The sequence below is a fragment of the Luteolibacter flavescens genome (genome assembly GCF_025950085.1).
Taxonomy (GTDB): Bacteria; Verrucomicrobiota; Verrucomicrobiia; order Verrucomicrobiales; family Akkermansiaceae; genus Haloferula; species Haloferula flavescens.
On record NZ_JAPDDS010000001.1, the window covers coordinates 57,672 to 288,357 of the forward strand.

193 protein-coding genes and 2 tRNA genes (2 of these 195 only partly in view) are annotated in these 230,686 nt (G+C 63.3%); 80 read left to right on the plus strand and 115 right to left on the minus strand.

The window, feature by feature from the left end:
- Positions 1-554, plus strand: partial view of a glycoside hydrolase family 57 protein gene (locus tag OKA04_RS00230; RefSeq protein WP_264499097.1) — the 3' end only. The gene continues 664 nt to the left of window position 1, outside the view; 554 of the gene's 1,218 nt are visible here — the last part of the coding sequence; its start codon lies off the left edge, out of view; the stop codon is at positions 552-554.
- A gap of 596 nt (positions 555-1,150) precedes the next feature.
- On the opposite strand, the gene OKA04_RS00235 is transcribed toward OKA04_RS00230, so the two are convergent.
- Together OKA04_RS00235 and OKA04_RS00240 are read right to left on the minus strand one after the other, a co-directional pair.
- Positions 1,151-1,309, minus strand: a complete 159-nt coding sequence (locus OKA04_RS00235; protein ID WP_264499098.1) for a hypothetical protein — start codon at positions 1,307-1,309, stop codon at positions 1,151-1,153.
- A gap of 640 nt (positions 1,310-1,949) precedes the next feature.
- Positions 1,950-2,642, minus strand: coding sequence for a Fe2+-dependent dioxygenase (locus tag OKA04_RS00240; RefSeq protein ID WP_264499099.1), 693 nt, complete (start codon positions 2,640-2,642; stop codon positions 1,950-1,952).
- A gap of 203 nt (positions 2,643-2,845) precedes the next feature.
- On the opposite strand from OKA04_RS00240, the gene OKA04_RS00245 reads away from it, so the two are divergent.
- From OKA04_RS00245 to OKA04_RS00275, 7 genes are all read left to right on the plus strand, one after another.
- Positions 2,846-5,116: a TonB-dependent receptor gene (locus tag OKA04_RS00245; protein WP_264499100.1), complete on the plus strand. Its 2,271-nt coding sequence runs from the start codon at positions 2,846-2,848 to the stop codon at positions 5,114-5,116.
- Between the two features lie 87 nt (positions 5,117-5,203).
- Positions 5,204-5,872 carry a PepSY-associated TM helix domain-containing protein gene (locus tag OKA04_RS00250; protein ID WP_264499101.1) on the plus strand — a complete coding sequence of 223 codons (669 nt, stop codon included), beginning with the start codon at positions 5,204-5,206 and terminating at the stop codon, positions 5,870-5,872.
- Positions 5,873-5,882: 10 nt separating this feature from the next.
- On the plus strand, positions 5,883-6,401 hold the full coding sequence (locus OKA04_RS00255; RefSeq protein ID WP_264499102.1) for a DUF2271 domain-containing protein: 519 nt from the start codon (positions 5,883-5,885) through the stop codon (positions 6,399-6,401).
- Positions 6,402-6,427: 26 nt separating this feature from the next.
- On the plus strand, positions 6,428-7,300 hold the full coding sequence (locus tag OKA04_RS00260; protein ID WP_264499103.1) for a DUF4198 domain-containing protein: 873 nt from the start codon (positions 6,428-6,430) through the stop codon (positions 7,298-7,300).
- A 17-nt stretch (positions 7,301-7,317) separates the two neighbouring features.
- Entirely contained in the window at positions 7,318-8,322 is a 1,005-nt protein-coding gene (locus tag OKA04_RS00265) for an FAD:protein FMN transferase (RefSeq protein ID WP_264499104.1), read from the plus strand.
- A gap of 671 nt (positions 8,323-8,993) precedes the next feature.
- Positions 8,994-12,422, plus strand: coding sequence for a response regulator (locus OKA04_RS00270; protein WP_264499105.1), 3,429 nt, complete (start codon positions 8,994-8,996; stop codon positions 12,420-12,422).
- A gap of 19 nt (positions 12,423-12,441) precedes the next feature.
- The gene (locus OKA04_RS00275) at positions 12,442-12,957 is read left to right on the plus strand and encodes a cupin domain-containing protein (protein ID WP_264499106.1); all 516 of its coding nucleotides are present in this window, start codon (positions 12,442-12,444) and stop codon (positions 12,955-12,957) included.
- Between the two features lie 45 nt (positions 12,958-13,002).
- Here the strand turns inward: OKA04_RS00275 and OKA04_RS00280 are convergent, their stop codons facing one another.
- From OKA04_RS00280 to OKA04_RS00290, 3 genes are all read right to left on the minus strand, one after another.
- The gene (locus OKA04_RS00280) at positions 13,003-15,525 is read right to left on the minus strand and encodes a beta-L-arabinofuranosidase domain-containing protein (RefSeq protein WP_264499107.1); all 2,523 of its coding nucleotides are present in this window, start codon (positions 15,523-15,525) and stop codon (positions 13,003-13,005) included.
- Positions 15,526-15,548: 23 nt separating this feature from the next.
- On the minus strand, positions 15,549-17,906 hold the full coding sequence (locus OKA04_RS00285) for a LamG-like jellyroll fold domain-containing protein (RefSeq protein WP_264499108.1): 2,358 nt from the start codon (positions 17,904-17,906) through the stop codon (positions 15,549-15,551).
- 124 nt (positions 17,907-18,030) lie between these two features.
- Positions 18,031-18,870, minus strand: a complete 840-nt coding sequence (locus OKA04_RS00290; RefSeq protein WP_264499109.1) for an AraC family transcriptional regulator — start codon at positions 18,868-18,870, stop codon at positions 18,031-18,033.
- A gap of 210 nt (positions 18,871-19,080) precedes the next feature.
- Here OKA04_RS00290 and OKA04_RS00295 point away from each other — a divergent pair, with 210 nt between their 5' ends.
- Positions 19,081-24,135 (plus strand): glycosyl hydrolase, encoded by a 5,055-nt coding sequence (locus OKA04_RS00295; protein ID WP_264499110.1) that lies wholly within the window; start codon positions 19,081-19,083, stop codon positions 24,133-24,135.
- Between the two features lie 39 nt (positions 24,136-24,174).
- Here the strand turns inward: OKA04_RS00295 and OKA04_RS00300 are convergent, their stop codons facing one another.
- Together OKA04_RS00300 and OKA04_RS00305 are read right to left on the minus strand one after the other, a co-directional pair.
- Entirely contained in the window at positions 24,175-25,626 is a 1,452-nt protein-coding gene (locus OKA04_RS00300) for a DUF1501 domain-containing protein (protein WP_264499111.1), read from the minus strand.
- Positions 25,627-25,641: 15 nt separating this feature from the next.
- Positions 25,642-28,902, minus strand: coding sequence for a DUF1553 domain-containing protein (locus OKA04_RS00305; protein WP_264499112.1), 3,261 nt, complete (start codon positions 28,900-28,902; stop codon positions 25,642-25,644).
- Between the two features lie 92 nt (positions 28,903-28,994).
- On the opposite strand from OKA04_RS00305, the gene OKA04_RS00310 reads away from it, so the two are divergent.
- On the plus strand, positions 28,995-29,609 hold the full coding sequence (locus tag OKA04_RS00310) for a hypothetical protein (RefSeq protein WP_264499113.1): 615 nt from the start codon (positions 28,995-28,997) through the stop codon (positions 29,607-29,609).
- A 795-nt stretch (positions 29,610-30,404) separates the two neighbouring features.
- Here the strand turns inward: OKA04_RS00310 and OKA04_RS00315 are convergent.
- The 6 genes from OKA04_RS00315 to OKA04_RS00340 form a co-directional block, all read right to left on the minus strand.
- On the minus strand, positions 30,405-30,971 hold the full coding sequence (locus OKA04_RS00315) for a PqiC family protein (protein ID WP_264499114.1): 567 nt from the start codon (positions 30,969-30,971) through the stop codon (positions 30,405-30,407).
- A gap of 37 nt (positions 30,972-31,008) precedes the next feature.
- A complete protein-coding gene (locus OKA04_RS00320) occupies positions 31,009-32,658 on the minus strand; it encodes a PqiB family protein (RefSeq protein WP_264499115.1) in 1,650 nt (549 codons plus the stop codon).
- Entirely contained in the window at positions 32,655-33,281 is a 627-nt protein-coding gene (locus OKA04_RS00325; protein WP_264499116.1) for a paraquat-inducible protein A, read from the minus strand. Before OKA04_RS00325 ends, OKA04_RS00320 begins: the two co-directional genes overlap by 4 nt.
- Positions 33,281-33,940, minus strand: coding sequence for a paraquat-inducible protein A (locus OKA04_RS00330; RefSeq protein WP_264499117.1), 660 nt, complete (start codon positions 33,938-33,940; stop codon positions 33,281-33,283). The genes OKA04_RS00325 and OKA04_RS00330 overlap by 1 nt, the downstream gene beginning before the upstream one ends.
- A gap of 100 nt (positions 33,941-34,040) precedes the next feature.
- The gene (locus OKA04_RS00335) at positions 34,041-34,853 is read right to left on the minus strand and encodes a hypothetical protein (protein WP_264499118.1); all 813 of its coding nucleotides are present in this window, start codon (positions 34,851-34,853) and stop codon (positions 34,041-34,043) included.
- Between the two features lie 56 nt (positions 34,854-34,909).
- Positions 34,910-36,301, minus strand: coding sequence for an alkaline phosphatase (locus tag OKA04_RS00340; RefSeq protein WP_264499119.1), 1,392 nt, complete (start codon positions 36,299-36,301; stop codon positions 34,910-34,912).
- Positions 36,302-36,454: 153 nt separating this feature from the next.
- On the opposite strand from OKA04_RS00340, the gene OKA04_RS00345 reads away from it, so the two are divergent.
- From OKA04_RS00345 to OKA04_RS00365, 5 genes are all read left to right on the plus strand, one after another.
- Positions 36,455-36,853: a DUF3147 family protein gene (locus OKA04_RS00345; RefSeq protein ID WP_264499120.1), complete on the plus strand. Its 399-nt coding sequence runs from the start codon at positions 36,455-36,457 to the stop codon at positions 36,851-36,853.
- A 170-nt stretch (positions 36,854-37,023) separates the two neighbouring features.
- The gene (locus OKA04_RS00350) at positions 37,024-37,233 is read left to right on the plus strand and encodes a DNA-directed RNA polymerase subunit omega (protein ID WP_264499121.1); all 210 of its coding nucleotides are present in this window, start codon (positions 37,024-37,026) and stop codon (positions 37,231-37,233) included.
- 44 nt (positions 37,234-37,277) lie between these two features.
- A complete protein-coding gene (gene smpB / locus OKA04_RS00355; RefSeq protein ID WP_264499122.1) occupies positions 37,278-37,736 on the plus strand; it encodes an SsrA-binding protein SmpB in 459 nt (152 codons plus the stop codon).
- A 383-nt stretch (positions 37,737-38,119) separates the two neighbouring features.
- On the plus strand, positions 38,120-38,515 hold the full coding sequence (locus OKA04_RS00360; RefSeq protein ID WP_264499123.1) for a hypothetical protein: 396 nt from the start codon (positions 38,120-38,122) through the stop codon (positions 38,513-38,515).
- Positions 38,512-39,384, plus strand: coding sequence for a sterol desaturase family protein (locus OKA04_RS00365; protein WP_264499124.1), 873 nt, complete (start codon positions 38,512-38,514; stop codon positions 39,382-39,384). The genes OKA04_RS00360 and OKA04_RS00365 overlap by 4 nt, the downstream gene beginning before the upstream one ends.
- On the opposite strand, the gene OKA04_RS00370 is transcribed toward OKA04_RS00365, so the two are convergent.
- The 5 genes from OKA04_RS00370 to nuoD form a co-directional block, all read right to left on the minus strand.
- Positions 39,308-40,393, minus strand: a complete 1,086-nt coding sequence (locus OKA04_RS00370) for a DUF418 domain-containing protein (protein ID WP_264499125.1) — start codon at positions 40,391-40,393, stop codon at positions 39,308-39,310. The genes OKA04_RS00365 and OKA04_RS00370 overlap by 77 nt on opposite strands.
- A 167-nt stretch (positions 40,394-40,560) precedes the next feature.
- Positions 40,561-41,967: an NADH-quinone oxidoreductase subunit NuoF gene (gene nuoF / locus OKA04_RS00375; RefSeq protein ID WP_264499126.1), complete on the minus strand. Its 1,407-nt coding sequence runs from the start codon at positions 41,965-41,967 to the stop codon at positions 40,561-40,563.
- A 30-nt stretch (positions 41,968-41,997) separates the two neighbouring features.
- A complete protein-coding gene (locus tag OKA04_RS00380; RefSeq protein ID WP_264499127.1) occupies positions 41,998-42,585 on the minus strand; it encodes an NADH-quinone oxidoreductase subunit NuoE family protein in 588 nt (195 codons plus the stop codon).
- A gap of 30 nt (positions 42,586-42,615) precedes the next feature.
- Positions 42,616-43,326, minus strand: a complete 711-nt coding sequence (locus tag OKA04_RS00385) for a thioredoxin-like domain-containing protein (protein ID WP_264499128.1) — start codon at positions 43,324-43,326, stop codon at positions 42,616-42,618.
- A gap of 17 nt (positions 43,327-43,343) precedes the next feature.
- Positions 43,344-44,591 (minus strand): NADH dehydrogenase (quinone) subunit D, encoded by a 1,248-nt coding sequence (nuoD, locus tag OKA04_RS00390; protein WP_264499129.1) that lies wholly within the window; start codon positions 44,589-44,591, stop codon positions 43,344-43,346.
- Between the two features lie 145 nt (positions 44,592-44,736).
- Between nuoD and OKA04_RS00395 the strand changes: the two genes are divergently transcribed.
- From OKA04_RS00395 to OKA04_RS00405, 3 genes are read left to right on the plus strand one after another with little or no spacing between them, the layout of a single operon-like run.
- Positions 44,737-45,618, plus strand: coding sequence for a sugar phosphate isomerase/epimerase family protein (locus OKA04_RS00395; protein ID WP_264499130.1), 882 nt, complete (start codon positions 44,737-44,739; stop codon positions 45,616-45,618).
- Between the two features lie 13 nt (positions 45,619-45,631).
- Positions 45,632-46,510 carry an alpha/beta hydrolase gene (locus OKA04_RS00400; RefSeq protein WP_264499131.1) on the plus strand — a complete coding sequence of 293 codons (879 nt, stop codon included), beginning with the start codon at positions 45,632-45,634 and terminating at the stop codon, positions 46,508-46,510.
- Between the two features lie 60 nt (positions 46,511-46,570).
- Complete coding sequence (locus OKA04_RS00405) at positions 46,571-47,056, plus strand: Lrp/AsnC family transcriptional regulator (RefSeq protein WP_264499132.1); 486 nt, start codon at positions 46,571-46,573, stop codon at positions 47,054-47,056.
- A 144-nt stretch (positions 47,057-47,200) separates the two neighbouring features.
- Here OKA04_RS00405 and OKA04_RS00410 read toward each other — a convergent pair whose 3' ends face one another.
- The 3 genes from OKA04_RS00410 to OKA04_RS00420 form a co-directional block, all read right to left on the minus strand.
- Positions 47,201-48,169, minus strand: a complete 969-nt coding sequence (locus OKA04_RS00410; protein WP_264499133.1) for a LysM peptidoglycan-binding domain-containing protein — start codon at positions 48,167-48,169, stop codon at positions 47,201-47,203.
- A gap of 98 nt (positions 48,170-48,267) precedes the next feature.
- A complete protein-coding gene (locus OKA04_RS00415) occupies positions 48,268-49,467 on the minus strand; it encodes an efflux RND transporter periplasmic adaptor subunit (protein ID WP_264499134.1) in 1,200 nt (399 codons plus the stop codon).
- A gap of 84 nt (positions 49,468-49,551) precedes the next feature.
- Entirely contained in the window at positions 49,552-50,922 is a 1,371-nt protein-coding gene (locus tag OKA04_RS00420; RefSeq protein ID WP_264499135.1) for an efflux transporter outer membrane subunit, read from the minus strand.
- A 92-nt stretch (positions 50,923-51,014) separates the two neighbouring features.
- Between OKA04_RS00420 and OKA04_RS00425 the strand changes: the two genes are divergently transcribed.
- Genes OKA04_RS00425 through OKA04_RS00435 form a run of 3 tightly spaced genes read left to right on the plus strand, consistent with a single transcriptional unit; the run spans position 51,015 to position 54,497 of the window.
- Entirely contained in the window at positions 51,015-51,842 is an 828-nt protein-coding gene (locus OKA04_RS00425; RefSeq protein ID WP_264499136.1) for an ATP-dependent zinc protease family protein, read from the plus strand.
- A gap of 18 nt (positions 51,843-51,860) precedes the next feature.
- Entirely contained in the window at positions 51,861-53,411 is a 1,551-nt protein-coding gene (locus tag OKA04_RS00430) for a UUP1 family membrane protein (RefSeq protein ID WP_264499137.1), read from the plus strand.
- 15 nt (positions 53,412-53,426) lie between these two features.
- A complete protein-coding gene (locus OKA04_RS00435; protein ID WP_264499138.1) occupies positions 53,427-54,497 on the plus strand; it encodes an alpha-L-glutamate ligase-like protein in 1,071 nt (356 codons plus the stop codon).
- A 28-nt stretch (positions 54,498-54,525) separates the two neighbouring features.
- Here OKA04_RS00435 and OKA04_RS00440 read toward each other — a convergent pair whose 3' ends face one another.
- Entirely contained in the window at positions 54,526-54,795 is a 270-nt protein-coding gene (locus tag OKA04_RS00440) for a hypothetical protein (protein WP_264499139.1), read from the minus strand.
- 54 nt (positions 54,796-54,849) lie between these two features.
- Here OKA04_RS00440 and OKA04_RS00445 point away from each other — a divergent pair, with 54 nt between their 5' ends.
- Entirely contained in the window at positions 54,850-55,455 is a 606-nt protein-coding gene (locus OKA04_RS00445) for a class I SAM-dependent methyltransferase (protein WP_264499140.1), read from the plus strand.
- 68 nt (positions 55,456-55,523) lie between these two features.
- Here the strand turns inward: OKA04_RS00445 and OKA04_RS00450 are convergent, their stop codons facing one another.
- The 9 genes from OKA04_RS00450 to OKA04_RS00490 all read right to left on the minus strand — a co-directional run bounded on the left by OKA04_RS00450 (position 55,524) and on the right by OKA04_RS00490 (position 64,734).
- Positions 55,524-56,387 carry an alpha-1,2-fucosyltransferase gene (locus OKA04_RS00450; RefSeq protein WP_264499141.1) on the minus strand — a complete coding sequence of 288 codons (864 nt, stop codon included), beginning with the start codon at positions 56,385-56,387 and terminating at the stop codon, positions 55,524-55,526.
- A complete protein-coding gene (locus tag OKA04_RS00455) occupies positions 56,384-57,592 on the minus strand; it encodes a hypothetical protein (RefSeq protein ID WP_264499142.1) in 1,209 nt (402 codons plus the stop codon). The genes OKA04_RS00450 and OKA04_RS00455 overlap by 4 nt, the downstream gene beginning before the upstream one ends.
- A 4-nt stretch (positions 57,593-57,596) precedes the next feature.
- The gene (locus tag OKA04_RS00460; RefSeq protein ID WP_264499143.1) at positions 57,597-59,156 is read right to left on the minus strand and encodes an MBOAT family O-acyltransferase; all 1,560 of its coding nucleotides are present in this window, start codon (positions 59,154-59,156) and stop codon (positions 57,597-57,599) included.
- Positions 59,157-59,177: 21 nt separating this feature from the next.
- Positions 59,178-60,035: a hypothetical protein gene (locus OKA04_RS00465; RefSeq protein WP_264499144.1), complete on the minus strand. Its 858-nt coding sequence runs from the start codon at positions 60,033-60,035 to the stop codon at positions 59,178-59,180.
- Positions 60,032-60,973, minus strand: coding sequence for an FkbM family methyltransferase (locus OKA04_RS00470; RefSeq protein WP_264499145.1), 942 nt, complete (start codon positions 60,971-60,973; stop codon positions 60,032-60,034). The genes OKA04_RS00465 and OKA04_RS00470 overlap by 4 nt, the downstream gene beginning before the upstream one ends.
- A gap of 216 nt (positions 60,974-61,189) precedes the next feature.
- Positions 61,190-62,311 carry a redox-regulated ATPase YchF gene (ychF, locus tag OKA04_RS00475; RefSeq protein ID WP_264499146.1) on the minus strand — a complete coding sequence of 374 codons (1,122 nt, stop codon included), beginning with the start codon at positions 62,309-62,311 and terminating at the stop codon, positions 61,190-61,192.
- A 113-nt stretch (positions 62,312-62,424) separates the two neighbouring features.
- On the minus strand, positions 62,425-62,766 hold the full coding sequence (locus OKA04_RS00480; protein WP_264499147.1) for a hypothetical protein: 342 nt from the start codon (positions 62,764-62,766) through the stop codon (positions 62,425-62,427).
- A 173-nt stretch (positions 62,767-62,939) separates the two neighbouring features.
- On the minus strand, positions 62,940-63,782 hold the full coding sequence (locus tag OKA04_RS00485) for a phosphodiester glycosidase family protein (RefSeq protein WP_264499148.1): 843 nt from the start codon (positions 63,780-63,782) through the stop codon (positions 62,940-62,942).
- Between the two features lie 31 nt (positions 63,783-63,813).
- Positions 63,814-64,734 carry an ArsR/SmtB family transcription factor gene (locus tag OKA04_RS00490; protein ID WP_264499149.1) on the minus strand — a complete coding sequence of 307 codons (921 nt, stop codon included), beginning with the start codon at positions 64,732-64,734 and terminating at the stop codon, positions 63,814-63,816.
- A gap of 56 nt (positions 64,735-64,790) precedes the next feature.
- Here OKA04_RS00490 and metK point away from each other — a divergent pair, with 56 nt between their 5' ends.
- From metK to OKA04_RS00510, 4 genes are all read left to right on the plus strand, one after another.
- Complete coding sequence (gene metK / locus OKA04_RS00495; RefSeq protein WP_264499150.1) at positions 64,791-65,960, plus strand: methionine adenosyltransferase; 1,170 nt, start codon at positions 64,791-64,793, stop codon at positions 65,958-65,960.
- A gap of 57 nt (positions 65,961-66,017) precedes the next feature.
- Complete coding sequence (locus OKA04_RS00500; protein WP_264499151.1) at positions 66,018-66,404, plus strand: four helix bundle protein; 387 nt, start codon at positions 66,018-66,020, stop codon at positions 66,402-66,404.
- Between the two features lie 76 nt (positions 66,405-66,480).
- Entirely contained in the window at positions 66,481-67,899 is a 1,419-nt protein-coding gene (gene ahcY / locus OKA04_RS00505; protein WP_264499152.1) for an adenosylhomocysteinase, read from the plus strand.
- Between the two features lie 198 nt (positions 67,900-68,097).
- Positions 68,098-68,565 carry a thioredoxin domain-containing protein gene (locus OKA04_RS00510; protein WP_264499153.1) on the plus strand — a complete coding sequence of 156 codons (468 nt, stop codon included), beginning with the start codon at positions 68,098-68,100 and terminating at the stop codon, positions 68,563-68,565.
- A 73-nt stretch (positions 68,566-68,638) separates the two neighbouring features.
- On the opposite strand, the gene OKA04_RS00515 is transcribed toward OKA04_RS00510, so the two are convergent.
- On the minus strand, positions 68,639-70,303 hold the full coding sequence (locus tag OKA04_RS00515; RefSeq protein WP_264499154.1) for a WD40 repeat domain-containing protein: 1,665 nt from the start codon (positions 70,301-70,303) through the stop codon (positions 68,639-68,641).
- Positions 70,304-70,436: 133 nt separating this feature from the next.
- Positions 70,437-72,050 (minus strand): serine/threonine protein kinase, encoded by a 1,614-nt coding sequence (locus OKA04_RS00520; protein ID WP_264499155.1) that lies wholly within the window; start codon positions 72,048-72,050, stop codon positions 70,437-70,439.
- A gap of 145 nt (positions 72,051-72,195) precedes the next feature.
- Between OKA04_RS00520 and OKA04_RS00525 the strand changes: the two genes are divergently transcribed.
- Positions 72,196-72,942 (plus strand): RNA polymerase sigma factor, encoded by a 747-nt coding sequence (locus tag OKA04_RS00525; RefSeq protein ID WP_264499156.1) that lies wholly within the window; start codon positions 72,196-72,198, stop codon positions 72,940-72,942.
- Between the two features lie 98 nt (positions 72,943-73,040).
- Here OKA04_RS00525 and OKA04_RS00530 read toward each other — a convergent pair whose 3' ends face one another.
- The gene (locus OKA04_RS00530) at positions 73,041-73,817 is read right to left on the minus strand and encodes a hypothetical protein (RefSeq protein WP_264499157.1); all 777 of its coding nucleotides are present in this window, start codon (positions 73,815-73,817) and stop codon (positions 73,041-73,043) included.
- 384 nt (positions 73,818-74,201) lie between these two features.
- Here OKA04_RS00530 and OKA04_RS00535 point away from each other — a divergent pair, with 384 nt between their 5' ends.
- Positions 74,202-74,546: a hypothetical protein gene (locus OKA04_RS00535; protein WP_264499158.1), complete on the plus strand. Its 345-nt coding sequence runs from the start codon at positions 74,202-74,204 to the stop codon at positions 74,544-74,546.
- 79 nt (positions 74,547-74,625) lie between these two features.
- Here OKA04_RS00535 and OKA04_RS00540 read toward each other — a convergent pair whose 3' ends face one another.
- The 3 genes from OKA04_RS00540 to OKA04_RS00550 all read right to left on the minus strand — a co-directional run bounded on the left by OKA04_RS00540 (position 74,626) and on the right by OKA04_RS00550 (position 79,155).
- Complete coding sequence (locus OKA04_RS00540) at positions 74,626-76,878, minus strand: TonB-dependent receptor family protein (protein WP_264499159.1); 2,253 nt, start codon at positions 76,876-76,878, stop codon at positions 74,626-74,628.
- Positions 76,879-77,032: 154 nt separating this feature from the next.
- Positions 77,033-78,481: a sensor histidine kinase gene (locus tag OKA04_RS00545; RefSeq protein WP_264499160.1), complete on the minus strand. Its 1,449-nt coding sequence runs from the start codon at positions 78,479-78,481 to the stop codon at positions 77,033-77,035.
- Complete coding sequence (locus OKA04_RS00550) at positions 78,478-79,155, minus strand: response regulator transcription factor (RefSeq protein WP_264499161.1); 678 nt, start codon at positions 79,153-79,155, stop codon at positions 78,478-78,480. Before OKA04_RS00550 ends, OKA04_RS00545 begins: the two co-directional genes overlap by 4 nt.
- A gap of 212 nt (positions 79,156-79,367) precedes the next feature.
- On the opposite strand from OKA04_RS00550, the gene OKA04_RS00555 reads away from it, so the two are divergent.
- Positions 79,368-80,951, plus strand: coding sequence for a bifunctional GNAT family N-acetyltransferase/carbon-nitrogen hydrolase family protein (locus OKA04_RS00555; RefSeq protein ID WP_264499162.1), 1,584 nt, complete (start codon positions 79,368-79,370; stop codon positions 80,949-80,951).
- A 19-nt stretch (positions 80,952-80,970) separates the two neighbouring features.
- Here the strand turns inward: OKA04_RS00555 and OKA04_RS00560 are convergent, their stop codons facing one another.
- The 6 genes from OKA04_RS00560 to OKA04_RS00585 all read right to left on the minus strand — a co-directional run bounded on the left by OKA04_RS00560 (position 80,971) and on the right by OKA04_RS00585 (position 86,469).
- Positions 80,971-81,897, minus strand: a complete 927-nt coding sequence (locus OKA04_RS00560; RefSeq protein ID WP_264499163.1) for a hypothetical protein — start codon at positions 81,895-81,897, stop codon at positions 80,971-80,973.
- A gap of 103 nt (positions 81,898-82,000) precedes the next feature.
- Positions 82,001-82,735 (minus strand): tRNA pseudouridine(55) synthase TruB, encoded by a 735-nt coding sequence (truB, locus tag OKA04_RS00565; RefSeq protein ID WP_264499164.1) that lies wholly within the window; start codon positions 82,733-82,735, stop codon positions 82,001-82,003.
- Between the two features lie 11 nt (positions 82,736-82,746).
- Positions 82,747-83,718 (minus strand): DHH family phosphoesterase, encoded by a 972-nt coding sequence (locus OKA04_RS00570; protein WP_264499165.1) that lies wholly within the window; start codon positions 83,716-83,718, stop codon positions 82,747-82,749.
- 67 nt (positions 83,719-83,785) lie between these two features.
- Complete coding sequence (locus OKA04_RS00575) at positions 83,786-84,556, minus strand: NIPSNAP family protein (protein WP_264499166.1); 771 nt, start codon at positions 84,554-84,556, stop codon at positions 83,786-83,788.
- Between the two features lie 77 nt (positions 84,557-84,633).
- Positions 84,634-84,858 (minus strand): hypothetical protein, encoded by a 225-nt coding sequence (locus OKA04_RS00580; protein WP_035602756.1) that lies wholly within the window; start codon positions 84,856-84,858, stop codon positions 84,634-84,636.
- A gap of 189 nt (positions 84,859-85,047) precedes the next feature.
- Entirely contained in the window at positions 85,048-86,469 is a 1,422-nt protein-coding gene (locus OKA04_RS00585; RefSeq protein ID WP_264499167.1) for a PLP-dependent transferase, read from the minus strand.
- A gap of 174 nt (positions 86,470-86,643) precedes the next feature.
- On the opposite strand from OKA04_RS00585, the gene OKA04_RS00590 reads away from it, so the two are divergent.
- From OKA04_RS00590 to OKA04_RS00600, 3 genes are all read left to right on the plus strand, one after another.
- Complete coding sequence (locus tag OKA04_RS00590) at positions 86,644-88,209, plus strand: S8 family peptidase (protein WP_264499168.1); 1,566 nt, start codon at positions 86,644-86,646, stop codon at positions 88,207-88,209.
- A 238-nt stretch (positions 88,210-88,447) separates the two neighbouring features.
- A complete protein-coding gene (locus tag OKA04_RS00595) occupies positions 88,448-88,978 on the plus strand; it encodes a hypothetical protein (protein WP_264499169.1) in 531 nt (176 codons plus the stop codon).
- A gap of 99 nt (positions 88,979-89,077) precedes the next feature.
- Entirely contained in the window at positions 89,078-90,883 is a 1,806-nt protein-coding gene (locus OKA04_RS00600; protein ID WP_264499170.1) for an NPCBM/NEW2 domain-containing protein, read from the plus strand.
- A gap of 19 nt (positions 90,884-90,902) precedes the next feature.
- Here OKA04_RS00600 and OKA04_RS00605 read toward each other — a convergent pair whose 3' ends face one another.
- Both OKA04_RS00605 and OKA04_RS00610 read right to left on the minus strand, forming a co-directional pair.
- Positions 90,903-91,388 (minus strand): hypothetical protein, encoded by a 486-nt coding sequence (locus OKA04_RS00605; RefSeq protein ID WP_264499171.1) that lies wholly within the window; start codon positions 91,386-91,388, stop codon positions 90,903-90,905.
- A 107-nt stretch (positions 91,389-91,495) separates the two neighbouring features.
- A complete protein-coding gene (locus tag OKA04_RS00610; RefSeq protein ID WP_264499172.1) occupies positions 91,496-92,551 on the minus strand; it encodes an Mrp/NBP35 family ATP-binding protein in 1,056 nt (351 codons plus the stop codon).
- Between the two features lie 137 nt (positions 92,552-92,688).
- Here OKA04_RS00610 and OKA04_RS00615 point away from each other — a divergent pair, with 137 nt between their 5' ends.
- The 7 genes from OKA04_RS00615 (at position 92,689) to OKA04_RS00645 (ending at position 98,818) form a co-directional block, all read left to right on the plus strand.
- The gene (locus tag OKA04_RS00615) at positions 92,689-93,360 is read left to right on the plus strand and encodes an ABC transporter ATP-binding protein (RefSeq protein ID WP_264499173.1); all 672 of its coding nucleotides are present in this window, start codon (positions 92,689-92,691) and stop codon (positions 93,358-93,360) included.
- Positions 93,361-93,483: 123 nt separating this feature from the next.
- Positions 93,484-94,410 (plus strand): heme o synthase, encoded by a 927-nt coding sequence (cyoE, locus tag OKA04_RS00620; RefSeq protein WP_264499174.1) that lies wholly within the window; start codon positions 93,484-93,486, stop codon positions 94,408-94,410.
- An 18-nt stretch (positions 94,411-94,428) separates the two neighbouring features.
- Positions 94,429-95,211 carry an SCO family protein gene (locus tag OKA04_RS00625; RefSeq protein ID WP_264499175.1) on the plus strand — a complete coding sequence of 261 codons (783 nt, stop codon included), beginning with the start codon at positions 94,429-94,431 and terminating at the stop codon, positions 95,209-95,211.
- On the plus strand, positions 95,208-95,966 hold the full coding sequence (locus tag OKA04_RS00630) for an SCO family protein (RefSeq protein ID WP_264499176.1): 759 nt from the start codon (positions 95,208-95,210) through the stop codon (positions 95,964-95,966). The genes OKA04_RS00625 and OKA04_RS00630 overlap by 4 nt, the downstream gene beginning before the upstream one ends.
- Positions 95,959-96,570: a DUF420 domain-containing protein gene (locus OKA04_RS00635; RefSeq protein WP_264499177.1), complete on the plus strand. Its 612-nt coding sequence runs from the start codon at positions 95,959-95,961 to the stop codon at positions 96,568-96,570. Before OKA04_RS00630 ends, OKA04_RS00635 begins: the two co-directional genes overlap by 8 nt.
- Before the next feature lie 24 nt (positions 96,571-96,594).
- Positions 96,595-97,875: a histidinol dehydrogenase gene (gene hisD / locus OKA04_RS00640; protein ID WP_264499178.1), complete on the plus strand. Its 1,281-nt coding sequence runs from the start codon at positions 96,595-96,597 to the stop codon at positions 97,873-97,875.
- A gap of 157 nt (positions 97,876-98,032) precedes the next feature.
- Positions 98,033-98,818 carry a glycine-rich domain-containing protein gene (locus OKA04_RS00645; RefSeq protein ID WP_264499179.1) on the plus strand — a complete coding sequence of 262 codons (786 nt, stop codon included), beginning with the start codon at positions 98,033-98,035 and terminating at the stop codon, positions 98,816-98,818.
- Positions 98,819-98,832: 14 nt separating this feature from the next.
- On the opposite strand, the gene OKA04_RS00650 is transcribed toward OKA04_RS00645, so the two are convergent.
- The gene (locus OKA04_RS00650) at positions 98,833-99,864 is read right to left on the minus strand and encodes an alpha/beta hydrolase (RefSeq protein WP_264499180.1); all 1,032 of its coding nucleotides are present in this window, start codon (positions 99,862-99,864) and stop codon (positions 98,833-98,835) included.
- A gap of 107 nt (positions 99,865-99,971) precedes the next feature.
- On the opposite strand from OKA04_RS00650, the gene OKA04_RS00655 reads away from it, so the two are divergent.
- Positions 99,972-100,394, plus strand: a complete 423-nt coding sequence (locus tag OKA04_RS00655; protein WP_264499181.1) for a YlbF/YmcA family competence regulator — start codon at positions 99,972-99,974, stop codon at positions 100,392-100,394.
- Positions 100,395-100,474: 80 nt separating this feature from the next.
- On the opposite strand, the gene OKA04_RS00660 is transcribed toward OKA04_RS00655, so the two are convergent.
- The 9 genes from OKA04_RS00660 to OKA04_RS00700 all read right to left on the minus strand — a co-directional run bounded on the left by OKA04_RS00660 (position 100,475) and on the right by OKA04_RS00700 (position 109,279).
- Positions 100,475-101,131, minus strand: a complete 657-nt coding sequence (locus OKA04_RS00660) for a DedA family protein (protein ID WP_264499182.1) — start codon at positions 101,129-101,131, stop codon at positions 100,475-100,477.
- A 5-nt stretch (positions 101,132-101,136) separates the two neighbouring features.
- Positions 101,137-102,138 (minus strand): NAD(P)H-dependent glycerol-3-phosphate dehydrogenase, encoded by a 1,002-nt coding sequence (locus OKA04_RS00665; RefSeq protein WP_264499183.1) that lies wholly within the window; start codon positions 102,136-102,138, stop codon positions 101,137-101,139.
- Positions 102,131-102,841: a glycerol-3-phosphate 1-O-acyltransferase PlsY gene (gene plsY, locus OKA04_RS00670; RefSeq protein ID WP_264499184.1), complete on the minus strand. Its 711-nt coding sequence runs from the start codon at positions 102,839-102,841 to the stop codon at positions 102,131-102,133. Before plsY ends, OKA04_RS00665 begins: the two co-directional genes overlap by 8 nt.
- 227 nt (positions 102,842-103,068) lie before the next feature.
- Positions 103,069-103,458 carry a type II toxin-antitoxin system VapC family toxin gene (locus OKA04_RS00675; protein WP_264499185.1) on the minus strand — a complete coding sequence of 130 codons (390 nt, stop codon included), beginning with the start codon at positions 103,456-103,458 and terminating at the stop codon, positions 103,069-103,071.
- Positions 103,459-103,461: 3 nt separating this feature from the next.
- Positions 103,462-103,755, minus strand: coding sequence for a type II toxin-antitoxin system Phd/YefM family antitoxin (locus OKA04_RS00680; protein WP_264499186.1), 294 nt, complete (start codon positions 103,753-103,755; stop codon positions 103,462-103,464).
- Positions 103,756-103,814: 59 nt separating this feature from the next.
- On the minus strand, positions 103,815-104,687 hold the full coding sequence (locus tag OKA04_RS00685; protein WP_264499187.1) for a transglutaminase family protein: 873 nt from the start codon (positions 104,685-104,687) through the stop codon (positions 103,815-103,817).
- Between the two features lie 81 nt (positions 104,688-104,768).
- On the minus strand, positions 104,769-107,303 hold the full coding sequence (locus OKA04_RS00690) for a circularly permuted type 2 ATP-grasp protein (protein ID WP_264499188.1): 2,535 nt from the start codon (positions 107,301-107,303) through the stop codon (positions 104,769-104,771).
- Between the two features lie 73 nt (positions 107,304-107,376).
- Positions 107,377-108,246 (minus strand): tRNA (adenosine(37)-N6)-dimethylallyltransferase MiaA, encoded by an 870-nt coding sequence (gene miaA / locus OKA04_RS00695; protein ID WP_264499189.1) that lies wholly within the window; start codon positions 108,244-108,246, stop codon positions 107,377-107,379.
- 133 nt (positions 108,247-108,379) lie between these two features.
- On the minus strand, positions 108,380-109,279 hold the full coding sequence (locus OKA04_RS00700) for an RNA recognition motif domain-containing protein (protein WP_264499190.1): 900 nt from the start codon (positions 109,277-109,279) through the stop codon (positions 108,380-108,382).
- 419 nt (positions 109,280-109,698) lie between these two features.
- Here OKA04_RS00700 and OKA04_RS00705 point away from each other — a divergent pair, with 419 nt between their 5' ends.
- From OKA04_RS00705 to OKA04_RS00715, 3 genes are all read left to right on the plus strand, one after another.
- A complete protein-coding gene (locus OKA04_RS00705; RefSeq protein ID WP_264499191.1) occupies positions 109,699-110,652 on the plus strand; it encodes a D-alanyl-D-alanine carboxypeptidase family protein in 954 nt (317 codons plus the stop codon).
- Between the two features lie 56 nt (positions 110,653-110,708).
- Positions 110,709-111,782 (plus strand): 6-phosphofructokinase, encoded by a 1,074-nt coding sequence (locus OKA04_RS00710; protein ID WP_264499192.1) that lies wholly within the window; start codon positions 110,709-110,711, stop codon positions 111,780-111,782.
- Positions 111,783-111,858: 76 nt separating this feature from the next.
- Positions 111,859-112,272, plus strand: a complete 414-nt coding sequence (locus OKA04_RS00715; RefSeq protein ID WP_264499193.1) for a hypothetical protein — start codon at positions 111,859-111,861, stop codon at positions 112,270-112,272.
- Position 112,273: 1 nt separating this feature from the next.
- On the opposite strand, the gene xseA is transcribed toward OKA04_RS00715, so the two are convergent.
- The 6 genes from xseA to OKA04_RS00745 all read right to left on the minus strand — a co-directional run bounded on the left by xseA (position 112,274) and on the right by OKA04_RS00745 (position 118,663).
- On the minus strand, positions 112,274-113,641 hold the full coding sequence (gene xseA, locus OKA04_RS00720) for an exodeoxyribonuclease VII large subunit (RefSeq protein ID WP_264499194.1): 1,368 nt from the start codon (positions 113,639-113,641) through the stop codon (positions 112,274-112,276).
- Between the two features lie 9 nt (positions 113,642-113,650).
- The gene (locus OKA04_RS00725; protein WP_264499195.1) at positions 113,651-114,046 is read right to left on the minus strand and encodes a DUF2721 domain-containing protein; all 396 of its coding nucleotides are present in this window, start codon (positions 114,044-114,046) and stop codon (positions 113,651-113,653) included.
- 109 nt (positions 114,047-114,155) lie between these two features.
- On the minus strand, positions 114,156-114,746 hold the full coding sequence (locus OKA04_RS00730; protein ID WP_264499196.1) for an outer membrane protein: 591 nt from the start codon (positions 114,744-114,746) through the stop codon (positions 114,156-114,158).
- A 347-nt stretch (positions 114,747-115,093) separates the two neighbouring features.
- A complete protein-coding gene (locus OKA04_RS00735) occupies positions 115,094-115,543 on the minus strand; it encodes a hypothetical protein (protein WP_264499197.1) in 450 nt (149 codons plus the stop codon).
- A gap of 97 nt (positions 115,544-115,640) precedes the next feature.
- On the minus strand, positions 115,641-117,881 hold the full coding sequence (locus OKA04_RS00740; protein WP_264499198.1) for a hybrid sensor histidine kinase/response regulator: 2,241 nt from the start codon (positions 117,879-117,881) through the stop codon (positions 115,641-115,643).
- Positions 117,878-118,663 (minus strand): CheR family methyltransferase, encoded by a 786-nt coding sequence (locus tag OKA04_RS00745; protein WP_264499199.1) that lies wholly within the window; start codon positions 118,661-118,663, stop codon positions 117,878-117,880. Before OKA04_RS00745 ends, OKA04_RS00740 begins: the two co-directional genes overlap by 4 nt.
- Before the next feature lie 502 nt (positions 118,664-119,165).
- Between OKA04_RS00745 and OKA04_RS00750 the strand changes: the two genes are divergently transcribed.
- A complete protein-coding gene (locus OKA04_RS00750) occupies positions 119,166-120,533 on the plus strand; it encodes a glycosyltransferase family 4 protein (protein ID WP_264499200.1) in 1,368 nt (455 codons plus the stop codon).
- 203 nt (positions 120,534-120,736) lie between these two features.
- On the opposite strand, the gene OKA04_RS00755 is transcribed toward OKA04_RS00750, so the two are convergent.
- Both OKA04_RS00755 and OKA04_RS00760 read right to left on the minus strand, forming a co-directional pair.
- On the minus strand, positions 120,737-121,960 hold the full coding sequence (locus OKA04_RS00755; protein ID WP_264499201.1) for a 4-hydroxy-3-methylbut-2-enyl diphosphate reductase: 1,224 nt from the start codon (positions 121,958-121,960) through the stop codon (positions 120,737-120,739).
- A gap of 132 nt (positions 121,961-122,092) precedes the next feature.
- Complete coding sequence (locus OKA04_RS00760; protein ID WP_264499202.1) at positions 122,093-122,815, minus strand: YwaF family protein; 723 nt, start codon at positions 122,813-122,815, stop codon at positions 122,093-122,095.
- A gap of 117 nt (positions 122,816-122,932) precedes the next feature.
- Between OKA04_RS00760 and OKA04_RS00765 the strand changes: the two genes are divergently transcribed.
- From OKA04_RS00765 to OKA04_RS00775, 3 genes are all read left to right on the plus strand, one after another.
- On the plus strand, positions 122,933-123,793 hold the full coding sequence (locus OKA04_RS00765) for a sugar phosphate isomerase/epimerase family protein (protein ID WP_264499203.1): 861 nt from the start codon (positions 122,933-122,935) through the stop codon (positions 123,791-123,793).
- Between the two features lie 80 nt (positions 123,794-123,873).
- Positions 123,874-124,287, plus strand: a complete 414-nt coding sequence (locus OKA04_RS00770; protein WP_264499204.1) for a DUF4870 domain-containing protein — start codon at positions 123,874-123,876, stop codon at positions 124,285-124,287.
- Positions 124,284-124,778: a P-loop nucleotide/nucleoside kinase family protein gene (locus OKA04_RS00775; RefSeq protein ID WP_264499205.1), complete on the plus strand. Its 495-nt coding sequence runs from the start codon at positions 124,284-124,286 to the stop codon at positions 124,776-124,778. The genes OKA04_RS00770 and OKA04_RS00775 overlap by 4 nt, the downstream gene beginning before the upstream one ends.
- A gap of 11 nt (positions 124,779-124,789) precedes the next feature.
- Here the strand turns inward: OKA04_RS00775 and OKA04_RS00780 are convergent, their stop codons facing one another.
- From OKA04_RS00780 to OKA04_RS00795, 4 genes are read right to left on the minus strand one after another with little or no spacing between them, the layout of a single operon-like run.
- On the minus strand, positions 124,790-125,536 hold the full coding sequence (locus tag OKA04_RS00780; protein ID WP_264499206.1) for a YqjF family protein: 747 nt from the start codon (positions 125,534-125,536) through the stop codon (positions 124,790-124,792).
- A 9-nt stretch (positions 125,537-125,545) separates the two neighbouring features.
- Entirely contained in the window at positions 125,546-126,424 is an 879-nt protein-coding gene (locus OKA04_RS00785; RefSeq protein WP_264499207.1) for a sugar phosphate isomerase/epimerase family protein, read from the minus strand.
- 3 nt (positions 126,425-126,427) lie between these two features.
- Positions 126,428-126,997, minus strand: coding sequence for a Uma2 family endonuclease (locus OKA04_RS00790; protein ID WP_264499208.1), 570 nt, complete (start codon positions 126,995-126,997; stop codon positions 126,428-126,430).
- Between the two features lie 43 nt (positions 126,998-127,040).
- A complete protein-coding gene (locus OKA04_RS00795) occupies positions 127,041-128,084 on the minus strand; it encodes a Gfo/Idh/MocA family protein (protein WP_264499209.1) in 1,044 nt (347 codons plus the stop codon).
- Between the two features lie 192 nt (positions 128,085-128,276).
- Between OKA04_RS00795 and OKA04_RS00800 the strand changes: the two genes are divergently transcribed.
- Positions 128,277-129,737 carry an MFS transporter gene (locus OKA04_RS00800; RefSeq protein WP_264499210.1) on the plus strand — a complete coding sequence of 487 codons (1,461 nt, stop codon included), beginning with the start codon at positions 128,277-128,279 and terminating at the stop codon, positions 129,735-129,737.
- Between the two features lie 196 nt (positions 129,738-129,933).
- Here the strand turns inward: OKA04_RS00800 and dnaB are convergent, their stop codons facing one another.
- The 7 genes from dnaB to OKA04_RS00835 form a co-directional block, all read right to left on the minus strand.
- On the minus strand, positions 129,934-131,385 hold the full coding sequence (gene dnaB, locus OKA04_RS00805) for a replicative DNA helicase (protein ID WP_264499211.1): 1,452 nt from the start codon (positions 131,383-131,385) through the stop codon (positions 129,934-129,936).
- 609 nt (positions 131,386-131,994) lie between these two features.
- A complete protein-coding gene (locus OKA04_RS00810; protein ID WP_264499212.1) occupies positions 131,995-134,598 on the minus strand; it encodes a c-type cytochrome domain-containing protein in 2,604 nt (867 codons plus the stop codon).
- 130 nt (positions 134,599-134,728) lie between these two features.
- On the minus strand, positions 134,729-134,875 hold the full coding sequence (locus tag OKA04_RS00815) for a hypothetical protein (protein ID WP_264499213.1): 147 nt from the start codon (positions 134,873-134,875) through the stop codon (positions 134,729-134,731).
- Positions 134,876-135,105: 230 nt separating this feature from the next.
- Positions 135,106-137,904: a PSD1 and planctomycete cytochrome C domain-containing protein gene (locus OKA04_RS00820; RefSeq protein ID WP_264499214.1), complete on the minus strand. Its 2,799-nt coding sequence runs from the start codon at positions 137,902-137,904 to the stop codon at positions 135,106-135,108.
- A gap of 80 nt (positions 137,905-137,984) precedes the next feature.
- Complete coding sequence (locus tag OKA04_RS00825) at positions 137,985-138,965, minus strand: ThuA domain-containing protein (protein ID WP_264499215.1); 981 nt, start codon at positions 138,963-138,965, stop codon at positions 137,985-137,987.
- A 124-nt stretch (positions 138,966-139,089) separates the two neighbouring features.
- Complete coding sequence (locus OKA04_RS00830; RefSeq protein ID WP_264499216.1) at positions 139,090-140,007, minus strand: endonuclease/exonuclease/phosphatase family protein; 918 nt, start codon at positions 140,005-140,007, stop codon at positions 139,090-139,092.
- A 122-nt stretch (positions 140,008-140,129) separates the two neighbouring features.
- Complete coding sequence (locus OKA04_RS00835) at positions 140,130-141,329, minus strand: L,D-transpeptidase (RefSeq protein ID WP_264499217.1); 1,200 nt, start codon at positions 141,327-141,329, stop codon at positions 140,130-140,132.
- A gap of 161 nt (positions 141,330-141,490) precedes the next feature.
- Between OKA04_RS00835 and OKA04_RS00840 the strand changes: the two genes are divergently transcribed.
- Both OKA04_RS00840 and OKA04_RS00845 read left to right on the plus strand, forming a co-directional pair.
- Positions 141,491-141,561, plus strand: a tRNA-Gln gene (locus OKA04_RS00840).
- 247 nt (positions 141,562-141,808) lie between these two features.
- Positions 141,809-141,879: transfer RNA gene (locus tag OKA04_RS00845), tRNA-Gln, on the plus strand.
- Positions 141,880-142,023: 144 nt separating this feature from the next.
- Here OKA04_RS00845 and OKA04_RS00850 read toward each other — a convergent pair.
- Positions 142,024-143,304: a putative sensor domain DACNV-containing protein gene (locus OKA04_RS00850; RefSeq protein ID WP_264499218.1), complete on the minus strand. Its 1,281-nt coding sequence runs from the start codon at positions 143,302-143,304 to the stop codon at positions 142,024-142,026.
- Between the two features lie 81 nt (positions 143,305-143,385).
- On the opposite strand from OKA04_RS00850, the gene OKA04_RS00855 reads away from it, so the two are divergent.
- Positions 143,386-144,348, plus strand: coding sequence for a glycosyl hydrolase family 18 protein (locus OKA04_RS00855; protein ID WP_264499219.1), 963 nt, complete (start codon positions 143,386-143,388; stop codon positions 144,346-144,348).
- A 73-nt stretch (positions 144,349-144,421) separates the two neighbouring features.
- Here OKA04_RS00855 and OKA04_RS00860 read toward each other — a convergent pair whose 3' ends face one another.
- The 4 genes from OKA04_RS00860 to OKA04_RS00875 form a co-directional block, all read right to left on the minus strand.
- On the minus strand, positions 144,422-145,705 hold the full coding sequence (locus OKA04_RS00860; RefSeq protein ID WP_264499220.1) for a ClpP family protease: 1,284 nt from the start codon (positions 145,703-145,705) through the stop codon (positions 144,422-144,424).
- Between the two features lie 116 nt (positions 145,706-145,821).
- Entirely contained in the window at positions 145,822-146,691 is an 870-nt protein-coding gene (locus OKA04_RS00865; protein ID WP_264499221.1) for a hypothetical protein, read from the minus strand.
- A gap of 87 nt (positions 146,692-146,778) precedes the next feature.
- Complete coding sequence (locus OKA04_RS00870) at positions 146,779-148,233, minus strand: inorganic phosphate transporter (protein WP_264499222.1); 1,455 nt, start codon at positions 148,231-148,233, stop codon at positions 146,779-146,781.
- A gap of 10 nt (positions 148,234-148,243) precedes the next feature.
- Complete coding sequence (locus tag OKA04_RS00875; protein WP_264499223.1) at positions 148,244-148,870, minus strand: DUF47 domain-containing protein; 627 nt, start codon at positions 148,868-148,870, stop codon at positions 148,244-148,246.
- A 196-nt stretch (positions 148,871-149,066) separates the two neighbouring features.
- Between OKA04_RS00875 and pstB the strand changes: the two genes are divergently transcribed.
- Together pstB and phoU are read left to right on the plus strand one after the other, a co-directional pair.
- Complete coding sequence (gene pstB / locus OKA04_RS00880; RefSeq protein ID WP_264499224.1) at positions 149,067-149,855, plus strand: phosphate ABC transporter ATP-binding protein PstB; 789 nt, start codon at positions 149,067-149,069, stop codon at positions 149,853-149,855.
- Positions 149,856-149,866: 11 nt separating this feature from the next.
- Positions 149,867-150,574, plus strand: coding sequence for a phosphate signaling complex protein PhoU (gene phoU, locus OKA04_RS00885; protein ID WP_264499225.1), 708 nt, complete (start codon positions 149,867-149,869; stop codon positions 150,572-150,574).
- Between the two features lie 68 nt (positions 150,575-150,642).
- Here phoU and OKA04_RS00890 read toward each other — a convergent pair whose 3' ends face one another.
- The 5 genes from OKA04_RS00890 to OKA04_RS00910 form a co-directional block, all read right to left on the minus strand.
- Positions 150,643-152,232 (minus strand): family 43 glycosylhydrolase, encoded by a 1,590-nt coding sequence (locus OKA04_RS00890; protein ID WP_264499226.1) that lies wholly within the window; start codon positions 152,230-152,232, stop codon positions 150,643-150,645.
- Positions 152,233-152,789: 557 nt separating this feature from the next.
- A complete protein-coding gene (locus OKA04_RS00895) occupies positions 152,790-153,056 on the minus strand; it encodes a hypothetical protein (protein WP_264499227.1) in 267 nt (88 codons plus the stop codon).
- Between the two features lie 37 nt (positions 153,057-153,093).
- On the minus strand, positions 153,094-153,753 hold the full coding sequence (locus OKA04_RS00900; RefSeq protein ID WP_264499228.1) for a PEP-CTERM sorting domain-containing protein: 660 nt from the start codon (positions 153,751-153,753) through the stop codon (positions 153,094-153,096).
- Positions 153,750-156,896 carry an Ig-like domain-containing protein gene (locus tag OKA04_RS00905; RefSeq protein WP_264499229.1) on the minus strand — a complete coding sequence of 1,049 codons (3,147 nt, stop codon included), beginning with the start codon at positions 156,894-156,896 and terminating at the stop codon, positions 153,750-153,752. The genes OKA04_RS00900 and OKA04_RS00905 overlap by 4 nt, the downstream gene beginning before the upstream one ends.
- 277 nt (positions 156,897-157,173) lie before the next feature.
- On the minus strand, positions 157,174-158,106 hold the full coding sequence (locus tag OKA04_RS00910; RefSeq protein WP_264499230.1) for an RluA family pseudouridine synthase: 933 nt from the start codon (positions 158,104-158,106) through the stop codon (positions 157,174-157,176).
- A 101-nt stretch (positions 158,107-158,207) separates the two neighbouring features.
- Here OKA04_RS00910 and OKA04_RS00915 point away from each other — a divergent pair, with 101 nt between their 5' ends.
- The 3 genes from OKA04_RS00915 (at position 158,208) to OKA04_RS00925 (ending at position 162,904) form a co-directional block, all read left to right on the plus strand.
- Positions 158,208-160,574 carry a serine/threonine-protein kinase gene (locus OKA04_RS00915; RefSeq protein ID WP_264499231.1) on the plus strand — a complete coding sequence of 789 codons (2,367 nt, stop codon included), beginning with the start codon at positions 158,208-158,210 and terminating at the stop codon, positions 160,572-160,574.
- Between the two features lie 98 nt (positions 160,575-160,672).
- Positions 160,673-162,523, plus strand: a complete 1,851-nt coding sequence (locus OKA04_RS00920) for a DNA topoisomerase IV subunit B (RefSeq protein ID WP_264499232.1) — start codon at positions 160,673-160,675, stop codon at positions 162,521-162,523.
- Between the two features lie 51 nt (positions 162,524-162,574).
- Positions 162,575-162,904, plus strand: coding sequence for a hypothetical protein (locus OKA04_RS00925; protein ID WP_264499233.1), 330 nt, complete (start codon positions 162,575-162,577; stop codon positions 162,902-162,904).
- Positions 162,905-162,916: 12 nt separating this feature from the next.
- Here OKA04_RS00925 and OKA04_RS00930 read toward each other — a convergent pair whose 3' ends face one another.
- Positions 162,917-164,116 carry a helix-turn-helix transcriptional regulator gene (locus OKA04_RS00930; protein ID WP_264499234.1) on the minus strand — a complete coding sequence of 400 codons (1,200 nt, stop codon included), beginning with the start codon at positions 164,114-164,116 and terminating at the stop codon, positions 162,917-162,919.
- Positions 164,117-164,396: 280 nt separating this feature from the next.
- Between OKA04_RS00930 and OKA04_RS00935 the strand changes: the two genes are divergently transcribed.
- On the plus strand, positions 164,397-165,416 hold the full coding sequence (locus tag OKA04_RS00935) for an L-type lectin family protein (RefSeq protein ID WP_264499235.1): 1,020 nt from the start codon (positions 164,397-164,399) through the stop codon (positions 165,414-165,416).
- Between the two features lie 83 nt (positions 165,417-165,499).
- Here the strand turns inward: OKA04_RS00935 and OKA04_RS00940 are convergent, their stop codons facing one another.
- The 3 genes from OKA04_RS00940 to OKA04_RS00950 all read right to left on the minus strand — a co-directional run bounded on the left by OKA04_RS00940 (position 165,500) and on the right by OKA04_RS00950 (position 170,833).
- On the minus strand, positions 165,500-166,804 hold the full coding sequence (locus tag OKA04_RS00940) for a hypothetical protein (RefSeq protein ID WP_264499236.1): 1,305 nt from the start codon (positions 166,802-166,804) through the stop codon (positions 165,500-165,502).
- A gap of 97 nt (positions 166,805-166,901) precedes the next feature.
- Positions 166,902-169,667 carry a methionine synthase gene (gene metH, locus OKA04_RS00945; protein WP_264499237.1) on the minus strand — a complete coding sequence of 922 codons (2,766 nt, stop codon included), beginning with the start codon at positions 169,665-169,667 and terminating at the stop codon, positions 166,902-166,904.
- 68 nt (positions 169,668-169,735) lie between these two features.
- Positions 169,736-170,833, minus strand: a complete 1,098-nt coding sequence (locus OKA04_RS00950; protein ID WP_264499238.1) for a homocysteine S-methyltransferase family protein — start codon at positions 170,831-170,833, stop codon at positions 169,736-169,738.
- A 250-nt stretch (positions 170,834-171,083) separates the two neighbouring features.
- Here OKA04_RS00950 and OKA04_RS00955 point away from each other — a divergent pair, with 250 nt between their 5' ends.
- Positions 171,084-172,811 carry an RNA polymerase sigma factor gene (locus OKA04_RS00955; protein WP_264499239.1) on the plus strand — a complete coding sequence of 576 codons (1,728 nt, stop codon included), beginning with the start codon at positions 171,084-171,086 and terminating at the stop codon, positions 172,809-172,811.
- 292 nt (positions 172,812-173,103) lie between these two features.
- Positions 173,104-173,961, plus strand: a complete 858-nt coding sequence (locus OKA04_RS00960; RefSeq protein ID WP_264499240.1) for a hypothetical protein — start codon at positions 173,104-173,106, stop codon at positions 173,959-173,961.
- 53 nt (positions 173,962-174,014) lie between these two features.
- Here OKA04_RS00960 and OKA04_RS00965 read toward each other — a convergent pair whose 3' ends face one another.
- Both OKA04_RS00965 and OKA04_RS00970 read right to left on the minus strand, forming a co-directional pair.
- On the minus strand, positions 174,015-175,496 hold the full coding sequence (locus tag OKA04_RS00965; RefSeq protein ID WP_264499241.1) for a PQQ-dependent sugar dehydrogenase family protein: 1,482 nt from the start codon (positions 175,494-175,496) through the stop codon (positions 174,015-174,017).
- Positions 175,497-175,507: 11 nt separating this feature from the next.
- A complete protein-coding gene (locus OKA04_RS00970) occupies positions 175,508-176,551 on the minus strand; it encodes a c-type cytochrome (protein WP_264499242.1) in 1,044 nt (347 codons plus the stop codon).
- Between the two features lie 135 nt (positions 176,552-176,686).
- Between OKA04_RS00970 and OKA04_RS00975 the strand changes: the two genes are divergently transcribed.
- The 7 genes from OKA04_RS00975 (at position 176,687) to OKA04_RS01005 (ending at position 184,357) form a co-directional block, all read left to right on the plus strand.
- Positions 176,687-178,021 carry a DUF2868 domain-containing protein gene (locus OKA04_RS00975; RefSeq protein WP_264499243.1) on the plus strand — a complete coding sequence of 445 codons (1,335 nt, stop codon included), beginning with the start codon at positions 176,687-176,689 and terminating at the stop codon, positions 178,019-178,021.
- The gene (locus OKA04_RS00980; protein WP_264499244.1) at positions 178,006-179,469 is read left to right on the plus strand and encodes a GTPase/DUF3482 domain-containing protein; all 1,464 of its coding nucleotides are present in this window, start codon (positions 178,006-178,008) and stop codon (positions 179,467-179,469) included. Before OKA04_RS00975 ends, OKA04_RS00980 begins: the two co-directional genes overlap by 16 nt.
- A gap of 94 nt (positions 179,470-179,563) precedes the next feature.
- A complete protein-coding gene (locus tag OKA04_RS00985) occupies positions 179,564-180,439 on the plus strand; it encodes a phosphodiester glycosidase family protein (protein ID WP_264499245.1) in 876 nt (291 codons plus the stop codon).
- Positions 180,440-180,513: 74 nt separating this feature from the next.
- A complete protein-coding gene (locus OKA04_RS00990) occupies positions 180,514-181,464 on the plus strand; it encodes a glycerophosphodiester phosphodiesterase family protein (RefSeq protein ID WP_264499246.1) in 951 nt (316 codons plus the stop codon).
- A 144-nt stretch (positions 181,465-181,608) separates the two neighbouring features.
- A complete protein-coding gene (locus OKA04_RS00995; RefSeq protein ID WP_264499247.1) occupies positions 181,609-182,466 on the plus strand; it encodes a rhomboid family intramembrane serine protease in 858 nt (285 codons plus the stop codon).
- Positions 182,463-183,278, plus strand: coding sequence for a nucleoside triphosphate pyrophosphohydrolase (gene mazG / locus OKA04_RS01000; protein ID WP_264499248.1), 816 nt, complete (start codon positions 182,463-182,465; stop codon positions 183,276-183,278). Before OKA04_RS00995 ends, mazG begins: the two co-directional genes overlap by 4 nt.
- A gap of 35 nt (positions 183,279-183,313) precedes the next feature.
- Positions 183,314-184,357, plus strand: a complete 1,044-nt coding sequence (locus OKA04_RS01005) for a right-handed parallel beta-helix repeat-containing protein (RefSeq protein ID WP_264499249.1) — start codon at positions 183,314-183,316, stop codon at positions 184,355-184,357.
- A gap of 76 nt (positions 184,358-184,433) precedes the next feature.
- Here OKA04_RS01005 and OKA04_RS01010 read toward each other — a convergent pair whose 3' ends face one another.
- The 9 genes from OKA04_RS01010 to OKA04_RS01050 all read right to left on the minus strand — a co-directional run bounded on the left by OKA04_RS01010 (position 184,434) and on the right by OKA04_RS01050 (position 195,304).
- Positions 184,434-184,970 carry a peptidylprolyl isomerase gene (locus tag OKA04_RS01010; RefSeq protein ID WP_343226865.1) on the minus strand — a complete coding sequence of 179 codons (537 nt, stop codon included), beginning with the start codon at positions 184,968-184,970 and terminating at the stop codon, positions 184,434-184,436.
- Positions 184,971-185,135: 165 nt separating this feature from the next.
- Positions 185,136-187,541 (minus strand): hypothetical protein, encoded by a 2,406-nt coding sequence (locus tag OKA04_RS01015; RefSeq protein ID WP_264499251.1) that lies wholly within the window; start codon positions 187,539-187,541, stop codon positions 185,136-185,138.
- A gap of 17 nt (positions 187,542-187,558) precedes the next feature.
- The gene (locus tag OKA04_RS01020) at positions 187,559-189,625 is read right to left on the minus strand and encodes a VWA domain-containing protein (RefSeq protein ID WP_264499252.1); all 2,067 of its coding nucleotides are present in this window, start codon (positions 189,623-189,625) and stop codon (positions 187,559-187,561) included.
- The gene (locus OKA04_RS01025; RefSeq protein WP_264499253.1) at positions 189,622-190,623 is read right to left on the minus strand and encodes a VWA domain-containing protein; all 1,002 of its coding nucleotides are present in this window, start codon (positions 190,621-190,623) and stop codon (positions 189,622-189,624) included. The genes OKA04_RS01020 and OKA04_RS01025 overlap by 4 nt, the downstream gene beginning before the upstream one ends.
- Positions 190,620-191,132: a hypothetical protein gene (locus OKA04_RS01030; RefSeq protein ID WP_264499254.1), complete on the minus strand. Its 513-nt coding sequence runs from the start codon at positions 191,130-191,132 to the stop codon at positions 190,620-190,622. The genes OKA04_RS01025 and OKA04_RS01030 overlap by 4 nt, the downstream gene beginning before the upstream one ends.
- A 9-nt stretch (positions 191,133-191,141) precedes the next feature.
- On the minus strand, positions 191,142-192,035 hold the full coding sequence (locus OKA04_RS01035) for a DUF58 domain-containing protein (RefSeq protein ID WP_264499255.1): 894 nt from the start codon (positions 192,033-192,035) through the stop codon (positions 191,142-191,144).
- Between the two features lie 133 nt (positions 192,036-192,168).
- On the minus strand, positions 192,169-193,152 hold the full coding sequence (locus tag OKA04_RS01040) for an AAA family ATPase (RefSeq protein WP_264499256.1): 984 nt from the start codon (positions 193,150-193,152) through the stop codon (positions 192,169-192,171).
- A 375-nt stretch (positions 193,153-193,527) separates the two neighbouring features.
- On the minus strand, positions 193,528-194,034 hold the full coding sequence (locus OKA04_RS01045; RefSeq protein ID WP_264499257.1) for a DUF5069 domain-containing protein: 507 nt from the start codon (positions 194,032-194,034) through the stop codon (positions 193,528-193,530).
- Positions 194,035-194,110: 76 nt separating this feature from the next.
- The gene (locus OKA04_RS01050) at positions 194,111-195,304 is read right to left on the minus strand and encodes a KamA family radical SAM protein (protein WP_264499258.1); all 1,194 of its coding nucleotides are present in this window, start codon (positions 195,302-195,304) and stop codon (positions 194,111-194,113) included.
- 287 nt (positions 195,305-195,591) lie between these two features.
- On the opposite strand from OKA04_RS01050, the gene OKA04_RS01055 reads away from it, so the two are divergent.
- From OKA04_RS01055 to OKA04_RS01075, 5 genes are all read left to right on the plus strand, one after another.
- Entirely contained in the window at positions 195,592-197,364 is a 1,773-nt protein-coding gene (locus tag OKA04_RS01055) for a diflavin oxidoreductase (protein ID WP_264499259.1), read from the plus strand.
- Positions 197,365-197,407: 43 nt separating this feature from the next.
- On the plus strand, positions 197,408-199,129 hold the full coding sequence (locus OKA04_RS01060; RefSeq protein WP_264499260.1) for an NADPH-dependent assimilatory sulfite reductase hemoprotein subunit: 1,722 nt from the start codon (positions 197,408-197,410) through the stop codon (positions 199,127-199,129).
- Positions 199,130-199,256: 127 nt separating this feature from the next.
- Positions 199,257-199,991 (plus strand): phosphoadenylyl-sulfate reductase, encoded by a 735-nt coding sequence (locus OKA04_RS01065; protein ID WP_264499261.1) that lies wholly within the window; start codon positions 199,257-199,259, stop codon positions 199,989-199,991.
- Positions 199,992-200,211: 220 nt separating this feature from the next.
- Positions 200,212-201,189, plus strand: a complete 978-nt coding sequence (gene cysK / locus OKA04_RS01070; RefSeq protein WP_264499262.1) for a cysteine synthase A — start codon at positions 200,212-200,214, stop codon at positions 201,187-201,189.
- A 127-nt stretch (positions 201,190-201,316) separates the two neighbouring features.
- A complete protein-coding gene (locus OKA04_RS01075; RefSeq protein ID WP_264499263.1) occupies positions 201,317-202,396 on the plus strand; it encodes a peroxiredoxin family protein in 1,080 nt (359 codons plus the stop codon).
- A gap of 15 nt (positions 202,397-202,411) precedes the next feature.
- Here OKA04_RS01075 and OKA04_RS01080 read toward each other — a convergent pair whose 3' ends face one another.
- The 14 genes from OKA04_RS01080 to OKA04_RS01145 form a co-directional block, all read right to left on the minus strand.
- On the minus strand, positions 202,412-203,449 hold the full coding sequence (locus tag OKA04_RS01080; protein ID WP_264499264.1) for a glycosyltransferase family protein: 1,038 nt from the start codon (positions 203,447-203,449) through the stop codon (positions 202,412-202,414).
- A gap of 82 nt (positions 203,450-203,531) precedes the next feature.
- A complete protein-coding gene (locus OKA04_RS01085) occupies positions 203,532-204,314 on the minus strand; it encodes a hypothetical protein (protein WP_264499265.1) in 783 nt (260 codons plus the stop codon).
- A gap of 18 nt (positions 204,315-204,332) precedes the next feature.
- The gene (gene aroC, locus OKA04_RS01090) at positions 204,333-205,436 is read right to left on the minus strand and encodes a chorismate synthase (RefSeq protein ID WP_264499266.1); all 1,104 of its coding nucleotides are present in this window, start codon (positions 205,434-205,436) and stop codon (positions 204,333-204,335) included.
- A gap of 43 nt (positions 205,437-205,479) precedes the next feature.
- The gene (locus tag OKA04_RS01095; protein WP_264499267.1) at positions 205,480-206,721 is read right to left on the minus strand and encodes a glycosyltransferase; all 1,242 of its coding nucleotides are present in this window, start codon (positions 206,719-206,721) and stop codon (positions 205,480-205,482) included.
- A gap of 55 nt (positions 206,722-206,776) precedes the next feature.
- Positions 206,777-209,485: a VWA domain-containing protein gene (locus OKA04_RS01100; RefSeq protein ID WP_264499268.1), complete on the minus strand. Its 2,709-nt coding sequence runs from the start codon at positions 209,483-209,485 to the stop codon at positions 206,777-206,779.
- A 40-nt stretch (positions 209,486-209,525) separates the two neighbouring features.
- Positions 209,526-209,894, minus strand: coding sequence for a hypothetical protein (locus OKA04_RS01105; protein ID WP_264499269.1), 369 nt, complete (start codon positions 209,892-209,894; stop codon positions 209,526-209,528).
- Positions 209,891-210,277, minus strand: coding sequence for a hypothetical protein (locus OKA04_RS01110; RefSeq protein ID WP_264499270.1), 387 nt, complete (start codon positions 210,275-210,277; stop codon positions 209,891-209,893). Before OKA04_RS01110 ends, OKA04_RS01105 begins: the two co-directional genes overlap by 4 nt.
- A 5-nt stretch (positions 210,278-210,282) precedes the next feature.
- Positions 210,283-212,106 carry a DUF7407 domain-containing protein gene (locus tag OKA04_RS01115; protein WP_264499271.1) on the minus strand — a complete coding sequence of 608 codons (1,824 nt, stop codon included), beginning with the start codon at positions 212,104-212,106 and terminating at the stop codon, positions 210,283-210,285.
- A 30-nt stretch (positions 212,107-212,136) separates the two neighbouring features.
- Positions 212,137-213,018: a DUF58 domain-containing protein gene (locus tag OKA04_RS01120; protein ID WP_264499272.1), complete on the minus strand. Its 882-nt coding sequence runs from the start codon at positions 213,016-213,018 to the stop codon at positions 212,137-212,139.
- Positions 213,015-214,550, minus strand: a complete 1,536-nt coding sequence (locus tag OKA04_RS01125) for an ABC transporter permease (protein WP_264499273.1) — start codon at positions 214,548-214,550, stop codon at positions 213,015-213,017. The genes OKA04_RS01120 and OKA04_RS01125 overlap by 4 nt, the downstream gene beginning before the upstream one ends.
- Positions 214,550-215,575 (minus strand): ABC transporter ATP-binding protein, encoded by a 1,026-nt coding sequence (locus tag OKA04_RS01130; protein WP_264499274.1) that lies wholly within the window; start codon positions 215,573-215,575, stop codon positions 214,550-214,552. The genes OKA04_RS01125 and OKA04_RS01130 overlap by 1 nt, the downstream gene beginning before the upstream one ends.
- Before the next feature lie 34 nt (positions 215,576-215,609).
- The gene (locus tag OKA04_RS01135; protein ID WP_264499275.1) at positions 215,610-217,418 is read right to left on the minus strand and encodes a hypothetical protein; all 1,809 of its coding nucleotides are present in this window, start codon (positions 217,416-217,418) and stop codon (positions 215,610-215,612) included.
- Between the two features lie 77 nt (positions 217,419-217,495).
- A complete protein-coding gene (locus OKA04_RS01140; protein WP_264499276.1) occupies positions 217,496-218,503 on the minus strand; it encodes an AAA family ATPase in 1,008 nt (335 codons plus the stop codon).
- 211 nt (positions 218,504-218,714) lie between these two features.
- Positions 218,715-220,277 carry an NAD(P)/FAD-dependent oxidoreductase gene (locus OKA04_RS01145; RefSeq protein ID WP_264499277.1) on the minus strand — a complete coding sequence of 521 codons (1,563 nt, stop codon included), beginning with the start codon at positions 220,275-220,277 and terminating at the stop codon, positions 218,715-218,717.
- A 724-nt stretch (positions 220,278-221,001) separates the two neighbouring features.
- Here OKA04_RS01145 and OKA04_RS01150 point away from each other — a divergent pair.
- The 6 genes from OKA04_RS01150 (at position 221,002) to OKA04_RS01175 (ending at position 226,055) form a co-directional block, all read left to right on the plus strand.
- On the plus strand, positions 221,002-221,592 hold the full coding sequence (locus OKA04_RS01150) for an HNH endonuclease (RefSeq protein ID WP_264499278.1): 591 nt from the start codon (positions 221,002-221,004) through the stop codon (positions 221,590-221,592).
- A gap of 296 nt (positions 221,593-221,888) precedes the next feature.
- A complete protein-coding gene (locus OKA04_RS01155; RefSeq protein WP_264499279.1) occupies positions 221,889-222,644 on the plus strand; it encodes a slipin family protein in 756 nt (251 codons plus the stop codon).
- Positions 222,645-222,843: 199 nt separating this feature from the next.
- Positions 222,844-223,401: a GNAT family N-acetyltransferase gene (locus OKA04_RS01160; RefSeq protein WP_264499280.1), complete on the plus strand. Its 558-nt coding sequence runs from the start codon at positions 222,844-222,846 to the stop codon at positions 223,399-223,401.
- A gap of 19 nt (positions 223,402-223,420) precedes the next feature.
- Positions 223,421-223,972, plus strand: a complete 552-nt coding sequence (locus OKA04_RS01165) for a GNAT family N-acetyltransferase (RefSeq protein ID WP_264499281.1) — start codon at positions 223,421-223,423, stop codon at positions 223,970-223,972.
- Positions 223,969-224,529 carry a GNAT family N-acetyltransferase gene (locus tag OKA04_RS01170; protein WP_264499282.1) on the plus strand — a complete coding sequence of 187 codons (561 nt, stop codon included), beginning with the start codon at positions 223,969-223,971 and terminating at the stop codon, positions 224,527-224,529. Before OKA04_RS01165 ends, OKA04_RS01170 begins: the two co-directional genes overlap by 4 nt.
- Positions 224,526-226,055 carry an RtcB family protein gene (locus tag OKA04_RS01175; RefSeq protein WP_264499283.1) on the plus strand — a complete coding sequence of 510 codons (1,530 nt, stop codon included), beginning with the start codon at positions 224,526-224,528 and terminating at the stop codon, positions 226,053-226,055. Before OKA04_RS01170 ends, OKA04_RS01175 begins: the two co-directional genes overlap by 4 nt.
- A 144-nt stretch (positions 226,056-226,199) precedes the next feature.
- Here the strand turns inward: OKA04_RS01175 and OKA04_RS01180 are convergent, their stop codons facing one another.
- Positions 226,200-226,793: a riboflavin synthase gene (locus OKA04_RS01180; RefSeq protein ID WP_264499284.1), complete on the minus strand. Its 594-nt coding sequence runs from the start codon at positions 226,791-226,793 to the stop codon at positions 226,200-226,202.
- An 8-nt stretch (positions 226,794-226,801) separates the two neighbouring features.
- Positions 226,802-228,379: a putative Na+/H+ antiporter gene (locus tag OKA04_RS01185; protein ID WP_264499285.1), complete on the minus strand. Its 1,578-nt coding sequence runs from the start codon at positions 228,377-228,379 to the stop codon at positions 226,802-226,804.
- A gap of 106 nt (positions 228,380-228,485) precedes the next feature.
- Between OKA04_RS01185 and OKA04_RS01190 the strand changes: the two genes are divergently transcribed.
- From OKA04_RS01190 to OKA04_RS01200, 3 genes are all read left to right on the plus strand, one after another.
- Positions 228,486-229,400: a thioredoxin fold domain-containing protein gene (locus OKA04_RS01190; protein ID WP_264499286.1), complete on the plus strand. Its 915-nt coding sequence runs from the start codon at positions 228,486-228,488 to the stop codon at positions 229,398-229,400.
- Between the two features lie 85 nt (positions 229,401-229,485).
- Positions 229,486-230,412 carry a thioredoxin-disulfide reductase gene (gene trxB, locus OKA04_RS01195; RefSeq protein WP_264499287.1) on the plus strand — a complete coding sequence of 309 codons (927 nt, stop codon included), beginning with the start codon at positions 229,486-229,488 and terminating at the stop codon, positions 230,410-230,412.
- Positions 230,413-230,474: 62 nt separating this feature from the next.
- A protein-coding gene (locus tag OKA04_RS01200) for a hypothetical protein (RefSeq protein WP_264499288.1) crosses the window boundary here: on the plus strand, positions 230,475-230,686 show its beginning. The gene runs 292 nt beyond the window's last position; 212 of the gene's 504 nt are visible here — the first part of the coding sequence; its start codon is at positions 230,475-230,477; its stop codon lies beyond the right edge, outside the window.

The window sequence follows — 230,686 nt, forward strand, 5'->3', positions numbered from 1 at the left end:
AATTCGCGGGATGGGTGAAGGACGCGCCGGGCGACGTGGTGAATCTCTTCATGGACTACGAGACCATCGGGGAGCACCAGTGGAAGGACACCGGCGTCTTCGAGTTCTGGGAGCGGTTGCCGGAGGCGATGCTGGCCGAGGGCGTGAGCTGGGTCACTCCGGGCGAGGTGGTGGATCTCTTCAGCGCGACCCGGGAGTATGACTGCCACTGGCCGACCTCATGGGCGGATGCCGAGCGCGACCTGAGCGCGTGGACGGGGAATGTGATGCAGCAGGAGGCCATCGCGAAAATCCACCGGCTGGAGGAGGAAGTGCTGGCCGCCCGGGACCCGGACCTCACTCACGTGTGGGCGAAGCTGCAGACTTCGGATCACTTCTACTGGATGGCGACGAAGGGCGGCACGGATGGCAGCATCCACCAGTATTTCTCGCCCTACAGCACGCCGTACGACGCCTACATCTACTTCATGAATGCCCTCGGGGACCTGCAGGTGAGACTGCGGCGCATCCGGGAAGAGCGCGAGGCAGGCGGGGCGAGATCCGGCGAGCTCTAGGGGACTGGGGCGCCCCCGTCATGAGGCGTTGGTTTGCAGGATGTTTCGGCTCCGGTGACATTCACCGGGCCTTGTGTGATGCATTTTGCGATGATTCCCCGCGTGGCAGAGTTCTTCACAAGATATTGGGAATGAATTCACAATGAAACCGGCGGGAAAAGGGCGGTCCATCGGGGGCAGGCGAGGGGAGGGGGGAATCTTGCAATGCCGACCCCGGCGCGCTAATCCATGAAGACGATCTACCGCTCTCGTTCCCTTGTTTTCCGGGGCATCACCGGAGGAGTTCCAAGGACACAGACCGGTGGACCGGCTCGACGACTGATAGACCGGCTTACCGTCCCTCCCCCGGCGACAAGCCGCTGGATAAGAACCCGTCCGAACTGCTGAACCGCTGCCATATACCCCCTGATGATCGCGCTGTAAACCCGGGCGCACATCGTGGCGAGCAAGCAGTCGGACGGGAAGCGGCCCGAAGTTCGGTCCCGACACGCGAACATGCGTTCGCGAGTGGAGCGAGTTTATCGGAAGTTAGTGCGTAGTAGCGAAAATGATAATGCTTTTTGCAAGGGTGAGCGTGCAAAAGACACGACCGGGGGTTACCTGTTAGACAGGCTGGCGAGGCGGTCGGTTTTCTCGCTGCTGGCGACCTGCTTTGACGCATCGGCTTGGCCCGGATTCGAGGTGGCCGACGTGTGCGTCATGCGCGGGGTGCCATCGCCCGGAGTGTCACTCTTGTCACCACTCCAAGGTCGCATGACCGCAAACATCAATGCGATCACAGCAGCGGTCCGGAGGAGACAGGTAATGAATGAGGACGCAGTCACAGCTACACTGCTCCAACACTTCCGGGAGGATTGCAAGGGACTTTCAGGTATTCTCCCATCATTCGGCTGAGGGAAACTACGAAGGTACCGTACTTCGATGGATCGGGAACGCCATTTCCGCGTAGATCCACGCATCTGTTAGGCTGTTAAGCGCTGTTTTCCAGTCGGCTACGTAAATCGGGAGCGATGGATGAGAGCGACGAATGGACTGATGAGCGCTCTTCATCTTGGGATCGCCGGGTCGGTTTTCAGCGAGGAATTCCTGTCGTGTATGACACTGGACCCGGGCGGGATCTGTTAGGACATGCGTGATGACATGCAGGCGTCAGGAAAGATCTCCGTTTGCCTTGTCGCGATGTCGGTGAGATGGATAGCCGGGGCGGTCCGGCTGGGTGGTTCGATCGCGCATTGTTCCATACTCCCGCACGGAAGATCCCGTGGAAATCGTCCGATGAAGGCGGGCGGGTGTGATGGCTCGGGCGGAATGAATTCCGCGTTCCCAGTGGGCATTCCCTGATGGAGCGCACCACACCGTAAGGTGCGCTCGCCGATGATCCCGGACGTGGGAAAATTACATCTCCGCCCATTGGCGGATCAAGTTGTGATACACGCCGGTGAGTTGCACCGATGATTGGCTCGCCGCCTCGTGGTCGGGCAGGGCGGCGGAGAGGCGCTGGATGGCGATGTCCAGGTCGAAGAGCAGGGAGCGCTGCTCGTCCGAGCGGATCATGCTTTGCAGCCAGAAGAAGGAGCACAGCCGCGTGCCGCGAGTCACCGGGGTCACCTGGTGCAGGCTGGTGGAGGGGTAGAGCACCATGTGGCCGGCGGGGAGCTTCACGCTCTTCGAGCCGTAGGTGTCCTCGATGATGAGCTCGCCGCCGTCATACTCCTCCGGCCCGGCGAAGAAGAGCGTGCAGGAGAGATCCGTGCGGATGCGGTGCGGCGTGCCGGGGATCTGGCGGATGGAGCTGTCCACGTGGGTGCCAAAGGTCTGCCCGCCCGAGTAGCGGTTGAACATCGGAGGGAGGAAATGAAGGGGCAGCGCCGCAGACTGGAAGAGCGGATTGACGGCGAGCGCGCGCAAGATCGCATCGCCCACCTCGCGGGCCACCGGGTGGGTGGCGGGGATCTGCATGTTGTCCTTTGCCTTCGCCGCCTGATGACCGGCGGTCGCCTTGCCATCCTGCCAGTCCGCCGTTTCAAGCAGACGGCGGCATTCAGCGGTCTGTTCGGCGGTCAGGACATCGGGGATGCAAAGGATCATGGACTTGTCTCGTCCCGGGCAGGGGTGGCGGGTCAAGGCGAATCCCCGCAATCAGCGGCCAAACCGCCATCGATTAGCGCTCGGTTGCCGTTTGCGTCACCCGGATGGAATTACTTTGACAGGTGGATTCAATTGAGACGCATTCGCAACAGTCTTCGCCGCGACGCCATTGCGCCCGGCACGACTCACTGATTCCGCGTCCAATGAACTCCCACGACTCCAGTCTTCGTGCCTCCCGGCTTCCGGAAGGATTTGTCTTCACCGGCACCCTGTTTGCCCTCGGCCAACTCGCTGCCCAAACTCCCGCTGTCACCGCCCCGAAGAAGGACGAGCAGAAGACGGAGAACATGAGCGAGCTGGTCGTGCAGGCCGACCTCGAGAAGAGCCTCTACAAGCCGGAGCGCCTCCAGACGCCGAAGCAGACCCAGCCGCTGCGCGACGTCGCCCAGACCGTGACCGTGATCCCGGCGGACGTGATGCGCGAGCAGGCCGCCTCGAATCTCCGCGACGTGCTGCGAAACGTGCCCGGCATCAGCATGCAGGCCGGTGAAGGCGGCGGCGGCCCTGCCGGTGACAATCTCGCGATCCGCGGCTTCGCGGCGCGCTCGGACATCTTCGTCGATGGCATGCGCGACGCGGCCAGCGGCGGCTACTCACGCGACCCCTTCAATTTCGAGCAGGTCGAAGTGACCAAGGGCCCGTCCTCCGCCTCGACCGGCCGCGGCTCCACCGGCGGCTCCATCAACATCGTCACCAAGACCCCGCACCTCGGGAACTCCTACGGCACCTCGCTCAGCGGTGGCACGGACGACTACATGCGCGGCACCTTCGACCTGAATCAGGAATTCGCCGGCTGCGGTGCCGTTCGCCTGAATGGCGTCTGGCACGAGCAGGACATCCCGGGCCGCGATGGTGTGGAAAACAAGCGCTGGGGTATCGCCCCGTCGATCTCGTGGGGCCTCGGCACCGACACGCGCTTCACGCTGACCTACATGCACCTGGATCAGGACAACACGCCTGACTACGGCATCCCGTGGATCCCGCGGAACAGCGCCACCAACCCGCTGCTCCAGCCGGGCGTGCCGATCGTGGACTTCGACCGCTGGTATGGCAATCCGCTGCGCGACTACGAGGAAATCCAGACCGACCTCATCACGGGTATCTTCGAGCACGACTTCAGCGATGACCTGAAGCTGCGCACCACCTTGCGCTACGGCCGGAATGACCGCGACTCCGTCACCACCGCTCCGCGCTTCGCCGCCATCAATGACACCACGCCGGCCACGAACCCGACGACCACGACGCTGAACCAGCAGTTCCAGTCGCGCGACCAGCTCGACGAGGCGCTCTTCGGCCAGGCCGACCTGCGCTATGACTTCAGCACCGGCAGCATCGAGCACAATCTCGTCGGTGGCTTCGAAGTGGGCCGCGAGAAGTCCCGCAACTACGGTCGCTCCGTGTATGACCCGGCCACCGGCCTGCCGGTCGCTGGCAATCCACAGATCGACTTCTTCACCGGCCAGGTGATCATCCCCTTCACCGGTGTGATCCAGCGCAATGGCTCCATCACCCAGACCATCTCGGACACCACCGCCTTCTACCTCTTCGACACGGCGACGATCAACGAGCACTGGGAGATCTCCGGCGGCGTCCGCTGGGATAGCTACGACGTGGAGTACGCCTCGCGTGCCGCCTCCGGCGTGGTGAGCCCGCTGGAGCGCGAGGACTCGATGTTCAGCTACCGCGGTGCCATCACCTACAAGCCCGTCGAGCAAGGCAGCATCTACCTCGGCTACGGCACGTCCTTCAATCCCTCCACCGAGAACCTGACGTACATCGCTGCCCCCACCGGCACGAACAACACGCTCAGCCTCTTCCAGGCGGACCCGGAGGAAAACGAGACCATCGAGCTGGGCACCAAGTGGGAGTTCTTCAATGACAAGCTCCTCCTCAGCGGTGCGATCTTCCGCACGGAGAAGACGAATGCGCGCACGACCGATCCGGCCGACCCGACCGTGGTCACGCTGACCGGCGAGCAGGTGGTGGAGGGCTTCGAGCTCGGCTTCACCGGCGCCATCACGGACAACTGGCGCATCATCGGTGGCTACACCTACCTCGAGAGCGAGGTGAAGGCCTCCGCCGTGGCCGCAGAGCGCGGCTCCGAGGTGAGCAATACGCCGAAGAATTCCTTCAGCCTCTGGACCGTCTATGACCTGCCGAAGGGCTTCTCCGTCGGCGTGGGCACCCAGTACGTGGACAGCCGCTACAACAACAACAACCCGACCACACGCCAGGAGGCCCCCGACTTCACCCTCGTGAATGCGATGGCCAGCTACGCGATGAACGAGAACGTCACCTTCCAGCTCAATGTCGATAACGTCTTCGATGAAGACTACATCGACCGCGTGGGCGGTGGCCACTTCGTCCCCGGCCAGGGCCGCTCGATCATCCTGAGCGCGAATATGAACTTCTAACCGTTCCCCCTCCTTTCATAGGTTGCTGCAACGGGTCGGGAGGTACGCCAGGGCGTGCTTCCCGGCCCGATTTTCCGTCTTTCGTCAATGTCCGCCGCCAATCCAGCCCCCGTAGAGTCCGCCTTGAAATCCACCGCCGACGCGAAGAAGCGGAAGGCCTTCTGGACAAAGCAATTCTACCTCTGGCACTGGGTCAGCAGCGCCATCTGCCTGGCGGCGATGCTCCTCTTCGCCTTCACCGGCATCACGCTGAACCACGCGAAGGACATCCCCGCGAAGCCGAAGGTGAACGAGGTGAAGCTCGTCCTGCCGGAGGACCTCGCGAAGTCCATCGCCTACCAGAATGAGGCGGACACCGAGGCGCCGCTGCCGGATGAGATCTCCAAGTGGCTCGCCAAGGAGCTGCGCACCACCGTGAAGGGCAAGTCCGCCGAGTGGTCGGAATTCGAGATCTATCTCAGCCTGCCGCGCCCGGGTGGCGATGCCTGGCTGACCATCGACCGCGAGACCGGCGACGTGGTGTACGAGCTCACGAAGCGCGGCGCGATCTCCTACCTGAACGACCTGCACAAGGGCCGGAACACGGGCACCGCGTGGTCGCTCTTCCTCGACGTCTTTTCGGTGGCCTGCATCGTCTTCTGCCTTACCGGTCTGGCGCTCCTGTGGGTGCATGCGAAGCGCCGCCCGAGGACGTGGCCCGCCGTCATCGCCGGCATCCTGTTGCCCGTCATCATCATCATCTTCTTCGTCCATTGATCTGATCCCCATGAAAAAAGCATTCCTGCTGCTGACACCGGGACTCGCCACGGCGGGTGCCGGGGAAGTCCAGCTCACCATCGAAATCCCCCGGCTCGAAGTGGCCGAGTACCACCGCCCCTACATCGCCGCCTGGCTGGAGAAGCCGGACAAATCCCACGCCGCGAACCTGACCGTGTGGTACGACACGGAGATGAAGAACGCCGAGGGCGAGAAGTGGCTGAAGGACATCCGCCAGTGGTGGCGGAAGAGCGGCCGCTCGCTGAAGATGCCCGTGGACGGCGTGAGCAGCCCCACACGCCCCGTGGGCACGCACACCGTGGCCATCTCGGACAAGGCCGTGGACATGACCAAGCTGGCGGAAGGTGAATACACGCTCGTCGTGGAGGCCTCCCGCGAGGTCGGCGGCCGCGAGATGGTCCGCGTGCCCTTCAAGTGGGACGGCAAGACCACCGTGGATGCCTCCGGCGCCGGCAAGACCGAGCTCGGCAAGGTGGCCATCAAGATCGAGACGCAAGCTTCCAACTGAACACCGCTTCCCAAGCCAACCGCATCATGAACAAGAAACCGATTCTGGCGCTCGCCGCCCTCGTCGCCCTCTCCAGCCCGGCGCTCGCGCACCGCTTCTGGATCGTGCCGTCCTCCACCGTGCTCTCCGGCGAGCAACCGTGGGTCACCTTTGACGCCGCCGTTTCCAACAATCTCTTCTTCCCCGACCACGTCGCTCCCGCCGTGGAAGCCTTCCAGGCCACCGGCCCGGACGGCAAGGAAGTGACCCTGCAGAATGGCGCGAAGGGCAAGTACCGCACCGTCTTCGACATCGCGCTGGAAAAGGAAGGCACCTACCGCGTGGGCACCGTGCGCGAGATGATCCTCGCCACCTGGAAGGAAGACGGCGAGACGAAGAACTTCCGTGGCAGCGCCGCCGACTTCAAGGCCGCCGCCCTGGACGGCAAGCCGGAGCTGAGCGTGACGGAGAGCTACTCGCGCGTGGAGACCTACGTGACCCGCGGCGAGCCGAACAAGGAAGCGCTGAAGCCCACGGGCAAGGGCCTGGAGGTCGTCTTCGACCAGACGCACCCGAACGACCTCTTCGCCGGGGAGAAGTCCGTCTTCACCCTCCACCTGAATGGCAAGCCGGCCGCAGGCGTGAAGGTCAGCATCATCAAGGGCGACGACCGCTACCGCAGCGAGGCCGGCGAGATCGCCGCGACCACGAATGAGAAGGGTGAATTCGAAGTCACCTGGCCGGAAGCCGGTCGCTTCTGGGTGAATGCCGCCGTGGGTGGTGGCCGCGGCCCGGGTGCCGGTGGCCCGCCGCAGGCTGGTGGCCAGAAGCCCGCCGGTGCCCCTGCACAAGGTGGCGGTGGCGGCGGTGGTGGTGCCCGCTCCGGCTACACCGCTGTCTTCGAGGTGCTTCCCGAGTGATCGACCCCGGTCACATCATGACCTCGCGCCGGGTCGTCATCCCGCGCGATCTCCCAGCGAATGCACTCCGCGGGGCCGGCAGCGGCCTCCCGGTGTGCGAGCTGGAGGGGGAAACCATGGGCACCTCCTGGAGTGCCCGCCTGCAGCTTCCGCGCGGTCTCGACCGGGAATGGGCGGAAGCCGCGCTCACCTCGTCCTTTGCGCTCGTCATCCAGCAGATGAGCCATTGGGATCCGGCCTCGGAGCTGTGCCGCTACAATCGCGGCGCGCCCGGCTCGTGGCACGGCATCTCGCCGGAATTCTTCACCGTACTGTCCCGCGCGGTCGATGTCGCCCGCGCGTCTGGCGGCCTGCTGGACCCCACGCTCGGGGAGATCGTGGACCTCCATGGCCACGGTCCCTCGGGGCCCGGCCACCATCATCCCGGGCGGGTGCCGGAGGCCCGCGGCAGGGCAGGGTGGGAGAGGCTGAGATTTGACCCCATGGGCCGCGCCTGGCAGCCCGGCGGCCTGCGGCTCGACCTGTCCTCGATCGCGAAGGGCTACGCCGTGGATCTCGCCGCCGAGCGGCTGGCCTCGCTGGGCGTGGAGCACTTCCTCATCGAGATCGGCGGGGAATTGCGCGGCCACGGGTGCAAGCCGGATGGCGAGCCATGGTGGGTCTCGCTGTCCCGGCCCTCGGGCTCGGAGGATCTGCCGGAGACCGTCATCGCGCTCTGCGGGCTGTCCATCGCCACGTCCGGCGATGCCTACCGGCGCCACCTCATCGACCCGCGCACGGCGGACGCTGCCGATGGAAGGCTCGCCGCTGTCACCGTCCTCGCCCCGTCTTGCATGGACGCCGACGCCTGGGCCACCGCGTTCTTCATCGCCGGAGCGGAAGAAGGCATGCGCCTCGCCGAACGCGAAAGGCTCCCCGCGCTCTTCACCCTGCGACATGCCGATGGGGAGGATGGGGGAGGGCGCGAGGGATGCCGCTACACCGAGCAATGGTCGCCCGCCTTCGCCGCCATGCTGGATTGATCCCGCAAGCATCGGCATCGGCGCAGCCGGGAGCGCTGGCTTCAGCCGGCTTGGACGGTGGGCGAAGCACGGACGAGCGCTGCTTTTCGCTCCAGCGCGAAGGCCGTCCACGGTGCCGCCCCCCTGGGAGCGCGTGCCACTGGCGCGCTTGGCAGGTAGGCGAAGCAACCTATTCAGCCCGTCCAATTATTCATCCGCTCACCGCCGCAGGCGGAGCGCCAGGCATCAGACCGGCCCGAAGCCACCCTCCATGTCGTCGGAGAACCCTGTGCCATCGTGGTCCGCATCGCTCCGCGTGCGGCGAAGCAGTTCTTGAAAGCAGGCTTCGATCTAAGGCTCTTGAAGGACGTAAGTGAAAGCGGGCTCATATAAAGCTTCCCCGGACCGGCGAACCGCACGCGGAGCGATGCGGACCACGATGGCTTCAGGTGGCAGCAGCTTCTTCGGTCACCTCGACCGCACCTCCAAGCGAGCCAGTGGCACGCGCTCCCAGCGGAGCCCTACCGTAGAAAGCGGCTACTCATCACGGGAGCAGGTAAGGCCCTGATTTCAAGGCAATATGCATGTTTGACTCTCCCTCTCGCGGATTGTTTCGCGGCGGCCTTGGCCAAGTTTGACGTGAGGCGCGGATGCCCTATTCCTACGTCCGCCTCCCTACGTCCGCCCCATCCATGCCCATCCATCATCGTCACCTCGCGGTGCCCGCGAAAAAGGCAACCACACTGCCACTTTACCTCGGGTTCGCTGCCGCGGTGATCTTCTTCCTCTGCAGCGGCTACATCACCTTCCGGAATATCGTGGTGCTCCGCGAGGCATCCCGGGAGATCGAGGAGACCCACTCGGAGATCGCATCGCTGGAGCGGGTGCTTGCGTTGATGAAGGACGCGGAGACCGGGCAGCGGGGATTTGTCATCACGGGGAACGAGAGCTACCTGCAGCCCTATCGCTCGGCGCGAACGGCACTGGCGGCGGAGATGACGCGGATGCGGGAGGCGACCAGCGGGTCCACGGATCAGAAGGCGCTCTTCCTCCAGATTGAGTCGCAGATCTCGGCAAAGCTGGCCGAGCTGGATGAGACGGTGAGCCTCCGGCGCGACAGCGGCTTCGAGGCTGCGCGGCAGGTCGTGGACACGGATCGCGGCAAGCAGATCATGGACGACATCCGCGAGAACCTGGGGGCTCTGGCGGATGAAGAGCGGCACATCCGCGAGGCGCGCTTGGAAGAGAGGGAGGCGGCGCAGAGCGTGGCGCTGGCCAGCGGTCTGGTCACTGCGGGGCTGGGCATCGCGCTGTCAGCCATCATCACGTGGCTCATCCGCCGCGCCCATGCGGTGCGCCGCCGTCAGGAGTGGTCGCAGGCGGGGAAGCTGGAGATGTCCGCGGTGATGTCCGGCGAGAAGGGGATGATACCTTTGGCGGAGAGCATTCTCACTTACCTTTCACGCCACTTGGACGCGCATGCGGGAGCGGTTTTTGCCATGCGCTCGGGTTCCTTCGATCGGGTGGCTGCCATTGGCGTGCCGGCGGGCAGCGGCTTGCCGGATCGCTTCGAGGCGGGCGAGGGACTGCTTGGTCGCGCCGTCGCGGAGAAGTCACTCCAGCGCATCGACGACGTGCCGGAGGACTACCTCGCGGTGGGCTCAGGGCTGGGCAAGGGCACTCCCCGGCATCTGGTCATCCTCCCGGCGCTGGTGGACGAGTCGGTGAATTGCGTGATCGAGCTCGGCTTCATCCACCCGCTCGACCGCGCGGCGGAGGCCTTCCTGCTCGACGTGTCCGAGCAGATCGGCGTGGCGATCAAGTCCGCGGCCTATCGCGAGCATCTGCAGGAGCTGTTGGAGGAAACCCAGCGCCAGTCCGAGGAGATGCAGGCGCAGAGCGAGGAGCTCCGCGTCTCGAACGAGGAACTGGAAGAGCAGGGCCGCGCGCTGCAGGAATCGCAGGCCCGCCTGGAAATGCAGCAAGTCGAGCTGGAGCAGACGAACGAGGAACTGCTGGACCAGGCGAACGCGCTGGAAGACCAGAAGCGGCAGTTGCTGCTGGGCAAGGAATCGCTGGAGCAGCAGGCGCGCGTCATCGAGCAGGCGAGCCGTTACAAGTCCGACTTCCTAGCGAACATGTCGCACGAACTTCGCACGCCGCTGAACTCGGCGTTGATCCTCGCGAAGCTGCTTTCAGAGAACCGCCCCGGCAACCTAACGGACGAGCAGATCAAGTTCGCCGTGACCATCCAGACCGCGGGCAATGACCTGCTGAATCTGATCAACGATGTGCTGGATCTCTCGAAGATCGAGGCCGGGCACATGGAGGTCCATTCCGAGACGGTCAGCATCCCGCGTATGCTCACGGGCCTCGGCGATGTCTTCCAGCCGGTGGCCACGGGGAAAAGCCTGCGGCTTGAATTGTCCGCCGCGCCCGGAGCGCCGGAGCAGATCGTGACCGACTCGAAGCGTCTGGAGCAGGTCTTGAAGAACCTGCTCTCGAACGCGCTGAAATTCACCGAGTCGGGATCGGTGCGGCTGGAAGTGACAGCGGTGGGCGAGCAGGTCGCCATCTCCGTGACGGACACGGGCATCGGCATCTCGCCGGAGCATCAGGGACTCATCTTCGAGCCCTTCTCACAGGCCGATGGCAGCACCGCGCGGAAGTATGGCGGCACCGGCCTGGGGCTCTCCATCTCGCGGAATCTCGTACGCCTGCTCGGTGGGGAGATCACGCTGGCAAGCGAGCCGGGGAAGGGGAGCGTCTTCACCGTGCATCTGCCCCTCAGCCTGCGTCAGGCGGAGCTTCGACAGGAATTCATCCCGACGCCCGGAGTGGCGGTGCAGGCCGCTCCCGTGACTCTGCCGCCCGCCGCCGCCTCGGTGGTGATGGCGCGCATCCCGGACGATCGCGAGCAACTGGATGCGGAAAGAAGGATCATCCTAGTGGTGGAGGATGACGAGGCATTCGCGAACATCCTCCACGACCTCGCGCACGAACTGAGCTTCCAGTGTCTCGTGGCGACGAGTGCGGAGGAGGGGCTGCTTCTCGCGAGGGAGCACCTTCCGAGCGCCGTGCTGCTGGACGTGGGCCTGCCGGATCACTCCGGACTCTTCGTGCTTGAGCGCCTGAAGGCGGATCCGCGGACGCGTCACATCCCTGTCCACATCGTTTCGGCGAATGATTACTCGCGCACCGCGCTCTCGCTCGGAGCGGTGGGATACCTGCTTAAGCCGGTAAAGCATGAGGAGCTGGTGAATGCCCTGCGCGGTCTGGAGACACGCCTCACCCGCAAGATGCGGAGAGTGCTGGTGGTGGAGGACGACCTCGTGCAGATGGAGGCACTCGGTCATTTGTTAGAGTCCAGCGAGGTCACCACCGTGGGCGTGGGCACCGTGGCGGAGTGCTTGGAAAAGCTGAGCACGGAGACATTCGATTGCATGGTGCTGGACCTGAGCCTGCCGGATGCATCCGGCTTCAGCCTGCTTGAGAAGCTGAGCGAGGGAGACTCATACTCCTTCCCGCCGGTGATCGTTTACACGGGCCGCGACCTGAGCACGGAGGAGGAGCAGGATCTCCGCCGCTACTCGCAGTCCATCATCGTGAAGGGTGCGAAGTCGCCGGAGCGCCTGCTGGATGAGGTGTCGCTTTTCCTCCATCAGGTGGTGTCGGAATTGCCGCCGGAAAAGCAGCGGATGCTGAAGATGGCGGGCAATCGCGATGCCGTGCTGGAGGGACGCTGCATCCTTATCGCCGAGGACGACGTGCGGAATATCTTCGCCTTGACCAGCGTGCTGGAAGGACGGGGCATGAAGCTGAGGATCGCGAGGAATGGCAAGGAAGCCATCACCGCGCTGGAGGAAGCCCAGGGCGATCCGGAGAAGCAGATCGATCTCGTGCTCATGGACGTGATGATGCCGGAGATGGACGGCCTCACCGCCACGCGGGAAATCCGCAAGCGCCACGAGTGGGCAAGGCTGCCCATCATCACGCTGACCGCGAAGGCAATGAAGAGCGATCAGGAGCAGTGCCTAGCCGCCGGTGCGAACGATTACCTCGCAAAGCCGCTGGACGTGGAGAAACTGCTATCCCTCATCCGCGTGTGGATGCCGCGCTGAGTCCGCGTGTTCCATTGCCATGTCCTGCTCACCCGAGATCGAAACCCGCTTCTTCGCCGACGACGGTCGCACGCCTAACAATCCGACGCTGCCGCTGCTGATCCTGCGCTCGACGGGGGCGGCGGACGCTGACGATCCCGCCGCGTGGCTGGAAAAGACTTTCACCTCGAACGGATGGAGCGGCACGTGGAGATGGGGCGTGTATCCCTATCACCACTATCACACCACGACCCACGAAGTCCTCGGTGTCTCCCGCGGAACCGCCACGCTCATGCTTGGCGGAGAGGCCGGCGAGAAGTTCGAAGTGCATGTCGGGGACGTCCTCGTCCTCCCCGCGGGAGTCGGCCACATGGCCGTGAGTTCATCGGAGGACTTCCAGGTGGTCGGAGCCTATCCGGGCGGCGGAAAGCCTGACCTACTCCGGTCAGGTGAAGGCAATATCGACGCGGCCTGTGGCAGGATCGAAAAGGTGGAACTGCCCAACCGCGATCCGATCCATGGCCCCGACGGCCCGCTCATGGAACACTGGCGGTGAATACCATGTTGGCCGGGCGCACGTGCACCCGGCCAACGCTGCCGGTCAGTGTCCTTCGGCGGGGTCCGGCAAGCGGACCTTCACACCGGAAAAGGATGATCCATATTGATTGCCGACAGTGCAGTAGCGGCGCACGCCGATCATCCCGGAGCGGTAGGTGCCGTCCTGCACGGTGATGAGCGGTTGCGGCGAATCACCGATGAAGACACGGATGGTGTCGCCTTTTGCCTCGACGCGCAGGCGGTAGCTGCGGTCGGCTTCGATGGGATACTCCACGATCTGCAGCGGATGCCACTCGCCGCCTGCCTTGCCCAGCATGACGGACTTGCCCCCCGCGGAGATGGCCGCGTAGTAGCCGTCGTAGGCATTCGCCCCGAGCGCGGGATTGCTGGTGCGGAAGATCAGCCCGGCATCGCCGTGCGCGCCGACGAGCACGTCCGCCTCATAGACCAAGTCGGAGAAATCAGTCCCCTCGGCCACGGCATGCGATCCGCCGGAACCGTGATCCATGTAAACGTCACCGAGCGTTTCCAGCTTTCCGTCCTTCACTCGCCATCCGCCGCCGAAAGTGAGCCAGCCATTGTAGTTCCCGGAGGCGAAGGAATCCTCGAATTCCCGTGCAGGCGGCACCGGCTCACCCAGCACGGGGAAACTGGTGATGCGGAGCATCCCGGCACCGAAGGGGATCAACTCCAGATCGGTCCATGGCGTGTCTGGATTCACCGGACTCTGGGGCGGCTCAAGCGCGGCATTTCCCTCGGCATTGAGACGCCACTGGGGCACGAGCTTCCCGCGGGCCTTCAATCTAACAGGTGTCGACTCCCTCTGGAAGGGACGGCGTGTCATCGGCTTCGTGGTGACCGGGAATGACGACGCGGGATCTTTCGCGTCCACCGCCAGCGCGTGGTTCCACTTGGAATCCGGCTGGATCTCGTAGGCCTCGAATCCTTGCACGGGTCCGGCAGCGAGTTCCTTCTGCTGCTCCTTCACTGGCAGCGAATAGAGCAGCGGGCCGCGCTTCACGGAGACGGAGCCGTTCACGCCGTGCGCGGTGCGGACCTGCATGGGCAGGACCACGCGCACCTTGTCGCCGCTCTTCCACGTCCGCTCGATCCGCGCGAAGCTACCCGCCTTCGGCGAGCCGGCGAATTCACCATTCACCTCGATGGCCGCACCATCGCACCAGGCGGGGATGCGCAGCGACAGTGGGAACTTCACCTCGCGTGCCGTCGTGATCTCATACACCGCCGTCTCATTGAAGGGATAGTCGGTGGAAACCTTCACCCCGACCTGCGTGCCGCCCGCAACCTTCGCGATCAGCTTCACGGGTGCGATGGCGATCTGGGCGAGTCCGCCGTCCGCCGTGGCAGCCCATGAGTTCTGCACCAGCTTCGGCCATCCCATGTTGAAGTTGAAGCAGCAGCACGGGAAGCCCGAGCGGTGGGAGGGCACGGTGCCGTCCTCCTTGTCCTGGTTGAAGCCGCGGAAGCTCTTGCGGGCCACCGCGTTGTTCGGGATGCAGTAGTAGACGTGCTGGTGGATGTCCTCGGAGAAGGAGCCCGGCAGGAGATTGAATGCCATCGTCTCCAGCGAATCGCCGATCTTCGCGTCGCCCAGCACCCGGAGCGTCGCGGCGTCCGAGAGGATGCGCTCGACGGTGGTGCAGAGCTCCACGCCCTGGCTGGTGGATCGTCCGGAAAGCATCTCGCTGCCCGAGTTGATGCCTACCGCCAGCCCGTGGTCACGGTCGAGGTGGGCGATGCCCTTGTCGTAGGCCTCGCGGTCCGCGGCCTTGCCGGATCTCTGGAAATAGACCGCGGGCATCTTCAGCGCTTGCGCGACATTCACCGCGTGCTTCGGCATGGAATCACCTCCGTAATCCATGAAGCGGTTCTCCGAATAGATCTCCGTCCACGGATAGGCCTGGGAGGCGAGTCGGTCGGCGAGTTCCAGGAGCGCACGATCGCCGCTGCGGTTGTAGAGCCAGAAGACATTGTCGATCTCGTCCCCGGCCCGTGCCCGTCCCCACGCACCCAGCGGCCTCTTGCCGAGGGTGGAACTTTGATACTTGTAGTAGGAAGCGAGGAAGGCGAGCACGCGCTCGTCCCCGGTGGCCTCGTGGTAATCCCGCATCACGTGATTGACCACCATCCGTGGCCACCAGTCGTTGTTGGAGGCGGGGCCGTAGGATCCATCCGGGCGCTGCGAGGCGAGGATGGCGTCGATCCATGTGCGTGCCCTTTTCTGGAGCACGGCATCGTCGAGCTGCCAGGCGAGGGGGATGAGGCCTTTGAGGTAGTAGGGACCTCGCTCGCCATTCTCGCCGGTGCCGCCCTTCCACCCGCTGTCAGGTCCCAGCTCCGGCTGCAGCTCCTCGGCATGGCCGGTCAGGCCGTCGCGCTGCATTTCCAGCATTTCCTGCAGCCAGCCCTCCGCCCGCACGGTGCCGAGCGGCAGTGCGACCCAGGCCGACTCGAGCAGCGGCGCGCGATTCAAGGCGGCGGCCTTGGACGGCTCATCGGCTTTCACTGTGCCACCGACCGCTGCCATCAGGAGCGCGGACGCCATCTTTCCAGAATTCCAGGTGTGCCTCATGGTGCTGCTCCTTCGACGATACGGACAAAGCGACGCGGGCCGACGGCCGGCACCGTGGGGATGGTTCCTCCCGCGGAGAACGTGCTGCCTGCCACGGGCACGAAGTCATTCAACTGCGTACCGGTCTCCAGATGATACTGCACTCCCGCGCGCAAGCCACTGACTTCCTCCAGGACGATCTGGCCGTCGCGCACGGCGAGCTTTGCAATCGCGAGGCCGCCATCGCCAGCGGGCGGTGCGGTGAGGTCGGGCAGCACCTCGGTGCCAGCGGTGCGGCTGGACGCGACCTGCGTGGCGGAGAGAGCACCGTTCCAGATGCGGAATTCACTGATCGTACCACCCCAGTCGGCATCGCCGAAGAGCAGAGCCGCGCCGATGTAGTTCTCCGTGGTGATGCCGAGCTCGTGCATCTCGCCGATCCAGCCGACGCTGTCGATGAGGGTGCCGTCGCGGTAGAGGGAGATCACGTCGTTCTCCGAATCATAGACCGCGACCAGATGCGACTCGACGTTGGCGGGGAGCATCGGTGGATTCGGCTCGCCACGGGTGACCACCTCGCCGCGGCCGGGCGTGCGGAAGCTGAGGCTGGGCGACTGGTTCGGGATATCGCTGCGCTGCGAGAAGTCGATGTAGGTCGCGGCGAAAGGACCGGTGGACGGCGTGCCAAACATCCAGATCTTCCGCCACATCTGGTCCTCGCTGGCCGGCGTGACCCATGCCTCTATGGTGAGGCTGCGCGATCGGGCAAAGGTGAGGCCCACGGGAATGGAGGCCATGTTCGTGCGCAGGCCACCGCCCGGCAGGACGAGGCTGCCGCCGGAGACTGTCGTCTCGCCGAGCAGCTCGGCAGTGGCACCACCCTCGGAGTCGGATGCATCCGAGGCGAAGCTCCAGCGGTGCTCCAGCACCGGAGTGGTGGTCGCTGGCAGGGAATCCTGTAGCTCCACGGTCACCGGAATGGTGAGGACCGGCGAGGTGTAGTCGCTCGACTCGATCTCCAGGTAGCCGCTGGCGAGCGTGCCGAGGATGCGCGAGGGATCGAAGGTGAACTCCAGCTCCGTGCTTTCACCCGGGGCCAGGTAGAGCGGGCCATCCTCAATGAAATCGCGCACGACCTTGAACTGCTGGAAGTGGGTCGGGGCCACATTGCCGGAGATGAACTCGGCATCGAAGAGGATCAGCTCTCCTTGTCCGACATTCTGCACGAGTGCGGTGAAAGTCTGCGGCGCGGCGTCGTTCGCCACCGGTCCCTGCGTGATACCGGCGGGCACCTCGATGTCGGGCAGGGCGACCTTCACGGCGATGTTCGTGATCTTCGGTCCGGAGAAGGGATCGTTGCTGGTGATCTCCACCTGCGCGCCGAATTCGCCCGACCATCCGTCGAAGTTGAAGCCCAGCTCCAGGCTGCCTTCGCCGCCGGGTGCGATGACCAGCGGGAGCGTGGTGTCCGTCGTGAAGAAGTCGGCGTCGGGTCCGGTGATGGTCACTCCGGTCACCTGCAGGGTGCCCGTAGTGCCCAGATTCGTGATCGGGATGGTGATGCTGCCTGCTTCTCCTCCAGTCTCGATGGAGAACTCGGCGGGCACATCGATGCGGGGATCGTGCACCGCGGGAGTCGCAGGGCCGTTCGCGGCATTCGCGGCGATGTGCGCGTCCGTCAGCGCGCCGGTCCAGACGCGCATTTCATTCACACGCGCATCTATGCTGCCGTCGCCGAAGTAAACGGGCGCGCCGATGAAATTGTGCGCGGTGTTTCCGAGTTGCGAGATGGTGCCTGCCCAGCCGACGCTGTCGATGAGCTGTCCGTCGCGATACAGGCGGATCTGGTCTGCGGCGTCATCGAAGACCACGGTGGCCAGCATGGCGACGCCGGTCGGCAGCGACGGAGCCACGGGCTCGCCACGGGTGGTGATCTCCGCGCCATTCACGGTGTGGTAGCCGATGCTCGGCAGCCCGCCCGGGATGATGGGGGTGAAGTCCATGAAGGGCGTTCCACCGTAGCCGCCGGAGTCGGTGCCAAACATCCACAGCTTCGACCACTCCTGCGCGGAGTTCATGGTGAACCACGTCTCGACGGTGAGGCTACCGGTGCTCGCGATGGTTTCGCCGATCTCCATCGAGGCGTAGTTCGTGCGTACCGGACCGCCCGCGATCACCAGCTCGCCCGAGGCGAGCGAGGCATTGCCATGCAGGGTGATGTCCGCGTTGCCGACGCTGTCCTCGAGCGTGTCGAAGCTCCACCGGTGGACCAGCTCCTGGGCGGAGGCAGATACCGGGGAAAACGCGACGATGCCAATCGTCCCGACCACGCGTGCCATCACGCGGGCACGCCTCACATTGCGATGCTGATTCATGGTATGAAGTGGCTCTCCTGATTCCTCCGGGAAATCGCCACGCGGCGTTCCGGAGGATGAAGCAGCATCGCCACGTCCCGCGGCGGCGTGAATGTCGGGAAAGCCACAATCCCTGCCGGATTGCCTACTGCCTCGCGCGCCAGCTCGACGGCCTCTGCCCGGTCGACTTCACGAAGGCGTGCGAGAAGGAGAAGGCATTGTCGTAGCCGACTAGCTCGGCCACCACCTCCAGCTTGTAGTCCGAGATCTGAAGCAGCTCCATCGCGCGGAGCATCCTGAGGTGGGTCACCTGATGCATGGGAGAGCGGCCGGTTTCCTCCTTTGATTTCCGCCTGAGCAGCTCCCGGCTCATGCGGGCGAGGCTTGCGAGTTCCGGCACCTGCCAAGGGTGCGCGGGGTCGGCGGACACGGAGGCCCACACGCGATCGAGCTGGCGGGTGCGGACTTCCGGTGCGATGAGGTTTCTCGCGTGGAAGCGGATCAGATCGATCCACATCGGCGCGGACTTCTCATGAGCCGCGGAGAAGGACGAGTGGAGGAATCCTCCAACCGCGTGGCGGAACGGCATGACGTCTGCATTGACCACATTTTGCGACGGCACTCCGGTGGCTTGGAAGAAAGCTGGAAAAAGATGAAGCCAACAGAAGGTCCAGCTCTCCCCCCGTGCGCTGCGGATGGATTCGCCGGAGCCAGGCGGATTCACGAAGACGGAGCCGGGCAGGCAAGGGTGCCACTGATCCCCGATACGGCACTCGCCCTCGCCGGAGACCGTGGCGATGAGATGTCCGCAGGGAAATCGGTCGCGCTCGATCGAGTAGCTGCCGTCTGCGACCGTCTCACCCACCGCGATGATCTCGACATCCGCGAGGTCCGCCGAGTCGGCCTTGATCGCTTCCCGCGTGCGCTCTCCTATGGTAATCCGTGCGGCCATCTTCGCGGCATCCTGTCCATATGGCCGCGGCATGCCATCCGATTCAGACGCCGTGATTGTAGTCAGGGCGGGGGTCTCGCCTTTCACTGGAGCTCATGGCTCCGGTCAGTTTTTACATGAGGAATTCCGCGGGGTCCATTCCATGGCGGATTGGAATTCGCTATCAGGCGACTTTATGGATGCAGCTATCGGCTGAATCCCACATTTGTACACGACGACATCATGCGTTCTCATTTCCACCCCATGCCGCTCTTGCGCGGCTTGCTGGTCAGTGCCTTAGGCGTCGCATTGCTACCCGCCGCGCAGGAAAATTTCGACCTCAGCCCGGGCGAGCTGGCGAAGCAATTCGCCGAACCCGTCGAGTCGTCGAAACCCCGCACCTACTGGTATTGGGCGGATGGCAAGGTGACGAATGCGGGCATAACTCGCGACCTGGAAGCGATGAAACGCGCGGGTGTGGGCGAGGCCTACATCGGCTTCATCGGCGGGCAGACCGGCAACACGGGCGGAGGTGGTGTGACCGCGATGACGGAAGCATGGTGGGATCTGTTAGAACACGCCATCCGCGAGGGCGGTCGGCTCGGCGTGGACATCGGCCTCTTCAATGGCCTCGGCTGGAGCCAATCCGGCGGACCGTGGGTCACGCAGGACAAGACGATGCGGCATCTGGTGAATACCGAGATCCGCGTGCAAGGACCGGCGCTCTTCGACGCAACCATCGCTGCACCCGCCGGGGCTCTGCCGGGTCAGGACGTGGCCACGATTGCTTTCCCGGCACCGGCTTCGGATGCAGCACGGATCACCCCTGCAAATGCGACCATCAGCGGAGGTGCGGAGACCGCGAAGATGTTCGACGGGAACAAGGCGACCTCCGCCGAGTATCCGGTGGTGAATAGCCAGCACGTGATTACCATCGAGACCGCGCAGCCTTTCACCGCACGCAGCCTGGTGCTGGTACCGAGCAGGCTGCTGGTGTCGAAAGGCGAACTGCAGGTGTCGCAGGACGGCGTAAATTTCACGAAGGTATCGGACTACGAAATCGAGCGGCGCTACGCCACGGCCTATCACGGCCCCGAGGTGCTGGCACCGATGTCGATCTCCTTCCCGGCGGTGACCGCCCGGCATTTCCGTCTGACGCTGGACAACGAGGGGGCTTTCTCCGAGATCGAACTCAGCGGCGCGGCGCGCATCGAGCAGTATTCGGAAAAGCATTTCGGCAAGACCTATCAAGGCCCGAAGAATCCGCCAGACTACTACGACTGGCCGGTGCAGGCCGAGCCGGAGGATCCCGCGCTCTGCATTCCGTCCGCAGGCGTGACGGACATCAGCGCGAGCCGCAATGGCGATCGGATCACCTGGCAAGTGCCCGCCGGCGAGTGGATCATCCAGCGCATCGCGATGGCCCCCACGGGCTCGACGAATACCCCCGCGCCCGCCGGTGGTGGTGGCCTGGAAATCGACAAGCTGAACCGCGAGGTGCTGGTTCAGCACTTCGACGGATACGTCGGCGAGGTCCTGCGCCGCATGCCGGCGGCAGAGCGCACGGCGCTGAAGCACGTGGTGATCGATAGCTACGAGGTGGGCTCGCAGACGTGGACGGATGGGATGGAGGAAGCCTTCGAAGCTCGCTACGGTTATGACCCGCTGCCCTTTCTTCCCACGCTGGGCGGACGCATGGTGGGCAGTGCGGCACAATCGGATCGCTTTCTTTGGGATCTGCGCCGTCTCATCGCGGATCGCGTGGCCACGGAATACATCGGCGGCATGCGCGAACTGGCGAACCAGCACGGGTTGAAGCTGTGGTCGCAGAATTACGGGCACGGGGGATTCTTCGGCGAGTTCCTCAGCTACGGTGGCCACGGGGATGAGATCAGCGGCGAATTCTGGGAGCAGGATCCGGCGGGTCAGGTGGAGACGCGTTGTGCCAGTTCCGCAGCTCACATTTACGGAAAGAAGGAAGTCTTCGCCGAGGCGTGGACGGGCGGTCCGAATTTCAAGAGCACGCCATGGTCGCTGAAGCAGATGGGCGACTGGGCCTTCTGCGAAGGCGTCAACCACATCGTCTTCCACGTGAATCTTGCTCAGCCTGACGAGCGTCGTCCGGGCATCAGCGCGTGGTTCGGCACGGAGTTCAATCGCAACAACACATGGTTCGACAAGTCGGCGAGTTGGACGAAATACCTTCAGCGCTGCCACACGATGCTGAAGCAGGGGAACTACGTGGCGGACGTGGCCTACTACATCGGCGAGGACGTGCCGAAGTTCACTTTTGAACGGAAGCCCGCGCTGCCAGCGGGATACTCCTTCGACTACATCAACTCGGAGGTGATCCTCAATCGCCTGACGGTGAGCAATGGTCGCTTCGTCCTGCCGGATGGCATGAGCTATCGCCTGCTCGTGCTGCCCGAGGCGGACCGCATGCGGCCGGAGGTGCTGGCAAGGCTCCGTGATCTGGTTGCGCAAGGCGGTGCGATCTACGGCGCGCCGCCCATCGGTTCGCCGAGTCTTCAGAACTATCCAGCATGTGATCCGCAAGTGATCTCGATGGCTGATGATCTCTGGCAAGGACTGGATGGCACGACCGTGAAATCGCGCACCCATGGCACGGGCCGCGTCTTCCGCGGGGACGGTCTCGATGTGGTGCTTGGGGAACTCGGCAGCGCTCCGGATCTGAAGGACGACGCCGGCCTCACCGGTAATGACCTCCTTTTCATCCATCGCCGCACGCCGGACGCGGAGATCTACTTCCTTTCCAATCAAACGGAGAGCCCGATCAACCTACGTCCGTCCTTCCGCGTGGAAGGAAAAGCACCGGAGTTGTGGGACGCCGTGACCGGCACCCGCAAACCTCTGGACACCTATCATGTTGATGGCGGACGCACGGTGCTGCCATTGGCGCTGGATGCACAGGGCTCCGTCTTCGTCGTCTTCCGCGGGGCCACGGCGAGTGATCGCATCGTGAAGCTGGAGAAGGACGGCGAGACAGTGATGGATCTCACGGCAACGAGCGCGCCTGCCGTGACGCAGCCGAGCACCTTCACCACTTCGCTGTGGGTCAGGCCCGCGGTCACGACGACCATTCCTGCGGAATCGAAGAACGGCTTCCAAGAGCTCTACACACAGCGCGCCGACATCATCTTCCCCGCACAGGCTCAGGCGACATACGGAGATGGTCACGCAGGCAGTGGCTTCGCCGTGGGAACGAATGGCTTCGTTGCCTACGAGCACGGCGCGCAGTACTTCGCGCCGCTCCTGGTGTATCCTGCAAGCATTTCGGCATGGACTCATTTCGCCCTGGTGTATGACCAGGCCCAGACGCGCCTCTACATGAATGGCACACTCGTGCGTACGGGCCTCAAGAGCGACCACGTGGTGCACTCGGGCAACCCGAACACGACCTACAATGGGAAATTCAGCGGCTTCCGCCAGGTGAGCCGCGCGCTTACCCAAGCGGAAATCCAAGAGCTGATGCAGGTGTCCGGCCCCGTTGGATCACCAGGGAACATGCCTGCCTTCCGGCTGGAATTGACCCGTGGCAGCAATGGCGGCCACGGTCATTTGTCATGGCAATCCGGCAGCTACACGCTAACCGCGGCGGACGGCAGCACGCGCAGCATCGAGGTGACGCCGTCGCTCGCAGCATTGCCCGTGAGCGGAGCGTGGTCCTTGAGACTGCCGTCTAACAGCGGTGTGCCATCGCCCGTCACCTTGAACGCACTAGCATCGCTGACGGAGCACGCGAATCCGAACGTGCGCTATTTTTCCGGCACCGCCGTCTATTCGAAGGCGCTTGAGGTCCCGGAGGACATGCTTGCCGCAGATCGACGTCTCTTCCTCGATCTCGGCCACGTCGGCTCGTTGGCGAGGGTGATCCTCAATGGTAAGGACCTTGGCACGCTGTGGAGCTATCCCTATCGACTCGACATCAGCAAGGCGGCGAATGCGGGCACGAACCAACTGCAGGTGTGGGTGACGAATGCATGGCACAACCGCCTCGTCGGCCAGCAGCGTTCGCCATCGAGCTTCACCGGCAGCGAGGTGCTGTGGTCCAGCTCGATGCCGGGCTATGCCGCGAATGAACCGCTGATCGACTCTGGCCTCATCGGTCCGGTGCAGCTCTTGCCCGCGATCGTCGGAGGTGATGTCCCGTCCGCTCCGGAAACCGCTAGCGCCAAGATCGGCATCTTCACCGGTGGCGATCCCGGCGAAGGCCTCGATCTCGGGGGAACGATCGTTCACGCGATCAATCTCGCCGGAGCAGGCACCGGAGGCACGTCTCCGGATCTGGCCGTCGCGGGCGTGGTCTTCAAGGACGACTACAACTCGGTGAACCTGATCCCCGGCGTGACCGTCGGCTATCAAGCCATCGACAACTGGGAAGTGCGCGCGACCTATCCGAATGCCACTCAGAATGACCAGAACCTCGCCGAGATCATGTGGGATGTAGCGCATGGCGCGGGCATCGCAGATCAGCATCCCTCGGTCGTTTTCACCGGGCTGAAGCCGGGAGGAAGGTATGCATTGCAGGTGCTCGCGTCCGATTCCGATTCGCACCCGAACCGCGCCACCACCTACCATCTCTACTCCGGCACCAGCCACGAGGGAGTGCTGCAGGACAGCGTGACCGACCTGAATCTAACAGCCCTGCAGGGCGGCACCGTGCGCCACGGTCCGATCGTCAATGGCGTGATCGTTACTCTGACCGGCGCTGCGGACAAGAGCGGCAACCTGTATTTCTGCAGCCCCGATGGCGTGGTTCCCGGCGGCACCGGTACCTTTGATGCGAATGGAATCGTGCAGGCGCTCGTGCTGAAGGAAGTAGGATCGCCGACTCCTTTCCAGAGTTGGATGGAAACCAACCACCCGGCACTCGCGGGAGGTGATCGCAGCCCGGATGCCGATCCCGATGGAGACGGTCGCACGAACCTTGAGGAGTTTGCCCTTGGCGGAGATCCTGCCGATGCCGCCAAGCCCGGATGGGTGAGGGGACTGGTCCAAGATGCGAGTCCACCGGCAGGGAACGAATTCACGCTCGTCTTCGCGGCGCTGAGAGGGGCGCAGTTCTCGAATGCCACGGCACAGGTGGACGGCGTCTCCTACGAGGTGCAGGGCTTTCACGATCTCACCACGCCAGACGTCCCCGTTTCACACCTCGGCACCCGCGACCTCGCCCCGCCCTCATGGTTCTGGCCGGATCTTTCCGGCACGCCATGGGAGTATCACACCTTCAAGCTTGAAGGCTCCGAAGGCACTCCTGACCGCGGGTTCATGCGCGTGATCGTGGAGGAGGTGAATTGAATAGTGGAGCCCCCTGTTAGATTGTCGCCTCTATAAGCGCTACGCGAGGATGTCCTTCACGACCTTCGCTGGATCGACGCCGGTGAGGCGCTGGTCGAGGCCTTGGAACTTGAAGCTCAGCTTTTCGTGGCTGAGGCCGAGCTGGTGCAGCATCGTCGCGTGCAGGTCGCGGATATGCACCGGGTTTTGCACGATGTTGTAGCTCATCTCATCGGTCTCGCCGTAAACTTGGCCGCCCTTCAGGCCACCGCCAGCAACCCAGAGCGAGAAGCAACGCGGGTGGTGATCGCGGCCGTAATTCGTCTCGGTGAGTCCTCCCTGGCAATATATCGTACGGCCGAACTCGCCACCGAAGACGACCAGCGTGTCCTCCAGCATACCACGTTGCTTGAGGTCCTGGATGAGGCCGTAGACACCTTGGTCCACGTCCTTGCACTGCGAGGTGAGGTCGCGCGGCAGGTCGCCGTGCTGGTCCCAGCCGCGGTGGAAGATCTGCACGAAGCGCGTCCCGCGTTCCAAGAGGCGGCGCGCCATCAGCGCCGAGGCGGCGAAGGTGCCGCCCACCTTGCTGTCGCTGCCGTAGAGGTCGAAGACGTGCTCCGGCTCGCCGGACATGTCCGCCAGCTCCGGGACCGAGGCCTGCATGCGGAAGGCCATCTCATACTGCTGGATACGCGTCTGGATCTCGGGGTCGCCCACCGCTTCGTAGGAGCGCTGGTTCATGGCGTTCAGACCGTCCAGCATCTTGCGCCGCAGGTCGCGCGAGATGCCGGGCGCGTCCTGAAGGTAGAGCACGGGATCGCCCTTCGAGCGCAGTGCCACTCCCGCGTGCTTGCCGGGAAGGAAGCCAGCGCCCCAGAGCCGTGCGGAGATCGCCTGAACATTTGCATACGGCGAGCTGTGCGTGGCATGGAGCACCACGAAGGTCGGGAGGTCTTCATTCATGCTGCCGAGCCCGTAGGAAAGCCACGAGCCGATGGAGGCCTTCCCCGATTGCATCGAGCCGGTATAGACGAGCTGGTTGGCGGGCTCGTGGTTGATTGCTTCCGTGTGCATCGACTTGATGATGCAAAGGTCGTCCGCCATCTTTGCGGTCCACGGCAGAAGCTCGCTGATCCACGCGCCGGACTGGCCGTGCTGGGCGAACTTGAAAATCGTCGGCGCGAGAGGGAATGCGGCCTGCCCGGAAGTCATGCCGGTGAGGCGCTGGCCTTCCTTTGCGAGCCAGTCCTTCAGGTCTTCCTTGAAGCGGGTCTTCAGCTCCGGCTTGTAGTCGAAGAGATCGAGCTGCGACGGCGCGCCGATGAGCGAGATGTAGATGGCGCGCTTGGCCTTTGGGGCGATGTGCGGCATCGCCTCCTGCATCACTTCGGGGAATGCGCGTCCGCTGCCGAGCAAGGAGGACAGGGCTGCCACGCCGAGTCCGGTGCCGTTCTTCCGGAAGAACTGGCGACGGGTGATCGCGTCGTTGTAGTCGGTGATCGTGTTCATGGCGGGCGTGCTGGGTTACTTGTTCAGCGTTTCGTCGAGATTGAGGAGCTGGCTGGCGACGAGCGTCCAGGCAGCGAGTTCAGGCACATCGAGGGAAGCGTCGGCTTTCGTCTCGCCATTCGAGATCATCGCCTCGGCCTGTTTGGCATCCGCCTGATAGGCAGCGAGCGCGGTAGCGTGGACTTCCAGCACCAGCTTCCGCTCCTCCGCATCCAGCGTGCGGGAAAGCAGTCGCGTGCTCATTTGGTCAAGCCTCGCTTGGGGATCGGGAGATGCCTTCATGGCTCCTTCCGCGAGACGCCGGGATGCCTCCACGAATTGCGGGTCATTCATCACGACGAAGGCTTGCAGCGGGGTATTGGTGCGATCGCGCCGCACGCAGAAGACCTCGCGGCTGGGTGCATTCAGGATCTCCATCGCCGCATGCGGAGCGGTGCGTTTCCAGAAGGTGTATATGGAGCGGCGATAGAGAGCTTCGCCGCTGTCCTGCTTATAGAAGCGAGTGTTCGATTCCTTCATGGCGACTGCCTCCCAGATGCCCTCGGGCTGGTAGGGCTTCACCGGCGGGCCGCCCGTGCGTGACGAAAGCAGGCCGGAGGCGTGGAGTGCGGAGTCACGCAGCATCTCCGCGTCCATGCGGTAGCGCGGGCCACGGGAGATGAGGCGGTTCGCGGGGTCCGCTTCCAGCTTCTCCGGCGAGACCACGCCGGACTGGCGATAGGCGGCGGAGGTCACCATCAGCTTTGCCATGTGGCGGTAGTCCCACCCCGATGCGATGAATTCCGATGCGAGCCAATCGAGCAGCTTCGGATGGCTGGGGCGTGCGCCCATGATTCCGAAGTCGTCATTCGTCTCCACGATGCCCGTGCCGAAGAGATAGTACCACGCGCGGTTCATTGTCACGCGGGCGGGCAGGGGATTCGCCGGGTCATTCAGCCAGAGTGCCAGGCCCAGGCGGTTCTTCGGGGAATCCGCAGCCATGGGAGGAAGTACGGCGGGCGTAGTAGCTTCGACCTTCTCGGCCTTGTCGGAATAGACGCCTCGAGTGAGGACGTGAGCGTAGGGCGCGCCCGGCTTTTCTTCCATCACCAGCGATACCGAGCCTCGTCCGCGGATGGTAGCCTGCTCGGATTTCAGTGCGTCGAGCTTCCCGGCCAGATCGCGCGAGATGCTGTCCGCCGTCGCAAGGTAGTAGTGATAGGCGGTCTCTACCTGCTCCCTGCGGCGCTGCTCGGCAGGCGTCACGACGATGCTCCTGACGATGCTGTCGTGCGCGAGCTTTGTGATCTCATCCGCAGGGAGGAGCCGCCGGTAGAACCGGAAATCCTGTAATGCCACCTTGCCTCCACTGAGGCGCGAGTCGCCGCTTTCGCGCGAGCCGAGCCGGAGCGGGACGGAGGTCTCGATGTTCGCGCCCACGGATGCCGGGGAAAGCAAGCCTTTGGCGGGCTGGCCGTCGATGTAGAGCAGCAGCGATCCTTCGCCGGTCTTCGTGCCATCGTAGGTCACCATCACGTGCTGCCATGTACCGGGCTTCAGCGGTTGCGCGGCGGTGAACTTGCTTGCGGCGGAGGACCAGGTCTCGATCACATGAGCTGCTGGAGTTCCTCCCTGGAGATACAGGTCCCAGCCGCGAAAGGTCTCACCGGGATTCATGCGCGCCACGATCGCTCCCGTCGGCTTGCCTTCGATGCGGACGAAGCCGCCGTAGCTGACCTGATCGCCCTTCTTGAAGCTGGCGAGATCGCCGAGTTCCACAGGGGCATCGCTGACCTGCACGGCTTTCCCAAGAGGGGCATCCACACGTGTCAGCTCCGCGAGCCATTCGCGCGGGCCGCCATCCACGCTACCACGCAGCGGGCCTTCGCCCTCGGTCAGCGGGAGGTGCACGGCGAGCGATGGATCGGGCGGGGCAGGGGCCTCGGCGGGGAGATTCGCGAGCCAAGCCTCGAAGTTGCTGCGCGCGGAGTTCTTCCGCTCCGCGAGCTGGTTCTCCGTGCCGGATATTTCTCCCGCCAGCGAGGTCCATCGCGGGCGGTCCTCCTGCAGCGGCACGAAGACATTCGGCGGATGCTCGGCATTGTTCCCGTCCAGCGCCGACATCGGCGTGTTCCGGAAGAAGGCCGTCAGCGAGTAGAATTCCTTCGTCGAGATCGGGTCGAACTTGTGGTCGTGGCAAGCCGCGCATCCCGTGGTGAGGCCCAGCCACACGGCGGAGACCGTCTCCGCGCGGTCCTTTGCATAGATCGCTTCATACTCCTCGGCGATCGCGCCACCCTCGCCGGTGGTGGCGAGGCAGCGGTTGAAACCGGTGGCCACCTGCTGGTCGAGCGTGCGGTCCGGTAGGAGGTCGCCCGCCATTTGCTCGGTGGTGAATTGATCCCACGGCATGTTTGCCTGGAATGCCCGTACGACCCAATCCCGGTAAGGCCAGATAGCGCGGTAGTTGTCGATGTGGATGCCGTGCGTGTCCGCATAGCGCGCGGCATCCAGCCACTGGCGGGCGAAGTGCTCGGCGCTGGCGGTGGTGGCGAGCAGGCGGTCCACCTCGGCATCCAGCTTTTCCCAAGTGAAGGCAGCGGTTTCCACCGGCGTGGGAGTCATGCCGGTGAGGTCCAGATGCAAGCGACGGTAGAAGCGGGCGGGGTCTTCGACGGGATTCGGAGAAAGACCGTTCTGCGCCAGCTTGTCCGCGATGAAGTGGTCGATGGGGTTCGCGGCCCAGTCCTTACCAGCGGCAGGTGCCTCCGGGCGTTTCACCGGCATGAAGGACCAGTGCGCCTCGTAGGGCGCTCCCTGTTCGATCCACTTTTCCAGCAGCGCGATCTGGTCCGGTGCCAGCGTCTTGTGCGACGCGGGCGGGGGCATGATCTTGTTCGGGTCGGGATCATGCATCAGCTTCACCGCGAGGGATTCACCGGGCTTGCCCTTCACGATGACCGGCTTCCCATCCTCGCGGATGGCGAAGGCCTCGGCCTCGATGTCCAGCCGCAGGGGCGCGGATTTCGGCTCGCGGGTGCCGGAGTCCGGGCCGTGGCAGTGGTAGCAGTATTCGGAGAGGATGGGCTGGACGTGCTCGTTGAAGGATACGGTCTCCGGGAGATTGAATGCTGGCTTGGCCGGTACCGCCTCCACCTCGGGAGACGCGGGAGGAGTTTCGGGGTTCGCCGCCGTTTCAGTCGCGCTTTCCGTCGATCCCGTCGCAGGTTGGTCGCACGAAAGGATCGTCAGCGAGCAAGCCGCCGTCAGGGTCCAAGTCAGGGAGTGGAAGCGCATTTTGAAACGGATTTTGTGATCGTGCTGGCGAATTCCGAGGGGTTCCGGTCAAACGTGGGCACGCGAGTGGGCCTTTCAAGACGTCAATCATCGTGCCCTCTCTTGTCGGCGATGGCAAGATGGCCGAAAAGTCCCGCGCCATGAAGTCACCTGTACATGCGACATTCAGCCACGACGCATGTCCTCTCCTGCCGGAAGCGACGCAGCCTCAAGGTCCGGCGGTCACCCGGGAACTCGGCGTAGCGAAGTGCGTGCGTTTTTATTTTGCGGCTCTGACCTATGCTCAGTCCCTCTGGCGCGAGGGCAAGCCCGCGCAGGCCGTCCTCCAGCTCAACAAGTCCTTCATGGCCGACCTGCGTGGCGATGAGGAGGTGCTGCAAGTCCATCCGCCTCCGTATGCCGTGCTCGTGTGGATCCTCCGCCATCGGCCTGACGAGTGCTTTTTGGGGAATCCGGTCCGCCATTTCCAGCACCTCGCCACCCGGATGAACGGCGAGCGGAAGGAGATCCGCTCTTGGCGCGCATGGGCCTGCTTTCACCTCTCCCGGCAGGTGCTGCCGATGGATGAGTTTCCGATCGATGCAGAGCAGGTCGCGGAGGAAGGCGTCGTCTTTCCCGAGTGGCAGGACGTGGTGGCAGGGATTCGCGAGGCCGGATGGACCGGCGAGGTGGAGGTGCTAGAAGACGTGATGAGGGGGCTGGAGTGAGCTGGAGTGAGCCGGGTTTTTAGCCCTGCTTTGAGAGGTTTGCGAAGCACGAGTGAAAGCCGTGCCTCATCGGGCACAGCCCGCTGGGAGTGCGTGCCACCGGCTCGCTTGGACGTGCGGGCGAAGTACGGGTGAGCATGCTTTCCCGGGTGCATCTTCATGAAGGCGGCTTTTTCCGTAAGTTCGCCAACTTGCCAAGCGCGCCAGTGGCACGCGCTCCCAGGGCACGGGGATCTGCGGAGCCGGGAGTGCTGGCTTCAGCCGACTTGGCAGGTAGGCGAAGGAACCCATCCAGCCCGCCCAATCACTCACTCAGCCCGCCAGCCACCACAGGTGGAGAGCCGGACATCAGACCCGACCCGAAGCCACCTTCATTGCTGACGGAGACCCTGTGCCATCGTGGTCAGCATCGCTCCGCGTGCGGCGAAGCAGTTCTGCAGGCGGGTCTTGATCTCCGGCTCTTGGCGCACTGTGTGATAGCGGGCTTTGATAGGTAGCTTCCCCGGACCGGCGCACCGCACGCGGAGCGATGCGGACCACGATGCGCTCAGGTGGCAGCAGCTTTTGAGGTCACTTCGCCCGCACGTCCAAGCGAGCCGGTGGCACGCGCTCCCAGCGGGACGGCATCGCGGGAGCCGGCTTTTTCCTTGGGTTCGCCTTCCATCCAAGCCGGCTGAAGCCAGCGCTCCCGGCTCCGCCGATCCAATGGGCTTGTTCCACGCCACGCTCTGTGGTGACAGGACGGCCTGCCAACCTAGAGAGTGAATCAAAGCAGAGCGTCACCCTGTAGCACCATCACCTCAACGTCGCGGCGATCTCCGAGGCGAGCTGGCTGAGGAGGCGGCTCTGGGCGGCGGCGAGTTCATCGTAGCCGTCGGCTTTCAGCGGCTCGGTGCCGGACCAGCTTTTCGAGGTGACCATGCGGCGGTCGGGCAGGGAATAGACGCGCCAGGCGGCTTCCAGCACGGCGTCGCCGTCGGCGTTGCCGTGGAGCTGGCGGATATCGAGGCTCACCTGGTAGCGCAGCTCGCTGTCGCTGCCCCAGGGGTAGGTGCGGACGTTGCCGGTGCCGAGGCGGCGGCCTAGATTGGTGGCGGTGACGCGGGCGATGTTTTCCTCCAAGTCACCCGCCCAGCGGTGAGACTCGGCCACGGCCATGCGGTTCCCGCTTTCCTGGAAGACGAGGTTCGCGCGGTCGAGGTAGCTGGCGAGCGAGACCGGGCCGACGCCCACGGAGGTGCCGCCGCCGGAGGGCGCGGGGCCTTCCGGTGTGAGGACGTAGTAGGACTTGGCGGGCGCGCAGGACTGGAGCTGGACCGCGAGGAGACCGAGGACGCCGAGTTTCAGGAAGGAGCGGAGCATGGCAGGGCGGAAAGGTGGGAACGGGGCGATGAGTGGATCACCGCTGCTTGGCGCGGGGCTTAGGATCGCCGGAGCCTTCGCGGCCGAAGAGCAGGGAATTCGGCTTCTCCTCGATGGAGTCGGAGAGGACCTTGAACGAGCGCAGCGCCGCGCGAAGCTCGTCGAGCGTGCGAGCGAGGTCGCCCTGCATGGCGCCTTGCGGGCCGAGGCTGTCCACGCTGGTGCGGACCTGCTTCAGGGTGGCTTCCAGCTCGGCGGTCAGGTTTTGCGTCTCGTCGCGGGCGAGGAGCTTCTTCGCCTCGGCGAGCGCGCCCTCGGCCTCGGACAGGGTGCCGCGAAGGTCCTTCACGGTGATGGAAATCTCGTCGGCAGCGGTGCCGAATTTCTCAAGAGTATCGTCCAGCGGCAGCGCCTCGATCTTCGTGAGAATGGAGTTCAGCTTGTCCTGGAGCTGCGCGAGGCCGGAGGACTCGGTGGGGATGACGTCATACTCGCCTACCTTGGCAAGTTGGGCGGGTGCGGCACCGGGGACGAAGTCGAGATCGACGAAGAGCGCGCCGGTGAGCAGGGAGCCGGTGCTGAGCTTTGCCCGCAGGCCGCGGCGCACGCACTCGGCGAGTACGGCGGTGGAGTCCTGGATGTCCTCGACCGCCTTGCCGAGGGTCAGGGAGTCGATCTCGATGACCACCGGCACGCGGGAGTCGCCGGGCGGAGAATGGCGGAAGCTGATCTCGACCACGCGGCCGAGCGGGATGCCGCGGAATTCCACCGGGGCACCGGGGGAGAGGCCGCGCACGGACTGGTCGAAGTAGAGGAGGATGCGGTGGTCCGGGGTGAAGATGGATTTCCGCGCGGCATCCTCGTCCGGGTAGAGCTGGAAGACGGCACCGTCTTGCGCGGGCTCGCCTGCCACGCCGCCCTTTGGCACGGCGAAGACGGCACCGCCGGAGAGCATGGCTTGGAACGAGGGAGTGCTGATCTTGAAGCCATCCGCTCCGGCCACCACGTCGATGCCGCTGGTATTCCAGAAGCACGTCCCCTGGCGGACGAGCGAGGAGTATTCCTCCTTGATGAAGATGTCGAAGCGGATGCGGCGGTTCTCGATGTCGAGCCGGCGGCGCTCCACTCGGCCGACCTCGAATCCGCGGTAGTAGATCGGCGAGCCGGAAGCGAGCGAGCCGGCGTCCTCCGCCACGAGCGTGAGCCGCAGGCCGGGCACGCTGGACGGGGTCACGGGTGGCTCCTCCAGGCCGTCGAAGTGATGGACGGGCAGGGTGGTCTCGCCGGGCTCCAGCTCGATGTAGGCGCCCTCCACGATGGTGCTGAGGCCGGAGATAGAGGCCCCGGAGACGCGCGGCTTCACCACCCAGAAGCGGCTGCCCTCGCGCAGCAGGTGCTCGGCATCCGGGTCCATGCGGATCTCCGCGACCACGGAGCGCACGTCATCCGCGAGGTCCACTCTCTCCACCACGCCCACGCGGACGGAGAGGCAGCGGACCTCGGTCACGCCGGCCTTCACGCTCTCCGCTGTCTCGAAGCGGACGTAGGCGATGGGCCCGCGTCCGGCATAGTGCTTCCAGACGAGGCCGCCTGCCACGATGAGCGCGAGCAGGGGCACCAGCCACACGCTGCTCCAGCGGCGGCGGTGGCGGATGGTGGCGCGGGGTTCCTGCGTCTCTTCACTCATGGGGTATCGGGTAGATCGCGATCCGCATGCTGGTCCCACAGCAGGCGCGGATCAAAGCTCATGGCAGCGAACATGGTCAGAACCACGACGGCTGCAAAGGAAACGATGGCCGGGCCGGGCAATACGCTCGAAAGCGCGCCGACCTGGACGAGGGAGACAAGGATGGCGACTACGAAAACATCCACCATCGACCAGCGTCCGACGAGCTCGGTCACGTGGTAGAGGCGGGCGAGATTCTTCGGCGAGGTGCGGGTCTTCCCCGAGGCGGCGAGGCAGAGCCAGACCAGCGCGAGCATCTTCAGGATGGGGATGAGGATGCTGGCGGCGAAGATGATGATGGCCACGAGGAGGTCGCCCTTCTTCCAGAAATTCAGCACGCCGGACATGATGGTGTCGTGCGAGGTGCCGCCGAGGCCGCCGACAGACATGATGGGCATCAGGTTCGCCGGGAAGTAGAAGGCGATGGCGGCGATGAGGAAGCTCCACGTGCGCTCCAGGCTGTGGGGCTTGCGCAGGTGGAGCTTGCAGCCGCAGCGCGGGCACTCGCCGAGATCGACGGGGCTCACCTTCCCGCACAGGTGGCAGGAGGCGAGGCCTTGTTCGGCAGCGCTGCGGATCTCCATCAGTTCGTCCTTTTGAATGCGATTTCCAGCCGGTCCCACAGCTCCAGCCGGTCGATGCCCGCGATGGCGGAGGTGGTGCAGATGACGAGCCCGGCCATGGCCCAGAGGCCGACGCCGAGATGGATGTCTCCCACGGCGCCGAGCTTCAGCAGGGCGACGAGGATGCCGAAGAGGAAGACCTCCAGCATGCTCCAAGGCTCGGAAAGCTGGTACCAGCGGGTGACGACCTTCGCCCCCGGGAAGGCGATGCCAAAGCGCAGCGGCGCGGTGACGTAGAGCAGGCCGCCCACCAGCACGAGCGGCGCGACCATGGTGAAGAAGACGGTGGCGGCGGCGATGGCCGGATTCCCGTCCCGCCACATGGCCTGCGCGGCCTCCAGGATGGTCAGCTCGCGCCGCACGCTCCCCGCATTCACCGTGATGCTGGGGAAGAGGTGGACGAGCGCCATGAAGATGAGCGCGGCGGAGGAGAAGCCGGTGGCGCGGGCCAGCGAGCGCGGGCGATTCTGGTAGAGCACCTCGCCGCAGCGGCAGCAGTGGGCGGCATCCCCCTCCTTCAGCCGCGGCGCGTCCTGCAGGGCGTCGCAGAAATGGCACGCCACGCGGATGGGCCCGTCTTCGATACGGGGCCAGGAGAGTCCGGGCAGGTGGCGTTTCATGGGAGGCGGGACGGGCAGGCCGGGCGGCACCGGGACGTCCGTCCGGTGCTGCCGCCTTCGGCTGGAGTGGGTGCGCGTGGATGTGGGGCGGTGCGCGGCCTCAGAGCGGGCGCGCGTAGGTGCTACAGCGATTCAGCCAGCCCTCTTTCCACCGGCCTTCACCGCGGGCGGGCGGGGCATTGTCGATGCGGCGGCTCAGCATGCGCTTCGCGCTGGCGGAGAATTCGGCGGCGGCAGGCTGGCCCGCGGGCACGTCTTTCATGCTGCCGAGCACCTGGAGGAGCCCCCAGCCCTTGTCATTGTAGCGTTCGCTCGGCTGGGTGCCGTCGCCCTTGAAGTTCACGTAGTCGATCAGCGCGTAGGTGCCGTTCGCGGTGCTGGCCACCTTGTTGTAGTTCGCCTGCAGGCGCGCGCGGTCGCTGGCGGGTGCGGCGGCCAGGATCTTCGGCAGCGCGCCTCGGGAGCGGGCGATGATGAAGTCGGTCTGGACGGGCACGTTGTTCGCCAGCCACTGGCGGAGCTGGTCGAGCTGCGGGCCGCGGAATTCCGCCTTCGTCTTCCACGGCGAGTGGCGCTGCAAGGCCACGGCCGGCGGGGTGGCACCCTGCTGGCGGGCGAAGGCCACGAACTGCGGCCAGCTTTCCTCAAAGCGGCCGTTGAAGCCCGCAGGATACCAAATGAAGTGGCCGATGCCGAGCGACGGGAATTCCTCGCCCGCATTCCACGTGGTGAGCCCGGCGACGGTGCCGCCGCACTCGTTTTGCCAGATTTTTCGGCCGATCGCGGCCTTCTGGGCGGCGGTCAGGTTCGTGGCTGCCACGGCGGGCGCGGCAGTCGCGGTGCCGGGCAGGGAGACCGGCCCGCAGGCAGCGACAGCGAGCACGAGCGGGAGGATGAGGCGGAAAGGTTGCACGCATGCTATTTCCGCAGGTTTTCCGCCTCCCGCAAGCAGAGTATGCTGGGCGTGGATCAGGCCACCCCGAGCGCGGATAGCAGGCGCGGACGCACCTCGTCATTCCGCAGGAAGCCGGGGAAAAGATGGCTGCCCGGACCGTAGGCGCAGAATTCCACCAGATCCCCGGTGTGATTCGCGCTGGTCCACGAGATGCCGTGGCGCCGGGCGAAGAGGGCGGCGAGGCGGTCGCTCTTCAGGCCCTGCGCCTGCTTCAGCTCCTCCTTGTCCAGCTCGATGCCGGTGCGGCCGTGGATGTATTCGCCCAGCTTCGGGCCGCTGAGGCCGGAGGCGGAGTTCCCCATCCACTCGAAGGAGCGGGTGAACTTGCGGATCTTTTCGAAGGCAGCGGTGGTGCCGTTGTAGATCCCCGGGGCCATGCCCTGGTTCGGGTCGGCATTCACGCCATTGAGCTGGATGCCGCCGCAGCCGTGGTCCGTGGTGATGATGAGCAGCACGTCCTGGTGCGTGGTGGCGTAGGCGAGCATCGCGCCGATCGCGTCGTCAAAGGCGAGCTGCTCGCGGATGCTGCCCGCTGCGTCAGAGGCGTGGCCACAGTGGTCAATGCGCGCGCCTTCGATCATGAGGAACCACTGGTCGCGCGCCATCGCGTCGAGGCGCTTCACGGCCAGCTCCGACATCTCGGCCAGCGTCGGCAGGGTCTCTTGCAGGTCGGCCTTTGCCTCACGGTCGATGGCGAGTGGCACGTGGCCCGAGGAAAAGAGGCCGAGCACCGGCTTCTTCGCATCCGGCTGGGCGGCCACCAGGTCCTTGCGGCTCTTGAGGATGTCGTAGCCGCTGTCGGAGAACTTCTTCACCAGGTCATCCGGGAAGAACTTCTGGCCGCCGCCGAGGAGCACGTCCACGCCGCGCTGCTGGTACTGGATAGCGATCTGGGATTCGTCGCCGCGGCTGTTCACGTTCGCCGCGAAGCCCGCGGGAGTCGCGTGGGTGATGGTGGCGGTCGAGACCAGACCGAGCGGGATCTCCTTCTTCTTCAGCAGGGAGTGGAGCGTCTCGATGTCATTGCCGGTAGCGGCGTCCACGTTGATGGAGCCGTTGTTCACGCGGTGGCCGCCACCCCACGCACTGGCGGCAGCGGCGGAGTCGGTCACCACGCTATTCGCGGAGAAGGTCTCCACCAGCGAGCGCACCACGGGCATCTCGCGGTACATCTTCACCCAGTTCGTCACCTTGCCCTCGAAAACCGAGCGGCTGTGCTGCGCCAGCGAGAGCGCGCCGTGATTCATGCCGTCGCTCACCATGAAGATGATCTTCTTCGGCATCCCGCGGTTTTCCGTGGATTTCCGGGTTTCCTGGGCTAGCAGGGAGGCGGAGCCGGTGCCGAAGAGTGCGGATCCGATCGAGGCGGCCTTGAGGAAATCGCGGCGGGATGAAGAGGCTTTCATGGGTTGACAGGCGGATTGATACGCTTCGTAGGCGCTGATTTCCATCGCGAAGGCAACCCGGTTTGTAGTGACGGAATCGCCCCCGAGCGAGTTTCCCCGAGCGGGCGTGCATCCCGAGCTTGATGCCCGGAGCGCGATCGCGAGAGTGGCGTCATGGACAAGATCCCTTGGGACAAGGTTCTCAGCTTCGGGCCAAAGGACGCCGTGAAGCTCTTCATCACCGCCGCAGTCATCCTGCTGGTGACGAAGATCCAACTCTTCAATGAAAAGCTTTCAGCGCTGCTCATCGCGCTCCCGCTCACCTCGCTGGTGGCGATGGTCTGGATGCAGGCGGAGAAGCAGGAGAGCGAAGGAATCGCGAAGCACGCCGAGAGCACCTTCTGGTTCGTGCTGCCGACGCTGCCGATGTTCCTCATCCTGCCGTGGATGCTCCGGAAGGGCTGGAACTTCTGGGCGGCGCTCGGCGTGAATTGCCTGCTCACGGTTGGATTCTTCTGGCTGACGGTGGTCATCCTGCGCCGGTTCGGGCTGGATCTGATGGGCCCGAACTGATGTGATTTTCGTGGGATACCGATTTTGCCCTTGCCATTGTCGGGCCGATTTGGTCTCTCCCGCCTTCCGGCCGCATAGGGCCGGTGAGGAATTCACGGCCCGGCATGTCTCAAGAGAATATCGTCCCCTTCGAGCAGCCTAAGCCTCATTCCCGGTTTCCAGGAACACCCATGAAAAGCGATCTTGTCGAGAAGGCATCCGAGATTGTCAGCGATCCGCTGGTCCTTATCAACATGGTCTCGAAGCGTGTCCGCCAGTTGAACAGCGGCCGCTCGCCGTTGATCCCGACTCGCCCGAGCATGGGCGCGGCTGACATCGCGCTGACCGAAATCATCGAGGGCAAGATCAAGCTCGCCGACCCGGTGCAAGCCGAGTCCTGAGCGACACCTTGCCTATCCACGCCTTTGAGGTGGCGTGAAACATCGTGAGTGCGGAAATATCCAGCAATCGCAAGGCGCGCCGGGATTTCAATATCTCGGACACCTACGAGGCGGGCGTCGAGCTGAAGGGCACGGAGGTGAAATCCATCCGTGCCGGGAAGGTCAATATCTCCGACGCCTTTGCCCGCGTGGACAAGGGTCAGCTCTTTCTCTACGGCTGCGACATCCAGCCATGGGAGACCGCGTCCACGTGGTTCCAGCATGAGGCACGCCGTCCGCGGCGGCTGCTCGTCCACAAGCGCGAGATCCTGAAGCTCGACCAGGCCACCTCCATCAAGGGGGCCTCGCTTCCGTGCCTGAAGATGTATTGGAAGAACGGCAAGGTGAAGGTCGAGATCGGCGTCGGCAAGGGCAAGACCCACTCCGACCAGCGCCACGACCTGAAGGCAAAGGTTGAACTCCGCGAGGCTCAACGCGAGGTCGCGCGATTCAACCGCCAGTGATACGATCTCCTGGAGATTTTGTGACTTGTTGGTTCTCGTGAGTGCCATTGGTTGCCAGCAGAGCCCCAACGCACCTTTCGCGCGTGAAAAACCGAGCCGGAAGAGGGGAGCCCGCGCAGCGTCAGCCCGGCGGTGATCGCAGAGCTCAAGTTCGGAGTCGCCGCGGTCACTGAAGCCTTGAATACGCCCAAGGTGCAGGAAGGTCCGCATCAGGATAAGCGACGAGGCGCGCTTCGGACTCCAGATCCAAGTCACGGGGCGGCATTCGTGTAAACTCGGCGTCAAGGAGAGGGGGATTCTTGATCTTCCCCTGGACATCGATATATGCGTGCGAAATGAGAATCGTGCGTTACTGGCCAAAGGTCCTCGCGCTGTGCAGCACCGTGCTGCTCGCCAGTTGCTACGTCTGGTGGAGTCAGACGAAGTCCGAGGAGAGGCGGGCGAAGGATGAGGTCAGAGAACGGGCCACTTTGCCGGGGTCGAAGAGTAGCTTTGTGTCCGACATTGAGGGGGTGACGATTCCGGGAGTTCCCAAGGAAAGCGAAGACTCCCGCACCAATGCGGATTTCATCTCCCCACCTGCCGGGCGGAAGAGTGATCGGGCGATGTTGCCGAGCTCGAAGATCGGCATCCTGCCTCCGCCTCAGGAAGAGGACGATGAGTCTGAAAAGCGTCGACTCCTGCCCGGATCGAAGAGCATCGACAGCTTGTTGGATCGGAAGAGCGTTGATCAGATACTTGATCAGAGGCAGGAGCAGGAAAAGAAAGACGAGCCATGAACGTCCCCTCGATGCTGTTGGCCACGGCGGGAAGCTTCCTGTTCCTTGCGTTGGTCTTCTATCCCTTGGAGCGGGCGTTTCCCGCGAAGCACGGGCAGCGTTTCTTCCGCCCGGCGTGGTGGCTGGATCTTTGCTTCTTCCTCGGGCAGTATCTCCTGTGGAGCGGGATCGTGCTGTGGGTGCTGAGCCGCTTCGGCGACTGGATCGATGGCGTGGTGCCGGCTGCGTTTCGTGCGGCGGTCGCAGGTCAGCCATGGTGGCTGCAGGCGGTGGAGGTGATCTTGCTCAGCGACTTCTTCGTCTATTGGGGGCACCGCCTCCAGCATCGGGTGCCATTCCTGTGGCGCTTCCACTCGGTGCATCACAGCGCCGAGCACCTGGATTGGCTGGCGGCACACCGGGAGCATCCGCTCGATACCGTCTATACGATGGGGCTCATCAATCTGCCCGTCTTCCTGCTGGGTTTTCCGCTGGAGACGCTGGCGGGCCTCATCGCCTTCCGTGGCATCTGGGCGATCTACATTCACTCGAATGTGCGGCTGCCCATCGGTCCGTTGCGCTGGTTCGTCGGTGCGCCGGAGCTTCATCACTGGCACCACGACCGTGTGCGTGACGCCGGGAACTACGCGAACATCTCGCCGCTGATGGACCTAGCCTTCGGGACATACCGTTGTCCCGATCACGAGCCGGAATCCTTCGGCGTGAACGAGGAAATGCCGCGCAGCTACTTCGGGCAGATGCTTCATCCCTTCAGACGGAAGAAACGCAAGGCTTCCCGAGCGGCGGAGGAAATCATCGCGGATAGGACAGCGCCCGCCACAGATACTCCGCCGGACCCGAGTTGTGGCGTGAAAGCCACCAGCGGCTGAAGATCATCTGGAAGGCGAAGATGATCGCCGACAGTGCAAGGCCTTCACAGAAAGAGGCTTGGCCATAGAGGCCGAGTCCGAAGGGCATGAAGACCGCATTCGCGATGATCGACTGGAGCAGGTAGTTCGTCAGCGACATCCTGCCGACACAGCGCAGGCTCTTCATAAGATCCGAGGCCGCAATGCGGGTGTGCAGTCGTGCGAAGCCCGCCATGTATCCCCAGGCAAGCATCCAGTTCCCCACGAGGATGGCGAGATAGGCGAAGATCGAGGCGTCCCGGCTGATCGGTTCCGGGCCTCGGAAGATGATCAAGGCGATGATGGTGATGACCAGCGCGACAAGAAAGGCGATGACGAAGCCTCGGCCCACCTTGAAGCCAGGGCTCAGCCAATCCAGAAAGCGGCCTGATTTACCGGTCGCCAATCCCGTGACAAAGAAGAGGAACGCATAGGAGAAGTCGCTCAGGTAAGCCGTCACCCAGACCATTTTCCACTCCTGGATGCGGAGCTGAATGACGCCGGGCAGTGAGGCTTGCCGATATCCCTCAATCCAAAGCTCGATGGACTCCCGGTCCGCGTAAACGGCACCGCTCTCGTGGAAGGCCAACGTCAGGATGACGTGGGCGGCAATGGAGATCAGGGCGATCGCAAGGACGACGCCCGCAAGCGTGCGGGCTCTCCATCCGAGCAGGATGGGGGAGAGCAATCCGAAGATCCCGTAGACCGCGAGTATGTCACCGGGCCACAGCAGGATCCCGTGGATCACCCCGGCAGCGAGGAGCAGGACCATCCGCCAGCGAATGAACGGGCCGAAGGCGAGTCCTCGTGACGCAGCCCGTTTCTCCTGAAGCGCGAGACCGACGCCGAAGAGGAAGGCGAAGATGCTCATGAACTTCCCGGAGACGAGCCAAAGAAGCACGGTTTCCGCGACTTCATTCCAAGGCCCCGGATGATGGAAGTCCTCGGAAGGATAGAGAAAGGAGACGAGCGGGAACTTGAATCCCGACATGTTTGCAAGCAGCACGCCAAAGAGCGCGAAACCGCGGAGTGCATCTAACAGGACAATCCTGTCCTCCGTCCCGACCGGTCGGAAGGAAGCTTCGTCACTTGAAAGCGGGAAGCCCGGGGGAGGGATGGGAGAGGTTTCCACCCGGGCCGCAGCCTCCGATGGTTCTGTCACGCGTGCTGCAGGTAGCGCCGCTGGGCTTCGGCCTCCGCGTTCTGCGGGACTGCGTCGTTCTCCGGCTTGGTGTCGGCGATGAGTTCGTCGCGGAATTTCGCGATGATCGCTTCCACCGGCCAGGACGAGGCTTCACCGAAGGCGCAGATGGTGCGGCCGTCGATCTGGTAGGCCACGCTCTCCAGCGTCGCGACGTCCTTTGGCGAGGCTTCGCCGGCGACAATGCGGTCGGAGATCTTCTTCATCCACATGGAGCCCTCGCGGCACGGCGTGCACTGGCCGCAGGATTCGTGGGCGTAGAAGGTGTTGATATTGTTGAGCACCCACGAGATCTTCCGGGTGTTGTCGAGGACGATGACCCCGCCGGAGCCGGCCATGGTGCCGCAGGCGGCGAGGGAGTCGAAGTCCATCGGGATGTCCCAGAAAGAAAGCTTCAGGTCGGAACCTTCGGGGCCCTTGCCCTTGAGGGTGAATTCTTCCTCGCAGCGGAGAATCTTGGAGGAAGAACCTCCGGGGATGACGGCTTTAAATTCGCAGCCGTCTTTCGGCCCGCCACACATGTCGTAGAGCAGTTCGCGCATGGTCACCTTGCCGACTTCGACTTCGAAGTAGCCCGGCTTCTTCACGTCGCCGGAAACGCAGAGGATACGGGTGCCGGTGTTGTTCTTCACTCCGAGCTTCGCGTATTCGTCGCCGCCCATGCGGACGATGTGCTTCACGTGGCACAGCGACTCCACGTTGTTCACGATGGTCGGGCACATGTAGAGGCCCAGCGCTGCGGGGAAGTAGGGCGGCTTGATGCGCGGGTAAGCGCGCTTGCCCTCAAGCGACTCGATCAGGCCGGTCTCCTCGCCGCAGATGTAGGCGGCGGCACCGCGGTGAACGTAGATTTCCACGTCAAAGCCGGAGCCGAGGACGTTCTTGCCGACGAAGTTCTTCGCACGGGCCTCGGCGATGGCATTCTCTAGGATGATCGCAGCGCCGGGGAATTCCTCGCGGATGTAGATGTAGGCAACCTTCGCGCCGACGGCGAAGCAGGAGATCACCATGCCCTCGATGAGCTGGTGCGGGTCCTGGTGCAGGATGTAGCGGTCCTTGAAGGTGCCGGGCTCGGACTCGTCTGCATTGCAGATCAGATAGACCGGCTTCGTGTTGTTCGGCGGGATGAAGGTCCACTTCAGGCCGGTGGGGAAGCCTGCACCGCCACGACCGCGCAGGCCGGACTTCTTCACCTCCTCGGTGATCGCCTTGGGCTCCATGCCCATCGCCTTCTTCAGTTCCTCGTAGCCGCCATCGCGCAGGTAGCAGTCGATGGACGGGTCCCAGCCCTCGCGATCGACGTTCTTGAAGATGAGTCGGTATTCGCGGGAGTCGGGCTGCTTGCCGGCTTTGTAGGTGATCATGGGAAGTGCCGAGTGATCAGGGAAAGGGTATCAGTGAGAAGAGTGGCCGTCGGCGTATTGGTCGAGCAAGCCCTGGGCCTTCTCCGCGGTGACGGCCTCGTGGAAATCGTCATTCACCAGGCAGACCGGAGCAGTGCCGCAGGAAGCGAGGCACTCGGCGAACTCCACCGACCACTTGCCGCAGGGCGATACGGTCACGGGATGATGGTGGGCATCGGCGTGCGAGCGGTCGATGCCAGTCAGTTCGCAGAGTTTCTCCATCAACTCGTGCGAGCCGCCCATCGCGCAGGAAAGCGTGCGGCAGACGCGGAAGTGGACCTTGCCCGGAGCCGACTGGCGGAAGCCGGGGTAGAAGGTCACGACTTCCAGCACCTTCACAGGCTGGATCGCCAGACGCTCGGCGACCCATTCGATCGCCTCCGCGGAAATGAAGCCGTGATGGTGCTGGATGAAGTGGAGCAGCGGCAGGACTGCCGAGCGCTTCTGATCCTCGGGAAACTGGGCGAGGCGCTGGTCCGCCTCGGCTTCAAGCGCCGCCGTCGGCACGAAAGGCGGGTAGAACTTCGAGCCGGGCGTCTCCGGCGAGGCGACGTTTTCTGCGAGGATCGAGGCGGACATGTTGGAAATGGGACGTCGGGAGACTGGCTGTCACTCCTTCAGGAGCGTTTCGAGGTGGTTCATGACCACGTGGGGGCCCTTGTATTCTTTGCCCTCGTAGCTGGACTTGAGGATCTTTCCTTCCAAGTCGGTCAGCACCAGGTTCGGAATGCCGCCGCCGGGATGAGCGACCGACTTCTTGAATTTCTCGGTCTTCGAGAGCTTCAGGTGAGGCCAGCTCATCTTCTTCTCGACGGCATAGCCTTCCATGGCGTCCTCATCGGCGTCGCTGGTGACCAGCACGATTTCAAAGGTGTCGTTGCCCGGCTTGTTCTTTTCGTAGAACTCGACGAGCGATGGAGTGAACTTCTGGCACGGGCCGCACCAAGAGGCAGTGTAGTAGAAGAGATAATACTTCGTCGGCTTCGCCGTGAGTTCATACTTCTTCAGGGACTTGCCCTCCAGCTTCACCAGGTTGCCGTCGAGGTCCTTGTCAAAGACGCTCGGCTTGGCCTCTCCCGCGGGTGCAGCGGCGGGCTTCCATTCCTCCAGACGCTTCTGGTCTGCGTCGGCGAGGTCGGAGAGCTTCAGCGTCACGGACTTGCCGTTGCGCATCTTGAATTCACCGGCTTTCTCGCCACCGGTCTCGGTGACTTTCACCAAGTCAAGTTCGGCGGTCTTGCCGTCCTTGTTGGTCCACTTTTCGAATCCGGCGAAGGAAACACCGGCCATCAGGATGCTGAGGAGGATCGTCTTTTTCATAACGAATCACTTATACGTCAGCGATCACATTCGCCCATCACGAAATCGAGCGAACCGAGCACGGCCGGGACGTCAGATATCATGTGGCCGGGCAGCAGCACGGAGAGCGGGGAAAGATTGCAGAAGGAGGGGCTGCGGATTTTCAGGCGATGCGGCACGCCTCCACCCGTGGAGTGGATGTAGAAGCCCAGCTCGCCCTTCGGGTTTTCCGCGCCGAAATAGACCTCGCCTGGAGGCGCGTCGATGCCCTGCGTGGCCACGATGAAGTGGTGGATCAGCTCCTCCATCGACATCAGCACCTTCTCCTTGTTCGGCAGGATGCTTTTCGAGTCGGCCAGGTTCACCGGGCCCTCTGGCATGGTGTCGAGCACCTGGCGGCAGATCTTCACCGACTGGCGCAGCTCTTCCATCCGCACCTGGTAGCGGGCGTAGCAGTCGCCCTCGTCCGCCACGATCACGTCGAAGTCATACTTCTCGTAGCCGAGGTAGGGGCGGTCCTTGCGCAGGTCGCGGGGCACGCCGGAGGCGCGGAGATTCGGGCCGGTGAGGCCCCAGGCGATCGCGGACTCCTTCGAGATGATCCCGATGTCGCACATGCGGTCGCGGTAGATCTTGTTCTTGTCCAGGAGCTTGGAGACTTCCTCGATGGTCGCCTCGCACTCGGTCAGGAACTTGCGGACGGACTGCTCGAAGCCCGGAGGCATGTCGCGGAGCTGGCCGCCGACGCGAGTGTAGGAGGTCGTGAAACGCGCCCCGGTGAGCTGCTCGCAGAGATTGTAGATCTTCTCCCGCTCCGTGAAGGTGTAGAGGAAAACGGTCATCGCACCCACGTCCATGGCGCAGACGCCGACGCCGAGCAGGTGGGAGGAAATGCGGGCCAGCTCGCAGCACAGCACGCGCAGGGCCTGGCCACGGGGTGGCAGCTCCCAGCCCATCAGCTTCTCCACGGCGCAGGCGTAGGCGACGTTGTTCGCCAGCGGTGCGAGGTAGTCCAGCCGGTCCGTGTAGGGCACGAACTGGTTGTAGTGCATGTTTTCCGCGATCTTCTCGTCGCCGCGGTGCAGGAAGCCCACGTCCGGGTCGGCCTTGGTGATGATTTCCCCGTCCAATTCCAGGATCAGGCGCAGCACGCCGTGCGTCGCGGGGTGGGATGGTCCCATGTTCAGGACCATCTTTTCGCCCATCAAGTCCGTCGTTTCCTCGTGGTACTCGGCGGCCTTCGTGGCCACGTCGGGGGCTTGGTATTCGGTCGTGGAGCGGCTCATTGGGTTATTCCCGGCCCCGGAATCAGGCCCCAAGGAAGCCCCTCGGGCAAGGCAGTTTGTGAAATTTTTCACAAAGTCCGTGGCATGCGGCAAATGCCGACGCGCATGCTTGCCATGGCGGGCTCCCGCGGCGAGCTTCGACACCATGCAACGTCGCACCTTCTTGCGTTCCGCCGTCGTCTCGTCGCTCGCCCTGACTCCCGCCAGCCAGTTGCTCGCCGCGCTGGCCCCGGATAACAAGTACCGCAAGAACATCGGCATCCAGCTTTACACCCTGCGCGATGCGCTCGGAAAAGACACTGCCGGAACCCTGAAGGCCGTCGCGGAAGCGGGCTACAAGCAGGTCGAAGCCTACGGCTTCCCGAATTGCCAGCCATTGATCGACGGGGCGAAGTCCGCCGGTCTGGTGCTGAATTCCACCCACTTCGAGTGGACCAGCGTGACGAGCCCGAAGGATGCCTCGATGAGCGACTTCCAGAAAACCCTCGAAAAGGCCAAGGAAGTCGGGCTCAGCCACCTCGTCATCCCTTACCTGCATGACGGCGAGCGCAAGACGCTGGATGACTACAAGAAGGTCGCCGCGAACGCGAACAAGGCCGCGGAACTTGCCAAAGCCGCTGGCATCCAACTCGGTTACCACAACCACGCTTTTGAATTCCAGCCGAAGGAAGGCGGCAAGACGGGCTACGACGTCTTCATCGAGCAGTTCAGCAAGGACATGAAGTTCGAGATCGATATCTTCTGGGTGAAGGTCGCGAACCTCGATCCCGTGGAGCTGATCACTAAGCTTTCCGGTCGTGTTTCCCAGCTTCACCTGAAGGATCTCAAGGACGGGCTCAAGCTGCCGGAATTCGGTAACCTGCCTCAGGACGCCTTCAAGGAACTCGGCAACGGCATCATCCCGATGGAGCCGATCCTCGCCGCTGCGGAAAAGGCCGGTGTCGAAAATTGCCACGTCGAGCAGGACCAGTCTCCGGACGCCATGGCCAGCATCAAGCAGAGCATCGCCTATCTGGCGAAGCTCTGATACGGCTCCTCCCATGTGGAGGGCCTTCCTTATCCTCGTCACCATTTCCCTGACCGGCTGCCTGACCCGGCGTGCCGCGGACGTAATGACCGTGCCGCGGCGCGTGCTAGAGGCCGGTCATTGGGAAAAGGAGACCGCGACGAAGCCGGTGCGCTTTGACGTGGTCGCGGCGGATGGAGTGGTCATCTCTGCTTTGGAGCTACCGGCCGATCCTGCCGTGCCGAAGCTCGGCACGGCCTATCTTTTTCACGGCTTCGGGAATACGAAGGAGCAGATGCTCCCCGTCGCCAAGCGCCTGACCGCCGCAGGATTCCGCTGCGTCGCGTGGGATTCCCGTGGCCACGGCAAGAGCGGTGGTGAGCGCGCTAGCTACGGAATGCGTGAGGTGGACGACGCGCTGCGGGTGATCAAGGCGTCCCGAAAGCGGGATCAGCGGCCTCAGGGCAAGGACGTTTTCTGGGGCTACTCGATGGGGGCGGCGGTCGCGCTCCAGACCCTGCCGCGGGACTCGCGAGCCGAGGCCGCGGTGCTCCTGGCGCCTTTTGCCGATCTATCCCAGATCATGCGTCATCATGCCCGTCAGATCTACAGCGGTGCGATGGTTCCTTTTCTGCCCTGGGTGCGCTCGGATGTTCGCAGCGCCGCGGGCTTCGATCCCAAGCGGATCAAGCCAATCGAAAGCGTCCACCGCACCGATGCCCGGCTGCTTTTCATCCACGGTGGACGCGACGGCGTGATCCCGCCCGACCAGTCGGCGCAGCTCCTTTCCGCCTGCGCCGAGGGGCAGGGGAGACGGCTGCTGCTGCCGGATCTCGGTCACGGCGATGTGATGTGGAGTCTCCCGGAGCCCGCCTACCGGACTGCCGTCGATTTCCTGATGACGAAGGACTGACGTGTCACGCCGTCCACGGGTCTTGCGGAGGGCGGGCAGCCTCGCTAGAACGCCGCCGTCATGTCGATCGACCCGCTTCTCCAGCTCCTCCGCCAACAAGCCCGCTACAGCCATCAGGAACTCGCCGAGGTCCTCTCGCTGTCGGAGGAGGAAGTCCGCTCGCGCCTCGCCGAGTGGGAAAAGAACGGCACCATCCTGGGCTATCAGGCGGTCATCAATCCCGAGGCCGCAGGCGATGTCGATGTGTCCGCCTTCATCGAGGTGAAGGTCACTCCGGAACGCGGCGGTGGCTTCGACCGCCTCGCCATGCGCATCGCCCGCTTCGATCAGGTGGTGAGCTGCTACCTCGCCAGCGGCGGATACGACCTGATGGTGGTGGTGGAAGGCAGCGACCTCCGCGAAGTGGCCCGCTTCGTTTCCGAAAAGCTCAGCACCATGGACGGCGTGATTTCCACGGCCACCCATTTCCGCCTGAAGACCTACAAGGAAAACGGCTTCATCTTCGGCGAGTCCGAGGGTCCACAGCGCCTTGCGGTGTCGCCTTGAGGCGGAAGGTGGGGTGATCCAAGGCCCAAAGCCGGTTCAAGCTTCAGGTCCTTTTCCGAAAAGCGAAAACCCGCCCGGGACGGATCCCGGACGGGTGCCATGACCTTTGCGGCCAAAACCCAAGGAAGTCGGAGCCTCGAATTCTCAAGGCTGGGCGGGAACGTAGAACTCCGACTCCTTTGCAAGGACTGTACTGGGATTCAGGCTGTGGCCGTTCAGGGCATTTAGTTTCGCGGTGGTCGTGCCGTGTGCTGCGGCAAAATCACCGAAACCGATGGGCTCATTGATGACAATGAGCCGAAGCTTGGGGTTGTTGCCGACCGTTTCGGTGGTCGGCTGTGGCGCAGGAGCGGGTTCGCGGCTGGCCGTATTCGTCACCGCAGGAGCCTTGGTGGAGGCCGTGGCGGGAGCCGGGGAAGGGGAGGTCTTCGCTTTCGCGGTGGCCGTCGTCTTTTGCGCGGGCTTGCTGCCGCCGAGATTCAGCGTTTGGCCGGCACGCATTTTGTCCGCCTTGATGTGCGGATTTCCCGCCTGCAGGGCATCGGAGCTCATGCCGTAGTGGCGGGCGATGCTGTAGAATGTCTCGCCCGCCTTCACGATGTGCGTGCCTCCGCGCGGAGCGGGGGTAGGTGCGGGCGTGGAGGTGGAAGGCGCAGCCGGTGCGGTCTTCTTTGCGACAGCCGCCGGGGCCTTGTCAGGAAGGAGAAGCTTCTGGCCGGGCTGGATCAGAGAAGGATTCTTCAGCTTGTTCAGCTTCACCAAGGTCGCTGACGTGGTGCCGTTCCGCTTGGCCACTTTTTCCAAGGTGTCGCCAGGGCGGACCGTAGCGAAGGAGGAAGAGGACGGGCTGGTCGCTGCTGCCGTGGCGGTTTTCGCCGGGGCAGTGGTGGAAGTCTTTGGCTTGGTCGTGGAGACGGTGACCGGCTTTGCAGTTTCGACCACGGTCTTCGTGGAAACGGAGGCCTGCGACTTGAGCTGGCTGTTCTCGGTTTCCAATGCCCGGATCTGCCGTTCCATCTCCGCGCACCGGTTCTGGAGAAGCTCCAGCTCGGATTTGGCGTTCGCCAGAGGGGCGGTGCAGAGCAGTGCGGCGAGGAACGAGGCGGTTCTCATGACGCGTAAGGAATTTCAAAAATTCCGCTCCGCAACAAGAAAAATTTAAGAAACCTTAATTGTCAGCCGATAAGTGATTCCAGCTCAGGAACCGGATCTCATGAGCCGCTTGCCTTTGGCGCATCCGCCTTCACCGGGGTCTCCGCGGCGATGGGCCGCTCGATCACTTCCACGGGCGCGCCATTCGGTGCGTAGGGCAGGCGGGTCGTGGCGAGCCATTGGCCGGGCTCCAGGCCTTCCTTGATCACAAGAAGGTCGGCAGTGGACCACACGGGCTCGATGTTTGTCCGCAGAATAGCGGGCTCTTGGCGATCAACGAGGTAGATGCGGTTCACGCCGCGCATGGTGTAGCGGGGGATGACAAAGACGTCATCAAGGATCTTGCCGCGGACGGAGGCTCGGACCGGTTGGCCGATCCGGAGCGGAGGCTTGCCGGAAACGATGCCGAAAGGATCGTCAATACGGGCGATTGCAAAGAGTTCTCGGGACGACTCATCCAGCGCTCCCTCGGTGCGGACGATGCGCGCTTCCCACTGCACATTGTTATTTTGGGCAATGGCGTCCGTCAGAGTCACCGGCACCTCGGGATCGCCGGGGTGTGAGGGGAGATTGACGAATTCAAGCTGGCGTGGAGCGAGCGGCAGGCGGATTTCCGCGAAGTCAGTTGCAAAGATCTCACCGAGCGGAGTGGAGCCGCCGACCGATTGGCCGAGTCCCACGGCGCGCTGCTGCACGCGTCCATCGAAGGGCGCGCGGATCTTCGTGCGCTCCAGATCGCGGCGGGCCTGCTCCAGTTCAGCCATGGCCGCATCCACCGAGGCTTTCGCCTCCTTGAGCTGCGGGATACGCAGGACCAGTTCGGAGGGTTCCTCGTCGTAGCCGAGGTCCTGCCAATTCAGGCGGGCCTGCTTTGCCCGTGCCTCTTCCTGCACCAGAACGGCCTCGGCGCGGGCGACGCCGGAGTCGGCGGCTGAGACGGCGACCTGGAAATCAGCGGGATCAAGCTCGGCGAGGATCTCGTCCTTTTTGAAAAAAGCCCCGTCCTCGAAACGGTCATGCAGCTTCACGATCGTCCCGGCGACCTGCGAGGTGACGGTGGTCGTGTAGTGGGCGCGGATGGTGCCCTGGCTTTCGATATTCACCTGAAAGTCCGTGCGCTGGAGCTCCATGATCTCCGTCTTCATCACCTGCGGCGGCGCGGGATCGGGCTTCGGGGCGTCCGTGGGCTTGCCAAGACGCCAACCGGCAAAGCCGCCGGTGGCCAGGATGAGAAGGGGAATGAGCAGGCGCAGGAGCATCAGGGAAAAAGCGGCAGGAAGATGGACCGCAAAAACAGGTTTGCCAAATACGAAGCCCGACAGGGGAATTTGCTCCCGAAATTTTCAGCGGGCGTTGGTTTCGAAGTCGCCACCGAGGGCAAGGTGGAGGTCGATACGGTTTTGCAGACGCTCGTTTCGCAGCCGGATGAGGCCGGCGCGGGAGTTCGTCGCGCGGCTCTGGGATTCCAGCACACGGAGAATGTCGTCATTCACGCCGTCCGAATAGTCTCGTGCGGCTTGCTTCTGAGCGAGCGCCGCCTGCTCCACCTCCGAGACGAGGTAGGTTTCCTGCTCGGCCAGCGAGGAATCGCCGCCGAGCGCGGACTCCACCTCGCGGAAGGCCTCCAGGGCCGCCTGCGAATAGTCATGCACGGCCGCCTCGTTCGCCGCGAGCGCACCGCGGGTGTCGGCTGCCAAGGCTCCGCCTTCGTAAACCGACTGGGCGAAATTTGCCGCCACGGAACTGGCGAGATACGCCGGATTCAGGAGATTCGAGTAATTCGAGACCGGTGTGCCGGTGCTGCCGCTGAGGGCCAGGCTGGGAAGCATCGCTTTCCGGGTGGCGTCCGCGCGCTTGGCGCTGGCGAAGAGCCTTGCCCGGGCCGCTGCCAGATCCGGGCGGCGCTCAATCAAATCCGCAGGCAGCCCCGCCGGAACACCGCGTTTCATCTCCGGGAGGTCCCGCGAGGCCCAGGTTTTCCCCGAGGGATATTTGCCGGTGAGGACTTCGTAGGCACGGGCCGCATTGTCGCGGTCGAGCTGGGCTGCTTTCACTGCCCGCTGGGAGGATGCGACGTTGGTGCGGCCGAGCTGCACGTCGAGCGCGCCTTGGCCTGCGCCCCCTTTGAAAAGGCGTTCGACTGCCCGCAGCACCCGCTCGTTCGAGTCGAGGGTGCTGTGGGCGAGTTCCAGAAGCTGCTCGGAGGCGATCAGATTGCACCATGCCTTTGCCGAGCTGGCTGCGAGGGAAAGCCGTGCGCCGCGGAAATCGGCGCGTGCCGCGTCATAGCTTGCGTCATCCGCGGCATTCAAATCACGCAGCCGACCCCACAGATCCGCCTCCCACGAAGCCGAGAGTGAGAGCCCGTATCGCTCGCTTTCCGACGCGGGCGACCGGCCGTTTTCATTCACGTCGAAGCCCGCAGTGCCACCTGCCGCGATCCTCGGGCGGGTGCGGGATCTTCCCGAGATGCTGGACTCCTTCGCCTGCCTCATCCGCGCGGAAGCAGCCATGAGGTCCTGATTGTGAGCCAGTGCCTCATTCACGGCACGGGTCAGGCCGGCATCGGAAAACTCGCGCAACCACCCGCTGCTGATCTTGCCATCGGTGCCGCTGGAAGCTGCATGCCAGGTGGCAGGGGCAGAGACCTCCACCTTCTCCCTCGGAGTGTCGAAGTGCAGTCCCTTGCAGGAAACAAAAGCCGCTGCAGTCATTGCCACGACAGTGACACCACCCATTCCGGGGAGCTTGTGGGATCGGGAATTCCGTTGCATTTCCTGAAATCTGCTGCTGATAGTCGGCCCGCGTGACCCTCGAAAGAAAAGCCCTTACGTCCCTTCTGCTGGCGCTCTGTCTGGCGATGCCCGTGGAGCTTTTTGCGGCTCCGGAAACCGCCAAACCGGCTGCGCCCGAAAAAGCAGCGGAGGCACCCGCCAAGGGCAAGGAAGAAGCACCGCCAAAGCCCGCGACCAACAAGCCGGCACCGGCCCCAGCCAAACCCGCTGCTGGCAAAGAGACCGCTCCTGCCGCCAAGCCCGCCGCAGGGAAAGATGCGGCTCCCGCATCGAAGGAAGCCGCTCCGGCAAAACCTGCCGAGGAGCCCGCGATGCCCCCGGTGGCCGAGGAGGACGAAGCTGCCGCCGAGCGAAAGGAGGCGGATGCAGATGTCGCCGCTGCCGTGGCGCGGCCCGTCACATCGGACCCGGTGCAGGTTTACGGTTGGCGCGAGTGGGTGCTTGTCGGCCAGGCGCAGATGAAGCTCGCGGCGAAGCTCGATACCGGAGCCCTCACCTCATCCATCCACGCGGAGGAGAAGGAACTTTTTGAAAGGGACGGGAAGAAGTGGGTCCGCTTCATCGTGACGGATCCCAGCGAGAAGAGTTCCCAGCGCATCCGCATCGAGGCCCCGCTGGTCCGCATCGCCCACATCAAGGAGCCGGGCGGACAGTCCGAGGCCCGCGAGGTGGTTCGGCTCAATTTCACCCTCGGCGAGCGGAAGCTGCGCGCTGACTTCACCCTCAACAACCGCAGCAACATGCTCAGCCCCGTCCTCATCGGTCGCACCACGATCAAGGAGCTTGGCTGGGTCGATCCGTCCCGCGCCTATCTCGCGGACCAGAAGATCATGCGCTGATCCGAGCCCGCCACCCGCATGGCCTCGCGCGTCAAACTTCTCCTCGTCGTCCTCTTTCTCACGGCGATCGGCGGTGGCATCGCCGCCTACAAGCACGTCAGGCTCGGGCTCCCGCTGAAGGCGGGCACACTGCCGGAGCAATGGCTGGTAGAGGCGAAGATCACCTTCATGGCGTCGCCGGAGGGCGGCAAGGTTAGCGCCCGGCTTTCGCTGCCCGCGGCGGCGGTGGACGAGGGGATCGGACAGGAGTCCGGCTCCGTGGGCTACAACTACTACGTCGAGAAGGATCGCGGGGAATACGCCGCGATCTGGGCCTCGGAAAAGCAGTCCGGGAATCAAGCCATCTACTATCGGGTCAGCTTCCCGAAGCTCTTGAAGAGCGGCGGAGAGCCCATGCCTCACTCGGGCGGAGGTCTCCCTGTGGCAGAAGACCCGGGGCTGTCCGGTGCTTCCGAGAATGCGGCGAAGCGCGTGGTCCAGCGCGCGAAGTCGGTTTCTGCGGATCCCAATTCGCTCTTCGTCAGCCTTTTCACTGCGATCAATGCCATCGATGCCTCGCAAGAAGTCGGGGTGCTGCGGAAGCAGTACGAAGGAGAAGTCGGCGGACGCAGCAGCGCGATCCCCGCGCTCGGCATCGACCTGCTCAATTTGGCCGGTGTCCCGGCCCGACTCGCCTATGGCGTGAGGCTTGAGGAAGCCCGTGGCGGCCAGCAGCCGACGCGCCTGGTGGAATACTACGACGGGGCCGATTGGAAAGTCCGCGATCCCGATGAGCCGGCTTCCACGCTCGATCCGGAGAAAATCTTCGTCTGGAACCGCGGCGGTGGCGCGCTCTTCGAAGTAAATGGCGATGCGGAGGCTTCGCAGCTCACCTTCACCGTCATCCGCGACCTCGTCCCGCTCACGGAACTCACCAACCTGCGGGACTCACCGCTGCTGATTTCCACGATCTTCGGGCTGCCTGCCTCCGAGCAAGCCGTCTTCCGCTACGTGGTGCTCATCCCGCTGGGGGCCTTCGTGGTGGTCGTCATGCGGAATATCATCGGCGTCTCCACGCTCGGCACCTTCATGCCGGTGCTGCTCGCGCTGGCACTCCTCGAGATCCCGCTGGATAGCGGCCTGATCATGTTCACCGTGATCATCGCGGCGGGGCTGTGGTTCCGCTTCCTACTTTCAAGGCTTAACATGCTGGTGGTTCCACGCGTCGCCGCCTGCGTGGTCATCGTCACGCTCCTGATGATGGTGCTCAGCGTGGTGAGCTACAAGCTGGGCATCCGCGATGGCCTCCAGATCACGCTCTTCCCGATGATCATCCTTGCCTGGACGATCGAGCGCATGTCGCTGATCTGGGAGGAGGAGGGGAAGCGCAGCGCGATCATGCAGGTCGGTGGGTCGCTCTTCGTAGCCGTCATCGCCTACCTCTTCATGAGCATCCGGCAGGTGCAGTACTTGGCATTCTATTTCCCGGAGATGCTACTCGTCCTGCTGGCGGTCATCATCCTGATCGGCCGCTACACGGGCTACCGCCTCTCCGAGCTCATGCGCTTCCGCGATTTCAAGGAGGCGTGAGGACACTTGGACGTGATGACGACGGACGACAGACAGGAAGAGAAGGCATCTGAGGCGGTTTCGCCCCAGCCTGCCGGTCCTTTGTCCGTCGCCTCAAAGCCCACCGCCCCGGTGGTGCGCCGCTGGTGGCACCGGTGGATCCGCACGCCCTCCGAACTCCGGGCGATGGGCGTGGTGGGCATCAACATGCGGAACGCCCGCTTCCTGCTGCCGAACAACCCGCGCAAGCTCTACGACCTGGTCGATAACAAGCTCCGCACGAAGCAACTCGCGGTGGAGAAGGAGATGGCCGTTCCCGAGACCTACGGCGTGATCAGCAGCCCGCGCGACGCGGCGATGATCCACAGGCTCCTGGGGAATCGCGACTCCTTCGTGATCAAGCCCGCCCGCGGCTCGGGCGGGAAGGGCGTGCTCGTCATCGTGGCCCGGGAGGGGGATTGGTTCATCAAGCCCAGCGGCTCGCGCTTGTCGCTCGACGAGATCCGTCACCATTGCTCGAATATCCTCGCCGGTCTGTTTTCCCTCGGTGGAAAGCGGGACGTGGGCCTGATCGAGTATCGCGTCCATCCCGCGCGGGTGCTTACCGAGATCAGTTTCCAAGGCGCGCCGGACATCCGCGTGGTCATGCTGCACGGCTACCCGGTGATGGCCATGCTGCGCGCTGCCACCCGCGAGTCGGATGGCCGGGCGAACCTGCACCAGGGAGCCATCGGCATCGGCATTGACCTCGCCACCGGACGTACGATACGCGCCGTACATCACGGCCATCCCATCGAGCGCCATCCGGACCTGAAGGTCCCTGTCGTGGGGGTGCAGTTGCCGCATTGGGATGCCATCCTCGACATCGCTGTCACCTGCCACGAGATGACCGGCTTGGGTTATCTCGGCGTGGACGTGATGATCGATGAGGAAAAAGGCCCGCTGATGATCGAGGTCAATGCCCGCCCCGGCCTCGCCATCCAGCTTGCCAATGGCGTCGGCCTTCTCCGCCGCCTGGAGCCAGCCCTCAACCGCCACGTCAGCCACCCGCACGACAGCCGGGAGCAGAAGATCGACTTCTCGCGACGGACGTTTGCAGCAAGTTAGTGTGCTGACTTCTTTCTGAAAGGCTGACCTAAAGTTCAGCCTTCGCTGCCTCTCTTGCTTCTCGAGCGACACTTAATCCATTTTTGAACCGGGCTAATGCTGCATTACGCTCCGGCTTTGTTTTTGCTACAATAAAAGCTTCGAAGAGAACGGTATACAATTTTTTGACCGTGTCTGTGTAGGCGGAATCGATGATAACGTTGTCGTCCATAAAAAAGGGGAAGGAGAACAGAGGCGGTTTTACAGCCTTTGTAAGAAGATGATTAAATGGCCTGAACTTGTAAAGCTCCACTGCCAACTGCCGAAAATCGGCTTGGACGTCGCGCGGCTCCGGCCTAGTTTTTCCCCGCGCATGGCTTTTTTCAAGAATCTCAAGGAGAAGCGGAAATACAGCAAGTGGATCGAGGACGGTCGTCCCGACCCGCCGCCGCCGCTTGCCAAGCGCGAGATGCTGCTCGATTACAAGCAGCGCCACGGCCTGCAGGTCCTTGTCGAGACGGGCACCTTCAAGGGCGATACCGTCGAGGCGATGCGCGGTGAGTTCCGCAAGGTCTACTCCATCGAGCTGGCGGAGAAATTTTACACGGAGGCCAAGCAGCGGTTCGCCGGCGTGGCGAATGTGGAGCTGCATCAGGGCGACAGCGGCAAGGTGATGCCCCAGATCGTCGCCAAACTGGATGCCCCGACCCTCTTCTGGCTGGATGGGCACTATTCCGGTGGCGATACCGCGCAGGGCGACCTGAATTGCCCGGTGTGGGGCGAGCTGGAAGCGATTTTCTCCGCCGCGATGACGCAGCCCTTCGTGGTGCTCATCGATGACGCACGCTGCTTCCGTCATGTCGGAGCGGTCGATTATCCCGCTGTTTCCGACATCGAGACCTGGGTGAAGGAACGCCGTCCCGACCTCGGCATCGAGGTGGCGATGGACTGCATCCGCATCGCGCCGAAGTCGGCCTGATTCTCGCCGCTCGACCCTCCGGATGCGATGGCACCGGAGGGCGGGTTGTGCCAGTCGCGATCCGCGGATCAGTGCTCGAGCCGGTTCGGCACCTTCGTCCATTCCGACGCGGGTTTGAGCGGCCAGCCCGGATCATTGGGCGTCCACACGCGCTTGTCGGCGTGGCGGCGCAGGTAGGCGGCCCACCAACTGAAGGAGCTGTTCGCGATGATCGCGTGGCGACATGCGGCCATCAGGCGGAAGTCGCGCAATTCATCGCTGCTCTCGCTGGTGACGAAGGTCACCGGAGCGCCTTGGAAGTCGATGTACTGCCTCGCCCAGTCCAGGTCGTCGCCGAAGACGTGGAACTCGCAGCTCCCCAGCGTGGACATCGCCGCCTCGATACTAGAGTCGTAGTAGCCGGAGCCGAGCCGTGGCGAGTAGCGGTCGCGGCGGATGTGGAGGAAGATCGAGTTGGTCGAGGCAAGCCGAGCCTCCATGTCGGCATCCGGGCCATCGGGGAAAGCAGGCGGCTCCAGTTCCTTGCGGATGGTCGAGGCGCGTTCGAAGAAATACTTCTCGCTCTGCCAGTAGCCATTCAGCCGCACGACCAGGCGATTGCTGATGAAGCCCGTGAGCTGCGTTTCCGTGAGGTCCGTATCTTCCGCCAGGTAGGACTTCAGCACCTGCGGCAGCACCTTGTTCATGGACCGCATCGACTTGTGATGCACGCCCTTCGGATCGCCGAAGCGCCAGCGGGGAGATGCCAGGGTGGCGGCGATGGGAAACTGATCCAGCTTGTAAGCCCGGTTGTAGCCGTCGCGCTGGTAGCCGGACACATCGTCGATCCACAGCTCGCGGCGGGTGCGGATCGCGTAGGCACGGGCAGCGGCGTAGGCAAAGAGCTGGTTGCCCAGTCCTCCCTTGATCATGGCGACAACAGCGCGGGTCACTTCTCGAGTGGGGGGGATTGGAATTTTGAAAGCGACTGTCGGAGGAAGTCCAGGTCCTCCGGATATCGGGCGGCGTAGGCTTCGAGATCGGCTCGGACCTTGGCGATCCGTGCCGGGATTCCCTCCGGCGTCAGACGCTCGCCATAAGTGCCGCCGCCATCGATGCGGTCGAGCATTTCCTTGCCGATCTCGGGTGTGGCGTGGAAGAGATCGAGCCAGTTCGGCAGATGGCTCGTCGTATCACCCGCGGCAGGCAGCGGCGGGGCATTGAGGGGATGGCCGTCGAGGAAATCCCACACCTCGATCGGTGCGGCCGAGGGATTCGCGGCATTCGCTTCTGCCGCGAGGTCCGCGAGGGCGCGGCGATCCCGTTCGAAGTAGCAGTCCACATCCCCGAGTTCGCGGAAGGCGAGTTGGAACAGGACGTGATTCGGCGTGTAGAAGATTACCAGCCGGGCATCCGCCTTGCGGCACTCAGCCACGATTTCCCGCAGCATCTCCATCTTGCCCTCCGAGAGCCCGTCATGCGCGATGCGGGCCTGCGCGAGCCGATAGGTGGTGGAGAGGTAGAGCGAGGAAATGAGCTTCCTCTGGTTCTCCGGGAACTCGGCATCGCGGCGGAATCCCTGCGGCGTGTGGTCCGCGACCTCGCCACGGATGGCGCGGCCCACGGTGGTGAAGGATGCCGCGAGCGTGGAGATCCCGGCATGGTAGCGCAGCTCGCGCTCCAGCGGATTCGCCTTCGGGTCCAGCGGCGACAGGGCGAAGTCCGCCACCTTCTTCTTTTTCTTGTCCGGCAGCGGCGAGGTGAGGTCTCCGGCGTCGATGGCCAGCACGACCAGTCGCGGGTTCTGCTTCTGCATGTAGTAGCGGAACATCGCGTGGTTTTCCACCAGCAGGCCGGCATTGAGGCCGAGATTCACGCAGTGCAGGCCGTTGAAAACATGGTGGTTCGGGTCGAGCCCGATATCCACCCGCGAGGAGCCAAACATCGCGGCGTCCCACGTGCCGGATCGCACGAGGCCCGCCTTCGAGGTGCGGTTCCAGTCGTTCTCGATGTCGCGGTAGCGGTCCAGTTTCTTGGAACTCCACGGCATCGGCGTGACGCGGAAGGGATTGACCGTCGTGTTGAAGACAAAGCCCAGCACCACGATGCCGGCGAGCAGCATCAGGAAGAAGGTCTGGTAGCGTTTGAGGGCGGGCACGGGGTCAGAACTGGAAGTAGATGAATTCGCTGACCTTGTCGAATTGCAGGCCGGTCGCAATCGCCATCAGCAGCGTGGCCGCGGCGAAGGCCTTGCTCGGACGCCACTGCCACCAGCGGCGCGTGCCACCGGCAGGATAGGGTGCCCCGGCGACGCGCAGGGCGGGGCGGTAGCGGGCGAAAATCTCCTGGGTGTTTGGCAGCAGCCACACGCCGATGAGCACCGGGATCAGCTTCAGCGGCTCGGCGCTGGCGACCACGCGTGCCGCCTTGTCCGGCCATCCGCCGAAGCCGTGCAGGCCGAACATCGAGGCGAGCATGCGCCCGGCGCTTTCGAAATCGTGTGCGCGGAAGAAGACCCAGCCGATGAGCACCGCGAGGAAAGTGAGCGCCACGGCGGGCACCTTTGGCATCGCCTTCCACGCCATCTTTTTACGCGCGCCGATCCACGCGTGATTCACGCAGAGCAGCAGGCCGTGCAGGGCTCCCCACGCCACGAAGGTCCATCCGGCGCCGTGCCAGATGCCGCCGAGCAGCATGGTGAGGAAGAGATTCACATACCGGCGCTTCGGCCCCTTCCTGTTCCCGCCGAGCGGTATGTAGAGGTAGTCGCGCAGGAAGCGGGACAGCGTCATGTGCCAGCGCCGCCAGAACTCGATGATGGAGTCCGCCTTGTAAGGTGAGTGGAAATTCAGCGGGAAGCGGATGCCGAAAAACCGCGCCGCACCGAGCGCCATATCCGAGTAGCCGGAGAAGTCGAAATAGAGCTGCAGCGCGTAGGCAATCGCTCCGGCCCAAGCCTCCGCCATGGTCGGATCCCGACCATCCGCTGCCGCCAGGCCGAAGATCGGCGTGGCGATCTGGGCGAGATTGTCCGCGATGACGACCTTCTTGAAGAGGCCCATCAGGAACATGCCGAGCGCGACGGGGAAGTCACGATGCCAGCCGACACGCGCCTTTCGGAACTGCGGCATCATCTCCCGGTGATGGATCAGCGGGCCCGCGATGAGGTGCGGGAAAAAGGTGACGAAGAGCAGGTAGTCCGTGAAGTGATACTCCTCCGTTTTCCCCCGGTAGGCGTCCACGAGGTAGGCGATCTGCAGGAAGGTGAAGAAGGAGATCGCCAGTGGCAGGACGATGTCCGGGACGTTCGTCGGCCAGTCGGTCGCCTTGTTCAGGATGCCGCCGAGGAAGCCGACATACTTGTAGTATCCCAGCAGCAGGAGATTCGCCGTCACCCCCGCGGTGAGGATCAGCTTGCCCGCGCGGGGCGGCATGATGCCGCCGCCATCTTCCAAGGGCGGGGCTGAATCGGCCGCCTCCCGCCAGCGGCGCGACAAACTACGACCGAGGTAGTAGTTGAAGACGCAGGACCCCAGGATCAGCACCAGATACTTCGGGCTCCACTCGTGCTCTTCGTCCGGATTCCAGACGCCGTAGTAAACGAGCGAGACCAGCACCAGCCAGCCGAGCACCACCCGGAAGGGCGCGCGCTTCATCGCATGCCAACCGATCAGCGCGATCGGCAGGAAGACGAGCAGGAAGATGTAGGAATTGAAGAGCACGGGCGGGCTATGCGGTCGGTGTCACAGCTCCAGGACTCCCGCCTTCTGCAGTTCCTCCAGCGCCAGCGGCATCAGTTGCTGGGAGAGATGGGTGCCGTCGTGGAAGAGCTTGATGTCCGCCTTCACCGCCGGGTCGTGATATTTCCCGGCCAGCGCGACCATGGGAATGCCTGCCTTTTGACAATGCTCGCGCAGCCGCGCGGTGTAGGCGTAGGTGATGTCCCGGCGCAGTTCCCACGATCCGACGAAGGGAAAGGTGGGGCTGGAGAGGTTCTCGTCCTTCGGGATGATCTGCGGCGGTCCCCAGACGATGGGGCGGAAGCCGCGGGCTGCCAGCGACTGCGGGAGCTGGACGAATTTCGCGGCAGTCTTCTCCACGACCTCGTCGATGGCCTTCCCGGAGATCACGGCCTTCGCCATGTGGATGCGGCAGTCGATTTCGCCGAAGGACATCAGCACCTTGCTGCCCGGCTTGATGTCCCTCTTCAGCAGGATCTCGATCTTCTCGCGGGAGCGGGTCGAGGAGCCCGGGTCGCCTGCCTTCCAGGCAGTGGCGGGTCCCACGTGAAAGACGCGGAAGCAGGGCAGCAGGTCGAGCCCGCGATTGATCCAGTGGGGCTTCCAGAAGGCGCTGCGGCGGTAGCGGATGAAGCGCAGGCGCTCCGCCCCGGCGAAGAACATCGTATTGCTGTCGCCCAGGCAGGTCAGCAGCTCCACCGGGCCGCCAAGCTCGCGGCCGAGGTGCTTCTCCAGAAGCGCACGCCGCCGCGCATCGTAGGGCGTGGCCGTGGTGCGTGGCTTGCGCGTGAGAAGCGCATCCAGATCGTCGGCGAGTGAAACCACCTCCGACAGCGTGTCTTCCGGCAGCGGGGGAATCACGAGGCGCTCGGGCTGGAATCGACGATGGACCACTGCGGCGCGATCCAGTTTTCAGGCGACTGCTTGCCCACCAGCACGAGGTCCACGTGCACCCGGTTCGGGTCGCCATGGAGCTTCGGGATGTCGGCAAAGCCCTCCACCTTCTTCAGTGTCTTCGCCCGGATGCTCGCGACGCGGTAGGTGTGAAAGCGCTGCTGAAGCCAGCCGAGATACTCCATCGGCGACTGTCCGGCCCAGGTGATGTACTGCGCGTCGAACTCGATGAATCCGACCGACCGGCCGACCGATGCCAGCGTCTCCACGGATCCCCGCAGCGCCTTGCTCTCGTAGCCCTCGATGTCCATTTTGAAGAGCAGCGTCTTGCCCCGCGCGGATTCCAGCGGCACCACGGAGTCGATGGTTTTCGCGGGCAGCTTGAATTCCAGCGACTGCGGGCGGTCGTTCATCTCCCGTACCGCGGAAGAACTGCCGCTCCAGTCGGGATTCACGAAAAACGGGACATCCTCGGCCGGGGCGTCGGAGACGAGGCAATTCGTGATCGTCATCCGCTCGTGCGCCGGGTGCGCCTCGCGGCTCTTCTCGAGATGGGGAATCAGGCGTGGGTTTGCCTCGAAGCCGTAGAGCACCGCGTTTTCCTGATAGTCGGTGCCAAACATGCACTCGCCGTAGTTCAGGCCCACGTCCACGATCAGGTCCGGGTGCAGGTGGGCATTGAAGTCCCGCCAGAAGATGAGGTTGTCCGAGACTTTTCCCCGCAGGGGCTCCTCGATGACCTTTTTCCGGGCACACGGGTCATCGGCATCAATGTAGATCCAGTGATCGCTGCCACACAGCTTGGCCCGCTCCGGGCGGAGCGTCCCGTAGCGGAGCAGGGTCAGGGGCTTGAGGTAGGCGCGTTTGACGGCTTTCTCCAAACGCTTGTAGGGGCTTACTTTCATGCAGCGGCGCGCCCCGGAGCATGAGTGGCGGCGCGGTGGGGGGCAAGCACGGGAAAGCCGGGAAAAGTGATCATCGCCCGAAGCCGGGAAATCCGCCGTGATTCCGGGCTGGAAATCGAAGTGAAGCGGGGCGGAAAACGAACGGCCCTCGCTCCGGAATCGGGGCGAGGGCCATGGAAAATCAGCGACTTGCGGCAGCAGGACCGCAAACGCGGGTCACTTGCTCACGTTGAAGCGGAACTCGATGACGTCACCGTCCTTCACGACGTATTCCTTGCCTTCGATGCGAAGCTTGCCCGCTTCCTTCGCGCCGTTCTTCGTGCCCGCTGCGACGAGGTCGTCGTAGTGCACCACTTCGGCTGCGATGAAGCCGCGCTCGAAGTCCGTGTGGATCACGCCGGCGGCAGCCGGAGCCTTGTCTCCCTCATGGATGGTCCATGCGCGGGTCTCCTGAACGCCGGTGGTGAGGTAGGTGCGCAGGCCAAGCAGGTGATACGCCGCGCGGATCAGCGCGGAGACGCCGGAGTCGGCGATGCCCATGTCGGCGAGCAGTTCGGAGGCTTCCTCGGGAGAGAGGTCCACGAGTTCCTCCTCGATCTTCGCGGAGATCACGACCGCCTCGGCACCGTGCGCCTCGGCGGCGAACTTGCGGACTTTGGCCACCATTTCGTGCGAATCCGGATCGGCCTGTGCGGCAGCGAGTTCGTCCTCGGCCACGTTGCAGGCGAAGATGGTCTTCTTGTCGGAAAGCAGGAAGAAATCCTTCATCAGCTCGCGCTCGGCGTCGCTGAGTTGGAGAGTCAGGGCTGGCTTCCCGTCGTTGAGGTGCGGGAGCATCTTGTCGATCAGTTCGACTTCGGCCTTCGACTCCTTGTCGCCGCTCTTCGCCTTCTTCTCGCGGGAGACGCGGCGCTTTTCCATGGCGGCGATGTCCGCGAGGATGAGCTCGGCATTGATGATCTCGATATCGCGGATCGGGTCCACGGTGCCGAGTTCGTGAATGATGTCGTCATTCTCGAAGCAGCGGACCACCTGCACGATGGCATCGGTCTCGCGGATATTGGCCAGGAACTGGTTGCCGAGGCCTGCACCTTCCGACGCGCCCTTCACGAGACCGGCGATGTCCACGAACTCGATGGCCGTCGGCACGAGCTTCTGGGAGCCGGAGATCTTCGAAAGCACGGCGAGCCGGGGATCGGGCACCACCACGATGCCGACGTTCGGGTCGATCGTGCAGAACGGGTAGTTCGCCGCCTCCGCCTTGCGGGAGCGGGTGACGGCATTGAAGAGGGTGGATTTTCCGACGTTCGGGAGTCCAACGATTCCGGCTTTGAGCATGGCGGCGCGAGGGGTAGGGCATGCCCGGCGGCTTGCCAACGTCCGAATGCGCCGCGCTGAAAATGAAAAGCCCGGCGGGACATCCTGCCGGGCTCGTGAATTCGTGGCGGAAGTCAGTCCGCAGGAGGAGGCGGGAGCAATTCCCCGTCCATGCCACCTGCATCCACCGGCAGCATCGGCTCCTGGAAATCGACCGGGCCGCTGAACATGCTCCAGAAACGATTCCGGCGCGTGCGCTCGAAGGCGAGGGCCTGCTGCTCGCCGGACTGGACTTCCTTCAAGTCCTTCTCTCGGACTTCCACCACCGGGATCCGGGACGGCATCAGCTTTGCGAAGGAATCCTTGGTCGCGTCGCCGACCTTGGCGAATCCGCCTGCGGTGGCGGTTTTGAGCTGGCCCATTTGAGCGCAGGAGGCGAGCGAGACAGCGGCAATGGCGCAGAAGACAGGCTTCATAACACTTCGGGGGAGGACAGCCTTGGTAGGCGGCAGACGACTAGCACTCCTTGGCGGGTCTGTCCAAAGGGAATCCTGACACCCCGGAAAGCCTCTGATTCCAACGGCTCACGACGACGGGGCCGCCGAGAAGCGAAATTTCGCATAGCTGAATCAATTTCCGCACCCTGTCGTCAGCGGGGGACGAGCACGAGGAAGTTCCGCACCGGCTTGTTCCAAAAGGGTCGCTCGGAAACCGGGCCGCCGGAGACTGTGGACGAGACCCAGAGATCGGACGAGCGACCGCCATCGAGATTGAGGACGGTGCGGGCCTTCACGCCCCGGATTTCCGCCCCGGCGAGGGCATGCCCCAGTCCGGCCAGCGAACATCCGCCGGTGCGGGCGATGAACCAGCCGCTGCCGCCGTCCCACCCGAGAACGGTGCGTGCGGTGGAGCTATCCGGGCTGAGGCCGGAGACGACGCGTCCGTTTTCGACGAGGAAGGGACCGCTTTGCAGGACCTCCGGGGAGCTGGTCGCTTGTCCGCGCCGGAGCAGGGCGGGGGAGGTGCCGCCGATGAATAGCCCAGCCCCGAGCGACGAGGCGCGATTGAGCGGGCTGATCTTTTTGCCGCCGGTGACGACCAGTCCGAGCGGCTTGCCCTCCGGCGTGAAAAATCCGGCATTCACTGCAGCCACGCCGCCGAGACTCCGTGCCGCCGATGCAGCGTCCGGCCATTGCGAGCCCGGGCCACCCGCTTGATCGGCGATGGCTAGCCGGTGCGTACGGCTGTCAAAGACCACCGCTGTCACGCTGATGCCATTCAGCGTCGTGCGGATCACCTGTGGCGCGCTGGCCGGGTGGGCTGGTGCCTCCGCAACAGGCGCCGGAGCGGGTGCAGCCGACGGGGCTGCGACTTCCGGTTTTGCCGGGGCATTCGACTGCACTTCCACCGCCGCCCGGGGCATCTCCACGGGAGCCTGCGGGGCGCAGGATGCTACGAGCAGGGCGGTCAGCAGACAGGAGGGTCGGAACACGTTCCGAACCAACACCCGATCCCGCCTGCCGTCACGCGGGCTTTTTCGCCACTGCCAGCAGCGTCTGGAAGTGCGGAGGCTCCGGCTCGCGATCCACCACGGCGGTTTCGATGTCCACGAAGCCCGCCTTTTCCAGCATCGCCGCCAGCTCACCCTCGCTGAAGCCGAGCCACACGTCGGCATACAATTCGCGTGCTTGCTCGAAGGTGTGCTGGAGCAAATCCAGCACGACCAGCCGCCCGCCCGGTTTCACGATGCGGAATGCCTGCAGGAGCGCCTTTTCCGGCGTTCCCGCGTGATGCAGTGCCTGGCTGAGGAAGGCGAGATCCACCGAGGCGTCTTCGAGGGGGGGCTCCTCGATGTCGCCGAGCCGGTATTCCAGATTCGCCAGCTCATGACGGCGGGCGAGTTCGCTGCCGAATTCCACCATCTTCGGCGATAGGTCCACGGCGATCACTCGCTCGGCCTGACGCGCGAGCATCTGGGCGAGCGTTCCTTCGCCCGCGCCGAGGTCAGCGACCACGCCTTGGTTCGTCACTTTCAGCAGGGCCTCCGCCAGTCCTTTCCAAGAGCGGCCAGGCACGTAGTCGCGGCCGAAGCGCCCGGCGAGTTCGTCGAAATACGCGCGGGTCTTGTCCCGGCGCTTCCGTTGCAGGTGGCGCAGGGCGGCGAGATCCTTCTCCACCTCCGGCACTTCCTTGGCCGCCTCCTTGGCCAGCTTCAGCAGGTCCGGGCCCATTTCAGAGCGGTAGAAATTGTGCTTCCCGCTGCGCTCGTCGGTCACCAGCGCCCCCGCCTTGAGCTGGGAGAGCTGGGTCGAGATCCGGCTCTGGCCCATGCCGAGCAGCTCCTGGAGATCCGCCACGCTCAGCGCTTCCGCATCCAGCAGCAGCAGGATGCGCAGCCGGGTCGGGTCGGTGAGGAGCTTCAGGGATTTCAGCATTGACGCCATGGACGGACGGATACATCAACCCATCGCGATTTGACGATACGAAAATCATCCGCCTCATGAGTACCTACATTTTCTCTTCCGAGTCCGTCGGCGAAGGCCATCCGGACAAAGTGGCTGACACCATCTCCGACGCGATCCTCGACGCCCTCCTGGCCAAGGACCCGAAGAGCCGTGTCGCCTGCGAGACCTTCGTGAAGTCGAATATCGTCGTCGTCGGTGGCGAGATCACCTCCAGCGCCAAGATCGACTACGAAAAGGTCATCCGCGACGCCGTCCGCGGCATCGGCTACACCAACAGCGACGACATCTTCCACGCCGACACGCTGTTCATTAACAACTACCTCACCGGCCAGTCTCCCGACATCGCCCAGGGCGTGGACGCGAAGAAGGCCAAGGGCAAGAAGACCGCCGAGCAGGGCGCGGGCGACCAAGGCATCATGTTCGGCTACGCTTGCGACGAGACTCCCGAGCTCATGCCCGCCCCGGTGATGTATGCGCACCGCCTCGGCCGCGAGCTGACGAAGATCCGCAAAAGCGGCAAGGTGAAGTGGCTCCGCCCGGACGCGAAGTCGCAGGTCTCCGTGGAATACGTGGACGGCAAGCCGACCCGCATCGTCAATGTCGTCATCTCCACCCAGCACGCCGCCGGCGTGGAGCACGCTGTCATCGAGAAGTTCTGCATCGAGCAGGTCATCAAGAAGGTGCTGCCGAAGAACATGCTCACCAAGGACACCGAGTATCTCATCAATCCGACCGGCAACTTCGTGATCGGTGGCCCGCAGGGCGACTCCGGCCTCACCGGCCGCAAGATCATCGTGGACACCTACGGTGGCATGGGCCGCCACGGTGGTGGTGCCTTCTCCGGCAAGGACCCGTCGAAGGTGGACCGCTCCGCAGCCTACATGGGCCGCTGGGTTGCCAAGAACGTCGTCGCCGCCGGCCTCGCGAAGAAGGTGGAGATCCAGTTCGCCTACGCCATCGGCCACCCGCTTCCCGTCAGCGTCCACGTCGACACCTTCGGCACCGGCACCAAGCCCGACGCCGACATCCTCGCCGCCGTCCTGAAGGTCTTCTCCTTCAAGCCCGCCGACATCATCAAGCAGCTCAACCTGCTCCGCCCGATCTACGGCAAGTCCACGAACTACGGTCACTTCGGCAAGGATGACTCCGACCTGACCTGGGAACGCACCGACAAGGTCGCGGCTCTCAAGAAGGCGATTCGCTAAAGACACAAGATCGCAAGACACAAGACGCAAGACTTGAGAAAAATACAATAGATTGCCATGCCGCTGCATCACTTCGAAGAACTTGAAGTTTGGAAGCGAAGCTCGCGGCTGGCGGTCTCCGTTTTGGAGCTCATCGAACCTGTGAAGCTCTATGCATTACGGGATCAAATGGCCCGGTGCTGTATCTCGGTTCCTTCAAATATAGCCGAGGGTGCAGAGCGTGAAAGCAACCGCGAATTCAGGCGCTTCCTGGCCATCGCAAAAGGTTCGGCAGGCGAGCTTCGCACACAGCTCTACATCGGGATACGTGCTGGCTGCTTCAGCAATGAAGTAGCCAATCCTCTCATCGAAGAAACCAAACAGATAGCCTCCATGATCGAAGGCCTCCGGAAAAAGCTCGGAGGTGGAGGTTTCGTCAATCTCCTATTCGGCTGGCTATTTTAGCTTCTGATCTTGGGTCTTGCGTCTTCAAGTCTTCCGTCTCTCTCCGATCTAAATTCAAACTCCACCACAGAAAATCATGTCCACTACTTTCACCGACTACAAGGTCGCCGACATCTCCCTCGCGGAGTTTGGTCGCAAGGAAATTGAAATCGCCGAGCACGAGATGCCCGGCCTCATGGCGACCCGTGCCAAGTATGGCCCGGAGAAGCCGCTGCAGGGCGTCCGCATCATGGGCTCGCTGCACATGACCATCCAGACCGCGGTGCTCATCGAGACGCTGGTCGAGCTCGGTGCCGAAGTGCGCTGGGTTTCCTGCAACATCTTCTCCACCCAGGACCACGCCGCCGCGGCGATCGCCGCTGCCGGTATCCCGGTCTTCGCCTGGAAGGGCGAGACGCTTGAGGAGTATTGGTGGTGCACTTGGGAAGCTCTCGTCAATCCGGCTGGCCTCGGCCCGGAACTCATCGTCGATGACGGTGGCGACGCGACCCTTCTCATCCACAAGGGCTACGAGCTCGAGAACGGCTCCGATTGGGTCAATACCCCATCCGGCTCGCTCGAAGAAAAGGTCATCAAGGACCTCCTCAAGAAGATCCACGCCGAGCAACCGGGCATCTTCGCGAAGATCGTGAAGGACTGGAAGGGTGTCTCCGAAGAGACCACCACCGGCGTCCATCGCCTCTATCAGATGGCAAAGGCCGGCACCCTGCTCGTGCCCGCCATCAACGTGAACGACTCCGTCACCAAGTCGAAGTTCGACAACCTCTACGGCTGCCGCGAGTCGCTGGTCGATGGCATCAAGCGCGCCACCGACGTGATGATCTCCGGCAAGGTCGGCGTAGTCTGCGGCTACGGTGACGTGGGCAAGGGCTGTGCCCAGGCCCTCCGCGGCCAAGGCGCACAGGTAGTCGTGACCGAAGTCGATCCGATCTGTGCCCTCCAGGCTGCGATGGAAGGCTTCCGTGTGCTGACCGTCGAGGACACCCTCGGCTGGGGAGACATCTACGTCACCACCACCGGCAACTTCGACATCATCCGCCTCGAGCACATGGAGAAGATGAAGGACCAGGCCATTGTTTGTAACATCGGCCACTTCGACAACGAGATCCAGATCGACAAGCTGAACAACGCCCCCGGCGTCGTTCAGAAGAACATCAAGCCACAGGTCGACAAGTACACCTTCCCGACCGGCAACAGCATCTACATGCTTGCTGAAGGCCGCCTCGTGAACCTCGGCTGCGCCACCGGCCACCCGAGCTTCGTGATGTCCAACAGCTTCACCAACCAGACGCTCGCCCAGATCGACCTCTGGAAGAACAAGGACACCTACAAGGCTGGCGAAGTGAAGGTGCTCGACAAGAAGCTCGACGAGGAAGTCGCCCGCCTCCACCTCGCCAAGGTGGGTGCCAAGCTGACCGTCCTCACCAAGGAGCAAGCCGACTACATCAGCGTCCCGGTCGAAGGCCCCTACAAGGCCGACCACTACCGCTACTGAGGACGCTCCGCTTGGGAAGTTCCAAGTGAGAAGTTCGAAGTTCCTATAGAAGAAGCCCCGCCGGTCCGTCCGGCGGGGCTTTTTGTTGTGGGAACGAAAGCTGGTCGAGAGCCGTCTCGGGCGTTGCCGTGTGAAGATGGGAATAGGCCGGTCGCGGAGTTCTCGGAGAATTCGATGATCAGGAATTTCCTCCGCGGCATGGTTCATCGTGTCCGGTTTGTCGCAGCGATCTCAGCGGTTCTCTGTGCCACATCGGCTTTGGGGAGTGATACTGCGACTGTGCCGTTGCTTGAACCGTTGGAGGAGGTCGCGAAGAAACAGCAAGGGAAGTCCGTCCTCGTGATCTTCACCGCTCGCTGGGATGCCTCCGATGTCATGTTGAGGAAGCTGATGGAGGACGAGACGGTGAAGGCGGTGCTTCATTCTCATGAAGTCGCTTTCTATATGGCCGACTGCACCGTTGGAGCGGGGGCAGGAGCGACAGAAATGAGAAGGCATGGGATCAAGGCCACCCCTATATCAGCATTGGTCCGCCGACCGGATGGAGCAATCGGCATCAAGCGCCTCGTTTTGACCTCGGTCGACACCTTTGTTGCCAGTCTCCGGTCCTTGCTGGAGAAAGGAGAGAAAGCTCTCCCTGACGCCAAAGACAAAGCTCCGAAGTGAAGGGGGGAATCCGCATCTCCATTCGCTCCCGCAATCGCCCGACAACCTCTCTCCGTCGTGGCGACGCCGAGCGTTATCGAGGAGCTTGGTGCACCCTGATGTGGCTGGGCAGGGCGGGGCCAGGAAGGGGCATTTCGTCAGAGCCGAAGGGCCAGATTTCCAGCGAACTGAAAGGCTGGCAATGGATGAGGGAGTTGTCTTTGCCTTGGAGATCGTGACCGAAATGCAGCCACGCCGCCGGGTAGAAGGTGCTGAAGCTGAGGAGCTCGATAGGTGCTGGACGGTTTGCAGTCTTTGCCATCCATAGTTTCAAGGTCCCATCTCCAGCGGTGGCGATTCGCAGGGTATCATGGCTGACAGCGATCGCAGTGATAGCTCCGTGGTGTGCTTGCCAGCCTTCCTCCGGGATTTCCTGCCAAGTTGCGGTATTGAATACCCGCACACGGCCATCCTCATTGCCACAATAAAGACGGCTGCCATCGGGATGATAGACCACCGAGGTGTCGTAGAGGCGGAAGGCTCCGACCGTTCGGGCTTCCTTGGTCAAATCCTCGATATCGTAAATTTTCGTCTGATGTGCGAAGGCCGTGGCGGCGATATGGCGTCCATCGGGCGATAGTGCGAGGCCCCAGATTCGCGAATCCCCCAACTGCCATGTCAGATCTCCGGAGACCTTCACACGCCGGGTATCAAGGTCCACCACGAAGAGCTGTCCGGGCGTGGCTCCGATGATCTTCGTCCCGTCCGGCGTCACCAGACCGCGCAGCAATTCCCGGAAATCCTGGATATAGCCCGCACCGGAGATCCTCCCGGTTTCGCGAATGCTCTCCGCATCTTCTTCCCACAAGATTATGTCGCTGGACTCGCGCTCCATGGTTGCCAGCCCTCCACCGGGCAGTACGGCCAATGGCATGTGACCTTCTGCCAGGCAGACAAATCCTGCGCCGTCGCGCCAATACCAGACGGCATGGTCAAGACTGCCATATAGCACCCGGGAGCCATCGGGCGAAGCGGAGGGTTGCAGCCAGTTCTTGTACAAATGGGCGTTGGTGAGGCGCAGGGGCGGCGCAGGCGGAGCGGGATCCCAGATCCGCACTGTACCGTCCACCGACGCGGTAAACAGGCTGGAGCCATCGGATGCAAAGCTGACTCCGGTGGCCCTGCCCTCGTGGCCCAGCAGGAACACGGCACCGCCCCCCAGCGCGCTGCGGGTGAGCAGCCGGCGTCCGGGACTATGGACTCCGTTGCCATCGAGCGGCTGGCGGATCGCCGGTGCGCTGTCGTCGTCATAAGTTGGAGGTCCTTGCGGTGCCGGCTTCAGAAAATCGAAAAGCCGGATCATGCCATCCGAGCCGGTCAGTGCCACCATCGCCTCGGAGGGATGGAACATCAGCCCGGTCATCGGCTCGCCGAAAACCTGGCGGGCGAGCGACTCACCAGTCGCAAGCTCCGATACCTCTAGTACATTGAAGGGAGCATCCATCGCTCCGCCCAAGGTCGCGAGGTATTTCCCATCGTGCGAAAGTGCGACCACACTGGCTGTACCGATCCACGGGGAATGACGTGCTAGAGACCTTGCCCCGGCCAATGGCAAGTCTCCCCGCAGGTCATCGATGCCGAATAGCACCACATCCAAGCTGCCCTGCTTCTCCGTCACCGCGACCAAACCACTTTCCCGGGCCACGGTCAAAGGAGCGGACCATTCAACCGGCAGCGGCGTAGTCTTCCGGTCTCGCACGTCGAAGATCCACGCACTTTCACCGGGGTTGAATTCGATCCTGGCATTCTCGCCGATCAGGAGCCGGTGCTGGTCGAGCCATGCGCTTTGGACATGGGTGATTTCATTCAGCTCAAAAACGACCTCCAGCGTCTCAGCCTTGAAGACGCGGAGCGTATTGCGAAAGGAACAGACAAAGTGTCGCCCGTCGGGAGCATAGTTGCAGGCCGTGGTAGTTCAGCGAGTTGGCCCTGCCGAGGTCCGGCCCGTTTTTCAGTTCGGGCAATGGACGCGGCTCCCGCAGGGGAGTGCCGTCATGCCGCAGGAGATGAAGCACACCGCCGCCGGTGACGACGGCTAGCGAGCACCCATCCGGCCCCACCGCCAGCGTCTCGGGGATCTCGCCGCCGGGAAGACGGAATAGCGCGCGCTCATCCCCCTTGCATAGCTGTTTCAGGAGCCGCCATTCCAACCCGCGATGCTCCGGCGGCGCGGCGGCGAGCAATTGACGCGCTCGGGAGAAATCGTGCCGTTCCCGGGCCGCCAGTGCTGCCGCCACGGTGGAGACGTATCCCGAGAGGCGCTCCGCAGCAGCCAGGCGGGTGGCTTCTTCCCGGTTGGCTTCCGCGACCGCGCGGCTCGCCTCCGAGCTTCTCCACAATAGCAAGCTGACGATGAAGCCGACCAGCAGGGAAAGCAGGAAGCTGGCGAACATCGTCACCCGCCATGGGTGACGCTGCGCCCAGCGCAGGGCTCGCTCGCCGGGCGTCACCCGTCGGGATAGGATCGGCTCGCCACGCTGCCACCGCTCCAACTCATCGGCCAACTCTCCGGCGCTGGACAAACGTCGTGCTGGCTCCTTCTCCAAGCACCGCAGACAGAGCGTCTCCAGATCACGCGTCGCCGCCGCCTTCCCCATGTGTGACACCGGGGCATCCTCATTCAGCACCCGGCTGAAGACCTCTGCCGGAGTATCGCCCGGAAATGGCAGCCGCCCTGTGAGCATCCGGTAGAGCATCACGCCAAGCGCCCACACGTCACTCGCCGTGGTGATGTCCCGGACGTCGCCACGTGCCTGCTCCGGTGACATGTAGTGTGGCGTGCCTACCTGGGCACTGGACAGGGTCAGGCCCTGCTCGGCATGCTCGAGCTTGGCCAGGCCGAAATCCGCCACAAATGGCTCTCCATCAAGATCGAAAAGGACATTGCCGGGCTTTAGGTCCCGGTGCAGCACGCCGTGTGCATGGGCATGCTGTACCGCCCTGGCCAGTTTCCCCATGATGAGTGCTGCCTCCGTGGCCGGAAGGGTGCCCGCTTCCAAACGCTGGGATAAATTGCCACCCCCCAGCAGCTTCATGGTGAAGAACGGCTGCTCTTCGATTTCACCGACTTCGTAAATCGGCACTATGTGAGGGTGATCCAACTGCGCAATCGCCGTCGTCTCCGTCTGGAAGCGCTGGCGTTCCGCTTCTGTGGCGAACATGAAGCCGCGGATCATTTTCAACGCCACCACGCGCCGGGTAGCGATCTCTTCCGCCTGCCAGATCACTCCCATCCCCCCGGACCCGATCTGGCACCGCAGCTTGAACTTGCCATAGGTCCCCGCCTCCAGCGGAACGAAACGCTTGAAAGCATGCTCTCCAACAGGCTCTACCGAAGTCGTTTCCCCGGCCTCCAGCGCCTCGCCAAACAGGCATGCCAGACAGACGCCATCCTCCTCCAGCGAGGAATGGCATGCCGAACAAGGCATCGTGGGTCTTTTCTCCATGTTGATCGAATAAAAGGGGACATGCGACGTCTCTCATCACGCGCGCCTGTGATGCAAGGGCATCATGAATCGAAAGAGTTTCCTAACACCGTTACATCTCTTATCACCAAGCGTCGCCACCCTTCCCCTGTAGAGAATGCCAACAATGAATGCCACGACCGGCTTCACCAACCCTGCCGACAGGCATGTGGAGGGAGCCTTCCCCGCGACCGCATGGTCGATGCTCAGGCAGATGGGCAGCGAGATACCTGAGGAAGAGCGCATCGGCTGGGAGCGTCTGGCGCGAGCTTACTGGCAGCCGCTCTACTTCTTCCTGCGCCGTCGCGGAGCAGATCATCACGCTGCGGCCGATGAGGTGCAGGGGTTTTTCGCGCATCTTCTCAGCAGGGAATTCGTGCGCCGGATCGAGAGGGGCAACGGTCTCTTTCGTTCGTTTCTGCTCACCTCCCTGCAAAACTGGCGTGCGGACCAGCGGCGCTTCGCTGTCGCACAAAAGCGAGGTGGCGGCATGGCCCCTCTTCCGTTGCACGAGCTCGAAGCCGTCTCGGCGTTGCCCGTGGCAACCGACGCCTCGCCGGAGGAAGCCTTTGACCGGCGCTGGGCGAGGGCATTGTACGACAACTCTCTCGCCGCATTGCAGGCCCGTCTAGAATCCCGCGGACGAGGACTGCTTTTCTCCGCGCTGAAAGGCTTGTTTACTGGTCAAACGACTGACCAATACCAAGAGATCGCGACCCGCCTCAACATGAGCGGAGGAGCAGTCAAACAAGCGGCCTTGGAACTACGTCGCGAGTTCAGCGGTGTTCTTCACGAGGAAATCCGCCGGACGGTGACCGACGAAGCCTTGGTCGATGAGGAACTACGCTATCTGCTGAAGCTCCTGCGCGGTTAGCCTGCAGCGGCTTTCCCGGTATGTGGTTGCCCGCCCGCTTGAACGGGCAACCCCTGACAGATCCAGTGTATCAGATGATTCCCTGGGGGTGTTGCCGCTTATTTGGAAGCGACACGAGTCATCTTTGCGGTGGTTTCCGGCGTATTGTTTTGCTGCTGACCGTCCTTCTGTCCTTTTTGCCAAAAGTGACCTTCCAGTTCATTCTCCGATTTCCACTCGAAGCGGAGATGGTCACCGTTCGGCAGGTCGAGGTTAACGCACAACGGAGCTTGGGGATTGCCGCCGGCATAGCCGATTTTTCCCTTCAGCTCGTGCCTTTGATCCATGTAAACATAGACGAAATCCGTTTCGCTTTTGATGGTCAGCTTGGAGTGGTTCTTTCCGTGGCTATCATCGTTGGCCCAGGACCAGTCGCCCTCCCAGGTGGCACCACTGGCGACGATCTTCTCCCTCAGGCCCGGCTTGAAGTCCCTGACAAAACGGACGAGCGTCTTGTTGTTCTGCGCGATCCCGGTCTCCTCTTTGCCGTTGTTGAAATGGATTCCCTTCCGATACTGGGCGGAGCTGGCATCCACCGCCTGGTAGAGCGCTTGCTGGAAGTTCCCCTTATCCTGTTTGTGCAGGTTTTGATAAACGAGGGTCAGGTCCTTCATGTAAGGAACGCCCCAACCCTTTTCGCGGGCGATGGCCCCTACTTCCGCAGGGTCGTAGGTACCGCTGTCCTTTTCTTCCACCACTTTGCCTTTCGTGCCGGATTCATCCACCGTGAAGACGATGCCGCCATCAGGATGGATGTCGCCGATCTTGTAAGTTTGAGCTTCGAGCGTGCCGACGGCTGTAAGCACGGCTGCCGCCATTGCGGAAAACAGGGACATTGGGTGGTGTGGTTTCATATGCTATTCTTATTCAATATGATGGCGAGTCGCCTTCGTTTTTGACGAACCAAGATGAGGTGCAGACAAAGTGCCTGAAATTCTGCCGCTCCGACTGATCCTCCGCTGAGTTCTCTTCCTTTCACGGAATCCGTGGGGGAAAGGTCAGAAGAAGAAGGATGTTTTTTCTGATTGCGACGTGAGCGTGGCTTGGTCCTGCTTTTGCTGGCCGTTCATGTTGTCGGGGTAGATGCTATCCTAGCCCGCAGTCATTTCTGGTGGGCGGCTGATTCACTCAATGAATACCCGGCCAAATAGTTCGGCGGATCTCACCGTTTTCTAATGAACGCTCGGGTAGGCTTTCGGTGGCCTTTGTTTTTTCCGCCGATGAGTCCGCAGATTCCCGCAAACATTACCCCCCAACGCCAGGTGGCAGCCATTCCACCTGTGGCCAGGGAGATCCTGATCAAGGCGATCTACGATCTGGATCCGGCCCACAAGGTGAGGTTGCGGCTGTTGGAGTCGGGGATCAAGAGGAGCGATCGCTCGGTGATGGACTGGCTGAAGAAGGTCCGCATCTGGTTGGACTTCCCCGGTCACTATCCGTGCACCACGAGCGAGGTTTACAAGGCCGCGGTAGTGGATTGCCGGAGTCGGAACGGAATGCCCACCGCCGCCGAAATCGCGGCGGGCTGGGAGCCGGCGGCTGCCTCACGGACCACGCAGTCTTGAAAAAGGAAAACCCCTGGATGGAGCCGGGACAGATGCGCGATCCCGGTCCACCCAGAGGTGCTTCGGCTACCAAGTTTTGTTAGAAGGTGACTTCCACGCCGCCGAAGAGCGTCTGCCCGGCATTGCCGCGCGGGCCCTGCGGGTGGCGGCTCACCAGTCCGCGTTCGTCGAAGAGATTCTGCACTCCGCCCACGAGCTTGAGATTGTCATTCACCCGGTAGTGGCCGGTGAGGTCCACGAGCACGAGCGAGTCGATCTTGCCATTTACGGCGCTCGGGATGCCGGTGGGCGTAGTGCCATTCCACCCGGTGCCCCAGGTGCTGCTCATGTAGCTGGCATCCAGATTCACGGCCCACTTCTCCCCGGTGATGCCGACGCCGACGGCGAGTCGCCATTCCGGGATGTAGGGGATCTCATTGTCATCCACCGCACCAGCGAAGAGGCCACCGGTCAGGCGCTGGCCGGCCGGCACGTCGAAGCGTGCGTGGGTGTAGGTGGCGCTGGCATAGACCGGCACGCCGAAGCCCCAGCCTGCTGCCTCACCCGCATCGTATTCCACGAGCGTTTCGAGACCGTATGAGGTGGCTTCACCCACGTTCTGGTCAGGCAGCACATTGCCTGTGGAGACACCGATCTGAGGGGTGATGAGATCGTCGAAGGCGGTGTAGAAGCCGACGACTTCCGCGCGGAAAGCCTCCTGCTGGTGACGGTAGCCGATCTCGTAGCCGAGGCTGGTCTCGGCATCTGCACCGGACATGTAGCCTGCTGTATTCGGCGGGCTGGAGCCGCGATAGATGCCCGCGAAGATCGAGTTGCAATCATCGAGCAGGTAGTTGAGGCCGACGCCACCCATGACGAGATGCTCGTCTCCGGAGCGGCTCACACCTGCGGGCGTCGTGTTCTCCCAGTCGATGAATTCGTAGCGGAAGCCGGGACGGATGGTGAGTTGGCCGAGCTTGATCTCATCCTCGATGAAGGTGGCGATGGCGGTGGTTTCTTCCAGTGCATTTGGCGTGCGACCGGCGGCACGCGAGACCTCGTAGAAGCCGCCATTCCCATTCGAGCGCAGGCGAACGTCCTGACCTTCACCCGTCACGCTGTCGTAGTGAACGCGTGCACCGAGCGCGAGGTCGTGCTCGAGGGAGCCCGTTTCGAAGCGGATGTTCGCTTGGTTTTGCCAGCCATAGGATTCGTGGAAGCGGATGTTCGACAGACGTCGGATGGTTCCGTCGCCGTAGCCCTGCAGCACCGCGAGCGCGGCGGGATTCAGCAGCGCGCTGGCGATGGGGATATTCGTGCCGCCACCGATCGCGTCGTTCGCTCCGAGACGAACGTCATTCAGACGGAAGAACGCGCGATTGAATTCGTTGTAGTAGAGTGCGCTTTCGAGGCGAAGGCTGTCGCTCGGCTCCGCGATCCACTTGAAGTACGAGCGAGTTGCGTCCGAGTCGAAGGTGTCGAAGGCATTTCCAGCATAGCGCCGGTCGTAGTTCGCACGCAGGTCCTGCTCGGTCACGCCCGGGTAGGAGTCGTCCATGTCGAAGTCAGTGTAGCCCACCTTCACTTCGAAGCGCTGCTTCAGCGCGGTATTCGGCTCCCAGAAGAACTTCAGCATCGGCTCCAGCAGATCCATGCCCGCGGTGGCACCGGAGCCATCCAGCTCGCGGAAGCCGTCGCTGGATTGGTGGTGGAGTTCCAAGAGGTAGCCGAAGCGGCCCGACTCAGTCTCCACCGTGTCTCCGCTCCACATGTGGTTGAAGAACGTGTTGTCGGTCCCGAAGGTGTTGCGGGAAAAAAATCGCGGGCCATCACCTTCCGGGATCGGCGTGGAGAGGAAATTGACGACACCGCCGGTGGTCTGCGGGCCATACTTCACCTGGCTGGAACCCTTCAGGATTTCCACGCCGGCCATGCGTCCGACCTTCGGCGAGTAGTAGGCGGAGGGATTTGAGTAAGGCGAGGGCGCGGTGAGGATTCCGTCCTCCATCAGCGTCACCTTGTTGCTCCGGTTCCCATCCACGCCGCGGATGGAGATATTCAGGAAATTGCCGTAGCTGTCCTCGTCGCGGACGTAGATGCCGGGTGTCTTTGCGACCACCTTCGAGAAGTTCGTGTAGCCGCGCTCGCGGAATTCGTCCGCGCCGATGTAGGCAGCGGAGCCGGAGAGCGTCCATGCCTGCTCCGTGCTGCCGACGACGGTCAGTGGTTCGAGCAGGGTGGGGGACGTCGTGGCGGTGGACGGGGTGACAGGCTTGTCGACGTCTTGACCGCGGCTCACATGGGCGAGGGGCAGGGTGGCTGCGCAGGCGAGCAGGCAGTATCTACGGATCATGGTGTTGTTATTGGGCATTGCTTCGGTGATTCACCGCCTCCTTCCGGAAACGGAGCCCCGCATTCCGCGAGGGGTGTCCGAGCAACCTAACAACCCGATCTTTAGAAAATCATTAGGGTGTGAGAATTGATCTCAATAGAGTGCAGTCCACGTATTATGAGTGGCTTGCGATTTGTGCTTTCACCCGGAAAGTGAAAGTTGCCAGCTTATCGCCTACTTCTAGCTCCAATGTTCCGCCGAGACGGTAGGCAATCTCCCTAGCCAGCGGAAGACCCAGCCCCGCGCCGGGAGCATTCACGGAAACCCGGCGTCCGCGCTCGAAAGGCCGGAAGATCCGCTCGGCATCGCCTGCCTCGAGATCACCGCGGCTATTCGCGACCTTCAGGGTGAAGCATGACTCCTGCATGCCGAGCGAAACAAGGATCCGTCCTCCGCGCGGCGTGTAGCGGAATGCATTCTCGACCATATTCTGGACGATGATCTGGAACATGCCACCGTCTCCATTCAATACGATCTTCTCCGCTGGATAGCTCACCTCCAAGTGCAGGCCATGATCCGGCTGCGAGGTTGCGGCTTCAAGAACCGACCTGACGATAGGTCCGGGCTCGTAGGGCAGTGCCGGCATCTCATCGATCCCGCCGCGCAGCCGCGCCAGGCTCATGAGGCTATTGATGGTGACGCGGATCTCGCGGGTGACGGCAAGCGCGGAGCCGATGCGGCGGTGAAGATCCTCGCCATCCTTCGGCTTCGAGTGTGCGACTTCCAGGATGGCATGGATGCCGGAGATGGGAGTGCGCAGTTGATGGGCGGCGCTGAAGGCAAACTCCTTCTCATGCGCTCGCGCCAGCTCGACACGTTCCAGCGTGGAATTGAACGCGGTGGCCAGGCCTATGACTTCGACCGGAAGATCATCGGGGATCTCCGGCAAGGGAGTGCCGACCTCGGTGGAGCGCTTCACGAGATTGGCGACCAGGCGGTCGATGGGCGCGAGCGTCCACCGGATGATCAGATAGATGCCCACGCAGATCGCCACCAGCGTGAGCAGCCCGGACTTCGCCAGCCGATGGCGCGTGGCCTTCAGTTCGGCGTCGAGCCCGGCGGTTTCGCGGGCGCAGACGACGACCTGCGGATAGTCCTCGATCCTGAGGATTTCTCCACGCCGTTCCATCTCGGCACGGCCGTAGTGATTCGTGAAGGGATAGTGACGCAGCCCGAGTGCGCGTCCGCTCTCTCCGTCTGCCAGCACCACGTCCCGGAAGACCGGCTCGTCCAGCGCGCCATGGAAATAGGGAAGATCATGGCCTCCCAGATCCGGCGAGCGCGTCGTGGCGGACGTCCTCTCGTCCCAGAACTGGAACAAGCCGTCGAGCCCCAGCCCGCCGCTGGATTCCAGAGCCTCCTGCCATTCATAGACGATCCCTCCCGCTTCCAGTTCCGCGGACTTGGAAAGCAGGATCGCGGATCTCATCAGTTGCTCGTCCAACTGCTCGCGAAGGGATCGCTCGACCTCGTGGTAGATGGTGAGCTTCGACCAGCCGAGCACCGCGCTCACGATGAGCACGCAGCCCAGCATGAGGCGACGGCGGATGGACGGGCGCTTCATTCCTGGGCTGCTCCGATCACGAAGCCATGGCCCCGGCGCGTGGTGATGAGGTCCGGCAACCCGTGGGCGGTCAGCTTTTTCCTCAGGTAGGTGAGACAGACGTCGATCTTGTTAGATCCGCTGTCGCCATGATCGTGGTAGATGTGCGCCTGGATGTCCGCACGCGACACCGTCTCGCCCTGACGATGGGCGAGGTATTCGAGCAGCTTGAATTCCAGTGGTGTCAGCGGGATCGGCTTGCCGGAGAAGGTGACCAGCTTCTTGGCGGAATTGATCGTGAGGTCGCCGATGGTGAACTCGGATTTTTCCAGTGCGAATTTCCGTCGCACCAGCACCCGGACACGCGCCACCAGTTCGGCGAGATCGAAGGGCTTCACCAGATAGTCGTCCGCCCCGGCATCGAGGCCCTCGATCCTCTGGGAGACCGCGTCCTTCGCGCTGATGATGATCACCGGTGTCTTGTCATGCAGGTCCCGCAGCTTCCGGAGGATGGTGAGGCCGTCGATCTCCGGCAGCATGAGATCAAGCACGATCACGTCGTAGGCGTAGTTCGACGCGTGCCAAAGGCCGACGTCTCCGGTGCCGCTTTCATCGACGACGAACCCGGCATCCCAGAGCCATTCGCGGATGCTGGTTCGCAGCGGGAGGTAGTCTTCGATCAGGAGGCAGCGCATGGCACGTCACCGGGGAAGCCCGGATAAAAGGGCGGGCTTTCGCGGCAGTGATGGGGGCGGGCACCGTCGCTTGCCAAGTCTATTTCGCCAGGAGCGCAGGTGGCGCGGTTTGGATTTCCAGCGATCCACCGTGGTTCGGGAATCCGGCGGCGACCGCTCCATGTCGGCATTTTCCCATTTCCGCACCATGCATTCTGGGCTCTCTTCTTCCCGTGCCGCCAAAAGACCATGAGACCAAGCTGGGAGTCGTAATCGTCCGCAATCCGACCGTGGATGACATCCCGGCGATCCTGGCGTTGCACAAGCGCTGCTTCCCGCGCGAGAGCGATGCCGGCGGGCCGTGGAATGAGAAGCACCTGCGCTCCCACCTCCATGTCTTCCCGGAAGGTCAGCTCATTGCGGAGAAAGATGGCAAGATCCTCGGCGCGGCTTCCTCGCTGATCGTCTCGCTCGGGCGGAATCCGCTGCGCAAGCACACCTACGACGGCGTGACGGATGCAGGCTATTTCTACAACCACGACCCGCAGGGCGACACGCTCTACGGGGCAGATGTGTACGTCGATCCGGACGCGCGGAAGTTCGGCGTGGGAGCTGCGCTCTATGCCGCGCGGCGCGACTTGTGCCGCCGCCTGAATCTCCGCCGGATCCTCGCCGGGGCACGGCTCTGGAACTACGACGAGCACGCCGCTCGCCTGACGCCGGAGGAATACGTCTGGCAGGTGCAGGACGGAAAGATCCCGGACCCGGTGCTCGGCTTCCAGATCAAGCAAGGCTTCGCCGTCCGCGGCATCATGCCGAACTACCTCCACGACCATCGCTCGCGTGACCACGCGGCGCTGATCGAGTGGATCAATCCGGAGTACCAGGCCCATGGCGAGCTTTCGACGAAGGTGCGCGTGGCATGCGTGCAGTACCAGATGCGGAAGGTCGCGGACTTCGAGGACTTCGCGAATCAGGTCCGCTACTTCGTCGAGACCGCGGGCGAGGACTACGGCGCGGAGTTCGTGCTCTTCCCGGAGTTCCTCACCGTCCAGCTACTCAGTGCGCTGGAGCCGCTCGGTTCGCGCGAGGGCATCCGCAAGCTCTCTGAATACACGGCGCAATTCATCGAGCTGATGAGCGGCCTCGCGCGTCAGCAGGGACTCTATCTCATCGCCGGCTCACACCCGGTGGCGCAGCCCGACGGCCGTCTGGAAAACACCGCGATGATCTTCAAGCCGGACGGCACCTACGCGTCCCAGCCGAAGCTGCACATCACGCCTTCCGAGAAAACATGGTGGGGCATCTCCGGTGGCGATTCGCTGATCGTGCTCCAGACGCCGAAGGCAAAGATCGGTGTGCTGATCTGCTACGATGTCGAGTTCCCGGAAGCCGCCCGCTACCTCGCGGACCGCGGCGTGGAGATCCTCTTCATCCCGTATTGCACGGACAATCGCCAGGGCTACCTCCGCGTCAGCCTGTGCGCCGCTGCGCGCGCCATCGAAAACCAGATCTACGTCGCCACGGCTGGCGTTGTCGGGAATCTGCCGGACGTGCCAGCGATGGACATCCACTACGGTCGCGCGGCGGTCTTCACGCCAAGCGACTTCGAGTTCGCACGCGACGGCATCCAGGCAGAGGCCGATGCGAATGTGGAGACGATGCTCGTGACCGATCTCGACATCACTGACCTCTATCGCTCGCGCCTCAATGGCAGCGTGACTCCGGTCACGGACCGCCGCACGGATCTCTTCGAATTCCACAACAAGCTCTCGAACGAGATCATCGCGCCGGGCGTGCAAGAGGGGCACCTGTGACAGGCGGCGTGGGCCGTGGTTACTCCTCGTCGTCCTCGAGATCGCCTTCCGACATCATCTTCTCGGTCATCTCCAGATTCACGAGCTGCATTTCCTTGAGTTGCTGGCGATAATCCTTCAGTGCGGCTAGCTGGGGTTCATCAAGGAAGGTGGCGGCCTCCTTCATGAGTGCTTGCTCCTGGGATTCCCAATGCCGCTCAAAGCTCGTCACCAGACCGCCGTCGCCTGCGGCATCCACCGCGGGCGAGGTGATGCGCGCCTGATAGAGCGCATCGACGAGCTTGCCCTCCGCGGCCTTGTCGAGGGCCGCGTTCTTTGCGCCGAAGGTCGCGCGGATGCCGTCGAGCTGCTGGCGCTCCGGGATGCGGTTCTTGTAATCGGCGAGGCGTTTCGAGTCTTCCTCGCTGTTGAGAAAGGTCGTGATGGTCTCCTCGTTTGCCTTCTTTCGCTCTTCGAGTTCCCGCGCCATCGCCTCGCGCTCTTCCGGCGTGGCGTTCGCCATCTTCATGCCCAACTCCTGCTGGTCCGCCATTTCCTGGCCAAGCAGCGTTCTGAAATAGTCCGTCTCGTCCTTGGTCAGGCCGAGGGTGTCGATGTAGTCTTCATACATCATCACCACGGCAGTCTTCACGCCCTGGTTCATCATCGCTTTGCCCGCAGGGAGGTCCCACATCTTGCGGACACTTTTTGCGATCATTTCCTCATTCACGCCTGAGGACGTCCCGGTCTGGGCTCTGCGATCACCCGCTTTCGTCGGCGCGTTCGTCTGGCCGTTCGCGGTAACTGAGGCGCTTGCCAGAGTCTTGCCGTGCGTGGTCGGGAGGTGCGTCGGGGGCTTGCGGGCCTCCTCCAATTCGCGCCGCAGCGACGAGATCCGCGATTCTTCGATCACGAGCGTTACGGCGACCGCTGCGATGACGAGGCCGAGGGTGGGGAGAGACTTCACGTCGCCATGCTGGCGGAAAACGAAGCCCGTGGGAAGCCGCCAAAAAAATCGCGCCTCCAGCAACGGAGGCGCGATTGTCAATCGGATGGATGAACTGGAACGATCAAGCGCCCCGCATCAGCGAGATCTCGGCGAGGCTCACGAGGCTCTTCCACAGGTCCTCGCGCGGCATCGTCTTGAGTTGGTCGACCGTGATGGCGCGGTCCAGCGTGAAGCGACCCGAGCGGGTCCGGCGCAGCGCGCTGAGGTGTGCCCCGCAGCCTAGCTTGCCGCCGATGTCGTGGGCGTAGGTGCGGACGTAGAAGCCCTTCGAGCAATTCACCGTGAAGTCCACCTCGGGCAGCTCGATACGATGAACCTCGTACTTCGACACCGTCACCGGGCGCGGCTCGCGGACGACTTCCTGGCCCTTGCGCGCCAGCTTGTAGAGCGGCACGCCGTCCTTCTTGATCGCGGAGACCATCGGAGGGATCTGCTCGAAGGCACCGGTGAATTCACCGAAAGCCGCATCGATCTGCCCGGCACTGAAAGCCTGGACTTCCTTTTCCTCCAGCACGTCGCCCTGGCGATCCTGCGTGGAGGTCACCTTGCCCAGCGTGAGCGTGCCCTGGTATTCCTTGTCCTCGCTCATCAGGAGGTCCTGGATCTTCGTCGCGCGCTCGATGACCAGCATCAGCAGGCCGGTGGCCATGGGGTCGAGCGTGCCGCAGTGGCCGATCTTCTTCGTGCCCAGCGAGCGGCGGGCGATGGCGACCACGTCGTGCGAGGTCATGTCGGGCGCCTTGTCCACCAGCAGCACGCCGCTGGGAACCATCGGGCCGGGATTCGGTCGATTCATAGGGAAAGTTATCAGGGAAGTGCGAGCTTCACGGCCTCCAGCACCCGCTCCTTCGCGGCGGAGAGCGGGCCGGTCATGCGGATGCCGGCTGCGAGCGCGTGACCGCCACCGCCGAACTGCATGCAGACATTGCACGCGTCCACCCGCGCATCCTTCGAGCGCATCGAGACGCGGATCTTGCCATCCGGCAGTTCCTCGAAAAAGAGCGCCACGATCACGCCGTCGATGCCGCGGATGATGTCGATGAGGCCCTCGCTGTCCTCGGGCTTCAGGCCGAGGTGGTCGCGGACCTCCATCGTCAGATCCCAGTGGGCGACGCGACCATCGCCGGTCAGCTCCAGCGTATTCAGCAGCGCGCGCATCAGCTCCACGCGGCGATACGGGTTGTGATCGTAGGTGAGGGAATTGATGCGTCCCACATCCAAGCCACGGCGGATCAGGTCGGCCGCCATCAGGTAGGTTTCCTCGGTCGTGGAGGGATACTGGAAGGAGCCGGTGTCGGTCGAGACGGCCACGTAGATGGCATCGCGTGATGCATCCGGGAGCGGCAGGCCGAGCGTGGTGATCAGCTTGTAGAGGATCTGGCCGGTGGCCGGGCTGCTGGAGTCGATGTGGTTCAGATCGCCGTAGCAGGGGTTCGACTTGTGGTGGTCGATGTTCACCCAGAGCTTCGCCTTCGATGCCGCATTCAGCGCGTTGTCGCCGAGGCGCGGCTTGTTCGCAGTGTCGAGCGCGATGGCCACTTCCACATCGAGCGGCTCGGCTGGCGGCAGCTCGATGCGATGGGATTCCGGGAGGAAAACGAGGTTGTCGGGAAGTCCGTCCTCATTGATCAGCCGGACCTTCTTGCCCGCCGCTTCCAGCGCGAGTCCGAGCGCGAGCTGCGAGCCGATGGCATCGCCGTCCGGGCGCACGTGGCTGATGAGCACGAACGAGTCGTGCTTCGCGAATACTTCGCCGATTTCCTGATAGCTCGCGTTCATGGTGTCCCGCGGAAGGGGGCGGGATTCTCCCGATGCGCCCCCCGCACGCAAGGACAAAGGCGACGCCTCACTTCAGCGCCGAGAAGTCCACCGGCTTGAGGAAGACCGACTTCACGCCATCCGGTACGGTGAGCGATCCTCCCGCAGCGTCCTCCGAGGCCTTCTTCGCGGCGACCCACACAGGGTCCGCACGGAATTCCGTCCAAGATTTCTCAGCGGCCGCCGCGTCCTTGTGGGCGAGGAAATAGACCAGCGTGTCATCCGCCGCGGGCTGCCCGGGGACCGGCTTGAAGTAGGCTCCGTTGGTCATGCCGTGCTTCTTGAAAAGCCCCATGGTGTGCTCGCTGAAGCGCTTGTGCAGGTTCGGCAACTTACCCGGGGTGGTCGTGTAGGTGCGCAGTTCAAAGAGACGCTCCGCTCCACCGGCATCGTTCGCGGGAAAGCCCGGCGAGAAGTCCGTCGAGGTCAGGTAGAGCTCGTCGATCTTGCTGAGGAGCTTGCCATTCACCTCGGAGGCCGCGGCGGCCTTCTTCCAGTCCTCGTCGGCGAGGAATCCCTTCCACGCCGCGTCGCGGGCCGCGCGGTCCGGATAAGACAGGACATAGACCAGCAGGTTATCCTTGTTCTCCACCGGCACCCAATATCCGACATTCGTCATGCCGTGCTTTTCGAAAAGCTTGCAGGTATGATCGCGGAAGCGCGTCAGGAGGGCATCCAGCTTTCCGGGCTCCGCGTGATAAGTACGCAGCTCATACAGCCGCGTGTCCCGTGGCTTTTCTTCGGCTTTCACGGCGAGGGATACGGCGGCGAGCAATCCGAGAACTAGGGTCCTGAGCATGAAAAAGGGTTGCCTGCCGCGAGCGGCGTGACAACCCCATCTTCAGTCACATGGCCTTGGGGACCATGGGAAATCGCTCAAGCGGCGATCTCGTAGTGCTCCGCGATCTGGCGGAAGATACGGTCGCGACGCTCGCGTGCCTGATCGACATCGCGGGTTTTCAGGGAAAAGCGGAGACGCTCGGCGGTGGCGTCCGGCTTGTGGACAGTCAGGTGACACCACCAGACACCACGATTGTTCCAGAGGTGATGGTTCGGGTTCTCCTGGTTCACGCGCAGGGCGAGCTTGGGCTTCCTTTTCATGCGTTCGGTGTCTTGGGCTAGGGTTCTGGGAAAAGTTGCTTCTTGGCTAAGCAGCATTTCCAGACACGGATTACACCGATTCAAAGGGTTTACCCGGTGTAGGCAAGGAGATTTACTAAGGTAGCACTTTTAATCACTTTAATGACCATTAAATGAATAAAAATGCTAAGGAAATCCGTTAAATCGGACTCAAGCCTCAGCCAGCGCCGTCTCAAAGCGGGAAACGAGCCCCGCAGTATCCTCCGCCCCGCATGACACACGGATCAAATGGGAGGAAACCCCACATGCTTCCGCCCAGCCGAGTTCCGTGTAATGGGCCAGCAGCGTGTAGGGGCATGCCAGCGTGAAGGGCGTGCCAAAGCTGGGTCCCTTCGACACCTCGAGTGCGTCGAATACCTTCGGAGCTTTCTTCGGATTCTTCAGGACGAAGGAAAGCAGCGGACCGTAGCCACCTCGCGGTGCGCGGATCTTGTCATAGTCCTCCTTGGTCGTGAGAGAGGGGTGCCAGACCTCCGCGACGGCGGGGTGGTCGGCGAGCATCTTGGCGATCGCGACGCCGTTGGCATTGTGCGCCGCCATCCGGGCGGGGAAGCCCTTCAGGTTGGAAAGCAGCACTTCGGCATCCCCGATGTAGAGCGGGGTACTGCGCAGGCTTTCCTCGGCGAGAGAGGATAGCAGGGAGCCGGCGTGCTCCGAGTCCGGACGGATGGAGGCCATGCCCGCCATCACATCACCGGTGCCGGAGAGCCACTTGGTGAGGCTGGTGGTCACCACGTCGGCATATTTCAGCGCCGTGACATTCGACGGTCCGACGGCGGAATCATCGATGATGAAAGGAACGCCACCCTCGGCGCAGGCGGCAGCCACGCGCGGGACATCGATGGTGCGGAGCAGGGGATTGCTCGGGCACTCGGTGAAGACCCCGGCGAACTCACCCTGGCGGATGCGCCGGAGTGCTTCGTCAAAGGACTCGCCGATAGCCTGATTGAGGAAAACGACGCCATTGCCGAATTGCTCCTGAACCTTCAGGGCATCGACGTAGGGAAATTCGATCTGGAGCGTCTTCTTTCCTTCCTTCACGCCCGGCAGCGAGCGGAGGACGGCGGTGATGGCTGCCATCCCGCTGTTGTAGATGAAGACGTGATCGGGCTCGACGGAGAGCAGCTTGCCCAGGCGGCGCTGGAGCAGGTGGGACTTGTCGCCGCTGCGGACCTTGCCCTCGAGGAAGTCTTCCGCCTGACGGCTGCTGACAAGCTCTCCGGTGAAGCGCTGGTAATCGACGGCCTCCTGGCGTGCCTTCACCGGCACGGCCAAGACGTGCATGCCGTGGAAGCCTTCCGCCCGCACGGCCATCTCGGCGCGGCGCTCGATCCAGCGTTGCGCGCGCTGGGCGGCCACCTTGTTCGGGAAAACGAATGCTTCCTCGCCCTCCTCGGCGATTTCCTCGGCGGCCATGGCCGTGAGGCGCTTGACCAGCGGATGGCGGAAGAAACGCGGGTAGCCGATGCGCATCTTGCGGACCACCTTGTCCCGGGCTTCTTCGTAGCCGATCACCGACTTCCAGGTCGGGAGGCATACGGAAACGGCATGGGAAGAATCCGGGAGAGGCATTCCCAGATCCTCTTCCTGCCAGGCAGGCTGAGCCGACAAATCACGCATGTGCGCCACCTGCTTGCCGGGACCGGGGCAGGTAGCGCAAGCCGGATTCCCGGAATTCTGGCGTGCGGTGCCACATTCGTGAAATTTCCCGCTACCCCGGGCGGCATTTCGGGGTTACCGGAGTGCATGAGAAAAGGCGGGCGACAAGCGATTCTGGCCGCGGCAGTGCTGGTTGGCGGTGCTGCCGGCTGGTGGTTCACCCGGACGGCCATCGATGAAGCGACCCCGGATCCGGTGGCCGCCGTGCAGGTGCCGAAGGCCCCGCTCTACGACCCGCCGCCGAAGGCGAGCAAGCCAGCCGCGCGCCCTGTCGGCTGGGACCGCGATGACGAGGCCGCCGAGGCCGGTGCGCTGAAAAACCAGCGCTCGATCGTCTTTTCCAGCCGCGAGGCCATGGAGAAATTTCTCGCTGCCGCTCAAGGTAAAGGGATCGCGATCCTCGGCTCCATCGACCGGTTGAATGCTCTGCACGTCGGCTTCCTCTCATTGGATGACCTGATGGCGCTGCTGGATGGCACGGAGGACACCGGCTTCATTTATCCGGTTTCGCTGCCGACCCCGACCACCGAGGGCGTGCAGGAGGGTGCCATCGGCTTTGGAAACCAGCTCCTTGCGTGGCTGGGCATCACTGGCGACAACTCCGCCTACGGGGCGGGGGTGAAGATCGCCATTCTCGACACGGGTTCCACCCTTGCCGGGGCAAAGAATTTCTTCCTCGTGGACCCGCCGGCCGATGCGTCGGGCTGGAATGGTCACGGTACCGCGGTGGCCGACCTGATCCGCCAGATCGCGCCGTCTTCCGAGCTGCTCTCGTGGCGTGTCGCCGATGACAATGGCGTCTCGAACAGCTTCCTGCTGGCCCAAGGCATCTTGGCCGCAGTCGATTCCGGAGTGGACATCATCAATATCTCGATGGGCTCCTACGGGAACTCCACGATCCTGCGGCAGGCCGTCGAGTATGCCCAATCGCAGGGCATCATCATCTACGCCTCCACCGGCAACGAGGGCTACGACCAGATCGCCTATCCGGCCGGCTACTCCGGGGTGGTGGGGGTGGGTGCCGTGGATGCGGCGGGCAATCACCTGAACTTCTCCAATACCGGCGATGTCTCGATGAGCGCTCCGGGGCTGGATCTCGTGACGGCTTGGACGGGGGACCAGAGCATCTATTTCACCGGCACCTCGGCGAGTTCGCCCATCGGTGTCGGGGTGCTGGCGGCCACGATGTCGTCCGGCGGGACGAAGATCACCTCGGCCTCGGCCTATCAGAAGGTCGTGGACAATTTGAACGAATCCGGCGCGCCGGGGACCGACGAATACTACGGCGACGGCACGGTGGACTTCGGTCGCATCCTGAACTCCAGCCAGAGCGGCATCACCGATGCGGCCATCGCTTCGAACTACATCACGACCGGCGCCAACGGCCAACCGGTGCTGCAAGTGACCGTGGAGAACCGCGGCACCGCCACGCTGATCAATGCCCCGGTCCAAGTGACCATCAATGGCTCGACCACGACCTACTACGTCACGACCCTGCAGGCCGGGGACATCAAGACCTTCACCGTGCCGGTCAGCACCCAGAACGGGCAGGCAACAATCGTGTCGGGCGTCTCCGTTTCGGGTGGCACCACGGACTCGAAGCCTGCAAATAACAAGCGGTCCGATGTTTACGTCTCGCCGCCGACGAATTGAGTTCCTTTTCCTCTCCCTGATCGCTGCTTGTTGCTGCCACGCAGCGGAATTGCGTGAGGCTCCGCGTGCGGAGGCCTCGCCAGTCAACCAGCTATCGATTTCCGGGAATGCCTGCGGCCCCGCGGCCCTTTTGGCGTCGTTTCGCAGCGGAAGCGAGAATTGGCAGCGGGCGGCGGCTTCCCTCCCGGGGACCACGGATCGGGAGCAACTCGGCCAATGGATTCGACGCTATGGACTCTTGCCATCGGCGACGCTGAAAGGGCGGAAGCGCTGGACGAATGCGGGGATCAATGTCGAGGACCTCGTCGTCGCGACCAACGAGATGACTAGGCCGCTCTACCTGCCGGCGGTGGCGCAGGACGATCTTTTCATGCGCAAGGGCGAGAAGCCCGAGGCCTTGCTGCGGCGTACCCACCAGCGGCTTGAGAAGTCATTGGCGAAGGGAGTGCCGCCGGTGCTGAGCCTGAGGCGCTTCGTCTTGCGAGGCGGAAAGTGGGAAGCACTGCAGGGCCACTTCGTCACCGTCACCGCCGTGCCGCGCAAGCTCGGTCGCGGGCAGTCAGCCTTTGCATTCACCTACCTCGATCCGTGGGGTGGGAAGCGGACGCAGGGTGAATTCCGGATCTCCCCCGGACCGATTCTGGCCGCCCCGGGGCAGGAGTCGCCCTGTCTGGAGGTCCTCGCTCCGGCGGCGAATATCGGGAAGAAGGAGGTCCGTCGTGGCGAGACCACCGTGATCATCCCGGCCGCGGTCATTGGCCGCTGGTGAGGCGATACTCTCAGGTCCAGACAGTCGATCGGTACGTGCTTTTCTCTGGATTTCGCATTTTTTCTGGATGAAAAAGTTATTCATGGTCGTTTTGTCTGCGTGAAATTGACCTTCGCTGCCTTGCTTCTCGCTTTCCCGCTTCACGCGAGCCCTCAGGAAGAGATCTCTGCCAAGGTCCCGGCAGCGAAGGCTATCCTCGACGCGTGGCAGGCGAAGGACCCGGTGAGGGCGGAGAAGAAGATCCACATCGTCTATTGGACGCCCTCCGACCGTGAGCCTGCGCCGCGCTATCGGGAACGCCTCGGGGTGATCCTGGAGGATATCCGGGATTTCTACGCGAAGGAGATGAAGCGTCTCGGCTTCGGCCCGCTGACCATTCGGCTCGACTATGCCGGTGATGGCGAAATGAAGGTTCACCTCGTGCAGGGCCGCCAACCGTATGCCAATTACGACGTGCAGTCCGGGAGCCAGATCCGCACCGAGTGCCTGACCACGCTGCGTTCCGCCGGGATCGATCCCGAGAAGGAGACCATCGTGATCTTCTGCAACATGTCGAACTGGGACGCCGGGAAGGCGACCATCTCCCAAAACAGCCCCTATTATGCAGGCGGCAGCAATCGCCAGGGCACTGCGTGGCAGGTGGATTCCCCGATCCTTGACCTCGATTCTCTCGCGAAGAAGGAACCGCGGGTAAAGGACGGCCAATACGGCGGCATTTCCATCGGCCGCTACAATTCCATCTTCATCGGCGGCATCGCCCACGAACTCGGACACGCCCTCGGCCTGCCGCATAACAAGGAGCGGCCGGACGAGGAGACGGCCTTCGGCACAGCTCTCATGGGTAGCGGCAATCGCAGCTACGGCGAGGATCTCCGCGGAGAAGGGAAGGGTTCCTTCCTCACGCTCGCGCATGGCCTGAAGCTGGCCTCGCACCCCGTTTTTAGCGGCTCGGTGAAGGGCATCGACCAGCCGGCGAATGCGGTATTGAAAGACGTCTCCATCGTCAGTCATGGCAAGGCATTCACCTTCAGCGGGACCGTCACTGCCGATCCTCCGCCGTATGCGGTGCTTGGCTACATGGACCCGGAAGGTGGCGGTGACTATGACGCCACCACCTGCACTGCCATTCCGGATGCCTCCGGGAAATTCACGCTGGAGGCCGGTGCCTTCGCTTCCGGAAAGCCCGGGGTCTTCCGGGTGGTCGTGGTGCAAGCAAATGGAGCCGCAAGCTCCTTCGCCGGTGCCAGCACGCCCTTCACGTATCCGTATCTGGTGGCAAAGGACGGCACGGTCGATCTCTCCTCGAGCCAAGCGCGCCTGCAGCTTTCGCCATTGATAGAAGCGGTTTCCAAGCGCGACGCCTCCGCCACGGCGAGTGCCTTGGCCGCGGTCGAGTCGTCGAATCCCGCTCCGTCCGTAATGGAGGCGGCAAGGGTCCGTGCCGCCACGCTGGTACCGAAGGCGGCACCGTCACCTGCCGATGAGACCGGTGAAGTCAGCCGTCTTTCAGAAGCGAAGCCCTCATCCGCGCGGGTTGGCTACGGCCGACCTGCTTACAATATCCTGCCCGGCAGCGAACTCCTCTTCTCCTGTGCCTCGCGTCTTTTCGCCCGCGGCATCTACGCCCATGCCCCGGCCAGCCATGCCTGGCAACTGGACGGAAAGTGGAAGGCCCTGCGCGGGCGCGCGGGCCTGCCCGATGGCAATGACGGGGGCTCCTGCGTCTTCGTCGTGAAAGCTGACGGCAAGGAAATCTGGCGGACGCAGAAAACCGAGTCCGGCACGCTCCGGAGCTTCGAGCTCCCGGTCGAAGGAGTGAAGGAAATCGCGCTGATCGTGGAGGATGCCGGAGACGGGAACGGTGCCGATTGGGGCTGCTGGTTTGATCCCGAGCTCAGCCGCTGAGCCTCGCCCGGGCGCGCGGTCACTTCACCGCGCGCCGCGAGGTGACCTCGAAGCCGCCACGGAGCTTCTGGCCGAGCACGAATTCCTCGCGAGTCGTCTCGTGTTTGTCATTGGCCCCGTATTCCACCCGTACCGTCAGGATTCCACCTTGGTTGAGGATGCTCACGATCCGGAAAATCGGCTCCTTTCGCAGCCGCAGGAAGCAATGCACCGGCACATCCGGGTGATTGGCATTCCATAGCCAGTGAGCCGGAAGGAAATCCGGCACGTCCGCGAGCGCGGCAAAGATCGCCCGGACCCTCCGCTCGCCATGTCGCGAGACCAGTCGCGCCGCCGTCTTCTTGGCCAGCAGGCCCTCCCACCACGCGGCCAGAGGGTTTTCACTCGCCTCGACGACTTCCTCAATGAGCGTCCGCGCGTGGAAGGACATCGCCACGTGCAATTGCTCCCGGGTCATGAGCCCGGCTTCGAAGTCCTCGAATAGCTGTGGCGGAGTGCGGAGCATGAGGTGGGGAAAGGTGCCAGGTTAGAAGTTCCAAGCGCCAAGGCATGCCGGGGCTGCCCCCGGCTGACTGGCGGTCGTCTTGGACCTAGCACCTTTTCCGCCGCTTGTCACCGGGCGGGCACTTTTTCCCGGAGTGCCGTGGCGATCTCCTGGAAGGCCGCGGCCACTGGATGCTCGGCGGCGGGGATGAGAGCCACGGGTGTGCCGGCGTCGCCGCGTTCGCGGGTCTGCGGGTCGATCGGGATCTGTGCGAGCAGCGGGACATTCATCGTGGCCGCCTCCTTCACGCCGCCGCCTTCGCCGAAGAGATAGTAACGCTGGCCGTGGTCGCACTCGAACCACGCCATGTTTTCCACGAGGCCGAGGATGGGCACGTTCACCTTCGCGAACATCGTCACCGCCTTGCGGGCATCGATCAGCGCCATCTCCTGCGGAGTGGTCACGATCACCGCGCCATCGACGGCGACGGTCTGGACGATGGTGAGCTGGATATCCCCGGTGCCGGGCGGCAGGTCGAGGATGAGGTAGTCGAGGTCGCCCCACTCCACCTGGCGGAGGAATTGCTGGGTGTAGCGCGTGGCCATGGGTCCGCGGACGATGACCGGCGAGCGGTCTTCCAGCAGGAAGCCCATCGACATGAGCTTCAGGCCGTGGGCCTCGATGGGGATGATCTCGTCGCGCTCGTTTGCCATTGGTCGCTCATGCGTGCCGAAGAGCTGGGCGACGGACGGCCCGTAGAGATCGCAATCGCAGAGGCCGACCTTTGCGCCGCCTTTCGAAAGCGAGACCGCGAGATTGGCAGCCACCGTGGACTTGCCCACACCGCCCTTGCCAGATGCCACCACGATGATGCGCTTCACGCCGGGGATGGAGGACTTGCCCTGCACGTCGCCGCTGCCGCTTGCGCCCTGCTGGCCTTGCGGGTCTTTCACCGCGATGTCGATGGTCACCGAGCCCACGTCGGGCAGGTGGTCGAGCGCGGCGTGGCAGTCCTTGAAGATCTGCTCGGGGACCTTCGGATCCTTCGTTGCCACCTCGATGCGGACGGTCAGCACGCCATCTTCATGGCGGATGTCCTTCACGAGGCCGAAGGAGACGATGTCCCGGGAGAAGCCGGGGTAGCGGACGTGGCGGAGGGCTTCCTTGATGAATTCGGGATTCACGGCGGCGGAAGCAAGGTCGCGTTCGCCCGTCCTGTCAACCCGGGGAGACGCAAAGCTCACGGGGGAAAACGCGGAGGGGCGCCGGGGTTCTTTCTCCCGGTCTTGACGCGGGAGAGGGGAGCCGGAACGCTGGACCTGTGATCGAGGCCAAGAATCTGCACCGCAGCTACCGCATCGGGAAAAAGAGCATCGAGGTGCTGCACGGCATCGATCTCCACATCGCGCGCGGCGAGCGGGTCTTCCTCTGCGGCCCGAGCGGCGCGGGGAAAACGACGCTGCTCTACACCCTCGCCGGTCTGGAGCGCCCGGAGCAGGGCTCGGTGAATATCGACGGCACCGACCTCTATTCCTTGGGGCCGAAGAAGCAGGCAGCTTTCCGCAATGCCAAGATCGGCTACATCTTCCAAAACTACCTGCTCCTCCCGGAACTGACTGCGCTGGAAAACGTGCTCGTTCCCGGGGCGATCGGCGGGAAGGACGCGACCGAGGCGGCGATGGCTGCCCTGAAACGTGTGGGTCTTGCAGACCGGGCGGACCACCTCCCGGCGGAGCTTTCCGGCGGCGAGCAGCAGCGGGTGGCCATTGCCCGCGCTCTGGTGAATCACCCGCCGGTCCTCTTCGCCGACGAACCCACCGGAAACCTCGATTCCCGCAACAGCACCGAGGTGATGGACCTCCTCATGGGCTTGGCCACCGAGAGCGACACCACCCTCGTGGTGGTGACCCATGACGAGCACCTCGCCGAGCTCGGCGACCGCAAGCTGATCATCCAGGACGGCAGCATTGCCGACGGGGCGATGCTGAAATAGCGTCCGAAATACGGAATAACCCGCGGTTTCCGGATTCCGATCCAGCGACAGGAGCCGGGAAGCCGGGCAGCGCAGAGGATCGCGCTTGCCCTCTCGTCGCCGCTTTCCTTCCCTCGCGCACCGATGTCCGACGAAGCACCTGCCGAAATCCCAGCCACTCCGGAAACCCCGGAGCCCGCGCCCGGCCTGCGCAGGGACATGATGGTGCTGACGAAGATGCGGCTGAATGTCTTCGTCCTCATCACCACCTTCTTCGGCTATCTGCTCGCCTCGCGCGGCCATGAGTTCGATTTCTGGCGGCTGGTCCACACGATCATCGGCACGGCAGCGGCGGCCTTCGGCTCCGCGGCCTTCAACCAGCTCATGGAGGTGGACCTGGATGCCCGCATGCGGCGCACGGCGGACCGTCCGCTTCCAGCCCGGCGCATGGACCCGCTGTTCGCCTTCGGGGTGGGGTGGATACTTTCCGCCGCGGGCATCATTCACCTGGCGATCAAGATCGGCCTGTGGCCCGCGATCCTCGCGGCGATCACGATCGCCGTTTACGTTTTCATCTACACGCCGCTGAAGCGCATCAGCAGCACGAACACGCTGGTCGGAGCCATCCCCGGAGCGATCCCGCCGATGATTGGCTGGACCGCGGCGGGCGGTGCCTTCGACGGCGGCGCGTGGTTCCTTTTCACGCTGCTCGCCCTCTGGCAGCTCCCGCATTTCGTGGCGATCAATTGGCTCTGCCGCGAGGAATACGAGAACGCCGGCTACAAGATGTGGTCGGACGGGGACGTCAGCGGCCGCCGCAGTGCCCTCATCGCCGCGGTCTTTTCGCTTTGCCTCGCGGCCTTGCCCGTGTGGCCGTGGCTTGCGGGCTGGACGCCGGGATGGCTTGGCTACGTTGCCCTCGGTGGCGGCATCCTCGCGGGGCTTCTCATGGCCGCGCTGGCCGGGCGCTTCATGCGGGATGGCGAGCGCACTTCTTTCCGCCGGCTTTTCCTCTTCACCCTGTTGTATCTGCCCCTTGAGCTTGGATTGCTTGCCATCGCTTGGGCCTAGTCTAGTTTCCGCCGCCCCATGAGGACGCCTGTCGAACCACTCGTCCCCGCCGAGCGCGATCCGCGCAAGCTGCGGAAGACCGCACTCTGGCTTGTTGTGATCATGATCGCCAGCGGGGTAGGCATTTACACCGCCTACATCAAGTGGGGTCACAAGAAGATGCAGGAGCAGGCGGAGCACGCCCGCCCGGGCATCGTCGGCCGCATCGACAACAAGTCGGAATTCGGAGTCGTGCGTCAGGATGCCTCCGGTGCCAAGGTCTCCGATCTCTTCGGCAAGGTGTGGGTGGTGTGTGGTGTCTCGGTGAAAGATCCGGACTCCTGGAAAGCCACCCGGGAGGTGCTGCTGCGCCTGAACGAGCGCTACGCGGGCAATGACGATTTCCGCATCGTCTGCTTCACCGTGGATCCGAACCAGGAGGAACCTGCCGTGCTGGAAGCTGCCGCGAAGGAACTCGGCGCGAATCTCCCGGAGTGGTGGTTCGTCGGAGCAGGGGAGGAATACGTCCACAAGTTCCTGAAGAACCAGCTCAAGCTCGGCATCATGCCGCACCGGGAGGACGGCAAGTGGATCTATGATTCGTCGATCACGCTGATCGACCGCGACCGCCACATCCGCCGTGCCGTGGTGCCTCAGCAGCGTGGCGGCCCGCCGTATGTGGCCCCCTTTGATTTCGCCCAAGCCGCGGAGTGGGATGCCAAGGGAGTGAAGACCGGCATCGAAAAGACCAACTCCGAACAACTCGAGCACTTGCTCGTACAGACCATCGACGGGCTGCTGGCCCAACCTGTAACGCCATGAACGACCGAGGAAAAATCTTTGCCATCTACGGCACCGTGGCCGTGCTCTCCGCGCTGATCCTGGGCACGGCGATGTATCTGGGAAACCGTGTGCCCGAGCAGGCGCAACCGGACTTCCACAACGCGGGGATGGAGAAGGTCGATACCTTCTTCCAGATCCAGAAGGACTTCACCGGCGTCAATCAGTCGGGCGAGCAGGTGAAGCTCTCCGATCTGAAGGGCAAGGTCTGGCTCGTCGCGGAGTTCTTCGCGATCTGCCCGCACTGTGCCGCGCGGAATGGCCAGGAGATCAAATCGCTCTTCGATCAATTCAAGGATCATCCCGACTTTCACGTCACCTGCATCTCCGTCGATCCCACGACGGACACGCCCGAGCGCCTGACGGAATACTCGAAGGCCCTGGAGGCAGACCCCGAACGCTGGTGGTTCATGAGCCACCCGAATGAAAAGGAGACCCACGAGTATCTGGAGCAGGAGCTGAAGTTCCTGCGCGTGCGGGAACGCCTCGACCCCGTGGATCGCGAGGCGAACGGTCGCTTCGAGCACGACATGTCCATCACGCTGGTGGACCGCGAGTGGAACATCGTTGGCAAGTGGAACCTCTACGGCGCTCGCTCCGAGGAGGGTCGCAAGCAGGACCCGGAAGCCTACGAGCGCATGAAGGCGGAACTCGTGTCCCGTCTCACCGAGGAGCTTGAGAAGAACGAGACCGCAGGGATCGAGAATCTCGCGGAAGATGACTCCACCCATGACTGACGAGCGCAGGGAGTGGCTGTCGCGACCGCCGCAGGAGGCGCTGTCGAAGAAGCTTTCGATCATCGCCTGGATACTGACCGGTGCGGTGCTGGTCCTCGTCGGCCTGATGCGCCGGCCGGAACTGCGCATCCCGCTGCCGGAGGGCTGGAGCTTCGATTTCCTGCCACCCGTCCATGCCGCCTTGAACACCGGGGTGAGCATCGCCCTGGTCATCGCCCTCGTCGCGGTGAAGCAGGGAAAGATCGCGCTGCACAAGAACGCGATCTACGCCGCGATGGCGCTCTCGGTGACCTTCCTGCTCTGCTACGTCGCGTATCACTTCACGAACATGGAAGTGCTCTTTGGCGATGCGAACAAAGACGGTCTGCTGGACGAGGCAGAGCGTGCCGCGGTGAGCGGCGTGCGCCCGGCTTACCTCCTCCTTCTGATTTCCCACATTGTGCTCGCGGGCGTCAGCCTGCCTTGCATCCTGATCACCTTCATCGCCGGATTCACGAATCGCTTCGCAGCGCACCGCCGCCTGGCCAAGTGGGTCTTCCCGCTGTGGCTTTACGTCGCCGTCACCGGCCCGATCTGCTACCTGATGCTCAAGCCCTACTACTGACGTAGTAGTTAGTTTCCCTCTCCCATGAAAATCCTCGGATATCGCGACGCCGACTACGACTCCTTCGTCAAGCGCCTGAACCGCCGCGCGTTGCCGACGCATGACGTCCGCGACCTGGTGGGCGAGATCATCGCGGAAGTCGCGGGCAAGGGCGACAAGGCGCTCGTCGCCTACGCCAAGCGTTTCGACAACGTGGAGCTGAAGGAAAAGCAGCTCTTCCTCACGCCGGACGAACTGGCCGCGGTGAAGGTGGCTCCGTCCACGCGCAAGGCCGTGGCGGCATCGCTGAAGAACATCACCGCTTTCGCGAAGAAAGGCCTGCGCAAGGATTGGTCGATGCGGAATACCGAAGGCGCGCTCGTCGGCGAGCGCTTCCAGCCCTTCGACCGCGTGGGCGTCTATGTCCCCGGTGGCAAGGCCCCGCTGGTCTCGACCGCGCTGATGACTGCCGGTTTTGCCAAGGCTGCCGGCGTTCCCGAAATCCTCGCTGCCACCCCGTGCGGGCCGGATGGCAAGGTGAATGCGGAACTTCTCTACGCGCTGAAAGCCGCGGGCGTGACCGAAATCCTGAAGATCGGCGGCGCACAGGCCATCGCCGCCATGGCGCTGGGCACGAAGACCGTGCGCCCGGTGGATCGTATCTTCGGCCCCGGCAACCGCTTCGTGGTGGAGGCAAAGCGCCAGCTCTTCGGCGCGGTGTCCATCGACCTGCTGCCGGGCCCGAGCGAGATCCTCATCATCTCCGACAAGACCGGGAACCCGGACTATATCGCCGCCGACCTGCTGGCGCAGGCTGAGCACGGCGGTGACAGCGTCATCGGCTTCATCACCGACTCGAAGGCGCTGATTGCAAAGGTGCTCAAGTCGGTGGATCGCCAGCTCGAAACGCTCACGCGTGCGCGCTATATCCGCGACGTGCTGAAGCAGGCGACCTTCCTGCTGCACGTCCGCAGCATGGCGGATGCGATCGCCATCGCGAACGACTTCGCCGCCGAGCACGTCTCCTTCATCAGCGCGGATGAGCGGAAATGGCTGCCGCAGATCCGCACCGCGGGTGCCATCTACCTCGGCAACGATTCGCCGGTGGCGGTCGGCGATTTCCTCGCTGGTCCCAGCCACACCCTGCCCACGGGCGGCAGCGGACGTTCCTTCTCCGGCCTGCGCGCGGATCAATTCCAGCGCCGCACCAGCATTGTGAAGCTCGACAAGAAGTCGGTGAGGAAGTCGCTGGCCGTGGTGGAGGAATTCGCCCGCATCGAAGGCCTCGACGCGCACGGTCGCTCGACGGCGATCCGGTGTGAATGAGGCAGTGATGCTCTTTTGAGACCTCGGATCTGGTTGATGGAGACATCGCTATATCCCGGTCGTGCCATGTGATATGAAATGCCGTCACTTGGCATTTCCACAATGGCCCGGATTTTCAAAGCGACGGAGGCGTGCGGACCTGCTCGCATGCCACCGCATGAAAGACGAATTGCTACTGCGATTGGAGTCCTTCGAACTTGATGAACCCTCCGCCCCGTTCCCGTTCAGCGCCCGCTTGGCTCGTGAGAATGGTTGGTCCCGCGAATTCTCCCGCCGGGTGATCGTGGAATACAAGCGCTTCGTATGGCTGGCCATGCGGGCGGGCCACCCGGTGACACCGTCCGAGGAGGTCGATGAGGCGTGGCATCTCCACCTCTGCTACACCCGCTCCTACTGGGACGGCATGTGCGGGGGAGTCCTCGGCAAGCCCCTCCATCATGGCCCCACCGAGGGCGGGGAGAAGGAGGATGCGATATTCGCGGACTGGTATGAGCGGACCTTGGAAAGCTACCGCCGCCTCTTCGGCGAGGAACTGCCCGCCGACATCTGGCCACCGGCGGAAATCCGATTCCGGCCTGCATCCAGCCGGAAGATTGATGCCACAACGCACTGGGCCGTCCCGAAGCGAGTGATCAAGCGCGTCCTGCTCGGTGGCTCCATCGCTGCGGTATTGCCCGTCCTTGCGGGCTGCTCCCACCTGATCGCGGCGGCGGATTTCGGTGATCTTCTCTGCTTCCTGATCCCGGTCGCTTTCGTGGTCTGGATCATCGTCCTGGCCGTGAAAAAGGGCGGTAAGGGCGGAGGGAACGGATGCGGAGGAGGTGGCTGCGGAGGCACTTCCTCCGGTATCTCAAGCTGTGGCAGCAGCGCGGGTGACAGCGGTTCCTCGGGCTGCAGCTCCTCCGGTTGCGGAGGCGGGGGCTGTGGTGGAGGCGGAGATTGATCCAGCCATTCGCTTCACTCCGTGCGCTCGAATGCCGCCGTCGCAGGCTCCAGCGACTTCAGGAAGAACTGGCAGAGGTCCGCATAGAGCGCGGTGGAGCCGGTGGCGAGCACGCGGTTGTGATCGGCTCCTTCTACCACGCGGAATTGCTTCCGGGAGTCGGGGATGGCGGCGAAGATTTCGATGCCCTGCTCGATGCCGATGTAGGGATCGCGGTCGCCGTGCGCGATCATTACCGGGAGATGCAGCTTTGCCGCGGCCTCCACCGGTCTCACATCGGCGGGCCAGTATCCGGCGCGCATTTTGGTGGCGCATCCCACGCTGAAGGCGGCGAGCGGGCAGCAGAAGCGCAGTTGCTCCGGCACGATCTCCTCCGCCGAGCGCAGCACCGGGCGATCCAGCGAGGCAAAAGTGGCCACGCTGGCGACTCCCGACCACTTCGCGGGCTCGCTTGCCGCAGCGAGCAGGGCGATCGATCCGCCTTGTGAGACGCCGAAGAGGAAGGCTGGGGTCGCTGGGAAATCGAACTTCGCGGATGCCTCGGCGAGCGCTTGGCTTGCCAATCCCGATTCCAGCAGTCCGAAGCTGCCGACCGTGCCGGGGTGGTCGCCTTGTCCGGGGATATCCACCAGCAGGCAACGGAAGCCCGCCGCGCAGAAGCGTTCGCAGATCGGGAGGTGATCCTCCTTCCGCCCGCTGTGCCCGTAGAACATCACGATGGTCCCGAGCTGTGAACCCCATGGCGGCAGCGCGATGCCCCGTCCGTTGAGTTCTTCCCGCAGAGCCCGTCCCTTCTCCGCCGGACCCGGTTCCGCGATGCCGGTGACCAGCAGGCCCGGCGTCTCATCCGTCATGACAAACGGCTGCACCTGAAGGCCGAAATCCGCGGGCTTCGCGAGGATTTCCCGGTGGTAATCCTGCAGGCCACGCCGCTGCGGCGAGATCAGTCTGCCCGATCCCCACCAACCGGCCACAGCCAGCACGACGGCGAGTAAAAGGGCAAAGATGGCCAGAAGTCTAAGGGCGAGACGGCGTAGGCGCTTCATGCAGGGCGGGCGGAGGGGAGCTCGGACGCGTGAAATACGGAAGAGGAGACCGTGAATTTCGCAAGATCGCGTTTGCCATCAAGGAATTCGGCGTCTAGGGGAAGCCCATGACTTTGCTCGCCGAGACGTCCGATGTGATGACCAAGACCCGTGAACTGTGCGCCGCCATCGCCGGTGACGCCCATTTCTCGAAGCTCCAGCAGGACGTGGAGCGCTTCTTGGGCGATGATGGCGCGCGCCTGATGTACCAGACCGTTCACCAGCGCGGTGAGGAGCTGCACCACAAGCAACACTCCGGCGTGAAGCTCGCTCCGACCGAGATCCGCGAATTTGAGGCCGCCCGTGACGCCCTCATGAGCAACGAGGTCGCTTCCGCCTTCCTTGATGCTCAGGACGAGTTGGAGTCGCTCCAGAAGACCATCGGCAAGTACATCAACATGACCCTAGAGCTGGGCCGTGTGCCGAGCGAGCAAGAGGTCGCTCAGGCCGAAAAGGGCGGCTGCTGCGGCGGTGGTGGCTGCGGCTGCTGAGCCGGGCTTCCTCTGACGAGTTTTCCAATGCATCGGGCGGCTTCTTCACGGAAGCCGCCCGTTTCTTTGCCGGGCACGGATTACTCCGCGCCGTTGGCAACTTCCTTCGGCTTGGCAAACTTCGCGCGGGCGATTTCCCAAACCATGGGCAGCACGGAGAAGCCGATGATACCGAGCACCACGAGCTCGAAGTTCTCCTTCACCACCGGGATGTTCCCGAAGAACCAGCCGGCGGGCAGGATCAGCACCACCCAGAGGATCGCGCCGGAAATGTTGAAGAACATGAAGCGCTTGTAGTCCATCTCGCCCGATCCAGCGACGAAGGGTGCGAAGGTGCGGACGATGGGCACGAAACGGGCGAGGATGATGGTCTTGCCGCCGTAGCGGACGAAAAATTCGTTGGTCTTAGCGATATGCGACGGCTTAACGATCTTCGGGAACTTCCGCATCATCCACTGGCCGCATTTACGGCCGATCCAGTAGTTCACGGTGTCACCGAGGATCGCGGCGACCAGCAGGACCGCGGCGGCGATCCAGATATTGAGTCCGGAGAGGGGATCGGCAGCGAGCGCACCCACGGCGAAGAGCAGCGAATCGCCCGGCAGGAAAGGGGTGACGACGAGACCGGTCTCGCAGAAGACGATCACAAACAGGAGCACATAGACGAGTGTCCCGTATTCTCGGGTGAAGGCGGTAAGGTGTTCCTGGATGTTCAGGATGAAGTCGATGATCTGCATCTGGCTTAGGTGTTTTCTGGGCGGGGGTCGCGGCTGAGCAGCTCGTGCATCGCGTGCGCGGCCGGTTTGCCTTGGTAGAGGATCGAGAAAACGGCGTCGATGATCGGCGTGCGGACACCTGCCTTTCCGGCGGCATCGTGGATCGAGAGGGTGTTTGGCACGCCTTCCGCGACCATGCCGAGCGAGGTGGTCGCCTCTTCCAGCGACTTGCCGTGGCCGAGCGCCAGGCCGACGCGATGATTGCGGGAGTGCTTCGAGAAGCAGGTGGCGATGAGGTCGCCGACTCCGGAAAGCCCGGCGAAGGTCTCGGCGCGGCCGCCTAAAGCGACGCCGAGGCGGGTCATTTCCGCGAGCGCGCGCGTGACCAGCGCCGCGATGGCATTGTCACCGAGGCCGAGGCCGGCGGCGATGCCCGCGGCGATCGCATAGACGTTCTTGATCGCGCCACCGAGCTCGATGCCCGCGAGATCGTCACTGGTGTAGCTGCGGAAGTGCGGTGCGGTGAAAAGCTCCTGCAGATTGCGAGCGAGTGCTTCGTCGGTAGCACCAATGACCGCGCAGGTAGCCAGATTGGCCGCGATTTCCTCGGCATGGTTGGGCCCGGAGACCACGGCGACGGGATTGTGAGGGAAGACCTCGCGGAGGATCTCGCTCATCCGTTCGCCCGTGTTCCGCTCAATGCCCTTGGCACAGGAAAGCAGCACGGTCTCCCGTGATAGGCCGACGAGGTCGTTCGCACACTGGCGGGTGGCGGCGGTCGGCACGCCAAAGAGCACCAGAGGATGGGCCGCGGCGTCGGAAAGCTTTGTCGAGGCGCGGACATGCTCCGGCAGCACGATCTCCTTCAGGTAGCGGGGATTGCGGTGGCTGGAGTTGATCGAGTCCACGACTGCCTCATCGCGGCCGATCAGCACGAGATCGGACAGCTTTGGCGCGAGCAGCACGGCCAGCGCCATGCCAAAGGAGCCGGTGCCGAGGATGGCGGCGGAAGGAAAGGCGTCAGGCATCGGACTTTTTCTTGGGCTGGAAGCGGTTTTCGGTGCCGGCCCGCAAGCGCTGGATATTCCCGCGATGCTTCCAGATCGCCAAGGCCGCGATCACGACGGAAAAGACAAACAGCGGCTTGTTCCAGGTGCCTGCAGCGATCTTCCCGTGCTGCCATGATCCGAAGATGATGATCGGCGGGAGCATCGCCGCCGCTACGATGGAGGCGACCGAGACGTATCGGCTGACCTTGAAGGTGATGAGCCAGACGAGGATCAGCACTCCTACTGCGCCCGGTGCGAGGGCGATGAGGACTCCCGCGGAAGTGGCGATGCCCTTGCCTCCCTTGAAGCCCACCCACGGCGAGTAGTTATGCCCCAGGATGGAAAGCAGGCCGGTGAGGACCTGGAGCGACTGGGCCTTCCACTGGTCTCCCGCGCTGAAGATGTAGCCGTGATCGAGCAGCCCGCGGAAGGTGAAGCCGGTTTCTTGCCCTTCGAAGCGGATCAGGGTGATGGCCAGCAGCGTGGGGATGAATCCCTTCAGCGCATCGAGGATCAGACAGGTGATCCCGTATTTTTTCCCGACCACGCGCAGCACGTTGGTGGCTCCGATGTTACCGGAACCGTGCTGACGGATGTCGATGCCCTTCATCCGGGCGATGAAGAGTCCGAAGGGGATCGACCCGAGGAGGAATGCGATGAGCGGACAGAGCCAGAGCTGCATGGGCGCGGCTTGGGTAGTCGAAAGGAGAGGGGATGTCACCCCCCGAATCGCCACCCGCCCGGCTCACTTGCCGAGGCCTCGCCGGCATATCTCGATCAGCCTTGCGTCGCGCTTCAGCCCGTGGGTGACCATCTCCCGGTCGGCCTTCGGAACGCGGGCCCGCCAGGTCTCCCAGTCGCCACAGCATATCCCGCACGACAGGAATCTTTTTGCGCGCGAAATTATTTTCAGCTCCAGATGCGGGTGACGCCGTAGGCATCCAGCTTCTGATCGCAAGACAGAATCGGCATCCCACGAATCTGCGACTCGGCTACCAACAAGCGATCGAATGGATCGCGGTGATGCATCGGAAGATAAGCCGCACGATGCATGGCCTGCCATCCGGGAGTGACCATTTCAAATCCGATCTTTGACAAGACATCCGGCAGATCGGGCCGGTCGCTCCAGTCCACCTGCAGCTTCCCGAGCGCTGACTTGATTGCGATTTCCCACAGGCTGGCCAAAGACACCAGCGAACGGGAGGCGGGATCTTCAATCCGGCGTGCGACGCTGTCGGGAAGCCGGGGACTGTCCTCAAGGAAGAAGATCAAGGTGCAGGTGTCGACCAGATGATCCATCGCTCAGAGCTTCTTTTTCGGAAAGCGGACGGGAGGTTCCTCGGCGACCTTCATGGTGGTTTCCGTGTCGTCGAAGAAGTCCTCGAATCCCGCTTCCGACTCATCGAAACGCGAGGAGATGTAGAAGTCTGCCGACTTCAGGCAGCCCCTCTTCGGTGCCACCGCGGGCCGATGGGGATGAAGCTCGGCCACGATCTTCCCGTGTCGGGTGAAAGCGATGGGTTCACCTCCACTTTCAAGCTCCGCCACCAGAGCGGACAGCCTTGTCTTGGCGTCGTAGAGACCGACCTCTTTCATGAGGTCAGACTAGTCTGGTCTGATCTCTTCTCAAGGCGAAATTGATTATCGCAGAGCCCTCAGATCGGTGTCACGTCCACCGAGACCTTCAGCGTGTGGCTGAGGCCGCCGACGGTGACGCCGCGGAGGGGGGAGACGTCGCGGTAGTCGCGGCCGGTGGCCACGGTGATGTGGCGTTCGCCGGGGCGGACATTGTTTGTGGGGTCGAAGTCCAGCCAGCCTTGGCCGGGGACGAAGACGGAGACCCAGGCGTGCGAGGCGTCCGCGCCGACGAGCTTCGGCTTGCCCGGTGGCGGCAGTGTTTCCAGATAGCCGGAGACATAGCGCGCGGGCAGGCCGAGCGAACGCAGGGCTGCGATCATGAGCTGGGCGAAGTCCTGACAGACGCCGCGGCGATTTTTCAGGACGTCGGTCACCGGTGTGGCCACCGTCGTGAAGTCCGGGTCGAACTTGAACTCATGGAAGATCCGCGCGTTTAGGGCCGACACGGCGTCGAGCACGCAGCGGCTTTTCGTGAAATCCGGACGTGCGAACTCGGCCAACTCCGGCAGCACCGGAATGAGCGGAGAGGACAGAGCAAAGGCGCGCGCATCCAGCGAGGCTGGATCCTTAGACGTGCGGAGTTGATCCAACATCTTCTCCCACGGTCCGCCGGCTTCAAGCGGGAGCTGACCGGCGGAAAGCACCTCGACCTCGCTCTCGGCAGTAATGACGAGTTCCGGATGCGGACGTTGGATCGAGAAGTAGTCGATGTGATTCCCGAAGGAATCCCGGCGGCTGCGGTGGAATTCCGGCTGCGGGTCGATGCCCAGCTTCCACTTCAGGCAGCGCTGCCCCGCCAAGTCCAGCGGCCGTAACCGCGCCTCATTGTGGCACAGGTTCGCGGGCGTGTCGTAGCGGTAGGAAGTCCGGTGGCGGATGCGATAGCGCATGAAAGAGATCGTGGATGGGAGATGGCGGACGACGGATGCCAGTCGATAACGGGCGCTTCCTATGCTTTGCCATCCCGGGCTTCAGCCATGCAGGAAATGCGGCCGGTCGGCGTGGCGGAAGTACGTCAGGGTCAGGGCCGTCGAGAGCTGGCCGAGGGAGTGCAGCATGTGATCGACGAATGCCTCCAGCTTGCGCCTGCGCCCGCCATTCGTGCTGGTGAGCGTGGCGATGTCCGTGAGGCGAAGGCGGCTGGATGTTTCCACGAGCACCCGCTGCTCGGCGGTCAGCCGTGCCCCGTGCGACTGGCGCGGCAGGCGGTCGATGTTCCCTTCCAACCGCTGGATCTGGTAGAGCAGCGAGCGGGCGTTGTTTGGCTCCAGCAAGAGCAGCTCCAGCACCAGCTCGATCCGCGGGTAGGTGCGGTAGCGCTTGCGGTAGGTGACCAGGCTGTCCGAGGCGGCGAGCACCGTTTCCATCACAAGCTGCTCTTCTTCCGGGGTGCGGGCCTCGACGAGGAAATGGCGGATCACCGCGAGCTGGAATTGCGCGCGTTCGATCCGTCGCCCCGAGTCGAGCAGGCGCCAACCGGCATCGCGCGTCATACTCTCGAGGTTCAGGCCGAGCAGCGCGGTGAGATGCAGGATGAGGCGGTTCAGTGGATCGGTGAAATCGTCAAGGTCACGGGCGACCGGGCTGGATGCCTCCACCCACTCGCGGATCACGCCTTCGATTACGCGCCATGAATCCGGCGACCACAGGTCGCGCACGGCATACGCGGCATTGCGGAAGGACCGCAAATTGTAGGCCAGCGATCCGATCCTGCCGGGCTGGCTGAGAAGGGACATCACTTCCTCCTCGTCGCTCACGGCCGCATGGTCCTCGTCCTCGTGGATGGGCATCGCATTGGTCACGCCGAGCAGGCCACCCATCAGAATCTCGCGATGTCGGCTGAGCTGGCTTTCGTCATCGCCGATGGATTCCACGAAACTCATCACGGCACGGCGAAGCAGGCGTGCGGTGCCCTCGGCGCGCTCGGCGTAGCGACCGGTCCAGAAGAGATTCTCCCCGGAACGGCTCGGCACGTTGCGGGCGTCGGCCTCGCCCGCGATCTCCGCGGTGTCATTCCACAGGCTGACGAAAGGCTCTGTATCCGTGCCCTGCACCCATGTGTCCTTCGACGTGCCGCCGAGCTGGCTGGAGACGACCAATGCTTCCGGCGAAGCCGCGATGCGGGCAAGTCCACCGGGCATGATGATGTAGCGACCATCCGCGGTGGCGGTGGCAAAGCCGCGCAGCACGCCGCGCCGGGCCTCGATCTCCGTGCCGCTGAGGCAGGGCTGGGTGGAAAAGCTGACCTGCTCCTGGCCGACGTAGCACTCCGGCGAGGCGAGGATTCGCGCGCGCAATGCTTCGCGCTCCACCTTCGTCAGGCTGCCGCCGAAGACGGTGCCAAAGGTCGGCGCGCGGTGGATCGACTTCACCACCAGCGTGTCCAGATTTGCCAGCACGTGGTCGCGCGTCTTCTTCTCCCCGCACCACCATGTCGCGGCTGCGGGCAGGATCAGCTCCTCATTCCGCAGATGGCGGGCGATGCCGGGGAGGAAGGCCATCAGGCCGGGATTCTCAAGCACACCGCTGCCGGGGTGATTCACCACCGCGACATTCCCGGCGCGCATCGACTCCAGCAGGCCGGGCACGCCGAGCTGCGAGTCTTCCTTCAGTTCCAGAGGATCGCTGAACCACGCATCGACCCGGCGGATGATCACGTCCACGGGCTCCAGGCCGCCAAGCGAGCGCAGCCATACGCGGGCATCGCGCACCGTGAGGTCGTCCCCCTGCACCAGCGAGTAGCCGAGGTAGGAAGCGAGGAAGGCGTGCTCGAAATAGGTCTCATTCTGCGGTCCCGGCGTGAGGATCACCACCCGGGGTTCTCGTGCCCCGCTGGCAGCGGGAAAGGACTCGAGCGTCTCGCGTAAGGTGCGAAAGAATCCCGCGATGCGGCGCACTCCTGTCCGATGGAAAAGCCGTGGCATCGCGCGCGTCATCACGCCGCGGTTCTCCACCACATAGCCGCTGCCGGAGGGGGCCTGCGTGCGGTCGTTGACGATCCACATGCGACCGTCCGGGCCGCGGGCGAGGTCGGCGGCGTAGAGGATAAGCTGGCGCTTCGACTCCAGCCGCATGCCGTGGCATGGGCGCAGGTAGCCTCGATGGGCGTGGATCAGCTCCGGCGGCAGCCAGCCCTCGGTGATGAGCTTCTGGTCGCCGTGAAGGTCGGTCAGGACATGGTCCAGCAGCTCGGCCCGCTGGATGAGCCCGGCCTCGACCGTCTTCCAATCCTGCTCGGAAACCACCCACGGCACGGCGTCGATCTGCCAGGCCCGATGCTCGCCGTCCGGTGCGCCGTGGACGCTGTAGGTGACGCCGTTTTCACGCAGCAGGCGGAGAATCTCACCATTCGAGGTGGCAGCCTGCTCCGGGGTCAATCCGCCGAGCCAGGAGCCAACGTGGGACCACGAGGGATTCACGCTCCCGTCGGCGGCGAGCATTTCGTCCCATACCCCGCGAGCGTAGCCCTTGGGCAGGATGTTTCTCGGGGTGACCGCAGCCGGCATGCCGGGGGATATGCCCCCATCGGCTTGATTTGGCAATGGCGGCGACTTGGGCGGCGTCATCGCGGCGGGTAAATCAGATGCCTTGCCGATCTTCCTGCAACCAGCGTTCGCGGCGGAACCAGGTCTCCTGCCGCTTCGCATACTGGCGGGTGGCGGCATTGATAAGGGCTTCGCATTCGGCCCGGTCGATCTCCCCGGCCAGATGGCGGCGGATTTCCCCGTAGCCGATGGATTTCTCCAAGCCGGGGGCCAGGTTTTCCAAGGTGGCGACCTCCTGAATCGCGCCGCCATCGAGCATTTGGCGTGTGCGCCGGGCGATGCGGTCGTGGAGGTCGGGCCGTGGACGGGAGATAAAGATGCCGCGGAGCTTCGCGGCACGGGCGGCGGTGGCTGCTTCCCAATCGTCGCGCAGGGTAGAGCAGGGGACCCCGGAGATCAGGCAGACCTCCAGTGCCCGGGAGACGTAACGGCGGTTTTTCAGGTCGGTCCGGGCGGCCTCGACGGGGTCGAGCGCCTGCAGGCGGGAGACGAGATCTTCCAATGGCGCGGCATCCAGCTCGGTGCGCAGGGTCGGCTCGCCCGGTGGCAGCGGGGAAGGGCCATGGGAGAGGAATTTCAGGTAAAGCCCGGAGCCTCCGGTGATGACCGGGGTTTTTCCACGGGCCAGAAGCTCCTCGATGACCGGCACCACCAGTCGCAGGTAGGCCATGGCGTCCACCGGCTGATCTGGAGAAAGAACGCTGTAGAGGTGATGGGGGCGCTTCCCACGGTCCTCGGCTGGAGGCGCAGCGGTCAGCAATTCGAGGCCGCGGTAAAGCTGGAAAGCGTCCGCATTGACGATCTCACCATCCAGTTCCGCGGCGATCTTCAGCGCGCGCGCGCTCTTCCCCGAAGCCGTGGGGCCACAGACGAAAAACAGGTGCTCGGGAGCCGGAAGGGTCATGGGAAAGTGGCAGCGGCATCCTGCCGCTAGCTCATGGGCGCAGGCTGGCGGTAGGATGCCGCGGCCACGATAAAAAACGACCCGCCTGGAGAAACCAAGCGGGGCGTGAAATACGGCTATTTCAGCGCGAGCCTCAGGCGGTCGGCTCTTCCGTGGTTGCAGGGGCGGCCGGAGTTGCGGGGGCAATTGCTGCGGGCTGGGCTGCGGGCGCGGCAGCCGGAGCTGCCTGAGCGGCTGGAGCTTCGGCCACCGGAGTGGTCTCTTCCTTCAGCGCTTCCTCGTGCTCCTTGGTCTTCGCACCGCTGACGACGAGCTTGCGGCCCATGAAGAACTGGTCGTGCAGGACTTCCACGGAGCGCTTGGCTTCATCGACATTGAGCATGTCCACGAATCCATAGCCCTTCGACTTGTGGGTGCGGCGGTTGTAGACGATCTCGACATTGCGGACCGTGCCCACGCCCTTGAAGAGATCCTTGAGATCTTCTTCGCTGCAGTCGTAGGACAGGTTGCCGAGGTAGATGCGGGCGCTGGCCACCTCGGACTTCTCCGGGCTGCGGCGCTGGCGATCTTCGCGGGGACCGCGGTCTTCCCTCGGACCACGATCTTCACGTGGAGGGCGGTCTCCCGACTGCTGCTTGGCGACGCGGACGTTCGACTTCGGCTCGCGGACCGGGCCTTCCTCGAAGCGGATCGGCTCGCGGCGCTCGCGCGGCGGGCGGACGGGCTCCTTGTAGAGGCCGAAGATCGAGAGGATCTTCTGCCAGAAGGTCTTCTTCGGGGCGGGCTTGTTGAACTCCTTGCGGGGTGGGCGTGGGCCACGCTCTCCGCTGTCACCACCACGCTCGCGGCGCTCGCCGCGATTGCGATCACCGCCGCCATGGTTGCCATGGGAGCGCTTTTGGCCGTGGTGTTGATTCGGGTTGTTCGGGTCTTGGTCTTGCCGGTTGCGATTCCGGCCTTTGCCTCCGCGCGAGCGACGGCGGCGACGTTCTCCGTCGCCGGTTCCGCGGGTATCAGGTGTGGCGTTCGACATGTTTTCGTTTCGGTTGGCGGGCCATTCTCGCGACGGCGGGCAGCCGCCCGCGTTCGGGCGGGGCTGCGGGCTCGACCAGCCATTTTCGGGTCGCCGGCTTTGTGGTGCCGGGGATTTTCCGCCACTCGATGCGGGACGGGCGGAAAGGGTCCATGGACCCGGGAAAAAGGCGGCTATCGCGCGTTGGACCCGGTTTGGCAGGCATCTCCGCGGCATCCGCGCGACCGCCGGAGTCCGATTGCGTCCGCCCAAGCGGAGCGCTGCTGCCAAAAGCTGCGTTTTGGCCGGAGGCGTGCAGCCGGATGGGTGTGGGGCTGCCTGACGCGCGGAGTCTACGCCGCTTGGAATCAATGGCAAGGCGCGAATCGGCGGGTTTTGGGTTGAGCGGTCGCCACACGCCGGTAGAGTCCGCGTGCCTGATGAAACGCGCGCTTTTGGTCCTCGTCGCTACCCTTTCCGCCGCCGTCTCGTATGCCCAGCAAGGTGAAGCCTTCATGGTCGTCGAGGCGCACTCGGGAAAGGTCATTTCCGCTGCCAATTCCGTGGTGAAGCGGCCCGTCGCCAGCCTGAACAAGATCGCCACGGGCGTGATCGTCGTGGACTGGGCTGATGCGACCGGCACGGATCTCAGCAAGGTGGAGGCCACCGTTCCCGCCTCTGTTCAGGGGATTGGCGGGCCCAACCAGATGGCGCTCCAGCCGGGCGACCGCATCACCCTGCGCGACGCACTCTACGCCGCCCTGCTCGGTTCCGACAATTACGCCGCGATGACCGTGGCCGATCACGTGGGCCGCCAGATGCTGCGTGCCCGCGGGCGGAGCGGCGATGGCATCGGGGCCTTCGTCACCGAGATGAACGAGTTGGGCAAGGCCATCCACCTGACCAAGACCCGCTTCGCCAGTCCCCATGGTCTCGACACTCAGAAGAACGGTGGATTTTCTACCGCCGCGGACGTGGCGAAGCTGTCCATCTACGCGATGCGGAAGCCGGGATTCACCTTCATTACACGCCAGAAAGACCGCCAGGTGACCGTCCACGGCCCATCCGGTCCACGTACCTTCAATGTGAAGAACACCAACGAGTTGATCGGCGAGCCGGGCATTCTTGGTGTGAAGACCGGCACGACGAATGCCGCGGGGCCCTGCGTCAGCGTCGCGTCGGATCGTGATCCGCTGGTCCGCCAGAAGCCGGATGGTGAAAAGGCTGTGACGCCGCGCCGCCTCATCGTGGTGGTGCTGAACAACCCCGACCGCTTCAACCGCGCGCGCGGGCTGCTGCGCCAAGGCTGGAGTTCCTACGACCGCTGGGTGGCTGCCGGTGCGCCGGTGCAGGACCGCGAGAAGGAAATCCTGCACGTGCCGAATCCGCGCTGAAGAATGGCACTCTTTTGACTTATCGAACCTGTCTCTAACCACCAAACCCACCTGCGATGCGTATCGGTATTCTGAACAGCGGCGGCGACTGCCCGGGCCTCAATGCAGTGATCCATGGCGTCGTCGGCGCGGCGACCCAGCTCGGCTGGGAGGTCATCGGATTCAAGGACGGCTTTGAAGGCCTGCTCCCCCCCGGCGACTACAAGGTGCTGAAGCCGCAGGACACCCAGGGCATCCTCAAGCTGGGTGGCACGATCCTGGGCACCACCAACAAGGGTCACTTCGCCGCGAAGGTCGGCAAGGGCGACATCGCTGAGGTGCCCGCCGACATCGTGGCGAAGGCCAAGCGGACAATGGACCAGCTCGAGATCCGCGCGCTGATCATCGTGGGCGGCGACGGCTCGCTCACCACCGGCCTGCAACTCTATCGTGAAGGCTGGCCGGTGATCGGCGTGCCGAAGACCATCGACAACGACCTGCGCGCGACTGCCATGACCTTCGGCTTCGACAGCGCGGTCAGCACCGTGGTCGATGCGCTGGATCGCCTGCACACGACGGCCGAGAGCCACAAGCGCATCATGGTGCTGGAAGTGATGGGTCGCCACGCCGGCTGGATCGCCCTGTGGGGCGGCATCGCCGGTGGTGCGGATGCCATCCTTCTGCCTGAGATTCCTTTCGATACGGAGAAGGTCGCCGAGCACGTGCGCCAACGCGATGCGCAGGGCCACCACAGCACGCTGGTGGTGGTGGCGGAAGGCGCGCACCTGCCGGATGGCGAACTCGCGACCATCGCGGAAAATGCCGGCGGTGAAGTCCGCCTCGGCGGTATCGGCGATATCATTGCGCGCCGTCTCGAACACCTCACCGGCAAGGAAACCCGCTCCTGCACGCTGGGCCACCTCCAGCGCGGCGGTGCCCCGACGGCGCTCGACCGCATCCTCGGCACGCGCTTCGGCGTGATGGCCGTGAAGCTCGCCGAAGAAGGCCGCTTTGGCCGGATGGTGAGCTATCAGGCCTATCACGTGGACTCCGTGCCGATCGAGGAAGCGGTGAACCAACTCCGCCTCGTCGAGCCCGAGGGCGAAATGGTCAAGGCCGCGAAGGCCGTGGGCATTTGCTTGGGGGATTGATCGACGATTGCCGGATTGATGTTTTCAAAGAAGCGGGCAATCCTTGGGGTGCCCGCTTCTTTTTTAGGCAAGAGCTATGAGTGAAAACCATGGACCGTTTCATCGCCTCGGCGAGCCGGGAGGTCCCGGCTGCCCTGTCGGAATCCTCCCAATCGCCGTTAGCGACGCTCAGGGCGGGCAGGTTTCCGGGAGTTTGTTAGACGCTGGAACCGAATCTACAGAGATCGAACTGCTCCGCACAATCGCCGCGCGTTTCGGCGTGAAATGGGGCCGCGACGATCTCGGATGGTGGGCCGTGGTGAAGGAAGTTGAAACTCCAACATGGTCAGTGTGGCGTCAGGACGACCACGGCAATTCGTTCCTTGTCGAAGCCAATCTAACGAAATCCCAAGCCGAGAGGCTCCAAGTCGAGTTTGAGGAGAGGGGGCACAAACAAACTTATTGGGCTGTCGATGAAGTTTCCTCCGGTGTCGCGCAGGGAGTCTCTTGATTTACTTCACCGTGCTGCGGATCACGCCGTCCTTCATCTTCGTCTGAATTTCGTCTCCCGGGGCAACGTCCGCGGTGGAGCGGATGATCCGACCGGTCGAGTCCAGCGCGATGGAAAAACCGCGCTCGAAGGCCGACTCAGGTCCGAGCGTCCGCAGCAGCGAACGCAGCCGGTGCAGGCGCTGGGAGGATTCGTCTAGGCTGCGGTTCGCCGCGCGTTCGAATTGCCCGCGCAGACGCACGAGGTGATCCCGCCGGAGCTGGAGTTGCCGAGCGGGGTGGTGCGCAGCAAGGGTGCGGCCGAGTTCCTTGATCCTCTGCTGGCGATCGCGGAACTCGCTTTCCATGGCGGAAGAAAGCCTGCCTCGCACGGAATCCAGCCGCATCACGGGCTCGCGCAACAAGCGCTCGCCGCCACGTGAAAGCACGCCGCGGCGCAGGTTCTCCAGCATCATCGCGAGACGCTCGGTGCGGTCATGCACGCGGCGGGTGAGCCGACGTTTCAGGATGCCCAGCCTCGCCCGCAGTTCCTCGCCATCCGGCACCGCGAGCTCGGCTGCGGCGCTCGGGGTCGGGGCGCGGAGGTCCGCAACGAAGTCGGCGATGGTAAAGTCGATCTCGTGTCCCACCGCGGAGATCACCGGGATGGTGGAGGCGGCGATGGCGCGGGCTACGACCTCCTCATTGAAATTCCACAGGTCCTCGATGGAGCCGCCGCCGCGGCCGACGATCAGGACGTCGCTACGAGGAATGTCGTACTTCTCGGGCTGCGACATCCGCCCGATGGCGCGGGCGATCTCCAGCTCGGCACCCTTTCCCTGGACTCGCACGGGGTAGAGCACCGGCTGCACCCATGGGGCGCGACGTTCGAGGATATTCAGGATATCGCGGATCGCCGCCCCAGTGTCCGAGGTGATGATGCCGACGACTTTCGGAAAAGCGGGGATGCGCTGCTTCCGCTCCGCATCGAAAAGCCCCTCTCCCTGGAGCTTGCGCTTCAGTGCCTCGAAGCGCGCCTGTAGCTCGCCGACCCCGGCACGCTCGACACGTTGGACGATGATCTGGAGCTGGCCGCGGGCCTCATAGACACTGGGCTCGGCGAAGGCGCGGACCTTCACTCCATCCGCCATCACCTCGGAGCCCGGGCGCTTCCTCGCGCCAAACATCGCGCACTGGATCTGCGCGCCATCGTCCTTCAGCGAGAAATACCAGTGGCCGCTGGCCTGCTTCTTCAGGTTCGACACCTCGCCTTCCACCCAGACTTCGCCGAGTTCGACTTCCAGCAGGTTCTTCATCCGTCGCACGAGCTGCGTGACGGAGAGCGCCTTCGGGGCAGGCGAAGGCTTCGGGGCGAAGAGGTCGTCCATCATGGCGGTTGATCAGCGTTTCTCCTGCACGGCATTGAGCAGGATCCGCAGCGCGCCGCCCGAGATCCAGACCTCGTAGCAAAGGCATGTGAGCGAGCATCCCATGAGGACCAGCGCGATGACGAACGACGTCATGCCAAGCTCCTGCCACTCCGCCACCACGGCGACCATGGAGATGACGCAGAGGAGCAGACTGAAGGCGCCGAAGAGCTGCATCAGCCGGATGAGCGTCAGCCTCCGTCGCAGGTTGCTGATCTGTGCGTGGAGCAGATCCTCACCTCTCTCCAGCCAGTCCTTGTGAAGCTGGCGGATGAGGGCCGCGAGGTGGAGGAAGCGATTCGTGAAGGACAGGAAGAGCAGGCTGATCGCGGGGAACAGCAGGGCGGGCGTGGAGACTTCCAAGGTCACGCCACGGGTCTATAGCCCCAGGCGTCCCGTGGCAATCGCGGTCGCCTTTCGGAAACAAAGAAGCCATCTCCGGAATGGAGATGGCTTCGTGCAATTCTGGCGGACTGCTTCAGAAGTTGAAGCGGATGCCGGCACCGACGCCGACGTCGTCGAGGTCATCGACATTCGCGCCGAAGAGGCTGACGTCATCCAGCCACATGTAGCGTGCGCCGGCATAGACCTCGAAGGTCTCGGACACGTTGTAAACCACACCGGCGAAGCCCTGGAGCGTCAGCACCCAGTCGTCGTCGCTCAGCGGGCCGGCATTTACGTCAACGTAGGAAGCACCTGCACCAGCGCCGACATAGAAGCCGAACTTCTCGGTGAACTTGTACTCATACTTGTAGTTCAGCGTGACCGGCACCACGTCCACGTCGGTCGAGAACGGGAAGAAGAAAGAAGGGCTCTCGTCCTGACCGATCCAACCGGACTCAAGGAAGAGGGACGAGCCATTGCCAAAGTCATAGCCGACGTGGCCGTTGTAGAAGGCTTCCTCCGCATCGGTCAGGTAGTCCACACCGGCACCGAGATACCATCCGATGTGATCGGGATTGGTCATCGGCGAGGAATAGGTCTGCGGACTGGTGGCGACGGCATCACCCGCGTGGGCGGCGGTGATGGAGAGCGCGAGTGCCGATGCGAGCAGGGTAGTGTATTTCATGGATGGTTTCGGTTGATTGATGCGCCTCACCTTGGGAGCGAGGTTTGCCGACTATCGCAATCGCCGTGCCGTGCATCGGCAGGGCCGATGAGGTGCGGGCGGTAATGGTTCATTCCACTGTAAACCAAGCTTCTGCAAGCGCTCCGCCCGGGAAACCAGGGTCTAACAGGCAGGCCGCAGGCAGAATGGAGATTGCTTAACCGATCCAAATTGCAACGCTCCGATTGCAATGTGAACGACGTGGGTCGAAGAGCCATCTAACAGAAATATCGATCAGTTAGACCATCGGTGTGATCCAAAGGAACGCGAGAGAAACAGGCTGTGGTCGATACGGCAGGAGCCTTGAATCAGCTCCAGCGATCCGGCTTCTTCTCCCAATGCTTGGGTGCCAACTTCGCCAGAAACTTCTCGGGGAAGCGCTGGTCGTTCAAGATCTCATCCATCTGTTCCTGGCGGCATTGGACGGCCATCAGGACGAGACGTCGTGCATCGTCATCGCGCCCGCGCTTGCAGGCTTCCGCTGCCACCGCCTGGAAGGCACGGGCAGCCTCCGCGCGATCGGACTCGTTGCCATTGCGAAGGATTTTCGCTTCCTCCAGCGCGACTTGCCATTTGCCGAGGCTGGCAGCAGCACGCGCGCGGACACGCCGGGCTGCGGCGGCCCATCTCAGTTCGTCGGGGAGCGCGTCGAGCATGTCCAGTGCTTCCCGGTGCATGCCGAGTTCCATGAGATCATCCGCTCGCTGGATGCTTGGCCTCGGGAGTTCGACGGTGGAGGAGGGCGAAATCACTTTCATGAGAATTTCCCTCCCTAGCACCGCATGGCGCGTTCGCAACAAACGGCGGGAAAAAATTTCTTCCGTCCTTCACCGCGGGATGGGCGAGCTCCGGCGCTTACTTTGTGGCGCGCACTCCGTTCTCATCCACCGCTCCACCGTGGGCGAGGATCGCCGAGCGAATCTTCGCCAGGCTCACCGGCTTCGCGAGGACTTCGTCGGCTCCCAGGTCGCGGACCTGCTGCACGCGCTCCAGCCTGGCATCGCCCGTGATGACGATCTTGCGTGGAATGACCTGTCCGGATTTCTGGATGTGCTTCAGCACTTCGCTGCCGTCGATGTCCGGCAGATTGAGATCGAGAAGCAGCACGTCGAAGCTGCCACCGGCCAGATGGGCGAGCGCGGAGTTTCCATCGGCTGCGGCGGTGACGGTCGCGCCCTCATTTGTGAGCAGCTCTCCCACGGCGGCCTTCGCGACCTCGTTGTCCTCCACCAGCAGGACTTTCAGGCCTCGCATCGGATTCTCGCCGCTAGGCATGACGGGCCCCTCGTCTTGAACGACGGCTTCAGGCGGAGCCATCAGTCCCGCGGGAATGATCAGGGTGAAAGTGGAGCCTGCGCCCACCGTGCTGTCCACGGACAAGGTGCAGCCGAGCGTCGATACCAGACGGCGGCAGATCGCGAGACCGAGTCCCGCGCCCTTTTCGCGATTCCGCTCCGGATTGCGAAGCTGGAAGAACTCGTCGAAGACCTTGTTCACCGCATCTCCCGGAATACCCACACCGGTATCCGCGATTGAGATCCTCACGTCATCGCTCACGATGCATTCGACGCGGACGCTGCCCTTCTCCGTGAATTTCACGGCGTTGCTCATCAGGTTAGCGATCACCCGCTTCATCTTCGTCCGGTCCGTCTTCAGTCGCACCGGTTCCGCAGGCATCACCTTGGCAATCGTCAGCCCCTTGCCATTCGCGGCGGTCTCTGCCTGGAAGACCTCGGCATCGATGATCTCATGCAGTGCGAATTCCGAGAGGTGGAGATCAGCCGGGCCGGAATCGAGACGCGTGAGGTCGAGAACGTCGCTCACCAGATCGACGAGCGAGCGCGCGTTCGCCCACATGCTTCGGGCGAGTTCCGGCACCCGATGCGATTGCGCCGAGTCGGACGAGGCCCGTTCGATGAGTTCCGCTAGCAGCGAGATCGCATTCGCGGGAGTGCGGACATCGTGCGACACGGCAGCAAGGAACTGGCTCTTCTGGATCGTCGCCTCTTCCGCATCGCGACGGCGCGTCTCCAGTTCTTTCTGGATGCGGATCGATTGCAACGCGAGCGCCCCTTGTGAGGCGAGCCATTCGCAGATGCTGAAGTCATGCTCGGTCCATTCGCGGGGCTCCACGCCGTAGATGCAGAGTGCGGCCACCACCTTGCCCTCGTACCAGATGGGCGACGCGATGACCGAGACCAAGGGGCGGCCGGCTCGCAGCGATGGCAGGCGCAGGTCCTCGCGTTGGCGGATGTCATTCAGGCCGGCGGTGCGCTCGGTCTCCGCCACCATGCGGGCAAAGGTGTGGTCATAGCGGATACCATCGTCCATGCGTCCTTGCAGGCCGAAGCCGCAGTCGCCCCACACGTCGTAGGCCTCGCTTGTCGCGCCGATCACCTCGGCAGTGGTGACGTCGTTGATGATCTGCAGCGCGGCTTGGCAGACGCCGCTCATCACGTAGGACTCGCTCATGTCGCCGCGCATCCAGCGGCCCGAGTGAAGGAGGGTCTCCAGGCCCTTCTCGCGTCGCATCAGCTCGCGATTCAGCTCTTGCAGGTCGGAGCCTTGTTGCTCCAGCTCTTCCGCTTGCTGGCGCAGTTCTTCCGACTGCTGTTCCAGCTCCTCGGTCTGGCTCTGGAGTTCTTCGTTCTGCCGCGCGATTTCTTCCTCACGTGCCGCCAGCTCCTGATTGCTCTTCTCAAGGTCGTCATTGAGCAAGGCCAGCCTGTGACGTTTGTTCGCGAGACGCTCGCGCACCCCGAGGAACCAGTGGATGGCGAAGGTGACAACCCAGATATTCACCAGCTCTGAGCAAAGCCAGAACCACTTGTCCGTGGCGTGCGGGAATGACTTCGCGGGAAGCATCACGAGGATCTTCATCGACGAGACAGCCGAGAGGACCAGCGCCGAGAGATGGAGGATGGATTTCCAGCGGCCCCACAGGCAGACCAGCAGCGGGAGCACCACCGAGATCGGGAAGACACGATGACCGAAGACATCGAGCCGCAGCCACGCGAAGACCGCCACGATGAACGTGCTGACGAGTGCCGCGGTCCAGAAGGGAGGCTTCGTGTCGTATTGGGGGGACGAAGTCATGGGCTCGTTCGATGACTGCTGGAGCATTTGTGATAAATCGAAGGGGCGACGCGATGCAGGCCGGGCAGGTTCGGCTTCTCCGCCCTGCCGACGACGAGGAATCCGCCGGGTGCGAGGGCATCCGACAATCGCGACCAGAGGGCGTCGGCCGAGGCGGGCTCGAGGTAGATGGCGAGATTCCGGCAGAGGATGAGATCCCACGTGCCGGTGGGGCCGGAGGCGAGCAGGTCGGACTGCTCCCAGCGCATGGCCTTGCGAAGCTCGTGCGACATGGCGATGCGGCCGTCGGAGAGTCTTTGCCATTGGCCGCCGTTCACAGGCAGACTGCGATCACCGGGGAGATAGACGCCTTGCCTTGCCCGGGCAAGTGCACCGGGTCGGCAGTCGCTTCCCAACAGGACGCACTCGTCGAGGGCACCCAGCTTTGCCAGCAGCAGGCCGACGGAGTAGAGCTCGGCACCCTCCGAGCAGCCCGCGCTCCAGATGCGGGGACGGGCAGGGCGGCGCAGCAACAGCGGCATGACCTCCTGCTCCAGATGGATGAAAACCGCGGGATCCCGGAACAGCTCCGTGGTGCCGATCAGGAGGGCCTCAAGCGCCTTCGAGGTCAGCTCCGGCCTCGCGCTCAAAAGCCGCCGCGCTTCATGAAGGCTGTCCACCCGCAGGGCGCGCAGGCAGGAAGGGAGCCGCCGGAGCAATGGCGTGCCGCGATAGTGTGAGGGATTCAGCCCCGCCGCCGCGAGAATGCCGCGAAGGAAGAGCGTGCCGGTGTCTTCGATCATCGGCACGGCAGCCCGCACGGGAGGAGGGGGAACCGCGGCGCGAGATGTGGTGTGGCGTTGCTTTGAGGCCAGTCCGCCGAAGCACGGCAATGCGCCGCGGAATGAGACATGGAGATAGCGGCTCTCCCGGTCCTGATGAAAGGGGGCATGGCGGGACGCACCGGCGCTCTCGTCGGTATCGGGGCTGCACTTTCGCGGGGCAGGCAACTGGGAAACGGGGGGGATGCCTGTCGCTGCAATTTCCATGGTTCACAAATACTGTGGGGCAGATGATCCGAGGTCCAGCGTTTCGGTCGGGCCGGATGTATTCGCCGACCCGTTAGAGGAAGGGGAAATGATAGGCTTCCGGATGAGGCGTTTTCGGCACAACCGGGCAATCCACAATGTCTTCCCATGAATCCGGCTCAGAAAATGTGTGTCTGCACATGCCTCCAAGTGGACTTTGGCGCAGCTTCGGCATACAGGATGCAATGCGCAGCATCACTGCGACATGCCGTCTGCCATGAAAATCGCCATGCTGTCTTGGGAGAGCCTCCACTCGATACCGGTGGGGGGAGGGGCCGTCCACGTGACGGAGCTGGCCGCAGCGCTGGAGCGCCGGGGGCATGAGGTCCACGTCTTCACCCGGCTGGGGCAGGGGCAGACGACTTCCGCGCTCATCGATGGCGTGCACTACCACCGCTGTCCCATCGAGCTGCACCCCGACTTCATCACCGAGACGAATAACATGGGCAACGCGCTCATGTATTTCCTGGCCGCCCACGAGGTAGAGTCGGGCAAGCCCTTCGACATCGTCCACGGCCACGACTGGCTGTGCTCGAAGGCCGTCGCGCAGGCGAAGAACGACCACGGGCGAAAGGCGGTCTTCACCATCCACTCCACCCAATTCGGCCGCACGGGCAACAACCTGCACACCGGCGTGTGCGATCGCATCCGGGCAATCGAGCGGGAGGGCACGTATGTGGCGGACCGGGTGATCGCCGTGTCGGGTTACTTGGCGGACGAGGTGAAGTGGCAGTATGAGGTGCCGGATTGGAAGCTGCGCGTGGTTTACAATGGTATCGACTGCACGCGCTTCGACGATCCCATCGACCCGGCGATCTGCCGGGCCAGCTACGGCGTCGCGCCGATGGACCCGATGATCTTGTTCGTGGGGCGGATCAGTACCCAGAAGGGCCCGGATCTCTTGCTGGAAGCGATGCCTTCCATCCTTCACTACAAGCCGAATGCAAAGGCAGTCTTCGTGGGCGGCGGCGACATGCTGGGCCACCTGAAGCATCGGGCGAAGGAGCTGGGAGTGGATTTTGCCGTGCGCTTCCCCGGTGCGATGAGCCCGGACGGGGACGTGATGAATCTCTTCAAGAGCGCGGACGTGGTCTGCGTGCCAAGCCGCAATGAGCCCTTCGGCATCGTGGTGCTGGAGGCATGGGCTGCGTCAAAGCCGGTGGTGGTGACGCGTAATGGCGGACCGCGCGACTTCGTCTCGCATGGCGAGGACGGCTACATCGTGGACGCGACTGCCTGGGGCATCGCCGACGGGGTGAAAGCGGCATTCTCGAACTTTGAGCACGCACGCTGGATGGGCAGCCGTGGCCGGGTAAAGGCAGCGTATGGCTTCAGTTGGGATACGATCGCCGAGCAGACTGAGGCGGTCTATCGGGAGATCCTTCCTGTGAGTGCGGTCGTAGAAGGGAAGAAGACGGAGGTCTCAGAGACTGCTGAACCTGTCGCAAAGAATGCTCCGGTGACGGAGATTGATTCTCCTGACAAAGCCGTCGCAAAGAAGCCAGAGGTGCCAGCGGTGAAGAAGACGCCGGAACTGAAAATTCCAGAGAGCGCTAAGGATGACGTCATGACGCGTGACCGCTGAAAGCGGCTCGCTGGGAGCGCGTGCCACCGGCTCGCTTGGACAGAAGGCGCACCCAGTGTGGAAGCCGTCTGCCGAAATCCCCCGGGAAGCGGTCTTATTCAGTCACTTCACCGGCCCATCCAAGCGAGCCGGTGGCACGCGCTCCCAGCGGGCTGACGACTCCCGGCTCGGACCATACGGGGATGGCCGCCCGGCTGTAGACTTCACACCGCCTTCACCTGATCCCGCGGGACGCCGCGCATTTCGAAGATCCGGAAAATGGTGTCTTCGATCAGGTTGTTCGGGCAACTCGCGCCGGCGGTGATGCCGATGACCACGGGCTGCTCGCCGAGGAGGGCACCGGGGTAGCCGCTCGTGACCTCGGCCTTTTCATGCAGGTCGAAGTGGACGATCTGCTCCAGAGACTGGAGGCACTGGGCATTCCGGATGAAGAAGGTCGGCAGGGATTGCTCGCCGATTTCCACGAGGTGCGTCGTGTTCGAGCTGTTGTAGCCACCGACGACGAAGAGCATGTCCATCTTCCGGCGCAGCATCTCGAAAAGCGCGTCCTGCCGCTCCTGGGTCGCTCCGCAAATGGTGTCGAAGAAGATGAAATTCTCCGCCGATCCGTCGCGCGCCTCCACGGCAGCGCGGACCCGGCGTTGGATTTCTTCCGTCTCGCTTTTCAGCATCGTGGTCTGGTTGGCCACGCCGACTTTCTGCAGGTGCAGATCGGGGTCGAAATCCTCCGAGACCGCATGCGCGAAACGCTTGAGGAAAGCATCCTTGTCGCCACCTTCGCGGATGTATTGGCAGACCGCGTCGGTCTCATCGAGCGTCAGGACGATGAGATAGTGACCCTTTCCATCCTCGCCCATGGCGCGGGAGGCAGTGGCCTGGGTTTCCTCGTGACCGGCCTTGCCGTGGATGATGGAGGTGATGCCGTCCTTCGCGTAGCCGCGGACCCGGCGCCAGACCTTCATCACGTCGCCGCAGGTGGTATCCACCACGTAGCAGCCGCGCTCCTCGATCTTGCCCATGAAATTCGTCGGCGCGCCGAAGGCCGGGACGATCACCACGTCCTCCGTGGTGAGCTGGTCGTAGTCATCGGTGAGCTGCTTCCAAGGCAGGGAGACGATGCCCATGTCCACGAGCTGGCGGTTCACCTCGGGATTGTGGATGATCTCGCCGATCAGGAAGATGCGGTTCTCCGGGAAGACCCGGCGCGCGGCGTAGGCGAGGTCGATCGCCCGCTCCACGCCGTAGCAAAAGCCGAATTGCTGGGCCAGCCGCACGGTGGTATTGCCCAGCGTGATCTCGCCGCCGCTCGTGCGGATGCGCTCCACGATGGACGAGCGGTAGTGGCGCTCCACCTCGGCATTGACCTGGGTCATCACGTCCGGGCGGCGGACGTTCACTCGGGGGCGCTTCTGTGCGGCTTCGCTCATGCGAGGGCGATATAGCGCCGGGACGGCTGGGAACAAATCATTTCCCGGCAGGAATGGGACACCGGCGGGAGATCTGGAATGGATGAGATCGCGGGGTTGGCAGCGGGAGAAAATGTTGTAAAAGACCGGAAATCAGGCTTTTTCCGGCCCGATGGCGGGGGATTCAGCGTTCTTTTTCCCCAGCACGGGCAAGGCCAGCAGGGAAAACAGGACGACGGCCAAGGCCTGCATGCCGATGAGATAGTAGGGCCAGTCGCCCATGTGGTCGAGCAGGCTGGGATTGACCGGCTTGCGGGCGGTGAAGCCGAAATTCGTGCCGAGCCAGGCATTCACGGCCATGGAGAGGATCAGATAGACATTCGCCCAAAGCAACGCCGTCAGCGGCCCGCGCCACCACGGACGCCCGGAGCGCCAGCCGCGGACGATGGGCAGGTAGAGCGCCGCGCCGACGATGGCGAAATGGTGCACGAAGAAGGCGACGAAAGCCGGGTGGGGGAAGCCCACGGTGATCGCCGGGGTCAGCAGTGCCTGGATGGTGGCAGCCAGCCCCCAGAAATAGGTCAGCACGCACAGCAGGCGCTTCCCGGTCAGCAGGGCGAAGCCGGCGACAAAGGCCGCCAGATCGCACAGGTGCAGCGGCAGCGTGCTATCGAGATCCGGAGTCCGCACATCGCTCATCCACGCTGCCTGCGTGTATCCGAATGCCGCCAAGCAAAGGAACGCGAGAATGGAGCGGGGGATGCGTTCGTTTTTCCCGGCCTTCTTTCCCCAGATGACCAGCATGGCGATGCCGGTGAAGCCGATGACCATCGCCCAGCCGTGCATGGCGGTGAAGGGATGAAAGACTGGCGGCATGGGGCAGAAGGAAACGCCTTCGCAAGGCCCCGGCAAGCGGGAAGGGGATCAAGTCGGGTCATGATGCGAAAGAATCCCTCGCCTCCGTCCGTTCGGGGCGCGTAATTTGCATCCGTCATGAAACGCCGCTCTCTCTTTGCCATGGTCCCCGCCGCGTCCGCCCTGCTTGCGCTCCGCTCGCACGGCAAGCCGATCGCTCCTGAAGCGCTGACGGAGGCCGGATTCACGATCTCCGTGCAGTGCTGGTCGCTGAAGGAATTCACCCTGTGGGAGGCCATCGAGAAGTCTGCCGCTGCCGGTGCGGGCGCGGTGGAAGTTTTCCCCGGCCAGAAGATCGGCGGCGACCTCGGCGATGCGAAACTGGGTCCCGATCTCTCCGATGACCAGATCGCCAAGCTGCTGGAGCATGCGAAGAAGAATGGCATCACCCCGGTGAACTTCGGCGTCACCGGCATCTCCAAGGATGAGGCCGAGGCGCGGAAGACCTTCGAATTTGCCAAGAAGATGGGCCTCTACGGCGTGACCACCGAGTCGCTGGACGCCCTCGACACGCTGGAGAAGCTGGCGAAGGAATACGACATCAAGGTCTGCTTCCACAACCATCCGAAGCCGACCCACCTGTGGGACCCGAACAAGATCTGGGACGCGATCAAGGACCGCCACGAGAACATCGGCTACTGCGCCGACGTGGGTCACTGGGCGACCTCGGGCCTCGATCCGCTGGAGGTGATCAAGAAGGTGGCACCGCGTGTCCATTCCTTCCACATGAAGGATCGCGAGGCCGTGGGCAAGTGGACGCACGACCGCCCCTTCGGCACCGGCGTCATCGACAATGCCGCGATCCTCGATGAGGTGCGCAAGCACGGCTTCGCCGGAAACGTGACCATCGAGTACGAACACAACTGGAAGACGAACGTGCCGGAGATCGCGCAATGCGTGGGTTATCTCCGCGCCTACTCAAAGCTGCGGAAGGCCTGATGCCTCTTTGAAAACGGGCGGGGAATTGGAATGGCAATTCCTTTTCCCGCCCGGATTTCCGTGTTAGACGATCCACTGCCATGAATGATCCTTACTCGCCGCCGTCCGCGTCAGCCGCTTCGCAGCCGTCCGCACTTTCCAGTGAGGATCGCACCTGGGCACTGGCCGCGCACTTGTCCGCACTCACTGCCTACTTCACCGGGGTCGGCATGGTCGTGGGGCCACTGGTGGTATGGCTCATCAACAAGGACTCCAGGCCCTATGCCGCGGCGGAGGCAAAGGAAGCGCTCAATTTCAATATCTCCTGGCTGCTGTGGGGCATCCTCTGGGGTATCGCTTCCTTCATCCTCACGTTCGTTTTCATCGGCATCTTGATGTTCTTTGCGCTCGGCCTTTTCTACATCATCTGGACCGTCCTCTGCATCATCGCCGCGGTGAAGGCGAACGAGGGCAAGCCGTATCGCTATCCGCTGACGGTGCGCTTCATTTCGTGAAGGCCTGCCACGTGGTCACAGGTCCGGCGGGCGCGGGGAAGTCTTCCCATGCCCGCCGTCTTGCTGCGGAGCTGGGTGCCTGCCTGATCGACAGTGACACCGCCACCGAGCGGCTCGTCCGTGCCGGTCTCACGCTTGCGGGGCTGAATTCGGATGACCGGGATTCGCCCAGCTACAAGCGCGCCTATCGCGATGCGGTGTATGAGGCTATGTTTGATCTCGCGGTGGCGAACTTGCCGCAGGTGCCGGTGGTGCTCGCCGGGCCATTCACCCGAGAAGGCGGTGAGGCAGATTGGCCGGATCGCTTGGAAAGGAGGCTCGGCGTAAAGCCCGTGCTGCATTTCGTCTGGTGCGAGATCGAGGTGCGTCGGCAGCGGATGATTGCCCGCGGGGAAGAACGCGACCTGCCGAAGCTCCGTGACTGGCAAACCTACGCCGCCTCCTGCCGCGAGGAGAGTCCAGTGTGGGAGCATGTTTTCGTGGAGACGTAACGAGGCTGCGATTAACGCATCAGTCTCCGCAGGGGGAAGATGTCCACGTCCACACGCTCCGACCACAGGGCCGACTCGGGCTTTCCGTGAGGCTCGGGCAGGCCGTCCCATTTCATCGGCAGCGTGGACCAGCGGTCGCATTTCGCCTGTGCCCAGCGGTAGGGCGGGTGATGCACCTTTCCACTGAAGAGCTGCCCATTCCTCCCGCTGGAGAATAGCACGTATCGCTCTAACAGAAAGAACTCAAGCGACCCCGGCTCCGCCTCCTGTGCTTCGCCATCCGGCCCATACTCATAGATGGCCTCCTCGGTCTCGCCGCTTCGCAAGCAGTGGTAGCGCGTTGCCTTCAGATCGCCGCCGCAACGCATCCGCGCGTGTTGGTAGGGCAGAAGGAAAAGCCTCCGCGCCAGCTCCACGGCCACCGGCTGGTTGCAATCGAGCGAGAGGAACCACACGCCCGGCTGGCCCGAGTCATCGTGGCAATAGATCCGCACGTTCAGCTCCAGAAACCAGGAGAGCCCCGGCACCGCGGGCAGCATCACCGGGCGCACCCGCTCCATGAGAAAGGGGACCACCCCGAGCCATGCCTCGCCCTCGTGCAGGTCGAGGTGCAATCCCGGCGGAAGGAGCGGTCGCAAGAGTTCGGGATCGACCCGCCAGTGGAGAAACAGCAGCCGTGACCAGCGCTGTTTCATCACCGGCCGACCCGTGGGACGCTCGCGTGCGGCGAGGCGTTGCGCGAGCTCCACGGGATTCATTCGGCCACCTTAGAGTGCCGCGATGACCTTTTCCATTCTCTTTCCGTAGTCCACGTAGCTGTCGTAGCATTGCTGCCAATCCACTTGGGATTGGTCCTTCACGTGGAAGACAGTGGCGACGTGAGGCTCGATCGCGATCCAGCCATCGTAGCCACGCGACTTCGCATCGGCGAGGATCTCCGGGATCTTCGCATCGCCCTCGCCGGGCATGGTGTAGACGGGCTCCACGCCATCGACGGCAGGGCTGATGCAGTCCTTGATGTGGATGTGGACGACGTGGTCGCGCACCTTCGTCCAGAATTCCCAAGGGTCCTGCCATGGTGACGGCTCGCCCTTCGAGCGGTCCCGCTGGAAGAGTGGATTGCCCGTGTCGAAGACGAGCTTCAGGCCCGGGATTTCCTCGATCAGACGCAGCGTGTGCTCCGCGGAGAAGCCACCCCAGTTCATGCAGTTCTCATGGATCGCGGTGAGACCGGCATCATCGAAGCGCTTCACGATCTCCCGCAACCGGTTGAATCGTTCCTGCTCCTGCTGGTCCTCTCCCCATGGCTCCTGCGCGTAGGACATCACGCGGATCATCTGTGTGCCGAGACGCTTCATCCGCGGGATGGCGCGCTCGATCTCCGCGAGCGTGACGGCGAAGTCCGTGGTGATCTTCTTGCCCCAGTTCCCGATCAGCGAGCCGAATTCCGGGATGTGGATGCTCGCTTCATCGAGTCGGTCGGCCACGCGGTCGAAGTCGTCCTGCGGCAGCTCATGAATGTTCGAGCCATTCACCCCGCGGGCGGAAATGGCGGACCATCCGAGTTCCTTGGTGGCCTTGATCTGGGTTTCGAGATCGCGCGCTGCCTCGTCGGCAAATCCGGTGAGTTTGAAAGAGGTGGACATGTGTTAGAAAGTGAGACGCTCGTAGAGCTCGGCGAGCGGGAGCTGGGCTTCGATTTCCGGGAGTTCGATCACCGCATCGAGGCCGACGTGCTCGCCGGTCTCGAAATCGCCGGTCTCGCGGCGGCGATACACGATCACGCGCGCTTCGTCGGGCTCGACGAAGATGAGATGCCTGACCGAAGCAATGGTGAGGTAGGCGTCGCGCTTCTCCGTGAGATCGATCCGTCGCGTGGAGTCGCTGAGAACTTCCACGATCACCGATGGCTGATCTTGGTAGAGAGAATGGTCGGGCTTGCCTTCGCACACGACCATCGCATCCGGGTAGTAGAAGCGGGTCTGGTCCGCAAGTTCCACCCGTAGCTTCATGTCGCTGTTGAAAGGCTGGCATGGCTTACCCCTGAGACGGGCGACCAAGGCTCCCAGAATGTTCGAAGAAATGGCATTGTGTCGGGCTGTGCCGCCCGCCATCGCATGCACCACACCGCCCAGATACTCATGCTTGGCATCGCCGTCCTCCTCGGCGGCGAGGTAGTCGGCGACGCTGACAAGCAAGGGTTTTCTGAGCGCGGTCATGACGACATGCTAGCGGGCGAAGCGGCGCGCGGCAACTTCGGGCTTAAAGCTCCACGCGCTTGCCGCCGTTCTGCGCGCTCTCGTAGATCGCGCGGATCACGGCCACGGGCTTGCGGGCCTCCGCGGCGGAGACGGTGGTTTCGCGGCCTTCCTGGATCGCGCTGACCACTTCCTCGAAGTTGCGCTGGTGCTGGTAGAAATTGATCGCCTTCGGGTCATTCGCCCCGAGACCGGCGGATTGGCCTTTCATCAGCGTGGAGCGGATTTCGTTGTCCTCCGGCTTCTCATTCATGAAGTCCCAGATTTCGAAGGCCTCGTCGGCGAGGAAGACGGAGCCCTCCGTGCCGCAGAGTTGTACGCGGGCCGGGTGACCGTCCTTCGACCATGTGCAGGTGGATCCCTCGATCACGCCGCGGGCACCGCTTTCGAACTCGATGATGGCCACGGCGATGTCTTCCACCTCGATGCGCTCGTGCGCGAGGCATGCCATGCTCGCCTGCACCGCCTTCACCGGACCGGCGAGGTAGATGAGGGCGTCGATGGTGTGGATGGATTGGTTCATCAGTGCACCACCGCCGTCCAGAGCCCAGGTGCCGCGCCAGCCTGCCGAATCGTAGTAGGCCTGGTCGCGATACCACTTCACGTAGGCGGAGGCCGAGGTCAGCTTGCCGAAGCGGCCTTCGTCGGCAGCCTTCTTGAAGGCCTCCATGCCGGGGTGGAAGCGACGGTTCAGCACGGCTGCGAGCGTCTTGCCATTCGCCTTAGCGGCGGCCATGAGCTGGTCGATGCGCTCGACGGTCACCTCCAGCGGCTTCTCGCAGATCACGTGCTTGCCGGCATTCAGCGCGGCCAGCGAGGGATCGAGATGAGCACCGGACGGCGTGCCCACCGTGACGATCTCAAGCTCGGGGTCCGCCAGGAAAGCGGCCATGTCCGAGTAGGCCTTCGCCCCGTATTCGGAAGCCAGTTTCTCCGCCGCCTCGGCGCGCAGGTCGAAGACCGAGTGAAGCTCGCCACCGGTCATCGCGGTGATCGCCTTGGCGTGGAAATGGCCGATCATGCCGGCACCGATGATTCCGAATTTCATGGGATTGGATTGAAAGATTCGAAGGGTTTGCTGCGGGTTAGAGCTGTATGACAAGATGCCACGGAAGCTTGCTGCGATCAGAAAAGCGCCCGATGACAAACTTGTCGAGAAAAGGCTTCCCCCGCGTCGCTTTCAGGCTTGCCGGATCGTCCCCGGCACTCTGGAGTCCACAAAACTCAAGAACGGTTCCGTATGGCAAACTTGTCTGACAACCCTGCTCCGTCCGCCAACGGTTGGTGGTCCCAATTGAACAAATACCAGCGTCTCGTCTTCGTCGTGGCGACGCTCGCGTGGTTGTTCGACTGCCTCGATCAGCAACTCTTTAACCTGGCGCGAAGCCCCGCGATGAAGTCGCTGATGGGGGCGAATCAGGAGATCAAGCTCTTCGGTGATGTCTCCATTGCCGCGGGTGCGCTTTCCACTTCGATCTTCGTTTTGGGATGGGCCACGGGCGGCATGATCTTCGGCTCTCTCGGCGACCGCTTCGGCCGTGCGAAGATGCTTTCGGTCACGGTACTGCTTTACTCGATTGCCACGGGGCTCTCCGCGCTTTCGCAGAGTTTCACGGATTTCGCGGTCTATCGTTTTATCACTGGCCTCGGTGTGGGTGGTGTCTTCGGCCTCGCGGTGGCACTGGTGGCAGACACGGTTCCCGGTCACATCCGGCCGCGTGCTCTCGGGGTATTGCAATCGTTCTCGGCTGTCGGCAACTGCGCTGCAGGTTTCATTGGCCTGGCGATCGCCATGACGGCCATCGGGGAGAATACGAACTATTGGAAATGGTTGTTCGTGATCGGTGCGTTGCCCGCATTCCTCGTCGCCACCATCCAGCTTCGCATGAAGGAGCCGGAATCATGGCGCATTTCCCGCGACAAGGCATTGGCAGAAGGCAAGCGCGCAGGCTCTTACCGCGATCTCTTCGGTGACAAGCGCTGGCTGAAGCACGCGGTGCTCGGCATGATCCTCTCCTGCGCGGGCGTCATCGGCCTGTGGGGCATCGGGGTCTTCTCGTCCGACCTGGTCGGCGACATCATCACCCACAATTTCACGGAGGCGAATGCGTCCGCTGAGGAGATCAACAAGGGCAAGCAGCTCTGGATGTCCCTGAACCTGCTCGCCTTCAATGTCGGAGCCTTCATCGGCATGCTGGTCTTCACCCGGGTAGCCGTGAACATGGGCCGCAAGAAGGCATTCGGGATCTTCTTCGCCGGATCGCTGCTGATCACGGTCTTTGTGTTCCAGATGATCGGCAAGATCAATGGACGCTGGGACATCCTGTGGATGGCTCCGCTGATGGGCTTTTTCCACCTCTCGGTCTTCGCGGGCTTCTCGATTTATCTGCCCGAGCTCTTCCCGACGCGCCTGCGGGCCACCGGTGTTTCCTTCTGCTACAATGTCGGTCGCTACCTCGCTGCGCTCGGTCCGTTTACGCTGGGAGCTCTGGCCGCGACATTCGGCAAGAAGGCCCAGGAGGCCGCCGTTGCCGCTGCTCCACCGGAAGCCACCGAGGCTTTCCTGGCATCGCTGCGGACCGCGGCGAAGATCGATGCCTTCCGCGACGCGGCTTCATGGATGTGTCTGATCTTCCTGCTCGGAATCATCGTCCTGCCGTTCCTTCCTGAGACGAAGGACCAGCCGCTGCCGGAGGATTGACGATGTATTGAGAGATCCGCCTCGTCTGGGAACGGACGAGGCGTCGGTCCTGCGGATAGTTGGGAAGCGGGCTTGTTTGGTTACTTCGCCTTCCGTCCAAGCCGGCTGAAGCCAGCGCTCCCGGCTTCGCAGATACTTGTGCTCGCTGGGAGCGCGTGCCACCGGCTCGCTTGGACGGTCACGTGTGTTAGACCCTTTACTCGCCAGCACCATCCCGCTCATCCCGGGCGCGGGTTTCGAAGCGCATCAGCTCCGCGATGAAGGTCAGCGGGACGTGGCCGGTTTCACCGTTACGGTTCTTGGCGAGCAGCAGTTCGGCGCGACCTGCTTCGGCTTCCTTCTCTTCCTCGGTCTCGGCGTAGTAGGCGGTCCGGTAGAGCAGGCCGATCATGTCGGCGTCCTGCTCGATGGTGCCGGACTCACGAAGGTCGGACATGCGGGGCACACCGAGCGACTTGCCGGTTCGTCCTTCCGGACCACGGTTGAGCTGGGCGAGCACCAAGATGGGCAGGCTGAGCTCCTTGGCGAGGGCCTTGATGCCGGCGGAAATTTCACCGATTTCACGCTCGCGGGAGTTCTGCGCCTGCTTCGACCCGGACTTGAGGAGCTGGAGGTAGTCGATCGCGATGAAGCCGATATTATCCTCGCGCTTCCGCCGCCGTGCCTTTGCCCGCAGCGTGTCGATCAGGATGCCCGCGGTATCGTCCACGAAGAGCTTCGACGAAGCGATCTCCTCGGCGGCGCGCTTGATCCGCAGCAGGTCTTCCTTCTTCGGCTTGAAGCCCCGGCCGAGCTGCGCCATCGGGAATCGCGCGCGGGCGAAGAGAAGACGCTGGACGATCTGGAAAGCCGTCATTTCGCAGGAGAAGACCATGCTGGGCACCTTCAGATCCACGCAGATGTGCTCCGCGACGTTCATCATGAAGGAGGTCTTGCCCATCGACGGACGCGCCGCGACGACGAACATTTCACCGGGCTTCAGGCCCTTGCACATGCGGTCGAGATCGGTATAGCCGGTCGCCGTTCCCTGCACCTCTAGTTCGCCATGAAGCAGCGACTCGAAGTGGCTCAGCACTTCGCCGACAGACTGCTTGATGTGGAATCCACGCGACGTCTCCGTTCCCTGGCGGATGCCGAGCACGCTGGTCTCCACGCGGTCGAGCAGGGAGACGGTCTCCTCCGGATTGTCGTAGGCCTCCGTCGATGCCTCGGTGCAGGTGCGGATGATGGAACGCAGCACGTGCTTGTCCTTCACCAGCGTGAGGTGATGCGCGAAGTGCGCGGCATTCGGTGCGTAGGTGAAGATGTCCGTGATCGCTGCCGGGCCGCCGACGCTGTCCAGATTGCCGCGGTCGTGGAGAAGCTGGACCAGCGAGACGAGTTCGATGGTCTTGCTTGCGGCATTCAGCTCGCGCAGCGTTTCGAAAAGCAGGCCATGTCCCGGCAGGTAGAAGTGGTCCCGCGTCAGGCCTTCCTCAAGCGCCTGTCCGATCCACTGCTCCGGGTCCTTCAGCATCGAGGACAGGATGCTCTTCTCCGGTCCCAGCGCGTGAGGCATCTGCCGCAAAACGTCCGGCCCGAGCGCGGCCGCATCGGCATTGTGAAGGGAAGGGGACTCGGGGCGAGCGGGCTTGGTATCGACGGCCATTTCGGAAAGGAGGCCGGTATGGCGTCCGACCGCCTCGATACCAAGCGTCGAAATTTTCCGCAACGCCCCAGTAGAACAACCGTAGGAATCGCGGGTCTGCTCAGTTCCGACGCCGCGATTTTGAGACCTTTGCTGGATAGGAGGCCTTGAGGTAGGTTAAGAATGACTTACTGAAAAATTTCCCAATCTCGACACGGCGAGCGAGAGAAATTTCTCGTGCAAGAGAAATCAGAGGCTCGGGGAGAGCCGCGACTCTACAAGTCACAACGCTCTCAGGAAAAGGGAAGTAGTCCTTGGTGAGATTGGGCTGGTGACGCTGGAGAATGATCGAGAGCAGATTGTCGAGTGTGTAGCAGTCTCCCGGCTCACGGGGATATCGAGAGCCATCACAGAACTCATCTAAAAATCCGCTAATTGCAGGGCACTTGATTGCTGAGATGTGTGAATGGAGAACCGGAGCCATGGATCAAAGCATGGCATGAAGATAGTGAGTTAGTCAATTTTAGGAGCTGTTTGCAACGTGTGAGCAACTTCCCGTGAATCGATATAACCGACTCACCAAACTACACGAACAGCGGTGAACAACGTGTGAATAACTTTTCACCACGTTCACTTCCCGTCACGTAGGGAGATGTAGAGCGCCTTCAATTCCTCGGCCTTCGCGCGAAGTGCCTGAGCTGCGGGCTGGGCTTCATCGGCCTTCTTCTTTGCTTCGGCCAACGATGCGGTTGCAGCAGCATGCTTGGCCTCCAGCTCACGAACCTTGGCCTGCACTCCTTCCAAGGCCTTGGTCGAGTCTTCCAGGATCTTCGCATCCGCAGGCGACTTTGCCTTCTGCCGGGCGTTGTGGTGTGCTTCGGCATCGCTGGCTTCTTTCCGCGCGACATCAAGCGCTGCCGACAGATCGTTCAGCGCTTTGGCCTCCACTTCGAAATCTGCCGCCAAGCCTTCGGCCTCGGCTCCTTGCCGGTCTGCCTCCATGCGTGCCTGCAAGGCCTGCGTGTTCAAGGCGGCGGCTCTCCAGTGACGCTCGCGGCCTTGCAACCACGGCAGGTGCTGCCGCGTTTGCTCCAGCTTGGCAGCGGCTTCTTGCGAAGTCTTTTCGACGGGCGCGATTGCGTCGCGGGCTGGTGCGATGGCCGCCTCACGCTCCTTGATCTTACTCTCGGCGTCCGTGATCGCCTGCGCAGCACCAGTGATGACGGAGGGCAAGGTCTCGGTCTCCTTCACCATTGCCGCGAACTCTCCATCTTGCTTCGCCACTTCGTCCGTGGTCGCTTTCAGGCGCATCTCGATCTCGGTGAGCGCGCCTTCCTCCCGAGCACGTTCGGAGCGAACTTGCTCCAGATTGACTGCGGCAGCCTCGGCCTTCGACTGCTGCGTGGTCACTGCTGTTTCCAAGCTGGCGACGTCGGCGCTGCGGTTTTCCGTGCGGGCTTTTGCTAGCTCATCCTCCAGTCGCTTCAGCTCTGCTGATGCCGACTGGCTCTCCTGACCCGCAGTCGCGATGCTCTGGTCCACTGCAGCGATGGCGGCCTTCCTTGCTTCCGCTTCCTTCGACACGGCATCCAGTTGGGCGCGCGCGTTGCCGGCTTGTTCCCGCTTCGGCGGAAGTTGCTGATTGGTCGAGGCGAGCTTCTGCTCGGCCTCTTGCTTGCCTTTCACCGCGGCAGCATGTGCATCGCGGGATTGCTGAAGAGCGCCCTCGGCCTCGGTGAGACGCTTTCGGGCCTCGGCGAGCTTTCGCTGTGCATCATTCGCGGCAGCTTCCGCGGCGGCGACCATTTCGGGCTGCTTGCGGATCTCGTCACCGATGGATACCAGACGCTGCTCCACCGACGGCGGATTCGCATCGAAGCTTCCAACCGGATTGCCGCTGGCCACGTCCCACGCGGTGAGTTGTCCGCGATAGTCCGCGGCGAAGGCGCGCTTGCCCTCGCTGTCGAAGGCCACCGATACCGGCAGGTCCGGCTGATCCTTGAACTCGCGCAAGAGGTTGAAGTCCGGCTTCCACAGCTTCACCACGCGGTCGCGACCTGAAGTGATAAAGGAGCCATCGCGCGTCCATGCGAACGCGAGCACGCCGCCCGGATGAGCATCAAGCTTTTTCACCTCGGTGCCTCCGTTCATCTCCCAGAAGCGCACGGAGCCGTCCTCGGACGCGGTCGCAAGCAAGTTTGAGTCCGCGCGGAATGCCGCCGCCGTGATGCCTGCCTGATGGGCGCGCAGCGTGTGGAATTCATTTCCGCTGTCAGCCTCCCACACCCACACGCCGCCATTGCGGTCGCCGGTCGCCAGCAGGATGCCATCGGGCGAGAAATCGAGCGCGGTGACCCAGTCGGTGTGTTTCTTGATCGAGTGGAGTTGGCTGCCGTCCTCCGCTTTCCAGATCTTGATCAGGCGGGAAGGGGAGCCCGTGGCGACGAGCGACAGATCCGGCTTCAGGTCGCTCGCGAGCACGCTGTCGAATTCCTTAGCGGCGACCAGCATACGCTCTCCGGTGACCACGTCGAAGGTAACGGTCACGCCGGATTTCCCCGGCACGCCTCCACCGACGATGAGATAGCGGGCATTCGGCGTGAAAGCGAGCGACACCGGATCGCCCTCGGGGAAGGGCAGCACGCCGGCGAGTTCCAGCGAGTTCGTGTCAAAGAGCAGCACCTGCTTCTGTCCCGTCACCGCGAGCAGCGGCGCCCATGGCGAGCTGGAGATGGCATTCACCGAGGATGCACGGGGCGCGACCACGGGAGGATCTAATAGGACGTCCACCGGCATCGGCGGCGGGCCTTCCGGCTTCTGGTCGGCGGATGACTGGAGCGCGGTGTCGAATTTCGGCTTCGTCGGCTTGCGCGCGGAGGAGCTTTTGTTCTCCAGCAGACCACCTTCGATCCATGCCTTCAGCAGGCCGATCTGGTCGCCGCCAAGCTTCTCGCCTTCGGGCGGCATCTTCGGCTCGGCGGTGTGCATCACCACGGCGATGAGCTTCGCGCCGGTGTCTCCGGGCTCGGCGATCTTGCCGCCCGAGCCGCCCTTCATCGCGCCGGAGAAGGTCGAGAGATCGAGCCCGCCCTTCGCCTTGTCCGGGTTGTGGCAGTTCAGGCAGCTCTGCTGGAAGATGGGCAGGACGTGGTCGTCGAAAGTCACCTTGTCCGCGGCGGACGCGATGCCGCTGGCGGGAAGCAGTAGGGCGAGGATGGGGATGCGATTTGCCAAAACGATCCCACGTTTACGGCAAACGGGTTTGTCGATCTTGCGGGAAAATCATCATCGCCCGGAAAAGAAGAGGCCCGGCATGTCGATGCCGGGCCTCAACCAGAAGCCGTTTCTTCGTTCGTGGCGGTGCTCAGGATCCGTGGGGGAAGCGGAAACCAAGCAGGGTGCAAAGCGCGCCGACCGCGATGGGGATCAGCGGCGCATGCTCGTCCCTCAGGACTTGGCCGAAGTGATAGAAGGCATTCTGCTCCGGGGAATTGAAAAGGCGGGCGGGCACGGTAATGAACGCCAAGCCGGGAAATGCGGCTGCTGCTACGTCAAACACCTGTGAATCGGCCGGGGAGACCTCGGCGTCTTCGGGGTGGTGTTTGGCCGGGTAGGACAGCATGTGCGACGCGGATTACACGCGATCGCGTAAGATGACAAATTCTAAAAATAAAATCTGAACATTTTAGAAACTTGGCAGTCATCTCCGAGTTCGCCTATCAGCCGGAAACAAGTGTGGACCTAGTGATTGAAGATGAACTCCTTCGAGTTCAGCAGCGCCCAGAAGACATCATTCAGGATCTGCTGCTTCTCGCCGTTGTTCTTTCCTTCGTTCACGGCGGCCATGAGCTTCTCCATCTCGGCCGGGGTGGGTTCGCGGTTCACCGTTCTGAGGTAAAGGTGACGGATCACGTCTTCCGGGGACTTCTTCTCGGCCAGCAGCGATTGCACGATCTTGCCCTGGTTGATGCGATTGTGGGTGGCATCGCCATTCAGCAGGTGCAGCGCTTGGGAGAGGTTCGGCTCCATCTTCACCTCGCAGGAGCACACCGTGGCGCGGGTGGCGCGGCCAAAGGTGGTGAGGAAGTAGTTCGTCGTATTGCCATCGGCGATCTGCACCGCATTCGACCCGACCGGCAGGCCCTTGAATTTGTTAGGCGTCTGCGTCGCCTGCGAGATGCAGTCCAGCAGGACCTCCGCACGGATGCGGCGGACCATCGCGCGGGAGAAGTTGCGCGTGTCGGTCTCGTTTGTTTCGTTGGTGGCGCTGGAGAGTTGATAAGTGCGGGAGTTGCAGATGTCTCGCACCAGCTTCCGCAGGTCGTAGTCATACTCGACGAACTTGTCGGAGAGCGCCGCGAGAAGCTCGGGGTTTGCCGGCGGATTCGAGATCCGCACGTCGTCCACGGGATCGGTGATACCCACGCCGAAGAAGTGAGCCCAAGTCACGTTCGCGACGTTGCGGGAGAACCACGGGTTCTCGGTCGAGGTCAGCCACTCCGCCATCGCCTCGCGTCGCGATTGCTTGCCGAAGTTGTCGGGCGTCTTCGTCCCGAGGAAGCGCGGCTTCACCGGCTGCTTCGTCACCAGGTGAGGCACCTCGCCGCCGCCATCGAAGACGATACGCTCGCGCGGGTCCTCGGCGGGCTTGCGTTTCACCTGCGCGAAGAAGGAGGCGAAACCATAGTAATCATCCATTGTCCAGCGGTCGAAGGGATGATTGTGGCACTGCGCGCACTGGATGCGCGTGCCCATGAAGACCTGCGCGACATTCTCCGTGAGCTTCAGGACATCCTGCTCGATCTGGAAGAAATTCGTCGCCGGGCTGGAGAAGGTGCCGCCCTCCGAGGAGAGAAGCTCGCGCACGATGTCGTTGAACGGCTGGTTGCCCGAGATTCGGTCGCGCAGCCAGTTGTAGTAGCCCAGTGCGGCCTTGTAGGAGACCTGTTGCGGGCCGTTGTTGAAGGTGCGGATCTGCAGCAGCTCCGCCCACTTCATCACCCACATTTCGGAGAATTCCTTCCGGCCGATCAACTCGTCCACGAGCGCTTCCCGCTTCTTCGGATTCGTGTCCGCCAGGAATCTCTCGCGCTCGGATGGCTCGGGCAGCTTGCCGACCACGTCGATGAAGACGCGGCGCAGGAAGGTCTCGTCGTCGCAAAGCGGGGCGGGGATGATGCGCAGCTTGTGCAGCTTCTCGTGGACGTGCTTGTCGATGTAGTTGAACTCCGCCAGCTCTGGTCGCGTGTAGTCGAGATTCTTCGGGATCACGATCGCCTGCGCGACTTCGGTGAAGATCATGAAGCGGCCTAACAGGAATGCCTCGCCCCGGTTCTTCGACGTGGAGAGCCCGGTGCGGCCATTGATCGAGACCGAGTTGTCATTCGACGTGGAGAAGGACGATAGGGTGGTCACGTCGCGGTCGGTGCCATCGGAGAAAGTCGCCTTCACCGTGAATGGCGTCTCCAGTTCACCGCCTTTCAGGACGAGCTGCGGCGGCTCGATGGTGATGCCGGTAGGCTGGGGGATCTCGCCTTGATCGTAGTTCGCCCCGTCCCGTATCCACGCGACGAGCGTGTCGTAGGGTGCGCTGCCTTTGTCGAAGAGCTTCCCGCCGGTGTGGGGGACGTCGCCCACGGCCTTCGTGACCAGAAGTGATTCCTCTGGCAGCGCCTGATTGATGCGGCGGCCGGGACTCTCGCGAGTCAGGCGGAAGTGATCTCCCTGCGGATCGAAGCCATAGAGGGTGAGGTGAAAGCCATCCTTCCCGCGCGCGGAGCCGTGGCAGGAGCCGGTATTACAGCCCGCGGATGTCAGCACGGGCATCACGTCGAGCTGGAAGGAGACCGGTCTTGGCTTCGCCGCGTCCTTCACGGTGACGGTCACCTCGGACTTCAGCCCGCGATACTCGAGGTGCATCGTGGTGGTGCCGTCCTTCAGCGGCTTGAGCGTGGTGCCGTCCAGCTTCGCGATCGAAGGGTCGGCGACGCTCGCCTTGATCTGGCGCGTGATGTCCTGGGTTGCCGCGTCCTTGAAGCGCGCGATGACGAGCACCTTGTGAAAATCCGCGGCGGTCTCCAGCGAGACATTCTTCGGGAAGGGCTCGATGGAGGCGATCTCGGGGTCCGCCGGCGCGTTCCAATCCGGCAGTGCAGTCTTCGGCCTCGGAGCCAGCACCACGCCCTCCGGCCATGGTGCGCCTTCTTTCATCCAGGTCTCCAAGGCACCAATCTCCTCCGGGGTGAGCGGGCCGCCCTTCGGAGGCATGATCTCGTCGTCATCCTCATCCAGCTTCACGCGGACGAGCAGTTCGGACTTCTCCAGATGCTCCAGCACCATCGCAGGGCCGGTGCCGCCGCCTTTGAGGAATTCCTCACGGGTGGTCAGCAGCAGGTCGCCCTTCGTCTTGTCCGGATAGTGGCAGGAGACGCATTTCTTCTCCAGGATCAGCCGGACTTTTTCAAATGACTCCGAAGCTCCCGCTAGCGTGGGGACGGCAAATGCAAGAAGCACCGCAGGCGTCGGAAATCCGGATGGCATCTCCCGATTACGACGCCTCCGCGAAGTTTCTCACAGAAGAAATGCTTTTCCGCGAGGTGTCGGGCCGTGTGCCCGGCGGTTCACTTCATGTCCGCCGGCTTCACGCCCTTCCGGTAGCCCTTGAAGCCGAAGTTCGTGGGCTTGTAATCGCCCACGGGTTCCACATCGAGCTTCTCCGGGACGGGCAATCCGCAGGCCCAGTAGGTGGAATTGACCACGAAACGGGTCAGGCCGGGCTCCAGGAAATCGGTCGCCGCGCCCATGGTGGAGCAGATCACCTTCTGGCTCTTGCCATTGTCGAGCTTGCGGTCGCGCACCCAGGCCACGGGCATCATCGGCTTGTTCTTGTCGCCATCCACGGCGGCGTCCTCGGGCTTCATTCCCGCCAGCACCGCACCGCGCAGCAGCACCGTGGCATCCTCGGGCAAGCCCCGGATGCCATAGACATCGGTGGGTCCCCAGACGTCGGTCACTCCGGTAAGAAGAGGGTGGCTCTTGTTTGCCTCCTCGATGATTCCGCGGGTGCTCTGGCTGCCGTGGTCGCCGTGGTGATTCACCCAGGTCTCGCCAAGGATCTTCTTCCCGAAGCCGCCATCGGAATCAAACGACCACGAGGCATACTTGCTCTCCTTGTTGCGGCTATAGTTGAAGGCGTGGGTGGACGTGCGCAGGCCCAGCAGCGGCTTGCCCGCCTCCACGTGATCCACGATGTGCTTCATTTTGTCGTCCGGCAGCTCGCGGAAGCGCAGGCCGAGGACGAGGAAATCGGCGGAGTCGATCGACTCAATGCCGGGGATATTCGTCTGCTCATCCGGATTGATATCGCCGGTCTTCGTGTCGATGGAGAAGAGGACGGTGCACTTGAAGCCATGCTTCTCTGCCAGCAGCTTGCCGAGCATCGGGAAGGCTTCCTCGGAGCGATACTCCTCATCGCCGCTCACGAAGACCACGTGCTTGCCCTTGCCGGGGCCGGACTTGCCCTCGAAGACAATCCAAGAATCGTCAGCCATGGCGGAGGAGGCGAGGACGAGTGGCACGAGCAGGGAAACGGTGGGCTTCATGGTTGGATTACCAGCCAACCAAGCGGCTTCTTGCGGGAGCGCAAGAATCATCCCGTGAATGTGCCTTTTTTCGGGATAAAAGTGCCTGTCCGCGACGGATTGGAATATCCATCCATCTCGTGGCTCATGGCCATCTAACCCTGGCCCAGACCGGGAAGTGGTCGGACGGCTCTTCTTCCCTCGCTTGCTCCACTCGGATGCCCGAGGCCTCCACCTTCGCGCCGCGGCTGACGAAGATGTGATCCACCTTTGCCAAGCCGTCTCGGTGGCCTTGCCAGAAGTGCAGCGTGCGCCGGTTTTTCACGCCCGCGTGCAGTGTCTGGTAGGTGTCGATCAACGATGTGTCCCACGCCGGCTTCCTGGAGCCAGCGAGGGTCACGGATTTGCCGGTGAAGTACTGCACCGCCGGATTTCCCTCGGTCGCATTGAAGTCGCCCAGCAGCACCACGGGTTCATCCGGATGGGGGCGTGAGTCGATCCGCTGGGCGATCAGTGGTGCCGCCCGTTCGCGCGAGGGCTGGTTCCGGTGGTCCCAGTGGGTATTGAAGACGCAGAAGCCGCGCCCGGTGCTGCGGTCCACGAGACGGACCCACGCGACGGTGCGCGGGTAGGTGTTTCCCCAATTCATCGATCCCGGCGTTTCCGGCTGATCCGAGAGCCAGAAAGTCCCGCCGTGGGTCTTCTCAAAGCGATCCCGGCGGAAAAAGATCGCGGCATACTCGCCACCCCGCTTGCCATCCTCGCGGCCCACGCCGTGGAAATCATAGTCCGGCAGCGAGGCCCGCAGATCAGCGGCCTGGCCATGGAGGCACTCCTGCACGCCGAAGACGTCGGGATTCATGGTCCGCAGGGACCGCACGAGGCGGCCCACCCGCTTCGACCACGCACGCCAGTCCTGCTCGCTCGGGTTTTCGTAGCGGATGTTGAAGGTGGCCAGCGTCAGCGACAGCGCTCCGTCTTCCGAGACCGCGACGGCCTTCGGCGCTTCGCGTTCGCAGGTGGAGATGGTGGCAAACAGGCCGCAGCAGAGGAGCCACTTCATTCGTCAGGCAGGTCGTCGGGCCCCTCGATGGAGCCGCTTCGTGCCGTGCGCAAGGCCTTCCGGACCTCACGCATGGCATCGTCGTCCCTAGAGCGGCAGCAATGCGGGCTTTTGCCTCGCTGTCAGCGGATCTCCACGGTCGCCCCCGGACGGATCAGCGTCGGGATGCGGATGGCGTCCCAGTTTGCCAGGCGGATGCATCCGGCGCTGCGGGCACGGCCGATGGTTTCCGGATCGGAGGTGCCGTGCAGGCCGATTCCCGGCTTGCTGAGGCCGTTCCAGATGATGCCTACCGGGCTGTTCGGGCCGGGCGGGATGTTAAGCGCGTTGTTTGAGCGCTTGCCGGTATCGAGCAGCGATTGGTCATAGCGCCAGACTGGCAGCTCCACGCTGTTGTTCATCTTCCACACGCCTTTGTGGATGAACTGTGGCTTGCCCGGAGTGATAGGGAAGGATGCCACCAGCGCGCGGTTCGCGACCGGGGCCGACTTCGGCTTCACCAGCACGGGCTGGTTGGAGACGGGCTCATCTTCCTCGATCAGCAGGGCAGGGGGAGCTCCCTCGAAAATGCGGACCTGATTCTTGACGGTATCCACCACGGCGTGGCGCTCGGACATCGTCGGATCGGCCTCGTAGCGCTTGCCATTGACGTTCTCGATCAGGAAGGGCTTCACGTTCGGCACGATGAGGGTGCCGCCGGTCTTCACGCCCCATGTGTTCTTCGAGCCATTCAGCTCGAGGATGAAATCGACGTCCGTGTGGTAGCGCTCCGCCATGAACTCAGCGATGCTGCGGTAGCTCATGCGCTTCGCCTTTGCCTGCGCGGCTCGGTTGTGGGAAAGCCCGCTGTTCACCCACTTCGTGGCGACATCCGGCACGATCGCCATGCCAAAGGCATTCGGCACCGCCTTGCGCGCCGCTGCCATCACGGGGCCCATGTCGTGGGCCTCGTGGCCATGCACTTCGTTCCAGGAAGCAACCGCCTGAATGGTGAAGCGGCCCGGCTTCCCGTCGATGATGCCGGGGCCGAAATTCGATTGATCGAGGAAAACCTGGAGGCGGATCGCATCCTCTCCCGTCGGCAGATTCGCCACCTCGGGGGCATCGGTTTTGATATTCTTCTTCTGCTCCGGCATCTTCACCACGCCGGGCGCGATAGGGGTGCACTGCTGCACCACCGCTGCCGGGGCAGGGGCGGGAGGAGTGGCAGCCTTTTCCTCAGGAGTGATTTCCGATGGATCGACAGGCAGAGCCCGCAGGGGATCGGCATCAGCGGTGAAAACGGTGGCAAGAACGGCGGCGGCGACGGATTTCCGGAACATCTTCGAATAGTTTGAAGGTCGGGACGCAGGGAGTATTTCAGAAATCCGCGCCATGTCACGCGATGAAGCCTAACGGTTCGCGACGCTTTTGCGAAATCGGGTCAAATTCCGCATTGCCAAAACAAAAAGGTCCGCCTAGCTTGCGCGCCCCGACGCCGAAGAGCCCCTTGGTGTAATGGTAACACTACGGATTTTGATTCCGTCTTTCCAGGTTCGAGTCCTGGGGGGGCTGCTCTTCGAGATAAGTCTATTTTCAGCGAGCTAAGGTATCCTCCTTTGGAAACCGCCCTGAAAAGCCTCCCGCTTGGTCAAAGCGACATTCCTCGTTTTGCTCACCTTGAGCGCTCGCGAACTTCACCAGTTTCAGGCTTTCGGCGGGATCTGCCTCAAGGTCCGGTTTGGGTGACAACAATGGGCCAATCACTCATTTTCCTGTTGCCAATTCGGCCTGCTTTCCTAGCTTCGCCGCGCAGGAAAAGAGCCCCTTGGTGTAATGGTAACACTACGGATTCTGATTCCGTCTTTCCAGGTTCGAGTCCTGGGGGGGCTGCTCTTTTTCCTCCAATGTATCGCTAACTGATGCATGCGGTATGCGGCTGGCACTCTGCTGGCCCACGGCTTCCCGCAGCATCTCAAGCTGCGGCACTGGACGAGCAAGACCGGGATCTGCGTGATTAGGCGCCGCTGTAAAGCCTCACACCATCGAGTGCATCCAGAACATCACGGAGTCCTCCACGTTCGCGATCATGCGGACTTGGCTGTCCTGTGAGATGACGAAGCCGATAACGCCGGGCTCCACGGAGCAGAGGCGATAGACCGCGCGGTGCCGGGTGCCGTCGGATTGGACATTCCAGTCGGTGAGCACGGTGCCGTCGAGGTCGTGCGCCTGGAAGACGCGGAAGACGTTGTGCGAGACCTGGATCTCGCCGCCGAAGCCGAGGACGCGCACGCCCTGGTCGAGCACCATCGCGCCATCCACCAGCATGAGGTCGGAGAAGAAGCGGGCCAGTTCGAAGAAAGCTTCCTCAAGCCGGTCGAGCTCCGCGTCCTTGCTGGTGCGGAAGACCTGCCACGCATCCTCGATTGTCGAGCCTTCCGGGCAAAGCTGCCCCACCCGCCGGATGATCTTTTTCATCAGGTGCGGGAAGCGGCGGCCGGCCTCATCCGACTCCGAGGTGTATTTGCAGTCGATCCAGCGGAAGGGATCACCGTCCACGCCGGTCGAGGGCAGGAAGACGACGGTGCCGCCATGGCCGCTGGTGCGGACGAGATTGATCACCCGCTTCACGAATTGCAGCGAGACGAGGTGACAGAGCTCCGAGTAGTCCTCCTGGCTCAGGGTCTGCGGCAGGCACTTGTCGCCGAGTTCCTGAACGAGGTGCAGCCGCAGGTGGGCGAAGCGCTCGCGCAGCAGGCGCGACTGGAAGACATCCAGCCGCGGGCCATAGAACTCCCGCCCGCGCCATTCCCCGATGAGCTGGTAGTCGTGGTAAAACAGCAGCCATCCCGGGTCGCGGACGTGGATGATGGGGTGGAGGATCGAGTGGCTGGCGGGCTTGCGGCCGCCGGCGACGAGATTCATCCAGCGCGGGCCGGTATTCAGGATGCCCCAGATGCGCAGGCCACGGTCGCGGTCCGGCCACACCGCCACGGCGGAGTGGAAGAAGCTGGCGGCGGGGCTGAGACGCTTGATCTCATTCGACGAAAACGCGTGCGGCGTGGTGAAGCGGATCGCATGCACGCCATCCGGCGGTCCATCCGAGAGGGGAAAGGCATCCGGCGGCGCGAGGATGACGCGGGCACGGACCGGCCGGCCTTCCTCCTTCAGCAGGCTCGACGAGAAAAGGATGTCGCAGGCGCGGCGGATCTCCTCCTGAGACGGGCAGTCCGGGCGGTCATTCAGCAGCCGGTAGAGCTGGGCGACCATCCCGGCGAGGTCGATCGGTGAAGGAGCGGTGGCGACCATCTCGGACATGACATGAGTAAAGGGGATGTGTGCGCTGCCGTCCAGAGTCAGGCTTGAAACATTGTGTGTCACCGTGTCGTTTTCGCGGGGATGAAAGCCCTCCTTCTCACGGCGCTCGCCGTCTCCCTCATCGGCTCCGCTCACGCCCGCCCGAAGGTGGTCGCCTACGTGCCGAACTGGATCAATCTGGAGGAATTCGCGAAGACCATCGACTACTCCAAGGTCACGCACCTCAAGATTGCCTTCGAGAACCCTACCGACGACAGCGGAGAGCTGTCCTTCAACCGTCGGAACAAGGCGCTGCTGGAAATGGCGAAGGCGGCGAAGGTCAAGGTGCTGGTCTCCATCGGCGGTGGATCCGCCTCTAGCGATGCGGTGCTGAAGGACCGCTACTTCAAGCTGCTGGCGGATGACCGGCGCGCGGACTTCGTGAAGAAGATCGCTGCTTATCTGGAGAAGCACGGCTTCGACGGGCTGGACGTGGACATCGAGGGCCCGTCGATCAACGAGGACTATGGGGACTTCATCGCTGACCTCGCCGCCGCTTTGAAGCCGAAGGGCAAGCTCCTCACCGCTGCGCTGTCGAAGGGCTACGGTGGCGACCGCGTGCCGGATGCGGCGCTGGGCCACTTCGATTTCCTGAACATCATGGCCTACGACGCGAAGGGCTCATGGAATCCCGATGCTCCGGGCCAGCATTCATCGCTGGAGTTCGCGAAGGAGGCCGCGAATTACTGGCTGAAGCGGGGTCTGCCGAAGGACAAGGCGATCCTCGGCGTGCCCTTCTACGGCTATGGTTTCGGAAAGGATTTCCGGAATGGCGGCTTCGGCTACGACGATATCCTCGCCCGCCACCCGGAGGCCCACGAGCAGGACGAGGTGGGCGAAACGATCTGGCACAATGGCCAGCCGACGATCCGTGCGAAGGCGAAGCACGTGCTGGCCGAGGGCCTCGGCGGCGTGATGATCTGGTCGCTGGACAACGACGTGAAGGGGGATAAGTCACTGCTGGACGCCCTCCACTCGGAGCTGGTGCCCGCGCCGAAGAAGTGACCGCCGGTAAACGAAGAAGGGGGACGTCGCCGTCCCCCTTCCTGCATGAAATCAAATCAAACGGGCCGCCGGATCAGCGGACGCGGTAGTATTGGTCCGGATTGTACATGAAGTACACATCCTTCGGGGTCAGGCGCGGGAGGTAGGAGAAGGGGCGGCCATTGGCATCCACTTCTTCCTTCATCTCGGCGACGGGCTGCGGAGCGGCCGGGGCACCGGACTTGAGATCCGGATTCTTCGTGAAGGAAGTCTCCTCGATGCCGCTGACGATGTGGTTCACCCACTTCAGTTTCTGGGCGTCTTCGCCGAATTCGCTCCAGTCGCCGCTGCTCGAGTGCTCATACATGCGCTTGATGAATTCGTCGGTGCTCACGCCCATCTTCGCCGCGACGGGCGAGGCGAGGCGGGTCCACCAGCGCTGGCTTTCCTTCACGACTTCGCCCTGCTCGGTCAGGTTCATCTGGCCGAAGAGCGTGGAGCTGATCTGGTGGTGCAGGATGATGGCATTCGGGTAGCAGTAGCTCTCCTTGGCCAGCGTGGTGATGCCGGCGGCCATCGAGGCGGCGAAGGACTTCACCACCACGTGCACGGGGGCGTCGCTGGACTCCATGGCCTTCAGGATGCGATAGCCCGCCATCACGGAGCCGCCGGGCGACTGGTCGATGACGATGAAGATCGGCATCTTCTTGTCGGAGTTGTTGTAGAAATCGATGCGGTCGGTGATGTGATCCGCGGTGGCCATCGTGATCGGACCGTTCAGGGCGATGCGGCGGTCGGAAATGACCAGCGTGCCGTCGTCACGGAGCGGGTTTTCGAGATAGACCGGCTTGGAGTCGGCATACGCCTTCCGCTTGGTCTCCATCTCCATGGAGGCGATCTGGTTCTGGAGCTTGCTGATCTCGATGCCGGACTGGCTCTGGGTAGCCTTCAGCTCGTTGGTGAGGTATTCGGCGCGGGCCTTGGCGAGCTCGTTGTCGCGGACGATCTGGGCCTTCTCGGCCTCGATCTTGGTCATGGCCTCTTCCTGGGCCACCTGGCGCTTCATCGCGGCGAGGCTCAGGCGCTCGGCGAGGAGATCCTTCTCCATCTTCAGGCGCGTGATCTCGGACCGCATCGCATTGGTCTCGGCGGTGAGCTTGGCGGCGGCGAGGTTGTTCTCGGCGGTAAGCTTCTCCTGCTCTTCCTTCACCGGGTCCTTCTTCTCTTCTTTCTTCTCGGCGGACTCCGGCTTGTCAGCGGGCTTCTCGGCGATCGAGATCGGCGCGGTGGCGGCGGTCGCTTTGGCGGCGGGATCCTGGGCAAAGGCTGCGGTGGCCAGACCGAGCAGGACGAGTGCGGAACGGGTGGTAGTTTTCATGAAACAGCGTGAGTTTACGGGCAGACGCTACGCGGCTCCCGGAGGCACGGTTTTCAAGCGCCGCAAACTTGCGGGCTTGTCTTGAGGAAAAACGTAGCAGGAAGGGTGCCCTGATGTCATCTCCCTTCGCCGGGGGAGCCACCTTCCCTCTCCAAGCGCTTCTGACGCTTGATGCTCTGATAAATCATGGTCGCGGCGAAGGCGAGGAAGAGGCACGCGGCGATGCCGAGATACATGAAAAAGCGCTGGCTGCCCTGCTTGAAATTCGCGTCCGTGACCACTTCGGGCGGATTTTCGCCGGGGACCCGGGCGAGGATCATCTTACCGTCTTGGATTTCCGCGCGGGTCATCTTCGCCATCGCCGGTCCGAGGATGGGGTCCTTCAGATACATCTCGAAGAGGCGGAGCGTGGAGAAGTGGTCGAGGAATCCCTGCGGGACCGTGGAGCCGGGGACGTCCAGCGAATCCACCCGCAGTGCGAGCTCGCGGCGGGCGAGCTCCGGGCGACCCTTGATCGTGCCGATCAGGTAAAAGGGATCGGCGGCCATGAAGCCCTCTTCGCCGTCCTTCGCCAGACGCGGGCGGCCATTGAGCTGGTAGCAGATGTCGATGATCAGGTGCTCGCCGGTGATCTCGCGGACGCGGAAGCTCTTGCGAAGCTGCTCGACCTGCGGGAAGGCGGCGATCGCGAGATTCAGGTCCTCGGCGGTCAGCTCGATCCGGGCGGAGCCGGACTCGTCATTGAGATCGCTGCGGAAGGCCTCCAGCCGCTCCACCAGGGCGCTGACCTTGGCTTCGTTGCCCTCGATGACATCGACCTCGACCGGGGCCGGGGCGCTTTTGGTGAATTTCTCGATCTCCTCAGCCTGTCGGAAAGGCATCCACGCGGTGAAACCGATCAAGCCGACCAGCATCAGCAGGGCCAGAACGAGGATCAGGCACCCGGCGAGGGGCGAGCGAGGGGTGGCATCTTGCTGCGGAGGCATGGGCGGCGGTTCTTAGTCGCGGATTTCCGGAAAGTCGAAGGCTGAAATGCAGCCGATGCACGCGCCAGGCCGGAGGGGCGGGGGAGTTCAGCCCGCCACCTTCAGCCACAGCCACATGCTGACATACGCCACGCCACCGGCGGCGGGGAGCGTCAGCACCCAGGCACCGAGGATCTTTTTCACGATCTTCATGTCGATCGCGCTGAAGCGCTTCGTCGCGCCCACGCCCATGATCGCCGTGGTGATCGAGTGGGTGGTGGACACCGTCATGCCGAATTTCCCGGTGACGGCGAGCAAGGTGGCGGCGGTGGTTTCCGCCGCGAAGCCGTGGACGGGCTGCAGCTTCACCATCTTGTGGCCCATCGTCTTGATGATGCGCCAGCCGCCGGCGGAGGTGCCCGCGGCCATCACGAGGGCGCAGACGACCTTGATCCACGGCGGGACGTCCGGAGCGAGTTCGCGGACCTTGGAAGCCATTTCCGCAAGAGGCACCTTGCCGTCCGTCTCGGCCTTCGCCCGCACGTCGTTCAGGGTCTTGATCCAGTCGGTGTATTTCACCGCGACCATGGAACCGAGGATGGGGATCTTCGGAAGGAAACGCTCGCCCTCGGCGGCGACATTCGCGTCGTAGTCCTTGCGCACGTCATCACGCGAGCGGGCGGCACCTTCGGGGTCGCCATGCGCATCGTGGACCTCGGCGGCGAGCGCTAGGAAAGCCTCGCGGAATTCACCCGAGCGCATCTTGAAGCCCTCCGTTTCCAGGCGGGCTGCGGTTTCCAGCGAGTGCTTGCCGTCGATCACCTCCAGCAACAGGACCTCGGCTTCCGGAGTCTTCTCCATTTTCAGGAAATTGAAGGCCTTCGGGAGATCTTCGAAGGAGCCCGCGGTGGTGGCAGTGACCAGAGCGAGGGTGATGATGCCCATGGTCTTCTGGGCATCGGCCAGGCCGTGGGCAAAGCCCATGTAGCTGGCACTGAAAATCTGGGCGCGGCCGAAGAAGCGGTTCACCCACATCGGGCGGGCATTCCGCAGCAGCGCGTAAAGCAGCGTCATCACGATGAAGCCGCCCACCAGGCCGACGACCGGCGAGCCCAGCATCGGCCAGATCACCTTGTGGAGCACGCCTTCCATCACCACCTTGCCGTCCTTCAGCTTCTCCTGCGACCAGATGATGGCGTCCCAGTTGTTCTGGGCATTTGCCAGGGTCGCACCGCAGAGGCCCCCGACCATCGCGTGTGTCGAGGACGAGGGGAGGCCGAACCACCAGGTCAGCAGGTTCCACACGATGCCGCCGAAAAGGGCGCAAATGATGGTCTGCGACGTGACGAACTGGGAATCGACCAGCCCGGAGGACACCGTCTTCGCCACGGCGTGGCCGACCAGCGCACCGATCAGGTTTGTGACCGCGGCGAGCATGATCGCCTGCCGCGGGGTGAGGACTTTCGTCGAGACGACCGTGGCGATGGAGTTCGCCGTGTCGTGGAAGCCATTGATGAACTCGAAGGCCAGCGCGACGAGGATGACGACGATGATGAGCGTCATGGGAGGCGCTTCAGGAGTTCTTGTAGACGATCTGTTTCGCCACGTTGCCGACGTCGCGGCAGCGGTCGAAGACCTTCTCGAGCAGGTCGTAGAGATTCGACACGATCACCACGAGCAGGGCGTCGTATTTGCCGCTGTAGAGGTCCTTCAGGCACTCGATCATCAGCTTGTCCGCATCGCCCTCGATCTTTTGCATGCGGTCGTTGAGTTCCTTCATCTTCACGATATCCATGCCCTTGCGGAGGGCCTGGATCATCTGGACCACCAGGCCGGTCGCCTCATCGAGCATGGCGGCATGGCGGTTGAAGTCCGTGGTGGCCACCCGGTCCTGGGAGATGAGGTAGCGCTCGACGAATTTCTCGATGGTCTTCGGGATCTTGTAGAGCGCGGTGGACAGGGCCTCGATGTCCTCGCGCTCCAGCGCGGTGACGAAGCTCTTCACCAGCAAGTCGCTGATTTCCTGGGTGATGGCCTTGTCCTTCTTCCGGACTTCGGCGAATTCACCGAGCGACGGGGCTTTCTCGTGGCGCAGAATGTGGGTCAGGCCCACGATGCTCTGGCGTGCTTCTTCCGCACTGGCGACCAGCAGGTCGAAGAAGCGGTCCTCTTTGCCAAACAGGCGTTGGATCGAGATCATTGGGAAAGTTCGGGCGGGATTTGTGTCAAAAACGTCACACGTGGCAAGCCGCGCGAAGAATTTTCCCTGACACAGTGACCTGCGACGCCGCGCCGGGCAGACGGCGAGACCTTTACAAGACACCATGTCACTGGTAACCGAAGCCCCGCCGCGGAGACGGCAAGATGCCCCGACGATGACGTCTGAAAACCCCGTGATGCCTGCTTCCGCCGAGAAAACCGAGGCCGGAGTGCCTGCAATCCAGGTCCAAGGCGTGGACTTTTACTACGGCGACAAGCACGTCCTCAAGGACGTGACCCTCGACGTGCCGAACAACGAGGTGGTCGCCTTCATCGGCCCCTCGGGCTGCGGCAAGACGACGCTGCTGCGCTGCTTCAACCGGATGAACGACCTCGTCCCGGGTGCCCGGGTGACGAAAGGGCAGATCATCATCGAGGGCGCGAACATCGCCGACCGCTCGATCGATCCCGTGCAGCTCCGCCGACACGTCGGGATGGTTTTCCAGAAGTACAACCCCTTTCCCCGCAGCATCTACGACAACGTCGCCTACGGTCCGCGAACCCTCGGCGAGAAAAAGAAGTCCGCGCTGGATGAGGTGGTCGAGAAGTCCCTGCGCCGCGCCGCGCTATGGGACGAGGTGAAGGATCGCCTCGACGACATCGCCACTGGCCTCTCCGGCGGCCAGCAGCAGCGCCTCTGCATCGCCCGCACGATGGCCGTGGACCCTGAAATCATCCTGATGGACGAGCCCTGCTCGGCACTGGACCCCATCGCCACCGGCCACGTGGAGGACCTCATCCTCGGCCTGAAGGAGCACTACACCATCGTCATCGTCACCCACAACATGCAGCAGGCGACGCGCGTCTCGGACCGCACCGCCTTCTTCTACCTCGGCGAAATGGTGGAATATGACTCCACCCGGAAAATTTTCGAAAATCCCGCGAACAAGCGCACCTTGGACTACATCAGCGGCCGCTTCGGCTAAGTTTCCCCTCCATGCACTCGGACACTCCACACATTCTCCGTGAATTCGACCAAGCGTTCGCATCGCTGCGCAACGAGGTCATCTCGATGGCCGGCCAGGCCCGCCTCAATCTGGAACGCGCCATGCAGGGCCTGCTGGAGCGGGACCTGGAAAAGTGCAAGGCCGTGGTGGCCGACGACGACGAGGTGGACGAGGCGGAAAAGCGCATCGACCGCATCGGCATGGAGACGCTCATGCGCTTCCATCCCGTGGCGGGCGATCTCCGGCTGGTGATCACCTCGATGAAGGTCGCCTCGAATCTGGAGCGCATCTCCGACCACGCGGTGAACATCGCCAAGCGCGCGCGCAAGATGGTCAGCCGCCCGGCCTGCGCCGAGGTCCCCTTCATCGAGCCGCTCTACGCCATGGCCGAGCAGATCCTGCGCGACGCGCTTTCGGCCTACTCCGATCGCAATGCGGAGCTGGGCGAGTCGCTGAAAGCCCGCGACAAGGAGCTCGACAAGCTTCACAAGCGCCTCATCGCCACCTTTAGCGCCCGGCTGGAAGAGGGCGGCACCGGCACCGAGGATTTCCTGCACCTCATCTTCGTCGCCCGCTCGCTGGAGCGCATCGGCGATCTGGCGGTCAATATCGGCGAGGACGCCGTCTATCTCGACTCCGCCCGCGACATCCGCCACGACAAGAACCGGACTGCCGCCGCAGACAGGCAGCCTGAGTAAAAGAAAAGATTTGCTTTGAAAAAAGGCGGCCCGGGATGATCCGGGCCGCTTTTTTCGTGTGATACCAGTTACTTTCCGGCCAGCGGCTTCACCTTGAGTTCGCCGAAGCTCACATGGGTATCCACCACGCGGAGGCCCACCGTGCCAGAGGTGTAGGTGCTGTCACTGGCGGTCAGCACTTCCTTGCCGCCGAGCGTCACCTTGATCTCCGGGCCGCGGGCGGTCACGCCGAGTTCGTGAGTCGCATTCGCGGGGATATCGGCTTTTGCGCGAGCAATTTCCTTCCAGTTGCTTCCATCCATTTTTCCGAGAACCACGGAACCGTCCCGCGGGATGATTCCGGCGAAGTATCCACGCTGCGCATCAAAGCCGACCGACGGTGCGGTGACCCGGAAGAGGATGCCGGCGTCGCGGTCGCCCTTCACGTAGCGGACGGTGGTGGTCGCTTCGATGTCAGTGAAGTCCCCGCCATCCAGCACCAGCTTTTCGCCGCTGCGGTAGTCATTCACGGGGTGGGCCGGGACGGTGCCGAGGTGCATGCCGTCCTTCTCGAAATTGAGGAACTGCAGATGGCCATAGTAGGAGAAGCCCTTCGGGTGGCCCTTCGTGAAGTCCGCCGTCACCGGCAGCTCCGGGGTCGGAAGGGATTCGCCGGACGGGAATGGCAGCGCGGCACCGGGAGAGACGGGCTTGCCGAAATCAGGCAGGCCGTCCGCTCCGAAGGTGAAGGGCTGCACGAAGATCGCGCGGCGCCATCCGCCCTGGCGATCCCGCTTGGCGTGGAAGACGTGCCACCACTCCTTCTCATCGAGGCTCTTCACGAAGCAGCTATGGCCGGTGCCGTAGGTCAGCTCCGTGCTCTGGAAAACCGGCTGCGGGCTCTTCGTCCAGGACTTCGGGTCCAGCGGGTCCTTGCCGGTCAGCTCCAGCAGGCCGAGCTTGTAAGTCGGCAGCCAGGAGGCGGCGGTCGAGTAGGTGACGAAGGTGCGGCCGCCCTGTTGCAGGATTTGGGGACCCTCGGCCAGGCCGCGGGATTCCAGCTTCTCCTCGGTGCGCTCCCAGAGGTGCTCGTCGTTCTTCGCCAGCAGCACGCGCGGGCCGGAGAGTTCCGTGGGGGACTTCATCGGCGCGATGTAAAGGAATTGCTGGTCCGTGCCCGGGGCATCCCAACCGGACCAGAGGGCGTAGCGCTTGCCACCGACCTCCAGCACGGTCATGTCGATCGCCCAGATATTCGGTGACTTTCCGTCCGCACCGTCACCGGTGTTGAAGGGGCCGTGCAAGGTGTAGGGGCTCAGCGGGTCCGAGTCCCGGGACTGGAGCACGTAGGCGAGGTGGTTCGCATTGTTGCCATCCGATGCGGCGAAATAGACGTGCCAGCGGCCGTCGAGCAGGTGGACCTCCGGCGCCCACACTTCTTTCGCGTAGGGGCCGCTCTCCGGGGCGGTCCAGATCACGTGCTTCTGGCCCAGAGAGGTGAGGCGGTCGGAGACCCACAGCGAAATGCCACGGTTTCCCTCTGAGGCACACCACACGTACTGATTGCCGTATTTCGTCACCCAAGGGTCGGCACCTTCCGCGATCGGATTGACGAAGGTCGTCTCCACGGCGGAGACGGGGGACAACAAGGTGAGAGAAAGGGCAAGTGGACGAAACATGTTCTACGGGTGATACGACCGGCCTGCCAGCAGTGCAAGGAATCCAGTTGTCATACAGGTTTGGTAGGCGCCGGACGCCCTGCATGGCTTGCCTGTATTTATAACCGTCTCGGAATGGCCATTCGCCGAGTCTCTACGCGATTGCGTAATGGCCTGAAGGTCGGGAAACCTTAGTGATGCGGGTGTCTTGAAGATCTTCCCACGGACTTCAATGGCTCCCCGTGCTCTCACCCCTTCACCCCGATGCCCAATCACGCCTCGAGTCCGCCGCTCCCGTTTTTTCCCAGGGTCGCCTTCCATCAGGAAGCCCGCGTGCTTCTCGGTGGGCGAGGGGGTGTCGGAGGCCACAATCGCCTGCGACCGGGAGCCCGGCCCCCGCTGGTGCTGGCCCTCTGCGGCCTCCTGATGTCGGTCGGGGCGGTGTATGTAACCTCACCAACCGGCGAGCGCTCGCTCGCTAGCGTCTTTGGAGCCTTCCACGAAGGGCTCGGTGATTCGTCGGTGACCGCGGTTGGAATGCCGGTCCAATGATGCTGCGCTGACTATCTAGAGGAAGGTCACTCCTCTTCGTCATCAAATCGCTCCGACGCATCGATTCCGTCGAGCTTCTCCCGGTAGCTTTTTTCGTCGAAGCCCTTCTTGCTCCGCCACATGGCATCCGTCTCCTCGCCGAGACAGGCGGCGATGCGGGCCTTGGCGTCGTCCTCGCTCATGCCCTTCGCGGTCAGGCGTTCCAAGGTCTTCGCCACGTAGCGGGTCTGGGGCGCGGCGAGTTGCTGCTCCACGGCATGGAGCAGGTCTTGGAAAAATGCGTCTTCGTCCATCGGCAGGCCCGATCCTGTCACGGGGTCCCGGCGCTTGTCAGCGTGTTTTCCGGTTTCGTCGGAAGACGACTCCACCGAGCAACAGCAGGGGCAGTCCCACTGCCGCAGCACTGGTCGGCTCCGGCACGGCCATGCCCTGGGTCACGGTGATACCCCAACTCACGACTCTGGCCTGATCCATGGCTGCCATGTCGGCCACGAAGAGCGTCCATTGGCCGTTCGGATCGAGGCCGTTGAAGCTGGAGAGGAACTCGGTCCGGGGACTCAGGTTGGTCACCGTCTCCGGGTTCGAGATCCGGGCATCCGGCATGAAGTTCCCGGAGAAAATGCCACCGCTGTAGGTGTGGATGTCGCGGCTCGCGGAGTCTGAAAAGGTCACATCGAATCCGGATTGGTTCGATCCCGCACCGTTTTCGTCGGTGGTTCCCACCCGGTTCAGCAGCACGGAGAAGCCGTCACCGTGTCGGATGTAGGCGAAGAGGTCGCCGTTCCAGCCGCCTTCGATTTCGAGGTGGACCTGCAGGGAGTCTATCCGGGTGATGTCCAGATTGACGTTGCGCAGGTCCTTCCATCCCGCGGGATCATTGTCCGGGACGTAGCCGCTCACGACGTCCCATTGCAGGGAAGTCGTAACCGTCGCCGCCCGGGAGGTGACGGTCAGGCAAGGCAAAGCCATGGCCATGGCGAGGACTTTCATGGAGTACGGAGTCTATAGTAGGATGAGCCTTGGAGCGGGCTGTTGTCGTTCCAGCGGAGCCGCCCGACTTCGTTGGCAGCGGCAACGGTCACCGGCGTCCAGTCGGTGAGATTCGAGGATCGCTCGATTTCATAGCTACGCAGGGGGATGACCTGCCAGGTGAGGGTGATCTGCGTGATCTGGCCGCCACTCGTGTCCGTGGAAATCGAGGGTTGATTCTGCCCCGTGCCAAGCGGCCCGCCGACCTCGACCTGGATGGTGGACTGGGAGTCCGCGCCGCGCGCGTCGGTGAGCGTGATGACAAATTGATCCGTGCCGGTGAATCCGGCGGGCGGGTAATACACCACCGAGTCCCCGCGGACCTGGACCGTGCCACCGTGTTGCGACGGCGTGGCCATGGTCACGGTGAAGCTGTCTCCCTCGGGATCGGTGGTGCTACGGAAGAGCTTCGCGTGGTAGAGAACCAGCGGCGTCTCATTGAAGGTGCTCGCCGATGCGCCTGCGAATACCGGCGGCGTATTGCCGGAACCGGTGAGGGCGACGTCGATGTCTCCGATGTGCAGCGTGGCGTTTTTCGCTCCGCTGCCCGTGGGGGCGAAGGCGACGGTCACGGTGCCGACTCCATCGCTGTCCGGTGCGGTGGCCCCGATGATGGTGAACAGCCCCGCATCAGACCCGTCAATGGTCACGGCAGGTGCAGCGAAGTTCGGTCCGGTAGCTGCCTGATACTTCAGCACCAGTGTGGTGCTCGACCCGGATGCCACGGTGCCGAGTGCTCGGACGTCTCCATCCGTTACCATCTGCTCGATGGGGTCCATCAAGATGATGCGGTTGCTGCTCGGCATGCCGGTGACCAGCCGTCCTGCACTCAGTTGGAATGGCCGCAGATGCCCGCTGACCAGCGGGCCCACCAGGCTGTTCGCAGGTCCGATGACGCCCGCGCTGCCTTGGGCATTGCCGATGGTGACGGCTCCGGTGTCCGGGATCGCGCCACGGTCGAAGCTTCCGCTCCTGACGAGATAGCGCCCGCCAGGCAAGGCGGAGGTGCCGGAGGACCCGACCCCATCATTGGCCGAGGCTCCGACCAACGAATTGCCGGGCGAGATGGTGCCCCTGACCCCGGTGCCCGCCTTTCCCCAGGTCACGGCTCCTCGGTCGTCGGAGCCCCACCGTCCGCTATTCACCACATAGGCCCCGTTGGTCAGGGCGGTGATACCGGAAATGCCTGCCAAGTCGTTTTCCGCGGAGCCTACGAGTGCATTCGACTCATCCATCGTGCCGGTGGTGGCGGTACCGCCGGGGCAGAGCATTACGGCTCCCGCATCGGCGATGGAGCCCCGATCCCAATATGGCGCGCTCACCACGTAGTTGCCATCGGCGAGGATTCGGACCGCCACGTCTCCCACCCGGTCATTGGCGGATGAACCGACCAAGGAATTTCCCGCGGAAAGGCTTCCGACGATGCCAGCGCCGCCATCGGCCCAGGTGAGGGCTCCTGCTCCGCCCTGCCAGTCCGGGCTGCGCACCAGATAGTGCCCGCTTGGCAATGGAGTGATACCTGCCGAGCCCGCACGGTCGCCGGTAGCGCTCCCGATGAGGGAGTTCATGCTGCTGATCGCTCCCGTTGCTCCTGTGGAAGGGAGCCAAGTCACGGCTCCGGTACCCGCGCTCCACCCCGGGCTGGATAGCACGGCATTGCCATTGGCGAGCACGGTGATGCCGCCGGCCCCGATGGCGTCCCCAGCAGTTGATCCGGTGAGGGAATTCTGCGCGGTGACATTGCCGGTCATGCCCGTGGTCCCGTTCACCCATGTGACGGCACCGATATCTGTCTGCGTGGCCGAGTCCCATGTCGAGCTGACCACGAAGAAGTTTCCCTGCGGCAAGACGACGATGCCTTCGTTTCCGACGCGGCATTGGGCGGTGGCTCCGGTCAGCGAATTGGCCGCGGACACAGGACCGGTGAGCCCGGTGCTACCGGAACACCACGTGGCAGCGCCGGGATTTGGCAGAGAGCTGCTGGGTCCCCAGTAGGGACTGGTGACCACGTAGTTCCAGACATTCCCGGGGCAGGGCAGGAGCTTGACCCCGGTCGATCCCACCTGATCCAGCGCGCGGCTGCCGACCAGCGAATTTGCGGCACTCACCGCCCCGGCGATGCCGCTGGTGCCATTTACCCAAGTCACCGCACCCACGTCCGAGACACTGGAGGAGAGGTTCCACTCCGGGCTCGCTACGATGAAGTGCCCGTTGGGGATCGCGATGATGCCCGCGGAGCCGATGCGATCGCCGCTCGTGGTGCCGACCAGGGAGTTGGCCGCGGTGATCGGCCCCGTCGACGCGGTGCTGCCCTCGCACCAGCGGACGGCTCCGGCATTCGCCACGCTGCCATTCGTCCAGCTTGGATTGGCGATGACGAGGTTGCCATTCGCCAGCACCGTGATCGAAGACGATCCGAGCGCTTCGTTCGCGTAGGAGCCAACCATCGAGTTGGTGGCCGACACCACGCCGGAGAGCGGCGTCCCGCCCGGGCACCACGTGATCGATCCCGCGTCGGAGATCGGGCCGTTGTTCCAGGTCGAGCTGCGGATCAGGAAGCGTCCTCCAGACAGTGGGAGGACATCGTCGCTGCCGATACGGTCATTGTCGCTGGAGCCGATGATGCTGGACGTTTCCTGCAGGATGCCGATGGGGCGGGAGGACGCGGTGAACCACGCGACGGCACCGACGTCCACCAGCGGCGGGCTGTCCCATCCGCTGCACCGGACGATCATCGAGCCGTCGCTGAGGAAAGTGAGGCGACTTTCGCCGAGCAGGTCTCCAGCGGCGCGGCCGGTCAGGGAATTGGTGGCGGAAACGACGCCGTTGACGCCGGTCGAAGCCGGGCACCAGGTGATCGCTCCGGCATCGGCGATGGCGTCCCGGTCCCAATTCGGGCTGTGAACGGCGTAGCTTCCATCCGCGAGGATCGTGACGCCGCCGGAGCCGACATGATCGTAGGGCCGCGAGCCTCGCAGCGTGGCCAGTCGCGTCCACGAGGCATCGTAATGATGCACCGCTCCGGCGTCAGTGATCGCACCGGGGGCATCGTAGAGCGGGTCGATCACCACGTGATGTCCGTTCGGCAGTCGTGTGATCGCCATGCCGAATTGGCCGCTGCCGGATGGGCCGGAGATGATCGTGTCTCCGGTTGCCGGAATCGCCGCAGATAAGAAGACCGCTGCCAGCAGACAGACACGCGGGTACGGAGCTTGGAATGGGGGAACCAAGGGGGAGGGGGCAGGTGGGGGTGGATCCGGCCTCTGGCTAGCAGGAGGTTATCCTACGGTTTGGGGGTGCCCCGAAAAAAGCAGTTGAGACGCCAATGTGAAGCCTCAGATGCAAAAATCTAACCTTTTGCCACCTTGGACCGAGCTCCCGCTACCTATCTCCCGAGAGCGGGCTCTCCAGCATCTGCAGCCACGGCGTGTATTCCGGGGGGATGGGGGCCTTGAATTTCATCCGCTCCTTGGTCACCGGATGATCAAATTCCAAGCGCCATGCGTGCAGCATCAGCCGGCCCGGCTTTGCCCTTTGGCGCTCGGGCTTTGCGTAGATCGGATCGCCGACCAGCGGGCAGCCGAGGTGAAGCAGATGCACGCGGATCTGATGGGTGCGCCCCGTGTGCAGGTGGCAGAGCACAAGCGAGGAATCGGTGGAGCGGTCGATGGAAAGGACTTCGTAGTCCGTGATCGAGGCCTTACCGCCGGGGGGATTCACCACGGCCATCTTCTGGCGGTTCACCGGATGGCGACCGATGTGGGTGAAGACGGTGCCCTGCGGCGGATTCGGAATTCCCTGTGCCACGGCGAGGTAGAGCTTCTCCATCGTCCGGCCGGAGAATTGCTCGGTAAGGGAATGGTGGGCTTGGTCGGTCTTCGCCACCACCAGGCAACCCGAGGTGTCCTTGTCGAGGCGATGGACGATGCCGGGCCGCTCGACGCCGCCGATGCCGGAGAGTTGGCCGCGGCAGTGGTGGAGCAGGGCATTGACCAGCGTGCCGTCGGGATTGCCCGCCGCCGGGTGGACCACGATGCCGCTTTCCTTGTCGAGGACCACTAGGTGCTCGTCCTCAAAGAGGATGCTCAGCGGAATGTCCTGCGGCAGGGCCTCGGCGGGCACGGCCTCCGGGATGGCGATGCTGAGGTGATCGCCGATGGCCACCGAGTCGCGCGGCTTTGCAGGCTGGCCATTCCGCAGGATGAAGTGCTCGCGAATCAGCTCCTGGATGCGTGAGCGCGACAGCTCCGGCACCCGCGCCGCCAAGAAGGCATCGAGGCGTGTCCCGGCATCGCTTTCCACCCGGATTTCCATGGGCGCGCAGCGTCATGGCGGGTGGCCGGGGCTGTCAATCTCGGTCGATGCTTCAAGAAATTGAAGTTTTCATTACCTGATCACGTAGGATACCCTCAGCCATGCCGGAGGGGGAAATCGAAATCGCATACTGCCACGCTTGCGGGACCTCGATGGACGTGGGGCAGGTGGCCCCTTTCTCGAATGTGGAATGCCCTTCCTGCGGGAAGCACACGCGGGTGAAGCGGGAGTTCGGCCCCTACACCTTGCTCCGCCGTCACGCCATCGGCGGCATGAGTGTCGTCTTCGTCGCACAGGACAATACGCTCGACCGCGAGGTGATCGTGAAGATCCTCAATGAGGAATATGGCAACGACGAGAAGCGGATCGCGGCCTTCGAGGAAGAGGCGCGGATCACCGCCTCCTTCAGCCATCCGCACGTGGTGCGCGTCTTCACGACGGGCCGGGCATTCGGTCACTTTTACATCGCGATGGAATTGGTGCCTGGAGGGCACTTCGAGCACCACATTCGCGAGCGCGGGTCGATCCCGGAAGCGGAGTTGCTTCCGCTCGCGATCCAGGTTGCTGCGGGGCTGAAGGCCGCACAGGCAGCCGGCCTGATCCACCGCGACATGAAGCCAGGCAATATCCTCCTGGATGCAACGGGCAATGCGAAGATCGTGGACTTCGGCCTCGCCCTCGTGACGAAGGGCGGCAAGGCGCAGGCCACGGAAATCTGGGCCACTCCCTACTACGTCCCGCCGGAGACCATTGAAGGACTGCCGGAGGACTTCCGCTCCGACATGTATGCCTTCGGGGCTACCCTCTACCACGCGCTGGCGGGCAAGCCGCCGTGCGACGAGGAGTCGATGGACACCAACAAGCTGCGCGAGGTGAAGCGGAAGATCCTGCCGCTGGCGAAATGCGCAGCGTCGGTGAGTCCTGAGACCTGCGCCGCGGTGGATCGTGCCATGGCGCACGATCCCGCGCTGCGATTCCGCTCCTACGATGACCTGCTGGGTGCCTTGGAAGCGGCGCGGCAGAGACTCGCCGCGGGTGCTGCCATGTCCCCGGCGAAGGCGGGCAACGGCTCCAAGCGCGGAGGACACGGCAGTGAGAAACTCGCCCTCGCGGCGGCGGCTGTCCTGATCTTCGGAGCCGTGGGCTTCGCCGGTTGGTGGATCATGCGGGAAGAGCCGAAGCCGGTGATCTCGCAGGGAAATACAAGCCCGATACCCGTCGCAGTCGATCCGTCTGGAGGCGAAAGCAGCGCCCAAGTTGGCTCGGTCTATCGCTCGGCCGGAGAGGCATTGAGGGCGGGCGACTACGCGAAGGCGCGCAATCTTTTCTCCGAAGTCCGCGATCTGCCGGGTGTGCTCCAGCCCACCGGCTCATGGGCCGCCTGTGAAGTCGTCATCGCTGCCTATCTGGATGGCAAGAGCGACGAGGCCCGTCAGGAAGCAGAGACCGCGGCGGATCACATCCGGGGGGCTGCCGGTCTCCCGGAGGTCACGCGGAGCCTGCTGATGGATGGACTGGAGGGAATCGAGGGCTTCCGGCCGATCGTGTGGAGTTCGGAGGATCCCGCGCCCAACGGTGCAGCCTTGCTCGTCTCGCTCATCGCGGGTCTTAAGAATTGGGAACATGGCATGATTGATCTCGCCATGCCGCACTTCGATGCGGTCCTCGCCGCGGAGGCAAAGGGTTCGGACGCCTGGGTCGCGCCCTATCAGGAAATCCTCAGAGGCTACTCGAGCGACGCCAAGGCACTCGGCTCAGCGATTCCCGGAACGCTCCCCGGCACCGCGACCGCCTGCCGTGCCCTCGCCGATGAACTCCATGCAGTGCATGCCTCGCTGAAGACGAAGGGCCGCGCGAAATTCAACCTGCGGGCCTTACAGCTCGATCTGGAGAAGCATGCGCGTTCGCTCGGGGAAGATGAGGTCGCGCCCTCCGATCCCGTGCCGGTTTCAGCCGATCCGCTGGCGGACGTTCGCAAGACCGCTGCCGCCTGCCGGTTCACGGAAGCTGCTGCCGCGATCAAATCGCCCGGCTTCCCCTTGAAGGACACCGAGCCCCGGGTCTCGGCGCTGCTTCTCCTCGCGGAGGCGGCGGCGTCATTCCTGGCGGATCTGGAGGACAAGCTGTCCACGCCGCCGGAGGATGTGACCCTCGAGCTGAAGGACAGTACGAAGCTGGACCAGATCACCGGCACCCGCAGCGGTGGCATCAAGATCCTCGACGCCACTGGCTCGACGCGCGATGTCGAGTGGTCGGAGGTGTCTCCGGACAGCGTGATCGAGCTGCACCGTCATCTGGTGAAGGCGGAGACCAGCGAGATCGAGCGGCTGCGCCGCCACGAGCAGGCCATTGCCTTCGATCTGCTCGCCGGCGATCCCGCGCGCGGTAAAAAAGCGGGAGAGAGCCTCGCCTTGAGTTCCCCGGCCTTCAAGCGTCGCTGGGACCTCGTGCAGGCGGCACTGGAGTGAGAAAAGGAGATCCGGGCACTCGGAGCCAATGATTTCCGCAGGCCGACCCGGCACTTGCCAGCGGGGCGGCGTGTCCTCAGGATTCCCGAAAGATCGCCATGGCCGAATACACCGAAGCTGACATCAAATCCCTCGATTGGCGCGAACACATCCGGCTCCGCCCCGGCATGTACATCGGCAAGCTGGGCGACGGATCTTCGGCGGACGACGGCATCTACATCCTGCTCAAGGAGGTCATCGACAACTCGATCGACGAGCACATCATGGGTCACGGCAAGGAGATCCGCGTCGAGATCGGCGAGGAAGGCCGTGTCGAGGTCCGCGACTTCGGCCGCGGCATCCCGCTCGGCAAGCTCTACGATTGTGCCGCCCAGATCAACACGGGCGCCAAGTACGACAGCGAGGCTTTCAAGAAGTCCGTCGGTCTGAATGGTGTCGGCATCAAGGCGGTCAACGCGCTCTCCGGCTTCTTCGAGATCCAGGCGTGGCGCGAGGGGCAGACGAAGGTGATCGAGTTCTCCAAGGGCCAGGTGACCCAGGACATGAAGACGCCGCGCCGGGAGGAAGCCCAGTCCGGCACGCGGCTTGCCTTCGACATCGACCGCACGATCTTCCCGGCCAAGACGAAGTTCAAGGACGCGTACGTCGAGAAGATGTGCCGCTACTACAGCTACCTGAATCCGGGGCTGACGATCGTTTTCAACGGCAAGAAATTCAAATCGAAGGACGGCCTGCTCGACCTGCTGCGCGAGGAGATGGAGAACGAGGCGCTCTACCCGCCGATCCATCTTTCCGGCAAGGACATCGAGATCGCCTTCACCCACACCGCCGAGAGCGGGGAGGAATACTATACCTTCGTCAACGGCCAGAATACCACGCAGGGCGGCACGCACCTGCAGGCCTTCCGCGAGGGTCTCGTGAATGCGGTCCGCGGCTTTTACAAAAAGCAGTATGACCCCGCAGACATCCGCGCGGGCATCGAGGCGGCCATCGTCGTGCGCGTGGAGGAGCCGGTCTTCGAATCGCAGACGAAGACGAAGCTGGGCTCGACCTCGATGACTCCGAATGGCGAATCGATCCGGACCTTCGTCGGCAACTTCCTCAAACAGCACCTCGACAACTACCTGCACAAGAACCCGAAGGTGGCCGAGGCGATCCAGAAGCGCATCGTGGCCGCAGAGCGCGAGCGCAAGGATCTGAAGGGCATCCAGAAGATCGCCCGCGAGCGAGCCAAGCAGGCGAAGGTCCACAACAAGAAACTCCGCGATTGCCGCGCGCACCTCGCCTCGAAGCACAAGCAGCGCCTGGAGAGCACGCTCTTCATTACCGAGGGTGACTCCGCTTCCGGCTCCATCACGAAGAGCCGCGATGTGGAAACGCAGGCTGTCTTCTCGCTGCGCGGCAAGCCGCTCAATACCTTCGGCCTCGCCAAGAAGATCGTCTATGAGAACGAGGAATTCGCCCTGCTCCAGGCGGCACTCGGCATCGAGGACGGCATCGAGGAGTTGCGCTACAACAAGGTGGTCATCGCAACCGATGCCGACGTGGACGGCATGCACATCCGCTTGCTGCTGCTGACCTTCTTCCTGCAATTCTTCCCCGAGGTCATCCGCGAGGGTCACCTCTACATCCTCCAAACGCCGCTCTTCCGCGTGCGGAACAAGAAGGAGACGATCTACTGCTACGATGAGGAAGCCCGCGTGAAGGCTCTCGCGAAGCTGGGCAAGAACGCCGAGATCACCCGCTTCAAGGGCCTCGGTGAAATCTCGCCGGACGAGTTCAAGTTCATGATCGGTGACGACATGCGCCTCGATCACGTCGAGTTCGAGGAAGGGAAGGGGACGAAGGAACTGCTCACCTTCTACATGGGCAAGAACACTCCCGACCGTCAGGAATACATCATCGACCGCCTCCGCGTGGACGTGGATCGCCAGGTGGCGGTAGCGTGACCTCGGGCCTTCCTCCTTGCCGGATGAAAACCATCCGGTGAGGTTGTCAGGATGAGAAGGATTGTAGCGATCGTCGCCGGAGTCATCGCCATCGGCTGCATGGTGGCGTCGAACGTCAATTCCAGCGATTCGAACGCCCGGCTTCATTCGCTGGGAGATGCGGGTATATCATTAGGTCGAGCGGAGCACGCGCTCGATCAATTGCCGGAGAACGCCCCGGAGCGGGAAAGAGCTGTCATGGGAACCCAGCACATGAAGGCGTTGGATGCCTACAAGGCGGCATTCCTGTCGGCCAGCATGCGGATAGGTGGAGCGGAGTTGCTCGGGCGTGTGTCCCTGATCTTCCTCGCTGTCGCCGTTTGTGTGGCAGTTTGGAAGTGAGCTTCGGAACCACTACCTCAGCGCTGCCATGAGCTGGGTGCGGCTCTGCACGCGGAACTTCCTGAAGACGCCGCTGAGCTGCACCTTGATGGTGCCTTCGGTCTTGTGGAGCTGCCCGGCGATCTCCTTGTTCGAGAAGCCTTCGCACACCAATTCGACGAGCGTGCGCTCAGCCGGGGTGAGCGCGTCGTAAGTGCCTCCGGCGGGCAAAGCGATGCGAGGTGCTGCGGCGATGGTTTCCGCTTCCATCTTCCTCATCCTCACTTCCAGTGCTGGCTTGGTCAGCGTGCCATGACGCTCGGGACGGATGATCACCTCGGCATCGATCCCGGCTACAGGGAAGGATAGCTGCTTCGCCAATCTCGGATGCTTCCCGGCATCGTGGGACTGGATCACGTGGTCATGCCACTCGCCGCGCAGAGTCTCACAAGCATCGGCGAGGCTGGGCGGCATCTTGAAATTCGAATGGGGATTCAGCCCGCGTGAGACCTCGGTGCCGAAGTTCAACTCGGAGCACAGGCCGAGCGCATCATGGCTGGAATAGACCGGCTCCATCTTCCAATTGAGGTAGAGAACCGCACCGGGCCGGCGGGAATAATAGCTCTCCAGCAGTCGCCGCTTCTGTCGCTCCTCCTCGAAGCGGCGGATCCTGTCGAGCGACACTTCCAGATGGGCGTGCAGCGTGTGAAGGATCTCCATTTCACGGTTGCTGAAGTCGCCCTGGTCCGGGCGCCTGCGCAGGGCCAGCGAGGTGTCCACCATGCCATCCTGCCAGTAGAGGAGGTGGGCGGAGTGGGCCCAGTTGTTAGGCCGCATGTAGCGACGGTAGAGCTCGGTCTCCTGCCTGCGCAGAGAGTCGGAGATGATCTCGCTGTGGCGGTAGGCCTTGAGACCCGGACGGGCATCGAGGTAGGGCTGGAAGAAGGAGCGGCCGCCTTCGATGAGCGCGCGATTGCGATCCTCGTCGTGGGGTAGGGGGGACTTCTCCGAGGAGAGCCGGCACTTCGACGACTCGTTCCGCCAGTCCAGGTAGTTCACCGACATGGTGAGGTTGTCGTGCGGGACCACGATCTCGCACAGACGCTGGAGCGAGGTCCACAGGTCACGGAACCGGAGCGTGCGGTGGAGATCCAGCAACGCAGCCTGCCCGGCACCTCCATCCAGAGCCGTGGGTGAATCGTGGCGGATCTGGCTCATGACGGCCTCGGACATGCGCTCGATTCTCTACCAAAAAGAAGGAGAATCAAGTCCCTCCGTTCGTCCGATGATGCTGGTGGCTCGATTGCTAACTTTCGTTTGCTCGTCATCGCTTTCAATTCTCCTACCAAAGCGGATGCATTGTCCGTGGCCGCGGCCTCCGGACCTGCCTCATCGAATGCATCGCAAGCAACCTATGAACCGAAACGGACACTTTATGACTTCACGGCGGAATTTTTTGGGAGGGCTTGGCCCGCGGACCAGGGCTCTCATCGGATTCGGCTGCTTCCTTCCGATGGTGGCGAACGCCGACTTCTCGTTTGAATCGTTCGCGGAGAGTGAGCCGGAGCTTACCTATGGCGGCTGGGCGGAGGCTGTGAATGGCATCCTGCGTCTGACCCCCATGGAGCGACTCGTCTCGGGCGATGCCTGGCATGTGGAGAAGCAGACGACGGCGGGAGGATTCGACACCTCGTTCTCCTTCAAACTCCACCGTCCCGACGACAACTATTACTACGGCACGGACGGGGTGGTATTCGTCGTCCACAATCACCAATACGGGCTGGGGGCCAGCCCGACATCGGCATCGAACGGCATCACGCAGAATGCCCTCAACATCAAGTTCGACTCATGGGTGACCGCGCCTTCGGATGGCAGCGCGTCCTCCGTGCAGGTCCGCAATGGAACCACGATACTGGCCACCGTCAATCTGTCCACGGTGCCGGGCGTGACGCTGGACACGCCTCCGCCGGAAGGTCCTCCGGGCGGCGGTCCGGCGGGCGGCTTCCCGTCTGCCACGATCACCGTGCGGAGTTCAAAGGCTCCCTACGATGTCCGGGTTGTCTATCGGCCGGGAGCGCTGGATGTCTATTTCCAGGGCATCAAGGTGATCAACGAACTCGCGGTGGATCTGGGCGCGATCGGAGCCGCCGATGAAGAGGGGAAATCGTACATTGGATTCAGCGCCACCACCGCGGCCTTTCAAAACGCCGTGGGTGAGATCGATCCGTCGCGGGTTTTCACGGACCTGACCCAATTCACGGACATCTCGCGCTGGTCATTCACCAGCGGCGCGCCACAGGTAGAGACCCCGCTGACGCTGGTCTCCCATGCCTTCAATCTCGCTGAATCGAAGGTGACCCTTGATTGGACATCGGTGGCCGGGAAGACCTACCGGGTCACAACTTCCGACAACCTCCAGACGTGGGTGCCGGTTGTGGGAGCCGAGACCATCCCGGCCACCGGAGCCAGCACGAGCGTCACCGTGGACATTCCCGCGGGAGCGAAGAACTTCTTCCGGGTGGAGGAAAACTAACAGGTCTCAGGATTCCTGTCGGGCGGGCCCATCCCATCGGGCTCGCTCGGCAGCTACCTTGAGCGATGGCGCATACCTTTCGCTCAGGGAGTCGGGGTCGCCACGATGCGGAAGAAGCGCTTCGCCGATCCGGGGCCGGGCGCTGCGAGGCTCTTCGTCACGATTTCTCCGGTGCCAGGCACGCTCTCGATCTCGATCCAGGTGCTGAGATCGTCGCTCATGAAGATGCCGTAGGTTTGGCCGCTGGTGGTGGTGAAGGAGAAGCTGCTGCTGCCACCGGGATTGAGCGTGTAGGCGGTGAGCTGGATATCGGGAATCGCTTGGAAGGTGACCGAGCCGGCGACATAGGTCGTGTAGCCTGCAGGGGCAGGAGTGACAGCGGAGGAAGCCTGCTGCGGCACGTAGGTCCCGATGGGTGCGGGGATCGTTTCTGATGCACCGGACAGAGGCACGTAGGAACCCGGTGCTGCGGCCGATGCGGAGGCTGAACCGGTGGCGGGCACGTAGTAGCCCGGATCCGCCCGCTTGAAGGAGCTGGCTTGCGTTTTGTCCACGTAGTGGCCCAAGGGGGCGGGGAGCTGTGAATTCATCCCGGTGATCGGCACGTAGTGGCCTATCGCAGCGGGTGTGTGGGTCGCTGCGCCGGTGCTGGCCACGAAGCTGCCCGCAGGGGCTGGTATTTGTGAGGATGAGCCAGAAGCGGGGACGTAGTAACCCGGAGAGGCGGGGATCGCGGCCTGCATGCCGCCGACCGGGGCATAGCTGCCGGCCGGGGCGGCGGTGCCATTGGCCAAGCCCGGTGAAGAGGAAATCCTCCCGGGCAGGACGGCATACTGCGATGAGGCACTGGGCTCAGGGACGCAGTATCCGGGACTGGCGAGGATGGATGCCTGCATGCCGACTGAAGGCGTGTAGCTGCCGGGACTGCAGGCGGTGGAAGTGCTCGCTCCGGCTGTGCTCACGAACCGGCCTGCCGGGGCCGGGGTCTGCGATGAAGCTCCTGCCGATGATACGAAGTAACCGGGACTCGCGGCGATGGGGGCGCTCATGCCCGCGACCGGAGTGTAATAGCCGGGATTGCATGGCGTGGCAGTGGTGGAGGCCGTACCACTGGCATAGCTCCCGGCAGGGGCTGGTGTCTGCGAAGGCGAGCCCGTGACGGAGACGAAGTAGCCGGGGCTGGCTGCGATGGGGGCGCTCATGCCTGCCGCAGGAGTGTAATAGCCGGGACTACATGGCGTGGCGGCGGTCGCATTGGCGGTCGGCACATAGCTGCCCGCCGGGGCGGGAAGCACGCTTGATCCATCAATGTAGTAACCCGGTGGCGACTCGATGGCCCAGGCCGATGAAAAGAGAACGAAGGGGAGGAGTGGGAGATATGCTTTCATTCGAAGGGAGGGGCGGCGTCAGAAGTCAGGAAACCGGCAGCCCTTTACCAAAAGGCCCCGGTCCTATCAATCCGGCAGATGTCGCCCCCTCCGCTGATCAAGCGTAGCCCAGCCAGGGGCCGAGCCACTTCTCGGCTTCCTCGACCTTCATGCCTTTGCGGTGCGCGTAGTCTTCTACCTGATCCTTCTGGATCTCCGAGATGGCAAAGTAGTGGCTCTCCGGATGGCTGAAGTAGAGTCCGCAGACCGCCGCGCCGGGATGCATCGCGCAGCTCTCCGTGAGCATGACCCCGGTCGGCTCCGATGCTTGTAGTAGATCGAAGAGGATGGGCTTCTCGGTGTGGTCCGGCTGGGCTGGATAACCCGGTGCCGGGCGGATGCCGCGGTAGAGTTCCTTGATGAGTTCGTTGTGGCCGAATTCATTCGGACGCTCGTAGCCCCATGATACACGGGCGCGGTGGTGGAGCAGTTCCGCGAAAGCCTCCGCGAGACGGTCGGCCAGTGCCTTGGCCATGATCGCATTGTAGGGATCGTGGGCGGCTTCCAGTTCCGCGGCCCATTCGTCCGCGCCGTGAATGCCGACGACGAAGCCGCCGATGAAGTCCTTCCCAGCTCCTTGCGGCGCGACGTAGTCGGAGAGCGCTTCATTCGGCTTGCCCGAGTCCTTCTTGATCTGCTGGCGCAGGGTGTGGAAGCGGGTGCGCTCGGAGATCCGGGAGTCGTCGCTCCAGACGATGACGTCATCGCCATCGGAGTTCGCGGGGAAAAATCCATAGATGCCGCGAGCGGTGAAGCGCTTCTCGGCGATGACCCGCTCGAGCAATTCAAGTGCCTCCACGTGAAGCTTGGCTGCCTCCTTCGCTCCTTCCTCGTTTCTGGTCTTCAGGACTCCAGCTTCGCGGTCCCACACACCGCGGAGTTCCCAGGCATGGAAGAACGGCGTCCAGTCGATGTAGTCCACCAGCTCGCGCAGCGATTGATTCGGGATCGCGCGTGTGCCGGTGAATTCCGGCACCGGTGGGGTGTAGCCCGACCAATCGGTGTGACGCGCGAGAGCGCGAGCCTCGACGATGCCCACGGTCTCCTTCTTCAGTCCGCCGGTGAATGCCTCGCGTGCCTTGCGGTGACGCTCGTTGTTATCGGCGATGAAGGACTCTTTCTGATCTGGGGAAAGCAGCGAGGTGGTCACCGGAACCGAGCGCGAGGCATCGAGCACGTGGACCACTGGTCCTGAATAATGCTGCGCGATCTTCACCGCGGTGTGGGTCGAGGAGGTCGTCGCTCCGCCGATGAGCAGGGGAACCTTGAAGCCGCCTTTCTCCATTTCCTTCGCCACGTGGATCATCTCGTCGAGAGACGGGGTGATGAGTCCGGAAAGTCCGATGACGTCCGCGCCAATCTCCTTCGCCTTTGCGAGGATCTTGTCGCACGGGACCATTACGCCCATGTCGGTCACTTCGAAGCCATTGCAAGCGAGCACGACGCCGACGATGTTCTTGCCGATGTCATGCACGTCGCCTTTCACGGTGGCGATGAGGAAACGTCCCGCCGAGCGGCGGCGGCCCGCGAGGGCGATTGCCTCATCACGGCTGATCGATGGATCTCCGGCCATGATCTCGGCGATGTCGCCTGCGAGGAACTCGGCTTTCTCGGTCTCCATGAAGGGAGTCAGCCATGCGACGGACTTCTTCATCACGCGGGCGCTCTTCACGACCTGCGGCAGGAACATCTTGCCCGCGCCGAAGAGGTCGCCAACCACGCCCATGCCGTCCATGAGAGGGCCTTCGATTACCTTCAGGGGACGGCCGTATTTGAGGCGGGCTTCCTCGGTGTCCTCGTCGATGAATTTGTCGATGCCCTTGAGCAGCGCGTATTCGAGGCGCTTCTCGACGGTGGCTTCGCGCCACGAGAGATCTTCCTCGATCTTCTTGCCGCCCTGTCCCTTGAAGCGCTCGGCGAATTCAAGCATGCGCTCGGTTGCGTCGGGCCGGCGGTTGAGCAGCACGTCTTCCACGTGCTCGAGCATTTCCTTCGGGATCTCGTCATAGACCTCGAGCATGCCGGCATTGACGATGCCCATGTCCATGCCCGCCTTGGTCGCGTGATAGAGGAAGGCCGAGTGCATGGCCTCGCGCACCACGTTATTGCCGCGGAAGGAGAACGAGATATTCGAGACCCCGCCCGAGACCTTTGCGTGAGGGAGGTTGGTCTTGATCCAGCGTGTCGCGTTGATGAAATCGAGAGCGTAGTTGTTGTGCTCATCGATGCCGGTCGCGACGGTCAGGATGTTCGGGTCGAAAATGATGTCCTCCGGCGGGAAGCCGACCTTGTCCACCAGCACGCGATAGGCGCGTTCGCAGATGCGGATCTTCTCGTCGTAGGTGGCAGCCTGGCCGTTCTCGTCGAATGCCATGACCACGGTCGCAGCGCCGAAGCGGCGGATGTACTTGGCCTGTTGGATGAACTTCTCCTCGCCTTCCTTCAGCGAGATGGAATTCACGATGCCCTTGCCCTGGAGGTATTTCAGGCCTTCCTCGATGATCTCCCACTTCGAGGAGTCCACCATCAGCGGCACCTTCGAGATCGCGGGCTCGCTCTGTACGAGCTGGAGGAAGCGCGCCATCATCGCCTTGCCGTCGATCAGTCCGTCGTCGAAGCAGATGTCGATGACGTTGGCACCGCTCTCCACCTGCTGGCGGGCGATCTCAAGCGCGTCATCGAGCTTTCCCTCACGCACCAGCTTCGCGAACTTCGGCGACCCGGCGACATTCGTGCGCTCGCCGATCATGAGGAAATTCTTGTCCGGCGTGTGATTGTAGGCTTCGGAGCCTGACAGGCGGAGGACTCGTGGAATGGAGGGCATGGGAAAGTGAAGAAATGGAACCGCCGGGGTGCTGAGAGACTGATTGAAAAGGTCGGGATTGAATGGATTCAATCTTCAAGAAGCGGCACCTCGCGGGGTGCGATGCCCTTCACTCCTTCGGCGATTGCGGCGACGTGTTCCGGTGTGTTTCCGCAGCATCCGCCGGCGAGATTGAGCAGGCCGTCGAGGGCGAACTCCTTCATGTAGGCATTCATGTGCGGGGGCTCGAGGTCGAAGCCGGTGGGCGCGAGGGGGTTCGGCAGGCCAGCATTCGGGTAGCAGGAGATGTGCGTGGCGGAAACCTTCGCCAGTTCCTCGAGGTGTGGCTTCATCAGGTCCGGGCCAAGCGAGCAATTAAGGCCCACTGCCAGCGGATTGACGTGCGCGACGGCATTCCACATGGCCTCCACCTTCTGCGCGGAGATCATCGTTTCACCTCCGCGACCAACCGCTGCGCTCACGATGATCGGCAGTTTTAGGGCGTCTGCTTCGAAGACTTCCTGAATCGCGACCAGCGCAGCCTTCGCGTTTAGCGCGTCGAAGATCGTCTCCACCATTAGGATGTCGCAGCCGCCTGCGATCAAGGCGCGCACCTGGCGGATGTAGTCCTCCTTCACCTGGTCAAAGGTCACCGTGCGGAAGCCCGCGTCATTCGCATCCGGCGAGGTGCTCAGCGAGACGGTGAGCGGCCCGATGGCCCCGGCCACGTAGCGTTTGATGCCAGTGTCGCTGCCGACATTGTCAGCCCACTTCCGGCACAGTCGTGAGGACTCCACATTCAGCTCCCACGCGAGATCGCGGAGCATCGGATCGTCGATGATCTTCTGGAAGAACTCCGGGTCCTTGATGCCGCCGTGCTCGCGCGGGTCGTCCACGAAGAATTCGCTCTGCGCGATCGAGGTCGCCGAGAAGGTGTTCGTTTCGCAGATGTCCGAGCCGGCCTCGTAGAAGCGCTTGTGGATATCACCGATCACGTCCGGACGCGTGATCGATAGGATGTCACCGTTGTTCAGCAGGTCCTTCTGCGAGTCCGCAAACCGGCTGCCCCGAGCCTCTTTTTCCACCAGCCCATACGAACGGATGGTGGTGCCCATCGCCCCGTCGAGGACGAGGATGCGCTGGCGGAGAGCCTTCTGGAGTTCGGCGGTCGGATCGGGGCGAGCCATGCCCGCGAGGGTATGACCGCCCGGCGCTTTCGCAAGAGTCAAATCGTCGTATCAGGATGCGTTGATGGATAGTTGGGGGCGCTTGCCACGGGGGCCCACGACCGGGTCTCTCCAGAGAAGCCGCGAAAGGACGAAAAAATTTGTCACAATCCGACCGACGATTCCGCCTCTAGCGTGAATGACCACGCGGACTGTCACGGTGAAACCGGGTGCTGCAGCCAGTCACCAACCATCATCAGCCTTCATTTCCATGATTCGAAATCCGTCATCCATCGCTCACGATCCGGTTTTCATCCGATACGTGCAGGCGGGAGACGGCGAAGCTTTCCGCGGGCTTGTCGACCGTCATCTGCCTGCCGTTCGCGGTACGGCGTCGCGGGTCCTAGGGACGGGTTCCCCATGGATCGATGACGTTGCCCAAGAAGTCTTCCTCTCGCTTGCCCGGAAGGCAGGCGTGCTTCCCGGAAATCTGATCCTCTCCGCATGGCTCCACCGTCAAACCGTACGCCGGGCGACCGATGTCCAGCGTTCGGAAGCAGCCCGTCACCGACGCGAACTCACCACCGATCTCCGCCCCGAGCCTGGATGCCTGACCGGGGAGCAGATGATCCGGGACCTAGACCGAGAGTTACTACGGTTGCCGGAGCGTGATCGCGAGATCCTGATCCTGCGCTTCATGGATAATTTCAGCTCGGAGGAGATCGGGCGTCGGCTCGGAATGAGCGCGGCGGGGGTCCGCAAGAAGATCGAGCGCAGCACGGCCAAGCTGAGAGAGCGTCTTCGCCTCACGTCGCAGCCTGCGGGCTTCACCAGCGCCGCACTGGGCACCTGCCTCGGGATCACTTCCTCAAGCGCGGGCACTACCCATCTCGCCGCGACGATCTGTGCCCGCTGCATGGCGATCCCGGTTTCAAAGAGCCTTTTCGGCACACTCATCACCACACTTATCATGAACAAGACACGAGCAATCGTCATTGCGGCACTTCTCTGTGCAGGCGCTGGAGCCTATCTCGCAGGCAACAGCAAACCTGCCGCCCCTCCGACCCTCGCGAAGTCCACCCCGCCTGCGCCGAGCCTTCCTGTGCCTGCTCCTGCCCCCGCGGCGCCAGCAAAGCCGACTCTGCCGGTTGCAAAGGCTGATCGTATCGCCAGATTGAAGTCGATCCTTTCCCTGGGAGACGACACCAAGCGCGTTCAAGCTTTGGCCAATTTCCTGGCGCTGCTCGCCCCGGTTGAGTTCGAGGAAATGATCGACGTTGCCCAGGAATTCCCTCATGCGGATGCGAACGGCGAAATCCGGAAGATGATGTATCTGGCATGGGCCCGTCACGACCGGGCTGCCGTTTTTGCGAAGCTGAAGAAGGATCTGCCCGCAGATCAGTTCGATCCGGTTAATGATCTCAATGTCACCTTGGCGGTGGCCATCATGCGTGAGTATGCGGCCGAGGATCCCGAGTCGGCCGTGGAATTCGGGCGGGAGCAACTCGTCACCAAAGATCCTCGGAAGTGGCCGGCTTATCAGAGCAAGTCGATTACCGCTCTCTTTGACGCCTTGGCCGCCAAGGATCTGCCGCTGGCCACATCCTCAGTCTCTCGATTCGAGGGCTACTACGGTGTCAATGAAGCCGTTGCCGCCGTGGTTGCCCATGTCCGTTCGCAGGGCGACGACGCTCTGGAGAAATGGGTTGGTTCGCTTCCTCCTGAGACTCGCGGAAACACGATCCGGGGCAGGGCCATCCTGCACATCGCCCAAGACATGCTCAAAGATGATGGAGGCAAAGCGATGGACTTCACTCTCCGGTATGAACCTTCCGTGACCGCCGGTGACACCTCATGGGAGGTGATGACGATGTGGTATAAGAAGGACGCTGAGGCTGCCACCGGCTATGTCGAGAAGATGCCGGCCGGAGCGTCGCTGGATCAGATGATGAAGGCCATCGAGTTCTCCAAGAAGATGCAGTCACCTTCCGTGAAGTAGACGGTCGGACCGCCGGGACGACGATTTTTGACCCCTTCCATTACAAAGCAACATGAGCAGAAATCTCGCCATAGGCATCCTCGGCATCCTTGTCCTCGCTATCGCGATCTGGCCTAGAGGACCGGTCGATGACAATGCCCGAACGGGCGATCCGCAGCCTGGCAGCGTCAGCCGACCTTCCGGCGTTAGCCGGTCGACTCAGGACAGGACGCTCCGAGAGGATGGAGTGAACTCGCTGACCCCGAGGTCCACTCGTCCGTCGGGCGATCCACTGGAAGGACTCGCGAACATCATGTCCACCGCCGGGGAGGCCGACCGGGTGATGAAGCTCGCAAACTACATTGGTTCCGTTGACGAAGCCGGACTCGAGGCCATCATCAATGAATTGCATCGGGATCCTGGCCTCGATCCGGGTGACTCCTTGCGGCGAATTGTATTCCTAGCCTGGGCGAAGAAGAATCCGAGGGCCGCCTTGGACAAGCTTGAGGAACCCCGTGACTTTCCTGACAAGACGTCGATTTATGACCAAAGACGGAGGGATCTTTCGATAGCTAGGGCGATCGGCAGCGACTGGGCGGGGCGGGATCCGAAGGCAGCCGTGAAGTTCGTGAATGCCTTCTTCACGCCGGACATGACGAATGTCGATATCCTCTCACGTCAGACGATGGGCTATCAACTCGCCGCGGGCATGCTGGCAGCCACCGCGGCTCGCGATATCACCGCGGCAGGTTGGATGATGAGGGACTTGGGACGGCGCACCCCTGGCAACAATTTATCGGAGGTCAAACAGCGGGTCGTTTCCCAAGGCGTCCTGGAGATGCAGCAGTGGCTGGAGATTTTTCCCGGCAGAGGTGAAGGGCCGGAGGCTGGATTGGATCGCTTCAGCCTCGCCTACGAGCTGGGATTTGAATACTCGAAACGAGACATGAAGGCTGGCGCGGACTTCATTTTTGATAACGCCCGTCACGACCCTTTGCTTGCAAGCGATCAGGGCATTCCGATCAATTTCCTCAATTCACTCCACTTCCTGTTAACGGCTTGGAAAGCGAAGGATCCCGCCGGAGCAGCAGCTTATGTGGAAGCGCTACCAGAGCGTCACCGGGCCGAGCAGCTCGCGAAGACCACGGCCCGGGAGATTCTCGCGAAGTGAAGCGCACAAGGTCGTGGCCGGAGCCTCTCCGGCATCCGGCCACGGATGAAGCCTCAGTCGGGAATCTTGTTCACCGTGTAGAAGGCGAGGTTGTTTTGGAGGGGCGAGCCGTCGGGGGAGTCCACCTTGGGGAAGCCGATGCGGAAGACGCGCCGCTCGGCGAGGCCATCCACTTTCAGCGTCACGGACTTCGCGTCGCTGGAGACGACGGACACGTTGTGGCTTTTCTTGTCCTCCGGGTCGCTGCCGTAGGTCCACTTGGATTGGTAGGTGAAGGAGGATAGCTCCCATACCTTCGCGTCCTTGTATTGGGACGGAATCTCCTTCGTGAAGCTCACGGTGAAGCCGTCCTTGGTGATCTTCACCCGGTCGATGTCAAAGGGCACCGGGCCGAGGAAGTTGACCCGCTGCAAGCCTTCCGCGGGTGCGCCCCATCCGCGGACCGTCTGCCCGAGGTAGAGCTGCTTGCCATCCGCGGTGAAGCGCGCGCGATGGTTCCCGGAGTGCAGGCCCCGGCCATCGATGAAGTGAGTGCAGGCACCCTGCCAGGTGTCACCCACCTTCTCGACCATCACGCGGGTGACGCGCTCGCCGTTGTTGTCAGGCAGTAGCAATTGACCGGCGAAATGATTGCCCTTCGGAAACTCCATCGGCTCACCTGCTGAGCGGTTCATTTCCATGTGCGGGATCTCTACCGCGGCCCAAGTGCGGTCCTTGTTATACTCATCCAGATTCTCCCGATAGTAAGCGAGGGGATCGGTGCTTTTGGTGAATTCCGGGTCCCAGACGAGGCTGTTCGGATGGCCGTAGAAGCGACCCTTCTCCACATGATAAAGCGGGGTCGTGGCCTTCCAGTCGCCTTGGTTGTCCCCGGCCCAGAGCTCGCCGCCGGAGTCCTGATAGATCCCATTGGCCATGCGGAAGCCGGATGCCCACGGCGTGATGTTGCCCTTGGCGTCGCTATGGAGCACCCAGCCCTTCCACTTCACCGCGGAGTAGTTCCGGCCGCGCCGACCGGCATCCGAGTAGGTGCCGAGCGTGTGCTCGAAGGTAGGGCCGGAGAAGGATGCGGTGCCTACGGCGATGAAGTAGCCGCCCTTGCCGTCGCGGGTCAGCGCGTTCGTCTCGTGGTAGTTTCCGCTCAGGCCCCAGCCGCGGGCGAATGGCGTGAACTTGTCCGCCTCTCCGTCCCCGTCGGTATCCTCGGCCTCGGTCATCTCGGCCATCTGCGTCACGCGGATCTTCGTCGGGCTGATGACATCGAGACCGCAGCCATTGTCGAAGCCGGTGGCAAAGAGCTTCCAGGCAAAGGCCTTCGGATCCTTGGTCGGCTTTGCCGTCAAAACGTCACCACGCCGCAGGACGACGAATAGCGTGCCGTCTTCCGCGAAGTCGATGGCACCCACTTCCGGGGGCACCCCGGAGGGAAGGTCGATGGTCTCGACCTTGTAGCAGTCGGCGAACTTCACCGCATGGAGGGGCTGGGCGGCCAGGAGACCGAGGACGCCTGCTTTGATGAAAAGGGTAGGTTTCATGGCGTGGCGGGTCATTCGGGTTTGGCCAGGGATTCGATGTAGAGGGCAAGGGAATCGTATTCCACGTCTGGCAGGCCAAAGGGTGGCATGTAGTTCGGCGGGTAGCCCTTCACGACTTTCGCGTTCGGCGCCTTGATCGACTCGATGAGATACTCGCGATCCGCCATCACCGGCTTGTCGAGTCCCTCGATCTCCACCTCGTGTCCGAAGAGCAGGCCGACGGATGGCCCGTGGTTCTTCGAGCCGTCCGTGCTGTGGCAGGCGGAGCAGCCATACTGCAGGAAGAGCTTTTCTCCGGCCTCAGCGCTCGCCTTCGTGATCTTGTTGTCAGGCTGGTAGCCTTGGAATTGCCCGAGATCGCTGCCGGCGAGGGTCAGGCTCAGTGTGCCTTTGCCCTTCGCTCCCTCGACTCCCTTCCATGAAAGCTCGCCGTCGCCTGCCGTCGTCACCGTCACCGTGCAAGCCAGCGGCTTGTCAGAGGGAGTGACCGTCAGGGTAAATGGCGTCTCGCCCGCCTTGAATTCGTAAGTCGGCACGCCTTTCACGAGCCGGTGCCCGGTGTAAACCCGCGGGCCGAGGTCGGTGATCGACTTGCCATCCAGCTCGATGGGGTCCTTCCCGGTGGTCTTCCAGAAAAGCGTGCCCACCAGCCGCGGGACATAGCCAAAGGAGACCCGCGAGCCCTTCGACTGATCGCCCCAGTAGGGCGTCATGTCCACGAAGCCGCCCTGCCATGTGTAGAGGAGCCGGCACTCGGTGGTGTCGAAAACGTAAGACAGCGAGGGCCCGAAATTCACTCCGATGGCCGCGGCGAGGCCTGCCATCGGCACCACTTCTCCCTTCACGTCCGAGCCGATCTGCGGATTGTATTTCGAGACCTTTCGTCCCGTGTCGTGCTGGGAAAAGACCGCGTCATCGATGTCCGGGTCGGGCAGGTAGCTGCGCAGCACCAGGGGCCTCTCCACCGACCCCATCGGCCGGTTTTCGTAGGTGATCAGGGGCTCCGCGGCATGCGCGGACAGGCCGAGAGTGAGAAGGAGAAGGGTTTTCCTCATGGATGAATTCATTCGGAGACGTGCCAGTGTGGCAAAATCTGTCGGACAAATCACTCACCCGATTGAGTCAGCCTGTCATGCGTGCCGAGGATTTGCCCTTGGCCCGCGGCGGTTGTTGGAGAAAGTGGCGGCAGCATGCGCGGTGCCGGAGGGCGATGGAAATGGGACGAACTGATCGACTTCGAAGTCGCCTTGGCGGCTTGGGACGGGGAATCGCGTCCGGACGAGGTCGCATCGGAGGGCTCGCGGCCCGCCGTGATGAAGTCTTGGAAACTGGCCGCCGGAGTTCCGGAGGTTGGCAGGACCTGGGTGAGGGCCATTGCCTGGGCCGGGGCGATCGCGAGCGGCCTCGCATTCCTCGCCGGTGTCGGTGCGGCCTGGGGCTGCTATGATCGGGATCGCGAGGGCGTTGATGTCATCATTTTGCTCGTTTTCACGCTCCTGATACCTTGGCTCACGCTGGTTGTGGGGCTCACCGTCTGGATTTTCCGCCCGCGATGGGGTGGGCTCATCGGGCCGGTGCTGCGGAAGCTGGTCGCAAAATTCGCCGGGAAGGACGGCGGCAAGGTGCTTTCGGTGATCGAGGGTAGCCCGGAGCTTGCGAAGTCCTTTGGCTGGAAGCTTGCCGCACGCGCGCAGTCCGCCGCGCTGAATTTCCACCTCGGGGCCATCATCGGGCTGACCCTGTTGTTCGTTTTCCGGCGGGTGGGCTTCTACTGGGAAACGACCACGGAGCGAGCCATGGAGCGCACGCTTGAGAGCGTGGTTCAGTTTCTCTCGATGCCATGGCGCGACGTGCTGCCACGGATGGTGCCGGAAATCGCAACCAGCCGCCGTGGTGCGGATTGGGAGGGCGGGGGAGCGAGTTGGATGGCGTTCCTGATACTGGCCCTGCTGGTGTGGGGAGTGGCTCCGCGATTCCTGCTGGAGGCATTTGCCCACACCCGGTCGTGGCTGGCGGTGCGCACTCCGGCATTCCAGTCGCCACGTCATCGCCGCCTCTGGCGCGTGCTCACCGGCGTGAAGCGCGGCGAGGAGCCCGCGGGCCCGGCGGATGGCGCGCTGGTGCTCGATCTCGGCGGCATCTCGCCGGACCGCGATTCGCTGCGGCCATTCTTCCTCCGCCACCTGCGGCTGAATCCCGTGGCGTGGGAAACGCTGGAGGTGCTGGACGAGGGGCGCGAGGCTGCCGCCCGGACCGCGCTCGGGAAAGCACCGGCCGGGATCATTGTGCTCGCCGAGGGCTGGTCGCTGGCCCCGCGGCAGATGGAGGAGACGCTGAAACGCGTGCTCGCCGCGGCAGGTGGCCGCCGTTCCTCGGTGGTGGTCGCGGACTTCGACCGCGAGGGGCGTCCGCGTCCGCCGAAGGCCGACGACAGGGCGGCGTGGGAAGCGTATTTCGACGGTCAAAAGGGCCTCGATGTGGAAGTGAGCTTTTATGAGGAGGATCGTACATGGGCACCTGGCTGAACGCTGATATCCCGGCCTTCGCCATCGTCGGGCGCGTCAATGCCGGCAAGACGTCCACCCTGGCGACACTGCTGGAGATCGATGACGACGAGTTGCTGCGGATCAGCGCGACGCCCGGGGAAACCACCGGCGTGCTTCCGCTGCCGGTGCGCTACAACGAAGAGGAGCTGCTGCTCTTCCTCGATACTCCCGGCTTCCAACAACCCATCGAGGCGATGAAGGAGATCCAGCGCCTGGCTGCCGGACGCTCTCCCGGCCCGGCGGAGATCGCAAGATTCGTGAAGGAATGCCGCGAACGTTTCCCCGACGAGGCGCGTTTGTTAGAGCCACTGTCGGAAGGCGCCGGCGTCATCTACATTGTCGATCCCGGCAAGCCGCTGCGTGACTCCTTCCTCGCGGAAATCGAGATCCTCCGGTGGACGGGACGCCCGCGTCTGGCGCTGCTGAATCCCCAGTCGGAGCCCGCTCCCGAGCAGGAACGCGAATGGCGCGACCGCCTCGGCACGGCCTTCAATCTGGTCCGCACCTTTGACGCCCACGAGGCTCGATTCGACGAGCGGCGGCGGCTGTTGGAAGCGCTGCTCCAGATCGAGGAGCATCACGCGGGACACATCCGCAGGGTCATCTCGGCGATGGAGAACGAGATGTCCGACCGTCGGGAAGAGGCAGCCGAGGCGATCCTGGATTTCCTCGAGAAGTCGCTCACGCTGCGCGTCAGCGATCCCATCGATGTCCGCGACCGCGGCATCCCGGCGCGCATGGAGAAGAAGCGGGCCGATCTGGAGGTGCGCTATTTCAAGAAGCTCGCCGACCTCGAGCAGGATTGCCTGAAGCGACTGCTCAAGACCTATCGCCATCACCTGATCAAGCCGGACATCGATCCCTCCCGCCATGCCGGGCTCAATCTCGCCGTCGCGGAGACGTGGCGGAAGTGGGGCCTGAATCGCTGGCAGCTCACCGCTGCTGGCGCGGTGGCTGGCGGCGCGGCGGGTGCTGTCTTCGACCTCGGAGTCGGCGTGCACAGCCTCGGTGCGGGCACGGTGATCGGTGCGATCGGTGGCGGAACGGCCGCGTTCTTCAAGGGCGGTGCCCTGCCCGAACTGCGCTTCAAGGGCGTGAGCCTCGGCAAGGTCCAGAGCGACGGACAGGCGCTGGAGGCCGGGCCGCCGCAGAGCCCGAATTTCGCGTGGGTGCTGCTCGATTCCATGCTGATCCGCCATGCGGGCATCCTCGACCGTGCGCATGGCCGTCGTGATTCCGGAGTGATCGAAGTGAGCGAGCAGGAGAGCCTCGTCCGGAACTTCCCATCGTCACGCCGCAGCCTGCTGCAGAAGTGGTTCACCAGTTGCCTGAAGGGATCGCCGGATCGCGGCAAGGAGCCGGAGGTCTTTGCCGAACTCGTGGCGGCACTCGACGAACGACAGGAAAGCGCTGAGCCGGAGGATTGAAAGAGCGGCGGGAGTGGTGCCGTTGTGCCGTTTTGGTCACCGTTTCCTCGTCGATAGCGTTGGCGGGTGAAGATCGGGTGTCCATTTTCCGATCATGGCTTTCTCATCGCTAAGACCGCTCGCTCTCTTGTTCCTCCTGTTAGGTCCTGCGTCCGGGGAGGAAGGTGCAGTCGGTTTCGTTGCTCTAGCAGGTTCTTCCCCGCCGGAGTGGAAGCCGCTTTTCCAAGGCGTGGAATATCGCCTGAGCGAGCTGGAGAAACCGCGGCGGATCCGCATTCATGAAGTACGGATCGACACCAAAGCGGAGGGCATTTCGTTTTTCACCACGCCTGACAATGGCGATGTACCGCAGGAAGTGGACGGTCGGCGGACGACGACTTTCCTGAAGGAGTTTGATCTCGAGATCGCGATCAATGGCACCGGCTTCAAGCCGATCGCCAAGGAGGGCGCGCCGGTGGACGTGCTGGGCCTGTCGGTTTCGGACGGCCGCAAGGTCAGTGCGCTGGATGCGAAGTCCCGCAACCCGGTCTTCCTCGCGACCGCGGACCAGAAGGTTCAGATCGTGCGAGCGCCCTTTCCGGAGGAAGGATTCCCGCAGGCCCACAATGCGCTGCAAGGATGGTATGGCGCGAACGGGATGCTCGTCGATGACGGCGAGGTTGTGACCGCGACGGTGGATATTCATCCCCGCACCGCGGTCGGGGTCTCGAAGGACGGGCGTCATGCCTATTTCGTCGTGGCGGATGGTCGTCAGCCGGGGAGAAGCGAGGGGATGACCCTCATCGAGCTCGCGGAGTGGATGAAAGCGAGCGGCTGCTGGGACGCCGCGAATCTCGATGGAGGCGGCTCCAGCACCATGGTGACGAAAGATGAGAAGGGTGCCGCGAAGATCCTGAACTCACCCTCCGGCGGCATCCAGCGGAGCGTGGGCAATCACCTCGGCGTGCACGCCCTGCCGCTCGCCCGTTGAGCCGCGACGTGTCGGAATCGTTGCAAGTCACCCCGTGGCTGGCAGCCGCGAATCGGAGACACCACGCCCCACAAATGAACCTTGGTTTCTTCCCCGCGCTGAAGTCCGCGGCTTTCCTTTCCCTCGTGCTCGCGGGCACCGCCATGGCGGACATCGCCCCGGTGCTGGCGTCCTACCGGAACTCGGAGGACAAGCGCGTGCTCGTCGCCTGCCACCGCGCCGGGTACCTGGTGAAGGGCGGCAAGGATCTGCCGGAGAACTCGCTGCTCGCGATCCGTGACTCGATCCGCGCGGGAGCCGAGATCCTGGAGATCGACTTGATGATGACCTCTGATGGCGAACTGGTGCTGATGCACGACACGACGCTGGACCGCACGACGAGCGGGAAGGGGAAGGTGCGGGACAAAACGCTGGCAGAGATCAAGGAACTGCACCTGCTGCTCCCGGATCGCAAGCCGACCGAGGAACGAGTTCCCACCTTCCGCGAGACGATGGAAGCCGTGAAGGGCAAGGTGCTGGTGAATCTCGACAAGCTGCCGGTGACGGACCGGAAGAAGATGGACGCGGCGATGAAGGTGCTGCGCGAGACCGGCACGGTGGATCACGCGATCTTCAAGCAAGGCGTGAAGGACGTGCCTGCGGAGAAGATCCGCAAGGCGCTGGAACGCTATCCGGAGAAGCTCGACTTCATGCCTGTGATCGCGAATGCCACCTCGCAGGAAGTGGTGGCCGTGCTGGACACCTACCGGCCCGAGGCGATCGAGATCGTTTTCAAGGATGAGCCCGTGGGGATGCTTTCACCCGAGGTGCTGGCCGCCGCGAAGCGCCACGGGACGCGCCTCTGGATCAATACACTGTGGGCCAGCCTGAATGCAGGCCGCGATGACGCGCGTGCCCTTGCCGGAGATCCCGCCGGATCGTGGGGCTGGGTCGTTGAACGTGGCGCGGCCATCATCCAGACAGACCATCGCGATCCACTGCTCCGCTATCTGGAGGGACTCGGCAAGCGCCAGGCGGCGAAGTGAGTCGATTTCCGGCGCTGCATCCCCGACAAGGCGGCAGGAGGCCTTGCCGAAGGAATAAACGCGTGTTACCCCCTGCTTCAGATGGGTGCATCCGACCGGGACTACTTTCGTGATGAAGAGCGGCGCTACTCCAGAGGGGGTGGCATGGCACTGCCCGGGCTGACGCCGGTCAGCAAGTGGCTGCTGGTCGCCAATCTGGTCATCTTCCTGATCGATTTCTTTTCACGCAAGGGAGGATCGCCCTTCGGCATCATCAACGAACGGCTGTTTTTCTCGGTCCAGTCTGCATTTCTGGAGGGGAAGATCTGGGAAGTTTTCACCTTCCAGTTCCTCCACGCCAATCCATGGCACCTGATCGGGAACAGCGTCGGGCTCTATTTCTTCGGCCCGTGGGCGGAGCGGTGGTGGGGTAGCCAGCGATTCCTCGTCTTTTACCTGCTCTGCGGCATCGCGGGCGCTCTTTTCTTCAGCCTCCTCATGATCGGCGGGGTGCTTCCTTCCAGCGGTATCTCTTCTCGTTTGATCGGTGCCTCTGCCGGCATCTACGGGATCCTGATCTCGGTGGCGGTCATCAATCCGAAGGAGCGGCTCATGCTGCTCTTTCCGCGCATCGAGATGACGATGAAGAAGCTGGCGCTGATCTTTTTGGGCATCGCGGTGGTCGTCATCATCGGTGACAATCTGGTTGGCGGTCGTCCCTTCGAAAACAGCGGGGGCGAAGCAGGTCATCTCGGCGGGGCCATCCTCGCTTATTTTCTCACGCGCTTTCCTCACTTGCTCCGGAAAAAGGGCAAGGACGCGGAAAGCAAGATCATCCGCCCGAAGGAATTCCGGAAGCGCCGGGGGCCGGCCAAGCTCAGACCCCGCTCATCGGTGGATGTCGCGACGGCGTCCGACGTGGACCGCATCCTCGACAAGATCAGCCGCGACGGCATCCAGAGCCTGACCGACGAAGAACGCGAGATACTCCAGAAAGCCAGCAAACCGACCAAGGAACGATGACCGACGCCGAAATGATCGACTGCCCGGAAAAGGGCCGCCAAGTGGAACGGCTGCGCGCCATCATGCACCGGCTGCGCGCTCCCGGCGGTTGCCCCTGGGATGCCGAGCAGACCCACGGCAGCCTCGTTTCGAATCTCATCGAGGAAGCCTACGAGACGGTCGATGCGATCCAGCGGAACGATCTGCCGCATCTGCAGGAGGAGCTGGGAGACCTACTGCTCCAGGTCGTCTTCCATAGCGAACTGGCTGAGGAGAGCGGAAACTTCGACATGGACGACGTGGCACGCGGCATCTCCGACAAGCTGGTGCGCCGTCATCCGCATGTCTTCGCCACCTCGCAGGCCGCGACTTCGGACGCCGTGCTCCAGCAGTGGGACGAGATCAAGCGCTCCGAAAAGGGGACCGAGGCGGAGGCCTACCTGCACGGCACCGGCAAGGGCCTGCCCGCGCTCCTCCGTGCCTCGAAGCTCCAGAAAAAGGCGGCCAAGATCGGCTTTGACTGGCCCACCCAGACCGGCGTGCTGGCCAAGATCCGCGAGGAAGTCCTGGAGGTGGAGGCCGCGGTGGATGCGCAAGATCTCCCGGCGGTGGACGAGGAGATCGGCGATCTCTTGTTCTCCGTGGTGAATCTGCTGCGTTTCCGCAAGATGGATCCTGAGGTGGTCCTGGCCGCCGCGAATGACAAGTTCGAGCGCCGCTTTGGCGAAATGGAAAAGCGCCTGAAGGCGGCGGGGATCTCGCTGGAAGACGCCACCGCCGACCAGATGGATGATGCCTGGGAAGAGGCGAAGAAGTCGAAGATCTGCGTGTGATGCGAGGTCGTGCAGGTCGGTCGCGTAGTGTCCGGATGCGCTTCCTTCCGCTGGCATTGCTTGCTTCACCGCTGCTGGCGGCGACCCATGAGGTGGATTCGCCGGAGGGCCTTTCCGCGGCTCTCCGGAATCTGAAAGCCGGGGACGTAGTCAGGATCGCTCCGGGCGATTATCCGGCGGGTCACTTCGTCACCGGCATCGCGGATCTCACCATTGAAGCGAGCGACGCGGCGAAGCCTCCGCACTTCAAGGGTGGCAAGGAGGCCTGGCACTTCACCCGATGTCCGGGGCTGACGCTGCGGAACCTCAAGGTAAGCGGGCAGAGCGCGAATGGCATCAACCTCGACGATGGCGGCGAGCGCGGGAAGCCGGTGGCCAAGACGCTCATCGAAGGCGTGACGGTGAGCGACATCGGACCGACCGGAAACTTCGACGGGATCAAGTGCTCCGGGCTGACCGATCTGGTCATCCGGGATTGCGAGATTTCCGGATGGGGCGGACAGGCGATCGACTTCGTCGGGTGCAGCAAGGCGCTCATCACCGGCTGTGTTTTTACAGGCAAGCCCGGATATTCCCAGCACACCGGACCGCAATTCAAAGGCGGCAGCGAGGACATCGTCATCGAGAAATGCCGCTTCAAGGATGCGGGGCAGCGCCCCGTCCAGGCCGGTGGCTCCACGGGGCTGGACTTCTTCCGTCCTCCGGGCGCGAAGTACGAGGCACGTCGTATTACGATCCGCGACAATGTCATCGAGGGCGGCATGTGCGCCGCCGCATTCACCGGGGTGGACGGGGCGGAGTTCACCGGCAACACCGTGAAGAACCCGGAGAAGTGGATCTTCCGCATTCTTCAGGAGACCAAGGAAGAGGGCTTCACCCCGTGTCGCAACGTGCTCGTGAAGGATAACTCCTTCGTCTTCCAGCGCGCCAAGGTGAGGGATGAGACCAACATCGGCCCCGACACCTCGCCGGAGACCTTCCGCTTTGAGAACAACCGCTGGCTTGCAGAGGACAAGCCGTCTGCTTCCACACCCAAGCTTCCCGTGGAGGAGGCCGGAGGCACTTACGGCAAGCCGTAGCGAGTGACCGGAAAAGCAAAACGCCAAGTCCGGAGATCCCGGAGCCTGGCGTTGGAAAAAACGAGGAACGTTGGGCTTACTTGCCTGCGGCCTTGAGCTTGGTGTCCCACTCTTCGATCTTGGCCTTCTGTGCGGCGAAAAGCGCGTCGGTGGAGTCGATGATCTCGATCTTCTCGATCTTGTCGCCCTTGCCGGCGGGATCGACTTTCCCACCTTGCTCGCCGGTATCCATCTTGCCGAGGATCTTGTTCACGACTTCCTGACCCTTGGTCACTTCGCCGAAGACGGAGTGGCGGTTGTCGAGGAAAGGCGTCGGGGCCATCGTGATGAAGAACTGCGAGCCGTTGGTGCCCGGGCCGGCATTGGCCATCGAGAAGATGCCCGCCTTGTTGTGCTTCAGGCTGGCGTGGAACTCGTCCGCGAACTTGTAGCCCGGACCGCCACGGCCGGACTCGGTCGGGTCGCCACCTTGGACCATGAAGTTGTCGATGACGCGGTGGAAGGCGATGCCGTTGTAGTAGCCACGCTTGGCGAGGCTCAGGAAGTTCGCGGCGGTCACCGGCACCTTGGAGGCGAAGATGGTGGCCTCGATGTCACCCTTCGTGGTGACCATCTTGATCTTGATGTCCTTGATCTCCTCGGTCTTGGCGGCTTCGGCAGGCTTCGCCTCTTCCTTCTTGGCTTCCTCCTGCGCGAAGGCGAAGGGAGCGAAGAGGGCAAGGGCCAGAATCAGTCGTCGTTTCATGCGTATCGTGTGGGTTGGAGAGTGCGGGGTGGATCAGGCGTTGTTGTCGCCGCCTTTTCCGGTGCGGAGCTTCGGTGGCTCAGGACTGGTTTCGGGCACAAGAGGCCGGATGTCAACGAGCGGCACCCATCCGCGGCTATCATTGGCAAAGGCAACATAGGCCCATTCGCCCGAGCGGCTCACCAATTTGCAGAGGGATCCGGCCGGAGCCTCGATCACCGTGGGTGCCGTGCGGGCGGCATCGGTGCGGACGGTGGAGGTGTCCGCCACGATCACGGCCTGCTCCTTCACCGGGGAAAATGCGGCGTCATTCGGATAGTAATACCAGCCAAGAGCACCGCACGCGGCGATGAGCGGCGCGCTGACAAATGCGGCGATGGAGGCCATGCGGACACCGGCACCGGGGCGGGTGGCCGGGAAGACCAGCAGGCCGATCACCACGGCCCAACCGGACGCGATGATAAGACCCTGCCAAAAACCGAGAGGCATCCGGGCGATCTGATACTGGTGATCCGGGCGCTGGATGGTGATTGAGCCGAACTTCCGCTCCAGGAAGCGGAGATTCTGACGCGACTCGGCATGTGAGGAGTCGCGCAGCAGGGCGCGGCGGTAGTAGAGCGCGGCCTCGCCCGGCGAGCCGAGACGGTAGGCGGCATTGCCGATGTTGTAGAGCGTGTCGGCGGAGAGTTGATCGTAGGGGCCGCTGTCCAGCCAAGCCTTCGCGGCTTCGCTGTAACGACCGTCTTCGAAAAGTTTTCCGGCATCCTCGGCGGCATGGGTTCTCTCGCCGGAGAGGGTCAGGAAGATCGCCACCAGCGGCAGGGCAAGTTTGCGGAGTTGCTTCAGCATGCGGCTTCGTTCGGTTCGCTCCATCTTGTTCTCACCGCGGTCTTGGCGGAAGCTCACCTCGTCGCGGCGCTTCAGCACCTCCACGATGAGCGGGTCCTGACGATCCCCGAGCCAGCGCTCGATGAAGTGCCCGGCCTTGCGGTAGAAAGTCTGGTCCGGAGCGTTCTCGACCTCGCGCCATTCCTTGTGACGGGCGATCACATCGGGGTCCTTGTGCAGGCGCGGAGCCAGATGGCGGGAGACGATCTTCACGATCAGGAAGACTACGACCAGTGCGGGCAGGATCTGCCACAACCATGCCGGTAAATTCATCTTGTTGGAAACCAAGGCGGAACCGGTATTCACCACGCCCAGAATATCGGACATCTGCTCCAGCGGCATTGCCAGCGCCGCGGGCGGGGCCGCCGTGATGCTGGGAGCCGTGGACGGCAGGATATTGATCGGGATCGGGTCGGATTGCACCGACTCATAGCTTCCCTTCGCCGGGTCGAAATAGACGAGCTTGAAGGGCGGGACCGACTTTTGCACCCGCAGCGGACGCATGTATTGGCGGAAAATGACTTCGCCGCTCAGTTCGCGACGCTCCTCGCCGCGCTCTTGGGCGGAGGCGTCGTAGAGTTTCCAGCCGTCGGGATCCAGTGGCTTCGGCGACTTGAGGGCATCGAGATTGCCGCTGCCGGAGATAGCTATTTCCACCGTGACGGGATCACCCTCGCGAAGGTCGGTTTCCCCGGTCGTCACCTTCATCTCGAATTGGCCGACGGCATTCTCAAAGCCCTCGGGAGCGCCGTCCGGGAGAGGCTTTGACTCCAAGGTGAGCGCTGGAGCCTCAAGCTTGACCGGCTGGGCATAGGAGCGTCCGAAATTCTGTACGGAGGCGATCTGGAGCTGGAGCGTCAGCGTCGCAGGGCCCAGCGTGGCGGCTCCGGCGGCATTCGTGGAGGCGGTGCTGGGGTAGGGGATGGCGAAATAGGTCCGGCCGAGCAGTTGGGTGCGGGTGATCTGCGGCTGCGGCTGGAAGCGCCAGGCTGACAGACCTTGGCGCTCGAAGTCAGGGATGCCCCAGTCGATCACCGGCTGATCGTCCGGGAAATAGATCTTGAGCTCCACCGGCTGCTTCTCCCCGAGGTAGGGCTGATCTTTCAGCGCATGGAAGCCGGCGGCGTAGCGGATCCGCTGGTTGCCGACCTGAGCGGTGGACCAGTTCAGGCTCGTCTCTTCGATCACGCGGAACTCGACCGGCTTCGTGCGATGCACCTCACCATTCACCGTCACTTCCAAGGCGGGAATGACGTGGGTTCCCGCATCGTAGCTTGAAAGGGTGAAGGAGATGAACTGCTCGAGCCGGCGATTTTCGGACGAGCGGCGCTGCACGAAGTTGCTGTTCAGCCGCATATCCACGCCCTTGATCTGCGGGATATTCGGCATCCGGATATCGTCATTGAACTCGCCCTCACGGAGGACGATCTCAAATCTGGCCTGCTCTCCCTGCACCAGGAAGCGACTGGACATCAGTGCGTCCACGCGTGGGGCGGCATGAGCCACACCGGCGAGCAGCAGGAAGAGGAAGAATTTACGGATATGGTTCACGTCGGGAAATTCAGGTTTTACCAGTCTTTTTCAGGCTGACGGTATTCCGTGCGACCCGGATTCAGGGCGCCCTTTTCGAAATCTGCATTCTCGCGAAGGATGCGGCTGGCGGCTTCTTCCGGGGTCTCACCGGCCTTCGGCTGCTTGCCGCCGTCCTTGTCGCCTTCCCGGTCACCCTTGCCATCGCGGTCATCGGGACGATCGCCACCTTCGCCATCGTTCTCCTGCTCGTCGCCCTCACCGCCTTGGCCTTCACGGTCTTCCTGACCTTGGCCCTCGCCCTCCTGGTCGCCCTCGCCACCTTCGCCGGGCTGGGGTGGGCCTTGGCCTTCGCCCTCGCCGGGTGCAGGCATCGGCTGGAGTTGCTCGGCGTTTTCCTCCACTTCCTCGAGGATCTCGCGGAGGCGCTTGAGATACTTCACGGTGAGCTTCCGGTTGTGGCGCGCATTCTCAAGCGACGGATCATACTGCAGCGCGGAGTCGAAGTGATGGACGCTGTCCATCCAGTCGCTGAGCAAGTCCAGGAATTTGTTCAGTCCGGCACTGGTCCCGCTTTCGGGGGCCTGGCTCTGCATCCACTCCGAGAGCGATTCGCGGACGATGGTGTCGAAGGTCTCCATCGGATCCGGTTGCTCGCCATCTTCCGTTTTTGGAGCCTCCTTCGATAGGCCGAGGACGGAGTCCGAGATCCGGCCGAAGGCATTAGGACGACCTTGCTCCTCCTTCGGATTCACATTCGGGTAGGCGGCATCGCGGGAAAGCCGCTTCCAGCCGGCCCCGAAAAGCACACTGCCCATGCCATGGTGTGCGGCGGCACGGACGTTGCGGTCTTTGGACGTCAGCGCGCTGCTGAATGCGGCACGAGCGCTTTCGAGGTCGCCGTCCAGATAGGCGGCATTTCCTTCGGCCAGACGGTAGCGGGCGATCTTTTCGGGATCTTGCTCCGCGAGCGCGAGGCCCTTGAAATAGGTGGCAGCATCCTTGTGCCTGCCTTCTACGAGGGCACGGCGGGCATCGGCTTCCACACCGGCCTCGGCCGGCCGGGGCAGCAGCATCAGGAATGCCGCGGTGACAGCGGTGCTCGCCGGGCCGAGTCCACGCCAGCGGGTGCCGGCGATGACCGAGGCGATCAGCATCAGGATGCCGGGCAGCACGAACCATTGATAATACTCGATGGGAACAAAGCGCTCCCGGCCCGCGATTTCGAACTGCTTCATGTCGGAAATCGCCAGCTTCACCATTTCAGGGATGCTGGTTGCGGACGTCGCGGCGGCAAAGCGTCCGCCGGTCTCCATGGCCATCCGCTTGAGTGGCTCGGCATTCAGGGCGCTGCGCACCACGGCACCGGAGCGATCGCGGTGGCGGCCATCGGGATAGTCGCTGTCCGGGACGAAGTCGCCGAGTTCCGTGCCCATGCCGATGGTAAAAACGTAGATGCCCGCGGTTTTGGCATCTTGCGCGAGCTTCATCATGCGGCCGGTGGTCTCGTCACCGTCCGTCATGATGATCAGGGCATTTTCCTTCTGCCCGGTCTCCTTCAGGATCTTGATCGCCATCTCCAGCATGTCTTCCAGATTCGTCCCGCCGAGGGGGATGAAATTGGTGTCGAGCTGGTCGATGGTTTCGCGAACGGCGGCATGGTCCGGCGTGAGCGGTGCGACCAGATAGGGGCTGCCTGCAAAGCCGATCACGCCGATCCGGTCGCCCGGCAGCGCTTCCATGAGATCGTAGCAGAGGGTCTTCGACTGCGTCAGCCGGTCAGGCTTGAGGTCCTTCGCCAACATGCTGCGGGAGAGATCGATCGCGAAGAGGACATTCCGGCCCTTCGTGGTCTCCGCTTCGAGGCCCTTCGTGGTCTGCGGGCGAGCAAGGCCGATCGCCAGCAGGGACATGCCTCCCATCAGGAATGAGAAGGCAAGCCAGCGGGGCAGGGTGCTGCCACGGCGAAGGAGCTTCGGGCGCAGGCGAGCCGCGGAGAATGCCGCCCACTGCTTGCGCCGGAGACGGCCGGTGAGCACCGCGCCGATAACGAACAGCGGGATCAGCAAGAGCAGCAGGAGCCAGGCTGGTTCGGCGAGCTTCATGGCGAGGGCGGTGGATTGAGGGCCAGGACGAAGGCTGCGGACAGCGCAGTAACAATCGATGCGACCAGGAACCACGGGAAGAGCTCCGTGTCTTCAATGACGGTGCGGGAGACGGTGGTGGATTTCTCCAGGTCGTCGATGCTCTTGAAGGTGTTCTCAAGCTCCTCGACATTCTGAGCCCAGTAGTGCTCGCCGCCGGTCAAGGTCGCGATTTTCTGGAGGGTCGGCAGGTCGAATTCCTGGCGGGCGAAGCGCTGGATATGTCGCTCCACGCGACCTTCCTTCGTGCCGATGGCGATGGTGTAGATCTTGATGCCGAGCTTCTTGGCATTCTCCGCAGCTTCGATCGGGGCGATCTTGCCGGAATTCGACGCTCCGTCGGTAAGCAGCACGATGATCTTGCTCTTCGCATCGCGGGATTCGAGGCGGGTCGAAGCGGCGGCAATCGCCGAGCCGATGGCGGTGCCCTGTTCGTTAAGGATATTCAGATCCACCCGGCGGAAGCTCTGGAGAAGCCAGTCGTGATCCAGGGTGATGGGGCTGACGGAGTAGGGACGCCCGGAGAAGATGACCATGCCGATGCGGTCGTCATTGCGGCCCTCGATGAACTTGTGGACCACGGCCTTCGCCGCATCCAGGCGCTGCAGCGGCCTCCCGTCGGGCGTGCGGAAGTCGTCGATGCTCATCGACAGCGAGACGTCGAAGGCGATGGCGATGTCGATGCCGCTGGCGGTCTTGCTCTGATACTCATTCCGCCACACGGGGCGGGCCATCGCGAGGATCGCCGGAACCAGCGCGAGAATCGCGAGCGGCATGCCGAAGGAGAAGGCCGTGCGACGGACCTTTGCTCCCAGGCTGACGAGGACGGAGAGGGTGGAAAAGGTGAGTGCGGCCTCAGCCCCGCGCCCACGGCGCAGGATGAAGAGCAGCAGGCAGGGGATCAGCAGCAGCAGCCACTGCCACTGGGCGAAGCGGAAATGTTGGAAGAATTCCGTCATGCGAGCTGATGCTGGTGAAGTCGGTCAAGCAATTGGCGGGCCGCTCCTGCAAGCGCTGCGGGATCTCCCTCCGCGTCCCGACCATACTTCAATCGGGCGAGGTGGGAAAATCCTTCCGCGGTCACATTCCGGACCTCCTCGGGATAGGCGGAGAGAGCCGCGTGGCGGGAAACGAACTCCTCGTGCGTTTCGAAAAGCGCGGGATCACCGCACACGGTGGCCAGGTAACGCCGCAGGATGAGGGAGACCCTCGTTGCGGCGGCCTGCATTCCTCCCTCCGGCAGATTTTGCAGCTCTTTCTGGGCTCGATTGTAGGCTTCGTTCTTCAGATGGCGCGGGTCTGCTTTCACCGACTTGACGCGGCGGATGAAGAAGATGGTGCCGACGATCGCCACGATCGCCACGGCGATGGCGACCCATGCCCACGGCGGCATGCCGGGCTCGGGGAGCAGCGGGTCCGCCGGGACGAGTTCCCGCAGCACCAGTGCGTCATCGGATTCCTTTGCCATGGGATGAGATCAGCGGGAGCGCCTGCGGGCGCGTTTCTTGAGGAGACGGTGGAGATCGCCGAGGCGGTCGCGATCGGTGGAGATCTGCGCGTGGTCGATGCCGTTTTTCTTGCAGGTGTCGCGGACGCCCTCCATCTGGCGGCGCATCAGCTTTTCGTAGCCCATGCGCAGATTGGCGTTGTTCGTGTTGATCTGCGCTTCCCAGCCGGTTTCAGGGTCGGTGAAGACCACTTTACCAGCCTTCGGCAGCGTCATTTCGAGGGGGTCCGTCACCTGCAGGGCGATGGTCTCGTGCTTGCGGGAGAGCTTCCCGAGGGGCTTGTCGAGCGGGTCGTCGAAGAAATCAGAGATCAGGACGACGAAGGCCTTTTTGCGGAGCGAGGTGATCAGGAAATCACAAGCCGAGCGGATGGAGGTGCCCGGCTTGTCCGGCTGGGCCATCAGGATCTCGCGGACGATCCGCAGCACATGACGGGTGCCCTTTGCCGCCGGAACGAAGAGGATGGGCTCGTGGGCGAAGAGCAGCAGGCCGACCTTGTCGCCATTGCCCGCCGCGCTGAAGCCGAGGATGGCGGCAGCCTCCGCAGCGGCCTCGCGCTTCGAGAAATGCACGCTGCCGAAGTCCCCGGAGCCGGAGATGTCCACCGCGAGGATCACCGAGAGCTCACGCTCCTCCCGGAATTTCCGGATAAAGGGAGACCCCATCCGGGCGGTGACATTCCAGTCGATGAAACGGATTTCATCGCCGTGCGCGTATTCGCGGAAGTCGTCGAAATCGAGGCCCTGGCCGCGGAAGGACGACTGGTATTCGCCGGCAAAGGTTTCCTTCACCAGACGCCGGGCCTTCAGCTCCAGCTTCCGGACCCGGTTCATCACCTCCTCGATGTGCTCGTCGTGAGTCATGGGAAAGAGACGCAAGACCGGGAGACACAAGACGCAAGACTGGAGGATATCCAGTGAGCCGTGCTGGTCCCGTCGTTCGCGCGCCGCATCATGGTTTGAGATCTTGCGTCTTGGGTCTCGAAGTCTTGCGTCTTCAAGGCACCGGCACCTTCGAGAGGATGCGATCCAGCACTTGGTCGGTGGTCACTTCCTCGGCCTCGGCCTCGTAGCTGAGCAGGATACGGTGGCGGAGGACGTCGTGCGCCATGTCCTTCACGTCCTGGGGGGTCACGTAGGCGCGGCCGACGCAGAAGGCGCGGGCGCGGGCTGTGAGGGCGAGATTGATCGTGCCGCGGGGAGAGGCACCGGTGCGGAGAAGATGCTTCAGGCCGCTGTCGATCTTCGCCGGGAAGCGCGTCGCGCGGATCAGATCGACGATATATTCACGGACCGCAGGATCGATGTAGATCTGGTTCACATGCGTCCGGGACTCGGCGACCTGCGCGGGGCTAGCCACCGTCTTCGTCTGATAGGGCGCAGCGGAGGTGGCCATGCGGTCGAGCACCTGGAGTTCCTCGTCCTTGGTCGGGTAGCCGACGCTCACCTTGAGCAGGAAGCGGTCGAGCTGAGCTTCAGGGAGTTGGTAGGTGCCCTCCTGGTCGATCGGGTTCTGCGTGGCGAGCACGAGGAAGGGCTCGGGCAGGCGGTAAGTCGTATCGGCCAGCGTGACCTGCTTTTCCTGCATGGCCTCAAGCAGCGCCGACTGCACCTTGGCGGGCGAGCGGTTGATTTCGTCCGCGAGGATGAGGTTGTTAAAGATCGGTCCCAGTTTTGGCGTGAATTTTGCCTCCTGGGGATTGTAAACCATGGTGCCAAGCAGGTCAGCGGGCAGCAGGTCGGGGGTGAACTGGAAGCGCGCGAAGCTGGCATCCAGAGCGCCGGAGAGGGCCTTCACGGCGAGGGTCTTGGCGAGGCCGGGCACACCTTCCAGCAAGATGTGGCCATTGCAGAGCAGGCCGACGATCAGGCGGTCCACCAGTCGCTCCTGGCCGACCAGCACGCGGCCCATCTCCTCTTTCACGGCGGCGATCCAGCCGCTGCTAGCGGCGATCCGGTCCTGCAGTTCTTCAGTCGTCATTGTTCGGCTTTCGAAAATAATGAGCACCCGGTGGCGGCACGGCCAGCGCGAATCCACGCCAGCAACGGGCAAAGCGCCTTGGAAACCCTTGCGTGTCTTTAAAAACACCAGCTTCAGCCAAACCTCTCGCGAAGTCGCGACAGGACCCCGCCCGCCATCCGGGCCGTCGCCATCAATTCCGCTGAAATCCGCTGCTCCCCCGCCACCCGGCTCTAAAATTCACAAGGCCGGATCCAGCATCCCGCGCAATGCCTTCGCCGTTGGTTCACTGCTAGTTTTGCAGCGAAAATATATTCACTCAACGATTGGGAAGTGACTCGTGAAGAGCCACTTCCCAAGAGCTACGACGCGGTTTTGCATCGAAAGCGCAGCGAATCAAGACTTCAGCCAAGCCAGCACCTTGCTGTCGTCGCCGTCCGCCGCCCATACTTGGCGAAGGAAGTCGGCGGGATGGCGGTCGCCATTGCGCTGCAGGAAGGCCCGGTCGCCGCCGCAGCCGTACATCAGGTCCGGATCGAGTTCACCACGCAGCTTTGCCTTCGCCTTCACGAGGATGCGGGGCAGATAGGCGATGCCATCGAGTTCGTCGCCGAAGGTGGGGATGTCGTCCCTCGTCAGTTCCTTCTCGCCGGGCTGACCCTTCATGACCACTTCGAAGTAGTCCTTGCGGGCCGCGGCGATCAGCAGGGCGGTCGAGGGGGAAGGTGTGGCTTCCTCGCAGAAGTCCTCCACGAAGTCGAAGAACTCACGGGGCTTGTAGCCGATCTCGGCAAGCAGCGCGGAATCGCTGGCATCATAGTAGCCGGTGAAGTCCTTGTCGCCGGATTGGTAGCGCTTCACGCTGCGGTCGAAGAGATCGAGAAAACGGTCGTTCCAAGTCATGCGCCGCTACCGTGACGCACGATTGCCGGGTTGCAAGTGCTGGCACCCCGGCAATCGTTAGAATGACAACCTTGCCTCAAGGGCAGCAGGTCGATTGCTCCTTCAAGCGCTCGACTTCCAGCGACGGGATCGTGGTCGGCTCCGGATACTCGAAGATCTCGCCTTCATAGTTCCGCAGCACGGTTTTCTCGCGGTCGCGATGGACGACATAGTTCGGGTTGAGCGGGATCTTGCCGCCGCCGCCGGGGCCATCGATCACGAATTGCGGGATGGCATAGCCGGTGGTGTGGCCGCGCAGACCCTCGATGAGTTCAAGGCCCTTCGACACGGACGTCCGCAGGTGGGACGATCCGCGGATCAGGTCGCACTGATAGAGGTAGTAGGGGCGCACACGGCACATCAGCAGCTTGTGAACGAGCGCCTTCTGGACCTCCACGGAGTCGTTGACGCCCTTCAGCAGCACGCTCTGGTTGCCGAGCGGGACACCCGCATCGGCCAGACGGCCGAGCGCTTCCTTCACCTCCAGCGTCAGTTCGCGGGGGTGATTCGTGTGCACGGAAATGAAGAGCGGATGATACTTCTTCAGCATCTCGCAGAGCTGCGGCGTGATCCGCTGCGGCAGGAAGATCGGGATGCGCGAGCCGATGCGCAGGAACTGAATGTGCGGGATCGCGCGGATGCGGCTGAGGATCTTTTCCAACTTCGCATCCGAGAAGAGCAGGGGATCTCCGCCGGAAAGCAGCACGTCGCGGACTTCCGTGTGCTCCTCCAGATACTTGAAGGCGGCTTCCCACTGTGTTTCCAGATGCTGGTCGCCCACGCCGGAGACCACCCGTGAGCGGGTGCAGTAGCGGCAGTAGGAAGCGCAGCGGTCCGTCACGAGGAAGAGGACGCGATCCGGGTAGCGGTGGACGAGGCCCGGCACTGGCATGTGCGAGTCCTCGCCGCACGGGTCGGCCATTTCCTCCGGAGCATCCCAGCCCTCTTCAAGGCGCGGAATCACCTGGCGGCGGATCGGACAGTCCGGGTCATTCGGATCGATCAGGTTGAAGAAATGCGGCGTGATCGACATCGCCAGCTTGGTGCCTGCGAGCAGGACGCCGGCGCGTTCCTCGTCGGTCAGCTTGATGCGTGCTTCCAGCGCGGACAGCGAGGAAACGCGGTTCTTGAGCTGCCAAGTGTGGTCATGCCATTCGGTCATCGCCTCCGCGGGCCAGTATCCTGGCGCATGGGAACGGAAGGCGGGGTCAAGGTCGGAGATGTGGCCCATCGGGGTTCCGCGAAAATAGGGGGCATCCGTTAGCTGTCAAACGGCAGCTTGAGGTGGTGACACGAGTCGATGCCTGTGGAGTGCATTCCATCGGACTCCGCAGGGCACCCATCGTTTCTTGCCCGTTAGAGAGTTCCGGCATTCGCAGTGCGGGCGAATCGATTGGATTGGCAAGATGGAAATAGGGTGGCAAATTGCTCCTTCCGCGGAATTTCCCCTTGCACGCGGGGTGGGGCACGTGAATGCTCCGCCCGAAACCATATAAACCTGAGCAAGTAACTAAGGTAATGCTTCCCGAGCACGCTCCCTTCTCTCCCGACCAACGCCGCGCCGTCGATCTGGCGCTGGCTGGCCTTGATGCGTCCCAGCGCTTCTGGCTGGCAGGATTCCTCTCCGCCGCGCCGGTGTCTGCCGCGGCCCCGATATCCGCACCCGCAAGCTCGCTGAAGCTGACCGTGCTCTACGGCTCCGAATCCGGGAATTCCGAAAAGCTGGCAGATCTGTCAGCAAAGGAAGCGAAGAAGAAGGGCTTCCAAGCCACCGTGAAGAACATGTCGGACATTTCCCCGGCCGATCTCGCCAAGGTGGAAAACCTGCTGGTGATCGTCAGCACCTGGGGTGACGGCGAACCGCCGGAAAGCGCGACGTCCTTCTACAAGGAATTCATGAATGGCTCGGCAGTCCATCTGCCTGCGGTCCGCTTCTCGGTCTGCGCGCTCGGCGACACGGCCTATGAGAAGTTTTGCCAGATCGGGAAGGACGTCGATGCACGCCTCGAAGCGCTCGGCGCGACCCGCATTGCCCCGCGTCAGGATTGCGACGTGGAGTATGAGCAACCGCATGCCGAGTGGCTTGCCGCCGCGCTGAAGTCTTTCGGCCCGGCTGCCCCGGCCGCCGCCGTAGTGGCCGCTCCCGCTGCGACGCACGTTGCCGAGGAGTATGGGAAGAAGAATCCTTTCCCCTCGGAGCTTCTGGAAAAAGTGCTGCTGAATGGCAAGGGCACGACCAAGGAAACGTGGCACTACGAGCTCTCCCTGGAAGGCTCCGGCCTCACCTACGACGCAGGCGATGCGCTTGCCGTCGTGCCGGTGAATGCGCCGGACATCGTCGAAGGCATCCTCAAGGCTGCGAAGCTCTCCGGCAGCGAGTCCGTGGAGGTGAAGGGCGTGGGGCAAAAGATCCTCGCCGATGCCCTCCGCGAGGACCTCGACATCACCGCTCTTTCCCGCGCGGTGCTGACCAAGCTGCAGGCGATCTCCGGATCGGACAAGCTGGCCGCGCTCCTCGCCGATGACGCGAAGGACCAGCTCAAGGATTACCAATGGGGCCGCTGGATCGCCGACGCGATCACCGACTTCGCCTCCGGTGGCGTCGGTGCCGCGGAGCTGGTGACGATTTTCCGGAAGCTGCCGCCGCGTCTTTACTCGATCGCCTCCAGTCCGCTGGCGCATCCGGGTGAGGTGCACCTGACCATTGCCTCCGTGCGCTATCAGGCCCATGGCCAGCCGAAGAAGGGCGTGGCCTCGACCTATCTCGCCGACCTCGTGGCGAAGGGTGGCAAGGTCCCGGTCTACACGCACCAGAACAAGAACTTCCGCCTGCCCGCATCGTCGGACACGCCGGTGATCATGGTCGGACCGGGCACCGGTGTCGCGCCATTCCGTGCCTTCGTCGAACAGCGTGGTGCAACCGGCAAACCGGGCAAGAACTGGCTGTTCTTCGGCGACCAGCACTATACCTACGACTTCCTCTACCAGACCGAATGGCAGGATCACCTCAAGGAGGGGAACCTGACCAAGCTCGATGTGGCCTTCTCCCGCGACCAACCGGAGAAGGTGTATGTCCAGCACCGCATGCTGGACCGCGCGAAGGAGCTCTACGGCTGGCTCCAGGAAGGCGCGCACTTCTACGTCTGCGGCGATGCCTCGCGCATGGCCAGCGACGTCCACGAGGCCCTCATCTCCGTTGTGGAGAAGGAGGGCGGCTTCTCCCGCGAGGTCGCCGAGGCCTACGTCGAGGACCTGAAGAAATCGAAGCGCTACCAACGCGACGTCTACTGACCAAGCATCGAGTCAGATACCCAAGATCCAATTTTCAGACGCTATGAGCGAAAAGAAACTCTCCGCCAACGAAGGCATCAAGACGCGCTCGAACTACCTGCGCGGCACCATCAAGGAAGGTCTCGCCGACCAGTCCACCGGCTCGATGTCGGAGGATGACCAGCAGTTGTTGAAGTTCCACGGCACCTACCAGCAGGATGACCGGGATACCCGCAACGAGCGGCGCAAGCACCGCCTCGAGAAGGCCTACTCCTTCATGATCCGCATCCGCGTGCCCGGTGGCGTGGCCACCCCGCACCAGTGGATCGAGACGGATCGCCTCGCGACCCAATTCGCGAATGGCACCATCAAGCTGACGACGCGCCAGGCCTTCCAGTTCCACGGTATCATCAAGACGAACCTGAAGCGCACGATCAAGGAGATCAATCAGGCGGCGATGGACACCGTCGCGGCATGCGGTGACGTGAACCGCAACGTGATGTGCAATCCGAACCCGTATCTCTCGTCGGTGCATGCCGAGGTGCTAAAGGCGGCGCAGGACATCTCCACGCACCTCACCCCGGCAACGCGTGCCTACCACGAGATCTGGCTGGACGGTGAGAAGATCGAGACTTCCGAGGAGGAAGAGCAGGAGCCCATCTACGGCAAAACCTACCTGCCCCGGAAGTTCAAGATCACCATCGCCGTGCCACCGAGCAACGACGTGGACATCTTCGCGAACTGCCTCTCCTTCATCGCGATCGTCGAGAACGACAAGCTGGTCGGCTACAACGTGGCCGTCGGTGGTGGCATGGGTTCGACCCACGGCAACGAGGCGACGTACCCGCGCCTCGCCGACGTGATCGGCTTCTGCTCCGCAGACCAGATCGTGGACGTGGCCGAGAAGGTGGTGCTGGTGCAGCGCGACTTCGGCGACCGCACGGACCGCAAGCATTCGCGCTTCAAGTACACGGTGGATGACCGCGGCCCGGAGTGGATCCTGGCAAAGCTCAACGAGTATCTCGGCTACGAGCTCGGCCCGGTGCGACCTTACGAATTCACCGACAACGGTGACCGCTTCGGCTGGGTCGAGGATGAGAATGGCAACTTCCACTACACGCTTTTCATCGAGGGTGGCCGCGTGCTCGACACGCCCGCCTACCCGATGCGCACGGGCTTGCTGGAGATCGCGAAGATCCATGATGGCGACTTCCGCCTGACCGCGAACCAGAACCTCATCATCGCGAACATCTCCGCGAAGAAGCGATCGGAGATCGAGGCGCTGCTGGAGAAATACGGCATGCATCACAGCCACGAGCGCAGCGCGCTGCGACTGGCCTCGATCGCCTGTGTTGCCCTGCCAACCTGCGGCCTGGCACTCGCAGAGGCCGAACGCTACCTGCCGGAAGTGGTGACCGAGCTGGAAGAAGAGCTGGAAAACGCCGGCCTTCGCCACGACTCTATCACGATCCGCATGACGGGTTGCCCGAACGGTTGCGGCCGTCCCTTCATCTCCGAGATCGGCTTCGTCGGTCGCGGTCCGGACCGCTACAATCTCTACCTCGGCGGCGGGCACGCGGGCCAGCGGCTCAGCAAGCTCTACCGCCAAGACATCCACTCGAACGAGATCCGCGGGCTCCTGTCTCCCATCATCCAGCGATTTGCCAAGGAGCGGAATGCAGGCGAACACTTCGGTGACTACGTCATCCGCGCCGGCATCGTCGCCGAAACCAAGCAGGGCTCCGACTTCCACAAGAACATCAAGGAAGAGGCCCTCAAGAACTGAACCGACCATGAACCACAGGGAATGTGAAACCGGATACCAGCGGTGTCGTCCTTAGGCCGACCCACCGCTCCGTCTTTCCGTTTTTCGATTTCAATTCATTCCCTCGCGTTCATCGCGGTTTATCAAAATGTCCACCATCACTCGCATCGCCACCCCGACCGAAGCCGAAGCGCTCTCGGACGAACTCGCCCGCCTGAAGGCCGGCGAGCGGCTCAAGCTCCTGCACCAGCACTACGGCAGCCGGTTGGTTGCCTCGACCAGCTTCGGCCTGCAGGCGGCCGTCATGCTGAAGCTCATCGCTGACAATGCACCGGAGATCCCGGTCATCTTCATCGATACCGGGTATCACTTCCCGGAGACCTACCGCTATGCCGACCAGCTCGTGAAGGAGCTGGGCACGGATCTCCGCATCTATCATCCCACCCATTCTTCCGCCCGCATGGAAGCCCTCTACGGAAAGCTGTGGGAGCAGGGGAAGGAGGGCCTTGCCAAGTATGGCGTCTTCACGAAGGTCGAACCGATGGACCGGGCGCTGAAGGAACTCGGAGCCGACGTCTGGATCAGCGGGGTGCGCCGCAGCCAGTCCAGCACGCGTGCCGCGCGGGCCTTCGCCGAGCAGCAGAAGAAGACGCTGAAGGTTTACCCGATCCTCGATTGGGCAGACGCGCAGGTCTCGGTTTTCATGAACCAGCATGACCTGCCGCATCACCCGCTGGAGGCGGAGGGCTACGTCACCATGGGCGATTGGCACAGCACCGTTCCCGCGGTGAACGGACTCTCCGCTGAGGAGACCCGCTTCAATGGCGAGAAGTATGAGTGCGGTCTCCACCTGGACTCCGGCAACTCGGACTTCCAGATCTAAAGCCAGCCTCCGTTCGTCGCTCTTTCCATGAAATCCCCGCGCAGGCGATCACATGTTAGAGTAGGCGGAGGGATCCATACCGGCATGTCTCGCCCGGATGGCGGGGCTGCCGGACGGCGATCCGTCGTGACCGGCCGTGACGTAATTTGCCCTGTTTTTCCGTCGCATTCCGCGGCCAGCCCCCCTCAGACTCTCATCCAACATACCGCCCCATAAAGCTATGCCAATCGCAGACTCCATGGTTGCCACCGTTGGCAACACCCCGCTCATCCGCCTGAACAAGCTGACCCAGGGCCTCGGTGCCGAGGTGCTGCTGAAGGCCGAGTTCTTCAACCCGCTCTTCAGTGTGAAGGACCGTATCGGCAAGGCGATGATCGAGACCGCCGAAAAGGAAGGCTCTCTCAAGCCCGGCGGGCTGATCATCGAGCCCACCTCCGGCAACACCGGCATCGCGCTCGCCTTCGTGGCCCGCGCGAAAGGCTACCGCTGCATCCTCACGATGCCCGAGAGCATGTCGATCGAGCGCCGCGTGCTGCTGCGCCTGCTGGGTGCCGAGATCGTGCTGACGCCACGTGCGCGCGGCATGGGCGGTGCGATCGCGAAGGCGAAGCAGCTCCTTGAGGAAAACCCGGGCTCATTCGGTCCCGGCCAGTTCGAGAATCCCGCGAACCCGCAGATCCACCGCGAGACGACCGCCGAGGAAATCTGGCGCGACACCGATGGCAAGATCGACGCTTTCGTCGCAGGCATCGGCACCGGTGGCACCATCACCGGTGTCTCCGAGGTCATCAAGGGACGCACGGACCTGAAGACCTTCGCCGTGGAGCCGGTGGCCAGCCCGGTCATCACGCAATTCCGCAACGGCGAGGAGCTGAAGCCGGGTCCGCACATGATCCAGGGGATTGGTGCCGGCTTCATCCCGAAGAACCTCAATGTGGACATCATCGACGATGTGATCCAGGTGACCAACGAGGACGCCTTTGCCACCGCGCAGGCTCTCAACACCGAGGAAGGCATCCCGGCTGGCATCTCCACGGGAGCGAACGTCTGGGCCGCCATCCAGCTCGCGAAACGCCCGGAATTCGCAGGCAAACGCATCGTCACCATCGGTGCCTCCTCGACCGAGCGCTACCTCTCGACGCTTCTCGCCGAGAAGGTCCGCGAGGAAGTGTCGAGCCTCCCGGTCGCGGAGATCTGAGCCGTTGCCGACAGACTGATTCAAACGAGCGCCCCGTCCGGAAGGTCGGGGCGTTTTCATGTCCGGGATGTGTGAGACACCCTGAGCCAAGGGCTTGTCACGGGCGGGAGGGCAGCTAGCGTGAGGCATGCGTTTCCCACTCCTCGTCGCGTCGGTCCTCGTGGCCGGCAGCCTTTCCGCCCACGCCGGGACACCCCAGCAGGCGGACGGCATCCGTCGTTCCTACGAGGCGGATATCAAGGCATGGGTGCTGAAACTGCACGTGGCAGGCAGCGACGCGGAGCGCAAAAAGGTCGCCGAGGAACGCCCGGACGCAGCCGCGGCAGCGAAGCGGATGTGGGCGGCGATCCAGCCGAATCTGGCCGAGGCGTGGGTTGTGGAACCCGCCGCATGGCTGCTGAAAATTTCCGCAGGTCAGGTGACCGTGGGTGAGAACGGCATGGCCAAGCCCCTGCTGGGCGATGCTGGTGTGGCAATCCGTGCGGCGGTGGAAAAGCATCACTTGGCCAGCAAGAATCTCTCGCCGATGTGTCTCGCGCTGGTGGCCTCGCCCGATCCCTCGTCGCTCGCCTTGCTGGAAAAGATTGAGCGGGGAAACCCGGACAAGAAGGTTCAAGGCGTGGCCGCGCTCGGCATCGCCATGCTGCTGAAGGACCTCAGCGACGAACCGGAGGTGATGCGCCGCCGCCTGACCATGCTGAAGAAGGCCATCATTGAAAGCAGCGACGTAGAGGTGAATGGCGTGAGCGTCGCGAAGCTGGCGGAGGACGAGCTCTACATCATCCGCTTCCTCAGCAAGGGCCGCGAGGCACCGGATCTGACCGGCACCGACTCCGGCGGACGTCCGATGAAGCTCTCCGACTACCGGGGCAAGACGGTGGTGCTGCTCTTCTGGCGCTCCGAGGAAATCGGCACGGAGGAGCTTTGCGACATGGTGAAGAAGATCCGCGCGCGTTTTTCGGGACAGCCATTCGAGATCGTCGGCGTGAACCGCGATCCGCAGGCTACCCTGCGTCAGCTCCAGGCTTCCGGGCTGGTGGACTGGCCCAATTTCTCCGATCCGGATGGCAAGCTGACCGGCGAATACCGCGTGGGTATCTGGCCGCTCGCCTACGTCCTCGATGGTACGCGGAGGATCCACTACACGGGCGCGATGGGCTCCTTCGTGGAGCTGACCGCTGCCGCGGTGATGGCCGAGAAAAAGTGATCTTGGCGGGCCGGCTCAAGCTCCCGGATGAAAGACGTGAGCCGCCCACGGGGCTGACTTCCAGGCTTCGTCAGCCAGCGTGAGATCCACGATGAAGCGTGCGATCTCTGTGCCGCTGTAGTCGCGGTGATTCCGCTCCCAGCCTTTGCGCGCCATGGCGAGGCGCTGGCCGTCGTTCTCCGAGAAGTATCGTACTTTCTCAGCGAGGTCATCGATGCCGTCGAAATACGCGATCTCGTCTTCCGCATAAAGCCCCTCGAGTCCCGCACCGCTGGGTGTGAGGGTGAGGATGCCATTGCCCATGAGCTCGGCGATGCGGGACGACGAGTAGAGAGCCACATCGGTGCGGCGGGAAAGGTTCAGCGCCATCTTCGAGCGGCGGATGACCTGCTCCTTTTCCCAGCCGAAGATGCCGGGTTGGTCCAGGCAACCATAGTAGCCGACCCGCAGGTCCGGCAGCTTTGCCTTCAGCTCTTGTAGGAAGGCGCGGCGTCCAGGCTCGCCCTTGTCGCGACCGAAGAAGAGCAGGTCGTGAAGGATTTCCGCATCCGGTGTTTCGTAAGCGCGATGGCATTCAATGCCCGCATCGACGGCGCTCGGGATGAAAGCAGCCGGGCAATTTGGCCGGGCGAGCGCTTCCAACAACTCTCCGCCGGTGGAGCAAAAAAGCGCGTCTAGAACCTCCAAGCGGTCGCGCAGGTGCTTCGTCTCATCAGCGTCCCAGAGGGGATCGACATACCAAAGGCCGATCCGTATCGCGGGCAGGATGCGACGGATTTCCCGAAGCGTCTCCGCGGTGATGTATTGCGCGTGGCCGAGGATGAGCAGGTCCGGATGGACGTTCCGGCAGGTCTCGATCAGCGCCTTGTTTGCCCGGCCCTTGCCAAAGGTCTTGCTTTTCGTCGGCGAGAGCATGCGCGCCCGGTCATTGATCGAGAAGGGATAGACGAAGTGACCCAGCCGGACGAGGCCGTGGTGGATCTTCTGGTCCTGGTTCCACAGGTGCGCGCCATCCTTGTCGAGCTGGAGGTTGGCGGCGTGAACGATGCGCATGGGCGGAGCGTGAAGGCCCGGGCGGGTGGTGCCAAGGGGCAAAGCTGTGGTCGGCCGACGGGCGAGGGGTGCCCTATGTCACTCAGAGCTGCAGGTTCCCGAGCAGCTTCTTCAGGTCCGGATTCGCCATCACGTGGTCGAGCCGGGGATCGCGGAGAATGTCGGCGTAGCGCTTCGATTTGGCGAGCTCGCGCAACTTGGGATCGTGGAGGATGAGCGAGCGGATCTCCGGGTCTTCCATCACGGGGATGGCCTTCGGCGGGGGCTTGCTGTCGCCGCGGGCGATCAGCTTCGCGAGATTCACCCGGGCATCTTCCGTCAGCGGATCGATGTTGCGGAACCAGTCTTCCGGCAGCACGCGGTTGATGACCTCCTTCACCTCGGCGAGGAAAGCCGAGCTGCCGGAGTTCGCCTTTTCACCATCAACGAAACGCTGGATGTCCGCGACCGCCCCCACGTTCTTCAGGGCGGTCACGCCTGTGAAGGACAGCAGCGAAGCGGGGACCAGGCTCGTCAGTAGCGTGAGCGCCCAGCGCAGGGGTGAGCGTTTCTTCGGCTCGCCGTCGTCATCGCCGGACTTGCTGAAGGGACTGGCCACGAACCGCAGCACGGCGCGCAGGACGAAAAGCGACAGCAGACCCGCCGTGATCGGGGCGATCCACGGGCCGCCCGGGATGGGAATCACCGGCGCATGACGCCACGCCAGATAGGCCGCGACGCCGCTGAGGCAAAGCACCAGCGAACCCGTGATCATCTTCACCAATCCTCGCAAGATGGCGAAGACCGCGCAGGCCGCGAAGACCAGCAGCGCCGCGGTGCCGAGGCTGAGCTGTGGCATCGACTCCAGATTCAGTGCGGCAAGCATGTTCTTCGTTTGCTGGAATCAAGCTTCCGGAGCCGCGAAGCCGCCCACCTGGCCGCGCTGGCGCAGCAGGTGATCGCATAGGACGAGGATGGCCATCGCCTCCACCATCGGAACGGCGCGTGGGAGAACGCAGGCATCGTGGCGGCCGCGACCGGCCAGCTCCGTATTCTCGCCCGCACTGGTCACGGTCTCCTGCGAGGTCATGATCGTGGCGGTCGGCTTGAAGGCGACGCGGAAGACGATGTTTTCACCGTTGGAAATCCCGCCCTGGATGCCGCCTGAGCGGTTGCTGGTGGTGCGTACCTTGCCGTCCACCATCCGGAAGGGGTCATTGTGCTCGCGGCCGGTGAGCAGGGTGCCCGCGAATCCGGAGCCGACCTCGAAGCCCTTCGTGGCGGGCAGGGAAAGCATGGCCTTGGCGAGGTCCGCTTCCAGCTTGTCGAAGACAGGCTCACCGAGTCCGGGCGGGCAGCCGCGGATGACACACTCCACCACGCCGCCCACCGAGTTCCCCTCGGCGCGGACCGCCTTGATTCGCTCGATCATCGGCTCGACCATCGCGAGGTCGCCCGTGCGGACGATATTGCCCTCGATGTCCGCGCTCGTGACGGAGAGGGGATCGACGTCGGCATTCAGGTCGTGGATGGACTTCACCCAGGCCAGCACCTCGATGCCGGGGCAGAGGTGCTCAAGCACCTTCTTCGCCACGGCGGCACCGGCCACGCGGCCGATGGTCTCGCGGGCGGAGGCGCGTCCGCCGCCGGAAAGCGCGCGGATGCCATACTTCGCGTCGTAGGTGTAGTCGGCGTGGGAGGGGCGATACTTCACCGCCATCTCATCGTAGGCACCGGGGCGCTGGTCCTCATTCCGGACAAAAATGCCGATGGAGGTGCCGAGCGTCTGGCCATCGATGAGGCCGGAAAGGATCTCCGCCTTGTCCGCTTCCTTGCGCGGCGTGACGATCTCGCTCTGGCCGGGACGGCGGCGATCCAGCTCATGCTGGATGTCTTCCAGGCTCAGCGGCACGCGGGGCGGGACGCCATCGATGACCACGCCCACGCCGCCGCCGTGCGATTCGCCGAAGGTGTGGATGCGGAAAGAGTGGCCGAAAGTCGATGACATGGGCGGGACTGTAGGCAGACCGGGGCGCTCGCCAAGAGCGGTTTCACGGCTTCATTTCCTCGATCAGATCGCAGGTCCGATTCATCCAGCCCGAAGGATCGAACCTAGCGGAAATGTCCAGCGCCCGTTGTTTCAGCGAGGGATCCGCGAGCATGCCTTCCAGCACGGACGCGATCTTGCGGGCCTTGAACTGCCTTGGGTGCAATCCCCCGCCGACCCCGAGATCCTCGACGCGGCTCAGATTGTCGAGTTGGTCGTGGGCCATGGGCATCAGCAGTTGCGGGACGCCCGCGCGAAGCGCTTGCGCACAGGTGCCGACCCCGCCGTGATAGACCAGCGCCGCAGCACGGGGGAGGACCTGGCTGAAGGGCACGTAGGGGAAATGCCTCACGGTGCTAGGCAGGTTCGGCGGGATGGTGTCGGAAAAGCGGCTGATGAGAATGCCGCGCCTGCCGATGGACGTGAGCGCCTTCACCGCCTCGGAGAAGAACGAGTGCCCGCGGTCCATCGCGCTTCCCGGGGTGAAGACCACCGGCGGATCGCCGTCGTTGAGGAAGTCTTCGAGTTCCTGCGGCACCTCGCGCTGGCCGCTCTCATCGAAGAGCGGGAAACCGGTCTGGATCACGTTTTTCGGCCAGTCCGGCTGTGCCGGGCCGAACCACTCGGGAAACAACGCGATGACACGATCCGGCGAGTGCCAGCCGTGGAGGATGCCGCTTGTGGCAGGCAGCCCATGACGAGCGCGGAAGCGATTCAACTCCGGCAGGACGTGATGATCCACGACTTTCCCTGCGACCCACCACTGGAAGCGTTTCAGGAAATGCGGTGCCGACTGCGGCACCGGCGCGCCATGCATCACGGGCTGCCGGTAGCTGCTGGCGAACAGTGACGGGGCAAGGTGGACGCTCACCACGGGGATCTCTAACAGCTCGCGCACGGACATGGTTGCCCATGCCAGCGAGCTCGCGAGGATCACCGTCTCTCCGGGAATGTGGAGCTCGCGGGCGACTTCGAGAATCGGCTCGTAGCTTGGATTCACCGCGTGGCGGATGATCGACGGGAGCGCTTTCGTGGGATGCCACAAGTGAGGATCGCCTTGGACCCGCTCGAAGTCCGCCACCGTGCCCATCGCGCGGAAGCCCAGCCCGGCACGGCGCACCACGTCCTCGAAGAATGCACTGGTGGCGACGATCACCTCATGGCCACGGGCCTGCAGTGCCCTGCCGACTCCGACGAAGGGATGCACATCCCCGGCACTGCCCATGGCGTAGATGAGGATGCGCATGCCGGAGCGTTGTCGTCGGGCCGTGCCTGCTTGGCAAGGCCGGGTGGATACAGCTCTACTTGCGATCCTTTGCCCGCTGGTAGCGGGAGCGGCGTTCGGAGCTGTCTTCCGGCGGGGCGGCAGCGGTGATGGCGGGCTTTTCTTCCTCTTTCGCGAAAACGGGTGCGGGCTTGGCTTCCTTCACCTTCTTCGGCTTGGCGACCTTTTCCCGCGGCGCGAAGTTCGGCATGGCAGGCAGCGGCATTTTCCATCCGGTGCGGGTGAGGAGAGCCTCGGTCACCAGCAAGAGCAGCATGGAGAGGGCGATCCACATGCGCAGGGAGACGTCCTGGCGATTCGGCGGACGCAGCCACGCATCCTCGAGATTGAGCAATTCACGTCCGCCGGTCTGTGCGGCCACCGTGCGAAGCTCGGCCAAGCGCTCCGGCTCCAGCGACCACTCGACAGAAGAACCGACGGTGACCGGACCGAAAGGGAGCGCATGCTCACCGACCTGAATCGCGCCGCGGACGATCGCGCCTTCATCGAGGTCCTTCGTCACGGAGAAGTGTCCCGGTGCGATGCGCTTCCACGGGACATCATAAGGAGCCGAGCCGGGTCCGCTTTCCAGCAGGCGCAGCTTTGGCGGCATGGCGGAGAGCTTCTGTGCCCACTGCTCGGGATCGTAGAGGAGATCCAGCGTCAGGCGCGTGCCGTCCAGGCGGTGCTTCAGGCCGATGCCCGGCGGCAGGTCCATGCCCATCAGCCAGCGGGTCATCGTCTGGACGAAGTCGCCATAGCCCTGCCAGTCCCGGATGCGCTGTGAAAACTCGCCGCCGAGCGGGAATGACACGGCAGCGCTGCGGCCCAGCCCGCGGCGCGCGTGCGCGACGAGCGGTGCCACATATTCGTCCCGGCTGACCAACGACGTGGTGGCGTCCTCGCGGGCGTAGGAAAGATTGTAGCCATCCACTTCCGGCAGCCACTCGAGCAACTTCGGCGAGATTTCCGCCCACCGCCCGGTCGGTTGTGCGGCCACCGGATCCTCGATGAATGCGGAGCGGGCGATGGTCACGGTCTCCTGCGCGAAGATCTTCGGGATGTCCATCGGCTGGTCGGCGAAGAAGATCCGGCCATCGCCGAGCTTGGCGATTTCTTCCAGCAGCTTCGCATCCGAGTCCGCCTTCGTGCCCATGCCGATGACGGAGACGGTGCAGCCTTCCTTCTTCATTTCGGCCAGCAGCCGCTTGTAATCGCCGGGCTCTTCCGTGTCGTTCGCGTCGGAAAAGAGGATCACGTGGCGGGTGCCCACGGTGGTGTCCTTCAGCTCGTCCCATGCGGCTTTCAGGCCCTCATAGACGTAGATGCCACCGCCCATCGACTTCACGCTGCGTGCGGTTTGTTGCAGCTTGGCCTGGTTGTTCTTCACCTCCGTGAGCGGGATGACGATCTCCGGTGCGCTGTCCACGGCGATGACGCTGACCTGATCCATGGGACCGAGCAGGCCGATGGCGTCGGCTGCACCGTTGTTGGCGAGGTCCATCTTCACCATGCCGCCGGCGACACCGACGGACATCGAGCCGGAGCGGTCGAGCACGATCGCGAGCGCCACGGCCAACTTGCGGTGCTCCGTTTTCAACTCCATCGACACGGGCAGGAGAGCATCGAGGGATGATTGGAAATAGCCACCAGAGCCAAAGGACTGCTTGCCGCCAGCCATCAGGAACCCGCCCGCCTGCTCGCGCACGAAGAAGTCGAGTGCGTCCATGAAATCCCCCGGCACCTCGAAGGCGGGGATATTGTTGAATATCACCGCACGCGCCCCGGTCAGGCGGCCGGGACGCAAGTCGGAGGGATCCGTCACGACATCGACGGTGAAGTTGAGCGACGAGAGGACCTTTGCCACCGGGTCATCCGTGTATTTCGTTGCGAGCAGCACACGCGGACCGCCGGCAATCTCGATCCAGCGCGAGATCTTGTTGTTCCCGGGATGCGCGTCCTTGAAGGGGGAGTCGCTGCCAACCACCACCTCGGCCTCGTAGTGATAGGCCCCGGCGCGCGGGATGCGGTCCGTGAATTCGGCGCGTCCCACGCCATTGACGAGCTTCACCTTGGTCTCCGTCAGCGTCTGGTCGCCGCGGCGGATGATCAGGTTGACGTCCGTGTCGGACGAGCCGCGGACGGTGGCCGCGATCAGGAAGGGCTCACCCGCCTGCACTCGCTCCGGGATGTCCAGACGCGACATGCGGAAGTCATCGAGCGTCTCCTCGCGGATCAGGCGGAAATCGACGGGGATGCCCTGCGTCTGGAGCTGCGCCGCGGCTTCGTGCAGCGGTTCGGTGGCGAAGCCGTCGGTGAAAAGCAGCACGCGCGAGGGACGGTTCTTTTCCGTCAGCGCGGTGATGTGTGACAGCGCCAGTCCGGTGCGGGTCAGCTTGCGGGAGCCAGTGAAGGTCACGTCGTCCTTGCTGGCGTCCGCGATCTCGGCGCCGTAATTGAAGTAGTGGACCTCGTCGCGGTGGCTGGGCTTTGCGTTTTCGATTAGCTGCTTCCACTCGGTGAGATTCTTGTCCACCAGGTTCTCGGTGGAGTCCGAGCGGTCTAGCAGAACGAAGAGATCCAGCGCATCCTCCTGCACGTTCATCTTCGGATCGGAGAGCCCGAAGGCCGCGAGCAGGACGAGCACGAGCCGCAGCGGCGACCACAGGCGCAGGGACTTCCAGAACCACCCGATGAACAGGAAGGCCGGAATCAAAAGGAACCACTCTGGAGAACCGAAGGTCATGACGCGTTGAATGCCAGGGAAAAGGAAGGTCGGATCCGAATCAAGATTCCGGGCCGGATGATTCTTCGATCAGTCGGTGTGTGCCGTTGTAATAGAACGTTTTCCATCGTCCTGCCCATTGTTCTTCGATGGCTAACTGGATGAGGACTGTGCCATCCTTCGTGCGATCAATGAAGCCTTCGCATTTGATCGGCCTGTAGCCGAGGACCTTGATGTTTTCGCGTGAGCCCAGTTTGATTTTTGAAGCTGGAGTGACCGTGCCGGGATCTGTCGGGGAAATCCAGTGGTCCCATGAAGTGAACGCATTGCGAGAGCTGATCGTGATGCTCTGGTCAGGGTGCAAATAGGTCTTGGTCGAGCTGCACGAAACGCACAGCAGGGTAGCCAGGGCGCAGGCGTATTTCGTCATGGGATCAGCCAATGATAGAAGGGCTTGGGCGCGTTTTCATCGATCACCTTGTAGCGGCCGTTGACCCAGGGTTGCGAGAGGGTGCCGCCTTGTTTCTCGACCAGGCGGATCTCCACCTTCTTGCGCGTGGCGTCCACGAAGCCGTCGCATTTCAGCGGCACGGCGGGCGCGGACTTGTGGGTGAACTTGCGGAAGACCGTGAGATCGCCCGCGGTGGTGATGCGTCCGGCACCTGCGCCATTGACCCAATAGGTGGACGGGGCGGCCTTCAGCCCGCGCTGGGAAATCGTCAGCGAGCCGTTCGTGTGGCGGTAGACGGTGGTCGTGGTGCAGGAGGCGGCGAGCAGGGGCAGGACCGTCAGCGGGAGGCAGCGGAGTTTCATGTCGGTCAGGCAGGTTGGGGTTCGGCGCGCTTCCTGGCGGCTTCGCGCTCCCGGGTGAAATGCCACGAAACGAGCAGCGCGGCGAGCAGCAAGAGGAACCACGCGCGCCACCAGTGGTCTTCATCGGTGTGGCGCTCCACGGCGACCGCACTGCCCTGATCAATCGTGTCTGCTGGCTTGCATTCGCTGAAGTCCGCCTCGCGCGTGTCCGCGAAATGAACGCTGGCCGTGAGCAGGGCGGTCTCGCCCTGATGGACGCTGAGGAAGCCGGCCTCCAGCGGTGCCTCCAGCCTGACCTGTGCGGACGCGGGGAGAGTGTCGGTCTTCACCTCCTTGCCCTCCAGGTTCCGGGTTTCCACGGTCAGCCCGGCCACCTCGGCACCGGTATTCGCCGCGAGGGTCAGGGGCTGGCCGCTTTCCAGCAGCTCGGTGGTCGGCGCGATCTTCGCCTCCCGCAATTCTTCCGCGAAGCGATGCAGCATCACGATGAAGGCGGGCTGCGTGGAGGCATTCGAAAGCCGCAGGTCGAAATTGAAGCAGAGCTGACGTGATGCGGGCGTGTCCGCGGTGGCATCGGTCTCGCGCAGGAAGATCAGCGGGCGCTCGCCCTGCCACAGCAGCACGTCGTCGCTCTCGCGGCGCTGGAGTTGGATGGTCTCGCGGACGAGCAGGGACTGCCAGTTGAGCGCGTCAATGAGCGGGTGCTTTTCCGCCACGATGCCGCCCTTGAGATAGGCCCCGCCTTGGGTCTCGTCCTTCACGAAGACGATGGCATGGCCACCCGGAAGCACCGGGTCGAGCGGATCGTAGGACAGGATCGTCAGGTCCGCAGTCGCTGTGTCATTGACGGACTCGGTGGCTTCCAGCGAGCGCAGGAGCTTCTTCGACAGATCCTCGTAGGCACCGCCGGTGGCGGCGAAGATCGCGAGCTTCTTCGGCTGCGGGACCACGATCGGTAGCACGTCATCCAACGTGAAGGTGTCGGGCGAAAGCAGCAGCTTCATCCGCTCCGCCTGTGCGGGGAAGGCAGCCTGCAGGGTCACGATGGCATTCGGCTCCAGGTCGATGCTGCGTGGTTCGGTGCGGGTGCCGTCCGGCAATTCGACCTGCCAGGTGCGCGTGGCACGGGACGCAGAGTAGTTCCGCACGAGTGCTTGGAAGACCTTCGCGCCTTCCTTCTCCGCGATGCCGACACCGGTGAAGCCGACATTGTCGATGGGTTCGCCGAGCGAAAGGAGACGCGCGTCGAAGGGCGGCTGCTCCACCGGGGTATCGGTCACGTAAACGACGATGCCCTCGCGTGCGACGAGAGAGCGTGCGAGCCGCAGCGCTTGCGAGGGATCGGTCAGGCCGGAGCGGGGCTGCCATGCATCGAGCGCTTTCGCGAAGTCCTCCGGATTGTCCCCGGAGTAGAGCTTCGGCTTGCCGGGCGTGCTCTCCAGCACGGTGAGTTCCAGAGCGGTCGCGGGGCCTTGGAGATCGGGCAGGGAAGCGACGAGCTTTTCCTTCAGCTTGTCCCTGGTGACTGCCATGGATGCCGACGAGTCGAGGACGATCGCCACGCGCTGCGTGCTCCGTGCCTTCTGGTAACGGGGCTCCGCGAGCAGCCAGGTGAGCAGCAGCACGCCGAGGAGCTGCATCCACAGCGGCACGGAATTCATCAGCCGGTCGAAGCGGCGACCGCTTGCGGATTCACGCTGGGTCTTCTCTAACAGGAAGAGCGTGGAGATCGGGATGATGACCGCCTGGCGCTGGAGGAAATGGATCGCCAGCACCGCGGGAATCCCGAGGAGCGCCCAGAGGCCGGCAGGGTTGGAGAGAGTGAGCAAGGGCGGAGAGCTGTTAGAAAAATGGGGGCGTCACATTGCCGTTTCCAGCGCACCGCTCGGCAGTGCCTCGGCGAAGAGGGCGGTCTGGAGGTCCGGTTCGCAGGCAATGCGCGCCATGCGGCATTGGTGGCGGCGGCAGGCGGTTTTCCACATGGTGAAGTGGTTCGTGTAGCTCTCCTTGTAACGTTTCAGCACGGAGGGCTCGATGCGGTGCGGGTGGCGTGATTTCCGCTCGGCATCGACGAACTCGTAGTTGCCCGCCCAATCCGGCGCGGCCTCGCTCTGCAGGAAGGGAACGAGGAAGATCGGGCTGCCTTGGCGGGCGGCCAGCATTCGCACCGCGTGCTCGGGATCGCCGGGGAAAAGCAGGTCGGACACCAGCACGCGGATGGCATTGCCATGGAAAGGGATGCGAGAGAGGTCTGGCGGGAGGGAGGCATCGGAGGACTTCATTGCCCGGGCCTCGTCCAGCCAGCGATGCGTGGCGATGCTCTCCGGTGCGACCGGTCGCATGGCATCTCCACGAACGAGAAAAACCGCGGTACTCGCACCGGAGCGGCGGGCGGACTCGACGACGAAGCAGAATAGCTCCGCGACGCGCTCCGCCTTCTGAGGGTCGAAGAACATCGACTCCGAGGCATCCAGCAGGACATCCACCACGGGGCGCACTTCCTCGCGGTAGAGCTTCATCGTGTATTGGCCGGTCCGCGCGTAGGCCTGCCAGTTGATGTGGCGCGGATCATCGCCCGGCACGTAGGTGCGGTGGTCTTGGAAATCGAGCGACGAGCCCACGCCCGCGCCCTGGAATTCCCCGGCCTGGCCCTTCCAGACGCGCGAACGCAACGGCAGCCGCAGTCGTCCTGCCGCGGCGAGCGCGCGGGCATGACAGCGGGTGAGTTCCTCGGTCGTCATGGCTTGGTGGTGGCGGCGTAGTTCTCGGCCTCTTGCTCGACCTCACGGATGGTGGAGAAATTCCGCAGCGCGAGCATCAGCAGCAGCACGAAATACACTGAGGAGGTGACGATGCCGGTGAGCAGCACGGGCTGGAAGTCCGGTGATCCGCTGCCTGAGAAGCCAGCGCTGCCCATGGAATTGTAATGAATACTCTGGAGGTGATCGATCAGGTTCATCTGCACCGGCGGCACCCATGAGAAAAGCCAGACATACTCGTCGTTCTTCGTCTCCGACATGATCATGCCGAGGGCGATGGCGATGACGCAGAGGATGACCCCGACGAGGATATAAACGCCGAGTGGATTTTTCGCCTGGCGAACGAATGCCCGCATGATCAAGGCCGGGAGCAGCAGGGTGCCGAGGCAGGTCATCAGAATGATGGTCCCGACGATGTCAAAACCACCCATGTGCCCGCCGAAGCCACCCGGTCTGGAGAAGAACACACCGAGCACACCCGCGATGAAGAGGCCTGTGAAAAGCACGCCGGACGGCCAACCCGGGTAGAGGAAGCGTCCCGCGAGCTTTCCAAGTCCGCCGAACTTCAGGAAAGGACGGCAGATCGGCGGTAGCAATTGAAGCGGCTCGGTCAGGGCAATCACGATCGCGGGCACGGCCACCAGCATGAGCACCACTGCCAGCGGTTCCCGGGAGAAGTCGCCCGCCCAGGCGAACAGGACGAGGAGAGGCAACATGCCAAGGGCAATGAGCCTGCGCGAGGTGCTGTGATTCTCCGCCATGGGCGCGATCATCGAGGCGCCCAGCGCCAGGGCCATCCATCCCAGATAGCCACCCACCAGCAGGAACGTCAGCACGCCCCAGCCGGAGCCATCGCGCTGCAAGGAGCAGATCTCGATCACATCATCGAGGTCATTGCCGAAGGTGATGCCCATGATGCCAGCACCGACGTAGATCGCCGCGGCCAGCGGCAGCAGTCCGCGGACAAGCACGGAGCCGATGGCGGAGAGTCCGACCGTTACGGCGGTGAAAATCGCAGAGCCCGCGAAGATGAGTGCCAGCAGCAGGAGCTCGGCGAAGAGATCCATGCGCCCGAAGAAGTAGCGGAGAATCAGGTAGGGGATGATCGCCGTGAGCAGCAGCGCCGTCTGGCTGACGATGGCCACCCACTTGCCAAGCACGATGCGCCATGAGCCGAGGCGGGTGAGCACCATCAGGTCGATGGTGTTTCCCTTGATCTCATTGTGCAGCGAGCCGACCCCTCGCAGCGGTTGGGCGACGAGCGCGGCCAGCGAGAAGAAAAAGAAGATCACCTTGCTGACGCTCATGCCTGCGTCGCCATCGGAGCTCGCGCCAACGGCCGCGAGCATCACCACGGCCAGCAGGCCCTGGAGGGCGAGGAAGAGGATGACGAAGGTCTTTGCCCGGAGTCCCTGGCGAAGCTCCTTCACCAGCATGGGCGAGAGCTTGTCGCTGAATTCATCGAGCTTGCCCGACACGGGAGGTGGCGTGACGGCGGGGGCGGCAGCACTCATCAGTTGTTCGATGGTTCGGGAGGCGTGAAGGCGGGGATCTCGGACTTCGGCGCGGACGGCAGCGCTCCCTCGCCGCGGTCGATGCGGCCGAGCATGTCGATGAAGGCGTCCTCCAGATTGCGCTGTTCCTTGTGGAATTCCGTCACCTTCAGGCCGTCCTTGATCATGCGGGCGAGGATCTCTGCCGCGCGCTCGGCCTCGCCGGACTCGATGCGGATTCGTCCGCCGGCCTTGCGGCTCTCAAGGAACTCCACATGGGGATTCACCACGCACCAGTCGGAGACCGCCTGCGGGTCGCCGATGACCTGCACGTCGTAGAGCATGCCGCCCTTCGAGTCCGTGCCGTGTTTCAGCGACTCGGAGTCGCCGTGGTGAACGATGCGGCCGCCATTCACGAAGAGCAGCGAGTCGCACATCTCGCCCAGCTCCGAGAGGATGTGGGAGGAGATGAAGATGGTCTTGCCCTCCTGTGCGAGCACCCGGATGAGGTGCTTCAATTCGACGCGGGCCTTGGGGTCGAGACCCGCGGCAGGCTCGTCCATGATGAGCACCTGAGGATCGTGCAGCAGTGCGCGACCGAGGCAGAGGCGCTGGGTCATGCCCTTCGAGAGCTTGTTAGAGAAGCGGTCGGCGAGCGGCACCAGGTCCGTGAATTCCATCACCTCTTGCACCCGCGTCTTGCGCTCCTTGTCCTTGTAGCCGAAGGCGCGTGCGTAGAAGTCGAGGTACTCGACCACGGTCATGTGCTCGTAGTTGCCGAAATGATCCGGCATCCAGCCGATCAACTTCCGGACTTCGTCCGGATGGTGGACCACATTGATCCCGCAGATCTCGGCGGTCCCCATAGTCGGGTAGTCGAGAGAAGCGAGGATGCGCATGGTTGTCGTCTTGCCGGCGCCATTCGCCCCGACGAATCCGCAGACGGAGCCATGGGGAATTTCGAAGGAAATGCCATTCACCGCCTTCAGTTGCCCGAAGTAACGGTAGAGGTTGTTGACGCTGATCGCAGGGGCGGTGTCGGACATGGAAGGAAGTGCCAAGTAAGAAGTGCCAGCAGCCTCAGGGTTTGAAAACCGGACCGGTGATGAACGTGCGCGTTCTGGTCCAATCGATGCCCTTGAGCGTTTCGATGGCCGGGGCGCTTTCGGTGACGGCGATGAAATGACCGGGGCGGTTGTGCAGGGATGCGACATCCTTTTGGATCGTCAGCACGCGGCGGCTGCGCTCGGCGAGCTTGAGGGACGCTTCGTTTGCGAAGGCCAATACTTCTTCCGGAGATGCGGTTGTGCAGGTGAATCCCTTGCCCGGGACGACCTTCTCGGCCTTCCACCATCCGTTCGAGTTGTCCAAGTAGTAGAGCTTCTCGATTTCGAAATCGAAGGTGGACAGGAAGGATGGAGCGCCGCTCTCGCTGCGGGCCTCGATGCGTCCACGTGTGGGGACGATCGCTTTCACGAAGTGTCCTTGCTCGGAGCGGCTCTGGAACCAGTCGCCCTCCACCTCCAGCTTGCCGTCGGTGAATTTCTCCTCGTAGCGCATGCCGCCGCCTTCATTCACGTTGGTCAGGCGCGACCACTGGCCGGAGGCGAGAGGGACGCTGGTGATGACGGCGGGTTCGTTCAGGGTGAAGCCACCGCCGAGCAGCACGCCGGTACGGCTGACTTGCTCCTGCAGGATGTAGGCGGAATTTTCCCCGTCATCCGGGCGCACCTCCATCAGCACCGTGCGCATGCCGCGGCCACCGAAGCCGTCGATGAGGATGATCAGGGCGATGAGCAGCACGCTGGTGCCGAGCGCGATGAGAGGCGTGGTGATGAAGAGCCGGTGGCGGCGTCCGGACTTCGCGAAGACGAAGAGGTTCACCGGGCCGACGAGCACGCCGAAGCCGACAAGGATCACGATGAAAAGTCCGTAATTGTAGCGCTGCTCGCCGAACTCGCTCTTGGTGATCCAGTGTCCGCTGAAGTCGCTCCGGATGGACGCATTTTGCGAGGTCATCCGGGCCTTGTCGTGAAAAAGCTCGATCGTCTCTGCTGGATCCAGCGTCACCTTCCCGCTTGAGACGGTGGCAGGCACGAGCGACACCCGGCCAAAGCTACGATCAGCACTCCGCAAGCCCTTGCCGCCATCCGGTGCAACTCCAAGCGTCGCCAGATCCGAGGTGGCAGACAGCGTGTAGATCAGGAGTTCTCCGCCAAGGCGATTCCATCGCAGGATCGCCGTTCGCGCACCCGGTGTGGCATTGCCCCAATCGGTGTCGGTCATGGCGATGCCGTCATATCCAGAATAGGCACGCCAATCTTCCGGCAGGGAGCGGGCATCGAATTTCCCGGCGAAGGTCTCGGAGCCACCATAGTGCCTGCCGCCTCGGCTGGTCATCTGGCTGTCGAGAGCGGAGGCATTCGGCGTATAGAGCGGCTCGCTCAGGAGGATCGCCGGCTGGTCGTCGCGATAGCCTGTCCGCAGGCTGCCGGACGCTGCGCCGAAGGAGCCGGACATGCGCACGCTCACATTCATGTTCCCGCCGTAGCGGTAGTTCAGCAGCGTGGTGCACGGCACCAGGATGTCATGAACGCTGGTGCGCTTCTCGGGGATCGTCAGATTGAAGGACGAGGTGAGTTCACTCCCTTGCCCGCTGTAGCTGGCGTCGGACGATTCCGTGGAGATCGTGATGCTGCCTTGTTGCTCGGACGTGTTGTTCACGGTCAGGCGCACGGGCAGGAATCCGCCGGGTGCCGGGCGATTGAACAACGCCACCGCCTCGACCCGCGTCTTCGTCTTCGGATCGGGTATGTGATTGAAGAGCACCTCCTGTGCTCCCAGCGGAGCGACGAGGGAGGCGAGTAGGAGAAGAAGGCGGAAGCGCATGGAGGGGAACAGGTGGATGGGGAGTTCCGGCTGCTAGGGAACTTGGGATCGGCTGGAAAAATGGAATCTCGCGCGTCTCACGCGGTCTTGAGCGTCTTCGGCGTGGCACCGCCTTGGAAGGGGATTTCCTCGATCAGCGCGCGGACGATGTCGTTGTTCGTCAGGCCTTCCACGCGGGCATTGTACTCCAGCACGATGCGGTGGCGGAGGACGGCGGGAGCGACAAAGCGGACATCCTCGAAGGAAGCGTGAGGCCGCTCGTTCATCAGCGCGCGGGCCTTCGCCGCGGATGCCAGAGAGAGCGCCGCACGCGGGCTGGCACCGTAGCGGATGCCTCGCGCGGCAGAGCTCTGTCCCGGATGCGTGCCATCCACGAGCCGGGCGATGTAGTTTGCCACCACGTCCGGCAGGTAAATGCGGCGGACAAGGTTTAGCACCTCATCCAGCGTTGAGGCATCCATGATCGCCTCGACCACCGGCTCGGTGCCGAGTTCGCGCTGCGTCACGATCCGCTCCAGCGTGCTGACGTTGTTCCGGGTGACCTCGAGCTTGAAAAGGAAGCGGTCGAGCTGAGCCTCCGGCAGCGGGTAGGTGCCTTCCAGCTCGATCGGGTTCTGCGTGGCGAGGACGAAGAAAGGGCGGGGGAGATCGTGCGTCTCACCGAGCACGGTCACGCGGCGCTCCTGCATCGCCTCGAGCAGAGCGGACTGCGTCTTCGGCGACGCGCGGTTGATTTCGTCCGCGAGCACGATGTTCGTGAAGAGCGGTCCCGGCTGGAAGACGAAGGCACGGCGTCCGTCCGTCTCCTGCAGCACCGGGTTGCCCGTGATGTCGCCCGGCAGCAGGTCCGGCGTGAACTGCACGCGCTTCGTGCCGAGGCGCAGGGTCTTCGAAAGGCCCTTCACCAGCTCCGTCTTTCCGAGACCCGGCAGGCCTTCCAGCAGGATGTGGCCTCGCGCCAGCACGCCGGTGAGCACCAGATCGATGAGTTCCTCCTGACCGTAGAGCACCTGGTTCAGCGCCGCAGAGAGCGAGCGCACGTGCTTTCCGGCATTGGTCACTTCGGTTTCGGAGGCGTATTCCATGGGATAAGATCGGTCTAACGATGCGTATGCTTGATGGTGTATCGGAATTTACCGTGAAGGCGCGATGAAAATTCCGGCCGGATGTTCCAACAGCAAAGTCCGGAAAGCGCGGAATCTGCCGGTGAAATCCGCCCGTGCGTCCTCGTTCCTCTCTTTTAGAAAGGGCAGGAAATCAGGCTAAATCGCTCGATTCCAGCGATGGACACCCTGCTCAGGACGCCTCGGCCACCCTTGGCGATGTGACCTTTTCCATCGGATCGGGCAGGGCCGCCACCGGCCGGATGAACATTGTCTCCGCCTCCATCTTCATCCACAACTTCATGCCGCCCAGCAGGTGCCTCACGGCCTTCATGTTCGGCTCGAAGGGCATGCGGATCAGATGACGGTGCTTCAGGTTGTTCTTTCCGTAGGTCCCGGCCATCAGGCGCTTGCGGGCGATCGTCTCCAGGCGCCTGTTGTAGAATCGCATCAGCCTCGCGAAAATCGCCCCGCCGGTGCCGTTGTAGGGCATCGTGGAGTATTCGCGGTCGGCATCGGCATAGACCGCACGGACCGGGCCGATGAAGTAGGCCGCGATGTCCATGAGGAAGGCGGCGTGCATCAGGTCCGCATCGCCGAGATACTGGTATTTGTTCCGGTAGAGGCCGTGGTACCAGCGCTGGTAGGACTGCGGGTAGATCTCGTTGTGGGTGGCCAGCGCCATCTTCACGCACTCACCGCGCAGGCCCTTCAGGATGATCTTGTGGGCACAGTAGGTTGCGTGCGCGCAGTAGTCGAGACCCTGCGAATATAGAGGATCCATGAAACCCGCCGCATCCCCTGCGAGCACCCAACCGTCCCCGCACACCTCGGTCGAGTAGTAGGGGAGGTGCTTGTAGATCCGGGAGTCATTCTCCGCCGGGACTGCATCGGCAAACATCAGCTTGCCGATCGGGTGCGCCACCAGGTGCTGCTTTACTCGATCACCGATGGGACCCGCGGATGGCGGGGTGAAAATCCGTTCGTCCCACGTCACGCCCGCGGAGAAGTCGCCATTCGAAAGCGGGATGATCCACGACCACCAGCCATGGCCCATCAGGTGATTCGTCGCGCTGGCACGACCCACGGACGGGCCGCCTTTCAGGCACTCGGCCTTGGTCCGGGCCTCATGGGAATCCAGAGTGAGCACATTGGAAAAACGCACCCACATCGAGTGGACCGGGTGATCCTCCAGCTTCCGCCACAGCCCGCGCTGGCGGGCGACCAGCGCTGCCTTGCCCGAGCAGTCGGCCACCCATCCGGCGGTGATGGTCCGGGTCTCGCCGTTGTGTTTCACCACCACGGAATTCTTGCCGGCTCCAGCCAGCTCGAAGGATTTGATCGAAGCGGGCCGCAGGAGTTCACAGCCCTCCTTCTGCGCCTGCTCCAGCATGTGCTCGTCCAGCTTCGAGCGGTCGAGCTGGTAGGTGGGAAAGCGCGCCTGCGAATTCGGCCCGATCTCGGAGCAGGAATTCGGGCAGTCGTTCTCCGGCGTGGTGAACCACATGCGCAGCCCGTGCTTCTGGAAGTGCTCGCAGGAGAGGTAATGCGTCAGCCCCAGCACCCGCGTGATGAAGCATCCGGCGACTTCCGAGGTCGACTCGCCGACCTTCCGGTCAAAGGCCTCGGATTTCTCCACGATCAGCACCCGCGTTTCCGGGCGGGCTCGCTTCAGCAGGAGCGCCAGCGCCGATCCGGAGAATGCTCCGCCAAAGATCACAACGTCGTAGTCGGTCGCGGAGGGGGTAGCATTCATGTGGCGAAGTCCTGCGAGCTTAGCCACATGAGCAGTCCACGCAAGGGACAAGCGAAGGGTGTCATTCTGCATGATCGCCGGAATCATCGTCCGATCGGCAGGGGATAGATGCGAAAAGATGAACTTTTCTGAAAATCCGCATTGACCGGTCGGTGTGAGATGCATATCTACCTGCAACTTCATTCCACGCCGATGCTTCGCCACCGATCCAAACCCGAAAGCCGCGAGGCCCTCGTTTCAGAGGTCTCCTCCGCTTGGCGCCGGGTCCTCGGTTCCGCGATGTCAGGTCTGAATACGCTGACGATTCAAGGAATGACCTTCGCCGATTATCCGGCACCCACTCGAAGCAGGAACAGGCCGCTCTCGGCCTGACAAGCCGCCTAAATCCTAGGATTTTCCGCCGCCCTGCTTCCATTGGAAGCGGGGCTTTTTGTTTCCCGGCATCACGCCCCCGATTTTAATCCCTACCATTTTCCCGATTTGACCACCTCGACCTCGTGTCCCGACTAGCGCGGTTCCTCTGAACCCCTCCGTCCTGCCCGACGGCAACTTTCTTTTCCGGTCCGGAAGCCGACTTTCCAGCCCGTGCAGGTGCACGTTTGCTTGGAAAAGGCATATCTTGGTTCGTTGGTGAATTGTTGTCTTTTTTCTGGCGATCCACGCTGGAAATCCGGGTGGAGGATGATGGGTCCCGGCCGTCCTCAAACTCCTCTCCCAATCGACCATGACCTTCCCCGACATCCATCGCTCGACCGTCCTGGTATTGAACCGCTTCTGGCAGGCCATCGACACCGTCACACCCGTCGAAGCCTTCGGCCACCTCGCCTCCGGAACCGCCCGCGCCCTGCGCATTGAAGGCGATTCCATGCAGCCCTTTGACTGGGCGGACTGGCGGGGATTGCCGGTGGCGGAGGGGCATGCGGGCATCGGCACGCCTCGCGGCCCGGTGCTCATTCCCACGGTCATCGTGCTCAGTCGCTTCGACCGGGTGCCGATGCACCGGCCGAAATTCGGCTTCCGTGCACTGTGGGAGAGGGACGGCGGACGGTGCCAGTACACCGGCCGGAAGCTCACCCCGGCGGAAGCGAATATCGACCACGTCCTGCCACGGTCCCGGGGCGGGACCGACGATTGGGGGAACTGCGTCCTTTCCGACAAGGCGATCAACAGCCGAAAGGGCGCACGGACGCCCTCCGAAGCGGGCCTGCGCCTGCTATCCCAACCTCGTATCCCGCGCGCCGTGCCCGTCACGCAGCGGATCCGCAACCTCTGGAACATCCCTGACTGGGATCACTTCCTGCCACTCGCGGAGTAACAGACCACGCGGCCATGAAGGGTCTTCCCGGAATGGTCCCGCACATCGGTCCGCCAGGCCGCACCAGCCATGGGCAAGCGCCCGTGGTCGCACGATCGATTGAAGCTCGATTGCTCCAAACAACACTGAAGCTCCCGCTCCAGCCCCGCTCGCGAGGCAACCGGGACCGGACCCTGCGAGGGCTGCCTCCCGTCCCGACTCCGCTCATGATGCGGGACGATGCAGACCTTCCCGTCCGGAACCGGCGGAGCGGGGCTTGAGAATGGACCCACCCAATCTAACAGAAAATTTCCTCCATGAATCCCATCATCATCGTCTCGCTCTTCGTGACCGCTTGCGTCGCGTTGATCGCTTGGAATGTCTGGGTGACCACCGTGGTCGTCCGTCAGCACGAGGCCGCCTTGCTCTTCCAGCATGGCAAGCTCGTCAGGACGCTCGCTGCCGGTCGTCACTGGTTTCTTGGCACGGGTTACGAGGTGAAACGCTTCGACATCCGTCGATCGGATCTCCAGGTCGCCGGTCAGGAGTTCCTCACCGCCGACAAGGCCGGACTGAAGGTCAGCGCCGTGGTCGAATACCACATCGCCGATCCGGTGGCTTTCTCGGGCGTGGCGGAAAATCCGCTGGGCTCGCTCTACCATGCGGCCCAGATCGCCTTGCGCGACGTGATCGGCAGCCAGGACCTGGAAGCCATCATTGATCGCAAGACCGACCTCTCGGCCGCCCTCGTCGTCCGGGTGAAATCCCACGCGGAAGACCTCGGCCTCGCGCTCGATGGCATCCACGTGAAGGACATCATCATCGCCGGTGATCTCCGGAAGGTCTTCACCGAAGCGCTCACCGCCCGGCAGCAGTCGCTCGTGGTCTTGGAAAAGGCCCGCGCGGAAGCCGCCGCCATCCGGACGCTTGCGAATGCGGCGCGGGTCTTCGAGGCCCATCCGGCATTGCTCCAGCTCAAGTTCCTCCAGGCCATCGAAAAGGCCCCGGGAGGAATTGCCCAACCTCTGGCACTCGGCACGGCCGGCCACTGGTTGGACTTCCTCAAGAAGTAGCGATGGGGGTGAGGGGACGAAAGTTCCTTCACCCCTTTCCCATCCATCGATTCATCCATCCGACCCCTCACCACCATGGACGTCGCCACCCTCATCCTCGCCTCCCTGGCGCTCGCCTTCGCGGCGCGGTTCGCCTGGCTCGAACTGCGCGGAAACTGAAGCCGCGCGCTCCTTTCCACCCCACCCAACTTTCAAAATCATGAAGACTCTCAATACTGTAGCAGCCCACGTCATCGAAACCGAACGCCTGCAACTCCGCGCACCGAACCGCGGTGATCTGGAAACCTACCTCCGCCTCGCCGGGGACCCGCGTGTCGCACTGAAGACCACGGGCATCCCGCATCCGCTCCGTGAAGCCGACGCCAACGAATGGCTGGCACGCGCGAACTACGGCACACGTCGTACATTCGTCATCGCCCGCAAGGAGGACGCCGGCATGATCGGGGCCGTCCACCTGGAGACTCGCCCGGACCGCGTGAGTGCGGAGGCCGGGCTCTGGATCGGCGTCCCGTATTGGCGGCGCGGCTATGCGACCGAGGCCCTCCGCGGCATCCTCCGCGATGCCTTCGGGGAGCGGGGCCTGCTCTACATCACCACCGGCATCCCGACAGGGAATCCCGCCGCCGAGCGCGTGCTGCGCAAGGCGGGCCTGAAATTCGAAAGCCTCGTCGAGGGCGGATTCCGCCGCGAGGGCATCATCCAGGACCGGGTGAACCACGGACTCTTTGCGGACGAGTGGGAAGCCCTCCATTGTTGAAACAACCAGACGTATTCTTGTGAAATTTGAGACCGACAGACTGATCCTGAAGCCGCCCGCCGCGGAAGACATCGGCGCCATCGTCGCGGTGGCGAATGATCCGTGGATCGCGGAGATGACCCTGATGCCGCACCCCTACCTGCAACGCGACGCCCTCGCGTGGATCGCGAAGGCGAAGGAGGACTGGGAGAGTCATGGACATGGCGGGCTGGCGATTTTCACCCGGACGGGCATGGCATTCGCCGGCGCGATCGGGCTGAAGGCCACGGAAGCGCCCGGGGTCTGCAGCGTCGGCTACTGGCTCAGCCCCGCCGTCTGGGGACGTGGCTTTGCGACCGAGGCGCTGCGGGAGATGCTGCGGTATGGCTTCGAGGTCGTCGGACTCCAGAAAATCGAGGCGTGCCATGTCATCGAGAATCCGGCCTCGGGGAAGGTGATGGAAAAGGCGGGCCTGATCCACGCCACCCCCGAGGACCTCCCGGCCCGCGACGGCCAGGGGATGGTGCCGGGCATCGTCCGCCACATCACCGCCGACGAATGGCGGGCCACCCAATTCGCATCCACGCCATGAACGGACCCATTCTCAAAACGAACCGTCTCATCCTGCGACCACCTGTGCCGGAGGATGAGACGGCCATCCAGCATCATGTCAGCGACCGCCGCATCGCGGAGACCACGGCGCTGATCCCGCATCCCTATCCCGCCGGCGGGGCACTCGAGTGGATCCGCCGCTCGGAGGTCACGCTGCGCGAGGGCAGGGGTGTGGACTTCTCCATCCTGCTCCGGGACAGCGGTGAATTCGTCGGCGTGGTCGGCTTGATCGATCGCGGCGAGGAGTCCTCGCTCGGCTACTGGATCGGGGTTCCTCATTGGGGGCGGGGCTACGCGACGGAGGCGGTGCACCGGGTGATCCGGCACGCCTTCAATGCACGCCGTCTCCCTGCGCTGCACGCCTATCACTTCGCCCACAATCCCGCCTCCGGCCGCGTGATGCAAAAGGCCGGGCTGCTCTACCAGGGCGTGGAGCCGCTTGGCGCGTCACGCAATGGCATCCGCCATGACCGCGTCTGCTACGGCGTCACTGCCGCACAGTGGCGCGACAATCTCAAAACCTTCTCTCTCGTATGAAACTACTCTGCTCCCAGGACCTGATCGACGCCGGCTATGAGCCGGGACTCCAGATGAAAGCGCTGCTCGACAAGGTGGCGGAATACGAATCCCGCGGCATCGCGGATCCGAAGTATGCCCTCAAGCTGCTGAAGCGCGATGTCGCTCCTCCACCGCCGAAGGGCGTGATGCGTGAGAATCCCGCGCCGCTCGCCCAGGCGATCGTGCCCGAGACGAAGGAGGAAAAGGAGAACGTCGAGGCGGTGAAGCGGCAGATGCACCAGCTTCTCAAGACCCCGGTCATCGCCCGCGGGGTGATCCTCCCGGACGCTTGTCCTTCGGGAAAGGAGCAGGCCGTCATTCCGGTCGGCGGGGCGATCGCGGTGGAGAATGCGATCATTCCCTCCGCACACTCCGCTGACATCTGCTGCTCGATGTTCGCCACCTTCTACGATGAACGCAGTAGCGTGGCGAAGGAGCTGGACGCGCTGATGTCGTCCACCCGCTTCGGCCCGGAGCATCGCCATCTCGATGACCTCGTCCGCGATCCGGTCAATGACGAGAACGTGTGGCAGAACCGCTTCCTGACCGGCCTGCGGGACCGAGCCCGCACGCAGATCGCGGATCAGGGCGACGGCAATCACTTCGCTTATCTCGGCGAGGTGGATGTCGATGAGCCGTTCCTCGCGATGCTTCGCCTCACCGGCCACGGCGACCTTGCCGACCGCTTCACCCCGCGCCGCTATCGGGTGCTGGTGACGCACCACGGCTCGCGGAGCCTCGGGGCGCACGTCTTCAAGCGCGGGCAGATCGCCGCGGAAAAACACGTCGCCCGGACCGCCCAGCACATCCCGCCCGCAGCGGCGTGGATCGATGCGAATTCCGACACCGGACGAGACTACTGGCATGCGCTGCAATACGTCGCGCGCTGGACGAAGGCGAACCACCGCGCCATCCACCAGCGGTTCCTGGAACGCATCGGCAGCGCGTCGGTCGCGGAGATCGGGAACGAGCACAACTTCGTCTGGCAGCGCGGCGACACCTTCTACCATGGCAAGGGCGCGACGCCCGCGTGGAAGGATGAGCAGGGACGCCCGCAGCTCGGGCTGATCCCGCTGAACATGGCCGAGCCCATCCTGCTGGTGCTGGGCGGCGACCGCGACGAGTTCCTGTCCTTCGCGCCCCATGGTGCAGGCCGGAATCTCTCCCGCACGGCCATGCGGAAGAAGTTCCCCGACCAGGCATCGCGACGGCATGCGATCGAGCGCAGCACGAAGGACATCGACGTCCGGTGGTACTGCGGCAAGCCCGACCTCAGCGAGACTCCGCTTGCTTACAAGAACGCCGCCCAGGTGCGGGCGCAGATCGGCGAGTTCGGCCTTGCGGAGATCATCGCGGAGATCCGTCCGCTTGGCTGCATCATGGCCGGCGACAGCGGTCGCTCATGGCGCGACCGAGAAGAAGAACTCACTCCGAAACAGAAGCGCCAGATCCAGCACCGCGCCGAGCGGCGACGAGTGAAGCAGGACCTGATGGATGACTTCTGAACTTTCTCCCGGGAGCGCCGGTCATTAGACCGGCCCGAGCAATCCCTCGAAGCTGCCAGCCCACAAAGGACACGAAACAGGCCTCTTCCTTTTCGCCAATTTCGCAAGTTTCGTTGTCCACCATTTCACAGCACCAAGCCCCACCTAGCGGCTCATCCCCGCCATCAGCTTCGCCACATGCTTTGCGAGCAGGTCGGCTTCCAGATTCACCCGGGCTCCCACTTTTAGCCCCGGCAAATGCGTCACCGCGAAGGTGTGCGGCGTGATCCAGAAACGCGCGCGATCCTCGCCGAGTTCCGCGATAGTCAGGGAAATCCCGTCCACGCACAGCGATCCCTTGTTGATGCACAACTTCGCGATTTCCGGCGGCAGGGAGACGTCGAAGATGTGATCCTGACCGCGTTCCTCAAGCGCGAGCACGCTGCCGGTCGAATCGACGTGGCCTTGGACGAAGTGCCCTCCGAAGCGGTCGCCTGCACGCAGGGCGCGCTCAAGATTGACGATGGCTCCGTCCGTCAGGTCGCCCAGCGAGGTGATCGCGAGCGTCTGGCCGAGCAGGTCGAAGCTCGCGCCACCTTGATCGATGTCCGCGACGGTCAGGCAGCATCCATTCACCGCGACGGACTCGCCCATTTCGAGTTCGGCGGCGAATGGGATTTCCAGCGAAAGGCGGGCTTGTTCACCGCGGCGCTCGAACGAGCGGACGCGGCCGATGGCTTCTACGAGTCCGGTAAACATGAGAGTGGTCAGTTGGCAGGGGATTCCGCGGCGGCTTCCTGAGGTGGCAGGGCGAACATTTCATCGATGCCCCGGTCAGGCAGCAGCATCATGCAGCAGGCGACGATGAACGTGGGGACCAAAGCGGCGGTGGCCAGTTTCGCGGGCGAAACTCCGTCGCCGAAGAACCGGGAAAGCAGGGCCTGTCCCGCGGGGTTCGGAGCATTCGCGATGACGGTGAGGCCGCCACCGGTCACGGCACCGGCGAGCACGGCGTATTTCAGTTGCGGGCCGAGTCCGTCCACCTGGCTCGCAAGGAAGGTGATCGCCGCGTTGTCATTGAAGGATGTGAGAATGGTCGCACCGATGAATAGTGGCCATTCGCTCAAACTCGTGATGATCGGAGCCAGCCACCACCCCTGCAGCCCTCCATGGACCACCAGGCCGGCGAGGAAAAAGCCGACAAGAATCGGTCCGCGCAGTACCACCGGCGATTGGTGATGTGCTGTTGCCTGCGAGAAGGCGAGGAAGACTAGAAAGCCACCGATAAAGAGTGGGGGGTAGTGGGCGAAGGCCACCGTGAATGCCATGAAGCCCAGATGAGTCAGTGTCACGAAAAGCGGGACAGAGCTATCCTTCTCGATCAGGTCGCCCTTGCCATCGCCATCATGATCGCCCGCTCGCAAGGCCATTTCGGCGAGTTCGTTCCTGAAAAATGCGAAGTAGAGCAAGGTGGAGATCACGATGGCAACGACCGCCTTGTCGCCGTAGTGCATCAGCATCTCCATCGTGGTCAGGCCCCATTTGGTGGCCACCATTAGCACCGGTGGAGCTGCGAAATTCGTCAGCACGCCGCCCACCGAGACATTCACGAAAAGCAAGCCGAGCGTCGCGTAGGCGAAGCGCGGCGAGGGCTTCAGCTTGTAGAATTTCTTCGCCAGCAGCATCGCGGCGATGGTCATGGCGCCCGGCTCGGTGATGAAGGAGCCGAGGATGGGGCCGATGATCATGATGGATAGCCACCATGCCGCCGGGCTCTCCTTTCCGAAGCGAGCGAAGAACCGCAGGCAACCCTCGGCGAACCGCAGCACCGGGCGCGTCGAGGCGAGCGCCATGATGATCACCACGAAGAGCGGTTCGGTGAAATTCACCCCGCTCATGTAGCTGGTCACCGTTCCGAGGTCGTAGAACCACAGCATCGCACCCAGCAGAACGATGACCCAGATGCCGAAGATCGCCTCAACCTCGCCGAGGAAGTGAAGCATCGTCGCCTTGAAGCTGACCGTTTCGCCGGGCTGCCCGGAGGATCTTTCCTCGTGTTCGTGCTGGGCCTTGTGGGCCAGCTTCGTGATCGGGATCGCAACGAAGGTTTGTAGGATGGCCAGGACGAAGATGACTGTGGCAACGATCAGGAACGGCTGCTCCTTCGCGCGAAAGGCGAGCTTTGCCCCGATGCCTTCGATTCCCCGCGCAGCTTCCTTCGCCGGGAACTCCGCCATCATCGTGACAAACTCGGGAGTCTCCATTTCATGCCCCGCCGCGGCTTGGGCAGAGTCGGGCATCGCCAGCGCGAAAAGGAAGGCGATGAGGAAAAGGAGGGCTTTCATGACGGAGGAGGCGGGTCGGGGCGGGGGATTTTCCTCGGGGAGATTCCCGCCGCAAGGGAAACCGGACGCATTGCATCCGATTCAAAGACCCTCTACGGTGACGCGCATGCGTTGGTCCCGTGCCTTTCCCGTCCTGTCGGCTTTCCTTCTCCTGCCCGGTTGCGGCCTCATCGGCGAGAAGCAAGGCAAGCCGGAGATGGTGGGCAGTCCCTTCGGTCCCACGGGCGTCCCGCCACAGTTACGCGGCAATCAGGACGGCACGGCGGTGAAGCCGGGCGGGAATGTTTCCGACGAAGCAGCAAGGGCCTTGGCGACCCACGACCCCGACACATTGGTGTGGACCGACCCCGACGATGCGGACGCGCCGTTGCCGGTGCTGGACACCCTGCTGACCGCGCCGAAGCAGAAGGGTCCGTGGTGGGATAGCGAGAGCGAGGCACTCCGCGAGTCGAAGCGCTCCGGCAAGCCGCTGCTGATCTGGTTCACCGACAGCGTCCGGAGCACCGCCTGCTCGAGCCTGAGCGAGAAACTCCTGGCGCGTCCTGAGTTCGAAGCCTGGGCCTCCGAGAACACCGTCCGCCTGGTGGTGGACCAGTCGGTGAAAGGGAAGAACATCGACGACACTACCGCGAAGGTCCTGCACTCCCGCGATCTGAAGAAGAAGTACAAGGCGAGCGGCTACCCGTCCCTGCACGTCCTCGCACCCTCTGGAGAGGTCATCGGACGCTACAAGGGCTACCGCTCCGGTCAGGAGGACTTCATCTGGGGTCAGCTCAAGCAGGCGGTCGCGCTCGCCAAGGAACGGCAGGAATCATGGAAGGAATCCCTGGCGAAGAAGGGCTACCGGGACTGGTCGAATGACAGCGGGAAGGTGATCTTCGCCAAGCTGAGCGCCTACCGCGACGGGAAGATGATCCTCGTCGAGCCGGATGGCCAGCGGGTCCGGACCAATGAAAAGAGCCTCTCGGCGGGCGACCGGGTATGGATCCAGCAGCAGAAGGAACGCCGGGGTATCCAGTGATGCCGGGCCGGGGACGATTCCCGGGTTCCCGCAGTTGACGCCGGGACTTTCCGCCCCGAATACTCCGCGGCCCCGAATCAGGACCATGGAAAACGTCATCATCATCGGCACCGGCTGCGCCGGATACACTGCCGCCATCTACACCGGCCGCGCGAATCTCACCCCCCTCATGCTCACCGGCACCCAGCCCGGGGGCCAGCTCACGACCACCACCGAGGTGGAGAATTTCCCCGGATTCCCCGAGGGAATCATGGGCCCTGAGCTGATGATGAACATGCAGAAGCAAGCCGAGAAATTCGGAGCACGCATCGAATATGCGAACGTCGAGAGCGTGGCAAAGAATGCCGACGGCTCCTTCACCGTGAAAACTTCCGCAGGCGAGCACCACTCGAAGACGGTGATCATCGCCACCGGCGCGGCCCCGAAACATCTGGGTCTGCCGAACGAGCAGTCGCTGATCGGCCGCGGCCTCACGTCCTGCGCCACCTGCGACGGTGCTTTCTACCGCGATGTGCCGGTGGCCGTCATCGGTGGTGGCGACAGCGCCGCGGAGGAGGCCACCTTCCTCACGCGCTTTGCCAGCAAGGTTTACCTGATCCACCGCCGCGACGAACTGCGCGCATCGAAGATCATGGCCGACCGCGCCTTGGAAAATCCGAAGATCGAGCCGGTCTGGAATTCCACCGTCACCGAATACCTCACGGACGACGCCGGCGAAGTCCGGGCCGTCACACTGAAGAACTTGGTGACCGGCGAGGAGAGCGAACTGGAACTGAAGTGCGTCTTCGTCGCCATCGGCCACGTGCCGAACAGCGCCTTCCTCGGCGACCTGGTGGACAAGGACGAGAACGGCTACATCATCCAGAATGCCGGACGCACCTCGACGAAGACCGAGGGTCTTTTCGCCGCGGGCGACGTGGCGGACCACTACTATCGCCAGGCCGTGACCGCTGCCGGCCAAGGCTGCGCCGCAGCGCTCGAAGCCGAGCGCTACCTCGCCGATCACGAGTGAGATACGTAACTTCCGGAATCCAGGCTGGACGCCTGATTTCCGGAAGCTATCGTTTTTATCTCATGCGTTTCAAATCCGTCGTCGCCGCGTGTGGCCTCCTTCTGGCAGGCATCCCAGCGGCGTCGGCGCAAGGCGACTACCTCGAGTGGGCGGGTGCGAACGGCTTGATGGGTCCTCTCGCCGAGCCGGATGCCGATCTGGATACGGACGGCATCACGAATCTGATGGCATACGCCTTTGACCTCGCCCCGGCGAACGACCCGGACGCATGGGA

Excerpts from the sequence above, each read along its gene's own strand:
- trxB (WP_264499287.1), top strand. The coding sequence starts at position 229,486 with ATGGAAAACGTCATCATCATCGGCACCGGCTGCGCCGGATACACTGCC.
- OKA04_RS00330 (WP_264499117.1), bottom strand. The coding sequence starts at position 33,940 with ATGAAACGCCACCTGCCCGGACTCTCCTGGCCCCGTATCGAAGACGGG.
- OKA04_RS00955 (WP_264499239.1), top strand. The coding sequence starts at position 171,084 with ATGATTCGAAATCCGTCATCCATCGCTCACGATCCGGTTTTCATCCGA.
- OKA04_RS00935 (WP_264499235.1), top strand. The coding sequence starts at position 164,397 with ATGGTGGCGAACGCCGACTTCTCGTTTGAATCGTTCGCGGAGAGTGAG.
- OKA04_RS00665 (WP_264499183.1), bottom strand. The coding sequence starts at position 102,138 with ATGCCTGACGCCTTTCCTTCCGCCGCCATCCTCGGCACCGGCTCCTTT.
- OKA04_RS01095 (WP_264499267.1), bottom strand. The coding sequence starts at position 206,721 with ATGCGCATCCTCATCTACGCCATGGGCAGTGCCGGGGATGTGCATCCC.
- OKA04_RS00835 (WP_264499217.1), bottom strand. The coding sequence starts at position 141,329 with ATGTTCCGGAAATCCGTCGCCGCCGCCGTTCTTGCCACCGTTTTCACC.
- OKA04_RS00795 (WP_264499209.1), bottom strand. The coding sequence starts at position 128,084 with ATGAAATTCGGAATCATCGGTGCCGGCATGATCGGCCATTTCCACGCC.
- metK (WP_264499150.1), top strand. The coding sequence starts at position 64,791 with ATGAGTACCTACATTTTCTCTTCCGAGTCCGTCGGCGAAGGCCATCCG.
- OKA04_RS01065 (WP_264499261.1), top strand. The coding sequence starts at position 199,257 with ATGTCCACCATCACTCGCATCGCCACCCCGACCGAAGCCGAAGCGCTC.
- OKA04_RS00990 (WP_264499246.1), top strand. The coding sequence starts at position 180,514 with ATGAACCTTGGTTTCTTCCCCGCGCTGAAGTCCGCGGCTTTCCTTTCC.
- OKA04_RS00250 (WP_264499101.1), top strand. The coding sequence starts at position 5,204 with ATGTCCGCCGCCAATCCAGCCCCCGTAGAGTCCGCCTTGAAATCCACC.
- OKA04_RS01085 (WP_264499265.1), bottom strand. The coding sequence starts at position 204,314 with ATGCTTGCCGCACTGAATCTGGAGTCGATGCCACAGCTCAGCCTCGGC.
- OKA04_RS00415 (WP_264499134.1), bottom strand. The coding sequence starts at position 49,467 with ATGCTCCTGCGCCTGCTCATTCCCCTTCTCATCCTGGCCACCGGCGGC.
- OKA04_RS00470 (WP_264499145.1), bottom strand. The coding sequence starts at position 60,973 with ATGAAAGTAAGCCCCTACAAGCGTTTGGAGAAAGCCGTCAAACGCGCC.
- nuoF (WP_264499126.1), bottom strand. The coding sequence starts at position 41,967 with ATGATCACCTACAAAGCCGGCAAGCAGCCCGACTCCCGCGAATACCGA.
- OKA04_RS01175 (WP_264499283.1), top strand. The coding sequence starts at position 224,526 with ATGAAACTACTCTGCTCCCAGGACCTGATCGACGCCGGCTATGAGCCG.
- OKA04_RS00975 (WP_264499243.1), top strand. The coding sequence starts at position 176,687 with ATGCGCGGTGCCGGAGGGCGATGGAAATGGGACGAACTGATCGACTTC.
- pstB (WP_264499224.1), top strand. The coding sequence starts at position 149,067 with ATGCCTGCTTCCGCCGAGAAAACCGAGGCCGGAGTGCCTGCAATCCAG.
- OKA04_RS00655 (WP_264499181.1), top strand. The coding sequence starts at position 99,972 with ATGACTTTGCTCGCCGAGACGTCCGATGTGATGACCAAGACCCGTGAA.
- cyoE (WP_264499174.1), top strand. The coding sequence starts at position 93,484 with ATGTCCGACGAAGCACCTGCCGAAATCCCAGCCACTCCGGAAACCCCG.
- OKA04_RS00740 (WP_264499198.1), bottom strand. The coding sequence starts at position 117,881 with ATGACTTCGTCCCCCCAATACGACACGAAGCCTCCCTTCTGGACCGCG.
- OKA04_RS00280 (WP_264499107.1), bottom strand. The coding sequence starts at position 15,525 with ATGGCGTCCGCGCTCCTGATGGCAGCGGTCGGTGGCACAGTGAAAGCC.
- OKA04_RS00235 (WP_264499098.1), bottom strand. The coding sequence starts at position 1,309 with ATGCGACCTTGGAGTGGTGACAAGAGTGACACTCCGGGCGATGGCACC.
- OKA04_RS00995 (WP_264499247.1), top strand. The coding sequence starts at position 181,609 with ATGGCACTGCCCGGGCTGACGCCGGTCAGCAAGTGGCTGCTGGTCGCC.
- OKA04_RS01135 (WP_264499275.1), bottom strand. The coding sequence starts at position 217,418 with ATGCGCTTCCGCCTTCTTCTCCTACTCGCCTCCCTCGTCGCTCCGCTG.
- OKA04_RS00905 (WP_264499229.1), bottom strand. The coding sequence starts at position 156,896 with ATGGCGATCACACGACTGCCGAACGGACATCACGTGGTGATCGACCCG.
- OKA04_RS00265 (WP_264499104.1), top strand. The coding sequence starts at position 7,318 with ATGACCTCGCGCCGGGTCGTCATCCCGCGCGATCTCCCAGCGAATGCA.
- OKA04_RS01140 (WP_264499276.1), bottom strand. The coding sequence starts at position 218,503 with ATGGAATACGCCTCCGAAACCGAAGTGACCAATGCCGGAAAGCACGTG.
- OKA04_RS01185 (WP_264499285.1), bottom strand. The coding sequence starts at position 228,379 with ATGAAAGCCCTCCTTTTCCTCATCGCCTTCCTTTTCGCGCTGGCGATG.
- OKA04_RS00770 (WP_264499204.1), top strand. The coding sequence starts at position 123,874 with ATGAATGATCCTTACTCGCCGCCGTCCGCGTCAGCCGCTTCGCAGCCG.
- OKA04_RS00270 (WP_264499105.1), top strand. The coding sequence starts at position 8,994 with ATGCCCATCCATCATCGTCACCTCGCGGTGCCCGCGAAAAAGGCAACC.
- OKA04_RS00435 (WP_264499138.1), top strand. The coding sequence starts at position 53,427 with ATGACGACGGACGACAGACAGGAAGAGAAGGCATCTGAGGCGGTTTCG.
- OKA04_RS00850 (WP_264499218.1), bottom strand. The coding sequence starts at position 143,304 with ATGTCCGAGATGGTCGCCACCGCTCCTTCACCGATCGACCTCGCCGGG.
- OKA04_RS00765 (WP_264499203.1), top strand. The coding sequence starts at position 122,933 with ATGAAACGCCGCTCTCTCTTTGCCATGGTCCCCGCCGCGTCCGCCCTG.
- OKA04_RS01130 (WP_264499274.1), bottom strand. The coding sequence starts at position 215,575 with ATGTCCGACACCGCCCCTGCGATCAGCGTCAACAACCTCTACCGTTAC.
- OKA04_RS00700 (WP_264499190.1), bottom strand. The coding sequence starts at position 109,279 with ATGTCGAACGCCACACCTGATACCCGCGGAACCGGCGACGGAGAACGT.
- OKA04_RS00580 (WP_035602756.1), bottom strand. The coding sequence starts at position 84,858 with ATGAAAAGGAAGCCCAAGCTCGCCCTGCGCGTGAACCAGGAGAACCCG.
- OKA04_RS00540 (WP_264499159.1), bottom strand. The coding sequence starts at position 76,878 with ATGATCCGTAGATACTGCCTGCTCGCCTGCGCAGCCACCCTGCCCCTC.
- OKA04_RS00675 (WP_264499185.1), bottom strand. The coding sequence starts at position 103,458 with ATGGATCATCTGGTCGACACCTGCACCTTGATCTTCTTCCTTGAGGAC.
- OKA04_RS00650 (WP_264499180.1), bottom strand. The coding sequence starts at position 99,864 with ATGAAGCGCCTACGCCGTCTCGCCCTTAGACTTCTGGCCATCTTTGCC.
- OKA04_RS00865 (WP_264499221.1), bottom strand. The coding sequence starts at position 146,691 with ATGCCTCCGCAGCAAGATGCCACCCCTCGCTCGCCCCTCGCCGGGTGC.
- OKA04_RS01190 (WP_264499286.1), top strand. The coding sequence starts at position 228,486 with ATGCGTTGGTCCCGTGCCTTTCCCGTCCTGTCGGCTTTCCTTCTCCTG.
- OKA04_RS00925 (WP_264499233.1), top strand. The coding sequence starts at position 162,575 with ATGAGAAGGATTGTAGCGATCGTCGCCGGAGTCATCGCCATCGGCTGC.
- OKA04_RS00980 (WP_264499244.1), top strand. The coding sequence starts at position 178,006 with ATGGGCACCTGGCTGAACGCTGATATCCCGGCCTTCGCCATCGTCGGG.
- OKA04_RS00420 (WP_264499135.1), bottom strand. The coding sequence starts at position 50,922 with ATGACTGCAGCGGCTTTTGTTTCCTGCAAGGGACTGCACTTCGACACT.
- OKA04_RS00260 (WP_264499103.1), top strand. The coding sequence starts at position 6,428 with ATGAACAAGAAACCGATTCTGGCGCTCGCCGCCCTCGTCGCCCTCTCC.
- ahcY (WP_264499152.1), top strand. The coding sequence starts at position 66,481 with ATGTCCACTACTTTCACCGACTACAAGGTCGCCGACATCTCCCTCGCG.
- OKA04_RS00970 (WP_264499242.1), bottom strand. The coding sequence starts at position 176,551 with ATGAGGAAAACCCTTCTCCTTCTCACTCTCGGCCTGTCCGCGCATGCC.
- OKA04_RS00965 (WP_264499241.1), bottom strand. The coding sequence starts at position 175,496 with ATGAAACCTACCCTTTTCATCAAAGCAGGCGTCCTCGGTCTCCTGGCC.
- OKA04_RS01035 (WP_264499255.1), bottom strand. The coding sequence starts at position 192,035 with ATGACTCACGACGAGCACATCGAGGAGGTGATGAACCGGGTCCGGAAG.
- OKA04_RS01045 (WP_264499257.1), bottom strand. The coding sequence starts at position 194,034 with ATGACTTGGAACGACCGTTTTCTCGATCTCTTCGACCGCAGCGTGAAG.
- OKA04_RS00295 (WP_264499110.1), top strand. The coding sequence starts at position 19,081 with ATGCCGCTCTTGCGCGGCTTGCTGGTCAGTGCCTTAGGCGTCGCATTG.
- phoU (WP_264499225.1), top strand. The coding sequence starts at position 149,867 with ATGCACTCGGACACTCCACACATTCTCCGTGAATTCGACCAAGCGTTC.
- OKA04_RS00240 (WP_264499099.1), bottom strand. The coding sequence starts at position 2,642 with ATGATCCTTTGCATCCCCGATGTCCTGACCGCCGAACAGACCGCTGAA.
- OKA04_RS00760 (WP_264499202.1), bottom strand. The coding sequence starts at position 122,815 with ATGCCGCCAGTCTTTCATCCCTTCACCGCCATGCACGGCTGGGCGATG.
- OKA04_RS00255 (WP_264499102.1), top strand. The coding sequence starts at position 5,883 with ATGAAAAAAGCATTCCTGCTGCTGACACCGGGACTCGCCACGGCGGGT.
- OKA04_RS01105 (WP_264499269.1), bottom strand. The coding sequence starts at position 209,894 with ATGACGAAATACGCCTGCGCCCTGGCTACCCTGCTGTGCGTTTCGTGC.
- OKA04_RS01160 (WP_264499280.1), top strand. The coding sequence starts at position 222,844 with ATGAAGACTCTCAATACTGTAGCAGCCCACGTCATCGAAACCGAACGC.
- OKA04_RS00490 (WP_264499149.1), bottom strand. The coding sequence starts at position 64,734 with ATGGCGTCAATGCTGAAATCCCTGAAGCTCCTCACCGACCCGACCCGG.
- OKA04_RS00940 (WP_264499236.1), bottom strand. The coding sequence starts at position 166,804 with ATGAAAGCATATCTCCCACTCCTCCCCTTCGTTCTCTTTTCATCGGCC.
- OKA04_RS00730 (WP_264499196.1), bottom strand. The coding sequence starts at position 114,746 with ATGAAATACACTACCCTGCTCGCATCGGCACTCGCGCTCTCCATCACC.
- OKA04_RS00305 (WP_264499112.1), bottom strand. The coding sequence starts at position 28,902 with ATGCGCTTCCACTCCCTGACTTGGACCCTGACGGCGGCTTGCTCGCTG.
- OKA04_RS00645 (WP_264499179.1), top strand. The coding sequence starts at position 98,033 with ATGAAAGACGAATTGCTACTGCGATTGGAGTCCTTCGAACTTGATGAA.
- OKA04_RS00570 (WP_264499165.1), bottom strand. The coding sequence starts at position 83,718 with ATGAACGCGAGCTATCAGGAAATCGGCGAAGTATTCGCGAAGCACGAC.
- OKA04_RS00320 (WP_264499115.1), bottom strand. The coding sequence starts at position 32,658 with ATGAGTGAAGAGACGCAGGAACCCCGCGCCACCATCCGCCACCGCCGC.
- OKA04_RS00275 (WP_264499106.1), top strand. The coding sequence starts at position 12,442 with ATGTCCTGCTCACCCGAGATCGAAACCCGCTTCTTCGCCGACGACGGT.
- OKA04_RS01025 (WP_264499253.1), bottom strand. The coding sequence starts at position 190,623 with ATGACGGAATTCTTCCAACATTTCCGCTTCGCCCAGTGGCAGTGGCTG.
- OKA04_RS01170 (WP_264499282.1), top strand. The coding sequence starts at position 223,969 with ATGAACGGACCCATTCTCAAAACGAACCGTCTCATCCTGCGACCACCT.
- OKA04_RS00380 (WP_264499127.1), bottom strand. The coding sequence starts at position 42,585 with ATGTCCGCCTCGATCCTCGCAGAAAACGTCGCCTCGCCGGAGACGCCC.
- OKA04_RS00395 (WP_264499130.1), top strand. The coding sequence starts at position 44,737 with ATGCAACGTCGCACCTTCTTGCGTTCCGCCGTCGTCTCGTCGCTCGCC.
- plsY (WP_264499184.1), bottom strand. The coding sequence starts at position 102,841 with ATGCAGCTCTGGCTCTGTCCGCTCATCGCATTCCTCCTCGGGTCGATC.
- OKA04_RS01010 (WP_343226865.1), bottom strand. The coding sequence starts at position 184,970 with ATGGTCACCACGAAGGGTGACATCGAGGCCACCATCTTCGCCTCCAAG.
- OKA04_RS00290 (WP_264499109.1), bottom strand. The coding sequence starts at position 18,870 with ATGCCGCGGCCATATGGACAGGATGCCGCGAAGATGGCCGCACGGATT.
- OKA04_RS00825 (WP_264499215.1), bottom strand. The coding sequence starts at position 138,965 with ATGAAGCCCACCGTTTCCCTGCTCGTGCCACTCGTCCTCGCCTCCTCC.
- OKA04_RS01080 (WP_264499264.1), bottom strand. The coding sequence starts at position 203,449 with ATGCGCATCGTTCACGCCGCCAACCTCCAGCTCGACAAGGATGGCGCG.
- OKA04_RS00875 (WP_264499223.1), bottom strand. The coding sequence starts at position 148,870 with ATGATCTCGATCCAACGCCTGTTTGGCAAAGAGGACCGCTTCTTCGAC.
- OKA04_RS00685 (WP_264499187.1), bottom strand. The coding sequence starts at position 104,687 with ATGCGCTATCGCATCCGCCACCGGACTTCCTACCGCTACGACACGCCC.
- OKA04_RS00635 (WP_264499177.1), top strand. The coding sequence starts at position 95,959 with ATGACTGACGAGCGCAGGGAGTGGCTGTCGCGACCGCCGCAGGAGGCG.
- OKA04_RS01075 (WP_264499263.1), top strand. The coding sequence starts at position 201,317 with ATGCGTTTCCCACTCCTCGTCGCGTCGGTCCTCGTGGCCGGCAGCCTT.
- OKA04_RS00590 (WP_264499168.1), top strand. The coding sequence starts at position 86,644 with ATGAGAAAAGGCGGGCGACAAGCGATTCTGGCCGCGGCAGTGCTGGTT.
- OKA04_RS00790 (WP_264499208.1), bottom strand. The coding sequence starts at position 126,997 with ATGACCGCGCTCAGAAAACCCTTGCTTGTCAGCGTCGCCGACTACCTC.
- OKA04_RS01055 (WP_264499259.1), top strand. The coding sequence starts at position 195,592 with ATGCTTCCCGAGCACGCTCCCTTCTCTCCCGACCAACGCCGCGCCGTC.
- OKA04_RS01005 (WP_264499249.1), top strand. The coding sequence starts at position 183,314 with ATGCGCTTCCTTCCGCTGGCATTGCTTGCTTCACCGCTGCTGGCGGCG.
- OKA04_RS00900 (WP_264499228.1), bottom strand. The coding sequence starts at position 153,753 with ATGAAAGTCCTCGCCATGGCCATGGCTTTGCCTTGCCTGACCGTCACC.
- OKA04_RS00785 (WP_264499207.1), bottom strand. The coding sequence starts at position 126,424 with ATGTCCACCTCTTTCAAACTCACCGGATTTGCCGACGAGGCAGCGCGC.
- OKA04_RS00315 (WP_264499114.1), bottom strand. The coding sequence starts at position 30,971 with ATGCTCCGCTCCTTCCTGAAACTCGGCGTCCTCGGTCTCCTCGCGGTC.
- OKA04_RS00430 (WP_264499137.1), top strand. The coding sequence starts at position 51,861 with ATGGCCTCGCGCGTCAAACTTCTCCTCGTCGTCCTCTTTCTCACGGCG.
- miaA (WP_264499189.1), bottom strand. The coding sequence starts at position 108,246 with ATGACCCTTCCGGCTCCCGAGCACCTGTTTTTCGTCTGTGGCCCCACG.
- hisD (WP_264499178.1), top strand. The coding sequence starts at position 96,595 with ATGAAAATCCTCGGATATCGCGACGCCGACTACGACTCCTTCGTCAAG.
- OKA04_RS01150 (WP_264499278.1), top strand. The coding sequence starts at position 221,002 with ATGACCTTCCCCGACATCCATCGCTCGACCGTCCTGGTATTGAACCGC.
- OKA04_RS00410 (WP_264499133.1), bottom strand. The coding sequence starts at position 48,169 with ATGAGAACCGCCTCGTTCCTCGCCGCACTGCTCTGCACCGCCCCTCTG.
- OKA04_RS00690 (WP_264499188.1), bottom strand. The coding sequence starts at position 107,303 with ATGCCGGCTGCGGTCACCCCGAGAAACATCCTGCCCAAGGGCTACGCT.
- OKA04_RS00585 (WP_264499167.1), bottom strand. The coding sequence starts at position 86,469 with ATGCCTCTCCCGGATTCTTCCCATGCCGTTTCCGTATGCCTCCCGACC.
- OKA04_RS00525 (WP_264499156.1), top strand. The coding sequence starts at position 72,196 with ATGAATGCCACGACCGGCTTCACCAACCCTGCCGACAGGCATGTGGAG.
- OKA04_RS01180 (WP_264499284.1), bottom strand. The coding sequence starts at position 226,793 with ATGTTTACCGGACTCGTAGAAGCCATCGGCCGCGTCCGCTCGTTCGAG.
- OKA04_RS01155 (WP_264499279.1), top strand. The coding sequence starts at position 221,889 with ATGAATCCCATCATCATCGTCTCGCTCTTCGTGACCGCTTGCGTCGCG.
- OKA04_RS00820 (WP_264499214.1), bottom strand. The coding sequence starts at position 137,904 with ATGCCATCCGGATTTCCGACGCCTGCGGTGCTTCTTGCATTTGCCGTC.
- OKA04_RS00245 (WP_264499100.1), top strand. The coding sequence starts at position 2,846 with ATGAACTCCCACGACTCCAGTCTTCGTGCCTCCCGGCTTCCGGAAGGA.
- OKA04_RS00895 (WP_264499227.1), bottom strand. The coding sequence starts at position 153,056 with ATGGACGAAGACGCATTTTTCCAAGACCTGCTCCATGCCGTGGAGCAG.
- OKA04_RS00345 (WP_264499120.1), top strand. The coding sequence starts at position 36,455 with ATGGACAAGATCCCTTGGGACAAGGTTCTCAGCTTCGGGCCAAAGGAC.
- OKA04_RS00520 (WP_264499155.1), bottom strand. The coding sequence starts at position 72,050 with ATGGAGAAAAGACCCACGATGCCTTGTTCGGCATGCCATTCCTCGCTG.
- OKA04_RS00715 (WP_264499193.1), top strand. The coding sequence starts at position 111,859 with ATGAGTGAAAACCATGGACCGTTTCATCGCCTCGGCGAGCCGGGAGGT.
- OKA04_RS00365 (WP_264499124.1), top strand. The coding sequence starts at position 38,512 with ATGAACGTCCCCTCGATGCTGTTGGCCACGGCGGGAAGCTTCCTGTTC.
- OKA04_RS00510 (WP_264499153.1), top strand. The coding sequence starts at position 68,098 with ATGGTTCATCGTGTCCGGTTTGTCGCAGCGATCTCAGCGGTTCTCTGT.
- OKA04_RS00950 (WP_264499238.1), bottom strand. The coding sequence starts at position 170,833 with ATGGCTCGCCCCGATCCGACCGCCGAACTCCAGAAGGCTCTCCGCCAG.
- OKA04_RS00500 (WP_264499151.1), top strand. The coding sequence starts at position 66,018 with ATGCCGCTGCATCACTTCGAAGAACTTGAAGTTTGGAAGCGAAGCTCG.
- OKA04_RS00755 (WP_264499201.1), bottom strand. The coding sequence starts at position 121,960 with ATGAGCGAAGCCGCACAGAAGCGCCCCCGAGTGAACGTCCGCCGCCCG.
- OKA04_RS01060 (WP_264499260.1), top strand. The coding sequence starts at position 197,408 with ATGAGCGAAAAGAAACTCTCCGCCAACGAAGGCATCAAGACGCGCTCG.
- OKA04_RS00535 (WP_264499158.1), top strand. The coding sequence starts at position 74,202 with ATGAGTCCGCAGATTCCCGCAAACATTACCCCCCAACGCCAGGTGGCA.
- OKA04_RS00350 (WP_264499121.1), top strand. The coding sequence starts at position 37,024 with ATGAAAAGCGATCTTGTCGAGAAGGCATCCGAGATTGTCAGCGATCCG.
- OKA04_RS01030 (WP_264499254.1), bottom strand. The coding sequence starts at position 191,132 with ATGGCAAAGGAATCCGATGACGCACTGGTGCTGCGGGAACTCGTCCCG.
- dnaB (WP_264499211.1), bottom strand. The coding sequence starts at position 131,385 with ATGGCCGTCGATACCAAGCCCGCTCGCCCCGAGTCCCCTTCCCTTCAC.
- OKA04_RS00480 (WP_264499147.1), bottom strand. The coding sequence starts at position 62,766 with ATGAAGCCTGTCTTCTGCGCCATTGCCGCTGTCTCGCTCGCCTCCTGC.
- OKA04_RS00860 (WP_264499220.1), bottom strand. The coding sequence starts at position 145,705 with ATGAAAACTACCACCCGTTCCGCACTCGTCCTGCTCGGTCTGGCCACC.
- OKA04_RS00780 (WP_264499206.1), bottom strand. The coding sequence starts at position 125,536 with ATGAATCCCGTGGAGCTCGCGCAACGCCTCGCCGCACGCGAGCGTCCC.
- OKA04_RS00920 (WP_264499232.1), top strand. The coding sequence starts at position 160,673 with ATGGCCGAATACACCGAAGCTGACATCAAATCCCTCGATTGGCGCGAA.
- metH (WP_264499237.1), bottom strand. The coding sequence starts at position 169,667 with ATGCCCTCCATTCCACGAGTCCTCCGCCTGTCAGGCTCCGAAGCCTAC.
- OKA04_RS00890 (WP_264499226.1), bottom strand. The coding sequence starts at position 152,232 with ATGTTTCGTCCACTTGCCCTTTCTCTCACCTTGTTGTCCCCCGTCTCC.
- OKA04_RS00705 (WP_264499191.1), top strand. The coding sequence starts at position 109,699 with ATGAAACGCGCGCTTTTGGTCCTCGTCGCTACCCTTTCCGCCGCCGTC.
- OKA04_RS00445 (WP_264499140.1), top strand. The coding sequence starts at position 54,850 with ATGGCTTTTTTCAAGAATCTCAAGGAGAAGCGGAAATACAGCAAGTGG.
- OKA04_RS00530 (WP_264499157.1), bottom strand. The coding sequence starts at position 73,817 with ATGTCCCTGTTTTCCGCAATGGCGGCAGCCGTGCTTACAGCCGTCGGC.
- xseA (WP_264499194.1), bottom strand. The coding sequence starts at position 113,641 with ATGATGGACGACCTCTTCGCCCCGAAGCCTTCGCCTGCCCCGAAGGCG.
- OKA04_RS00830 (WP_264499216.1), bottom strand. The coding sequence starts at position 140,007 with ATGAAGTGGCTCCTCTGCTGCGGCCTGTTTGCCACCATCTCCACCTGC.
- OKA04_RS00710 (WP_264499192.1), top strand. The coding sequence starts at position 110,709 with ATGCGTATCGGTATTCTGAACAGCGGCGGCGACTGCCCGGGCCTCAAT.
- mazG (WP_264499248.1), top strand. The coding sequence starts at position 182,463 with ATGACCGACGCCGAAATGATCGACTGCCCGGAAAAGGGCCGCCAAGTG.
- OKA04_RS00340 (WP_264499119.1), bottom strand. The coding sequence starts at position 36,301 with ATGAAAGCCTCTTCATCCCGCCGCGATTTCCTCAAGGCCGCCTCGATC.
- cysK (WP_264499262.1), top strand. The coding sequence starts at position 200,212 with ATGCCAATCGCAGACTCCATGGTTGCCACCGTTGGCAACACCCCGCTC.
- OKA04_RS01050 (WP_264499258.1), bottom strand. The coding sequence starts at position 195,304 with ATGGGCCACATCTCCGACCTTGACCCCGCCTTCCGTTCCCATGCGCCA.
- OKA04_RS00680 (WP_264499186.1), bottom strand. The coding sequence starts at position 103,755 with ATGAAAGAGGTCGGTCTCTACGACGCCAAGACAAGGCTGTCCGCTCTG.
- OKA04_RS00285 (WP_264499108.1), bottom strand. The coding sequence starts at position 17,906 with ATGAATCAGCATCGCAATGTGAGGCGTGCCCGCGTGATGGCACGCGTG.
- OKA04_RS00910 (WP_264499230.1), bottom strand. The coding sequence starts at position 158,106 with ATGGAAATCCGGGTGGAAAGCGATGCCGGGACACGCCTCGATGCCTTC.
- ychF (WP_264499146.1), bottom strand. The coding sequence starts at position 62,311 with ATGCTCAAAGCCGGAATCGTTGGACTCCCGAACGTCGGAAAATCCACC.
- OKA04_RS00405 (WP_264499132.1), top strand. The coding sequence starts at position 46,571 with ATGTCGATCGACCCGCTTCTCCAGCTCCTCCGCCAACAAGCCCGCTAC.
- OKA04_RS00630 (WP_264499176.1), top strand. The coding sequence starts at position 95,208 with ATGAACGACCGAGGAAAAATCTTTGCCATCTACGGCACCGTGGCCGTG.
- OKA04_RS00300 (WP_264499111.1), bottom strand. The coding sequence starts at position 25,626 with ATGAACACGATCACCGACTACAACGACGCGATCACCCGTCGCCAGTTC.
- OKA04_RS01145 (WP_264499277.1), bottom strand. The coding sequence starts at position 220,277 with ATGAATGCTACCCCCTCCGCGACCGACTACGACGTTGTGATCTTTGGC.
- OKA04_RS00985 (WP_264499245.1), top strand. The coding sequence starts at position 179,564 with ATGGCTTTCTCATCGCTAAGACCGCTCGCTCTCTTGTTCCTCCTGTTA.
- OKA04_RS00660 (WP_264499182.1), bottom strand. The coding sequence starts at position 101,131 with ATGCAGATCATCGACTTCATCCTGAACATCCAGGAACACCTTACCGCC.
- OKA04_RS00400 (WP_264499131.1), top strand. The coding sequence starts at position 45,632 with ATGTGGAGGGCCTTCCTTATCCTCGTCACCATTTCCCTGACCGGCTGC.
- OKA04_RS01120 (WP_264499272.1), bottom strand. The coding sequence starts at position 213,018 with ATGACGACCGAGGAACTCACCCGCTGTCATGCCCGCGCGCTCGCCGCG.
- truB (WP_264499164.1), bottom strand. The coding sequence starts at position 82,735 with ATGAATCGACCGAATCCCGGCCCGATGGTTCCCAGCGGCGTGCTGCTG.
- OKA04_RS00930 (WP_264499234.1), bottom strand. The coding sequence starts at position 164,116 with ATGTCCGAGGCCGTCATGAGCCAGATCCGCCACGATTCACCCACGGCT.
- OKA04_RS00575 (WP_264499166.1), bottom strand. The coding sequence starts at position 84,556 with ATGCTCAGGACCCTAGTTCTCGGATTGCTCGCCGCCGTATCCCTCGCC.
- OKA04_RS00915 (WP_264499231.1), top strand. The coding sequence starts at position 158,208 with ATGCCGGAGGGGGAAATCGAAATCGCATACTGCCACGCTTGCGGGACC.
- OKA04_RS00745 (WP_264499199.1), bottom strand. The coding sequence starts at position 118,663 with ATGATCGAAGACACCGGCACGCTCTTCCTTCGCGGCATTCTCGCGGCG.
- OKA04_RS01125 (WP_264499273.1), bottom strand. The coding sequence starts at position 214,550 with ATGAGTGCTGCCGCCCCCGCCGTCACGCCACCTCCCGTGTCGGGCAAG.
- OKA04_RS00325 (WP_264499116.1), bottom strand. The coding sequence starts at position 33,281 with ATGGAGATCCGCAGCGCTGCCGAACAAGGCCTCGCCTCCTGCCACCTG.
- OKA04_RS01020 (WP_264499252.1), bottom strand. The coding sequence starts at position 189,625 with ATGAAGCTCGCCGAACCAGCCTGGCTCCTGCTGCTCTTGCTGATCCCG.
- nuoD (WP_264499129.1), bottom strand. The coding sequence starts at position 44,591 with ATGAGCCGCTCCACGACCGAATACCAAGCCCCCGACGTGGCCACGAAG.
- OKA04_RS00870 (WP_264499222.1), bottom strand. The coding sequence starts at position 148,233 with ATGACGCTCATCATCGTCGTCATCCTCGTCGCGCTGGCCTTCGAGTTC.
- OKA04_RS00855 (WP_264499219.1), top strand. The coding sequence starts at position 143,386 with ATGAAAGCCCTCCTTCTCACGGCGCTCGCCGTCTCCCTCATCGGCTCC.
- OKA04_RS01110 (WP_264499270.1), bottom strand. The coding sequence starts at position 210,277 with ATGAAACTCCGCTGCCTCCCGCTGACGGTCCTGCCCCTGCTCGCCGCC.
- OKA04_RS00370 (WP_264499125.1), bottom strand. The coding sequence starts at position 40,393 with ATGTCGGGATTCAAGTTCCCGCTCGTCTCCTTTCTCTATCCTTCCGAG.
- OKA04_RS00960 (WP_264499240.1), top strand. The coding sequence starts at position 173,104 with ATGTCCACCGCCGGGGAGGCCGACCGGGTGATGAAGCTCGCAAACTAC.
- OKA04_RS00800 (WP_264499210.1), top strand. The coding sequence starts at position 128,277 with ATGGCAAACTTGTCTGACAACCCTGCTCCGTCCGCCAACGGTTGGTGG.
- OKA04_RS00545 (WP_264499160.1), bottom strand. The coding sequence starts at position 78,481 with ATGAAGCGCCCGTCCATCCGCCGTCGCCTCATGCTGGGCTGCGTGCTC.
- OKA04_RS00750 (WP_264499200.1), top strand. The coding sequence starts at position 119,166 with ATGAAAATCGCCATGCTGTCTTGGGAGAGCCTCCACTCGATACCGGTG.
- OKA04_RS00550 (WP_264499161.1), bottom strand. The coding sequence starts at position 79,155 with ATGCGCTGCCTCCTGATCGAAGACTACCTCCCGCTGCGAACCAGCATC.
- OKA04_RS01100 (WP_264499268.1), bottom strand. The coding sequence starts at position 209,485 with ATGACCTTCGGTTCTCCAGAGTGGTTCCTTTTGATTCCGGCCTTCCTG.
- OKA04_RS00625 (WP_264499175.1), top strand. The coding sequence starts at position 94,429 with ATGAGGACGCCTGTCGAACCACTCGTCCCCGCCGAGCGCGATCCGCGC.
- OKA04_RS01040 (WP_264499256.1), bottom strand. The coding sequence starts at position 193,152 with ATGACGACTGAAGAACTGCAGGACCGGATCGCCGCTAGCAGCGGCTGG.
- aroC (WP_264499266.1), bottom strand. The coding sequence starts at position 205,436 with ATGTCATCGACTTTCGGCCACTCTTTCCGCATCCACACCTTCGGCGAA.
- OKA04_RS00385 (WP_264499128.1), bottom strand. The coding sequence starts at position 43,326 with ATGAAAAAGACGATCCTCCTCAGCATCCTGATGGCCGGTGTTTCCTTC.
- OKA04_RS00735 (WP_264499197.1), bottom strand. The coding sequence starts at position 115,543 with ATGAAAGTGATTTCGCCCTCCTCCACCGTCGAACTCCCGAGGCCAAGC.
- OKA04_RS00605 (WP_264499171.1), bottom strand. The coding sequence starts at position 91,388 with ATGCTCCGCACTCCGCCACAGCTATTCGAGGACTTCGAAGCCGGGCTC.